Here is a 230,686-nt window from a genome sequence, read left to right on the forward strand (position 1 = left end):
CTCAAACGATGGCGTAAAGGTGCGCAGCCCTTCGGCAATCTGGGGAACCGAAATAGGCTGGCAGAAAGCCGCCAGGGTAGCCGCCAGAATGTTTTCAATCATGAACGGAGCGGTACCGTTGAAGGCCAGTGGAATGTTCCGGACGTGCTCGACCCGCAATTGTTCGTCACCGCGCCGGATGGTGATGTACCCGTCTTCGTAAACGGCCGCCAGACCTCCCGCCCGGTAGTGGGCCACCACATGCTCGCTTTCGGGGTGCATACTAAAGAGGGCAATCTGACTGCTCAGGTTTTCCCGCATGGCGTACGTCGGGGCATTGTCGGCGTTTAGAACTGCGTAGCCGCCGGGTTTGACACTCTCCGCGACAATGGCTTTGACCCGGGCCATGTCGTCAATAGAATTAATGTCCCGCAAGCCCAGGTGATCGGCGGCCACGTTGGTGATAACGCCCACATCGCACTGATCGAAGGCCAGCCCCGAGCGGAGCATGCCACCCCGCGCGCATTCCAGGACGGCTACCTCCACGGTTGTATCCTGCAACACCTTCAGGGCGCTGGCGGGGCCGGTGCAGTCACCTTCCTCGATCATCGCATCGCCAATGTAAATCCCGTCGGTTGTGGTGAAGCCAACGGTATATCCGGCCTGCTGAATCAAATGCCGGGTGAGCCGGGTTGTCGTCGTCTTGCCGTTGGTCCCCGTAATTGCAACAATTGGAATGCGGCCCGGCGTGGATTCGCCCGGCAAGGATGCGCCCGGCGTTTCGGGGAAGAGCATGTCGGCAATGGCTTTGCCCACATCCCGCGGTGTGCCTTCGGTGGGATGCGTGTGCATGCGCAGGCCCGGAGCCGCGTTCACTTCGATGATCATCGCACCGGACGTTTTCAGCGGGCGGGTGATATCGGTTGCCATCAGGTCAATGCCGCAGATATCCAGACCGATCGTCCGGGCGGCCCGTTCGGCCATGGCCTTGATTTCGGGGTGGACGCAATCGGTTACGTCGATTGACGTGCCGCCCGTGCTGAGGTTGGCGGTTTTCTTCAAACACAGTTCCTCGCCGTCGGGAAGAACCGAATCGACCGTCAGTCGCTGCTCGGCCAACAGAGTGATCGTAGCCTCATCGAGCAGAATTTTCGTCAGCAGGTTTACGTGACCGTCTCCGCGCCGGGCGTCGCCGTTTACCTGATCGACCAGCTGGCGAATGGTGGACGTGCCATCTCCCACGACGCAGGCCGGAACCCGCCGGGCCACCGCGCAGAGCTTGTAGTCGACAACCAGCAGCCGGTAATCGTGGCCTTCGGCGAATTGCTCCACCAGCACACGCTCACCGTGCATTTTAGCCAGCAGGAAAGCCTTGAACAACGATTCGACCGTCCGGATGTTGGTGGTAACGCCCCGGCCGTGGTTGCCGTCGAGGGGTTTGACCACCAGCGGAAAATCCATCCGTCGCAGTAGGGCTTGCAGGTCGTCCTCGGTCTGAATTACTTCGCCGTCAGGAACGGGAATGTTAACGTTGCGGAGCCGACGTTTGGTTTCGTCTTTATCGGCGGCCAGTTCAACGGCGATGCAACTGGTCTGGTTGCTGAGGGTTGCCTGAATCCGTTTCTGGCGGGCACCGTAGCCCAGCTGAACCGCAGAATCCGAATCCAGCCGGATGGTGGGAATCCCTTTCCGGTGGCAGGCGTCGACAATTGCGCCGGTGCTGGGGCCCAGGCGGGTTTCTTCGTGCAGGCGTTTCAGTTCGTTGATGGTGGCTGTGAGCGGATAGTCGGTGTCATCAATCAAAGCCTGCGCAATCTGGACCGCGCATTGGGCTGCGTAAATCCCCGCTCTTTCTTCCTGATAAGCAAAAACGACGTTGTAAACACCGTGTTCGCCGGTTCCGCGCGTGCGTCCAAAGCCGCATTCCATGCCCGCCAGCGACTGGATTTCCAGCGTAATATGTTCAATGACATGGCCCATCCAGGTGCCGGTTTCGACCCGGTAGAAAAAACCGCCGGGGTGCCCTTCCGAGCAGCGGTGCGAATACAGACTGGGCAGCAATTGCCGAATCCGTTCGTAAAATCCGGGTAACGTATTGGTCGGAAAGTTTTCCAGCTCCTCCAGATCCAATCGCATCACGATCAGCTTGTGCCGACGTACTGACCAATAGTTCGGCCCTCTCAGAGCTCGGATATCGATGATTTTCATTGTACTCTTCTATAAGATAGATGTAAGGGGATTAACGCATCCAGGAATCATTGTTCCTGAGTGTACGATAGAATGTACGGAATCGTAAAGTCTATCCACGGAGGTTGGGTTTTCTGATTGCTTGCCGAAAAGTGTTGTTTTAGGTGTCTAGTAAGCTAGAATTTGAGTTTTAACGAGGGTTCTGCAGATTCTCATTCCCTTGTAGCATTGAGGTTGAAGTCAATTTCTTCTTTATATTATATAATAACCCGGAATTGTGGAAATGGTTGAGTTGAAGCGGCTGAATTATGAGCATACGGCCTGGTGGCACAAGCGAACGGTATGCGTCCCGACGACCTTAAGCCCGGTTGAGACAGCGAGCAAACAGGGGGTAACGGCTAAACATATACTTTTGGAATTTACTGAATCAGAACCGTTAGCGAAGCATTGACCGGGCAACCCCGTCGGTGCTGAGTATCCGCCAGATCCGTGGTTTTTACCGTGATGGACCGGGGATGGGCGTGGCCGGGAAGTTTTGAGAATTTGGCATCTACATTAACGGGGCCAGTGACTTTCCTTGTCAGGAAAGGAGTGGTTCAAGGGCAATGCGTTGAATTGGCGGGAAGGGCAGAGGCCCGGGAACGCTACCGGATTTCCTTATTGTCCATGATCGGCTTGGGGTGCACGACGTAGACATCCAGAACCGCCAGCGGACGCGCCAGGTATTCACGGACCAGAGTGCGGAAGGAATACCCACCAGGTATGTCCTGGGCGGCAAACGCAATGGCGGTCATGCCCTGGTGATTGCCGATGTAGAGCGCCCGGGCGTTGTGAAAATTCTGGGAGATAATCGTGATCTTATCCTGGTTGAACACCTGCTTGCACCGAACCACCGAATCGAAGGTGCGATAGCCCGCGTAATCGAGAATCATATCGGATTCGGGAACGCCCAGCCGCATCAGGGCTTTTTTCATATCTGCCGGTTCGTTGTAGTATTCCGAATCGTTGTTTCCGCTCAGGATGATGTGCTTGATCTTACCAACTTTCCACAACCGGGCGGTTGCTTCCATGCGGTAACGGAAGAAGAGGTTTTCGTTGCCGCTCTTAACGGATTTGCTGGTACCCAGCACCAGCCCGACATCATTGGTTGGCAACTGGTTGATGTCGAAGTAAACCTGACTCCGGGTGCTGTACACGACCCAAAAATTACAAAGGAGCACAACCGTAACGCCCACGAAGGCAGCCGCAATGCCGCCTTTGAGGACCCGTTTGACCCCCAACACACGGGCTTGGGGGCTGGCTTCTTTGTAATTGCCGGATTGTCGGCCAGTCGTGTACGGCATCGGATTCATGTCATGAGAATAAGCCTAGTTGTTTCACTTTTTTCTCCGAATCGTTGTCGTCGGTGACGGATGCGTTGTCGTCCTGTGGCTCGTCGAATTCCGATTCTTCAACCAGTAAGTTAGAATTTATTGTCCTATTTTCCACGATTTCCCGCTCATTAATCTGTCGGGGGGGCAATAACTTTACCTCTTTTACCTTGGCAAAAGGCAGTTTGGCGCCCAACGCTTTCCAGCCCCGCACGTCGATGAAGCCTTCGGGCTCCAGCACCATTTTCTCGAGCGGCCCACGTTCTTTCATCTGGTGGACAATCTCGAAGCGGGGGTGGTTATCGGCCGAAACCGCCAGCATCTTCGAGCCTTTGGCGTCACCAACGAAGCTGAACTTCTTATCCTGCGTGGTGGTCTCCACTTTAAACCGTTTGACGTAATGCGACTTCTGGTTGGCTTCGTAATACACCGTCGACAGAATGCGCTCGGGGTCGAATTTCTCCAGAATGGCAATTTCGGACGGTTCGTAGCGGTTGGTCAGGTTGTAATTGGTCAACTCATACTCCCCGTCTTTATAGACGACCAAAATGCTCATTCCGTTGTCGAAGTTGCCCAGGTATTTTCCGCGCTCGTCGCGGTTCAGGCGTCCGAGGTGTTCGTCGTACCAGATATCCACCCCGCCGAGCGTCGAAACGCCCCCGGATTTCAGGCTTACTTTCCGAACTGGATACTTGGTGACAATATTGCCCTGCGCCGACCGATTTTTGATGCCAACCTCCGCAAAATTGTAATCAAACTGCTTGATCTTGGCCGTGCTCTGGGCGGTCAGGTTAATGGTAATGATCTCCGCTTCGCCGTTGTCGTTGGCGGTAAACCACAGTACTTTCGACTTCGGGTTGCCCATCGTCAGGTCGTATTCCCGGTCGCGGGTCACGGCGGTCACACTAAACCGCTTGGCCATCGTGATGCCGGATTTGCCATCCAGGTAGAGCAGGTTGTAGACTTTCCGCTCGTCATTTTTCTTGAAGACCGAGCAGTAAATAATGTCCTTACCGACGAAGGTTTTGTCCTGAACTTTGGTGACCAGGCATTTGCCGTCGCGCCGGAAAACAATGATGTCGTCGATGTCGGAGCAGTCTGAAACAAACTCGTCTTTCTTCAGACCCGTACCGACGAAGCCGCCTTCGCGATCGACGTACAGTTTGGCGTTGGTAGCCGCCACCACGTTGGCCGCAATGGTGTTGAAGGCCCGTATCTCGGTTTTGCGCTCCCGTCCTTTGCCGTATTTTTTGAGCAGCTCTTTGAAGTAGCTGATGGCGTAACGGGTCAGGTTAGCCAGGTTGTCGTCCGTTTCGGCCAGTTCCTGTTCCAGCCGGCGCATGAGTTCTTCGGCCTTGAAGGCATCGTATTTCGAAATGCGTTTGATTCGAATTTCGGTCAGCCGGATCAGGTCATCTTCCGTAATTTCGCGGTAAAACTGCTTTTTGAACGGCTTCAGTCCTTTGTCGATCGTGGCCAGAACGGCTTCGAACGTCTCGCACTCCTCAATTTTCCGGTAAATCCGGTTTTCGATAAAGATTTTCTCGAGCGAACTGTACAGCAGCTTTTCCATCAACTCGCCCCGGCGGATCTGCAACTCGCGTTCGAGCAGCGCAACCGTCTGGTGGGTGTTGATTTTCAGAATGTCGGTAACGGAAACAAAGTGCGGTTTATCCCCGATAATTACGCAGGCGTTCGGTGAAATGGACACTTCGCATTCCGTAAACGCGTAGAGAGCGTCGATGGTAATGTCGGGCGAAACGCCGGGGGCCAGATGCACGTGGATTTCGACATCCTTCGATGTCAGGTCCTCCACTTTTTTGATTTTGATTTTGCCGTCGTCGTTGGCCTTGATGATCGAGTCCTTGATGGAGGTCGTCGTTGTACCAAACGGTGTTTCGCGAATGATCAGCGTTTTCTTGTCAAATTCCTCAATCTTCGCCCGGATGCGGACTTTACCACCCCGGCTACCGTCGTTGTAGTTGCTGACGTCAATGTAACCGCCCGTCAAAAAGTCGGGGTACAACGTGACGGGCTTGTCTTTCAAAATATTGATCGACGCTTCGATCAATTCAATGAAGTTGTGGGGCAGAATTTTGGTGGATAGACCAACGGCAATTCCCTCCACGCCCAGCGCCAGCAGCAGCGGGAATTTAACGGGCAGCGTGACGGGTTCTTTCTTCCGGCCGTCGTACGACAACTGCCATTCGGTGGTCTGCGGATTGAAAAGAACGTCGTTGGCAAACTTCGACAACCGGACCTCGATGTACCGGGGGGCAGCCGCGCCGTCGCCGGTCCGGACATCGCCCCAGTTTCCCTGGATATCAAACACCAGGTTTTTCTGCCCGATGGTGGTCATGGCGTCGCCAATGGAAGCATCGCCATGCGGGTGGTACTGCATGGTCTGGCCGATGACGTTGGCCACTTTATTGAAGCGTCCGTCGTCCATCTCCTTCAGGGCGTGCATAATCCGGCGTTGCACCGGCTTCAGACCGTCTTCAACGGCCGGAACGGCCCGTTCCAGAATGACATAGGACGCGTATTCTAGAAACCAGTTTTCGTACAAGCCCGACACCACGGTCTGCTGGTGGAGGGTATTTTCATTTTGCTCTTCCGGTAGTTCAGTGGGATCCAGAATTTCGCTCATTCGACTAATGACGGATAAAAATCGATGGTAAATGCTATCGTTTTGATGGGCTCGGCGGGAAAATAATCCGTCGATAGCTTTATAAAGATACAACAATTTTTTGAAAAAAGTGCCCTATATGCGCTAAAATGCGGCTTTTTGGGTAAAATCGTTACACCTCCACATCGCCAGATCAGAAGTTTACAAAAGCCATGCCGGTGAGCCTTCCAATCGGAATCAGAAGACCATTCGGCTTTAAAATGCTTTTGCTTGATCGCTCTTTCCTGAAAACGTTATATAATACTTGTATTACAAATGTAGTGATTTTAAATCAGAATACGGCTTTTCACCGTATTAAATCACATTCTATAGCTCCGGTAACGGTAAACGCCGATCAAAAACCACGAATGGAAAGGTACCGAAAATAACGGTTCCAATGCAACGACTTTCTTGCGCCCGGTGGAAAAGTCGATTACTTGGGTACGGAATTGATCACCATTAGCAACTCGCTGATCATCATGGCCGTTGCGCCCCAGACTTTAAAGCCCTGAAGTTGATAAAAAGGCGCGTCAATTAAGGTGCCGCGCACTTCAATGGCGTTGGCCCCAACGATGGTTTCGTCCATCAGTTCATCCAGCGATACCTCGACAACGTGTTCGACCTCGCGCGGATCGGGGTAAAAATCCGGCCGGTACGGCAATATACCCACCACCGGCTGGACGAAAAAATTACTCGGGGGGATGTACAGCTCGGTCAGCTTGCCCAGCACTTTGACATCGGTCACACGAATGCCGACTTCTTCCTGCGCTTCCCGCAGGGCCGTCCGGATCAGGTTTTCGTCGGTGCGCTCCATGCGTCCGCCCGGAAAGGCCATCTGCCCGGCATGAACACCGTCGTACTGCGGGCGCAGAATCAGGGGTAAAAGAATGGAACCCCGGTACGGATAAAAAACAATTAAAACGGCGCTTCGCCGGGTGCGTTCATTCGGTTGCATAGCCATCCGCAGCCGCGAGGCCGAAGCCATTTTCTTGTGGGCTTCGGCGCCGGGTAACGGTTCGGCCAGTCGCTCTTTCAAGGCACTGGCAAAGCTATGAAACGAAGGGTCAAGCATATAGTTTGGCTACTTGTTCAGCACATTTTTCACCGTCCATGGCCGCCGAGACGATGCCACCGGCGTACCCGGCTCCCTCGCTGCACGGAAACAACCGGCTGATCTGCACGTGTTCGAGCGTGTCGGGTCGGCGCGGTATCCGGACCGGCGAGGACGTACGGCTTTCCACGCCAATCAACTGGGCTTCGTTGGTAACGTAGCCGCGCATCGATTTTCCGAATTGCTGCAAACCGGTTTTCAGGGGCGCGGCAATCGTTTCGGGCAACACCGCCTGCATGTCAACCGACTGAAGACCGGGTTGGTACGAAGTCGGTAGCAGGCTTTTGGAAACCCGGCTGGTCACAAAATCAGAAACCCGCTGGGCCGGAGCGGTCTGGTTGCCGCCTGCGAGCTGGCAGGCCCGCTGTTCGAGTTCTTTCTGAAACTGCATACCGGCCAGCGGACCGTATTCTTTATATTTTATCAAATCCGTTTCGTGGACGGCCACCACCAGTCCCGAATTGGCGTACTTCGAATCCCGGCGCGAGGGCGACATACCGTTCACCACCAGTTCGCCCGGAGCCGTAGCCGCCGGAACAATGAAACCGCCCGGACACATGCAAAACGAGAAAACGCCCCGTTCCACCCCCTTGTGCCGGGTTTGGGTCACCAGACTGTAGGAAGCCGCGGGCAGGTAATCGCCCCGCTCGGGCCGGTGATACTGGAGCTGGTCGATCAGCGACTGCTGGTGCTCGATCCGAACGCCCATTGCAAACGGCTTGCTCTCAATCGTAATGCCTTTCTGATGCAACAGTTCAAAGACGTCGCGCGCCGAATGACCCGTCGCCAGAATGACGCCCAGGCCGGTCAGCTCGTCGCCCCGGTCCGTTACAACGCCCTTGATTTCGTTTTGTTCGACCAGCAAATCCACCATGCGCGTGTCGAACCGGATTTCTCCACCCGCTTCGAGGACGCTCTGCCGCAGGGCAACCACCACCTCGGGCAGTTTGTTGGTGCCGATGTGGGGGTGGGCATCCACCAGAATCTGTTCCGTCGCGCCGTGCGCCACCAGAATTTCGAGGATTCGGCGCACGTCACCGCGCTTTTTGGAACGGGTGTAGAGCTTGCCGTCGGAATAGGTACCGGCACCGCCTTCTCCGAAACAGTAGTTCGATTCGGGGTTAACCCGGTGTTCTTTATTGATAGCCGCCAGATCACGCCGACGCGCGCGGACATCGCTGCCGCGTTCCAGCACAATCGGCTTCAGACCCAGTTCAACCAGCCGCAAAGCCGCAAACAAACCCGCCGGACCGGCTCCAACCACAATCACCGGGCGAGCCTGGCTCACATCGGAGTACGCCTTCCGGTACGCAATCAGCGGACGCGGGGGCTCATTCACGTAGACTTCGGCATCGACGTGTACTTTTACCTGACGCGACCGGGCGTCGATGGACTGCCGCAGCTTGCGAACCACGGGTCGTTCCGGCTGGGCAATCAGGTCCGCCGGAAGCTGTAATCGGTTGTAGATTTCTTGCTCGAAAGCCACCTCATCGAAAGCAATATCGGGTTCGAGCGTTAACGAAAGCGAGTGAATCATAGGTATTATTTCCTATAAGATCAACAACCGGATACCGTTTCGGGTTCGCCGTTTATTTCTTATTATTATTTGTGTATTAAATGGTAAATTTATTTAATCAAATTGAATTAACACGGCTGGCCGGGCTTTGAATTCGTTTTCACGGCGCCGTCGGCCTATATTTGACCCGGCGATGGGACCTTCCGGGGGAAGATCCATGCGTTCCATTCAGCTCATTGACAACCCACTTTCTAATGAAAAAAGTTTTTCTCCTGATTTTACTCAGTACACTGCGATTATCTGCTCAAAAAACGGCTCCGCCCGCTCCGTATGGGGCCTTGCCGAGTCCGCAGCAGGTGGAGTGGCAGAAAATGGAGTACTACATGTTTATCCACTTCGGACCAAACACGTTTACCAACAAAGAATGGGGCCACGGCGACGAAGACCCGAAGGTATTTAACCCCACCCGGCTCGACGCCCGCCAGTGGGCCCGCACGGCCAAAGCCGCAGGCATGAAAGCCATCATCATCACGGCCAAGCACCACGACGGCTTTTGCCTATGGCCCAGCAAATTCAGCAAACATACCGTGCGGGAAAGCGCCTGGAAAAACGGCCAGGGTGACGTGCTGCGTGAACTGTCCGACGCCTGCAAGGAATACGGCTTGAAGTTCGGGGTGTACCTTTCGCCCTGGGACCGCAACCACCCGGCCTACGGAACGCCAGAGTATAACCAGATTTTTGCCAACACGCTCGACGAAGTGCTGAGCAGCTACGGCAGCGTGTTTGAACAGTGGTTCGACGGGGCCAACGGCGAAGGCCCGAACGGCAAACGGCAGGAGTACGACTGGAACCTGTTCCGGGGTGTGGTCTACAAACACCAGCCCAAAGCCATCATCTTCAGCGACATTGGCCCGGGCTGCCGCTGGATGGGCAACGAAAGCGGTATTGCGGGCGAAACCAACTGGTCGACGCTCAACACCGACGGTTTTGGGATGGGCCACGCGGCCCCGCCGACGCACGTGCTCAACGCCGGCAACGAAAACGGAAAATACTGGATTCCGGCGGAGGTCGATGTGTCGATCCGGCCGGGCTGGTTCTACAGCCCCGATACCGACGACCGGGTGAAAACGCTGACGCACCTGATGAAAATCTATTATTCGTCGGTGGGCCGCAACGGCAACCTGCTCCTGAATGTGCCGGTTTCGCGCGAAGGACTGATTCACCAAAACGATTCAACCCGCCTGATGGAATTCCGCAAAACCGTGGCCGAGTCGTTTAAAACCAACTTGGCGCTGGGCAAAACCGTGACGGCTTCGGCGGTTCGGGGCAAGGACCAGCGGTTTGGGGCTAAAAACCTGCTGGACGGCAACTACGACACGTACTGGACCACCGACGATGCCGTGCGGCAGGGGTCGTTCGTCATTGATCTGGGCAAACCCACGGAGATCAACCGGATCGTGTTGCAGGAGTACATTCCGCTGGGCCAGCGCGTAAAGTCGTTTAAAGTTGAAGCCTGGAACGGCAAGCAATTCGAAACCATCGATCAGCAAACCACCATCGGTTACAAACGAATTCTGGTGTTCCCGACCCTGAAAACCACGAAGGTCCGGGTAACGATTCTCGAATCCAACGCCTGCCCGGTGCTGGCGGAATGCGGTCTGTACAAAGCGACCGAACTGCTGTCGAACCCCGAAATTGCGCGCAACAGGCAGGGGTTGGTAACGATCACCTCGGAAGTGGCCGATCCGGTTATCCGGTATACGACCGACGGTTCGGAACCGACGCTGGCATCGACCCGCTACACGGCTCCGTTCCACTACGCCAAAGGCGGCACGATCAAAGCGCGAGCGTTCATCAAAAACGGCGCGGAGTCGTCGGAAATCGTCCCGGCATCGTTTGACCTGGCCCCCGAGAAGTGGTCGGTGGTGGCCAGCGACGACAAGCTGAAAAGCGCGGCTGGCCGCGCCATCGATTCCAATCCGCATACCGTCTGGCAAACCGCCCGGCAGGAGGGCAGCGCCAAACACCCGCACGAGCTGGTGGTGAACCTGGGTGAGACGCTCAACCTGAAAGGGTTTACCTACACCCCCCGTCAGGACGGCCAGAACGGCGGCACGATTTACCAGTATAGTTTCTACGTGAGCGAAAACGGTACCGACTGGAAACCCGTCCTCGAAAAGCAGGCATTTGCCAACATCCGGAACAATCCGGTGAAACAGGAAGTGCCGTTTGCCAGTCCGCAAAAAGCGAAATTTATCAAGCTGGTGGCGCTTTCGTCGGTCAACGAAAACGAAAACTGGGCGTCGGCTGCGGAAGTGGGCGTGCTGGTAAACTAATCTAAAAACGAACTACTCCCGTCAGGTATAGGCAATTCGTTGCCATTCCTGACGGGTTTTCTTTTTCAAACTCATGGCCCAGTCAACCGATTTTGAAGCCCCTGATTTTTACGGAATCGACGACCTGCTGACGGAAGAGCAGAAACTGGTGCGGGCGTCAATGCGGGCGTTTGTCAACCGGGAAATCAGCCCCATCATCGAGGAATGCGCCCAACGGGGGGCGTTTCCCGAGTCGCTGCCCCGGAAGTTTGGGGAAATTGGGGCCTTCGGGCCGACCATTCCGACGGAATACGGCGGGGGTGGGCTGGATGCCATTTGCTACGGCCTGATGATGCAGGAAATCGAGCGGGGCGATTCGGGAATGCGGTCCTGTGTGTCGGTGCAGAGTTCGCTGGTGATGTGGCCAATTTACGCGTACGGGTCCGAAGAGCAGAAGCGCAAGTTTCTGCCCCGGCTGGCAGCGGGCGAGTGGCTGGGCTGTTTCGGGCTGACGGAACCCGACCACGGTTCGAATACCGCCGGGATGCAGACCTCGTTTGTGGAGCACGACGATCATTACCGGCTGAATGGGTCCAAACTCTGGATCACCAACGCACCGGTGGCCGATGTAGCCGTTGTCTGGGCCAAAAATAGCCAGGGCCGGGTACAGGGCCTGCTGGTCGAACGCGGCATGGACGGTTTTTCAACGCCCGAAATTCACGGCAAATGGTCGCTGCGGGCCAGCACGACGGGTGAGCTGGTGTTTCAGGACGTAAAAGTGCCCAAAGAAAACCGGCTGCCGGGCGTCGACGGGATGAAAGGACCGCTGAGTTGTCTGGATCAGGCCCGGTACGGCATTGCCTGGGGCGTGGTGGGGGCGGCTATGGATTGCTACGACTCGGCCCGGCGCTATGCGCTCGAACGGCAGCAGTTTGGCAAACCCATCGCGTCGTTTCAACTGGTGCAGAAGAAGCTGGCCGAAATGCTCACCGAGATCACGAAAGCCCAACTGATCTGCTGGCGGCTGGGGGTCCTGAAAAACGAAGGCAAAGCCACCACGGCCCAGATTTCGCTGGCCAAACGGGCCAACGTCGAGATGGCCCTGCACGTGGCGCGGGAAGCCCGGCAGGTGCACGGGGCGATGGGCGTTTCGGGCGAATACCCGATCATGCGCCACCTGATGAACCTGGAATCGGTGATTACCTACGAGGGAACCCACGACATTCACCTGCTGATTCTGGGCAACGAAATCACCGGTATTCCGGCGTTTAAATAACCGGTTTTGCTGCCTGCCGTAAAAAAAATGGTGGCCTAAAAGACCACCTTTTCTTTTTTTGGCAATGAAATGATTTTTAAGCGGTGAACGATCAGGTCATTTGCCGATCATTTCCGTCGGGGCGCTCTTCTCCACGGCTTTCATGACCCGGAAGAAGTTGCCGCTCCATATTTTTTCAATGTCTTTTCGGGAATAACCCCGCCGGACGAACTCCACGGTAAAGTTTTCGTACTGGCTCACGTCAAAGCAATCGGCCAGAGCGCCACCGCCGTCAAAATCGGCCCCCATGCCCACGTGATCAATGCCGATCAGTTTAACGATGTGGTCGATGTGGTCAACGGCGTCTTTTACCGTGGCCAGTTGCGCCGGATACTGTTTGTTCAGTTCCATGAACTCGGCCCGAAGCTTCTTCTGATCGTCTTCCGACAGTTTGCTCATGGCGCCCATCATCGACCGCCGGTCTTTCACACCCCATTTTTCAAACAGGGCTTTCTGCGCGGCTTCGCGCTCCGGACTGGGTGGAATGGTTTTGACGTAATCGCTCAGCAGGTTTAGTTGCACCACCCCGCCGTTTTTCGCCAGGGCTTTCAGCATATCGTCGGTCAGGTTGCGGGGGTGGTCGCAGATGGCTTTGGCTCCCGAATGCGACGCAATGATGGGTACTTTTGATAGCCGGATTACGTCGTAAAAGGTCGAGTCGGAAACGTGCGACACGTCGATCATCATGCCCAGCCGGTTCATTTCGGCCACCACCTGCTCGCCCAGCGGACTCAGTCCCTGGTACTCGGCCCCTTTCGGGTCGGTCGAGGAGTCGCAGATGTCGTTGTTGCTCGAGTGGCAGAGGGTCATGTAGCGGGCGCCCCGGTCGTAAAACGTTTTGAGCATCGACAGGTCGTGGCCCATCGGATAACCGTTTTCTACCCCGATGAAAATAACCCGTTTGCCGGTTTTGCCGATGCGCAGGGCGTCCTGGGGCGTGGTAGCCAGTTCGGCTTCGGTGCGGGTGTTTTTGAGCGTCGTTTCAACGGCATCAAAAATACCGAGTGCTTTTTGTTTGGCGGTTTCGTGGCCTTCCGGCGTGCGCGGACCCTGACCGAGGTAAACGGCCCAGAAAATAGCGTCCAGACCGCCTTTCCGCATACGCGGGTAATCGACCTTGCTGCTGGTGGCGCGGGCGTCGTTTTCTTTTGTGACGTCAAAACCTCCGCGCGAGAGCAGCATGGGCGTGTCGGCGTGGGTATCCACCGTGAACGCTTTCTCGTGGATCTTTCTGGCTTTTTTCAGCAACTCCTTATCGTCGTCGGCCGCCAGGGTTACGCCGGTGCTGAGGCAGGCCAGGAGGGTAGGGTATAGCCAATTTTTCATCGAAAACAGTCGGTTAAATGGTTAAAAAGAAAGCGGGTGCACCCGGTGGCGCACCCGCTTGGGCAGGCATTATTTGGCAAACCAGAGTTTGAGTTTTTTATCGTTCTGGCCGCCCTGGCGTTTCAGAGCCGCGTCGAAGTTGGTATAGTTCAGCGATTCTTCGGAACCCGGATACGGCAGGCGCGTCGGAACGACCCCATTGTTGGTATTCAGAGCGGGGGGCGTCAGGGCCGGAATGCCCGTCCGGCGGTATTCCGACCAGGCTTCCAGGCCCTGGCCGTAGAGGGCAATCCACTTCTGTTCGATAAGCTGGGTGTACCCGGCGGCTCCTTCTTTCAGGGCGTTGGCCGTCAGGTAAGCCGGGGAAACCGTCAGCTTGTACTGCTCGTGCGAAGCCGTGATGGCGCTGTTGTACAGGGTGGCCGTGCTGCCCGCAGCGGTTAGACCGTTGTAGGCAAATTCGGCTTTGATGAAGAGCAGTTCGGCGTAGCTCATAATCACCCCTGGAGCCGTTGCGCTGGTAAAATAAGCGCCCACTTTTGAAGTTTTCGACAGGCCGAGGGCGTTGGCGTCCGACGCCGACAAGCCGTTCGGAACGCCTTTAAATTCGCCACCGTCGGCGGGTCGGTCGGCGTAAATGGCCAGCCGGGCGTCGCTCAGCGCCAGCATTTTGTCAACCAGCGTGGCACTCACCCGGTGGTCGTCGCGGGTTTTACGGTTTTCGTTGATCGGGTTGTTACTCGGAGCAGCCGCCAGGTAGTTCAACTGAATGATATCGGCGTTGGACGCCAGTACCGGGTATTTGGCCGGGTCGCTCAGAATCCGGTTGATCTCCGCTTTCACGTCAATGGGTGCATCGGCTTTGTTCAGCATCCGCAGCAGCAGGCGCAGGCTCAGCGAGTTGGCAAACTTTTTCCATTTGGTCAGATCACCGGCCAACAGAATGTCGCCCCCAATGGCTTTGCTTTTGTCGGTTGCGTCGATCAGGTCGCTGGCTCCCTTCAGTTCGGCCACCAGCCCGGCGTAGACATCTTTCTGGGCGTCGTATTTGGGTTGCAGCGTTCCTTCCAGTCCCAGCACGGCATCTTTGTAGGGAATGTCGCCGTAGATGTCGGTCAGCAGCGAAAACACCCAGGAGCGGAGGATGACGGCCACGGCCTGGTAATTGGTGTTGCCGGTTTCGGCTCCGATTTTGTAAATCCGCTGGTAGTCGGCCAGCGACTCGATGTAAAAATCCCGCCAGCTGTTGCTGATGATGTCGTTGGAAATGGTGTACTGGTCAACGTCCGTGTACTGAATCCGGGCCCAGTGCTGCGAAATGCCCGAGCCGATGTCCTGCCCCAGCGAACCGCCCCAGTACACATCAACTGCGCTCTGAATACCGTGCGGCAAGAAAAGATCCGCTGAAGCCGTGGTTGGGTTGTTGGGGTTGGTGTTGATCTCGTCAAAATTGTCCGTGCAGGACGACAGGCTCAGAAAGAGCGCGGCCACAACGGCTTTGTATCGAAAGGAAAAATAAGTCTGTTTCATGCTGATGGATCGTTGGAATGACGGGTTGTCGGTCCGGACAAGTTGACGCCTTCTGGTCTCTGCATCAACTTGTCCTGAACCGGGTGCCGAAATCGGTGACGTTTTACAAATTGAATCCGATGTTGAAACCGATGGATCGGGTGGTCGGGATCTGGCCGTTTTCGATGCCTTGCAGGTTGCCGTCGTTGTAAAAGCTCGTTTCCGGATCGATGTGCGGAACGTTGCTGTGCAACAGCGCCAGGTTCCGGCCAACCACCGAGATGGCAATGTCGCGGAAGGGCAGGCGCTTGAACACCTGGCCCGACAGCACGTAGCTCAGCCGAACTTCGCGCAGTTTGACAAAGCTGCCGTCGAAAATGGTGCCTTCGTTGTTGGTTAGTGAGTAGTACTTGTGGTGCCACTCTTCCGACGAAATACGCACATCGTTGGGAACGTAATTGGGTTCAGACGCCGTGCCGATGTTTTTTACCCCTTCGCCGATGATGCCGTCTTCCCGGCCCAGCGTGGTTTCCTTCAGGACACCCGTGTACCGGCCAATGTTGATGGACTGCGAGAAGATGTCACCCCCCTGTTTGATGTCGATCAGCGTGCTCAATGACAAGGCTTTGTACGTGAACGTGTTCTGTATGCCGCCAATCCATTTCGGCGTGAAGTTGCCGAGAATCCGGCGAACGGGGTCGATTTGGGGCGCTCCGGCGCTATAGACGATGTTGCCGTTCGGATCGCGCAGGAAGCCTTGTCCGAAGAAGGTTCCGTAGGGCTGGCCAATGCGGGCTTCAACGCCCATACCCCGGATATTGGTGGTCGGATTCAGCGTGTACGTCGTCAATCCTTCCGCCAAATCCAGTACTTTGTTGCGGTTTTGCGCCCAGTTCAGCACCACGTCCCACTGGAAAGCTCCCGCTTTGACCGGCGTGGCCGACAGTTGGATTTCAACCCCCTTGTTTTCCAGCCGACCGGCGTTCAGCAGCTTGGACGAAAAGCCGGTAGCGTTGGAGATGTTAACGTTCAGGATCTGGTTGAACGACTGTTTGTTGTAATACGTCACATCCAAACCAACACGGTTATTCCACAATTTTACTTCCGCCCCAACTTCGTACGAATTGGTCAATTCCGGCTTCAGGTTGGCGTTCAGCATGGCGTTGCTTTCGGCCAGTGACGGTAAGCTCCCCCAGGCATTGGCGTAGGCATAGGTTTGCAACAGGTTATACGGATCGGTATCGTTTCCGACGCGGGCAATACCGCCCCGGATTTTGGCAAACGACAGAACCGGCGAACTCACATTGAACATATCGGTCAGAACGGCACTAACGGCGGCCGACGGATAGAAATACGAACGGTTGCTGGCGGGCAGGGTACTCGACCAGTCATTCCGGGCGGTCAGATCGACGAACAGGTAGTTCCGGTAGCCGAGGTTGGCCGACGCATACACACTGTTAATGGCCCGTTTTGAATACATGGTGTTGTCCGTCACGGGCCGCTGGCGGGAGTTTCCGATGTTCCAGACGCGGGGAATGGCGAGCTCGGTCGCGCCGGTATAATTCCGCTGGTAATAGTTCGACCGGTGGTTACCACCGATGTTGGCCGTTACATCGAAGTTGCCAAATTTGTGGGTTGCGTTCAGCAAAAAGTCCGAGTTGGATTCCTGCACGTAAATCTGCTCTTCGTTGTAGCTGTCGAACAGGTTGGAAGTCCGGGCGGCATTCTTGGTTTTCCGCCGATCAATGTAGTAATCCGTTCCGGAGCGGGCCGTCAGGGTCAGCCAGTCGGTGAATTTGTAGGTGGCCGAAAGGTTGCCAAACAACCGGTCGCGTTCGTTTTCGCGGGCGCTGACGTTCAACTGGTAGTAGGGGTTCGTCCAGTAGTTATAGTTCCAGTTATACTGGTAGATGCTGCCCGGAGCCTGGTAGTTTTTCAGTTGCTCCATATCCACCTGCCGGCCGAACCAGATGAAATACAGACCCCAGTTGGTGCGGTTGTCACTGCCGTCTTTCACGTAGTTTCCGCTGGCGCGAATGCTTAGTTTTTTGGTCAGGTTCCAGCCCGCGTTCAGCGCGAACGTCCGGCGCTTGTAATCCGTGTTGGGCAGAATACCGGTCTGGTTCAGATCGGTCACCGACAGCCGGAAATCACCTTTCTCGCTAGCACCCGTGATGGAAATGTTGTTGGTGAGCGTCCGGCCGGTTTCGAAGAACTGGTTAACGTTATCCGGGTGAGCAATCCAGGGCGTGGCGGTCCGCTTGCCATCCGGACCAATCGGCGAATCAAACTGCGGAATCAGGCGGCCGTCCAGCCGGGGTCCCCAGCTTTCATCGACGCCGTCGTTGACGCCACCGCCCCGGCCATCGACGTACGAAAAGAGTCCTTTCCCGCCCTGGCCGTATTCGTTTTGCCATTCGGGCAGCCGGAACGGGCTATCGAACGCCGTGTTGGAGTTCACCGACACGCCAATACCCCGGCTGCCTTTTCCGCTCTTCAGCGTGATCAGCACCACCCCGTTGGCCCCACGGGAACCGTACAGGGCCGCGGCACTGGGACCTTTCAGGACGCTCACGGACTCAATATCGTCCGGGTTCAGCGAACCGGCTCCGTTGCCGTAATCAACCGCCGTGGAAGAACCGTAATTGCCGTTGTCGATGGGAACGCCGTCGACCACAAACAGCGGCTGGTTGTTGCTGCCGATGGAACTGGCCCCCCGGATCACCATCCGCGACGAAGCGCCCGGCGCACCGTTGGAGTTGGTCACCTGCACCCCGGCCACTTTGCCCGATAGCGCGTTAACCAGGTTTGTTTCGCGGGCCTGCGTGAGTTGTTTGCCGCTCACTTCCTGCACGGAATAGCCGAGGGCCTTCTTCTCCCGGGTAATCCCGAGGGCGGTTACAACGATTTCTCCCAGCAGGGCCGCATCTTCATCGAGGATAATGTCGAGCGTGGTTTTGCTGCCAGCGGCTACTTCCGTGGGCTTAAAGCCGATAAACGACACAATCAGGGTGGCATTGGCCGGAGCATTCAGGGTGAATTCACCATTGGAATTTGTCGTGCTTCCGATTGACGTTCCTTTGATCAGCACGTTGGCACCGGGCAAACCGGCGCCGTCGGTTTTGGACAACACTCTCCCTTTTAAGGTTCTATCCTGCGCCAGGCTGACCAGATTCATCAGCAGGGCGATCAGCAGGAAGCAAGAGGTAGATGCTCTTCTCATAGATAGTTGGAAGTAATGAAGTGGTTAAATAGGACTATAACGGTTTATTGAACCAGATTTGCTGGTTTTTGACTAGTTAGTAACTGTAGTATAATTGATGGAAATCGTACGAAATATGGTCATTGTAGATTGATTAGAATGTTAATACTAAAGAAATAGGTTAAAGTAATTGAAAACGTAAATAAGTGTAATAATGGATAGTAAGACAAATAATATTTTAAAAAAATTAATAATTGTAAAACATAGTATAAGATATTATGGCAAATTCAAAATTTATATAGGTAAAATGACAAATTTGTGGACTAATTATTTGTAAGATGGGTAGGCTATATTTTAAGTCAATAATCAAATAAGATTATGGCATGTTTAGGATACAGTGGGAAAAGGGTTTCAATTGCAGACGGGATGTGTAAGTGTTCGCTAAAAGCAGCGAGGGCGAACGCTTTTGAAACAACGGCGATCCCGGTATTCTGGAGTTTTCAAGTATATTTAAGGGACAGTGTGACGAAAGCCTGTTTCTGACCCAAACCGGATGAAAAAAGAATGTTTAGCGCTGTTTCTGCTGGTCGCTTCCCTGACGACCGGCTACGCGCAGGCTCCCCGTCTGATTGTTCGCGGGGACGACATGGGCTATGCGCATTCCGGAAATGAAGCGCTCGTGCAGTGCTACCAGGCAGGCATCGAGTCGTCGATTGAAGTCATCGTTCCGTCCCCCTGGTTTCCGGAAGCGGTCGAAATGCTGAAGCAGATTCCGAATGTGGACGTCGGTATTCACCTCACCTTGACCAGTGAATGGGATAACGTCAAGTGGCGGCCGGTCTCGGCCGGTCCGAGCCTGCGGGATGCCGACGGGTATTTCTACCCCATGATTTACCCCAACAAAAACTACCCCAAACGCGCTTTGGTGGAAAATGACTGGAAGCTCGAAGACATCGAGCGGGAGTTTCGGGCGCAGATTGAACTCGGCCGGAAATGGATTCCCCGCATCAGCCACATTTCCGGGCATATGGGATGCACAGGGATGGGCGACGAGGTGAAAGCGCTGGTTCAGAAGTTGGCTAAAGAATACAACGTCATTCACCTGGACCGGAATTCGCAGGAATACGACGTGACGACGGTGGGGTATGTGGGGGCGCACGCAACCTCCGCCGAAAAAGTTGAAAGCTTTTGCAAAATGCTCGAAAGCCTGGAATCCGGCAAAACGTACCTGTTTGTCGATCATCCCGGCCTGGATACGCCGGAGCTGCGGGCTATCCACCACATCGGGTACGAGCAGGTGGCCATTGACCGCCAGGGTGTTACCGATGCCTGGACCAGCCCCCGCGTGAAGGAATTGATCAAAAGCCGGGGAATCCAATTGATTGGCTACCGGGATTTAAGGGAGTAACGATCGGATCCAGCTTGGAACGTTCGACTAACCCGTTCATCAATTTTGGGCATCAATGAGGGATTACTCTGCAACAGACCGCTGTTTTTTCGCGTACCTCTGAGCAATAGTTGGCGCAAAACCTCCGGCATATGACAGGATTTCTACGGATTCGTTTCTTACTGATTTATGGGTTGGTGAGCGTGGCCTTCGTAGCCAATAGCCAGATGCTGGATTGCGCCAACGTTGGCTTTGACGAAGGCACAACGCGGGGCTGGACGTTGCTGAACGGAACCATCATGGACCTCAATCAGCAAGTGGTCTATGAAAATGAGGTGACCGGGAGCTTCGAAAATGGTCACCGGATTACGAGTCTCAGCGACGGCAACGACCCCCGGATCACCAGCGAGGCCATTCCGATGGTGGCCCCCGGCAGTACCCACTCCATCCGGATTGGCAACACCAACCGGGGTGGGCGGTTCGACCGAATCCGCGGCTCTTTTGTAGTGACGCCGGACAACACCCTGTTTCAGTACCGGTTTGCGGTCATTCTGGAAAATCCAAACCACTCCGACTGGCAGCAGCCCGAATTCGCCATCCGCATCACCACGCAGAACGGCGCGACCATCGGTTGCAGTTTTTACAACGTTACTTCCGCCGGAACGATCAGCGGTTTTAAAAATCAGGGTGACCTTCGGTACCGCAACTGGACGACGGGCGCCATCAGCCTTCAGGACTATGTTGGGCAGACCATTACGGTGGAAGTGACGGCGCACGGCTGTACGGAACGCCGGCACGTGGGCTACGCTTATTTTGACGCCCAATGCCTAAAATCCGAGATCAAACCGGCGCTGTTCTGCTCACTGATGGACAAAACCATGACCCTGAAAGCACCCGACGGGTTTGCTTCCTACCAGTGGAACACCGGCGAAACCACACCGACCATCCGCGTGAATCCGGTGCAGGGTGCCCGTTACTGGGTGAAAGTAAAGCCGTTTTCGAGCCTGGACGAAGACTGTGAGTTTCAACTCAATCATACCGTCCGTTTCGAGGTGCAGAATGAGCCAGAACCCCGGACGGTTTCCATCTGCGAGGGCGATGGCTATACCGTTGGCGATTCGACCTACCGCACTGCCGGAACCTACCTGACCCGCATCAGACGGGGCGCCGAGGTCTGCGACAGCCTGGTAAAAACCGTCCTGACGGTTCGACCGCTGGCCCGCAGTACCCAAACCGTGACCATCTGTGAGGGCGAAACGTACAGCGTCGGGACGACGGTTTACCAAACGGCGGGGGCGTACGATACCCGGATTGCCCGGTCCGGCCCGCTCTGCGACAGCATCGTAACCACGCGGCTGATCATCAACGCCATCCGCCTTTCGATTAATCCGGACACACTTATCCGACCCAACGCCACGGCCCAGCTCCGGGCAAATGTCACATCACCCGGTAATTACCGGTATAGCTGGAGCCCAACGGACGGGGTGGCCTGTCCCACCTGCCCGGTTACCGTCGCAAACCCGGAGGAAACTACCCGCTACACGCTGACTGTCGAGGATATTGATTTTAACTGCCAGAAAACCGCATCGGTGGAAATCCGGATTGGCGACTGCACCATCCACACCCCGAGCGCGTTCACCCCCAACAACGACGGGCAGAACGATGTTTTCCTGATTCGGGGGTCGGACTGCGTCACCGAGATTCAGGAGTTCATCGTTTACAACCGCTGGGGTGAGGTCATCTTCCGGCAGCAGCATTTCCCGGCTTCGGACCCCGCCTACGGCTGGAAAGGCGACTATTTGGGCCAGGCGTCGGAGAGTGGGCTGTACACGTTCAAGGTGAAAGTGGCTTTTCTGAACGGGAAGGTCGATGAACACCGGGGATCGTTTATGCTGCTGCACTAAAGCAATTAATTTCCGCCTGACTCCAGCAGGGCTTTCAACCCGTCCAGATCAATGTTCTCGCGAAACTGCCGGATCATTTCCCGTTTAGCGACCATGTCTGCCGACGTTTCGTACTTCATCAGCAGCTGAATGGACTGGATGGCGTGCCGGGGCAGCCCGGGGTCGCCGTATTTCAGGTCGTGCGTTACCAGCGGGCGGCCTTTGGGGGCCTGTTCCTCAAACGTGCCCAGCCCCCGGCGGTTGGTGAGCATCCCGTACGGATCGGCGATGACGGCCTGGGCGGCCCGTTCCTGCGGACTCATGGCGGCCAGCAGGGCGTCCAGGCGCTGAAAGTTATCGCGGAAGCGCTGGGCGGACTGGTCGCGTTTGATCCGGCCGTTTTCCACGCTCCGGCGATTTTCCTCCTTGTACTTTTCCCGTTCGGCCGCGGTTTTGAACGCGGTGGACTGATCGGCGAAGGCCAGCGTTTCTTTCAGGGCAGCTTCGAGTTTGTGGGTAGTTTCTTCGTTTTCTTTCAGGTAATTCTGGATATACCGTTGCAGTGACCGCACAAACTCTTCGCGGCTAACGGGGCGCACCGGCAACCGGTTTCCCGGTACCAGCAGGATCGATTCGTGCTTTTGGTTGTTCCAGCCGGTTTGTTTGCTGTAAACCGGGTAGCCTTTCAGTTCGCCGATTACCTCCGGCATGTAGTAGATCTGCTGACCGTTCGCCAGCAGGTACTCCCGTTCGCTGACCGAATCCATGAACTGCCAGAGCGAGTTGACGTGGCATTCAATCCAGGTGCCGGTTTCGTGCGAGCGTTCGGGCTTGCCCCGGAAACACCAGTAGTGCAGGTAATACGTCGTTACCGAATACCGCAGGGGCGAACCCGCCGGCATGAGTTGGTATTCGTTAGCGGGGTCGTTGCGGATGAGTCGGTAGGCCCGCGCTTCCAGTCCCTGCGGATTGGGGTAAGCTTTCTGGAGCAGTCGGATGATTTTATCCTGCCGTTCAAACACCACCGGCAGGCTCTTGCGTGGAAAAGCCGGGTCCATTGCCCCCAGGGCGTCCGGTTTGCGCACCCAGGGTGTCTGGATTCGCTGGGCATCTTCAGGTCGGCACTCGGGTGCCTGGGCTGCGCTGCCTGGTCCCATAAAACCGCCCAACAGGCCGAGCAGGAGGGTCCGGAAAAGAGAGTTCATGTCGATTGGTTGTGCTGAAAAAACAAAGATGCAAAACCCGGAAGGCCGCGCTTTCGGCAATGGGGCCCAATCAGCAATTTTGATGCATGAACAAACCAGATCGTTGGGTCAGGTGTAAACCAAAACCGCACCGAAGCCTGCGCCCCGGTGCGGTTTTGAAATTTGAATAGCAAGTGGACTTACTGAACCGGAATGGTTTTAACCATGATTTTGACGCCGTCTCTCGGGGAAAATGGCAGGGCCGGTGCGTTTTTAAGGTACGATTCGATCAGATTGATCCAGTACAAGTCACCGGGCGCTGTTGAGTTGCCAGCGATTTGGCGGCTAATATCCAGGTTCTGTTCAGTCAGATTATCAACTTTCCAGGTATCACCCGCCTGAAGTTGGGTTGACATAAGCGTCAGTTTGGTGTCGTTTTCCGATAAAGCCCAAGTTCCGGTCGATGAGGTGCCATCCAGACTGGTCTGAACAAAGGTGCCATCGTTTTTGAATTGCAGGCGAAATTTGCTCATATCCACCAAGTTGCCGGGCCGGTCTTTCGTGTAGCCCGGAATTTCGGGAGAGGCTCCCACACTCATAATACCGGTTTGTACTTCCCAGGTACGGGCAATCAGTTCGGTTTTTGATTTCGGGGAGTCATCATCGTCTTTGTTACAACTCAGTAGGACGGAAGTACTCATTAACAAGAGCAAAATGGCTTTTTTCATGAATCAGGCGTTTATAGGATCTTAATTTTCAGGCGACTACCTAGAGTGCGCATGCAAGGTATTGAATTATTCGCGGATTGCCGGTTGGTCGACGCTGTATAGGCAACGGTTTTACAGCCTATTATAGTATACGGTCGACCAGACAGTTCTTTTTAGCCGGGTTTGGTTCGCGGTTAGTGAAGCCCCCGGCAGATGCAGTGAATATGGCCGAAACTTTGCGTCTCGGCGTGCCATTCGAAAGCGTCGTTGTAGCGGTTGTTTTCCCAGAAAAACTTCTGCCGGGGCCGGTCGTAATTCCCCGTTTCGTTCATCGTGGCCGCATCGTAGAGTCTTCCGTTCACCATCACATACTGAATAAACTGGCTGTTGCGCAGGTCCTGCAACGGGTTTTTATCGAGCACCAGCAAATCCGCCAGCTTGCCCGTTTCCAGTGAACCGATTTCCTTGTCTAAGCCCAGATTTCTGGCGGGCAGGATCGTGGCCTGTTTCAGTGCCTGGAGGTTGGAAATACCGCCCTGACCGAGCATCCAGAGTTCCCAATGCGCACCGAGCCCCTGCAACTGGCCGTGGGCACCGAGCTGGACGCTCACCCCGGCATCGGCGAGTTGCCGGGCGGTCTGCGAGTTGCCAATGTGCCCGAACTCCTCATCCGGCAGCATCGTCCGCCGACGCGAGCGGCTGTCAACCACGGCCCGGGGCGTAAACCGCAGCAGCCGCTGCTGCTCCCAGACGTTCATTTTCTGGTACCAGTAATACTCCCCCGACACGCTGCCAAACGCCACAATCAGGGTGGGGGTATAGGCGGTTTTGCTGTTGCTCCAGAGCGAAACCACGTCCTTATAAACCGGATCGACGGGCAGGTTGTGCTCAATCGTCGTGTGGCCGTCCATGATCATCGTCATGTTGTGGTTGAAAAACGATCCGCCTTCGGGCACCACCATCATGCCCAGTTCGCGGGCCGCTTGAATAATCTGCTGGCGCTGGTTCCGGCGGGGCTGGTTGTAGCTTTTTACCGAAAATGCGCCCACGGCTTTCATCCGGCGCAGGTGCGAACGGGCGTCGTCGAGGCTGTTGATGACGGCTTTGAAATTGCCGTCGGCCCCGTACAGAATCGTGCCGGTCGAGTAAACCCGCGGACCAATCATCCGGCCCGTTTTCACCATTTCCGACTGGCTGAACACCATTTCCGTGTTCGACGACGGATCGTGCACGGTCGTGACGCCGTAGGCCAGGTTGGTAAAATACGACCACTGCTGCTGGGGCGATTTGCCGTCGCCGGTGCCGATGTGGGCGTGCGAATCGATCAGCCCCGGCATGATGGTTTTGCCCGTCGCATCAATGACCTTGGCTCCCGCCGGAATGGTAACCGCACTGGTCGGACCCACCGCCAGAATCTTGTTGTCCTGCACGACGAGCGTACCGTTCTCAATCACCGCATCGTCTTTCATCGTCAGAATCGTTGCGCCCTTGAAAGCCACCACGCCTTTGGGCACGTCGGTCGTCAGTTGCAGCCCAATGCGCAGGCCGGTGGTGTCGATGGCGGGGAGCTTGTCGGGCGCTCCGTCCACAAACGTGAAGCTGCTCTGAATGGAGCGGGTGAAGTAGTCAGGCCCGATGGTCCAGTGCAGTTTCTGGCTGTCGTTCGACCAGTGCAGGTAGTCGCCCGCGTCGCGCGTCACTTTGTACACCGGGAAGGCTTTCGTCCCGCCCGACAGATCGGCTGCTTTACCGGCCACCGGAAACGGCGCGATGTAGACGTGAAAAAGCTCTTGAAACGCAATCCAGCGGTTGTCGGGGCTGGGCACAAACCGGGTGGCGTAAGGGGCGGTGAAATGCGTTTGCTCGTCGGCGTTGGTCAGCAAAACGCTTTTGAAACTTTTCGTAGAACCGTCCTCGACGAAGAAAATCCGGTTGCCGGTCTGGTTAAACTGCGGTTCTTCTCCGCTTTCCCGAATGAAGGTGGGCGTGCCGCCGTTCGCGGGCAGGATGTACAGACCCGGTTCTTTGCCGTAGGCGTACCCCATAAAACCGTTGCCGGTGGATTTGCGGTAAACAATTTGGGTGCCGTCGGGCGAGAAGCTGGGCGTATTGTAAAATCCTTTTTCGCGGGTCAGCGTCTCGATCTTGCGGGTTTGCAGGTTGAGCTTCCGGATGCTGCCCGTCAGCGAGTCGTTCCAGGTGGTATAAAGCAGGAATTTGCCGTCGGGCGAGAAGCTGGGTTCGTATTCAAAGCTGACGGTTTCTTTCGTCAGGCGTTCGGGCTGGCCGTTGGGCAGGGTTTTGCGGTAGAGGTACCCGGCCGCGTGGAAGATCAGCGTTTTTTCGTCGGGCGAGGTGCGGGCGTGCCGAATCATCTTCGACTCGAAGGTGGGCGAAAAAACCGTCTGCGAAAACCGCACGGCGTCGGTCACCGTCAGTTTGGCGTTCACCGTAAACGGGATTTCCACGGCTTTGGTCGTCTGCACATTCACCCGAAGCAGCTTGCCCTTGGCCCAGATCACCAGTTCCTTGCCGTTGGGCAGCCAGCTGTAGTTGGGATACAGCCCCATGATGGCCCAGGCTTCCTGCTGGTCTTTGTTTAATTGGTCGAAAACCGGAAACTCTTCGCCTGTTTTCAGGTTGTGGATAAACAAAACCGACTGGGTGCGCACCCGCCGGACAAACGCCAGTTGCCGACCGTCGGGCGAGAGTTGCGGACGCGTGGCCCCACCCGGACCCGTCACAATGTTCTTGATGTCGCCCGTGTGCCGATCAAAGCGCCGGATGGCGTAGATCTGTCCATTCGGGTCTTTGTTGTACTGGAAAATCGGCCCCGGACTCACATCCTCGCTGAAATACACGTACCGACCGTCGGGCGAGACGCAGGGCTCTCCGGCGTCCTGCTGGTCATTTTTGCGCTTGGTTAGTTGCAAACCGGCCGTGCCGCCCCCGGCATGATAGAGCCAGAGTTCCCCGGCCCCGAGCGACCGGCGGCTCGTGAAGTGTTTGCGGGCCACCAGATACTGGCCGTCCGGTGTCCAGACGGCGTTGTTCAGCAGCCGGAAGTCTTCGTTCGTGATCTGGCGCAGGTCCGAACCGTCGCGGTTCATGGTCCAGATGTTGTCGCCCCCGGCCCGGTCGCTGGTAAACGAAATCCGTTTGCCGTCGGGGCTGTAGCGGGGTTGAATTTCAAGCGGCAACCCACCCGCCAGGAGCCGGGCCGTTCCGCCGGTAATGGGCAGGGTGTAGAGGTCGCCCAGCAGGTCGAAGACGATCTCTCTGCCGTCCGGACTGACATCCAGGTTCATCCAGGTGCCTTCGCTGGTGGTAAAGCTAACTTCTTTGGTGGGGCCGTGGGGCGCGGCAACGTCCCAGGTTTCTTTCGATTTTTGGGCAAACGAAAAGCTGGCCGTCAGCAAAGCGACGGCCACGGTACACAGTTTCTTCATATCGGGCGTTAATGACCCCGAAAGTTACGGAAGAAGCCAAAAGCCCCCTAATTCCAGCGAACAGAATCCGCCATTTACTCCGTGAACCGTTGCTGATACGGCTTTGCCGGACTCTGATCAGCGGACCGACCAGGTCGAGGACGTTTCCGCACGCATGGCCTGGAAGGGCTTTCGGGCCAGTTCGCCGGACGCTAATTTGCTTTTGGGAGCTATTTTGGTGGTCTTGCCTTTCGATTGCACCATCTGGTAACCTGTACTACCGCAGGCAATCATCCAGAGACCAATCGCCAGACCGAGGGCAGATTGAAATAATTTAATGTTGGTGTTCATCAGCTGTGTGGGTTGTATTCAATAGCAAAAGTAAAAAATGTTAAATTCTTTGCCGAATAAAATTTGGTTGAGCGGGAAAATAAACCTGTAAGCGGCTGAGTGCCTTTCAATATGCTAATTCGTTCAGACCAAATACGGCTGACATTTCGGTTTCGTTCAAGGAGGAATAGTAAAAATCGCTTGGTCCTATCTTATAGAGTCAGCAGATACGGAATCCCGTATCTGCTGAACGCGTAAAGAAGTTCAATCGTTCATCGGACCAACTTCTACTAAACCCTGCTAATCTCTATGAAACCGGAAACGAAATCGGTTGTCACACGGCGGAAATTCCTCGATCTGGCAACGAAAAGTACCCTGGCATCCACGGCCCTCATTGGCGGCTTCCCCACGATTGTACCGGCCTCGGTCTTCGGCAAAAACGCGCCCAGCAACCGCATCAACGTGGGCGCCATCGGCGTGGGCCGCATCTCGCGGGGCCACGATATGCCGGGGGTGTGGCAATACGACAATGCCCTGATCATGGCCGTTTGCGACGTGGACAGCAAGCGGGCCGAAGACGGTAAAAAGCTGGTCAACGGCGTTTACGCGAAGAAAACCGGGAAAGAGTCGTACGATGGCGTCAAAGTGTACGGCGATTATCGTGAACTGCTCGCCAACAAAGATATTGATGCCGTCATCATCAGCACCCCCGACCACTGGCACGCGCCGATGGTGGTGCACTCGGTCGAAGCGGGCAAGGATGTGTACATGCAGAAACCGGCTTCGCTGACCATCGCGGAAGGGCGGCTGATGGCTGATGCCGTCAAACGCACGGGCCGGATCATGCAGGTGGGGAGCCAGCAACGCTCATCGCACCAGTTCCGGTATGCCGCCGAACTGGTTCGCAATGGCCGGATCGGGCAGCTGAAAACCGTGTACGTCGGCCTGCCGGGCGACCCCTCGGGCAATGACGAACCGGAGATGCCCATTCCGAAAAACCTGAATTACGACATGTGGCTCGGTACTACGCCGGAGGTCTATTATACCGAAAAGCGGGTCCATCCGCAGGCGGATTACGACCGGCCCGGCTGGCTGCGCTGCGAACAATTCGGCGCGGGCATGATTACCGGCTGGGGATCGCACCACATCGACTGCGCCCACTGGGCCATGAACACCGAATACACCGGCCCCGTCGAAATCTGGGGGAAGGCCGATTTTCCAAAAGGCGGTTTGTGGGATGTCCACGGTATTTTCCGCACCGAAGCCCTGTACGAAAACGGTGTTCACATGATCGTGAGCAACGAACTGCCCAACGGCATCAAGTTTGAAGGCACGGACGGCTGGATCTTTGTATCGCGGGGTGATGCCGCCGTGACCGCCAGCGACCCGGTTGCCAAACAACGGGCGGCCAAAGCCCTGGACGCCAGTGACCCGAAGATCATCGAGTCGGTGATTGGCCCCAGCGAAATTCACCTGCCGGTGAGCAAGGAGCACCACGGCAACTGGCTGGAAAGCGTCGCCAGCCGCAAGGAGCCCATTGCCCCCGCGGAAGTGGGCCACCGGTCGTGCTCGGCCTGTCTGTTGCACCACGCGGCCATGAAACTAAACCGAAAACTGTATTGGGACCCCACCAAAGAACAATTTAAGAATGATGCCGAGGCTAACAGCCTCCTGTCTCGGCCGCAACGGGCAACTTATGCCATCAAAACCGTTGCGTCCACGAAATCTCGTTAACTTGCGCGTAACCAAACTAATTTCGAATGAACGTATCCTCCGTCGCAGGCGGCTTATTACTGGCGGCCTTGTTTGTTTCCTGTCAGTCATCTGAACAAAAAAAGGATGACATGTTTCACCTGATCACCCTGGACCCCGGCCACTTCCACGCGGCTCTGGTTCAAAAAACCATGTTTGATGACGTGGATTCTACCGTTAGCGTCTACGCCCCCGACGGACCGGACGTGAAGCTGCACCTGGACCGGATTCAGGGCTACAACACCCGGGCCGACGATCCGACGCACTGGCAGGAGGACGTGTATCTGGGGGCCGACTTCTTCGAAAAGATGCTGGCGGACCAGGCCCAGGGAAAAGCGCGTAACGTGGTGGTGATGGCGGGCAACAACAAACTGAAAACCGACTACATTGAAAAAACTGTTTCGGCCGGGTTTAACGTGCTGGCCGACAAACCGATGGCCATCAACGGGGCCAATTTTGAGGAACTGAAGGACGCTTTTGCCTCCGCCGAGAAAAACAAAGTGCTGCTGTATGACATCATGACCGAGCGCTACGAAATCACGACGATGCTGCAACGGGCGTTTTCGCAGCAGGTGGCCGTGTTTGGCTTGTTGGAAAAAGGCACCCCCGAGAACCCGGCGGTAACCAAAGAAAGCGTGCACCATTTCTACAAAAACGTTTCCGGCAGCATCCTGACGCGGCCGGCCTGGTTTATGGACGTGGCCCAGCAGGGCGAAGGGATTGTGGACGTGACCACCCACCTGGTTGATCTGGTGCAGTGGGAGTGTTTTCCGGACCAGAAGCTGGATTATCAGAAAGATATCCAGCTAACATCGGCGCGCCGGTGGCCAACCGACATGACCCTGAGCCAGTTTACGGCCATCACCAAACAAGCCGCTTTTCCGGATTACCTGAAAAAAGACGTGACGAAAGACAGCGTGTTGCAGGTGTACAGCAACGGCGAAATCAATTACCAGTTGAAAGGGGTTCACGCAAAAGTGTCGGTTATCTGGGCCTACAAAGCGCCGGAAGGCACGGGCGACACCCATTATTCGATCATGCGGGGCTCAAAGGCGAACCTGATTATCCGGCAGGGCGCCGAACAGCAGTACAAACCGACGCTGTACATCGAAGCCGTTAACCCTACAGCGGATTTGACGGCGGATCTGCAAACGGTCCTGCCAACCATCCAGAAAACGTGGCCGGGTGTGGAGGTAAAGAAAGTGGCCAAGGGCTGGGAGGTCGTAGTCCCCGAGAAATACAAGGAGGGCCACGAAGCGCACTTTGGTCGGGTGGCCGAGAAGTACCTCGAATACCTCAAAGCCGGTGCGTTGCCCGAGTGGGAAGTGCCGAACATGATCGCCAAGTATTACACGACCACGCAGGCGCTGGAACTGGCGAAAAAATCCAAAAGTGAACTAGCAACCAACTAAAGTAAACGGGTAGAAAGGATCAGAAGCCAAGTCTCTCGATGCTGACCGGTCTTTCACTCATTCACTCTTTCGCTCTTTAAACATGAACGAATCACAAGCCAATCGGCGACGGTTTCTCAGGGATTCCGTCGCCGGAGCGGCCGGGTTGGCGGGTCTGACCGCCTTGCCCAGCGGTATTCTGGCGGCCCCGGCCATTCTTCCTTCGGTCAATACCGGCAGCCGCAGCGGGCAACCGGCCGGTGCGGCCCGCATTAAGTTTTCGGCCATCGGCCTGAACCACGGCCACATTTACGGGCAGGTGGAAGCCGTCATTCGCGGGGGTGGTCAGCTGGTGTCTTTTTACGCCAAAGAACCCGATCTGGCGGCTGCCTTTGCCAAGCGGTACCCGGACGCAAAGCTGGCTCGAAGCGAGCAGGAAATTCTGGACGACAGCTCGATTCAGCTCGTGGTCAGCGCCGGGATTCCCGACGAACGCGCCCCGCTCGGCATCCGGGTGATGCGGGCCGGAAAAGATTACATGGCCGACAAGCCCGGTATCACGTCGCTCGACCAACTGGCCGAAGTCCGCAAGGTACAGAAAGAAACCAAACGGATTTACTCGATCATGTACAGCGAGCGGTTCGAGAACAAGGCCACCGTCAAAGCCGGGGAACTGGTGAGGGCGGGGGCTATCGGCAAGGTGATCCAAACCATCGGTCTGGGACCCCACCGGATGAACGCCAATACGCGGCCCGAGTGGTTTTTCGACAAAAAACGGTTCGGCGGTATCATCTGCGACATCGGTTCGCACCAGTTCGACCAGTTTTTGTTTTTCACCAACTCTACGCAGGCCGAGGTGGTGGCTTCGCAGGTGGGCAATACCAACCACCCGCAGCACCCCAAGTTCGAGGATTTTGGCGATGTGATGGTGCGCGGGAACGGCGGAACCGGCTACATCCGGGTTGACTGGTTTACGCCCGACGGCCTGAAATCCTGGGGCGACGGCCGGCTGACGATCCTGGGCACCGAAGGCTTTATGGAACTGCGCAAAAACGTGGACATCAGCGGTCGTGAGGGCGGGAACCACCTTTTCCTGGTGGATAACAAGGAAACCAAAACGATTGATTGCAGTAAGGTGGTGACCCCGTACGGTACGCAGCTCGTCGACGACATCCTGAACCGGACCGAAACCGCCATGACGCAGGCGCATTGTTTCCTGGCCACCGAACTGGCCCTGAAAGCCCAGAAACAGGCGCAGGACATTAAACTGAAAACCTAACGACTTTCCTCCATGACTCGATTTGCCACGGTATTTTTTTCCAGTTTGCTGTTCTTACTCATTACGTCGTCTGCGGGCCGGAGCCAGTCCGGAACGGCGGTCAACTGGAAGAAAGTCAAGGTGTTGGTGTATACCAAAAACGGGAAAGGATACGTCCACGACAACATTCCATACGCCGTCAAGGGCATCCAGAAGCTGGGGCAGGAGCACGGGTTCAACGTTGATGTGTCGGATCAGCCCACGGTTTTTACCGAAGCCAACCTGCAGCAATACACCCTGCTGATTTTTCCCAGCACCAACAACGATGTGTTTGACACCGATGCCCAGCGGCTGGCGTTTCGGCGGTACATCGAAGCCGGGGGCGGTTTTGTGGGCGTACACTCGGTGACCGGTACCGAGCGCAACTGGTCGTGGTTTAAACGCATGATTGGCGGAACGTTTGCCTGGCACCCCAAGTTTCAGAAGTTCAGGACGCACGTGATCGACACCAAACACCCGTCGATGGAAGGGCTTCCCAAAATCTGGGAAAAGGAAGACGAGTTTTACTTTACCAAGGAAATGTCGCCCGGCCCGACCGTGGTGATGGCCCACGATCTGACTTCCATCACCACCGACGAACCCGAAAAAGTGAAGATGTTCGGGGGAACCTTTACGCAGTTGTACCCGGCGGCCTGGTACTACCATTTCGACGGCGGCTACACCTGGGTTACCACGCTCGGCCACGACAAAAAGGACTACTCCGAACCGTTGTTTATGAAACACATCTTCCAGGGCATTCGCTACGTGGCCAGTCAGGTAAAAACCATCGATTTCAAAAAAGCCTATGCCGCATCGCGGGATTCGCCAATCCGGGTTAACTAGAACCGTTTACTCTTCGAGCAGTTTGACAATATCCTGATAAATCGCGTTGGCGGAACTAGGCCGTTGGGCGTTCAGATCGGCCACCTGGCCTTTCTTGTCGAGGAGGATATACCGCGGAATGCTCTGAATCCCAAAATATTGCACGATTCGCGAACGCCAGCCGCCCTTCGACCATCCCTGGTCGCCGGGTAGCTGGTGTTTTTGCAAGGCGCTCTTCCAGTTGCCCTCCGAATCGTCGATGGACACGTACAGAAAAACCACGTTTTCCAGTTGCTTTTTGGTGAACCGCTCGTGAAGTTGCTTGGAATGCGGCATTTCGACCAGGCAGGGGCCGCACCAGCTCGCCCAGATGTCGAGATACACCACTTTGCCCCTGTAATCCTCGAGCGTAACGGCTGCGCCCTGCTGATTGACAAACGAGAAAACATTCGGATCGGCTTTTTTCTGGGCAACGGCTTCCGGCTTGGGCTCCTCTTTGTGGGCCATCACCGCCCCGCAGCGAACCTTGACCGCATCGGTGTATACCGTCGAATTGGGCGTGGCCGACAGCATGGCAAATACCTCCCGCACCGACGAAGGCACCGCATTTCCGCACTCGTCGACCAGCAGCCGGGCCAGGGCGTACTGGTACGGTTTGCCGCTCAGGTGCTGGCGGGCAAAATCGGCTTTGTCGGTGAGCATCCGGTGTTTATCGGCTGGTGGGTAGCTGGCAAAACTCCGGGCTTTGCGCTGAAAGTACGTAATGTAATACAGCAGGAAGTTGCGGTAGGGCTCGGCCAGCAGCGCGGCTTCGTCGGCCACCTTCGCTTCCTCGAACCCCTCCAGCATCACGGCGGGAAGCGAAGGTCCGGTTTGCTGGCTGGTCTGGGCGTTCGGGCGGACGATGGGCCAGGCCAGCAGCAGGTGCCAGTAGTTCCAGCGAATGCAATTCTCGATGTACCTTTTCAGGGCTTCTGAAAGCTGCGGGGCCTGCGGATGCTCCTGGTAAAAAGCCCGTTGCGTTTTTCGGGCGGTGTATAGGTTCATTTCCCAGCCATCCACGGTCATAGCCTGCGCTTTGGCGTACTGCGCCGGAGCGTCAAAATCGGCTTTGAATTTCTCGTTGAATTCCTTCAGAAAGGCCTGGTCTGTCGGGGCAGTCAGTACGGTTTCAGGCCGAGGGCCCGGGTAGATATCCTGCGCGGAGGCTACCCGTTGAACGCCAATCAAAAAAAGTAAGAACGGAAGAAGTGTTTTCACGCGGTTATTGGTTTGGCAAACAAATACTAAAAGGCTCGTATAGTAACGAGCGGCAACGTTGGCTTAGTGTGTTACGTAATCGTAAATCAGGCGGGAAACCGTGGCCATATTTCGGACGGCGGCAGCGTCGTCTTTGAGGTCTTTGCCCAGCAGCACCAGCACGTATTTGCGGCCATCGGGCAGCATGACAATGCCCGAATCGTGGTGAACCCCGGCAATGGAGCCGGTTTTGTGGGCTACTTTCACGTCTTTGGGCAGTTGGGCCGGGATGACGGAGTTGAAACGCTGGTCCAGTAAAATCCGAATCATGTCGGCCGAGGCTTCCGGGCTAACGGCTTTCCCGGTGGCCATTTTCTCGAAAATCACCAGCAGGTCGTAGGCCGTCGTGGTGTTGTTGAGGCCCTGCTCAAACGCTTTCTTGTCTTCCACGCCCCGCCGAACCTGAATGTCTTTCGCTCCGAAATCGCGCATGGTCTGCGTTACCTTTCTGGCGTCTACGAGGTCGATGACCAGGTTGGTCGCCAGGTTGCTGCTGACGATGATCATGTCGTAGACCAGCGCCGACAATGGACGTTTGGTGCCAACCCGGGTGTAGATGAGCGTATCGCTGTCGTCGCTGGCTTTCAGGCTGTAGGGGCTGCCGTCGACGATGCTCCGAAATTCGTTTTTGATCAGAACGGAGTCGGAGAGCGACAAACGGCCCTGCGCGGCCTGTTTGTAGACCTCAATCATGACCGGCGTTTTCATGGTGCTGGCGGCATGAAAATTCTCGTGCTCCCGAATCAACAGTTCCTGCCCCGTCTGCAAATCCCGAAAGGCCACGGCGAAGGTGCCCGGCTGTTTACTCAGTTCCTGCTCGATTTGCCGGCGGAGTTGGGGCAGCGACGGCCTGGACTGCCCGAAAACAGAAAGGCTGATGAAGAAAAGAAGGGGGAGGGAAAAACTCCGACGCAGAGCTTTCGGGCAACAAAAAACCATAGTTGAATAATTCGGTTGTACAGGAACTAGCAAACCCGCTCAGGCGCCCTTTTTTCGTTCAATACGGGGTTGAGCGGTTTTCGCCGGTAGCCATTGGCTGGCCGGCAAGGTACACATTTTCTACATACAGACCTTTGTGAATGACCGATATTGAAATTGTTTTGGTGCTAATGGCCGTTCTGACGACCCTGGCTTCGCTTACTCAGAACCTAAAGATTCCGCAGCCTATTTTGTTGCTGACGGCGGGCCTGGTCATTGGATTCATTCCCAGCATTCCGGACATTCACCTGGAATCGGAGGTAGTCTTTCTGATTTTTCTGCCGCCCCTGCTTTACGAAGCCGCGGGGAATATTTCGTGGCACGAGTTTAAAGCCTACCGGCGGCCCATCGCCATGCTGGCGGTCTGGCTCGTGTTTTTTACGACCGTAGCCGTGGCTGCGGTGGCCCATTACGTCATTCCCGGTTTTACCTGGCCGCTCGCGTTTGTGCTGGGGGCCATTATTTCACCGCCGGATGCCGTGGCCGCTACCAGCACCATCCGGGGGCTGAATCTGCCCAGTCGTCTCATTACCATTCTGGAAGGGGAAAGTCTGGTCAACGATGCCTCGGCTTTGGTTGCCTACCGGTATGCCGTGGCGGCCGTTACGAGTGGCGGTTTTGTACTCTGGCAGGCCGGGTGGCAGTTTCTGCTGGTGGCGACGGGCGGTATTGCCATCGGGCTGGCGATTGGGTACATCTTCACCCATGTTCACAACAAGCTCGAAAACCCCACGGTGGCAACGAGCATTACGCTGCTGATGCCGTTTTTAACCTTCCTGCTGGCCGAACATCTGGGGCTGTCGGGGGTTCTGGCGGTGGTGTCGATGGGGCTTTACCTGGCCTGGCATTCGTACGAAATTTTTTCATTCCAGACCCGGATGCAGATCAACAGCTTCTGGAATATCCTGGTTTTCCTGCTCAACGGTTTTGCTTTTATCCTGATCGGCTCCCAGTTGCCTATTGTAGTCAAAGCGATTGGCTACGAATCCATTATCAAGCTGATTGGGTACGGCTTCCTGGTGAGCATGGTGGCCATTGCAGCCCGGATTATCTGGATTTTTCCGCTGGAATACCTGTATACGCTCCTGGGAACCCGGCGGAAAAAAACGCTGCAATTTAGCCCCAGTGAGTTATTCATAACGTCCTGGGCCGGAATGCGGGGCGTTGTGTCACTGGCAACGGCTCTGGCTTTGCCATTTACCCTGCGCAACGGCCAGCCGTTTCCCCTGCGTAATGAAATTCTGTTTCTTGCCTTCATGGTTATTTTTGTGACGCTGGTCCTGCAGGGGCTGACATTGCCGTATTTGATCCGGCGGCTGGGCGTCAACGAACCCCTGCACGTGGGCGAACTGGAGGAAAAGCAGGTTCGGCTGGCGATCACGGCCAGTTCGATTGCGTTCATCGAAAGCGAACTGGCCCTGGGGTTGCACGATGATGTTCTGAATGAGTTGAAAAGCCGGTTTGAACAGCATTCCAACTACCTGCAGGGCATCCTTCGCATGGACGAAAAACCCCGGAAAGGCGACCCGCTCACGACCCCGATGTTCTTTAAGGAGTTTGTGCAGAGTGAACTGGCTGTGGTCAATCACCAGCGCGATTTGATTATCCACTGGCACAAAAACGGCACCTACAGCGAAGAAATCATCCGCCGGATTGAGCAGGAACTGGACATCCGGAGCCTCAGTTTACAAACCCAGTTACGCCGGTTGCAGCCAATTGGAGCGGATAATCAAACCGGTGGAGCGCCCTGAAACTCGGTTTACGGTTTTAAATTCCCTTTTTTACCCCGGAGCCGAAGACTTTTTGGTATTCTTCGTATTTTGCCTCTTTGTGACCCTTCCGCTCCGAACCATGCTCCAACATTACGCCACGGTTGTTTTCCGATCCATTCTTCGCCACAAAGTGTATACCGGCATCGTCGTTACCGGACTGGCGATCGGCATGGCGGTTTTTTTGCTCATATCCGGCTACGTGCGGTTTGAACAAAGTTACGACCGGATTCACCCGAACGGCGAGCGGATCTACCGGGTTGAAAGTTTGTTTTATAAAAATGGCTCCGAAATCAACCACTGGGCCACCAGCAGCAACGGCTATGCACCGGCCCTGAAGCAGGCGCTGCCCGAAATCGAAGACTACACCCGAATTGCCTTACGGGGCTCAACCCGCATGGTTCGTTACGAAACCACCAAGTTTCGGGAGGAGCGCGTCTGCTTTGCCGACTCCAATTTCTTTGCCTTTTTCGGTTACCCGGTTGTCAAGGGCGATCGCCGAACCTTTCTGACCGCGCCCAACACCGTCGTCGTTTCTGAATCAACCGCCAAACGGTATTTTGGGAACGCCGATCCGCTCGGGAAATACTTGGAAGTCAGCACCATCAGCAGTGTGCTCCGCTGCCAGGTGACGGGCGTATTTGCCGATCTGCCCGCCAATTCGACCCTGCAATTTAATTTGCTGTTGTCGTGGACATCGGCCGCCAAATGGACCTGGGACACTTGGTACCAGCACGAAAGCTACTCGTTCGTCCGGCTGACGCCCCGGGCTGATCCGGAGAAAGTGGCTGCCAAATTCACGGCGTTGTCCCGGAAGTACAAAACCGTCGAGGCCATGCGCGACCTCGATTGGAGCGTCAAGCTGGTGCCACTGCACGCTATTCATTTAAATCCGGCCATCCAGCACGAGATCGAAGTGAAGGGCAACCGGCGGGCGGTGCAATTGCTGACGGTCCTTGGCTTCGTTATTCTGCTCATCGGTTGGGTCAATTACAGCAATCTATCAACCGCCCGGGCGATGGACCGCGCCAAAGAAATCGGGATTCGGAAAGCCGTGGGGTCGCACAAAAACCTGCTGATCTTTCAATTTCTGTTTGAATCCTTGCTGCTCAACGGCCTCGCGCTGGGGCTGGCGGTTGGGCTGGTTCTGGGGGCTGGTTTACTGTTGCCTTCGTTTCTGGGCATCCATCTGGCGGCTTTCGACGGGCTTACGGCGGAGCACGCCGGGCTGTTTATCCTGATTTTTCTGGTGGGGGTTGCCGTTGCGGGTCTGTACCCGGCGCTGGTGTTGTCGGGGGTTAAACCGGCGCTGGCGCTCAAAGGGCAATACCGGTTTTCGGGCCGGGGGGCGGTTTTGCGCCGGGGGCTGGTGGTGGTGCAGTTTACGGCCTCGATGGTGCTGATTGTCGGCACGTTCGTGGCCTGGCGGCAATTGGCATTTATGATGAATCAGGATCTGGGCGTTCGCATTGATCAGGTGCTGGTTCTGGAAGCGCCCGTTAAAACCGACCGTTATGATCAGAAAATGCAGACCCTGAAAAACGAACTGAAAGCCATCCCGGGCATTGTGGAGGTGACGGGTTCGGGCGCGGTGCCGGGCAAGGAGGTGGGGCAGAACCTGGCCAACCGGCGGCTGCACGACGGACCGGAAAACGACCGGCTGTACGAAACGCTGATGGTGGACTTTGATTTTATCAAAACGTTTGATCTGCAACTGGTTGCGGGCCGGCCGTTCGACCGCAGCCGTCCAGCGGATTCGCTGGGACTGGTGCTGAACGAGTCGGCGGTCCGGCAGTTCGGGTTTACGTCCAACGAGCAGGCCATCGGGGAGAAGGTCCTGCTGGAAACCACCCACGAACGCCCGAACGAAATCATCGGCGTGGTGAAGGATTACCACCAGCAGTCGCTGCAAAAACAGTTTACACCCGTCATTCTGTGCATGGACCCGGCTTACCGCTGGCTTCCCACCGATTTTTATTCGCTGAAAATCAGCACGGATCGGGTGGACGGTCTGGTCGAACGGGTGCAAACCGTCTGGAGCCGGTTTTTTCCCGAATCATCGATGGACTACTTTTTTCTGGATGATTTTTTCAACCGGCAATACCGGCAGGACCGCCAGTTTGGCCGCACCGTTCTGCTGTTTTCCTCGTTGGCGATCCTGATTGCCTGCATGGGGCTGTTCGGGGTGACCTCCTACAACACCGCCCGGCGCACGAAGGAGATTGGCGTTCGGAAGGTGCTGGGGGCGTCGGTCAACAGCATTTTAGCCCTGTTGGCCTGGGATTCGCTCCGCCTGCTGCTGCTGGCGGCCCTGCTGGCGACGCCGGTTTCGTGGTACCTGCTCCGTGCGTGGCTGTCGGGGTATGCGTTCCGGATCGAACTCAGTCCGGGCCATTGGCTCATTCCGATGCTGTTGCTGGTGGGAATTGCGCTGGCAACCATCAGCTATCTCACGGTTAAAGCGGCCCTGACCAATCCGACGAAATCGTTGCAAAACGAATAGCGGTTCTGCAATCGGCCCCGTTTAATCCGTAACTTGGGGCGACTCATCAACCAACGGTCAAATCCAATCCATCACGGACAAAGTGGCATCGGGTGCCGATCCGTGGCTATGTCATGAAAATACACCTTATCATCAGCGGTTTGCTCCTTCTTTCGATTCGGGGCTTCGCGCAGGCCCCGGCGGCCAACCCGTTTATCCGGGAGAATTATAACAAATTCGAGTACCAGATTCCCATGCGCGACGGAATCAACTTGTTTACGGCGGTGTACGTGCCCAAAGACGCATCGGCAACGAAGAAATACCCGGTTCTGATGCAGCGAACGCCCTATTCCTGCCGCCCCTACGGCCCGGACCAGTTTCCGCCCCGGCGATTGGGGCCGTCGGAAATCATCATGCGGGATAAGTACATCATTGTATATCAAGATGTTCGCGGTCGCTGGATGAGCGAAGGTATTTTTCAGGAAATGACACCGCATCTCGCCGTTAAGAAGTCGAAAACCGACGTGGACGAAAGCACCGACACCTACGACACCGTTGACTGGCTGGTCAAAAACATTCCGAACAACAACGGAAAAGTGGGGCAGTGGGGCATCAGCTACCCTGGTTTTTACGCGTCGGCGGGAACGCTGAGCGGTCATCCGGCGCTGGTGGCATCGTCTCCGCAGGCGCCGATGGCCGATCTCTGGCGCGACGACAGCTACCACAACGGGGTGTTCCTCATTCCGCACAACTTCAATTTCTACCCGTATTTTACGAACCGGACGGACGGGAAACCCACGAAAGAACCGTCAAAGACGGAGTTTACATACGGTACGGAAGACGGCTACGACTTTTTCCTGAAGCTCGGTCCGATGAAAAATTCGCAGAAAGCCGGGCTGTACGGTGGCAAAGACCCCTATTGGAATGGCAACCTGGAACACCCCAACTACGACGAGTTCTGGCAGACGCGGAACATCCTGCCGCATCTGAAAGGCATCAAACACGCGGTGATGATCGTTGGCGGCTGGTACGATGCGGAGGATTTGCACGGTATTTTCAAAACCTACGCGGCCATTGAAAAACAGAATCCGGGCATTTACAACATCCTGGTGGCCGGTCCGTGGACGCACGGCGGCTGGAACGATACCGGCGATCAGTTGGGCAGCGTGAATTTTGGTCAAAAAACCGGGCCGTATTTTCAGGAAAATATCGAGCGGAAGTTTTTCGCCTATTTTCTGAAAGGGGAGGGCGACGCCAAATTCCCTGAAGCGCAGGTGTTTGAAACCGGAACCAACCAATGGCGAACGTTCGACGCCTGGCCGCCCAAAGCCGCCGTTGAGAAGAATCTGTATCTGCAGCCGGGTGGCAAACTGTCGTTCGAGACTCCGGCAAAAACAACCGGTTTTGATGAATTTGTTTCCGATCCGGCCAAACCCGTACCGTTTAGCGAAACCATTTCGCTCGACATGAACCGCGATTACATGGTGGAAGACCAGCGGTTTGCGGCCCGCCGTCCGGATGTGCTGACGTTCCAGACCGACATGCTCGACAAAGACGTGACGCTGGCGGGAAATCTGCAGGTCAACCTGAAAGTTTCGACCACCGGCACGGATGCCGATTGGATGGTAAAGCTGGTGGATGTCTATCCCGGCGACGCCAAGGATAATTCCAATACCGCCAAAAACGAAAAAATGAGCGGATTTCAGCAAATGATTCGCCACGACGGTTTTCGGGGAAAGTTTCGCGAAGACAAAACGAACCCCAAGCCGTTTCAACCGGGTGAGGTAGCCGATGTAAACTACGAGTTGTTCGACATCCTGCACACCTTTAAGAAGGGACACCGCATCATGGTGCAGGTGCAAAGCACCATGTTCCCGCTCTACGACCGCAACCCGCAAAAGTTCGTCCCCAACATCCACAACGCGGGCGAAGCCGATTTCCAAAAAGCGACGCACCGGGTACACGGTGGAAGTTTGCTGAAGGTGCGGGTGATCGAATAAGGCCAGAACGCTGATGTAGAAGCGGGCTAAACCAAAAATCCCCGGCTGCCGTCAGGTAGTCGGGGATTTTTGGATCAATGCGTTTCGTTACGACAGGTACTTGCGGAGCATCCACGCCATTTTTTCGTGGGCTTCCATCAGGCCCGTCAGGAAGTCGGCCGTACCGGCATCGTTCAGTTCCTCACATTTGTCGACGTCTTCGCGCAGTTCGCGGATTGCTTGTTCGTGGTCGTCCAGCAGGCGCTGAAACATATCCGGCGTTTTGATTTCGGCGCTTTTGTCTTCCTGCAAACTCGTCAATTTCAGGAAGTCTTCCATCGTAGCCACCGGCCGACCGCCCAGCGTCCGGATGCGCTCCGCTACTTCGTCGATGGCCGCTTCAAGCTGTTTATACTGGCTCTCGAAAAATTCGTGGTATTCCAGAAAGCTAGGTCCGGCCACGTTCCAGTGATATTTCCGGGTTTTGATATAGAGTACGTGTTGATCCGCCAGAAAGGCATTCAGAAGGTCGTTTACTTGTTTGAGGGTGTCTTGATCAAGACCAATGTTAAGTTTCATGTTGTGTGATTCGTTAAGTTTGATAGACGGCTTGGTAAGTAGTCTCATTGGTAAAAACCATTGGTCAGCCGGTTTGTTTACCTCAATATCACGAAACAACACCCTATCATTCTAGTTTACTTTTTAACTAATTAAAAATAAGGTTCTGAAGTTTTAGACCAACCTCATCAACTACGTTATGGCACAATCGAAATTTAAAAAGACGCTCTCCGATACGTGGACGCTGCTGGTCGGGGCTTTTAACGGTTTTACCGACGACCGGGGATTGAAGCTGAGCGCAGCATTGGCTTATTATACGGTATTCTCCCTGGCACCGCTGTTGGTTCTGGTCATTTCAATCACCAGTATTTTTTTTGGCGAGGAAGCAATCAGGGGACAGATATTTGGCCAGATTAACGGTTTGGTCGGCAATCAGGCAGCCGCTCAGATTCAGGAAATGATCAAAAGCGTAGAGCTGTCCGGGAAAACCAGTGTAGCCCTGATAACCGGTATTGTGACACTGATTATCGGTGCAACCACTATTTTTATTGAAATTCAGGATTCGATCAACCTGATCTGGAGCGTAAAGCCGAAGCCCAAACGCGGCTGGGTTAAGCTGTTGAAAGACCGGTTGCTGTCGTCTTCTCTGATTGTCAGCCTGGGCTTTTTGCTCGTTGTTTCGCTGCTCATAAACGGCTTAGTACAGGCCCTGAGTGGTATATTGGTGCGTTATATTTCGGATACTGCGGTGGTTTTAACCGAGGTTTTGAATTTAGCCATCAGCTTTGGGGTCATCACGGTTCTGTTTGGCGTCATTTTTAAAGTATTACCCGACGCCAAGATTGCGTGGAAAGACATTCGTTGGGGGGCCTTCTTCACGGCCCTGCTTTTCATGTTAGGGCGCTTCCTGATTGGGTTGTACATTGAAACGACCAGCGCCGGTTCGGCTTACGGAGCGGCTGGTTCGCTGATCGTCATTCTGGTCTGGATCTATTATACGGCCGCCATTCTGTACTTCGGAGCCGAATTCACGAAGGTATATGCCGCCCACTACGGTATCAAGATTGAGCCGGCTGATTACGCGGTGTACGTCGAACAGAAGGAGCAGGAAAAGGACGTTAGTGTCATTCCTCACCAAAAGCCCAAGACCCAAACCGTTGATTAGAAAACGGGTCATAAAAGGGGCTCAAAGAACCGCGTATGGCCCGCATCGTTATTTAAAATACTTCATAAAAAAGCCCCGACAGGTAGTCCTGTCGGGGCTTGGTATTGATTCGCCGGAAGCTGCGTTTAGGACAAACCGTGATAACCGTATTCTTTCCGCAGAATCTCCCTCACCACTTCCTGTTCTTCGTCGCTCAGGCCGTCGATGGTCAGCGTTTGGGCATCTTCGCTGGCCGAAACCTTCAGTCGTTCTTTGTGGGAAATCGGAAGCCGTTTGTCAATAACTTCGGAAGCGTCTTTCAGTAGGTTTTCTTGGGATGCCATACGGTTATGCTTTTTTCTGCTCTTTTGCCCAGGTATCTTTTAATGTCACGGTGCGGTTGAACACCAGTTTTTCCTCCGTTGAATCCGGATCGATGCAGAAATATCCTTTGCGGATAAACTGGAAACGATCCCCGGTCTGGGCCGATTTCAGCGTCGGTTCAACGTACGCCCGCACAATTTCGAGCGAGTTTGGATTGATAAAATTCTTAAAGTCGCCTTCTTCGGCCGACGGGTCTTCCACGGTCAGCAGCCGGTCGTACAGCCGGACCTCGGCTTCAACGGCGTGGGCCACCGATACCCAGTGAATGGTGCCTTTGACGTTGATGCCCGACGTATCCGAACCGCTCCGGCTTTCGGGAATGTACGTACACCGGAGTTCAATGAGTTCGCCCGCATTGTCTTTAATGACTTCCTCGCACTTGATGATGTAAGCACCTTTCAGCCGGACCATGCCGCCGGGCGAAAGCCGGAAGTATTTCTTGGGCGGATTTTCCATGAAATCATCCTGTTCGATGTATACCTCCCGCGAAAACGGCACGTTCCGGTGGCCACTGCCGGGGTCTTCGGGATTATTTTCAATGGAAACCTCCTCAACCTGACCTTCCGGATAGTTGGTCAGCACCACCCGGATCGGCTTTTCGTCAACCACCGCCATCACCCGCGCCGTCGTTCTGTTCAGTTCCTCCCGAATGCAGAATTCGAGCAGGCCGACATCAATCAGGTTGTCGCGTTTGGCAATGCCGATGCGGTCGGCAAATTCCCGGATGCTGGCCGGCGTAAAGCCGCGCCGACGAATACCGGCGATGGTCGGCATCCGCGGGTCATCCCACCCCCGCACGTGACCTTCGTTGACCAGTTGCAGCAGTTTCCGCTTGCTCATGACGGTATACGTCAGGTTCAGCCGGGCAAACTCGATTTGACGCGACGGGAAAATTTCCAGTTGCTGGATGTACCAGTCGTACAGCGGCCGGTGCACCTCAAATTCCAGCGTGCAGAGCGAATGCGTGATCTGTTCAATGGAGTCCGATTGCCCGTGGGCGAAATCGTACATTGGATAAATGCACCATTTGTCGCCCGTGCGGTGGTGGTGTGCGTGCTTGATGCGGTACATGATCGGATCGCGGAAGTGCATGTTCGGGGCCGCCATGTCGATTTTGGCCCGCAGCACCTTGGCGCCATCGGCAAACTCACCGGCTTTCATCCGCCGGAACAAATCCAGGTTTTCTTCCACCGACCGCGACCGGTAGGGGCTTTCCTTGCCGGGCTCCGTGGGCGTACCTTTCTGGGCGGCAATCTCTTCCGCCGTCGAGTCATCCACGTAGGCCAGTCCTTTCTGGATCAGCTTTTCCGCAAAGTCATAGAGTTGGTCGAAGTAATCCGACGCGTAAAACTCGTTTTCCCACTCGAAGCCCAGCCAGCGAACGTCGGCCTTGATGGAATCAACGTACTCAGTGTCTTCCGTAACGGGATTGGTGTCGTCGAAGCGAAGGTTGGTTTTTCCGCCGTACTTATCCGCCAGCCCAAAATTCAGGCAGATGGACTTGGCGTGTCCGATATGTAGGTAGCCATTTGGTTCGGGCGGAAAGCGCGTATGAACGCGTCCTGCGTTTTTCCCGTTGGCCAGATCTTCTTCAACTAATTGCTCAATAAAATTCAGCGATCGTTCCGCCGGAGCAGGCGTACGAATATCCGTATTGTTGGGTATTTCAGACATACCACATAACAGGTTATGAAGGCGCGATCCCGGGAACGGCCTTCGATTTACGATGACAATAGCGAAAACGTCCTAGTTACGACGGCTCATTTCATCCCGAATCTTGGCGGCTTTTTCGTATTCCTCCTTCTTCAGGGCCTCGTCCAGCGATTGCTGGAGTTCGTCGTAGGTCATGTCTTTCAGCTGCTCGGTAAGGGACCGTGACGAGCGGGAGGTCGACTGGGGAACCAGTTCTTCCTGTTGTTCCTCGGCTTCGTCGGCAGCGCTGGCGGTGATGCCGGCTTCCGAAAGAATGGATTCGTAGGTGTAAATCTGGACGTTAAACCGGATGCCAATCGCGATGGCGTCGGACGGGCGGGCGTCGATCACCGTTTCACGTGTACCGTCGGTACAAACGATCCGGGCAAAGAAAATACCTTCCCGTAAATCGGAAATAACGATTTCGCGAACCGTAAAGCCAAATTTATCGGCAAATGATTTGAAGAGATCGTGGGTCATCGGACGGTTGGGCACAATCTTTTCAATCTCGATGGCGATAGCCTGAGCTTCAAACATGCCGATGATAATCGGCAACCGACGGTTGCCGTATTCTTCTCCCAAAACCAGTGCAAACGAACCGGATTGCGATTGGCTGGGCGATAAGCCTAAGATTTCAAGTCTGATCTTCTCCACGACGCAAAGTTAATAGAGTTTGGGAGTTTACAGGGTTGGGGGATTAGGAGTTTTTTCATCTATAACTAAAAAACAGCAAAACCGTTGTCCTGCAAACGCCCAAATTACTCAAATTACAACTCCTGCACCGCTTTTGTCAGCCGCGGCAGCACCTCGAACAGGTCGCCGACGATGCCGTAATCCGCTGATTTGAAAAACGGTGCTTCGGGGTCTTTGTTGATAACTACAATGACCTTCGATGAGTTCACGCCCGCCAGGTGTTGAATCGCTCCCGAAATACCGCAGGCGATGTACAGGTTGGGACTAATTTTAATCCCCGTCTGACCGACGTGTTCGTGGTGGGGCCGCCAGTCGAGGTCGGATACCGGTTTGGAGCAGGCCGTGGCCGCGTGCAGCGCCTTAGCCAGGTCTTCCACCATGCCCCAGTTTTCCGGTCCTTTGAGTCCCCGGCCTCCGGAAACAACCACGTCTGCTTCGGGCAGCAAGATGTCGCCGGTGGCTTTTTCGGTGTTGGTTACCTTCACGGCAAAATCGGCATCGTTCAAACCGGCGGAAAACGTTTCGACCGGCGCCGTCGCTTCGGTTTCTTCCGGGGTAATGGTGTTTTTCTTGATCGCCAGGATTTTCTTTTCGGCCGTCAGTTCGGTGAAGGCAAACGCCTTGCCGGTGAAAATGCTGCGCTTCACCCGAAAACCGGCGCCCAGCTCCGGCAGTTCGATGACGTTGGCCGCCAGACCGGCTTTCAGTTTTCCGGCCAGCCGCGCGGCCATTGCGTCACCCAGCGACGATTTCGCCAGCACAATCACGTCGGCTCCTTCCTGGTCCACGGCTGCGGCTATCACGCTGGCGTAGGCCATGGCGTTGCCTTCGTTTAGTTTGGCGTCGCTGGCGTGCAGCACGTTGGTGGCGCCAAACCGTCCGGCTTTGGCCAGTTCATCGGTGCTGGCTTCTCCCAGAACGATGGCCGTCGCCGAGGTGCCGGTTTGTTCGGCTACTTTGGAGCCGTAGTATATCGCTTCGAGCGAAGATTTCTTCAACGCTCCTTCATCCAATTCAGCAAAAATCAATACGGACATTTTTAGGACAAATTTAAAGGGGTGGAAAAAAGGGTTGTTTCGCGGAAGTGAGCGCAGAAGGTTTTTTATGGCTTAACGTTCTTTAGCTCCGCTGACTGGCGGTCGGCCCACCGGCAAAACAGACTTTAAATCACTTTTGCTTCCGTGTGCAGCAACTTGATGAGCGTTTCGGCTTCGCTGGCGGGGATCATTTTGCAGGCTCCGCGGGCGGGTGGCAGCTCGTAGCTCGACACCTGCGTGAGCGTGTCGTTGCCCGTGGGTTCGACCACCTTGAGCGGTTTGGTGCGGGCGCTCATGATCCCGCGCATGTTTGGAATTTTCCACTCGGCAATTGGCTCCTGGCAGCCCAGCACCAGCGGCAGACTGGCTTCCAGGTCTTCGTGGCCCCCTTCAATTTCCCGGGTAATCCGGGCGGTGGTGCCTTCCACTGTCAGTTTCATAACCGGCGAGATGGACGGCAGGCCCAGCAATTCGCCCACGATGCCGTGCACCTGACCACCGTTGTAGTCGATGGATTCCCGACCCATCAGAATGAGGTCGTAGTTATTTTCTTTGGCGATGGCGGCAATCTGCTCGGCGACGAAATACGCGTCGCTTGGTTCGGCATTAACCCGGATGGCCTCGTCGGCCCCGACCGCCAGACATTTGCGGATGACGGGTTCGGCGTCGGCCCCGCCCACGTTCAGAACCGTTACGGTACCGCCCAGCTGCTCCTTTAGATCGACCGCCCGCGAGAGCGCGTAGTCGTCGTAGGGCCCGGTGATGAATTGCACCCCGGCTTTATTGAGTTTGGTATTGTTGTCGGTGAGCGTAATTTTGGTGATCGTGTCCGGAACACTGGTGACACACACTAAAATTTTCATATTGTTTATGGTTTAGATATAATATCGGCAAAAATACAAACTTGCCGTTAATAAACGTATGCAAGCATACTACTTTTTGGTAATGGGCAATAAGATATAGGTATACGATGCCGGGCTGCCGCCCTGAACGTTGAAGCACTCCGACCCCAAACCGCACCCCAAAAATCGCAGGCCAATGAACGAAAAACGAATCCAGCAACTCCTTCAGTTTATCGACGAACAACCGGACGATCCCTTCAATACCTACGCGCTGGCGATGGAATACCGGGATGAGCAACCGGCTCAGGCGCTGCAACACCTGGAAAAGCTTCTCCAGCAGCACCCTACGTATTTGCCGAGTTATTACCACGCGGCTGCGCTCTACGCCGAAACGGGCAACCGCGACAAGGCCGCCGGGGTTTACCAGCAGGGCATCGAACTCGCCCGCACCCAAAAAAATGACAAGGCATTGCAGGAGTTAAGCCGGGCGTACCGCATGTTTCAGGACGAGGATGACGACTGGTGAAACTCCACCGCCGGCAGTAGACCGCACTGATTCTTTCCTTATGGTTATAAAAACTTACCCGCTTTATATGAAAAAATACCTCTTGCTGACGGCCTTTGGCTGTTTGGTAGCCCTGACTTCGTTTGGTCAACGGTATAGTAAATCGCTGAAAGATACGCCCGGAATGGTGTCGTACACCATGCGGAACGAATTTGCGAAAGATATTCCCGGCACGCTCGACAAAATCAAGGCGATGGGCATTACCAACATCGAGTTTTCCAGCCTGTTTGGTAAAACGGCTGCCGACATCCGGGCCGAACTCGATAAGCGCGGGATGCGGTGCACCAGCCACGGGGTGAGCTTCGACGACCTGACGAAGAAAATGGACATAGTCGTTCAGAATGCTAAAACGCTGGGAGCCAGCTACGTGCGGCTGGCCTGGATTCCGCACGAGGGGAAATTTACGCTGGAAAACGCCAAAAAAACCGTCAGTGATTTTAACCAGATCGGAAAGCAGTTGAAAGACAAAGGCTTGCAGTTTGTTTATCACAACCACGGTTTCGAGTTTGAACCCTACGGCGACGGCACCTTGTTTGATTACATCGTGCAGCAAACCAACCCGGATGATGTCAATTTCGAAATGGATATTCTCTGGACGTACTTCCCTGGTCAGGACCCCGCCAAACTGCTGGCAAAGTACCCGAAACGCTTCAAGCTGATGCACCTGAAAGACCTGAAAAAAGGCGTACAGGGCAACATGTCGGGGGGCACTCCGCCGGAAAACGACGTGGCGCTGGGAACGGGGCAGATCGACCTGCCGGCGGTGTTGAAAGCCGCCCGCAAAACCGCCATCGAGCATTTTTACATTGAAGACGAAAGTCCGTCGGCGCAGCAGCAGGTGCCGCAAAGCCTGGCGTATCTGAAGAAAATTTAGGTCGGATGGTTAACCCGGCTTAAACAAATGATTGGGGTAATTGGGTTACGTAGGAATAACATCCTTGCTGACCTGATTACCCCAATCGTTTTTTATAGCATCCGGCCTTTCGGTAAATTCCTGAAGGGGCCGCTCAACCTGTTGTTATCCCCATGACAAAATCCCAACTGCCGAAGGCCTACCGCCATCCCTATGAATTGGATCCCCAGTTTAAAAAATCGGTTGCGTACTTCTCGATGGAATTCGCCATCGACCAGGCACTGAAAACCTATTCCGGTGGCCTCGGATTTCTGGCCGGTTCGCACATGCGGAGCGCCTACGAACTGAAACAGAATGTGATCGGTATTGGGGTTTTGTGGAAGTATGGTTATTACGATCAGACGCGCAAAACCGACAACGCGATGGACGTCCAGTTTCGGGAGAAAATCTACAGTTTTCTGGAAGATACCGGCATCACGTTTACCATTGAGGTGCACCACACGCCGGTTTCGGTAAAGGCGTATTTTCTGAATCCGAAGCATTTCAACACCGTTCCGATGTTTTTCCTGACCACCGACATCGACGGCAACGACTGGCTGTCCCGGTCGATTACCATGCGGTTATACGACAGCATTGAGTCGGCCAAAATTGCGCAGTGCATGGTGCTGGGCCTGGGGGGCGCCAAGTTGCTGGACGAACTGGGGTACGAGCCCGACGTCTACCACCTGAACGAAGCCCACGCGGTTTCGGCGGCTTTTCACCTCTACCAGAAATTTGGCAGCGCCGACGAGGTGCGCAAACGGATGGTGTTTACGACGCACACCCCCGAAGACGCGGGCAACGAAAAGCACGACATCAACCAGTTGAATGTCCTGAGTTTTTTCGGCGGAGTGCCGCTGGAAACGGTGCGGGAAATTACCGGCATCCACGACAACGTGTTCAACCACTCACTGGCGGCTTTGCGCCTGAGTCACAAGGCCAACGGCGTTTCTAAGTTGCACGGTGAGGTGTCGCGGCATTTGTGGGGGGGCTACCCGAATATTCCGGAAATTACGCACGTGACCAACGCCCAGAACCAGCGGTACTGGACCGACCCCGAGTTGGATCATGCTTACCGGGCCGGTGATGGAAAAGCCGTGGCAGAACGCAAAAAAACGCTGAAAGCCGGGCTGTTCAAGGTGGTGGCCGATCAGTGCGGCAAGCTGTTTGACCCGAATGTGCTGACGATCATCTGGGCCCGCCGGTTTGCCGGCTACAAGCGCCCCGACCTGCTGGTGCAGGACCATGAACGGTTTGATCAGTTAATGAACCAGACGAAGTACCCGATTCAGTGTATCTGGGCCGGAAAACCGTATCCGAGCGACGAAGGAGCCACGCACATCTTCAACTCGCTGATTTACCGCAGCTACCTGCACCCGAACATGGCCGTGCTGACGGGCTACGAACTAGGGCTGTCGAAACTTCTGAAAGACGGTTCGGATCTGTGGCTGAATACGCCCGTGGTGACGCGGGAAGCTTCCGGTACGAGCGGCATGACGGCGGCCATGAACGCGGGCATCAACTTCTCGACCTACGACGGCTGGATTTGCGAGTTTGCTGAGCACGGTAAAAACGCGTTTATTGTTCCGGTTGCGCCCCCGAATCTGTCGTCCGGCGAGCGCGACGATCAGGACCGGAATCACTTTTTTGACCAGCTCGAACAGGAAATCCTGCCGATGTATTACGACCGGCCCGACGACTGGAACCGGTTGACGTTGCAGAGCATGAAGGATGTCAACGCGTTTTTCGGGTCCAACCGGATGGCTTCGGAATATTACGAAAAGGTGTATTAGGCCAGCGGCAGGGGCGGGGTGTACGAATGGTAAACGTTGGTCAAACCGCCAAGTTTGGCGCGTCCCTGGCGGTCGTAGGGTAACCCGTCAAGACCGAGCATGGCGATGTCTTCCAGCGTCGCCCGCCGTTTGTCGGGTTTCAGTGTTCCGCCGAATTCGCCGGGCTGGGCCGTTGGGTTCCACTGGTACTGCGGATCGACGAGCGTACCGCGCGGGTACATGATGCCCGGCTGCCCTTGCCCGATTAGGTTGAGGTTCAGCGGGTGGCCGTCGGGTGTGCCCGGAACCAGGCCCCAGCCGTGCCCTATCTCGTGGGCTTCGGTGGTTGAGCCGTCGAAGCCCACGTTGTCGAGCCGCAGAAAACCGGTGTTGCTGTTGCGCCCGTCCATGTAGGAAATGCCGCCCAGCGGGTTGTCCGTGGCGGTTTCGATGCGGAAAAAGACCTTTTTGTAATCACGGTTTTGGCTCAGCAGGGGGCGCGGGTCTGCAACGAACCAACCAGAGACGTGAAACTGAATCAGGTAGTCGGTATCATCCAGCGAGAGAAGGATTTCCGGACCGTTCCAGACCCGTTCGATGTTGTGGGCAATCCGGTCGGCCAGTTCTTCGGTAGCTACCGAGCCGTACAGATGGAGTTGCGTAATCACCGTGATGGTGTGTTCGGATTCACTTTTGAAAACATTGTCGTTTTCCAAATGGTCCGGAAAGGGCTGGGCTGGCATGGCGTGTTTTTCGTAATAATAAGCTTTTTTTACCGCCGGGCAACCAACTCCCGGAACAAAGCCGTCAGGGTGGGTTCGGCCCGGGCGGCAGCGGCCAGGATTTTCGGCAGGCTGGCTTTTTCGAGCGTTTCGGGAATGCACAAATCCGTCACCACCGAGCAGGCAAAGACTTCCATACCCATTTGGTGCGCCACGATAACTTCCGGCACCGTCGACATGCCAACCACGTCGGCGCCCCACTGGCGCAGCATCCGGTATTCAGCTTTCGTCTCCAGTTGCGGACCGGTAACGCCCACGTAAACGCCTTTTTTCACCGCAAAGCCCAGTTCTTGGGCGATGGTCTCGGCGGCCTGAATCAGTTCCGGATGATACGGTTCGCTCATATCGGGGAAGCGGTCGCCGAAGGCCGGAACGTGCGGACCCGTCAGCGAATTCTGGGGCAGCAACAGGCTGATGTGGTCTTCAATTACCATCAAATCGCTCACCTGAAAGCCGGGATTCAGGCCACCGGCCGCGTTGGAAATTAGCAGGGTTTCGACGCCCAACGCTTTCATGACCCGAACCGGAAACGTCACCTGCCCCATCGAATAGCCTTCGTAAAAGTGAAACCGTCCCTGCATGACGACCACCGGTTTGCCCGCCAGCGAACCCAGGAGGAGTTTGCCCGTATGCGATTCAACCGTCGACAACGGAAAGTGGGGAATGGTTTCGTACGGTATTTCAACCGCCGTTTTGACTTCTTTGGCCAGTGCGCCAAGGCCCGTTCCGAGAATGATGCCAACGGTGGGCGTGGGTGTGTTGAAAGACCGAATAAACTGGGCGGCTTGTTGAATCTGTTCGAGCATACGTACCGACGGACTAATCCAGATGTTTTTATTAATCTTAAAAGGTAAACAACGCAGCAAGCAAACTGGAACGGCTACGGATTGCCGACACGGCCAATGTTTCGACCCGCCACGAACCCCGTCGTCCAGGCATTCTGGAAGTTAAATCCGCCCGTGATGCCGTCAACATCCAGCACTTCACCCGCAAAAAACAGGCCCGGCTGCGTCAAACTTTCCAGCGTCTCGGGCTTGACAGCCGCCGTGGCCAAACCACCACAGGTAACAAATTCCTCCTTGAACGTGCTTTTTCCGGAAACCGCGTAAGTACTGTTGGTCAGCAGGTTAATCAGGCGGTTTTGGGCTTTGCCCGCCAGTTCCGCCCAGCGGTCGGTGGGGGCAATTCCGGCTTCGGTAGCCAGAGCGGTCCACAGGCGGGCGGGCAAACCGAACAAGGCCTGCGAAGCCACCTGCTTTTTCGGGTGTTGCTGGCGAAACGTCTGCAACTGGTCCCGAATCTGATTTTCATTCAGGGCCGCCAGCCAGTTGATGCGAATTTCGTGACGGTAGTCCAGTTGAGCCAACTCACGGGCTGCCCAGGCCGACAGCCGCAGCACCGCCGGACCGCTGAAACCCCAGTGGGTGATCAGAACCGGGCCGCGCTGCTCCTGCTTCGTTCCGACAATCCGGACGAGGGCGTCGGGAACCGCAACCCCCGCCAGAGCCAGCAGCGGGTTGTCGGGCGTGTTGAACGTGAACAGGGAAGGCACCGGGGCAATAAGCGATGGATTGGGCTCCTGCGGGTTTTCAAGTTCCGGAATCCAGCCGTACGAAGCCGCCTGCGGATACCCGCCAACCGCCACCAGCACCCGGTCGACCAGCAGGGTTTCGTCCGTCAGCAGATCGAGTTGCCACTGCCCCTCCCGCTGCGTCAGCGATTTGACCCCGCAGGAGGTCCGGATGTGAACGCCCAGCCGACGCGCTTCCTGCAACAAACAGGTGACGATGGTTTCGGACGAATCGGTAACCGGAAACATTCGGCCATCGGCTTCGGTTTTTAAACGGACGCCCCGGCTTTCAAACCAGCGGACGGTCGAAGCCGCGTCGAACTGTTTCAGGAGCGGGCGCAGAAACGACTCGCCCCGCGGATAATGCTTGATCAGTTTCCGGTTGTCGAAGCAGTCGTGCGTGACGTTGCAGCGCCCCCCGCCCGAAATCCGGACTTTGTTCAGGACGGTTTTGTTTTTTTCGAGCAGCGTAATGTCGGCGTCCGGAAAGGTTTCGGCGGCCGTGATGGCTCCAAAAAAACCGGCGGCTCCTCCGCCGATGACGATAATTTTCAGTGACGGCATAGGGAGCCGGGTGTTAATGCGTAAAAAACAACGAAATTAATACAGGAATCGGGTGTCGGCAACAAAGAGGTTTTATCATCTGTTGATTGTATTTGTAACTTAGCCCCATGTTTTTTCGTTCGTCTTTTCGTTCCCGGCGCTATTATCGGCGCGGATTTCGGATGCGTAGCAATACGCTGGTTCTGCTGTTTGTTTTTTTTCTGATTGGGTTGTTTCTCCACTACGGCGGTCGGACGGAACCGGTGGTGGCTTTCTGGAATGACATCAAAAGCTTAGTGGGCTTAAAGGCCGACCGGCGCGGGCGGGATATCTCGTCGCAAAACCCGTACAAAGCACCCGAACCCAGCCCGGTGGTGGAATCGGACAATACCGATACGGAGGCTTCGGACGACCGGTCCATGCTGGAAAAATCCCGCTCCGAAACCAAAGCGGCCCGGAAGGCGCCCAGGGCCAGCAGCCGGAAGAAACTGTTTGATTTTGAAAAAGCCGTTGATTTTACCCTGCCGTCGTTTCTGGTAACCGATGACATCATTCGGCATGATGGGTACACCTTGCGGTATCGTGAAGAATTTGAGCAGGCGGACTGGGTGGCCTACCCCTTGCTGGAAGATGAGATCCTGGGCGACGCGGACCGGAAAAACGAGCAGTTTCAGCCCGACCCAATGGTCAAAACCGGCTCGGCGCTGGCTTCGGATTACACCCGATCGGGCTACGACCGGGGGCACCTGGCGCCGGCGGGCGATTTCAAGTTTTCGAAGCAAATGATGCGGCAGACGTTCTACATGAGCAACATCAGCCCCCAGGAGCCGGACTTCAACCGGGGCATCTGGCGGCAACTCGAAGAGCAGGTACGGGTTTGGGCGCTGCGCGACAAAGGGCTTTATGTTGTTACCGGCCCGGTGCTGCGTCCGGGTCTGCCGACGATTGGCAAAAAAAATCAGGTTGCCGTTCCGGAATATTATTACAAAGTGCTGCTCTACTGCAACAACCCGGACATTCGGATGATTGCGTTTCTGCTCAAAAATGAGGGTTCCGAACGGTCGCTGAAGCAATTTGTGGTGTCGGTCGACGAGGTGGAGCGCCGGACGGGAATCGACTTCTTTCCCAAAATTCCTGACCAGCTGGAGCAGCAACTGGAGCGCGCCCGACCCGCTCAGATGATCGCTGACTGGTTCCGTTTGTGATTGCAGTTGAACGTCCTAAATTATCATTTCAACGTATATTTCCTGCACTTTGGACCCTTTACCGTTTCGGTCGCCGGGAAAGTTGAATTACTTAGCGTCATCGTTAGTATTCTACTTTCCTCTGCTACCACCATGTATCCTAAATCGACGACACCATTTCACTCGTTAAAAACCATTCTGAACGTTGCCCTGAACGGCAACAAAGAACACGTTGAAGCCATCTGCCTGCGAATGGGAATCAATCCCCGTGACGTATACGAGCACGTGTGCCAGGCGATGGAATATGGCACCGGACATGTAGAAGCACAACCCGTCGCTGTACAGGCCCGCGCCATTGTGCTGCGCCGGCTCGATAACCAGCAATCGGCCCAGATCGAGGACGTGTCCGACGAATTAGGGTTATCGGTTCGGTCACTTCAGCGCCGGTTGCAGGCGGAGGACGTAACCTTTCGCGAAATTGTGGATTCTGCTCGTCGGGACATTGCCCTGCGGCTGATCCGCACGACGCAGCACAACATCAACGAGATTGCCTTTGTGATGGGCTACGACGAACCGAGTTCGTTCCGCCGGGCCTTTAAAAAATGGACGGGCCACAACCCGAAAGCGTACCAGTTGGCAACGTGTTAGTTGACTGGGCCCGTTCGGTCCTGCTACCATCTCTATCAACGCTATTTCCTGTATTCTCTGTCCCCTGGCTGCCCGAAACGGTAGCCTTTTTTATTGCCTTTCGACGTCCTCCCAAGCCATGATCGTAGCCCACTGCTATGGTAGTTCGGGAGTGGGACCTTGCAGGCTTGGGCGGAAACGGAAACACCGCTGGTTCCGCCAGCGGTGTTTAGCACGCGTACATAGATTGGTAGTTGGTTATTTTTTGGTTTCCAGCTCTTTAGCCCAGGTTTGCGCAAACAGACGGGCGGCCAGAACGGGCTCTTTACCCATGCGGTACAACAGTTTCCAGTTGGCAGACTTGTTGCGGTATTCTGGATTAACAAACTCCATTTTGGAGCCGTTGCGGGTGAGTTGGGCATTGAAATCAACGGAGCCGGTCAGCGCAATAAACTCAGTGAGGTGCTGCTTCAGGACGGCGTTCAGGTTGGAAGCGGCTTTGTAGTCGGCCAGCCGTTTCTGGTAGTCAGCGGCCTGCTGTTTGGATCGGGCCAGGTCCTCTTCCATCTTGCCCTGATCGGCAGCGGCCTGTTGGTTGAGCATTTTGCTGAAGTGAGCCACGTATTGCTTCTTAAACTCCGTCGGGTTGGTTTTCGAGAGGGCCTGCAGCCGTTTCAATTCAGCCAGTTCCTTCGTTCTCGCCGTTTTTTCAGCTCCTTCCGCGTCGGCTGCGTCTTGCTGCGTCATCTCAATCTGGCTTTGAATCATCATGGACAGCGTTGCCGGGGGCATCTGGCTGTAGGTCGACTGGATCATCGCAACTTGCTGGTTATAAGCCGCCTGGGCGTCGTTTAGCGACGTGCTCTGAGCCTGGGTGGCTTCCCGGGTTTGCTCGTCGCTGATGCGGTATTTATCCTTGAGCCAGTTCAGGTAACGGGTCCGGAAGTCGCTTGAACTCGCATACGACCGGATTACCCCTCCGAGGGCGTTTACGGCGGCAGCCCGCGAGCCGTCCGGTATTTTTTTGGCCAGTTGCCGAACTTTGCTGGTGTACGGAAGCGAAAGATGATCGGACGTAATGTTGGCGAAGGCGGCTTCCCGCACCTGTTCGGTGGTCAGCCCCAGGTCCGTTACGATGTCGCCGGGGCGGGCGGCCATCCACCACCCACCGGCAATGGTCAAAAGGGCTATGGCAAGAAAATTCTTTTTCATGGTGAGCTTGGTACAATTAGAATTTAACACTGACGCCCAGGCGCAGGACGGATACTCCGTAGCCTATTTCACCGTAAGCCCCGATTTTTTCCGAAAGCATATACCGCGAGCCCACGTGCAGACCCAGGAAAACGGAATTGCCGTAAGGGCTGTAGTAGTCGCCGGAATTGCCGGCATTATCGCGGTAAGACGACGTGCGGAAACCAAGTGAGAGACCGGCGTAGGGGTTAAATTTACTATCGCTGATGTTTAAGATTTCACCGAAATGGTAAGTGCCGCGGGCCGAGAAATACAGGAAGGTGTGATTCCATTTGTAACCTCCGCTATTGTGACCGTAACGGGCGAAGTCGAAAGAGCCACCGACGGAAATGTTGTCTTTTACGGTGTATTCAAACGATGCGCCGATGGGTATTCCCCGGTACGTGTAGGTTCCTAATCCAATACCGGCATTCAGAAATTTGGTGCCTTTTTCGATGGTTTGCGCTTTGGCGGAAGGCATCATGGCGACGGCAATCAGCCACGCCAGCAGGGTGAGTAAGGTTAACTTTTTCATTTGTTCAGTTCGTTTTTGTTGTTTGGTCGTGAGCCGGTTTTCGTCCGATCTCGAAAGCAAAGGTAGGGCACAATAAAAAGTCGGGAGGTGTCATTTTATGCAGAAAAACCGGCATTTAACGACACGTCCCGACCGTTGGCTCATTCCAGAAATTATTCCTTGTGTGGGCGGCTTACCAGCTTGTGGCTTTAAACGAATTACCGTTGATCATCAGCCACTTGCCGTCTTCGGTAAACCCGTAGGAATACGTTTTCTTCTGCCCCTGAAGCTCTTTTTCCGTGGCTTTCCGGTTGAAATTTCGACCCGATGCGCAGGAATAAAAACCGCGGTAATTGCCGTCGGCGGGCGTAATTGTAAACGTCTTTGCGGCTTCGTTGAAATCCACTTTGCCTTTCAGGTAGGTAAAGGCTTCGGTGCGGCAGCCGTAATCGTTATCCATGATGATGAGAAACATCTCAAAATGTCCGCTGGGTTTAAAGTTGAACGCAACGGACAGCTCCGACGGATTACCCTGGTAACTGCCGTCGTAGCCCCAGTAGTTGGCCATTGCAAAGGTACCGTGGAGCCACTGCCCCGCCATGTCGGTGGGCACGTGGCCGCCCGGCCCGAGTTCCGCATCTTTGTCTTTGGAGCAACTGCTCAGGCTGACTAACAGCAGAATCAATACGGGTTGAAAGAATTTTAACGTTACTTTTTTCATCATTAAGGTTGTATTCAAGTTAAAAAACGGAAGGATTGGTAACCGGCCGCAGCGACTCGCCCAGCACTTCGCCGATGTATTTTTCGCACAGGCTGTTGGGGTTATACCCCGCAAATTCATCCCGCAGTTTCGACAGACTCCGGCGATAGACCGGGTCCTTCAGAACGGTGTGGACCTGCGTGCGAATCTGATCGGGCGTTGGCGTTTCGGTCTTCAGGTTGACGCCCAGCTTGAAGTAGCCGATGCGGGCCGTAATCTCGCTTTTGCCTTCGTGAATCCCGGCCGCCACCATCGGCAACCGATTCTGGATGCTCAGCATAACGCCACCGTAGCCGCCGTTGGTAACGTACACATCGCAGTACGGCATGATTTCGTTGAAATCCACAAAGTCTTCAATAATTAGATTGTCGTGCGGATAGCGGGCCCGCAACGCGTCGGTTTGGGAGCCGCCCGTGGTGGCAATCACCAGGAAATCGGAATCTTTGAAGGCTTCGAGCGTCGGAACGATGATTTTTTCCGGATCCCGTTCGACCGTTCCCTGCGTAACCAGCAGGACGTTGCGGTAGTGTTTCAGTTTCTCGTAGTGGTTAAACGGATAGCGAATTCCTTTGCTGTAGGGGAGGAGCGGACCGACAAACCGGACATTTTTGCTCATGTCGCGCCGGGCGTACTCAAAGCCGGGCACCCCACTCTGGAGATACACGTCTGCACTGCGGATGAACGCATCAAAGAGAAAATCCTGGGTCGGGGGCAAGCCGTGTTGTTGCAGGAGGCTGTTATACAGGCCGGTGCACGGTTTCAGCAAGACGTTGGTTGTCAGGTAGCGCAGGAAATCTTGTTTGCGTTTACCAAAGAAACCACGGGCGGGCGTCAGGCCCATGCCGGACGGTGGCAAGTCTTTCGACGTCTCCGACAGAGGGACAATCCCGATGGTAGCTACCGGCACGTTCAGCAATTTTTTGAGCAGCGGAGCGGCCGAAAACAGGGCGTCGCAAACCAGCAGATCGAACGGAAATTCCCGGTGGATTTCGGTAATGTCGACCACAAACTCCGGAGCCCGGTGCAGGAAAACGTTGTTCAGATCGAAGCGAAGCCGGGCGATGGCGCTCTTGATCTGGTTGCGTTCCGGAAACAGCTCCTCGATGTTTTCCTGATTGACCAGCCTGGCGGTCCGGAACGGGTAGACCGGAATGCCCAGTTTTTCGGCTTTGGTAACGTAATGTCCACCGGTGTACCAGCGAACATCGTGCCCCAGGCTCTGCAAGTGTTTGGCGATGCCCGTAAGCGGGTTGAAATGCCCGTCGGCGGGGATGGTGGCAAAAAGTATTTTTTTAGTGTTCATGATTGATTTGTTGTTGGAAGGAGGAAGGATTCAGATACACCACGAACCGGTGGGGCGCAAAAAGGTGCATAAAGAGGGGAGTCACCCCACTGCGCCAAGGCGAAATGGCCATCAAATCAGCGAACCGTACTGCGGGGAAATAGAGTAGAAATACAGACACGGCCGGTTGGACTGATTGCGCAGCGTGTGCCGCGTCCCCGGCGGCACGGTGAGCGACTGCCCGGGTGTCAGGCGAATCCAGCGGTCGTGGACAAAGATTTCCAGCTCACCGTATTCAACCGAAAAATATTCTTCCTCTTCGGAGTGCGTATGCAAAGCCGTTCCGCAGGCTCCGGCCGCCAGCCAGACCACACCGGTATCAACTTTGGACGCTTGCGGGGAAGGCAGAAACCAGTACTTGATGCCGCAGGTGGCCGCCAGATCAAGGTCGGCTTCGCGGATGGCAACGTGGGAAAGGTTGAGGGTTGCCTGAGAGGTTGCGTGGGTGTTCATGGGTATCCGCAGAGCGGTGGTAGTTGTTGTTTATGATGCGAAGTGTTCGGCTTCGTTTGCCAAAGGTCATAGCTCCGGGCGGCTCTTTCAAGCGCATGATTCGTGAACACGGAAGTTTGGGGCCTGAACTGGAAACTTTGGGGGATGAAACCGCTCCGGAAACACGGCTTTTCCGGCCGGTTGCTGCGTTGCGCCGAGTTCGAAATCAGACACAAAAAAGCGGGTATTGAACGACGGTTCCAAACCGTTCACTCAATACCCGCTTCGGGTGGTTTATGAAATAAAAATCAGACGGTTATCAGGCGCTGAATCTTAGGTTTTCTGCTTTTTCTTTTTGGCGGCCGGGAACAGAATATTGTTCAGGATCAACCGGTAACCCGCCGAGTTGGGGTGCAGGTTCAGGTCCGTTGGCTCCTCGTTGATTTCGTGCCGGTAGTCTTCCGGATCATGCCCCCCGTAGAACGTAAAGAACCCTTTCCCGTACGGCGCGTGAATGTACCGCGCTTCGTTGGCGGCCCGGTTTTCGGCCAGCACCACCACTTCCGGTTTGATGAGGCCCTTCTTGAAGGCCGTCGTTTGCCCCATGAATCCCTTGATGATGTTCATGTGGTTCTGGGTCAGCATGGTTGGAATGGGGTCCCACTTGGCCGAAAACTGAAAGAGGGTAAAATAGTCGTTCTGTTCGATCAGGCCGCGTTCTTCGGGCTGGTTGTCGATGTTAGAGAATTCAATCTGGTAGGGGTTGATGTAAACCTGAAAGTTACGGAAGGCCAGCGTCTGGCTGTAATCCAGTTTGCTGTTGGCCGCCGGATCAGCCGCGTCGCCATCGTAGATGGATTCCGCAATGTCGGTGTTCTGGGTCGCCAGGGCGATGTCGTAGGTGTCCGTGGCGTTGCACATGGCGAACATGTAACCGCCCCCGAGGCAGTAATCCCGGATTTTATTAACCACGTTGCGCTTCAGTTCGGAGACTTTGTTAAGACCGTATTTTTTGGCAATCAGCTCGGCTTCCCGTTTTTGGGCCTGGTACCAGGGCTGGTCGCGAAACTGAAAAAACTTGCCATATTGTCCCGTAAAATCCTCGTGGTGGAGGTGGAGCCAGTCGTACTGAGCCAGTTTTCCGTCCATGACCTCCTCATCAAAAACCGTTTCGTAGGGAATTTCGGCGTAGGTCATCACGAGGGTAACGGCATCATCCCAGGGCTGTTTGGTTTTGGGGGAATACACGGCAACTTTCGGGGCTTTCTGTAGTTTGACGGCGTCCATGTTGGCGTCCGGTGAGGAAACCTCCGCCAGAATCTGGCCCCCCTGGGCGTCCGAAATAACCTCGTAGCTGACGCCCCGAATCACCATTTCGTTAACAAACCGCTGGTTGTGGGGCATCATAAAACTGCCTCCGCGGTAGTTCAGGAGCCAATCGATTTCGGTGTCGTACTGCCGTAAAACCCAGTAGGCAATGCCGTACGCTTTCAGGTGATTTTTCTGGTTCTCATCCATCGGGATCAGGATTTTCGACGCCAACGTCGGGGTCGTCAATGCCAAAATCAGGATGAGCGGTAGGAGCAGCCTTTTCATCGGTAACGTATTTAGAGCTGTTTTCTGTAGTTTTGTATCTACACGAATTTAACGAAGATAAGCAATTTTTATGCTAAATGGTTTTCAGGGAAAAGGGAATGGGAGCTGAAAAAGAAGGTGAATTTCAGGCCGTTTTCTCCGTGTTCCTGCTTTCCAAAGCCGTGTAATTTATGAATTTGCTCGAAAACATTCGCGAAGGGTTGCGGTCGATCATTTCCAATCGCCTGCGCACCATCTTGACCTCGCTGATCATCGCCATCGGTATTACCTCGCTGGTTGGCATTTTGACGGCCATCGACGGGCTTCAGAGTTCGGTGGACAACAGCTTCGCCGGTTTGGGCGCCAATACGTTTGATATCGAAGGCCCGCAGGATTACCGCCGGTTTGGTGGGCGGGCCGAAAAGCGGGTACCGCCCATCGACTACCACCAGGCCATGACTTTTAAACGACGGTTTCAGCAGGGTGAAAACGTGTCGGTTTATGCCTCCGTAACGGGTTCGGCTCAGGTAAAATACGCATCGAAAAAAACCAATCCCAACATTCAGTTGATTGGAGTTGATGATAGTTACCTGGCCATCAAAGCCATGAAGCTTCAATCGGGGCGTAACTTTTCCCTAACCGATCTGGAAAATTCACTAAATGTTACCGTTATCGGTAGTGAAGTCGCTTCGACCTTATTTGACCGGAATCAGAATCCGCTGAATAAAGAGATCAATGTATTGGGGGGCAAGTACAAGGTGATTGGAGTGCTGGAGAAGAAGGGCGGTTTTTCGGGCGGAGACGATGACCGGCTGGTGCTGGTGCCGCTGGAAAATGCCCGGGCCATGGCCGCAAACCGGACGCTGACTTTCAATATCACGGGTTCGGTACCGAACATGAAAGACGCCGAAACGGCGGTGGAAGAAGCCCGGGGGCTGATGCGTCAGATCCGACGGGATGCGCTGGGGCGGCCGGATACGTTTGAAATCAGGCGGGCGGATGAACTCGCAAAGGATTTTGAAAACATAACGGGTTACCTGCGCATTGGCGGCTTTGGCATCGGGTTTATTACGCTGCTGGGGGCTTCGATTGCGCTCATGAACATCATGATGGTGTCGGTGACCGAACGAACCCGGGAGATCGGCATCCGGAAGTCGCTGGGGGCTACGCCCCAGCGGATTCGGGAGCAGTTTCTGATCGAAGCCATCGTGATTTGCATCATGGGCGGTTTGGGAGGAATTGTTCTCGGCATCGGGATTGGCAACCTGATTTCGACGGTGGTGAGCCAGGGCAATGGTAACTTTGTTGTACCCTGGTTCTGGATGGCGGTAGGTATTCTGGTCTGCGTGGCAGTTGGTTTATTCTCAGGAATTTACCCGGCTTACAAAGCCTCCCGGCTGGATCCGATTGATGCTTTGCGGTACGAGTAGCTCACCGCAATGATGCTATTTTTGCGAAAATAAACGGTTTTTTAGCCCGTAGGATTTGCAAAACCGTGCCAGATTCTTACTTTTGCACCCACGTTCGCTGAGCGACGCGCCGTAGTAATGCCGGGATGGCGGAATCGGTAGACGCGTTGGTCTCAAACACCAATGTCTGCAAGGGCATGCCGGTTCGAGTCCGGCTCCCGGTACCAAACAGGACAGGTCACCCGATTGGGTGACCTTTTCTTGTTTATTGTCCTCGTTGATGTCTGATTTAGAGGTAATTAGTTCTACAAAATAATTCAACTCTGTGGTTCGATAATTTTTATCCTCATAAATCAACTTTCCCGGAAATATCGAACCGATGATCTTTTGCTTTACTTCTAACGGAGACTCATTGTAATACTTGCCGGGACTGCCTAATAGCGTACAACCGTATTTCAGATACCGATTGAAACTATCATCCTGATTCTCTAAAAAAGTAAGCTGAGCCTTGATTCCCGCTTTTTCTTCTTCGTACTGCCCTTTCTTTCTCTGGTAAGTAACCCGATCAATATCGTCATCAACGTATTTGTCCTCCAAAGAGGAGAGCCGTCTATTTGCCAGTTCGATCTGTCCGGTTAGGCGCTTGGTCTCACTCTCTCGTTTTGCGTTATCCGTTCCAAATACATCTTTCAAGATTGCATAATAAAGATTCATTACTTCCTCTGGTAGTGCCATTCGGTCAAGAAACAGAGCAAAGTCACGATTTGCTTCATCAGCTCTGAACCGTTCTTTGCAACCATGTTGGCAATGGTAGTAATAGTGGATGCTTCCGTTTCGGCTACGAGACCCACTACCAGTGAGCTTATGACCGCATTCTTTACATTGGAGAAATCCACGCAGGAGTAATTCGTCACACCGAGTGTTGCTGATCGAAATAGCTTTTCGTTTGCCTTTTAATATATCCTGTACTTGTTTAAAAGTTTGTTCCGAGACCAATGGAAAGTGTTTTCCGATGAAAAATTCCTCTTTTTCGTCTTTCCAGGCGGCTAAGACAATTCGGCCTGCATAAAAAGTATTTCTTAGCGTATCAAGAAAATTGCTTTTACTGCATATCAGCCCTTTTTTGCGAGCTGCTAACCTTACTTCCTCTGCTGTGTAGATGCCTTTTGCAAAGGTTTCAAAGGCCTCTTTGACGAGAGGACCTATTTTTTCATCCACATCAATCTCCTTTGTCAACGGATTATTCCTATAACCAATGGGAGCCCTCCAAGGCCAGCGTCCTTCACGGACAGCCTGACGCATTCCTCGTTTGGTGTTTAATCCTCGTCTTTCGTTATCAACCTGGCCTAGTGTAAAATTTATAACAAAAGGTAGTAAGGCTTCTGGGGTATCCAGTTCAATGTGATTTTCCAACGTACGAAATTGGATGTTCCAGGCTTTAAATCGCTGAAGCATTGCTAAGCTTCCGTATACATCACGAGAAAAGCGGTCTGCTCGAACGCACAAGAACATGTCCGGGTTTATTTTTTTTGCTACTACATCGTCTACAAAACGTTGAAACTGGGGACGATTAAAATTCTTAGCTGAATGATCATCCTGATAATGAGATATCACCTCAATATTATTTTGCTGGCAATATCTACGCAGGCGCACTTCCTGATCCTGCAAGCTAAACCCGTTCTCCTTCTGCTCGTCGGTTGAGACTCTGGTATACAACACCGCTTTCATCTTTTCTTACTGATTTTTTAAATTCCTGGTATTCTATTTCTGCTAATTTGTATAGGACTTCAACGAGTTGTCTAACTTGTTCCTGGCTATACTTTTGTTCTTTCCTATTTACTATTATGTCACATACATTTATTCGTAACACGTTATTTAGTACGACGCACCAGCATCCGGTCTTTCCGGTTAGCCAGTCGATCAATCAATAGGGCCGGGATCTCCGGTACCTGTTATAGTTTCATCTTCGTGGTTCGTTCAAAACTCACTCGTTTGCCGCCATTGGTTTTGTAGGTGATTTCCTGATAACCTTCCTTAACAAACCAGTCCGATAGGCGAGTGCCTAAGTCGTCTATTTGTCCTTTCTCCGTTAGTTCAATCATTTTTATTTCACCATCGGTGAGCCGGATGGTTAGTTCACTCACATCCTTACGGCGGAGGTGTCTTAAGAGTTCTGCCTCGTTTTCATTTAAAATATCCTTTATCAGGATATTGTCCAGCCGCCCTTTGGCGGGTTGTTCGGTGGCTTTGATCAATAATTGACTAATTATATGCCCAATTGAAACTTGCACGAACGACTCAAATTCTTTATCTCTGGTAGTATCTTTAAAAAATAGTTCTATCACTTCCGCTTTAGGATTGCCCCATATGGTCTGACAATATCCATCAGAATAGAGCCGAATAGCAGCGGGATTTTTCTCTACAACGATTACGGCCAGGAAACGGGAGAAACGCTCAGCAGCGTTTCTTTTATTATCACCCTCAAACCAATAATCACTGGTAAACTCCTTCTTTAGTAACGGTTCGAATGCATCCATATAGCCGAAGGTGCCAAAGTACCGCAACAAACTTTTGACCATCTCCGGCAAGGCCACTCCCATGTCCATAAGCTCCTGAAGTATCTTAATCCAAATGTATTCTACAAAGCTAAAGCGTCGCCATTTATCGGTTGTTTCCCGCTCCACAGGTAGCAAGAACTTCTTCTCGTCCCAGTAATTGAGAGTGCGATAGGAAAGATTATCAATGTCTTTAAGCGTATAGCGCGGTTCCCATACTACTCCAGATAGATCTCCTAATTGACCCTGATCGTACCCTATATAGTTTTCAATCTTCTTACTCATAACAATTTGATTTCCACAAAGATACAAAATTAAAATCATAAAAACAACAGTAAGGTATATTATTTTGTATAAAAATGAACAATAACGTATATTTTTATGTTATATAGTTAGCTAGCAGGAAAATGGGTTCTACAGCGGCGTCACCTTGTCAGCAAACGTTCTTTGATATGTTGGATTGCGCTTCAAGCTGGGAAAGCTAGCCAATCACATGGAATGCTGTAGCTTTTCAGGATAAAATGTAATATCCTGGCTGAGATAGCAGTTGTTGTCTTAGAAATTTTATATTTTTTATATTAAATGTATGAGTGAAAGAAGTAGAGAGGCCAGTCAAGCGCTGGCAAGTATAATCAATTATATGCAGGAGGATTTACCGACGAAGGCCCCGGATAAGGAGTCAGGCCAAGTAGGGAGCCGGTTTGAACAAGTGGAACGCTTTCTGAGCCAAAACTATAGCTTTAGGTACAATACTGTCAAAGGCCAAGTTGAAATTTTGGATTCGGAAGCTGACCATTTTGTGCCAACAACAGACTGGATCGAGAACTCTATATTACGACGAGTTCGTCAAGCTGGATTAAAATGTGATAGCGCAACTTTACGCACCATCCTGTTGTCCGACTTCAGCCCGAGTTACGATCCATTTCAGGACTACTTTTCCAGACTGGAAGCTTGGGACGGCCAGGACCACATTCAGCATTTGGCTGAGACGGTTCAGACTACGAAGCCAGAGCTGTGGCCAGTGTGTCTGAGGAAGTGGCTTGTGGCATCAGTAGGCAGTTTGCTTGAAGCAAGGGTAATCAATCATACGGTGATTGTTTTCTCCGGAAAACAAGGAATCGGAAAGACAACTTGGATGGAAAAGTTAGTCCCTGGAAACTGTAAGGATTATCTCTACTCTGGCACTGTTAATCCTAACAATAAGGATACAATGATCAATATGGCTGAGTGTTGGCTGATCAATCTCGATGAGCTAGAGAATCTAAACAAGTCCGAGGTGGGGTCGCTAAAAGAGATGATTACAAAGAGTAACATTCGTATTCGTCGTCCTTACGGCCACAACAATGAGAACTTGCCTCGCCGAGCCTCCTTCGTTGGTTCGGTAAACGCTGCCCAGTTTCTGACAGACACCACTGGAGGTAGACGCTTTTTATGTTTTGAAGCGGTCAACATTCATCATCAGCATGATGTCGATATGAACCAGGTATATGCGCAGGCGCTGGCACTGTTTAGAGGAGGATATCAGTATTGGTTCAATCAGGCAGAAACAGCCGAAATTGAACGTAACAACGAAGAGTACCGCGCTAAATCCGTGGAGGAAGAATTGCTGCTGACTTATTTTAAACCGTGCGGTAAAGAAGAGGCAGATATGTACCTGAACGCGACGCAGGTCCTGGAGAAGATGCGTGAGCGTGGTAGTCATATCAATCCAAGCACGAATGCTAGCAGAAATTTAGGGATGATTATGCAAAAACACGGATTTCTACGAATGAAAAAAGGTGGCCTGTATGTATATGCCCTTAGAGAACGTAAACCAATAGAGATTGCCAGTGATAAGCATCGCGCTACGGTGAATACCAATGAATATCACATGCAAATCATGATGGATCTCGCCAATCGAGACAGGTAAGTAGGGTAAGTAAACGCAGTAAAAATTAATTTGATCAACCACACCTCTCAACAGGGTGTGGTTTTTTTTTAATAAAATATAATAAAACAATGAAAGCTAAAAAAATAGTATTGTTGCCTTATAATCTCGACCTGGAGTCGCTTTTAGAGGAACATCCGCCTCAGGTAAGGCTACAAGTCGAAAATCTCAAATACATCCTAGGGTTGATTTCGGAATTACCCGCCTATGATCACCGCCTGTTTACCTCTCAGCAAGAGGAGGCCTTGTACGTTTCACTAAATGCCAAACTGCTGAAAGAAAAAGTCAGTAACTACCACCATTACCTTCGCTATCTGCAAGAGGTAAGTGTATTGGAATGTGACAACGCCTATGTGCCGGGTTTTAAGTCAAGAGGGTATCGCTTTACTCAGCCCTATCAGGGCAAACTGATTAAAGATGTCATCACCAGACCAAAACTGGTGAGCCATACGGAGCTTGAACAGCAGGAAGATGAACAGGTTTCGCAGCAGTATGGGAATCTGATCCGTCCTTTCGATGGGTTGAAAATTGATAATGACCAAGCTCAGCAGTATATCGATGGGTTGTATGAAGAAGAGTCCCACTCACCACAACCGAAAATAAGACAGAATGCCGCCTGTCGATACGGTGCCTACCAAACGATGATCAATCACTTATCCGAACATACCGGGCGATTTAAGGTGGATTCGAAAGGGCATCGGTTTCATTCTCCATTGACGAATTTGAAAAAAGAATTGCGTCAATTTTTGACATATAAGGGTGAACCATTGGTGGCATTAGACCTGAGTTGCTCGCAGTCTTATCTAGCTACATTGCTATTTAACAGAGAATTTTATCAGCCTTCTGAGGCTACAACAAAGGTAGCTTTAATTTCACTGCCTGCAGAGACACAAGCGTTGTTTAGTAAAGATTTATTAGCGCGTATAGTAAATTATATTATTAATTTTGATACTGTAATAACTAGTAATCCATGTACCTCCCTTCCTCCTTCCCCTGTGTGCCCCCTTATGGTCGAAAAAAGTGAAGATAAATTAATTTCAAAAGACGTTGCAGTAGCCCGAGAATCGATAGTAACCAAAAAGGATGACGAAGTAAAAACATACTTATCATTTTTAATTGATGGAAAGTTTTATGAGCTATTGGGGGAACAAATTCAACGAGAGACGGGGCGATCGCTGAAGACCCGCCAACAAATGAAGGAGGTGATCTTTACCGTCTTATTTTCCAAGAACGGAGAAAAACATCCTGCTTTAGTCTCTCGTAAAGAAGCATTCGTTACGGTGTTTCCCTGGATCTACGGGTTATTTGAGTTACTGAAGTCGGATAAGCATAGTTCTTTAGCCCTGCTGTTACAAACGATTGAATCAGAGATCTTCTTGAACCGCATTGCCCAGCGCATTACGGCTGAATCTTCAAATGTACCCTTTTTTTGATTCATGATTCAGTGGCTACAACACCAGCTTATATTGATTATGTGGAAAGTGTAATGAAAGAGGAGCTAGAACAGGCTGTTGGTGTGATTCCCAACCTTAAAAGAGAGGAATGGGGTGGAGGGAAAAGAGAAGTTGCCAAAGAGCGGCCAATAATCGCTCTCTAATCGATTATATTTCTAAAATTGATTCAGACGTTTAGTTGGGATTTATAATGCCGTGACGAAGCTAAAAATGGCCTTAAATCAAGTGTATTAAGTTTATTGTTTAAACAGCGAAAAGATTTAGTTATTATTCGTGGTTATAATTTTCTGAAATATGCAATTGACAGTAGTTAATTTTACGTGATTGTAGAATTTATAAAGAGCGGCTATGGGAAATCGTCGTTTTGAGAAGTTGCCTTCTGGCTTTCGATTTTTCTTTTCAAAGAAGGAAATCAAAGCCATTGAGAAGGAAAATAACATTCTGTTTAGCTTATGGTGTGGCGGAGTGGGTTACAATACTCATTTCAACGAAGATCAATCGATTCAAAGCTGCTTTGAACCTGTTTTCTTGACGGGTCAAAATGATGAAAACGGGTTTAAGGTAAGCCTTTTTATGTCTGGCTTTCGAAACGAACTTTTACCCAAGGAGTTGGAAGAACAGGCGAAAGGGCTGGTCAAAAGTTGTATTCTCAACTACATTCAAGAGTTGTTGAATCTTAAGGTAACCGACCTTAAACGAATTAGATACCTCAGACCAGAGTTACAAATCAGTAACCGTACCGTTCGAATCGTTTTAAAATAATTAGCCACTCCGGTTTTGATGTCATTCCTCTTGAGGTCAGTAACTGAAAGTGGCTTGGTGCTTTTGGTCTTACTGGTCCTAATGATATCTGTTGGTCATTGGGGTAAGCGTGAATCCGTCAAATCAAGTAAATTGAGTATGGAAGAGCTACTGCTAAGTCGAAGGTCTTTTTTAGAGACTGCCCTGTTAACTGCACCATTGGTGGTTGCCACAGAATCTCAATCGATGGCTCCTGCTTTAGCCAAACCACTTCCCGTTCGATTAAGCTGTAATCTTTATTCGTTCAATGAACCTTTAACGAAGGGGCAAATGACCTTAGAGGAGGTCTTGGTGTTCTGCGCTAATCTGGGTTTTGCGGCAGTTGATCCAACAGGCTATTACTTTCCTAATTATCCAACTCTGCCTGACGACGCTTATGTTTACCAAATCAAGCGAAGAGCGTTTCGCTTGGGTCTTGACATCAGTGGAACAGGCGTACGCAATGACTTTACCTTACCCGATTCCAATCGCCGGAAAGCAGAAGTCGAATTGGTCAGAAAATGGCTCGGATTTGCCAGTAAGGTAGGAGCACCCGTGTTACGCATATTCGCTGGAACGGGGAAAAAACTTTCATCTAGCTATAACCGGGAAGAAGTGCAAAAGTGGGTTGTTGATGCTATAGGGGAATGTACAACCTATGCAGCTCAACAAGGAGTAATGCTGGTGTTGCAAAACCATGCCGATTTTATTCGAACCGCAGATGATGTCTTGGGGGTTATACGGCAGGTCAACTCTGATTGGTTAGCGGTTAATTTAGATATTGGCAGTTTCAAGATAGGGGACCCTTACGCCCAAATCGCTCAAGTAGCTCCGTATGCTGCAACCTGGCAGATTAAAGAGAATCTGTTTGTTGATGGGCAGGAGGTCGCCACTGATCTTACTAAAATCATGCAGATCGTAGGACAATCAGATTATCGGGGTTACCTACCCATTGAGACGCTGGGAAAGGGCGATCCTAAAACGAAAGTATCAGCCTTCTATGAAAAAGTGAAAAAGGCAGTGGAAGCAGTTGGTTAAGACCGCTATAGGTATTAAAATCTATTATGCGTATGCAAAAGGAGAGGAGCGAACAGTACCATTAATTTAGAGTCTATTACCTTGTCTTGTAATTTTCTCTGTCCAAATAAGATTATAGCATTTTTTGAATGTATACAGCGACAAAAGAAAGAGTCATGCTGCTTTATCTAATGGGGATATCAGTAGTAGCCAGAATCAGAACTATGCGGGTATGTAGGGTAATTGAATATGACTAAATCTCAATCTACTTCTGCTTCATTACAAGTCTGCATGGTTTGCAACTTTGCAAACTCTATAAAAAGAGACAATGAGGTCTCCCACACTCAGAATATTGGGAAAATGAACATTGATTCATAAGATGAGGATTTGAGATCTACAGTCAAAGTAAATTAAGGTAAAATTAGGCTATTTTGTCTTTCTCGTAGAAAGGGAGTATAAAAATACTTGGATTAACATAACCTGTCCTGAAAATCGTATAATGGAGATGTTGTAGAACAGATTAACAGCCAATCCTTGGTCCTATAAAATACCGCTAAGTCATTTTACCAAAGGAATATTGATAAAATTAATCATTTCATTATTATTTACATCTTAAAATAAACTAAAACATCGTATAAAATACATGGAACTATATAAGCCTGAATCTCAGCCAAATTGTGTCATAAGAGTTCACGTAAAATTATTTGTTGGTTTGAAATAGGCACAGTAATGCAAAATGCGTATCATGCATAAAAAATGCTGCCAGGTGGTAGCAAGTATTAAACATTACCAAAAGCAGTATAAGTTAAAAACAATTTTAAATTAAAATGGACGAGATATCAATTATAAACCGTGAAGAAATATTAAAAAATGCAAAAACAGAATCCGAATTATCAGATTTGAAACAACACGCAGATAAAATGATAAGAGGTTTTGAGAATTTTACCAATTTTTCGTCTAATCGAGCCGTATGGGAATTAGTTCAAAATGCTTGTGATTTGACCTCAAATTGTGAAATAGTTTTGGATTATAGAAATAATGGTTTTTCATTTACTCACAACGGAAAACCATTTACAACAAAGTCATTTATTTCTTTAATAAAGCAAGTAAGTGGAAAATATGGAGAGGAGTCCGACGCTCCAACAGTTGGGAAATATGGAACAGGCTTCTTAACGACGCACACATTCGGGCGTAAATTTCGCATAAATTCAATTCTTGAAGCTAATAATACTTTTTTTGAGATTAAAGATTTTTTAATTGATCGTAGCCCTAAAGAATGGAAATCTTTAAGTGTAAATATCAAAGATCAAAAGGAGAATGTATACAGACTTATACAAGAGGGCGCAATAGTTACAGAACCGGAAATAAAAACAACGTTCACGTTTTTGCCCGAAACTGATCAAGAACTAAATTACATAGCTGAATCTAGTAAGGATTTAGAGGAATATATTCCTATCGTTTTGACAATCAATGATCGAATTAGAAAAATAAGTATAGTTTCAAATGAAACTGAAATTTCATTTGAACGAGTTTTAAAAGAAAAGATGCTGAATGAAAGTGGAATAGAATTGTTCAAAACTTATATATCAAAAAATGGAAATAATATTGCATTGTTTTCTATTATAGATGCTAGTAATCAAATAGAAGTTATTCTTCCTATAAATGAAAACTATGAGTTATTTCAGTTTCCAGAAAGAGTTGCCCGATTGTTTTTATATTATCCGTTGATTGGTTCAGAAGATTTTGGCTTAAATTTTGTTATCAACTGCAATCGGTTTCTGCCAACCGAACCAAGAGACGGAATTCATTTGAAAAGTAATAAAGATCAGTTGAGAGACCAAGAAATAGCTAATCAATTAATAATAAATGAAGCTTCTCAATTGATTTTTAATTTTTTAAAGAGTGATGTTATAAAAGTCGATAATCCCCTACTATATGCTCAAATAAATTTCAAAAGAAATACAGAGGATGATTTACTGAATGGCTATTTCAAAAAATTACAACAAACTTGGGTAGAAGAATATAAGTTATTGCCAATTGTCGAAACCGTTGAAGGTTTCAAGCATGTTAATGAAATTTATTTTCTTAAAGAAGAGCTTTTGACTAATACAGAATATTTTAATGATATATATGCGTTAATATCTATATTTTACAATAACATTCCAGTAAAAGAGAAAATATTTTTATGGAGTAAATTTTCAAGTGAGTGGGAGAGTGAAAATGTTAGATTTATTGGTCACCAAGATTTAATTAATGCAATAGCACAGGAGAGTTTATTCAAGTATGACAATGAAATCCTAATTACCTATTATAAAAGTTTAATTGCTGAAGAAAAATTACATTATTTTTCAGAATACGCTCTATTGCCAAATTTAGATGGTAGACTTTGTTTGCTTTCTGCGCTTCTTGCACCTCAAAACTTAAACGATACACTCATAGAGATAGGGAAAGCTATAATCCCGAACTCGATTGAACGACTAATCCACAAGGACTTTTCCTTTAATTTTCATTTTGAAAAATTTAATAGAAAAGATTTTTCTAACAACGTTAAAGCTAGATTAGATGAACTAGAGGCTTCATCTTACATTTATTTTTCTGAAACAAACAATACAGAAGAGTATATCTTTCGATCTCTTGAGAAAACGCGACAGCTTAGCGGAGTTTTCTTTAATAACTTACTAAGTTACTGCAAGATAAGTAATAATGTTAATTCTCAGAGTAAACCTTCCGCATTAGTCAAAATAATCAGTAAATACTATTCTTTAGATGATAATTTGATTCAACTAAGTAATCTTGAAATTCAGGAAGAAAACTTAGATATCCGTTCAGCAAGAAAGGTTTTAGTTCAAATATTTTTTAATATACTTCAACATCATAAAGAGGGATGGGTACAGTTGAATAAAGATTTATTACTTGAAATAGCAAATCTTAATGAAGACAGTTTAAAAGAAGTTTATTCTATTTCAAGGATCTACCCTAATCAGTTGGGTCAACTAAAGAGTAATAGTGAACTAAAAAGAGATATTGATATAATTCCAGAAATTAAAGACCTTTATAACAAAGTAACAATGGGCGAAATTAGAAAAGATTTAGTCTATAAAGAATTTAACGAGTTTGTTGCTGAAGATAGATTTATAACTAATAAATATTTGACTAGCCAAATTGAAGACATTTTCTTCGACACAGATATCCATAATATAAATGAGCATCCATTTAAAGATGAAATATTGAAAATTATATCATCATTGCGCGAAAAAAAATATGCTGAATTATTTCCTAGGCTTGATGATAAAAAAGCTAATTTGATGTTAGAGATAGTTACAAACGAGAACACAAAAGACGAAATCTTTTCTATTGTTACATTAAAAGAATGTGAATTAAAAAGGCTTGGGAGACTTGTACAAGAATTCAACTTTATAGAGATCTTGAATGTTGCAACAACTTTAATTCAGCAACAAAAAGAAAATGATTCAGATTTTCATCATAAACATGAAATTGGGACATACATTGAAGCTCTTATCAGACAAAAGCTATCTTCTGAATTACAGAAAAGAATTTCATTTGAAGATAAAAGAGACATTAAGACGTCAGACATACAAGGCGGCCAAGACATTGTAATACTTCTTGACGGCAGACCTGTTTATTTTATAGAAGTAAAATCAAGGTGGAATTCACAGAATTCTGTTTCTATGAGTAAACTACAACTTCAACGTGCTGTTGAGCAAACTGAACGCTATGCTTTGTGTGCTGTGGACGTTACACGCTATACAGGCACAAACGACAGATACCAACTTTCTACAAACGAAATCTTACCGCTTACAAAAGTGGTAATGAATATTGGTAGTATTATCAGACCATTAATTGAAGAGAATTTGGAAGCGGAGAAAAATCAAAGCGAATTAGTACACTTAATTGACTACAGAGGTATTGTGCCTCAAGAGATTATTAAAGGTGGGGATGATTTTGATAAGTTTGTTGAACTACTTTCGGAAATAATTGTCAACGCAGTAAATAAAGAGAAAGTATTATAATGACAAGTACGTCAGTTGTCAACCGATGTTTGCAATATTGTGTTGACGTAATTTTGATAAGTATTTATATAAGGCTTACTATTGGGATTATCTTTAAGTTTAGTGCTTAAAATATCCGCACAGTAAGTTGAGTGCATTGTAGATATAAGCAGTCGTTAGTCAAGTTGTTGGTCGCTTCTCTTAGGTGTGTTTTCTTGCGACACGGATCATATATCATTGCGAAGTTTGAGTCCAAATTAACAAGGGTAAGGGCAGGAAAAAAATCATAATATTTGCCATTTTGTCTCATGAATATTGCTAATAAAAGATGATTATTTTGCCGTTAGATACATAATTTCATGATTAGTTGCTTTTCATAATTTTAAATTTATTGTCTGTCATGGCTATCTCAATATCATTCAAATTTTATTTCGGCCATGTTGTAATCAATGGGCCTGTTTATTATCGGAGTTGGGGTATAAAGCTGTTTAATAGAGTTGTGCAACAGAGAGACTATTATATGTTGAAATATAGCTGTTTTTTGTAGTTCAGTTACCTTACCCACCTAGTGCAAAGAAAGTTACTCGAAACCAATTATTTCATCCCTGCGATCCTACTCGGAATCGATTATACTTTAAATTGAGTAGTTAATCATCACTGAAATGGAGTATTCCAGTTGACGATTTGTGATAGGTATGCCCAATGGATGAGCCCATCATTTTATAAGCCCACCAATTGATTCAATGTTGCTGTACCCCCTATATATGGAAAAACGCAATTGCTTTCCAAGGGTAGGTTGGGTAAGTGAAAATTGAAGGACTTTTAATTTCTGTTACTCGTACTTGCTCCTACCAATCGTACCAGTACGAAGAGTGCGAAAGGTACGAGAAGAAAGAGGTTAATACAGAGTTACTTCAAAATGAAGTGCCGTCGGGTGCTTTTCACACCTCTACAAGTAAAGCTAGGCTGATTGAATGGCTTTGTAAATCGTCAGTGCGACATCAGGATCGTCCAAATAACCTGCAATCCCATGTCGATTATCGGTGTGGTTATTCACCCTTGTATTATTTATAATCGTTGGCGTAACTGGAAAGTTAGACTCATCGAGTGGGTAAAGGGCAACGACATCTCGATCGTCCAATGCGTTGTACCAGCTTTTGACACTAAGAGGAGTAGCTAAAGGACTGTCCAGCTGTCTTTTAATGGCTTTTATCGCTAATGGGGATCCAACAGTCAGGTATAAAAGTATTTTTCTAGTAGAGCTAAGGCTACTTAACACATTATAGCCAACAATTGAACCCAATGAATGCCCAATAACCACATAGGGTTCATCTGCAACAAACGCTTTTGCTACAATCGCATCGATAGCTCGTCGTACTGCTTTGTTAGTCAAGTACACGTATACATCACGGGTAAACCGATCGATAGTACGATCTCCCAAAGGGGTTCTGTCTAAAGCTCGTAGAATTGCTTGTACCCATTCCCAGTTAAGAGGTCCCTTTTCTTGGGGAAGACCAGCATAATGAGTCTGGATTTCGGCATCAGATATTCCCTGGTTGACCGCCATCTCGTACAGAATTTTACCTCGAAATTCAGCCTCGCTGGAATCTGAAGTGTCACCTTTCGTCAAAACGTCCGCTACTAAGGGAGTATCAAATTGATTGATTAGATCAGCCAGCTTATCCCCATAAAAGGGGAAAATAATATCTATGTCTTCAGGCAGCGACAATCCCGCTTTGTTTAATCCTCGTAGCAAAGATGCTTTCCATTGGGACTGTAATTCGACCCGATCCTTCCCCTGCTGATCCCGGCCATGAATAAAAACTAGCTTCATATAAGTGCTTTAGTATTCATTGCTTTTTGTAATATTGATAGGCCTTCTTCTGAGAAAGTCGTCCACAAGCCTGGTAGTAGATGACGGCTTGCGGCCAAAATCGCTGGGTTAAGCAAATTCTTATAGGGGTCCATATAAGCCCATCCCTGCATAAGCATAGGACAGGCAGGAGCAATTGGAGGAAACGTAGACTCTGAGAATGCACCAGCTAAAAGAGCTACATCGAACAGAACCGGTATATTTATATTATATTCATCTACGTGAATTTTATCACGCACCATATATTCAAAGACAGAGCGGACTTCCTGCATGAGACCCGACTGGGTGTACGCGTAGGCGGCATAAAGACCCAGTGTGGGGTCAATGCTTTTTAATGATCGTAAATACTGAGCCCCTTGGACAGTCATATCATCGGTTAAACGGAAGGAGCCATTGCGAGCTGCTACTGCTACAAAAGCGCGACGTTTATCCAGATTTCCTTTTACCTCCTGGTATTCATCATACTTGTCGCTGCTTCGGCAGGGTGTGTAGTTTACCGTTACAACACGCTTGTCTTCTAAAACTACCGTTCCAATAAAACCTGGAAGAACAGCCAGCAATATTGCTTTATCCTCAAATTGTATTAAGATAGACTGGTTGGGCTGCCCATTCTCAAAATTGAAAGGCACACGGATGTGGTCATTGCCATTCTCTTCAAACACATCAACCTCTGTTTCCGCCATGGTTGCTTTCACTTTAGCTCCAACCACGGTAAAGCCAGTACGTGTTTCAAAGTTGGGTCGTCCCTCTGCTGACACAATGCGATTAACGGACTTGGTGAGAATAGAGTGTTCCGGGCGAGACAATACGGCTTCTACTGTCGGCATAGCCTGCTCACTACTCATCGAAAAAGCACTGGCCTGGAGGCTTTCAATGATCTGCCCATACGCTGCTCCTCTCAACTTAATTTCCTTATCTGGGGAAATTGGTAAAACTGGCGTATGCTCTTGAGGATTCGTCGATAAAAGTGATAAGAAACTGGGAGGATGGTGGGATTCAACCCGAATGTCGGGCTCCTGTTTCAACTTAATATGCACGGCTGAAGCGGCCAGAGGTACTTCGCTTTCTAAGTAGTTTTTTAATTGCCAGGATGGAACTACCTGTTGTAGTTGCGGAGGTTGACCTGCTTCGATAATCACCTGCGAGACTAGCCCATTCAGTCCCTTCAACATACATTCAGTGAAAATACCCCGGTAGTTAACCACAGCTTCATCCGGTGGAACTTCCAAAGCTGGATCGCCTGGTAATGTAGCATAAAATACATCCACTGTCGGACGGGGAACGTGCGGGCTTCGGTTTGGAAATATAGTACTACCCGTAACCTGACTTAACTCTGTGGTAGTAGGTCTGGATCGACACGCATCCGAAATAAACACGACATGTTTGATGCGGGCGTTACGTGCTAATAGGATTGAACTGGTTAGATTAACGGCCTCATTAGGGTCATCAGGCGATCCCGTCAATAGCCACAATTCATATTCCGGTGCACGCAGAATGCCATGCCCAGAAAAATAGATTATCAATTGCTCGTAGGTTTGTGATTCTACATACCCTTTAACAGCCTTTTTAATATCGGATATGCTAACAGGCCGGTCATTTGCATCAGTTAGCAGAGTAACCTCAAAGCCCTGTTTATTGGCCCAGTTTGCAAAGTCGATTGCTCCTGAGCCAGCCGCATTTAGTTTGGGCAAGCCTCCGGTTTTATCTACGCCGATTATTACTGCACATTTCTTCATACTCAAAGACTAAGTTGTACCACTGCCCTCTCACTCACTGGGTTTGAAGTCAAATTAAAAGGATACCCAATCAATTTGATAATGGGGTATTTCCCGTATTTAGTAATAGGATCAACTTATGGGGGGCAATTATCACTTTGGCTAAAACTTCAGGTTTGTTGATATGCTTTCAAAATCAACAAGACTTTAAGCAAATTAGCTACCCATCTTACCCTTGCTAATCTGTTATTACTGGAGGCACATAAGTAGTGATTTCAGACTTTGACATAGGTGTAAAAGAGACAAGGCAGTCGTGACTTCTCCCCGTCACTCGATTGTGTCGTCGGGTACCCCGGTGGGTCCGTCCGACACGAATTTGATCCGGTCATCTTTTTCACCTTTAAACATTTTAGAAAAATGGGTACTTTTTTCACAGTACTGGGCATTGCCTTTGCCCTGTTTATTCTCAAGTTCATCTACGACAACTTTCTAACCGACAAGGCCGACAAGGCTTGGCAGAAGCTCAAAGAGCAAGATCCTCAGGCGGCTCGAATGATTGAGCAGAATCAGGGGTTGAACCTGAAGACCAACTACCGCATCCGGGAAGATGGTCTGTATCTGTGGACCTTTCAGGGGAATGGCCTCAATGGCTACATCGCGGGCATCTCGATAGGATTGGTTTTCCAGAAGGGTAGAGTTGGCAAATTTGAAGCTGAGTTTGTGGTAGCCTTATCGAAAGAAGAAGTCCAGCAAGCTCTGCAAAGTACAGCTACCGGCTACCTTCAGGAGGTTTCACCCGATACGGCTGATTATGAGGTGGATGGCAAGCAGCTCTTTATCCGGTTTTACCCTGACTCCCAGAAGCCAAACACGTATCTGGAGCTCATTGGTGAGATCACCGCCAAAGGGCTACGACTGGATCTAACCCAGCATTTCATCAATTACGTGAAGGCAGATCTGGATAGCCAGGTTCTTTTCAAAGGCGCTGAGTTTATCTTCTTACCGGCTTATTAACTCTTATGGCTATGCATTTACGGTATGCTGAACGCAGACAAGCTCGCATTCGGGTATTGCTGCAAGGGCCCTCTGGTTCGGGTAAAACGTATTCCTCCCTACTGCTGGCATATGGACTCACAGGTAACTGGTCATCAATTGCTATTATTGACACCGAGAATAAGTCCGCTGATTTGTTTGAGCACTTAGGCAAGTATCGGGTTCTAGTTTTAGATCCACCTTATACACCCGAACGTTACGTTGAAGCCCTGAAGATATGTGAAGCAGCAGGAGTACAAGTAGTTATCCTCGATTCATTGTCTCATGAGTGGCAGTATATTTTGGATGAACATTCGGCCATGACGGGCAACTCCTACACAAACTGGAGCAAGCTAACTCCTCGTCATGATAGCTTGGTGAATGCTCTGTTGCAAAGTAACTGTCACTTGATTGCGACGGTTAGAGCCAAACAAGATTATGTGTTGGTGGAGAAAAACAATCGACAGATACCCGAAAAGGTCGGCATGAAGGGAATCACTCGGGAGGGAATGGATTACGAATTTACACTGGTCTTTGAGTTGGATAATCGCCATTATGCTAGGGCTACGAAGGACCGAACAGTATTATTTACAGATAGACCCGACTTCTCTATCTCACCCAAGACAGGTCAGCAGATTTTGCGCTGGTGTCAGGAAGGTACCAGTCAACAGCAGGTGGAAGATATGATCAAAGCCGCCAAGGATACCACGCGGCTCAAGTATCTATACGACTTATATCCGGAATTCCGGGAGGCTCTGACGCCTTTGTTTACTGAACGAAAAAACGAACTACAACTCATCTCATTACCCAAACATCCCAAATCATATGGAAACGCAAATCATGCCGCTTGAAGAAAGCTACCAAGCCGTTGTTGTCGATCAAGCCCCTTCCTCGGATCGGGCTTTTTTGTTGGCGAATACCTTACCGACCAGCTTACGGGAAATCCAACAGCAACACATTATTCCTGTGTACAGCAAAGACAATGAACCGCTCATCTCTCACGGGGACTTCATCGAATCCACGATGGAAACGGTTCTGCGGTTGTTTCCTAGTGAAAGCGTACTGGAACCATCCATTCGGGTATCGCATCCGATTAAAGGCCGTATTCCATCAGCTCGTAACAAACCCGCTAAAGATTTAGAGGAGTGGGAGCGGACGCTGTATTACGAGCGAGCTGCCTTTGTCATCGAGGTTCCGACGATCCAGGATACAGTAGGAGGGAACCAACTATCCCTAACCATTGGCGGGGTGAAAGCCTACAACCTCGACAGTCTGCATCAGAAGAAAGGAGTCGATGAGCATTTTAAGATCTTCATAGGCTTTCAAAACCAGGTGTGTACGAACCTGTGTGTCTGCTCCGATGGCTATGTAGCGGATCTACGAGTTAAGTCCCTGGCTCAACTAATCACCGAGATTGAAGGAATGATCCGGCGGTATCAGATTAATCAACATCTGTCACTGATGAAGCAGCTTACGGATTACTACCTAACTGAACAGCAGTTTGCCCAGTTGATCGGTCGGTGCCGGTTGTATCAATACCTACCTCAAGTCCAGAAGAAGGACATTGCTCCCATGCTATTGGGGGATCAGCAGGTGTGTATGATTGCCAAGGACTATTACCGGGATCAATCCTTCTGTCGGGAGGCTGATGGTAGTATCAGCTTGTGGAAGGTCTACAACTTGTTCACAGGAGCTGTCAAGAGCAGTTACATTGACACATTTCTAGACCGGAATGTGAATTCACTGGACTTGACGAGTGGCATTTTGCAGACTTTGCAGGGTTTGCAAACTTCGCAAGGTTGGTTTGTGCAGTAGCTGAAGGGCAGGAGTCAGTTGGCTTCTGCCCTTCCTTATACTATAATGATGAATTTTACTTAATATTCTCGGATGGAAAATATTTATGGTGTAGTTTTATATTTTAAACTAATTGACTATCAGTGTGTTACTGGGGGATTGGTTTCGGATAATGATAATCTTTGCCGCAAAATAAGTCAGTGTTCAAGTAAATGGCTATTCCTGAAAATCTTATATGACAAATTATTTACTTTGTAAGGATAATATACTTACTTAGGAAGTTTGTATAACTGAAAAGGTAGTAAAGACTTATTTCTAATAAATTTAAGTAAATAGGAGCTATTTAAGACGGATTATCTTGTTGGTAGATAGGGTATTACTATTAAAAGTATTGGTTGATAAAAAAGTCATTATTTATGAGGAATAATTTCGGGCTGTTTATTTTATTTATTTTTATTCTGGTGGGATGTAGTAAAAAGGCTGTAGTGCGTTTTACTCAAAAAAAACCTGAACTTACCTCGGCTGATGTGTTGACAGAAATTATGCTTGTCACTAAATCACCCCGAATTGTACTGCGAGTTCCCAATACCCGCAAAGGGGTGACCAATACACAAGGTACAGGCATATACCTTTCACAGAATACACGATCAAAAAACAAATGGGATCGGACAGGGAAAGCCTTCCATGAAGCTGGCGCTGATGAATTGCAATACGATGAGACAGCCTTATATAACACGATTGAAAAGCAGCTTTTTAAAGAAGGATTTAGTGTACGAGATCGTGGACTATTTAATCAGGTTCTGGATGATAACACAAACGTTGACTATTCCAAAATCAATGCACTGACGAATACCGATTTAATTCTAGAGTTAGTCAAAATTGATAGTCAAATTGGTTACACAACCAACGTCTGTTATCTCGATGTGAGCGATGAGCAAAAATTAATTAATGATTACCGTGATATGCGGGGAGCAGCTGTGGAATTTAAACTGGTCTACGTTAAAACCAATGAAATTGTGGGTACTTATAAAATTCATTATACGCCCTGTACTGAAGGCTGCCGCGGAATATACAAGAAAGGAGGTTCACGAGGGGCTTTCACGAATTTCCTCTGGACTAAACCCGGTGAAAAGGAAGCTCTGCGTAAACTGAATAGTAAAGCTTTTCAATACCTCGATCAGGATGCATTGGAATTATTTATAGCGGATGCGACTCACCAACTGGTGCAAACAATGCGCTAATTTTTTAACCAAATGTATGAAGAAACTTTTACTTTCAATCCTAATATGTACTGGAATAACGTCGGGGCTGGTTGCTCAAAATGTTATTTACACGGCAAACGGAAACAAATTAGACAACGCTCAACTTACGGGCGTAACGGAGGACAAAATATCATTTACCGTACAACGGGCTGAAAAGCCGGGCTTGTTCAGTTTTCAGCGGCAGAATGTTCTGATTGCCTTCAGTCAGACAGGTAATTTTTTAATTATAAAGGATCTTAGCGCCGATCTTTCTCAGGCTCAACAACAGTTACAGGCATTTCTGTCGGCACCAGCCCGTTCAAAAGAAAAAGATCTCTTGATAAAAGCAGTGCCCTTAACAGTTATCCCGGCTTCTATTTCCTATGAAAGTGAGTCTGTTGTTAACTATCAGAATAGCGATGGCAAATCAGCATCTATTTCAAAAGGTGAACTGGTCGCCATTTTGTATAGGGATGGTCGACACAAACTGATCCATGACCCTACCGAAGCTGCTCCTTTATTAAGTAGTGTTAAAAAGCAAATTGAATCAGGAAGCACCACTGCCAAGCCTCAGCCAGTGGCGACAGCGCCTGCCCAAACACCAAGTCAGCAACCAGCGAATGAATTGAAGCCGGAGCCTGCTCAACAAGAACATTCATCCAAGCCTATGGTAACAGGGAATAAGCCCGCCCTTAACGAAGCGGAATACCAAATTTACCGTAAAAAAGCACTACAAAAAGTTGACGAATTTGTATCGTATTTAAATGTAATCACCGATAAAAAACTATCGCTTTACGAAAAAGACAAAGCAATCGCGGAAGCTGCAAAGCTTTTTATGCCGGCAGCTACTATCGAAGTTACCTCAAATAACCGAACCGGATCCCGGCGTTATCCCATTCGCGACTATCTTACCCGGCTAAAACTATTACCGTATTCCTCCGCCAAGATTGAATGGTCAGAAGTTCAATATATTAAAGAACTATCACAGGCCGCCGACGGAAATTATTATGGAATCATAACCGGACAGCAAACTTTTATTGGATATGGCAGCCAAGGAGATAATCCAATCTATAGCGACGTAACACAAAAGAATGTTCGTGTCAAGCTGCAGTCGTATGAAAAGACGGTTAACGGAAATACCAGTGTAAATTGGGATGTATTGTTAGGGAGTATTGGAGTAGCAACTAAGTAATACATCATTATTGTGGTTAAGGTACTTTTAGCACTTCTCTTTATCCAAACTTTAGCGCAAGCACAGTTTACTGAGCTACCAGCATGCCTTCATATAGAAGGTAAAATTGTGGATTATGTAACGAACTCACCTTTAGCAAATGCCAAATTATACGTCAAGTCTCCTACTAATCGAGTAAAAGTTGCGCAATCTGATGCCACCGGATGGTTTGAAGGGGAGATTTCATGCACTGCTAATGAGCTTATTATTGAGAAAGCCGGTTACCGGTCGCAAAACATGCATTTAAGACAAAAAGGCGAATCAGATTTAACAACGATCGCTGTATTCATTCCCCTATTAGCTGTAGAGAGACAGGGAAAAGATAAACCTTATTTGCAAACTGAACAAACGGATTACGTCCATCGTAACACGGCAAGTAGCGCAGAAAAAATAAGTAAAGGAGCTGGACAGCACAGCATATTCATGATCAAGGATGCTGTCCTCAATTCACCAATAGAGGCCCGGGTTTGCTTCTTTTTTACGAAAGAAAGCTATATGGATTGCAAAGAATCGGATTCTAACGGACAGGTTGAATACGATTTTAAAGAAGCGGACATAGTCGCTTTAGAAGTTTCAGCCGTAGGATATCAAACTTTCGCGGGTAACCTAATTGTAGATGCAATAGACGGTCGTGTATTGAAACATAAGATTCAACTCCAACGCGAACTTACGGTATTAACTGTACAAACTACAGCTACTTCCCAATGTAAACTTAGAGCTGACAATAAGGAAATTACTCTTTCAAAGATTCCAGGTAAACCAGGTTGGTTCTGCACATATAAGGTACGGCCTCAACTCTACGAGTTAGTTATAACCGATCAGTCTCGAACTACCCGTCAGTCGATTACGCTGAACAATGGTTTAAATTACGTTCAACTCTCAAAGAAAAAAGTTGAGACTTCGACTAGCTTATTGTCTACAGTCGACAATACCAATTATAGTATTCATAGCTCGATAGCTCCTCTGTTTTCGCCCGACAGCATACCCATGATTTATTTTCAGCAAGGAAGTTATCTATTGAGATCCGACTCCCAAGAAGTGCTCAAGCAAGTTGCAATCTATTTGAAAGCTCATCCAAACTTTGCCTTACAGGTAACGGGACACACCGATAATGTAGGAGAAGAACGAAAGAATAAAGTTCTATCTGACTATAGAGCAGTTGTCGCAGCTAACTTTTTAATTCAGCAAGGCATTTCCGAAAGTCGGCTTAACAAGACTGGTGTTGGAAGCAAACAACCAATTTCCCCAAACGATACGGAAGCGAATAAGGCCCTTAATCGTCGGGTCTCTTTAAAGATAATTAACAATCTATGAGGAAAATCTATCTAATAAAGAGTCTTTTCTGCATACCAGTGATGATTCTGATTGGACTGGTTGGATGCCATCAAGAACCACTGGTGCCCACTTCTGCAATTCCGTTAGCCTGTCAGCTTAATCAACTGGTTACGATAAACGAAGACAGTCGGGACACGTTATTGTACTCGTATGATTCTTTCGGCCATGTTGTGAAAAGTGTAATCCGGCAATGGAATAAAGGGCAATTGACCAATAGCACAGAGCACAGCTTCTTTTACACTGCAGATCACTACCTGAATAATGAGATTGAACGAGGAATGGCGCGTTATACTGATGGAAGCCAATTTAGGATAGATATTGGCTATCAGTATGACTATCAAGACGAGCCAAAACGGGTTCGATCAGTGCGGATATATAATAATTCTTCAAATGAAACCATTGGCTTTAGAGAATACACCTACCAAGGTACTACTCTTAAGACTTATACTGAAACGGATGGCAATAGAGGAATTCTCAAACGCTATACGTATGATGGATCCGGCAAACTAATTCAACTAGAGCAGCCAAACTCAGGAACAATTGTCAAGATTTCTGCAGGAAAGATTGTGCAAAAAAACTTTTCTAATGGAACGACAATCCTACTCGAATATGACAACCTGGGTCAGCTCAAAAAGCAAACCGTTAATACGTCCAATGAGCGATCTGTGTCTACTTATACGTATGACTCCAAACCCTATTGGAATAAAACACAATTGTTATTCAGAGGGGTCATAGCGCCTGATTTAGGAGAGCACAAATCTATAAATAATTTACTTACTTATAGCTACCAGCAGTATCAGGATAACACGCTCATCGGTGAACAGAAATTAACCTATAAGCACGCTTACAATAAAGAAGGCTATTCACTCGGTTACGGCCGAAGTGACGGCGTTCGTCAGTTTACTACTTACACCAATTGCCCATGAAACACCTTTTTACAATTATCTTATTGAGCCAGTGTTTCTTGAGTGTCACAGTTTTGGCTCAACAAAAATCGGCAAAAACATACGTTGCCATTATTGGTAATGCAGGGTCAGTTGTGTCACCCGATTTTAAAAGGCGCAATGATGAAATCAAGTTTCAAGCCAGAACCAGAATCAATAAAGATCTTCTAGAATTCTTTAATTTGCTGATAAGGGATGACCTAGGCGAAAACGAGCGCAATTATTTAATTCAAAACAGCTATTTGCCTAATCCACAACAGATTTTTAACGGAGACGGAGTCGTTGTTGAAGACGATATTGACCCGAATCATACTTCTGCTGAGAATGTTGTGGACATAGGTATTGAAAGATACCTTCGAAATCTCGATTTATTTTATTCCAAATCTGATTCGGCTACCATAGCTTTTTCAAATATTGTTGTTTCTGACGTTAAAGAAGGAAAAGAACACCCTTATCTGAAGGTATTCTTCACCCAAAAATTTAATGGCAGAAATAAGCAAGTCAATCTACCTTACAAAGCTGTTCAACGAGTTGCTGAATTACGAGCAGAGAAGGTAAATGGAAAATGGCAAACCTTGATTACCCGGTTAGGCTTTCTTCGTCCAGAGGAGTTTCTCTCTCCATTACAAAATTTGACAATACCCAAAGATTTTGGTCCTAAGCGGCCCGTTAAGGGAACGGCGAAAATATTCCATAAAGTCGACACTACGATTGATACTCTGGGAGTGAACTGGGACAAGCAGTGGCTTCAGGTAGTTCGCTCCACAATTCCTCAATTGCCCATTGGATTCTACCAACGTAGCAAGACCGGGAGCAATGGAAAAGGGGATATTAGTATGACACTAATCAAAAATGAACAAAAACTCATCTTCCACCGGAATGATGGTGCACCTATAGCCTTTGATCGAGTAAAGGATCCTAAAGAGACAGATCGTCTCAAGTTGAAATACCGACGCAACGGATGGCTTCAAATTGCTGCAGGTCTGGCAGCTTTGGGAATAAGCTATAGAGGATATACCAATCTTCAGAAAAGCTATGATACCTATCACGGTGAGTTGGCGAGGCTTAATGCAGAATACGCCATCTGGAAAGATTTGTCTCAGCAACCCGCAGGGAATCCAATTACCTCAATGAATTTTAACTCGTATTCACGACCAGGAATTTATGCCGTATACGGAGGAGGGGTAGTTGGGGCAGGATTGATCCTTAACGGAATCCGGCAATTAATCAAAGCAGGAAAACTTTAAACAAGAACGTATAGAGGAATATTCAGCTTCTTAATTGGTAGGGAAAGATGAAGTTAGATTTTAAGCGATTATGGCGGATTGTCTTGTTAGTCGCAATCAGTTTTGCTGCCACAAAAGCGCAAACGGTACCGATAGACACTATAGCACCCGTGGATACCACAATTCAGGCTGCCCTGGTTACGAGTGACATGGCGGGGAGTTTCTGCGCGGGAAGTAGGGTAGAATTTGAATTTGTAACCAAAGGTACTTATCCTGCAGGTGAGCAATTCAAAATTTTATTAACGGACTCATTGGGAAATTATACTCAAGATTTGGTGATAACCAGTGCTCAATCACCCATTTCAATTCAACTTCCCCTCAATTTCCCCGGTGGGTTATACTTTTTTCAGGTTGCCAGTAACTTGACTGGCATATTGAGTAACAAAAGTAAAATTTATATTTCTGCGCTACCAACGCTAACCATCTCGGGCACATCTACTGTGTTAGCAGGAACGCCGTCCGCCGTAGAGTTGAGTTTTACAGGGACACCGCCTTTTACCGTTGATTTTGTTGATTACAAACCAAATCTTTCACCAGCATACAGCCGTTCGATTACGGCTATGGATTATCAACTTGTTATTGATCCGACTGTCTATTCCTCTGTAACATATGATAAAAATTATATAAAGAGTTTTAAAGACGGTCAATGTGGGCTAAGTCCGTTCATTAATGGTTTCTCCCAAATTTTAGTTTCTGCACTAACCATTACCACCGGAACACTCGATCAAGCGTATTGTCCTGGCTCAGTCTTGTCTGTACCCTTTACGATCGATAGTCCTTTACCAGCGGATGCCCTTTTCCAGTTGGAATTGTCGGATGGCAACGGAAATTTTCAAAACGGCAAGGTAATCAGTTCAGGAAGTCGTACTAGCCCTATCACTGCCACGTTACCAACAACCTTAGAAGTAGGAGCTTACAGAATACGCGTGGTAGTGCAAAAGTCAGCCGGAGGAGTTGATTACAGTGAGATGGTAACTCCTGTTTCCAGTTCACTGTCAATTAGTCGGCCTGAAGCTCCCGAGGTTTCGGATGTATTCTTTTGCCCGGGTTCAAAAATGAGCCCCCTGACTGCCGTTGGAGTGAATTTAAAATGGTTTACTGAAGGGTTGACCCAGCCATTAGCAGGTGCCCCTACGCCCCCAAACGACCGATCTACCCGGTATTTTGTTAGTCAAACCGTTGTTGGATGCGAAAGTGTTTATGCTACCCTCAATGTGATTCCGAAAGATGTACCTCCCGCACCTGATGTGGAAAATGTTTCCTTATGTCAAGGGACACAGGGGCAGTTTACGGTTGCCATTCCTGAAGCGTTGTGGTATACCTCTAAGACTGGCGGGATTGGGGCAACGCAACCTCCTTTGGTAGATAATCAAAACCCAGGTGATCAGATTTTCTATGTGACTCAGACTGTTGGTGGCTGCGAAAGTCCGCGGGCAATGGTAAAAGCGACTGTTTTCCCCATTCCACCTGCGCCATCCGTTCAGACTCCAGCTCCACTTTGTCAATATGCAACAACGGCAAAGCCACTTGTAGCTACCGGGCAAAATTTGACCTGGTATGATCGTCTGGGTAAGTTAGCTGAAGCACCGATTCCCCCAACATTACTGTCTGGGACCGTTTCATTTTCGGTAAGTCAACGTGTAAATGGTTGTGAGAGTCCACTTGCTTCCATTGAGCAGGTGATTCGCTCTGCCCCGGATAAACCCACTACAAGTTCAGTGCAGTACTGCGTAGGCGACGTTCCCCGATCGTTAACGGCCAATGGTTCAAACTTGAGATGGTACGTCAGTGCCGATGGAGGGGTTGGGTCTTCCAGCTCGCCTGCATTTTTCACGGAACAAGCTAGTACTTTCACTTTCTATGTTACTCAAACTGATAATTTTACCTGCGAAAGTCAACGTGAGCCGGTAGTCGTTACAGTGGTTTCTGCTCCCTCCGCTCCAACCGTAACTCCCAGCCAAGTAGTTTGCCAATTTACTAAAATGGAGCCTTTGACTGCTTTCCCCAGTATGGGACTAATATGGCAGGGATCGGGTATCAATGGTACCACCGAAGTTGCCCCAATTCCTACAACTACGGAACCTGCCACGTTCACTTATACGGTTTCGCAAAAAGCCGGAAGCTGTACCAGTCCAGCTTCTGTAATTACTTTCACTGTCCGGAAGATTCCTGATGCTCCAAAAGTGATTTCTCCTGTTGCTTTCTGTATTGGCCAGACTAACACGGAGCTTTCGGCGCAAGCCGAAGGAAAATTAACGTGGTATACAGACGCAGCCCATTCTGCTCCATCATTTCTACAAGTCTTTGCAAATACAGAAAAGGCTAGCATTACAACCTATTTTGTCACACAAACTGATAATTATGCTTGTGAAAGCCCCAGTAGTACATTGGAGGTGCGAGTGTCTGCAAAGGCAACAGCGCGACTATCTGGGGATGGAGACATTTATGCTGGAGATAGCACTGCCATCCGTGTTCGATTAACTGGGGATGGACCCTGGAAATTCACCAACTGGCTGGGACAAGAAATAATCGCTAGGGCAGGAGACTCTTTGTATGTTAAGTGGGAGAGACCGACAAGTACTCGTACCTACTCCATTTCAAATCTGAGTAGCACATGTGGGGTCGGTGATATATTAAATAGCTATACACTTTTTGTCAGAACACCACTAAGCGCTCAGCCATTGACAGAACCAGTTCTTCTAAAAGCTTATCCGAACCCATCAACTGGTGACGTCTTTGTGGATTGGAGTTTACCCACCCGGCAACTGGTGAATTTTCAGCTTATTAATGCAGAAGGTAAAATTGTTAAACAGATTGAAAGCCAGTCTGTAAGCGGTTTGCAAAAAGAGCATTTTCAGCTTCAAGGTCTACCTGCTGGCAAATACTTCTTAAAAGTAACGACCCCTAAAAACGGTATTATCACTCGATCGCTATTGAAAGAATGATTAGAGAAATTGATAAAAAGTACAGAACAAAAGAAGCTTAAAACATGTCTACGAACCCTTTTAAATGGATCTTTGAACTAATTAGCATTACTTCAGGTGGATTGACGAGGATGGCCTCTTCTCAACTGGGGCTTACATTCTTAGCAGCTATAGCTATCACCGCATTGTGCGCATGGATATGCCTGCATTATGTTCAACTTTGGAATAAGCGTTTTCGGCTGACAACTACCCATAAGGTACTTACGGCCCTTGCCTGTACTTTAACATTCTTCTTCGTGCTGGCTTATGCGGGCCTATCATTTATGAAGGAAATCACGGCGATTCGCATTTCGCTTTGGCAAACCATGATTAAGCTCGATCATGCATGGGCACGCGAAACTCTGGCAAAAACGTATGATGCCGTTAAAGAAGGTGGTTTCGAAGACTTTTCCCGCTACCCAAGCCCCGACTCGGGAGTTCCTATCACAAAAAGTGAGTCACGGCTCATTGCCGCGGAAGTAAATGCCAATGAGGCTTCTCGCCATTTTAGTGAACACCATCCTTTCCTTAGTAAGATAATTTGGACTCATCTTGAACTTCCCACTAAGATTGTAAAGGAAGACGTTGAGGAATATTTTAAGGAGCCCTCTAACCGTATATATCCACAGGAAAGAGCTATTGATTTGGCTGCTGAGCATATTAAAACTCAACTGATGCAGCAAACTCCACGAGTCGTTACTCTTTCCCGAATTGCATTAGTACTCGCATTTATAATCGTGCAACTAATTCCGTTTGGACTGATTGGATATGCGGCTTATAAGGATATCAAAGTATTAACCTAGTGAAAAACTTAAAACACGAATCATCAGATGGCAAACCATATACTTATCGGCTTAGGCGGCACAGGCGGTAAAATCATTCGAGCATTTCGCAAAACCATCTATCAGGAATTTAGGCAAACCAAGCCTGAGAATGCTCACCTCGGATACTTGTATGTTGATTCAAGTGACGAGCTGATGAGCTTGGAAGATTCTACGTGGAAGATTTTAGGGAAAAGTGTTCAATTAGGAGAGAATAGTAAGGTTCGAATTAAAGGTCAAAATTTAAAACCAATCCTTAATTCAGTTGATCAATATCCAGGTATACAACCTTGGATTGGTGATCGGGCTGTTTGGAATGATGTTTTGGGTAGTATAGTTGGGGATGCTGCTGGTAGCCAGCGCAGGCGTTTAGGGCGCTTTTTATTAGCAACAAATGTAACAGCATTTATAAATGCGCTAAATGCTCAAGTACAAGAATTAGTAAAAAACTCACAAGAGCCCAATGTGACATTCCATGTATGCTGCGGTTTAGCCGGGGGAACCGGTAGTGGAACGGCAGTTGATGTCGTAACTCAGATTCGTAATAACTATCGCCCAACTTATCCAGGTCAATACCGGATCGTGATTTATGCTTTTCTACCTGACGAAAAGCCTAAACCAAACCGTGATATGACGGGCTTTTATCACGCCAATGGATATGCAGCCTTAAAGGAATTAAATGCTCTTAGTATCGGAACATTTAGGCCCGTTGATCTGGCGGCTAAAAATCCTAACCAACTTCGATTGGAATTGCAAGATCCTTTTAACGGCTGTTATTTATTTTCAAATCAAAATGAAAATGGCTACCTAGTTGATGTAGATACTCGCCTTCCTGATATCATTGCTGATTTTCTCTATCAAAAGATAATTGCAATAGAGACGGTTCAGGTCATTGGTGGACAGGAAGAACATCCACAAGTTACATTAAGTCGCCAGGAAAATGCCGAAAACGGAGATAGCAGCCCAGAGCCTTCTCCTAATGATTCTAATGTTATAGAACGCAGCAAACGGTTCCTAACATTTGGATTAAAAAGAATTGCTATTCCAGAAGAGGAAATCCGCGAGTATACAACGCTGACGCTAGCAAACCAGGCCACTCAACACCTTCTTTATAATAACTGGAATGACGACACAGGCTGGGATAACAAACCAAAGAACATAGACTATACTTCCTACGTCCAAAAGAAGGAAAATCTTGAAGGTTGGTATCTTTCCAATGATCATATCACCTATTCCAAAGGTATACTGGAAGGAGATCGGATGAATAAGAATTGGAAGCTAATAAGTGAATACTGGCAGGTAGTAGCTGGTCCGATGATGGACACGGCTATGCAGGAGGATTGGTCACAATGGCTTCGGGAAATTGAGCGATTATTTGCCGAGAAATTTGAAAATGAATATCGAGGTAATGGCGTAAAAACTTTTTATGCCAATAAAGAATCGGCCAAAAGCGCAATTGCGCTGGAAATGAAACAAACACTTGAAGTGAAATTGATTGACTTATGGCGTAATGGTGAGTTTTCAATGCATAATATTCAGCAAATAGCTGAAACTCTCGGCGTTTGGGTGTTGGCCAAAATCAACGAAGCGAACGGAAAAATAGCCAAGATCACAGAAGAGATTCCCGGCGAGGAAGCCAAGCTTAGTGCAAATAACAAGCAGTACAGTGATATTGGTGTATTATCCCGGACGATGGGTAAGCATAAAAGTATGCTGATTGGGCATACAGAAGTACTTACGCAGCTCTATAAACTTCGTACCAATTTGGCGGGGTGGGAGTTCGCGAAATCGCTGCTAGGTGCATTCAATTTGCAGCTTTCTGGACTGCAAAGAGATATTGCCACTACTGTACGGACTCTGACTGTTTCAATCGAAAGCTTTGAAAATGGCCTTAAAGAGCGTTTACAGGATAAAGGTTTAGAGTTAAATGGTCATGTAATTCGATTTTATGATCGAGATAAAGTGATACAGAGACTACCTGATTTTGTCCTCAATAAGAATTTACAGCATACTACCGCCAGCAATGTCCGTAACCGACTTCTAGGCATTTTAGGGAATACACAAACGTTTGGTAATTTCAACAGCAAAATAACTGATGTGGTGTTTCAGGATACGTTGTCTGAAGCTTCCGAGCAGAATGCTGATGTCTGGCACGATACTTTACCCAAGCAACATCAATTTATGGGGCAAAGTATTGTTCAAAAGTTACAAGAAGAATTTGCTGGCAATGATTTAAGGCTTACGAAGTTTGTCCGTGATATAATCAAACAGTCGGGTAGTTATTTGCAATTCAATACTGAAGAAATAAATAAAAAGGGAGATGGTATTCCTGATCGGCCGAACAAAGTAGTGACTTATACTGTCATTATTCCCCATACCCCAGAGGAACAGGATTTTGTTAAAAAGCTGGAAGAAGCGTTTCGACAGAATATTTCAATAACTGGTAATGTAAGTATATCTATCGTCCCGCAAAACGATCCCCGACGTCGCCATGAAATTGTCTTAATGACCGTAACCAACCTCTTTCCATTACGATTTGTTGGACAGCTTAAATACTTGAAGGAGGGATACGATCGCCAAGTAATTCATCATCAAAATGCGGGTGAAAAAGCTAAAAATAGGATGATTCTTCATTTGGAAGGAGACGGTATGCAGCATCCTGATTTATATATAAAAACAATAACTCGTAATGAGTATACGCCTTACATGCTGACCGCAATAGCAATGGAGCTTTTTACCAAACATGTAGATTCTCGTGGTGTTTCACAATTAGCCTTAGTACGCAAAGACGAAGATGGTTTTGACCTTGATCCCGTATTTCTAGGGACGGACTTGCATCAAGCCAAAGAAAATATGTCTATGCAAGATCTGGAAGCTTTGAGACGAGAAGTCGAAGCCAAGCTAAAAAGTGAGTTCTTACAGATAGCAAAAAGGGAGGAGCTAAAGATTAAAATCATTGGCACCATTGAAGCCTTTAAAGAATCAAGAGGAGGGAGCCTGATTGATCCTGTATACGTAGCTTTCCGTGATGCAGGGAAACAAGCAGTAGCCATTTTAAAACAATAAGCCCGCCGACTATGAAAAAGTATATTTGTTTAAACCATGGAGAATGCAGTTGGGCAGATGAAAAACCTCCTAGAGAGTTTACACTCGATAATCCGGATGAACTTAATTGTCCTAACTGTGAAAGTAAAAATATTAAGGAGGCTCCCAAATCATCTACTCCTCCATGGTCAAAATTTGCAATAATCACTGGCTTACTTTTATTAATAGGAGGAATCGCATGGTATTTATGGCCTGTCAATCCACCTCCCCCTCTGCCACCTTTAAAAGTAAGCGTTGTAGGACTCGATTGTAATACAGGTTTTCTAACTCTGACTACCAATTATGGAGACGGTAGCCCTATAACTTTTGGTGCGGAAGGCCAGGTATTGGCACAAAAGGATAGCAGCTTTAAGATTGATAAATCTCTATTGTATAATAAATCTATTACCGTTTTTGCAGTTCAAAATGGTTACAGAAGCACTGCTGAATTTATAACGTCCTGTACTCCACTGCCACCATCCCCACCTCCGACGCCAGGTCTATATCATGGAAAGAAGACAAAACCTACCAATAGGTCTCCAAAAGGGGATCTTACTGTGATAGAAGGAAGTGAGGGATGTGAGGTTTGTACGCGTTATTACAGTGCAATTGATGAAGCTGGCCGTACTCATGAGGTTAGAGAAAAAAATTCAACCCATTGCTGCCCTTGTGGTCAAACTGTTCAAATAAAAGGATTAACCTACCGTATGAAGTGCGATGAATTAGCTGGAAACAAACTTATTCTTATTGAATAGATTACTATAAAACATTTATCTAAACCTGTAACCACAATGGATTTTAAAGATCAGATTAAGCAGCTAGGCGAGAGAGTTGCTCGTTTAAAAGATTCGATTTTAACGGAGGAAGCCACTAAAACGGCATTGGTGATGCCGTTTCTTACTACCCTTGGCTATGACGTATTTAACCCCTTTGAAGTAGTCCCAGAATTCATTTCAGATATTGGAACCAAAAAGGGTGAGAAGGTCGACTATGCTATTATGCGTGAGGTGAATGGTCAACCTGAACCATGTATGCTGATAGAATGCAAGCACTGGAAACAGTCGCTGACGCTTCACGATAATCAACTACTGCGGTACTTCCACGTAACAAAAGCGCGCTTTGGAATCCTGACTAATGGGATCATTTATCGATTCTACACTGATTTGCAGGAGCCTAACAAAATGGATGAAAAGCCATTTCTTGAAATCAACCTGCTAGACCTTCGAGATAATTTGGTTGAAGAATTAAAGAAGTTTAGTAAACCATATTTCGATGTTGATACAATTATTTCAACGGCAAGTGAGTTGAAATATACCAGTGAAATCAAAGCGCTGATTCAACAAGAAATGACCAATCCGTCTGATAACCTCGTCCGTCATTTTGCAAAACAGGTGTACAGTGGCCAGCTGAATGCTAAAATGATGGAGCATTTTACTAATCTGGTGCGGAAGTCATTCCAGCACACATTTTCAGATCAGATCACGGAACGTTTAAAAACCGCCTTGGATCAAGAGGAAAAGGCAATTGCTCAACCCGCTTCTATAGATTCAACTCCAGCACCTCCTGCTGAGGAGAAAAAGGCGGTTAATGTTGTTACCACCCAGGAGGAACTAGAGGGTTTCTATATCGTTAGAGCTATTCTTCGAAACAATATAGATATTAACCGGATCGTACACCGCGACGCTCAATCTTATTTCGCTATTCTGCTAGATGACAACAATCGAAAACCTATTTGCCGTTTGCATCTCAACGGAAATAAGAAAGCTATTACTGTCTTCGATGAAAACCGTACAGAGCAACGGCATGAAATAAGTAGTATTAACGATATTTTTCTTCATAGCCAATCATTAATTAAGGCTCTTTCTGCTTACGAAAAATCAATAGCATCTTAGATTTTTCAAATTGGCTTTTTTCCTAGGGGTATTTTGGGTCCCTAGGAAAAAGATATGGATTTATAAGTAACTACCAAAGCAGTTACTTATAAATCCATATCTTACAACATATTTTCTTTTTTTATCAAGCATGAAGGCAAGATACTCGCATTACTTTCAAAGTGTGCAAACAATGAAGAGTTATTTAGATGTGCCGATCTAATAATGCCTTGGGTTCCTATGGTTTTCATCGAAAACAGTTTTTCTGCTTTATTTACTGTCTTCAAAACCCATTGTGATTTTTGTTTAACCCCTGGAAGTCTTAGCTAATAGTAAGGCCAGTAAAGCCGCTCCCATAACGGCAAAAGCCATCAACAAATAGGATGTATGGAAACTTCCCATAAGTCCATTGAGATAACCTACCAAATAAGCACCGACAAAAGACCCTAAAGCTCCCATGCTATTGATCAAACCGATAGCCCCGCCTGCAACGTTTTTAGGTAACAGTTCGGTAACTAAGGCAAAAAAAGGACCGTAAGGAGCATATAAAGCACCCCCTGCAATTACTAGCATAATATAGGAAAGCCAAAAGTCCATACCCTCCAACAGGTAGGTGCCCATAAAAGCTACTGATGCGATCAATAGAAAGGGCCAAATGAAAAGAACACGGTTCTGGGCTTTATCGGAGAAGTAGGAAGCTCCAAACATGCCAATACTAGCTACCACATAAGGAACTGCCGACAACCACCCTGTAATAACGATGTCCATATTCGGACTTGCTTTGATAATGGAAGGTAGCCACATCACAAAACCGTATACACCCAGACTCCACAAAAAATAGTGAATGCATAGCAGGATAACCGGTGTAGAACGAAACGCCTGGCTGTAATTTTTGACTGGTTTAATGGCTTGTTGTTCATTCGCCAATCGCTCTTCAAGCAGTGTTTTTTCTTCATTCGTAAGCCAATAGGCTTTCTGTGGGGTTTCATCGATCATTTTCCACCAGACAAAAGCCCACAAGATTCCCGGTGCCCCTTGGATGATGAACATCCATCGCCAGCCAACGGAATTGATTAAGTAACCCGAGAGAATTGACATCCATAAGACGGTAACGGGGTTGCCCAAAATCAAAAAGGTATTAGCGCGCGAGCGTTCTTCCTTGCTAAACCATTGACTCAGCAGAATGAGCATGGAAGGCATCACGGCACTTTCTACCACACCGATCAGGAAACGAATCACAATTAAAGCGGTGACATTACTTACCATTCCCGTGGCTGCGGCTAAACCTGCCCATAAAATCAATGAGACTAATATTAGCTTCTTAGCACTTTTGTGAGCCGCATATTGGGCACCGGGAATTTGGAAGAAGAAATAACCCAGGAAGAATAACGAACTAAGTAGGGAAGAGGTTGCCTGAGAAATTTTGAGATCTTCATTCATTCCACCAGCCGCAGCAAATCCGAAATTAGCTCGATCAAGATAGGCTAGGCTATAGGTGATGAAAACAATCGGAATAATGCGGTACCAACGACTCGGAGCTATTGTAACAGGCATGGAAGAAGAGGCTACTTTTAGAATCTAGCTTAACCGTATAAAGAATGAAGGTCGAAGTTCTTACTACTTTTATGGCTAAGCATTCCTTCCTTTGAATTGATAGTTTTTAACTATAAGTTATGCTATTGAAAATCAGTTGGTTGAAACAGTTTCAATTCAGATGTTATCAGTAAGCTATACGTATACGTAATGGACGGAAAGAATCCGTCCATTTTATTAATATATATAGGTTCTTGGACAATTGGACATTCACTGACCGTAGCTAGGATTCTAAAGAAAAATTAAAATCAGATCCAACAAGGCCTTAGATGAACATCTGGGTTACACTCTTAATAGTTGAAGGCTGCTAGCTCTAATACCGGTTGTAATTCATAAATTTTCCGTAGACCTTCTACCAATTTGTTCGAGTTTTCAACAGTTGGGGGTACCAAACAGGACAGGCCACCCAATTGGGTGGCCTGTCCTGTTTATATGATATTTTGTGTTTTGTCACCCTTAAAAAGCCCCAAGACGAACAGCACAGCTAGTGCTGGCAATCTTCCAGTTAGAGGGTCGTGAACGAAATGAACAAACTGGTTTGAACATTTACCGGTTTGCCGTTGAGCTAACCAGGAGTCCAGTCTGGCATGGCCTTAGTGACTCGGTCAGCTTCTCCCCATCATAACCTCTTCCCGCGCTTAGACTAACCCACTTATCCGTAATGCAACCAACATTTGTTACACATTAACGAACCGCAATGAGCCGGGGAGCCGCCGTGGGGCGCTTCGTTGCCAAAGTCAACTCCTGGGTGGTGGTCGTCAAACCATTGGAAATTGCGATCTGATAAATACCGTCGGGCAGGCTGCTGACGTCCAGTCGCAACCGAACAGCCTGCTGGCGTTTACCGATTGGCTGAACGAAAACTTCTCTGCCTTCAGCGTTGATCAGCCGGACCGTGACGGCCCCCGTGGTTTCTTTCTGAACCGCAATCTGCACTTTGCCTTCGGCGGTTGTATGCATCCCGCTCTGGAAAGCGGCTGCTTGCTTGGGTTTGCGGGTGTCAGCTTGAGTAGTTGAGAAACTGGTAACGGTCAGGGTCAGGGCGACGAGCAGGGTATTAACGATGGCTTTCATGGCGTCTATTGTTTTGATGTTGTTGTTCTGTTTTATTGAGTCAAAGGTCGGGAGACCCGCCACGAAAGCCTGTCACAAATGAGTCATTCCCTGTTACTTTTGAGTAAAGACACGGTTTGGAAGCACAAACTGCGGAAAATGGGTATGATCAACAGGCCGAACGTCAATTTCAGACAGCCGAAGCTAGCTTACTCTCGCAAACCGTGCCTTGTCATGCCGTGAACCACGGGGCTTTTACCAGGAGGAGGGTACTTTCCCACCCGGATGAAAATTGATGAGAAGTGCCGAAAGGGGGGCCCTTGCGTAAGATAGCTGCTATGATCAATTGTAAATACCTTTCACTATCCAGGTTTCTACGTAACTTTATCCAATCGATTGGCTTGTAACGTACGAATGACCATCTCTCCATCCTCCGAGGAAAACAACCGGCTTGCAGCCCTCAAAAGTTATGACATCCTTGACTCCCTACCGGAGCAGGACTACGAAGACATTACGCTGTTGGCGGCCCAAATCTGCCAAGCGCCCATTGCACTGATCAGTCTGGTGGATGAGGGGCGCCAGTGGTTTAAATCCAACCACGGGCTTGACATTCGGGAAACTCCGCGCAACCATTCCTTTTGTGCCCAGGCCATCAACAATCCAACCCAAACACTCGTTGTTCCGGACGCCCGGCAGGATCAACGCTTTGCCGACAATCCGCTGGTAGCGGGCGATCCCCACATTGTTTTTTATGCCGGTGCCCCTCTGGTGGATGAGAACGGTTTTGCCCTCGGATCGCTGTGCGTAATTGATCAGCAACCCAGGCAGTTGACCCCGAGTCAGTTGACGGCTCTTCAGGCGTTGTCCAGGCAAGTGGTCCGACTGCTGGAATTGCGCCGACAAACCAAGGCGCTACAGGAAAGCGAAGAACGATATCGGAACGAAAAAGCCGCGCTGGAAACCAACCAGAAGCGGTTTCAAACCGTTTTAAAACATGCTCCAATCGGTTTGGGACTCCTTCGGGGAGAAGACCACGTTTTCGAGCTGGTTAACGACCAAATTGCCCAAATGGCTGGTCGGCAGGTGGAAGAAATGCAGGGGAAACCCCTGTTAGAAGCTTTGCCGGAGTTGGCTCAGCAGGGACTCAAGGAGATTTTTGACTCGGTCCGCCAAACCCGTCAGCGCTTTGTTGCGCCGGAAATTCCCGTAACCCTACAGCGGAATAACCAGATGGAAACGGCTTATTTCTACGCCAGTTTTGAACCCGTCGAAGAACCGGATGGCACGGTTAGTATCGTTGATTTTAGCCTGGACATAACCCGGCAGCTCCAGGGCCAACGCGACTTGCAGGCCAGTGAGGCCCGTTTTCGTTCAATTGTGGAGCAGGCGCCCATGGCCATTGGCCAGTTAAAAGGCCGGGAACTGATCATTGAACTTGGAAATCCCAAACTGTTTGAGGTATGGGGCAAAGATCAGTCGGTTACTGGGATGCGGTTGATCGATGCCCTACCAGAGTTAAGCGGTCAACCGTTTATTCAGCTTCTGGAAGAAGTTTACGATACAGGAAGACCATTTTACGGCAATGGCGTGATGGCCAAACTCATGCGGCACGGCCGTCTGGAAGACGCGTATTTTGATTTTAGTTACACACCCCTGCGCAGCGCGGATAACCAGATTTCGGGGATTATGATTATGGCCGTGGAGGTAACCGAGCAGGTGCTGGCTCGTCAGGCCATTGAGGGCAGCGAAGCGCGTTTTCGGGGACTGATTCAGGAAGCTCCTTTTGCCATTGCTGTTTACGAAACCGCCGATCTGGTTATTTCAGTCGCCAACCCCGCCATGATCCGGCTTTGGGGCAAAACTCCGACCGTTGTTGGGCAGAAACTGGTCGATGCCCTGCCCGAACTGGAAGGCCAGCCGTTTATTCCGCTGCTGAATGTGGTTTATGAAACAGGGCGGACCTACCGCACCCATGAGCAGCCCGCCAGTCTGGTGGTGGATGGCCGCTTACAGACTTTTTGGTTTAATTTTGTTTACCAGCCCTTGCTGGACGCGCAGGGAAACGTCTATGCCATTCTGAATATGGCCGTTGATGTTACGGAAAAATACCTGGCCCGTCAGGAACTGCAAACCAGCGAACAACGATACCGCGATCTGGCCGGAGAACTGGATCAACGGGTGCAGGCCCGGACTGAAGAACTTTTGCAGGCCAATCAGGAACTCAAACGTTCGAACGACAACCTGCAACAATTTGCCTACATTGCCACCCACGATTTGCAGGAGCCGCTGCGTAAGATGCAGGCCTTTAGTGGTTTGCTAATGGAGCAGTATGCTCATCAGCTGGACGAACAGGCCCGGCATTATCTGGAGCGGATAGCGGTGACGGGGGGGCGTATGTCGATGTTGGTCAAAGATTTATCGATTTATTCGCGGGTGGCTATCCGCCAGGAAACTTTTGGTCTTGTCGCGCTCAACACGGTTCTGGAAAACGTGCTGGATGCGTTGTCATTACTTGTTGATGAGCGGAAGGCGGCCATTGAGGTTGGCGATCTTCCGGTTGTCCGGGGCGATGAAGCGCAACTGTATCAGTTGTTTCAGAATTTGGTTTCAAATGCCCTCAAGTTTACCCCTCTGGATCAGCAACCGCGCGTCCGAATCGACTATGAACTACTGGATAGAAGCCAGTTGTCCGCTGGTATTCAGCCCGCCAGCTACGCCCTGCGGTTTCACCGAATCAGTGTACGGGATGAAGGCATCGGTTTTGATGAGAAATATTTAAGCCGGATATTCCTCGTTTTCCAGCGACTGCACAGCAAAGATAAATTCCCGGGTTCTGGAATTGGTTTGGCCATCTGCCAGCGAGTGGTGGAAAATCATGGAGGATGGATTACCGCCACCAGCAAACCGGATGAGGGGGCCACATTCCAGATGTATTTACCGGCCTAACTACCCGCTTCATTTATTGTTCGCATATCATTGGCCGACGGCATAGCTACCGGCGAGTGATTGAAAAGCCTTATCCGTCAACGAATCAAATCTGATTGGCTAATTTTTAATGCGTTGCAAGTCAAGATAATGGGCGGATCAGCGGGTAAAGAATACCGTCATGCCGTTCAGAAAACGCGGGGCAAAATAGTCGCATAAAAAGCGCCTGATTGAGTTCTGTTAAATTCAATTATTCTCCGGTAAAGCATCCATAATAAAGCCACTCGAAAGCGCTGCTGATCAGCAAAACAAATTCCACTCGTAGTTTCTCCAGTCTTGCACCATAGTTAAAACATCTTGCAAAACATCCAAATTTACGGGATTGAGGCAAAGGGCTGAATGGTATTGTCATGTCCTGATCTATTTACAACATTAGTATTTCGTTATTAAGCTCCTGTTATTAACTGCATAATACCAATAAATATAATCTTAATTATAAGCGTCAAAAAGCCTACTCATTACTTAAATCCATATAATCACAAACCTGGCTGTTTTTATAATATTGGCATTGTCTGTGCTACACAATAAATGATATGCTATTAGAGAATAGTATTTTATTAATAGTTTTTCAAAAGAGTCAGATAAATGTGTCTTGTAAATAGCCTATGGTAAACGCTCGCCTTCTTCAGTATTCCGTGTGATTAAAGCAAATTAGTTCGCATTTCCTCCTTTTAAGCTTCCAAGAGTGACTAGTTGATTGGGTAATTCAATAGAAATTTTGTCTGATAAATAGATCTTTATTTTTCAAAATATTCTGCTTTAAATCCCTGTAAGGTAATCGATTATTGCTCTTTTTTATTTTTTAACGGCACTCGATTAGGTGTCGTCTGGTAAAGTATTGTGCCTACCGTAACTTGTAAATTAACCCTAAAATGACTCAACGCTACTTCTTAGTTTTCTTTTTAAGTTTTTTTGCCTTTCAAGTTTCTCGGGCGCAGACCGCCATCTTTAACGCCAGCCTGTCGGCTCAACCCGGTTCGGCCATCAGCCTGCAGGGCAACTTCGGGGCGTCGGCCAAAGCCTACCTCAACAAAGGCACCTCCTCCTCCTCGGTCAGCTTACCCATCCTGGTGCAGAGCGCCAACCAGGCCACCGTCCAGATCCCGGCCGACCTGGGCCTGGACCTCTACCAGGTCTGGGTCTCCGACAACGGCCAGAACAGCCCCAAAGTCTTCATCAACCAGGCCTGGGGCATGCACTTCGACTCCCCCGAAGTCGCCCCCGAGGGCACCCTGCGCATCTTCGGACGGAACCTGCAAGTGAGCGGGGCTACGGCTAGGGTCCAGTTTATGAGTCCGGAGGGCAGCTCTCTTAGTGCTACGGTTATCTCGGGTGATGCCTACGCCCTCACGGTGAAAGCCCCCGGCGGCCTGCAGCCCGGCACCGTCTACAGCGTCTGGGTCAGCAATGGCCTGGCAGGCTCCCTGGGCGAAACCAAAATGAGCAAAACCATCACCGCCATCAAGGCCGGGGCCGACTACTTCAAACTCAACGTGGGCTGGGCCGCCAAGCTGGACTTTTACAACAATGTCTACAACGTCAAGACCGATTCGCGGCTGAGCACCAAAGCCAAAGGCGACGGCAACACGAGTGACTACAAAGCCCTGCGCGAGGCCATCAAGAAGGCCAACGCCGACGGGGGGGGCATTGTCTACCTGCCAGCGGGCACCTACAAACTGGACTTTCCCGACAACTTTGAGGGCATCCGCATGCTGGACCGGGTGGTGCTCCAGGGCGCCGGCAAGGACCAGACCATCATCAAGTTTGGCTACAACACCAACTCCGATAAAGTCGGTATCTTTTGGGCCACCAACGTTACGCAGGCCGGTATTGCGGACCTGACGCTCCTGAACATCGACAACGATGGCAGCATTATCACCAACATGCGGGGTAAAGGAAATGAGATCTTTCTGCAACGCATCCGCTTTGACCTGGCCAAAAGCAACTGGATCTGGTTCAACGGCAGCGATAAACTCGTCATCGCCAACTCGGACTTCACCCACGGCGTCGACAACCAGTTCAGCTACCGCGGCCCCTTCATGCTCAACGGATGCTCCAACTACGTCTTCACCGGCAACCACGTCACCTTCGCCGTCGATGGACTCAACTTCGACCGCAGCCACGACGGCATCATCGAGAACAACACCATCCTGCGCGATGGCTCGGCCCGCTACCCCCTCGAGCGGGTCAACCACGTGCTGGTGATGAACTTTGCCCTGGATGTGGCCGTCCTCAACAACACGCTGAAAGTTATCAATGGGCCCGCCCAGAACAACTTCGACGGCGAAGCCATCATCGCCGAAGGGGGCGGGGCCACCCGGCCCGACGAAGACACCGGCACGGTCAGTGGGGCCTCGGCCAGCAGCCTGCGGGACGATGCCAAGACCTGGGGCAGTCTCAAGCAAAGCCCGGTGGTGGCCATCGTGCACGGCAAGGGCATGGGCCAGTGGCGCCGGATTGTCAGCCGCAGCGGCAACACGCTGACGGTGGATCGGCCCTGGCAGGTGACGCCCGCGGCCGGCAGCCGGTATGCGATCTTCAACTGGGGCTCGGAGAACTGGCTCATCAAGGGCAACAGCATGGAGGGCAACTACCGGGGCATCACCCTCTACAAGAACGCCACCACCCAGGTGGCCATTGTGGACAACACGCTGTTGAACAGCGGCTCGATCGATCTGACGCCCTCCCAGCAGATGCGGGGCAGCACCCAGACGTTTATTCCCATGTACAACAACCAGCTTGTGGGCAACCGGGTGAGCAACACCAACGTGCTGGTGGGCAACTTCATCGGGGTGCACACCGTCCAGCAGTCGCAGGAGAAGTGTTTCGGCACCTCGGTGCTGGGTCTGGAGATGCGCGGCAACACGCTGCGGGCGGGTCAGCCCAACATGGGGGCGGACATCCACGGGGACCCCTACCCGGAGGGGTATCTCAACACGCTGGAGTTTCACTCGGCGGGCAAGAGCTACGTTGACGAGGACATTGCAGCGGTGTTGGGCACGATCCTGGAGAACAACACGGCCATCAACAGTGAGCATGCGCTTTACTTCAACAGCGGCAGTTACAACACGTACGTTTGTAATACTCGTATGACGAACGTCAGGAACCTGTTACACGATGAGACGTTTAACAAGGTCACGCACGGGGCGGTACGGACGGGCTCGTGCACGCCGATCCCGGCGCAGCTGACGGCTGATGCGGGGGCTGACCAGACGCTGATGTTGCCCACCAACAGTGTGGTGCTGGCGGGGAAAGCCACCAGCAGTCCGGCCGACAACATTGCCAGCACATCCTGGGCGAAGGTATCAGGCCCGAACCCAGCCATCACGGGTCAGAATACGCTAAACTTGACATTGTCGAAAATGCCGGCAGGCACCTACGTCTTCCGGCTGACGGTAAAGGATAAGGACAATCGGCAGGTGACCGATGAAGTGACGATTACGGTAAATCCGGCCACTATGACCGCGGCATCAGAAAATTTGGCCGTGGCTACGGCTCCTGCACCAGTTAGCAGTCCGCAAGCGGTCGTTAGTTATAGTCTGATGAATGCGGATACCGACCAGGAAATCAAGGTGATGACACCGGGGGAGACGCTGAACCTGGGCACCTTGCCGACGCGGAATCTGAACATCCGGGTCAATACAAACCCGGCGACGGTAGGGTCGGTGGTGATGGTGCTGAGTGGCGCACAAACCACCACGGTCACTGATGCGACGGCTCCTTATGCCTTCGGGGGAGAGACCAACGGGGATTATGCAGCCTGGACGCCCACCGCTGGTAGCTATACGCTGAAGGCCACCCCGTATACGGGGGCGGCCGGTACAGGAACTGCCGGTACACCGTTCAGTTTGAACTTCTCAGTGGTAGATGTTCCACTGAACCGTGCTCCGGTAGCTCCCGCATCCATTGCCGGTTTGTCGGCTCAGGTAGGTGTTCCGTTGACATCAGGCGCCTTGCCGGCTTTCACGGATCCGGAAGGAAGCCCGATGACGTACACGATCGCTGGGTTGCCGGGGGGCTTGACGTTCTCGGCGTCCAGTCGAGTGATCAGCGGTACGCCGACACTAGCGGGAAGCTTTACGTTAAGTTACAAAGCCACCGATCCGCAAGGCGCAGCTACCAGTGTAAGCATACTGCTCACCGTGAGTCCCGCGGCACCTGCGGTAGTAACCGGAAATTTTGAAGGATTTCTGGACAAAGTGGAATGTGGTACCATCCGGGGCTGGGTGTGGGATCGGAACAAACCCAATACCCCGCTTACCGTCGAATTTTACACGGGCAGCACCGTCTGGGGAAGTACCGAAGCTAACATCTTCCGGGCTGATTTGAAAACGGCAGGCAAAGGCAACGGAGCACACGCCTACAGCTTCGAGGTGCCCGCGTCATTAAAAGGAACGGGTGCGAAAGTCATTTACGCCCGGGTGCAGGGGAGCACCTATGTGCTGAAAGAATCTGGGAAAACGCTTAACTGCCCCGTCCCGGCTCGTTTGTCGGCCGAAAGCGAACAGAAGATGCAGGTCGTTTTGCTGGGGAATCCGGTGACGGATCAGGTTCGGGTACAAGTGCTCGGCGCCGAAAGCCAGCCCCTGCGCTTGCTGTTAACCGACCTCAGCGGGCGGCTTGTTGCCGAGTCGCAAGTTGATCAGGCCGGGGCCACTGAGCAGCAACAGTTGTCGGTCAGCAAAGCCGCACCGGGTGTGTTGTTGCTGCAGGCCATTACCCCCACAGCGTCCGTGACTGTTAAAGTATTGAAAGCGCACTAACAAACTCAGCATCTGTGTTTCGTTGGACGCTTTGGTATCTGATAAGCCTAGTCAGCCACACGAAAGGATAAGCCAATGAAGGTCAGGCGCAACGAAACAAGAATACGGTATCTGCGCAAATGCCATTAGAAATCAAGCGGCCAGCTCATCTTCTAGTGAGCTGGCCGCTTGATTTCTGGCAGTACGTAAAGTCTTGGTAGCATTGTATTTTTGTATCAGGCCGGTTTTTCCGTGGTGTTTATGGATTCATGAAGCCACTGACGGAACTGGACCAGTCGGGAACGGGCCAGTGAAATGTCCGCCTGATGAAACGGGTCTTTCAGATTGACCAGATACCGGTTGTTACCCGCGTGGACGTAGCCTTCAACAAACTTTCGATTGATTAGACAACTGCGATTTGCCCGAAAAAACTGCATGGGATCCAGCGAAGTTTCCAGTTCGGTTAGAGACAGCTTGGGAAGCTTATGGGGAGAGGTCAGGTGATACACCAGGCAATTGTGCCCATTCGCTTCTATCCATCCTATTTCGGAAAGAGGTAGCGCCGTTTGCCCCCTGGCAGAATAAACGGTCATACTTAGCGGATAGACCGGGGTTGGCGTGGGGCTCGGTCCGGATATCGCCTGAGGATGGTGCTTTTGAGCGTAGATATCCTTAACCAGAGAAATCGTCGTAATGCCGTAGCCAAGCAACAAAACCAATACGCAATACATTCCGATTACGACCCGGTCCTGGTAAGGATCAATGATATACTGATTAAAATAATAATTGAACGTTACCTGGTCGAGACGGTTGAGCGTCAACGTATCAATGACAAATCGAACGGTTTGGGTAAAAGGGCTGGCTAGTAAAAAAGAAACCAAAATGGGCGGCAAAAGCAGCAGGTAATACCTGGCTATGCTTCGAAAGGACAGGCGAATCCGGGTGAGATGCAGCATCCGATGATAAACCAGCAGCAAAAGTTGTAAAACAAAAAGGGTGACGAGCTCGGGAATAATTTGCAGAACTTGCCAGAACAGAACTTTCACAAGACCGTACTTAGCCGTCAGAGACATCTGAAGCTTAAACTGAAGGATCCAGATCAGGGCCAAGAGCAGTAACCCCAGCGCCAATAATAACCAGGGGGTTCTGCGAAAATTTCGAATAAACTGAGTACTGATTGTAATGAATTCCACAGGATTTTTTGACGCTACTGGATAAGATCAGCAGGATGTCTGTATCATTTTGAACATGATGGGCCGCACTTTCCGCTAACGTTGTGACACTTGGCTGAAAAGTCAATCCTTGCCTGCGCTGGCAGATCTGGCCGGGTTTCAGCAATGAGACAGAACGTGGGCATTGCTGTACAAAATAATTACATGAAAGCATACCAATCTTAATAATCCTTCCTGATTTTCCGGAATGGAAGGTTGACTGACTGTATGGCAACCAATTAGAGCGGACTTGCGCTACTCAGTAGAACGCAGCAAGTGACAAAACAACGAGTAACCTTCTGAAATTCTGGCTTATGGCACATTCTCACGCGGCTTGACCTGCTTTGCAGAAGGGTAGTTCCATACCACAAACTCACTTTCCTAATATTTTTCTAATTTTTTATAGCGCTCGCGGCAGGGCAACAACTGCTGAAAACGCGCCTTGTTCAAAACAGCGGATGTTAACTTACGCACTGAAAAAGAAAAGGTAAGTAACGAGTTAACAGACGGATACGTTCTATGTTGATAATTTTATAGGTACCGAAAAGACATCCGTACGGTATTCTGTAAGAGCTAACACCGGCTTTCTAGACGCCTTCTTGGTTTGCAATATCTAATAAGTTTTTAATCTTTGTGGTGACTTTCTCTAAAAGTCAATTCTTCCGGATTTCATCAAGGATCAGATTTGGCGACTGACGTTTAAGGACACAATGGCCTAAGCGTTTTCCTCCCTGAATATCAAATACGGTGCTGATTTTCAAGGGCGTTACTGGTACAATTGGCGAAACTAAGCGAGCTCCCCACCCCGAGAATCATTTTGTCACACAATGAGTTTGTTGACCACATTCAGGCTGCGCATTTGTCCTATAGACGCCGATTGGTAGCGCTGGAGCCCTGTTTAAAGTACAAAAAGACTTCATTCAACTGCCGGTGTACCCAAAACGATCTATAATACCTATCTAACACATCTTAATTTTGCTCCATTTTGCATGAAACTAACCCTACTTAAAATTAATCAGTTATGGCTATTAGGGGGCTGTCTGAGCCTGCTGGCCTTTGGACTACCACAGACGTATGCTGAAAGTCTGAACCGCCCCGGCCGCGTCAATCCCGCTCGACACGCGGAGCGGACCTTTAACACGATAGGAGAACAGGAAAACACCCATTTAACGAACGCTGCTAAACGGATTATGGCTCCCTATGGCACGGTTACCGTGCAGGGCGAATTGAAGAAATGGCACAAAATTACCCTCCTCATCGAAGGTCCCAGCACGTCGGAAACCCACAGTTCCAACCCCTTTCTCAACTACCGGCTCAACGTTACCTTCACCAATGGCAGCAAAAAGTACGTTGTGCCCGGCTACTTTGCCGCCGACGGTAACGCCGGAAACACCAGCGCTGGGGCCGGTACCATCTGGAAGGTGCACTTCGCCCCCGATCAGGTGGGTACCTGGAGCTATTCGATTTCCATGCGCAGCGGAACCAATATCGCCGTCAGTACCGACGCGGGCACTTCCGTAGCGACCCTGGATGGCAAAACGGGCTCCTTTACGGTAGCGGCTTCGGATAAAACCGGGTCGGACCTCCGGGCTAAAGGGCGGCTGAAGTACGTCGGAGCACACTATCTGCAGTTTTCCGAAACCGGTGAGTACTTCTTAAAAGGCGGTGTGGATTCGCCCGAAAACTTTTTGGCTTACAACGATTTTGACAACACCCCCGACAACGGCGGACGGCGTAAAAGCTGGAGCCCCCACGTACAGGACTGGCGCACGGGCGATCCGACCTGGAAAGACGGCAAGGGTAAGGGCATCATTGGCGCCATCAACTACCTGGCCAACGAGGGCCTGAACGCCTTTTCGTTTCTGACCATGAACATCGCCGGCGACGAAAAGAATGTTTTTCCGTACGCGTCCTCCAGTGATTATACCCGCTTCGACTGCTCCAAACTCGATCAGTGGGAGGTGGTTTTTGAGCACGCGGACAAACTGGGATTGTATCTGCACTTCAAGTTGCAGGAGCGGGAAAACTGCAACCTGCTGGACGGGGGCAATCTGGGCGTGCAGCGCAAGCTGTACTTTCGGGAACTGATCGCCCGCTTTGGCCATCACCTGGCCCTGAACTGGAACGTAGGAGAGGAGAACATTCAGACCGACCAGCAGCGCAAAGACATGGCCGCCTACCTGAATTCGACGGACCCCTACCAACACCCCATTGTGCTGCATACAAACATCAAAGAACACGATGCGGTTTATACCCCGCTGCTGGGCAGTAACTCCCAGTATGTGGGCGTGTCCAACCAGTCGAATTGGGATTACGTCTACGAAGAAACCCTCAAGTGGGTTCAGAACTCGGCTAACTCGGGCAAGAAGTGGATCGTTGCCAACGATGAGCAGAATTCTATGGGCGTTGCCTGTGATGCCACTTATACAGGTGACCGGGGGACCATTGCCGACAATCAGGACGGCATTCGAAAAGAATCACTCTGGGGTTGTCTAATGGCCTCCGGAGCCGGAGTTGAATACTATTTCGGGAATCTGACGGGGGAATCGGATTTGGGAGCCGAAGATTTTCGGTCCCGGGCGAAGATGTGGCGCTTCAATCGCCACGCGCTTGCGTTCTTCAAGGCCTACGTGCCGTTGACGGAAGTCAAGCCAATGTCCAACGTTAGCCGGGGGTGGTCGCTGGGCAAAGAAGGCCAGCTCTACGTGGTATACTTACCCGACGGGGGGAGTGCCAATCTTAGCCTGAGCAGCAGTGGCACGTACACGGTGCAGTGGTACGATCCCCGCAACGGAGGTTCATTACAAAATGGCTCGGTGAGATCCTTTTCGGGCAGTGGTTCGAAATCGCTGGGGAATCCGCCCAGTTCGGCGGATCAGGATTGGGTGGTTCTGATCAAGGCGGAAGGTGAAACCGTTACCTCTTCTTCCTACCGGATCAACGCCGGGGGCAGCGGCTATACCACGCCGGATGGCAAAGTCTACAGCGCCGATAACTTCGCCACGGGGGGCAGCACTTACACGCGCGTGGGCGATATTACCAATACCACCCAGGACGCCCTTTACCAGAGCGAACGCAACGGCGCTTTTTCCTACAACTTCCCCCTCAGCAACGGCACCTACACGGTAATCCTGCACTTTGCCGAGGTCTACGCGACGGCAGTCAACCAGCGTAAATTTAATGTTAATATTGAAGGCCAGCGCAAACTGACCGAATATGACATTGTCGCTAAAGCGGGCGGGACCTGGAAAGCCGTCCAGGAGAGCTTTCCCGTAGCCGTTACGGATGAGATGCTCACCGTCGATTTTCTGAACGGTAGCATCAACAAGGCAAAAGTCTGCGCCATCGAAATTATAAAAGGAGGAACTGCCGTTGTTACTATTCCTTTTCGAATCAATTCGGGGGGCAGCAGTTTCATCACCTCGGACGGCAAAGCATTCGGAGCCGACAGTTACGCCAGCCGGGGCGGTACCTACACGCGCGTGGGCGACATCACCAACACGACCCACGATGTTCTTTACCAGACTGAACGTAACGGAACCTTTGCGTACAACTTCCCCATCAGCAACGGCACCTACACCGTTGTTCTGCACTTTGCTGAGTTGTATGCAACGGCGGCCAACCAGCGCAAGTTCAACGTCGACATCGAAGGACAGCGTAAACTGACCGAGTATGATATTGTCGCCCGGGCGGGTGGAGCCTGGAAAGCCGTCCAGGAGAGCTTCCCCGTAACGGTTACGGATGGGGTCCTGACGATTAGTCTGCTGGATGGGAGCGTTAACACGGCCAAGATCTCGGCCGTTGAAGTGCTGGCTTCGGCTACCAATACCGCCCCGGTACTGGCGAGCATCGGCAACAAAACCGTTAATGAAGGCAGCGTGCTAACTGTTCCGCTATCGGCCAGTGATGCTGACGGCGATGCCGTGACGATTACGGCCACAAACCTGCCCGCGTTTGCCAGCCTGAGCAACAACGTTCTGACATTTGCCCCCGGTTCGCAGGCGTCAGGCAGCTATTCAATTACGGTGTGGGCGACAGACAGCAAACAGGCCACTCATCAGGAAACCTTTACGCTGGTGGTCAACGATGTGCCAACGGCGGGCCAGGCCGTCGTCAGTTTTACCCTGATGAACGCCGACAACGAACAACCCATCAAGGTGCTGACTTCGGGTGAGCAACTGAATCTGGCTACGCTGCCAACCCGGAACCTGAACATTCGCGTCAACACCAGCCCAACGACGGTGGGATCGGTCCGAATGGTGTTGAGTGGGCAACAGAGTCGCACCCAGACCGAGACGGGCGCTCCCTACGCACTTTTTGGAGACAGCAATGGCAGCTACAACAACTGGACACCGGCCGTCGGTTCGTACAGTTTAACCGCAACACCCTATACCGGGGCCAGTGCCTCGGGGACCGCTGGAACGGCTCTGACAATCAGCTTCCGGGTCATCAACCAGACTTCAACGGCCAAGATAGGGTTTGAAGCGGATGCCGAAGAGCTACCGGTGGTATACTATCCCAATCCATTTCACCAGTCATTTACCGTAAAGGTGCCTGCTCGCAGGACCGGGCCAATGCCGGTAATGATTTATGATGGTTACGGGCGTCTGGTCTACAAGCTGGCGGATTTGCCGGAGCAGCAGCATGAGATCAATCCGGGTCAGGAGCTGGCCGTTGGTCTGTATGTGCTACAGATCGGGGAGGGGCAAAGCGCCCGGCGCTATAAGCTGATGAAGATTCATTAAAAAAAACCTCCTGCCGCTTGGCAGGAGGTTTTTTTTAATGTGGCTTTGAGGGCAAGTCGGTGTTTCGATAAAAATAGCAAAAGCGATCATTCTCAACCAGCTTCTTCGATGCTGTTGTGCGGTAATTAACTCAAAATCTGCCCCTTATTTAGGGACGAAAGAGGTTTGTTAGCCTGTCTGGAGGAATCAAATGATCAGGCCCGCACAATAAAATTTCAAAATTCGTCCCAGATAAAAGATGTTATTTTTTAATCTCTTTTTAATTTGGCCCTGGCTTTCCAGAGTCGACTTGCTTCCTCTTATAGTTCAACCCAGCTACTTGCTCTAGATACAAGCAGTTGATCATAAGGTCACTAGATGTCAATCTCAACGCTAAAGTAGGTGTCCTGTGGTGAGGGGCGCGTTGGTCTTGACAATTTGTAGCCAGAACCAATGCCGTTCCTGATCGACTAAATGAACCGTGCAAAGCCTGTGTCGCATACAGAACGCCATATACGTCACCCGTTTCTGAATAAATCCATTGTAATACAAACGTGTACCCATCTTTTATCATCTGTATGAAGCACCCACGTCTACCATTTCTTAGTTTTATCTACCTACTGCTGGCTTTGCTGGGGTTGAGTGCCCCGCGCCCGCTGGCGGCCGCCCCGGCCCAGCAAGACCCCCTCTACCCCGTCTGGACACCCCGCGCCCCCGCCCACAACAAACGCGTGGAGGCCCCCAGCATCGTCTATAACAAGAAAATCTACGTCTTCGCCGGGCTCACCCCCAAACTCCAGATCAACAACTCCAACGAAGTCTACGACCCGGCCACCAACACCTGGACGTACTTCGCCCCCATGCCCCTGGACCCCCAGGGCAAGCCCCAGGCCGTCACCCACAACGGCATCGCCCTGGTCGACAACATCGTCTGGATCGCCGGCGGCCGCGTGGGCAACAACCCCGGACCGGTCACCGACAAGGTCTGGCTCTACAACCTGACGACCGACTCCTGGAGCCCGGGCCCGTCCCTGCCCGCCCCCCGGGCCGCCGGGGGCCTGGTGCGGGTGGGCCGCCGGCTGCACTTCTTTGGGGGCTTCGGGGCCGCCGTCTGCAACGACGACAAGGCCGACCACTACGTCTATGACCTGGACAAGCCCGCGGCCGGCTGGCAGACGGGGCTGGCGCCCTTGCCCGTGGCCCGCAATCACTTCGGCACCGTGACGGTGGGCGGGCTGATCTACGCCATCGGCGGGCAGTTGGGCCACGACTGCGGGGGCGGTCAGGACCAGAAGCTGGTGCACGCCTACGACCCGGCCACCGACACCTGGACGGCCAAAAAGGAGCTGCCCTTTGCCACCTCTCACATCGAACCGGGCAGCTTTTCGCTGGACGGCATGATCCGGGTGACGGGCGGGGAGCGCAGCGGCCAGAACATTCTGCAGTACGACCCGGCCACCGACAGCTGGGCGATCATCGATCAGCTGCCGACGGCGCTGATTGCGGCCTCGGCCAAGGTGATTGACGACCAGTACATTGTCTCCCACGGGGGGGCGCCGGGCAGCCAGCAGAGCCAGGAGGCCAGCTGGATCAAAAGTCTTACGCGCACCCGCAACTCCCAGCTGGCTTTCTGGCCGGGTCAACTGGAGGCCCGCGCGCGGGTGGGCCAGCGTGTGCGGCTGCAGCCGCTGGTGGGGACCTACTCGGACGCGACGCCCTACACGATCGATCCGGCGGGCTTGCCGGGCTGGCTTAGGGTGGAAACGTTGGCGGGTGGCACCGATGAGGCCGGCACGCCGGTGGCGCTGACGCTGGACGCGTCGGGGCTGGTGGCGGGGGAGTACCGTCACACGGTGGTGGCGCGGGCGGCTGGTTACCGTCCGGCGTCGGTGACGGTGCACTTGAGGGTGGAGGGGAGTGATGCGGGGGGTGTGGGTCCGGTGGTGGCGCGCATCAACGCGGGCGGTCCGGCGGTGGTCAGCAACGGGGTTTCCTGGAGCGGTAGCCAGTACTTCACCGGGGGCAAGTCTTACACCAATACCAAGGTGACATCCATTGCCGACACCGAGGACGACGTGCTTTACCTGACCGAATACAGCGCCACGAGCAACCTGGGCAGTTTTGGGTTTGCCCTGCCGGTGGCGGTGGCGGGTCAGTACACGGTGCGGCTGCACTTTGCCGAGATCTACTGGGGAGCCACTGGGGGCCGTGCGGGAGGTGCGGGTCAGCGGGTGTTCAGCGCGAACCTGGAAGGGGGAGCCGTGGAGCTGGCCAACTACGACATCCTGGGGGAGGTGGGCAGCATGAGGGCGGTGGTCAAGACGTTTGAGGTAGGGGTGGAAGATGGGGTGCTCAACATCGACTTCACGGCTTCGGCCAACCAGCCCAAGGTCTCGGCCATCGAGGTCTTCGGACCCACAGCAGAAAGTGTGCGAATCAACGCCGGAGGACCAACTTTTCTGGCATCGGGAAGTCGGCAGTTTGCCGCCGACGCTTACGTTACAGGTGGCAGCACCACAACCGTCGGGAACGTGCCGATCGACAACACCACCGACGATGCACTTTATCAGACCGAACGTTACGGCAATTTCAGCTACAACGTTCCGGTGAATAACGGTTCCTACAACGTTATCCTGCACTTTGCCGAAACGTACGCCAAGGTGATCAACGGCACCACCAGCCGCAAGTTTCACGTCGACATCGAAGGGCAGCGTAAACTGACCGACTACGACATCCTGGCCCGGGCGGGCGGGGCCTGGAAAGCCGTTCAGGAAACGGTTGAAGCGACGGTCAGCGACGGTATTCTGACCATTGCTTTCAGTCCGGGAGCATCACAGAATCCCAAGGTCTGCGCCATTGAAATTGTGCCAGCAACGGGTTCGGCCAATCCGGCCCGGACCATACCGGTCGCGGTAGCCAATCCGGGAACCGCCGAGCAAACGGGGCTGCAGGTCAAGGTGTTGGGTAATCCCATTCAACAGGATAGGGTAGACGTCGAAGTACAGGGAGCTACAGGCCAGCCGCTGCAGGTCAGGCTGATCGATCCAAAAGGTCAAATTGTTGCCGAGCAGTTCATTCCGGAAGCGGCCGCGCACGAACAGCACCGGTTGTTGGTTTCGGGGCAGGCTGCGGGTCTGTTTTTTCTGCGGGTCAGTACCCCGCAGCAGAGCCGAACCCTGAAAGTGCTGAAGGTAGACTGATCGAAACAAACCGGCAGGGTGTCAGGGAAAGTTTTTTTAGCAACCACCTTGATGGCCTGCCGGGTACTTTAGCCGTGCGGACTTCATCTGCTTTTTAAGTCTTCGCCAACGGATTCGGCAGAAATCAAAAAAAACGGAATGGCAGCGGCCCACCGGAGCCCGCCATGCTTCTCTTACATAGTTTTCCGGTTTTCAAATGCAATTAATTAGTTACAATCGCTAGTAAGTTAAACCTCAAAGTCCTTATGAAAAACTGCATTTACCTTGTACTCATCTGCTTTTGGGTCCTGCGAACCGGTCCAACGGCATTCGCCCAGGGGAGCACCTGCCCGGCGCCCTACGAGGAAAAAAACGGCATCGTCGTCATCGAAACCGAAAACCTCAGCCTGCCCTCCGGCTGGCGAAAAGCCACCTCCGCCGGCGGTTTCACCGGCAGCGGCTACATCGAATGGACCGGCGCCGAAAACTTCTCGCGCACCGGCGTGGGCCTGATCGAAACCACCGTCCGAATCAACCGCACCGGCAAGTACATCTTCCAATGGCGCAACCGCGTGGGCCGGGGCACCTCCCTGACCGAACACAACGACACCTGGCTGCGCTTCCCCGACGCCAGCAACTTCTACGGCGAGAAAGGCACCCGGCGCGTCTACCCCTACGGCTCGGGCAAGTCCCCCAACCCCAACGGCGCCGGGGGCGACGGCTGGTTTAAGGTCTACTTCAACGCGGGTGTCTGGGATTGGGCCTGGGCTTCCTGGGTCAGCGACCGCGATCCGATGCAGGTGGTGGTTGAGTTTAACAGCCCGGGCGTCTACAAGCTCCAGGTCTCGGCCCGCTCGGCGGCCCACCTCATCGACCGCCTGGTCCTGGTCCACTCCTCGCTGAGCGTGGCCTCCGCCCACAACGCGGCCGAAACCCGCTGCACCTCCGGCAGCACCCCCACCAACCAGCCCCCGCTGGTGGCCAACCCCATCGCCGACCGAACCGCCACCGTGGGCAGCCCCTTCAGCTTCAGCTTCCCGACCAACACCTTCAGCGATCCCAACGGCGACGCGCTGAGCTACCGCGCCACGCTGGCCAGCGGAGCCGCCCTGCCGGCCTGGCTGACCTTCTCGCCCGCCAGCCGCAGCTTCAGCGGGGTGCCCACCGCCCCCACCACACTCACCGTGCGGGTCACGGCCAGTGACGGCCAGGGCGGCCAGGTCAGCGACGATTTTGTGATCCGCGTGGCTGCGGCTCCCACCCCGGCCAGCACCTACCGCGTCAACGCCGGGGGCGGCAGTTACACCACTTCGGACGGCAAGGTCTACAGTGCCGACAGCTACGCCAGCGGGGGCAGTACCTTCAGCCGCTCGGGGGACATCACCAACACGACCCAGGATGCGCTGTACCAAACCGAACGTTACGGCAACTTCAGCTACAACTTCCCCGTTGCCAACGGCACCTACACGGTTGTTCTGCACTTTGCCGAGATCTACGCCAGCGGCAGCAACCAGCGCAAGTTCAACGTCAACATCGAGGGCCAGCGCAAGCTGACCGAGTACGACATTGCCGCCCGGGCGGGGGGCAGCTGGCGGGCGGTGCAGGAGAGCTTCGAGGTGTCGGTCAGTGACGGTACGCTGAATGTGCAGTTTCAGAACGGCAGCGTCAACAACGCCAAGGTGTGCGCCATCGAGGTGGTGGGGGCCGGCTCGGGTCTGGCCCTGCCTTACCGCACCAATGCCGGGGGCGGCAGCTTCACCACCTCGGACGGCAAGGTCTACAGTGCCGACAGCTACGCCAGCGGGGGCAGTACCTTCAGCCGCTCGGGGGACATCACCAACACGACCCAGGATGCGCTGTACCAAACCGAACGTTACGGCAACTTCAGCTACAACTTTCCCGTTAGCAACGGCACCTACACGGTTGTTCTGCACTTTGCCGAGATCTACGCCAGCGGCAGCAACCAGCGCAAGTTCAACGTCAACATCGAGGGCCAGCGCAAGCTGACCGAGTACGACATTGCCGCCCGGGCGGGGGGCAGCTGGCGGGCGGTCCAGGAGAGCTTTGAGGTGTCGGTCAGTGACGGTACACTGAATGTGCAGTTTCAGAACGGCAGCGTCAACAACGCCAAGGTGTGCGCCATCGAGATTCTGGCCGGCGGCTCGTCGGCCCGGTTGGCGGGGGCAGAGGTCAGCGCCGAAGGGTCCTATCGGGTGCAGGCGTACCCCAACCCCACCAGCGCCGGGGTGACGATCGCGGGGGTCAACCCGCGCTGTGCGGATTTCAAGGTGACGGTGCTGCAGGGCACAGCCGAGCTGAGGCTGCCGGTGGAGATCACCTCGGAGAGCCAGGTTCAGCTGGGGCTGGGTCAGTTGCCGGCGGGTTTGTACGTGGTGCGCATCCAGCAGTGCGGGCGTTCGGTGACCGAAAAGGTGATCGTTACCCGGTAACACTTATACCAGTGAGTAACTAGAAGGCGGTTTCTTTACCTGAAAAAATGGGTTGCAGCGCGCAAGCGCTGCAACCCATTTTGCATTATGGAAGAACTCCGAACCCCAATCCTATGCCTGGTAAGTGCTTAGTCATCGTGCCAATCCGCAACCGATTGGCTTTCCAAGGTGGTTTGGCTCGCTATTTTTTGGGCCAAAAGTTTGTAAAAAGAAAAATACATACTCACTTTTGCCCATCAATTAAGGAGATTAAACAACCATGCGCGGATTGCCGGACACAATTGCCTGTGTATGCTGTATCTTTGTAATATAGTTATTATATAGATTTTATCGAAATGGCTAATGGCTGACCCGCTACCGAAGATACCTGACAGTTTTTTCCGAACGCGACTTTAAGCCCGGTATTGATCTGAAACTTACCGAATAACCCCAATTCACGATGAGAAAATTTCTAGTGCTTATCCGTAAAAAGCCCAAAAGATTGGCCGGGCCGGTACTGCTGACCAGCGGCTTGTTGTTGCTGAGTTTCCTGCTGCTGACGGGCCTGAAACCCATTGAGCCGCCTGCTCAGGCGAAGAAAAAATACAACGTCCTGTTTATCGCCGTCGACGATCTGAACAACGACCTGGGTTGTTACGGGAACCCCCTGGTGAAGTCGCCCCACATCGACCGGTTGGCCCGCCGGGGTATCCAGTTTGACCGGGCCTACACTCAGTTCCCACTGTGCAGCCCCAGCCGCTCGTCGCTCCTGACGGGCTACCGACCGGACCAGACCCGGATTTACGAACTGCAAACGCATTTCCGCAAGAACCTGCCCGATGTGGTCACCTTGCCGCAGCTGTTTAAAAACAATGCGTACTTCAGCGCCCGCATCGGCAAGATTTTTCACTACGGCGTACCGGGGCAGATTGGCACGGACGGCCTGGATGATCCCGTCTCCTGGAATCAGGTAATCAATCCGAAAGGCCGCGATAAAGTCGAAGAATCGCAGGTGAAAAACCTGACTCCAAACCGGGCGCTGGGTAGCGCGCTGGCCTGGTATGCCGCCGACGGTACGGACGACGAACAAACCGACGGACTGATTGCCAACGAAGCCGTCCGGCTGCTGGAGCAGAAAAAAGACGAACCGTTCTTTCTGGCGGTTGGGTTTTTCCGGCCCCATTGCCCGTACGTAGCACCTAAAAAATACTATGACCTGTACCCGCTGGACCAAATTACACTGCCAAAGGAAATAGAGAACGACCTGGACGACGTGCCCGAAGCGGCCTTGTTTACCAAACCGTCGCACTGGGGACTGGGTGAAGCCGAACGGCGGGAAGCGCAACGGGCCTACTACGCTTCGATTTCGTTCATGGACGCGCAGGTGGGGAAGCTGCTGGATGCGCTGGACCGGCTTAAACTCACGGACAACACGGTGGTGGTGCTCTGGAGCGATCACGGCTACAATGTCGGGCAGCACGGGCAATGGATGAAACAGAGCCTTTTCGAGAACTCGGCCCGCGTCCCGCTGCTGATATCCGTGCCGGGTGGCGTGCGGGGAAAAACGTCCGGCCGGACCGTCGAACTCGTTGACCTGTATCCGACCCTGGCGGAACTGTGCGGACTGGCGGCTCCGTCCGGTCTGGCCGGGAAAAGCCTGGTGCCACTGCTCAAAAATCCGAATGCCTCCTGGACCAAACCGGCGTATTCTCAAGTCCGGCGCAATACCATTTTTGGGCGCAGCGTCCGCACCGAACGCTGGCGGTATACCGAGTGGGACGAAGGAAAAGCCGGCGCTGAACTGTACGACCACCAGACCGACCCGGACGAATTTACGAACCTGGCCCAGCAGGCTTCCCACAAAGACCGGGTAAAGGAACTGGCCGCATTGCTGCACAAAGGCTTTCCGTCGGCTCAGGAATAACCACGATAAGAACCAATTGCAAAAGAAACCCATCCGGCTATTTTCCGGATGGGTTTCTTTTTGGCAACCCTGGCGAATTAGGCAGGTCTATTTTATACCAAGACCCGTTTGCAGACCGTTTTGAATCGTGTGGTTTACGGCGCTACGGTTTCATGATGCCGGGTGGTGGCTTGGTGATGGCTCATTAATAACGGACGAGTAACCCGATTCCCCCTGGGCCGGGAGCCAGTTTAAGGGAGTATTTGCGGTTGGCTTTGACCAGGGGATAAATCCGCACGACGCTTTCGGCAAAAGCAATGCCCAGGGCCGTGCCCAGGAAAACATCCGACAGCCAGTGCGCCCCGGCGTAGATGCGCGAAGCCCCCGTGATGAGGGGTAACGCGTAAAAGACCACTTTCAGGGGAACCCAGTTGACTTGTTTGGCCAGCACCCAGAACGTGGCCGTAGCCAGGCTGGCGTGCCCCGACGGGAAAGAATGGTACGCCGGACCACCGAACGGACGAAGGGCTACATTTCCCATACCGGTATTCGGGCGGGGGCGGCCGAAGATTTCCTTGGAAGCCGTCTGAATCAATCCCGAGGTGGTTACTGACGCAATGACCATGATGCCGGTATCGCGCAGCCAGTCGTTGTTGAGGAGCACCCCGCTGCCCCAGAGCGTAAGCATGATGGGGTAGTTGAGTTGGGGCTGGCCCAGCCGGAAGCCGACGCGTTCGAGGTGGTCGAGGGTGGCAGTCTGGTTCTGCTGGGTGAACGTATACAACCGCTGTTCAACCAATAATCCGGCTGCCGAGATGGCCAGAGCCCCGCCCAGGCGCAGGAAATCCCGCTTCTGCCAGTGCAGGGGCCGGGCGTAGGATTTGACGATGGTGTGAAAGGCACTGACACCGTCCTGCCCAACCCGTTGAACGACACCCTTCAGGTACGGTTTTTGGGAAGCAATGCTACTATCGGGATTGATTTGCACCAGGGTGCTGTCCTGAGCCAAAACCGGGTGGATAAGCAAAGGCAGAAGGGTGAAAAAGAGGTAAACGGGCCATTTCGCCCAACCAGATTGAGGTAACATAAGCAGCGGAGTCAGTGCCATCGGATGAAACAGTAACCAACCACTGGAGCGCTTTGTTGCGCAGCCCTGCTACCAGGCAATAGATTTAGCTATCTGACTGTCCTCTGGTCAATAGGTCCGGCCACGGGCTAAGTGCCTTTTCGGGTTTCGGCCCGATCAGGAGATGGTTTTGAGCGGAGTGGGCCAGAAAAATAATTATTTCCATCGATTCATAATCTTTATCTTCCTAAATCAGTTTACTCAAAAAAGCCGAACCAGCCATTCCGTTTTGAGCCTGCGTTCAGTCTATGCCGTTACCACCAGGGAGTGTGGATTTAGCGTCCGGATGCAGGAGCCTTATTGATACTGAAATGTAGCCCTTCAAGGCCGCAAAAAAGGATTACTGTCCGGCTAGCTGGCTAGTTTCCGGTTCATTGTTTAATTTTTGTACCTTCATGGCCCCAGAAAAGTCCTGCGGTCTTTGCTTTTGCCATGTTACCGAATCTAGAATTTCTGCTTCAAAATATTCCTGAAGCCCTGTTGATACTCAATATTGATGGTTGTATTACGTACGCTAACCCGGCGGCATCGGCCCTGACCGGGTATACCCATTCTGAGTTGATCAACCAACCGTTTGACCGGCTTTATCCCAACGCGAATGACTTTATCCGGACGGAGTATGAACTAAGTCAGGCCCGTAAAAATGGAAAGCTGATTGTCGAAGGGTGGCGACTGAAAAAGGACCGGACCCCTTTTTGGGCCGAAGTAACCCTGGCGCCCATGTTCGATGAACAGCAGACGCTCATGAGCTATAGTTGCCTGCTGCGCGACACATCGGATAAAAAGCAACGCGATGTGGCCCTCCGGGAAAACGAAGAGCGGTTTCGGCTGATGGTCCAGGGCGTGCGGGAATACGCCATATTTCTGCTGGATGTAAACGGCTACATCACAACCTGGAACGAAGGAGCCGAACGGACAAAAGGGTACCGGTCCCATGAGATTATTGGCAAGCATTTCTCCACGTTCTACACCCACGAAGACCTCGAAAGCCGGAAGCCCGAGCGCGAACTGAAAATAGCCATCGCAACTGGCAAGTACGAGGAGGAAGGCTGGCGGGTCAAAAAGAACGGCTCGGTTTTCTGGGCCAATGTCGTGATCACGGCCCTGTTCAACGACCAAAACAAACACATTGGCTTCTCGAAAGTAACCCGGGATCTGACCGAACGGAAACAGGCTCAGGAAGTCATACGCCAGAGTGAAGAGCGTTACCGTTCCCTGGTCGAGCAGGTGACCGACTACGGTATTTTCATGCTGGACGACAAAGGGCGTATAATCAGCTGGAACGAAGGCGCCCGGCGAATCAAAGGGTATAGCGCCGAGGAGATTATCGGTAAATATTTTTCGATTTTCTACACCCAGGAGGACCTGCTCAACAACAAGCCCGCGAACGAATTAAGAATTGCGAAAGACGTGGGGAAGTACGAAGAGGAGGGTTGGCGGCTGCGCAAAGACGGCAGCCTGTTCTGGGCGAACATCGTCATTACGGCGGTGTATAATTCGGACGGAACGCTCATCGGCTTCTCAAAGGTTACGCGCGACCTGTCGGAGCGAAAAGCGGCTGAAAGGGCCTTGCACGATAGCTACAAGCAGCAACGCATTCTGGCCGAGAAGTTGAAAGCGACCAACGATGAACTGGCCGCCATCAACGAAGAACTCGCCGTAACGAACGACGATCTGGCCGAAACCAACCGGCTCCTGATGCGGTCCAACCAGAGTTTGCAGCAGTTTGCCTACGTGGCCAGCCACGACTTGCAGGAGCCGTTGCGCAAAATTATGTCTTTTAGCACCCTGTTGCAGGAACAGTTTGCGGAGCAACTGGGCGAAGGCACCGATTACCTGGAGCGGATGCAGTCGGCGGCCAGCCGTATGTCGACGCTCATCCGGGATTTGCTGGCCTTTTCCCGGTTGACAACCCGGCGGGACATGGCCGGTCCCATCGCGTTGACGGACGTGGTGAATCAGGTACTCACGGACATCGATTTGACAATTCAGGAAGCCGTGGCAACCGTGACGGTCGGGCCGTTGCCCATCGTGTACGGCGACTCTTCCCAGATGCGGCAACTTTTTCAAAACCTGATCAGCAACGCCCTGAAATTTCGGCGGGCCGAGGTCGCCCCCGTGATTCAGGTCAGCGCGCACGAACTGGCTTCGGCGGACCTGCCAATTTCGATTAAACCGTCCCGAAGCGCAGTGGCTTACCACCGCATTGAGGTGGCCGACAACGGTATTGGCTTTGAAGAGAAATACACCGAACGCATCTTCGAAGTGTTTCAGCGGCTGCACGGGCGGAGTGAATACGCCGGAACCGGCATCGGCCTGGCCATTTGCGAAAAAGTAGCCTTGAACCACGGCGGGGCCATTACGGCCGTCAGCAAGCCGGGGCAGGGCAGTACCTTTATTGTCTACCTGCCGGTCGAAACCCAACCCATTTCGGCTTTACAGGCTGACTAAAATGTTGCCGGGCGCTCCGACGGGGCCGAACCAAGAGGGGATTTCTGGGAAACCGGTTTGCCGGACGTGTCGGGTCCCGGGCGGGTTGCTTTCTCAAAAGCGGCAGTATAATCCCGGCGCGTGGTGCCCATCCATTCGTCCCAGAACCGGAAATACAGCCCGTAGTTGCCCGTGAAATACTGGTGGTGCTGGTTGTGGCTGACCGACGTGTTGAGCCACCGGCCCAGCCAGTGCCGATTGAAGGAAGACGGGTACAGCTCCCAGCCCAGGTGCCCGTAGACGTTGTACACAATCATGAAAAACAGAAAGGCGAAAATCGTCAGTGGATGCAGGGGCAGAAGGACGGCTGCCAGCGGCACAATGGCGGCTTCAACGACGGCTTCCAGCGGGTGGAAGGCGTAGGCGGCCCAGGGGGAAGGGTTGGTCGATTTGTGATGAACCAGGTGGAATACCTTGAAAAGCCGGGGATGGTGCATCGCCCGGTGCGACCAGTAAAAATACGTGTCGTGCAGCAGAATCAATCCGAAAAAAGACAGAATACCGTACAGCGTTCCGTACGTTGACCAGCTTTTGTAAATCAGGGTATGTTCGCGAATTACGGGCTGCATCATCGCCAGCGTAACCAGCGTGAAAATGATGGCCGTCCCGGCCGAGTAGAGAATCTCGCGCTGATAGTCCTTGTTTTTCGGAAAGCGCCGTTGAATCTTCCGGAAACTCAGCGTTTTCTTCCGCCAGCCGTACCAGATGCTGTACGCCAGACCCGCCACGAGGGCGTAGCGAATGAAATGGGTCAGAAAAATAATAAAACCGGTCAGAACAGAATGCGTTGTCAGCGTTGAAGTCATTAACGTATGAAGATGAATGCACTGGTTAACTAACAGCAGACGGCCTGCGAGCGTTCGCGTTACGCGCGGTTTGGTCGGCTTTTTCGCCTGACGATTCGGGAATCAGAGAAGGGTTTACTTCAAAAAACAGCCGCCCCGAAAACGCGTTTCGGGGCGGCTGTTTAACGTAAAAATAGTTAGCCGGTTTAAAGCAACCGATTAATAACCCGGGTTTTGTTTAAGCTGGGGCGACACGTTCAGGACGTTCTGGCCGATGGGGAAAATCGCCGTGTGATCGTCGGCATCGGGCTGCTTGTCCCACCACGTGCCGGTATTGAACACGCCCCAGCGGATCAGGTCGGTGCGTCGGCGGCCTTCAACCAGGAATTCGCGGCCCCATTCGTCCAGCATTTCCTGATCGGTTAGCTGGCTGCCGTCGGGCTTGTACAAACTCGGCGAACCCGCCGGGTAGTTTCGGGCCCGAACCGTATTGAGCAGCACCGCGGCTGCGGCCTTGTCGCCCGCCCGGTACTTGCATTCGGCCAGGGAATAATAAATCTCCGCGAGCCGGATTTCGGCGTAGGCCGAGGCAATCTTGTTTGGATCGTCGCTGGGGTAGAACGGATACTTGACCGGGAAAACGCCCGAGCTGTGATCGCCGTGGTTCATGTTCGATTCTTTATCGGCGATTTTGGTGCCGGGTTTTGCGCCCAGGAACATTCCCACCTGATCCCGGAAGTAAAGCGGGTAGGGGCCTTTATTCCCCCGAACCGTATCGACCCGGCCACTGGAATTGACGTAGGGCAGGTAGCCGTACAAAAACATGCCTTCCCGCTTGCTGTTTCCCAGATTCTTATACTTTTTAACCCGGTAATCGTCGGCGTATTTCTGGAATTTAATGAACGGTTTTCCGAGCGCAAACTTATACTCCACGCTGTCGACATCCCGGCCCGGCTGCAACGCGTATTTCGGGTTGGAATCGCCCCAGTCGGTGAAGCCGAAGTAGCGGGGGGCTTGAATGGGCAGCGCCCACCAGTACATGCCGCCGTCGTATTGCCAGTGGGTTAAGCCGAAGCTGCCGGGGAACCCGAAAATCGTTTCCGACGAGTTGGCGTTGTTGTAATCAAACGGCGCATCCCAGCGGGTTTCCAGCGTGTAGTTGCCGTATTTGCCCGCAATAATATCCTGGCACACGGCCGCACAATCCGCAAACCGGTCGGTTCCGGTATAGACTTTCGCGTTCAGGTACAACCGGGCGAGCAAAGCGGCTGCTCCGCCCTGGGTCCAGCGACCAACGGCGTTTTCGCCCAGGCTCTGGCGGGTCGGCAGTTTCGGCAGAGCGTCTTTCAGTTCCTGTTCGATGAAGGCCAGAGCCTCCTGGGGGGGCACCTGCGGACCGCCCTGGGTTTCGCCCTTGATTTTGGTAACCAGCACAATGTTGCGGTAGAGGTCCAGCAGGCGGATGTTCAGCCAGGCCCGCAGCGTTTTAAGCTCGGCAATCATACCGTCGAGTTCGGCCTGGGTCATTTCGAATTTGGCGGGGTCGGTAATGCCCTGCAAATCTTCCAGCGAATTGGTGGCCAGGTTTACGCCCTGGTAGAGCGCGTTCCAGGCGTCGTTGGTAAAGCCGTCGTTGGGCGTCCAGGTGTGGTAATGCACGCGCTGGAATTGTCCGCCGTCGAACCAGTCGCCCTGGCGGTTGATGGTCATCAGTTCATCGGTGCTGTTTTCCTGAAGCATAAACGTGTTGCCGCCCTGGATGCTCCAGTAACAGTGTTCAAACGCCCGCAGAAAATCCCGCGTGACGTCGGCCCGGGTTTGCAAAAAGTTTTCGGACGTAATCCGGTCGTACAGAACTTCATCCAGGTTGGTGCAACTGCTGACGACCAGGAGCAGCGAGAGTGCCGTCCAGCGGATGATGGGAGTTATAAAAGAAATGCGTTTCATGGTTGGTTAGCCGATTAAAGAGTAAGTTGAAGACCCAGCAGCAGTTGTGTCGTCGAGGGGTAATAATTCAGCGTGCCATTGTTATCACTCTGGTTGATACCCGGATACAGACCGTTTACCTGAATCAGGTCCGGATCGCCCCCGGTGAATTTGGTGAACGTGGCCAGGTTCCGGCTGGTCGCGTAAATACGAACCGATTGCAGGAATTTCAGCTTCAACGGCTGGGTATAACTGAGGGTTACGTTGTCGAGCTTCACAAAACTGCCCGACTCCAGGAAGTAATCCGACAGGGCCGAATACGTAGCCGCGTTGGTTAGTTTGGAGTATTTACCGCCGTCATAAGCCGACGTCAGGGTATTGGCGTTTTGCTGGGTGGCCGGTGTTCCCAGGTAAAAGGCGTAGGTATTGAACAGGTCATAGCCGAAAGTGCCCCGGAAGAAGACGCTCAGATCCCACTGCTTGTATCGGAAATTATTGCTCAAACTACCCGTAAATTTGGGAAGCCCGTTGCCTACGAACTGCCGGTCGTCGTTGGTAGCCCGGTTGGCCAGAATGATGTTGCCGTTTTTATCGTACACCTGCAATGCTCCGGATTCGTCGACGCCCGCCGAGCGCAGCGCGTAGAAGCTACCGATCCGGGTATTTTCCCGCAACCGCTGAATGTTACCCGGGCTGCCCGGCGCGGGCATGCCCACCACATCAATGTAGTTCTGGCCCTGATAGGCTTCGTTCGAGAACGAAACAAACTTGTTGCTGTTGGTGGCCCCCACGAAGGCAAGGTTGTAGCTGAAATCCTTCCGGTTGATTACGCCTGCGTTCAACTGGATTTCCAGTCCCGAGTTTTTCATCGTGCCCACGTTGGCAAACGTCGTTCCCTGAATGTTGGGCGGGTTGGGCACCGAATAGTTGCCCAAGAGGTCCTTGTTCGTCCGGACGTAGTAGTTCAGACTCCCGGTAAGCCGGCTGTTGAGCAGTTCGAAGTCGAGACCGACGTTGAAGTTGATGGCTCTTTCCCACCGGAGGTTGTAATTCGTGTTCTGGCTGGGCCCCCAAACCTGGTACGACGTTCCGTTGTAGAGGTAATAACCGTACCCGCTGTAGGTGTCGAGCGACAGGTAATTGCCAAAGTCCTGGTTACCGGTTACGCCGTAATCCGCCCGGAGCTTCAGTTCGTTCAGCCAGGGGATGCCCTGCAAAAACGATTCCTGGGTGATGCGCCAGGCCGCCGAAGCCGCCGGGAAATTTCCCCATTTGTGATTAAAACCGAACTTGGACGACCCTTCCCGCCGAAGGCTGGCCGACAGGTAGTATTTCTGATCGTAATCGTAGTTGACCCGTCCGAAAAACGAAATCAGCTTCGAGCTGTTCCGATACGAACCTACGCCGTTGACGCCCGAGGTCAGGTTCCAGGTTCCCGAACCAAGGTTATTATACGTCAGCACGTTGGACGGAAAAAGCTGGTTGGAAGCATCGAAACCGGATGAGGTAAACAACTGGTACGAATAACCGCCCAGGAGTTTGACGGAATGCTTCTGCGCTTCCAGCGCGTAATTGCCCGTCCACTCAAAACTTTTCTGGTCGTTTTCGTCCAGGTCCTGCGAAGCCGTATTCCGGCCACTGCCGTTGAGAACCGTCGTCAGCGTGGAAGGCGTGAAATTGTAATTCCGGAACGACGAGTTGACCTGGCCGATGGTGACCGTTGAATACAGGTTGTCAAGCAGATTCAGCCGGAACGAAGCGTTGAGGTCCAGGTACTTGATTTCCTGCTCGGAACGAACCTCCCGGGCGCGCTCCACCGGGTTGTTGGCGAAGAAACCCGAAGTAATGTAGGCATACCGTCCGTTGTTGTCATAAACCGGCTGCGTCGGGTTGAGCGTCAGGGCGTAGTTAAAGCCGCTGTAATCCGCCAGGTTTGTTTTTGCATACCGGGGAGCCGCACTGAACGTAATGGCGTACAGGTTGTTAGCCGAATTGTGGTTGATGTTCACCCGCCCGCCGTATTCTTCCTTCGACGACCGCAGATCAATACCGTTCGCGTTCCGGTAATCGACCGACGTGAAATAATTGGTCCGGTTGTTACCGCCCGAAAATTGCAGGGTATGTTTCTGCGAAAAAGCCGGGTTGTTGCTAACGGTTTTCATCCAGTCGGTATTACCGCCCAGGTCTACCCCCCGGTTGTTGGCCAGAAATTCATCCCGCGACAGCACCGAAAGTTTGTTGGTGATAAAATCAAAGGCGGTGTAGCCATCGTAAAAAATCCGGGAGTCGGCCGTTCCTTTTTTGGTCGTGATGACAATCACCCCGTTACTACCCCGGGTTCCGTAGATGGCCGAAGCCGCCCCGCCCTTCAGGACGTCGATGGATTCGATTTCGTTCTGGTTGATGTTGTCCAGGTTACCGCCCGGAACGCCGTTGATGACAAACAGCGGCCCCAGCCCCGCACTCCGGGATGACACCCCCCGAAGCTGGATGTTGGGCGTCGAGTTGGGGTCGGCCGCGGCCGTGTTGGTCACCGATAGGCCGGATACTTTACCCTGAATGGCCATCAGCGGGCTGTTGCTTCCCACGCGCAGCAAGTCCTTGGAAGACAAGTGAGTAATGGCGCTGGAAACCTCTTTGCGGTTCAGCGATCCGTAGCCGACCACAACCACTTCGTTCAGGGTTTTGTTGTCTTCCTGCAGCGTCACCGTCACGCTGGACCGGCCGTTCAGGGTTACTTCCTGGGATGCAAACCCTACGTACGAAAAAACCAGAGCAGTGGCCGTTGACGGTACCTGCAATTGAAACGTCCCGTCGGGATTGGTGGTCGTTCCGGTGGTCGTTCCTTTGACGATAATCGAAACGCCCGGTAGTGCATTTCCTTGTGAATCAACTACTTTTCCGGAAACGGCACTGGCGTTTTGCGCCCGGCCCGTCAGCGTTACCGCCAGCAAAAAAAAGAGAAAAATGAGCGTCCTGGAAAGGAGCGTTTGACCGCGTTTGGATGGAATTCTTGGCGTCCATCCAGGCAAATTGTTTAGGTCAGAATACATAGTAAACAACTGATTACTAGTTAATTGATTGAATAAATAGGCTTCTGGCTGTTGAGAAGCGGCAAGAGGAAGCCAAACCCGTGCTACTCAAACCGTTACGCGTGTCGGCTACTTCAATTAAGAAATCGGTCCTGGATGATATATTAACTCATGGTCATGGTTTTTTTAAGCAAATATATAATGATTCTGGCACCTATTTATTGTCCACAAACCGGGCAATCGTAAACTATTTTCAGCTTGTTGATTGAAGCGGGCCGGTGGGCTTGGGCTGTTAAAGTTCGCTACTGCTACGCTTAATAAAAATATCATCCGTTAGGTGCTCTTTTTCAGTAATTTTTGTCTGCCAAACCCCAAAAATTATGAGCAAGAAAATTATCATCTGCGCAGACGGCACCTGGAACGAACCCGAGCAACTCGACCGGGGTAGCCTGGTTCCGACCAACGTCGTAAAAATTGCCCGCGCCCTGGCGTTGGCTAAAAGGCCCGATCAGGAAGATATTTATTACGATTTGGGAGTGGGCACCAACGGCTGGCTGGATCGGCTGCTGGGGGGATTGACCGGCAACGGGTTGATGACGAACATTTTTGACTGCTACCATTTCATTGCCGAACGCTACCAGCCCGGCGATAAAATCTATTTGTTTGGCTTTAGCCGGGGCGCCTACACGGTCCGCAGTCTGGCCGGTTTGATTTGCAATTTTGGGCTGAACAAGGACCTGGTGAATCCGGAGCTGATTCGCACCCGGCACGAGCAGCCCGCCATCACAACCGCGGAAAACCGGCCCGTTGAGGAATCGCACCAGAAAGCGAAAGCGTCGCAGAACACCCTCCGGGAATTGCAGGGAGCCTATCAGAAAATGAAAGCGCAGAAGACGCAGGCTCCCATTGACGAGTACCAGCAGAACCACGATTGCTACCATCCCGGCATCGAAATGATCGGCGTTTGGGATACTGTTGGGGCGCTGGGTATACCGTTTCCGATCCCGAAAGAGCTGTTTCCGGAGAAACTGGCCCACTGGTTGAACAGCCGGTTTCTGGGCGTCTACCGGTTTTTAAATGCCGACCTTAACCCCAAAGTGAAAGCGGCCTACCACGCCATATCCATCGACGAAAACCGCCGGTCGTTTATGCCGACGCTCTGGAATGAAACCAGCCTGGGCAGCGGGCAAACCGTAAAACAGGTTTGGTTTGCCGGTATTCACAGCAACATCGGGGGAGGGTACGCCGATGCCGGACTGTCGGATAACGCCTTGCTCTGGATGATCCGGCAGGCCCAGGAACACGGTCTGCAATTCAGCGAAGCCTACCTGACCAAAAACATCCATCCCGACGCATTTTATGGCGAAATGCGGAATGAACGATCCCGACTGCTTAAGCGGATTTTATTTCGGAAAGGATTGCGGCAAATCGAAATATTATGCAATGATGCGGGTGCTAAACCCATTATCGCCGAAAGCGCCATCGAACGGCAGGCGTCTAGAATTTGCAAACAGAAATATAAACTGAATTTGCAGGAGGATTTTAGATACGAAATAGAGAAAGGCTTTTAGTAAAAATCCTCCGGAAGAAAAAATAAGGCAGATGTGGTAAGGCGGAGTACGGACTAATGTGAAGGTCTGTCCTGCGTTTCCTTGTACTTTATAAATTCTGCCAGGAGGTTAGTCATGTTAGTTTAAATTTACCAGACAAGTTTAAACAATGTATTGTGATTAGAAGTTGATACATCGCCGGATGTAAATAGTTTCAACTTGTTTCTAAACGGATGAGAGTTTTCAGCAAAAGCTTTCTACACCAAGGTGTTGTTTGCCAGGTGTCCGCCGAGGTGGCCGACACCTGCTCGGTGTCAGGATATGTCAATGGCGTAGCCATTTATCTAGAAAATACCATTCGCCGAAACGAGCTGGAAATGAAACTAGCTAATGCCGAAAGAAACGTCAGAGAACAGGCGGAAAAAACCGCAGCCCTCGGTCCGCAAATCGACGCTACTGAGCGAATGTTTCTGAGGATGGGTTACTTACGGGTTCGGCAAGCCATGAAGACGGAAGAGGAAACCCCGTCGACGTAACGGTTCCGATAGGATAAAAGAACCGTTGGAACGCTCAACCCGCATTTTTAACACCCCGCGTTTTAAGCAGGTCCGCCCATCGTCAGCGCTATGGTCAAATGGGGCGGGGCAATTCGTTGGCTATAATTTTTCCTAGATCGGTTTCTTCTACCATTGATCGTCAGTACAGCCGGTTTAAAACTTGCCTGAAAATAGAGTATAAAGCGATATTTATATAATTTAAAAGGTTAGTTGGAAGACATTAACTGGCCCGTACCGTGCGTGATAATGCCTAGGTTATTTTGTTTAACTACTAATCTGGAAGAGAAATTAACTACGAAGTCACATGGCTGTTTATACATCTAGCGATAAAAAGAAAAGTTACTTTTAGGTACGAAGAACAGTGGAGTAACGGTATAAAATTTGCTTGATGATGGGTCAGTTGTTTTCAAAAGATGGAGACTTTTTACAGTTTATTTCTCTGTATTTATTACTGCCTTTCATTGTAAGTACAAATGATTTATCTGCATACTAAGCCTGCATTAAACGCGCTCTTTAATCAGGTACTATGGCCTATTTAGATACCTATACGGTTTCCCTTTCCGCCCAGGCGGCCGCCCATTTGTTACGCAGGACCACGTTTGGACCTACCCAACACGAAATCGCCGACTTTACCGGCCTGACCGCCAGCCAGGCGTTCGACCGTTTGCTGAATAATGCCGCCTACCGGGCAGCGCCGTCCCCGCCCGTCGAACTGGAAGAGGGGCGACCCGACTCGGGTCAGCCGTTCCTGACCAAACCCTATGATGCCAGCCGGGCGTTTACCTATTATTCCTACATTCAGTACTGGTGGATCGGGTTGATGACCGAGCAAAACGGCCACCCGTCTCTGCTGGAAAAGCTGACGGCGTTTTGGCAGAACCACTTTGTAACCGCCCACCGGGAGGTCGTCGATTACCGCTGCACCGACCGGTATCTTGGTTTTTTAAGGGCCAACGCACTGGGCAATTTCAGGGAGCTGGTCGTTGGTATCACCAAAGATCCGGCCATGCTCATTTTTCAAAACGGCAACGACAACACCAAGGAGCATCCGAACGAAAATTACGGCCGCGAGTTGCAGGAGCTGTTTACGGTGGGCCAGAAAAACTTCGCCGGCCAGCCCAATTATACCGAACAGGACGTTAAATCGGCAGCCCAGGTGCTGACCGGCTGGCAGGTAACCAATTTTATGAAGGCCGGATCAACCAGCGTTGGGGCGGTTTTTAATCCGGCCCGGCACGACCCGGACCCGAAATTGTTTTCCGCCCACTACAATTACACCACCATTGCGGGCCGCAGTGACCCGTCGGCGGGCGAGGCCGAACTGGCCGATCTGGTCAACATGCTCCTGAGCCACCCCGAAACCCCGCGGTTTATCTGCCGTAAGCTTTACCGCTGGTACGTCAATCCGAATGTAACGCAGGAGATAGAAGATCAGGTAATCAGGCCGCTGGCGGTCTTCTTTGCCAGTTCGGAAAATAACTACGCCATTGCTCCCGTGCTCCGAAAATTGCTGACCAGCCAGTTGTTTTTTGAAGCCCGCAACGTGGGAGCCATCGTCAAATCCCCGGCTGAGTTTGTGATCGGCGCCGTGCGGCTGTTCAACCAGCCCGTGCCCGACAGCGCCACCGAGTACGGGCCCTTCCGAAACATGATGGGCTTTCTGAGCAACAGCATGGCAAGCCTGCAATTAAACTTCCTGAACCAGCCCACGGTCTTTGGCTCCTTGCCTTACTTCCAGACGGGGTTTTCCAAAAACTGGATCAATGGATCAACGCTGGGGCTGCGGGCCAATGCCACTGATACCCTTGTTTACCCCTATGTGCAGATCAAACCGGGCTATACGTTGGGTATCGATGTACTGAATCGCTTAACGAATTTGCAACCCAACTTTACCGACGTGTCCGGTACGCCCGCCATCACCAGTGAGCAGGTATTAGCCGACTTTTCCCGGCATTTGTTTGCCACCGAATTAACGTCGGCGCAGCAGAATTTTCTGATCGATTCGATCATGATGATGAACAGCAGTCCGCGAACCACCTGGATTCGGGAGTGGAACGCCTACCGGGCGGAACCCGCCGATGGGGCCAGACAGAACGTGGTTTTGTGGCGGTGCCGGACGCTGCTGAAATACATGCTGCGCATGGCCGAATATCAGGTATTTTAATTAATACGGGCGGCTTCTGCCCGTCCACAAAACACCTCGTTCAGCCGCGGGCTGGCGTCACCGTTATGAAAAGAAGAGAGTTTATCAAAGCCGCATCGTCACTGACATTACCGGTAATGCTGGGCGGATTCCAGGTCAAATCGCTGGCAAAAAGCTCGGCGCTGGTGCAGTCGCTGAAAAATACCGCTGCCGTCAACGGCGATCGTATACTGGTGATCGTTTACCTGGGCGGGGGGAACGACGGCCTGAATACGGTTATTCCGCTGGAGTATTACGCCCAGTACAAACAGCTACGTCCCAACATCGCCATCCCCGAAAACAACGTCCTTCGTCTGGAGGGAAACGCGGAAACCGGTCTGCACCCGGCCATGAGTGGCCTGCAAACGCTCTATAACGAGGGCAAACTGGCACTGATCCATTCGGTGTCGTATCCCAACCCGGACCTGTCGCACTACCGCTCGACCGATATCTGGATGACCGGCGTGGATTCTACCCAGTATGCCACCTCCGGCTGGGCGGGCCGGTATCTGGCCGATCGTTTTCCGGGGTACCCCGATAAGTACCCCAACAGCCAGATGGAGGACCCGCTGGCCGTACAGATCGGGCTCATCAGTACCACGGCCCTGTTGGGCCATCAGCAGTCGATGGGCGTGACCATCCAGGATCCTAATTCGTTTTACCAGCTCATCGGGGCTTCGGATACCGCTCCACAGACGGATTTGCCGTGCTGTGATGCGGGAGAGCTGATTGCCTACATCCGGCAGCAGCAGGTGCTGGCCGTTGGCTACGCGGCCGAAATCAAAACCGCGGCCGAAGCGGGGCGGAACTTGTCGCCCTATCCGGCCGCCAACGAACTGGCCGAGCAGTTGAAAATTGTGGCCCGGTTGATTCACGGCGGGCTGCGCTCGAAAATTTACTACGTGGAACTGGGCGGCTTTGACACCCACGCCAACCAGGTGGGCAGCAATCCGCAGGAAGGCATCCACGCCGAACTGCTCCGGAAACTATCCGATGCCATCGCGGCTTTTCAAAACGATTTGAAAGCGCAGGGCACCGAAGACAAGGTGCTGGGCATGACCTTCTCGGATTTCGGTCGGCGGGCTACTTCCAATGCCTCCAAAGGCACCGATCACGGCATTGGCGCCCCGATGTTTGTATTTGGCACGGGCATTAAAAGAAGGCTCATTGGCACCAATCCGGATCTGGTCAACGGCCTGCTTCCGGCCGTTCCCCCGGCCTGGGATAGCAACCGGGATATCAAAATGCAAATCGACTTCCGGCGGGTGTACGCCGATATGCTGACCGATTGGTTTGGCACGGCTCCGGCGCAAACCGATGCGGTCCTGTTCAAAAACTTCGCGACCACCTCGCTTTTCTCCGATACCGTCCAGACGCTGGCTTCGGGAGCCTGGCTGAATCCGGAAATCTGGTCGCACGGGCGCGTTCCTTCCTCCGCCGACTGGGTGCAGATCAATGCGGGGCACACTGTGGAGGTGGGCCAAAACATTTCCGCCCGTGACATCAACGTCATGGGGGGTGGGGAACTGAAATTTCTGGGCAATTATAACGTCAACATCACGGGCTGAAAAGGCCAGTGCTAAGTAAGAATGCGGATGAAGAACCGATACAAACGGCTTTGGGTGAGTGGGTTGCTGTTGATCAGCACGTTGGCGGGCTACGGACAGTCGGGGGGCATTATTACCACGGAGCGAACGGGTCGCAAGGGGCTGGTGAGTTTTACCTCGCCGGTTCCGTTGAGCGAAATCAGCAATGGTCGGCATGTCAATGGCTACGTGAAGAAATACGGAAACGGGCCGTTTGTGTTTCCGGTGGGCCACCAGGGTGCATACCGACCTTTCGGGGCCGATGCTGGGGGCACGCTTGGGGCCTATTTTGGGAAAGACCCGTCGGTGGGTTCACTGGCCGATGGCGGTCCATTCCCGGCAACAAGCAAAGACAACTCGGTTGGTCGGGTCAGTACCCGGGAGTTCTGGGATGTAGACGGAGCCAGCGCCACCCGGCTTACCCTGACCTGGAACGCGGCCAGTGCACTGGGGGAGCTGACCGGCGAAAACATATCGCTGCTGAGCATTGTAGGGTGGAACCCGGCTACTGCCCGCTGGGAGAAAATCACCTCCGTGGTGGATGATCAGCCGATTCAGGGGGGAACCAGCAGCCTCGAGGCCGGTTCGATCACCACCGTTCAGCGCATCGTTCCGGATTTTTACCGGGCGTACACCTTGGCGGCCCTGACATCGGCGGGTTTGCCGGTAAACTACCGCGGCAAGCTGGAAACGGTGGATTGTCGGACGGTGACCGGTTGGGCCTGGGACCAAAATTACCCCAATGCGGCTTTGACGGTGGAGCTGGTCGAGGGAACGACGGTTCACGCCAGCGCGGTGGCCAGCCTGTACCGGCAGGATCTGGCCGATGCCGGAACGGGAACGGGTAGCTACGGGTTTCGTCTGCCATTGCCCGCCAGCCTGATTGATGGCAATACTCACGCGGTGAGCGTTCGGGTGCGGGGCAGTACGTACGCGCTGACCAACTCACCCCAATCGGTTACCTGCGGCCACCGGGGCGAGCTGGAAGCCGTAAGCTGCGAAACCGCCCAGGGCTGGGCCTGGGACCAGAACCATCCGGACGAGGTTCTGACGGTGGAACTGGTCGAAGGCAATACCGTCTATGGGACGGCCCCGGCCAGTGGTTTCCGGGAAGATCTGAAAAGCAAGGGCATCGGCACGGGGCAGTACGGGTTCACTATTCCGTTGCCCGCCGGTTTTAAAGACGGAAAAGAGCATCAATTGAGCGTGCGGGTGAACCAGGTGGATTACAAGCTGGCGGGTTCGCCCAAGACAATAAGATGTGCTGAACCCCAGTACCTGGGGCGCGTGGAAGGTCTGGATTGCAAAACCGTTGTGGGCTGGGTGTGGGATAGGAACAACCCCCAGTCGACGCTGACGGTGGAGTTGGTGGAGGGCAATACCGTGTGGGCCACCGCTACGGCCAATACCTTCCTGGCGGGGCTGAAGAACGAAGCCCTGGGCAGCACGGGCTATTACGGCTTCAGTCTGTCGATACCGGCGGCTCTCAAGGACGGGCAGCATCACCAGGTGAGCCTGCGGGTCAAGGGCAGCACCTACCAGTTGACCGAATCGGTCCGCACCTTGAACTGTGCGGCCAACGAGTATTTGGGGCGCATGGAGGGGCTCAACTGCGAGATTGCCGTGGGCTGGGTGTGGGACAGAAACAACCCCAATGCCGCCCTGACCGTTGAATTGGTTGAGAATGATATCGTTTATGCTGCCGGAACCGCCAACCTGTATTTAGTGGGGTTAAAGAATGAGGCTATGGGCAGCACGGGCTACTACGGCTTCGGTATACCGATACCCAGGACGCTCAAAGATGGCAATGTCCACCAACTGAGTGCGCGGGTGAAAGGGAGCCAGTATGCCCTGACCGACTCGCCCCGAAGCCTTCAGTGTGCGGCCAACCAGTACTTGGGTCGCGTGGAAGGTCTGGATTGCAAAACCGTTGTGGGCTGGGTGTGGGATCGGAACAACCCCCAGTCGACGCTGACGGTGGAGTTGGTGGAGGGCAATACCGTGTGGGCCACCGCTACGGCCAATACCTTCCTGGCGGGGCTGAAGAACGAAGCCCTGGGCAGCACGGGCTATTACGGCTTCAGTCTGTCGATACCGGCGGCTCTCAAGGACGGGCAGCATCACCAGGTGAGCCTGCGGGTCAAGGGCAGCACCTACCAGTTGACCGAATCGGTCCGCACCTTGAACTGTGCGGCCAACGAGTATTTGGGGCGCATGGAGGGGCTCAACTGCGAGATTGCCGTGGGCTGGGTGTGGGACAGAAACAACCCCAATGCCGCCCTGACCGTTGAACTGCTCGAAGGAAACACGGTTCTGGCGACCGCTCCGGCGAATGGCTATCTGGATGGACTTCGGAATGAGGCTATGGGCAGCACGGGCTATTACGGCTTCGCCCTGCCGGTACCCGCCAGCTTGCGGGATGGCAAGCCGCATCAACTCAGTACACGCGTGCAGGCAAGCAGCTACGTCCTGACCAACTCACCCCAAAACATTACGTGTTCGTCATCGGTCGGTCGGTTGAGTCTCGTAAACGCTGAAAACCCCGAGTGGAAACTGGGTATTGCTCCCAATCCGTCAACCGGTAAACTGGAGGTCACGTTCGGGTTGGAAGATAACCAAAAGGCGCTGTTGCGGATTGTTGATAGGCTGGGACGAGTTGTCTGGCAACTACCCGTGGAAGGCAAAGGCGGCTCATACCGGCAAACCATCGATCTGAGTCAGCAGTTAGATGGGGTTTATTTCTTACAGCTACAAAAAGGAAGTCACCGAGAAGCCAAACATTTCATCCTGCTTAAATAACATTTGAAGAAAAAAAGAGTGCTATCTAGTAAAAAGCGGAACCGGCCAGTTCTACTTTTTAATGGATGGTGGCGTAGCGTTTCATTGAATTGTATAACCGATTCTGAAATCTTGTATTGTTCGATAGCATGCCAAAAGCGTGCGTTTTAAATCTAAAATTTTAAGATTACGAAAGGCTATTAAAACCAGAGTCCGTAAGAAAGAGGATGGAAATAAAAGAATAGAAGTAAATTTCGCAAACGATGCGACAGTGGCACGAATCGCGATATAATGCCCTAAAATTTGCTTTTATTTACACTGCAAACGCATAAATAGACTTATGCTGGTAAAAATTGAATACTTCTGGATGAATGCGAAGTGCAATAAGTAATTTAAAAGATTAAAAAAAATTAAAATGCGTAAGATTCGGGCCCTGCAACGAAAGTCTTTTCAATTTTACTTTCTATGAAAGGTGCAAAACAGTAGTGCGCTGAACGAGATGAGTCGTCAGATAGGCGGTAAGGGTAAGAAACGTAGACAGAGTTAAAGCGTCCGACGGGCGGTAGAGAGAAAGGCGGACAGGAAATAAATGCAGTTTATTGATCTCAATACGGAAACGTACAGGAGCCAGCCGAACGGGCGGACGATCATTCCCGGGTTAATCTGAAGATTTCGTAATCCTGGAGTTGATGGGCGGAAGCATACTCATAAGCCTCGTCCTCCGTTGTAAACCACTGCAGCAGTCCTGTCGAATCAAGCACAATTTCGGGATTGTCGGTATTCGGGTTTTGGATTAAAATGTACATAATTTACGGTTTTAAATAAAAAACAGGGCGGGATAGAAAAATTTTCATATCATCATATGGAAAACTAGCTTCCGCGGAGATGATGTTTCTCCGAAAATTAATACTTATTGTTAATTATAAGAGGCTAGGTAAAGAGTTATTTTTTTGCGAAGGTTGGCTTGAAAAGACAATAAGGCCGAGTAAACAACCTGGTTTTTGGGGTCGCTGGTTTGAGGTAACGAAGCTCATCGCGAAAAAAGCCAATTTTTGTCAGAGCTTATTAAGAAGAGTAAGATTCAATAGTCAATCCAATACCTTCCCATTAGCACATAGAATAGGTTAAGGAAGTGGCATCTCACCCGCATGGAATTGTGGAATCGTCAGGACTTCTTTTTAAGAATTTTAGGCGATTCTTTTTTGAACACGTCGTAATCTCGAAGTTGATTTTCCTCCGCAAACTTAACGGCTTCCTCATACGATTGAAAGTACTGAATCCGTCCATTCGGAGTTGTATTGAGCGCAACGTCTTTGATCGTGACATCGTATACAATGATATACAAAGCCATAGATTATCAATTAAGATTAATTATATACTTCCACACTTTCTCTTTTAGTTAGCATCGAACCCAATGAGGTGGGACTTGAAAAATAATTAAACTTTGGATATTATAACAAAAAAAGGATCGCTCTGTTATAAATAGTTTTGTCTTTTGCCTACCAAGTTCCTGCTTTTCAATGTGATTATATTTTGCAAATACTTTATAGTCAAAAACCTTGCTAATTATTTCACGACAAAGCAAGTCGTGTCAGATAAACCCCCATTTTTTCGCTGCTTACTATTGAGTGCGATCTGTTAATGATCTGACGGCTCAGTACAAATGAATTAAATGGCGTTCTTATCTCCTTTGACCAGCGCTCCGATGGTCCACCAGCATATTTGAGCGTCCAGCCGAAACGACTGCTTTTTAATGTAAAAAAGATCATAACGAAGCCGGTGCTGCATCTTGGAGTCACAATCGGTCATTCCGCGGGCACCGCGAACCTGGGCCAGCCCCGTAATGCCCGGCAGACTTGCATACCGCTTTGGATAATTGGGCATCGTTGTCCAGTACATGGCATCGTGCATAACCGCGTGCGGGCGGGGCCCCACAAGGCTCATGTCGCCCAGCAGAACGTTGAAAAACTGCGGCAGTTCATCCAGGCTGCTGTTTCTCAGCCATTTGCCTAAAGAGGTAATCCGCGGATCGTTCGGAACGGCCTGCTGGAACTTGGTCTGTTCGCAGGACACCATCGTGCGAATTTTGTAGCAGTAAAACGGACGGTTTCGGCGGCCCGTGCGCATCTGCCGGTAGAAGACCGGTCCGGGAGAAGTCAGTTTTACGCAAACCGCCAGCAGGGGCAGCAGCCAGCTCAGAAACAAAAGAATAACCAGGCTGGAAACTAGAATGTCGAACATCCGCTTGCCGCTATACGCATCGGTTTGTACCGTGGTTTTTTCCTGCAAAAACTCACCGACTTGGCTATCATGATAGGTAACCATGGAAGTAAGAGACTGTAAAAAATGGAATAGGTAGGACTGTTTAATTTTAAAAATTCCTTCAGGCCGCCAGCGCCGTCGTCTGCGGTTGTTTTTCCATCCAGCAGTACACCGACAGCAACGCAAACAATTGTTTCTCCCGGTTGTGGCCGCCCTGCTGGTGATCGGCAAAAAGCTGGTCGACGGCCCGGGTGTTGATAGCCTGACTGAAGGCCGTGGTGGGTTTCACCAGCAACCGGCGAAACGTGTCGCCCGAGGCTCCCTTTAACCATTGCTGGGCGGGGGATTCAAAACCGTTTTTCCGGCGGTTGACGATGGAATCCGGCAAAATTGACTGCGCAAACGCCTTGTGGATAATCTTGGTGCGCCCCAGGCTCAGCTTGTATTCGCGCGGCAGACAGCTGATAAAATCGACCAGTTCGTTGTCCAGAAACGGAACGCGGGCTTCCAGGCCGAAATGCATCGACAACTTATCGGTGTAGTTCAGCAGGTCGTCGGACAAATTCATGTACAGGTCGTTCTGCATCATGGCTTCCACCGGCACGCTGGTTTCGCCCTGCATCAGTTCGTAGTAATACCGGATGTACTCCTGCGCGCGGGACTCGGAAATGCCGGTCAGTTGCTGAATTTCGCGGTTGGTAAAAACCGCGTAGGACTCGTCAAACCGTTTGACGGTATCGGATTCGCGCCAGGACATCAGCGCCCTTCGGGTTTCCTCCCGGTTGGTGAGGGCGGGCACCTTCGACAGCCATTTCGACAGCAGGGTCGGGGCGGGGAGCTTCTCGTACAGCAACTCGTTCTGGTAGCGGAAATAGCCGCCCAACGGTTCGTCGGCCCCCTGGCCCGTGAGCACAACCTTGACGTGGCGCGACGCCAGCCGGCACAGGTGGTACATGGGCAGAATGGATGTGGTGGCCGACGGTTCTTCAATGATTCCGACCGTGCGCGCGAGGTTTTTCTGAAACTCTTCTTCGGATAAAACCGTCGTGTGGTGTTCCAGACCCAACGCCCGGGCCGTTGCCTGCGCCGGTTCGATTTCGTTCTGCCGGCTTTTTCCCGCGTACCCCACCGTAAAGGCTTTCAGGTGGTGGGGCGAATGTTTGGCGGCAAAATGCGCAACGATGGCCGAATCAATACCGCCACTCAGCAGCACACCCACCTCCACGTCGGACATCAGTTGATTCTTGATGGCGTTTTCTACCAGACGCCCGTATTCTTCCACGGCTTCTGCGAACGGTATGCGCAGGGTCGTCCGGGGCTGCCGCTGGTGAAACGGAGAAACTGTGAAGGACCCCGTGCGGAGGTTGTACTCCGCAATGTGCCCCGGCCGCAGCTTGTTGACCTCGTTGTAGAGCGTATCGGGCGAAGGATTGTAACGCAACCGCAGCAGAACGGCCAGCGCTTCGGGGTTCAGCGACAAGGATACGGTATCGGCAATCGGCCGGATTTCGGAGGAAAACACGAGCTGATGGCCCCGCTGGTGGTAATACAGCGGTTTTACCCCGAACCGATCCCGAACCAGCCACAGCTTGCCCGAGTGGGTGTCCAGGAAGGCAATCGCAAAAATACCGTTGAACGCCTTGACACCCTCAATCCCGTGCTGCATCAGGTAATACAGGATGGTTTCGGTATCGGAGTGGCCCCGGAATGCAACCGTAGACAGCTCCCGCCGTAGCACCTGATGGTTGTAAATTTCCCCGTTGAACAACAGGTGGTACCGGCCGCAGGGCGAGTGCATGGGTTGCGCACCCGCCGGACTCAGGTCCACGATCGACAGCCGCCGGTGACCCAGGTAAACCCGGTTTTCCCGAACGTTCAGTTCTTTCAGGCCGTAGCCGTCCGGGCCGCGGTGACCAATCAGGTCGAGTTGTTTCTCCGAAAGAGCAATGTTGACACTTCCCAGAATACCGCACATAGGTTTTACAGTTTTGAGATTGCTTTTCCGGGTTTGGGCGACACGGAGAAAAGGCGTAGAACAGAGGAAAAGAAAGACGGCCGGGGCCTGGTTGCCAGCACGGTATTGTAAAAGTTCAGCAGTTTCTGGCGCTCGTACCGCCAGGAGAGATGGTTGATAACGCGCTGATAGCCAAAGGTTCCCATTTCCGCCCGAAGCGGCTCATTGTCGATCAGGTCCAGGATTTTTTGGGCAAAATCGCCCGGCTGCGTGTGGTCGGCGTACAGCGAAGCCGTCTGGGCCGAAAACCGCCCTTCTTTCAGGTCGAACTGGACGATCGGCTTTTTCAGGGCCATGTACTCCATGATCTTGTTCATGGTGGAAATGGCGTTCATTTCCGTGGGACGGTCGGAGTTGACGCACACGTCGGCGGTATTCAGTACGTCCAGCATCGGCTCGTCGGCCAGCCGCCCGTAAAAATCGACGTACTGCTCCAGGTTCATCTGGCGGGAAAGCGCTTTCATGGCTTCCTGGCTGGTGCCGCCCCCGATGATTGCAAACTGCACGTCCTGCCGCTGTTGGGTAATCTGGCGGGCGGCTTCCAGCAGCAGGTCAACGCCTTCCTGCTCGCCAATCGTGCCCAGGTAGCCAACCAGGTACTTCCGGCCTTTTTTGTGAACCGGGTTAGCCGGACGGATTTTCATGCGCTCCAGGTCGGGACCACTGCGAACCACGGTTACCTTTTCCGGATCCATACCGCCCCGCCCGAGGGCAATGTCGCGGTAGGAGAGGTTGGTCGCAATGCTGAAATCCGCTACGTTGAACGTGGCCTTTTCCAGCCAGAGCATCAGGTAATAAAAGAAGCCCTTGCGGCCAAATTTGGCAATAAACAACTCCGGATTGGCGTCGTGGTGGTCAAATACGTACTTGACACCCAGGAGCTTAAACGGTAGCGCCGTCAGAAAAATCAGGTCCGGCGGGTTGCAGCCGTGGATGACGTGAAACGGTTTGCGAAGGTAGATTTTCAGGCTCAGGAAAAACCACCAGAACAGGGCCGTGCTGTACTCCATCAGATACCCCAGCGCGCCGTCGCCCTCCAGCGGCAACGGATGCCGGTAGATTTCGATTCCCTGCAGGTGTTCGTAGCGGGCGGTGTAGCCCGGCATGGTCGGGCAAATGATGCTGACATCTGCACCGCTCTCTTTCAGAGCCGTCGCTTCCTGCCAGACCCGGCGATCAAACGGAACAGCCAGGTTTTCGACGATGATCAGAACGTGTTTGTTGACGAAATTAGAAGGGTTCATGGCGGTACGGGGTGCGGTAGGACATGAGAATTAGATAAAAGCGTAGCTGTGCGGTGACTCCACACCCGGCGACCAGTTGATGCCCACGTACTGATGGCTCGCTTTGTTGTCGAATGGCAGGTTGATCAGGTCGATGATCGTTTTGTTGGACGTGTTGTCCAGCAGGGCGGCAAATTCACCTTCCCGGGTACACACCACCAGCACATCGCTCCAGTCCACCAGGTCCTGACCTTCCTCCACCATACACTGCGCCAGGTGCGGAATCCGCTGCTCGATGTATTCTTTGTTGGCGCCCGTCAGCTTCGAAATCTGCACGTTTCGGTCGTAGACTTTCAGCGAAAACCCCCGGCCCAGCAGCGATTCGACCAGCTCGACGGCCGGGCTGTTGCGCAGGTCGTCGGTACCGGCTTTAAACCCCAGGCCCAGGAAGCCAATTTTTCGGTGGCTGTACTTCATCAGCAGCGCAATGGCCCGTTGCTTCTGAATTTCGTTGGTGTGGTGAATGCTATTGATCAGCGGTACCTGCAGGTAGAGGTCGTGCGCCAGGGTTTGCAGCCCCTTCAGGTCTTTGGGCAGACACGAGCCGCCGTAAGCGTACCCCGGCTTGAGGTAATAATCGGAAATGTTCAACTGCCGGTCCTGGCAAAGAATATCCATCACCTGGTGCGAATCGATCCCCATCGAGGAACAGATGTTGCCCACCTCGTTGGCGAAGGAAATTTTCAGCGCGTGAAACGTATTGTTCACAAACTTCATGATTTCCGCCGTTTTGGTGGACGTCACCAGAATCTGGCCCGGCAGTTCTTCGTAAAGGCTCCGGAGCATGGCCGCAGCCCGATCCGATTCGGTGCCGATGATGGTCAGCGGGGGGTGGTAATAATCGTGAACGGCGGTGGCTTCGCGCAGAAATTCGGGGTTGCTGACCACGGCGAAATCCACGTTCCGGACTTTACCGGTTTTGGATTCGATCCGGGCTGCAATCTGGTCGCAGGTTCCCGGCGTTACCGTGGAGCGAATGGCCAGCACGTGAAACGTATCTTTTTCCTGCAGGACGTTCCCGATGCGGTCGGCCAGGCTGAAAAGGTAGCTCAGGTTCAGGTGGCCCTTGTCGGTCGAAGGCGTCCCGACGGCGATGATGGACAGGTCGGTTTCGATGACGGCTTTGTAATAACTGGAGGTGGCCCGAATCCGGCCCAGCGCAAACTGCTCGGCAATGATGGTGTCGATGTCTTTCTCGACGATGGTGGCCCGGCCACTGTTGATCTGGTTTACCTTGGTGGTGTTGATGTCGACGCCCACGACCTGGTGGCCGTTTTGGGCCAGGCAGCCCAGGCTGACGCAGCCGACGTACCCTAATCCGAAAATGCTGATATTCATAGACGTGTTGTATTACGAAAGAATGGTTATCTGATGAAAGAAATTGGCGGTCGTTTTGCCCGGCAACGTGAAGCGGGCGCAAAAAGCCGTTGTGGGTTCCTTATGATAAAATCGGCCCGAATACCAGCCAAACTTGACCGGCTCGGTTTGTCCGCGGGCCACGCTAACCGCCAGCTCCGGATCGATCGTCAGCAGGACTGACCGCTTGACGGCGGGGTGGGAGAGACGGTACTGGTTAAAACCCGCTTCGGCCACCCGGACGTCCGGCGCCAGGTGAAACAGGACTTCAACGGTGCGGGTTATCTTCTGCCGGTTGACGAGTTGATCGCTGAGGCAGATCTGCCGGTTGGTTTTCAGAAACCGGATGCCCCGTTCGTGCTCGCAGCCCAGGCGCTCGTAGCCGTTGTGGCTGGCAATCACCTCATCCTGCTCCTCGGTACTCTGCGCGCGTTTTACCGTGGTCTGGTAGTGGTTCAGCCAGAGCAGATCCCCGGCCTGAAACGCCTGATTCTGACCGTCGATGCAAACCGTGTTGTGCGCCCGGGTACTGACGAAATACCGGCGCCAGGCCGAATCCGTGTGGTAGATGTACGTACCCGGATCAATGAAAAACGGCTGGCCATCGAGGTGCATGATAAACGACAGCGCATCGGCGTGGCCGTGGGCTGCAATGGACAGGTAGCCCAGCGGAGCCGCGTCGAAGTGCAGGTAAATTTCCTGCCCGGGTTCTTCCTGCTTCCGCAGAATAAAATGCCCTTCTTCCGCAAATAAGCGGCTTTCCAGCCGTTGGTCGGTCAGGCGGATTGCGTCGAACTGCTGCTGGCCCTCGGCTCCGAAAAAGAGCTGGTTTTTCAGGTCGTAGCCCTGCGCGTATTGCTTGAATAGAGGCACTTTGAACAGCGTGGCCGCCGATGTCAGCAGCGACCGGAAATTGTTAAAGGGCGTCCGGTCTTCCAGCATCAGCACTTTTCCGTTGTCGTCGTCTCCGTACTGCGGAAAATTTCCGTTCTGGTCCAGCAGATTGGCGATGTAGGAGAAAATGTTCAGCAATTGCTGGCTATAGGCGTCGGAGAACGGCTTTTTCTGGTGAAAGCCACTCACGTAGGCAATCAGAAAAAAGTCTGTAACAAACTGGATGTATTCGGCGGCTTCCTCCCGATTGATGCCCAGCGAGCTGTGTTGCTGCTGAATTTCGCATTCGAGTCCGGCCCGGGCGTAGGCGCTCCAGGCCGCCGATTCCGGAAACCGCCAGAACGAACTGGCCACGAAAAGACCGCAGTATTCGGCGACCAGGTGGTTGTTGGCCGATGAGTGAAATGACGGGTTTGCCCGGCTGTAGACGCAGTGCTGGTAAATGGACGGTAGCCAGTGGGTAAACACAAACTGGCGGAACTCCGGATGGCGCTCGGCCAGCGTCGATGCGTCCAGGATGTTCCAGCAGATAAACCAGTTGATGAGCCGGATGTTGACCTCAATGTTGCTGTACCAGTTGATCCCGCGCAGGTACGGGTTTTCCGTGACCCAGGATTCGCAGATTTCCACGAACCGGCGCAGGTATTCGGGCTGCTGCGTTGCCCGGTACTGCAGCGCCAGGCGGGGTAAAAACAAGAGCCGGTTGACCTCCCAGACGTATTTGGCACTACCCATTTCGCCCGTGCGGATGTCGATGGTTTTGGCGTATTCCAGCGGAAACCGTTTGCGGCTGTCCAGGTCCAGGTGCCAGTCGATGGGCTGGCTGTAGTCGAGCTGGTGTTCAAAAATTTCCTGCTTCATGTTCCAGGCTGGCGCGCTAACCGACCCGACGGGCAGGATGGGCTTGGGCAGGCAGCTCAGGTCAACGCAGGGCTGCCAGTCCATCCGCTGCTTGTCCGTCTGCTTCTGGGCGTACTGCTGCACCCGGTACATGACCTCGGGAACCGACATCGCCCGCATGCGGTAGTAAAGCCAGCTATATTGATTTTCGATTTTCATTGGGCAATACGGTTCCGGTCAGGGCCAAGCCTGATTGTTGATAGGGAAAAAATGGTGTGGATATCGTTATTTCGGTTGGTCGAGGGTTGCTACCGTGCGGGGTTGGTGGGTCAGCGTTTTGCGTAAACCGAGGTAGAATCCGGTGGAACTGGGAAGCAGTTTCCCGCGATCAAGGGCCAGCGACGAGTTCAGACTGACCGGACCGAGAACCGGCAAGGTGACCGGAGCGGCCAGATTCAGAAGCGCAGACAGCTGCGTGGTCTGGTCGGGGAAAGGGGCGTCGTACGTACCGAAATTGTTGCTGAACGAGATCTTGGTCATCCACTGCACCTGCGCCAGCTGACCCGTCAGCCCGACGTGGAGCATTGAAATCCGGTTGTTGGCAATGGCGCCGTTGGGCAAGCCGGGACGCACTTCGGTGCCGGGTGTCAGAAAAGGCGTACCCAGGGCGCGCTGTTTGTAAATCCAGCCGTCGATGTACTGCGAATTGTTGAAGTAATTATCCCTTCCCAACAAGGCTGGCATCATGGCAACAATTGCCCCACCCTGGCTCTTGGTGTACAGATATTCCACGAGTGCTTCCCGGATCGAGAAAAGCGCGTGGGTGGGCCGGTTGTTCCGCAGGCGAATGCCGTTCAAGCCATCGCGGATGTTGGTCAGGCGAAACAGCGAACCGTCGTCGTAGAGGTTTTGCCGGTAAGCAAAGACGTTGTAGTGGCCCAGATCGACCGTCATGCCCAGGTCAACCGATCCCAGGTGGTTGCCAATGCGGTTGTTTTCAAACGCCGAAAGCGAAGTGTTTTTTTCGTTGGGATGCCGGTAGCCGGTTACCATGAAAATGTAGCTTTGTAGGTCGTGGGGCAGCACACCGTTGTTGGCCATGGTGTTATCCAGGCTGGTCGAGTAACCGCCCCACTGAACCTGATGGTTGAAGCCCCCGAATAATTTTACTTTCCAGGAAGGCTTGCCCAGGCGAACGTACAGAACTTTCTGATGGAGATAGGAGTGAGTAACTTTTTTGCCGTCGTTCTCGAACCAGCCGTGGTTGTAGAAAGCCCGGAACGCAATTAGATGTTTCAGAAAACCCAGGGAAACGTAGTCCGGCGTACCGATCTGTACCGTGGGCAGCGGCAGGGCATTGCCCGACCAGCTATAGGCGCCCGACGTCAGGTTGGTATCGACCAGCCCGACCGAACCGCGCCGACGACCGGCGTAGACTTCGATAAAGCTGTAACGGGCCTTCATATACGCTTCGGGAAGCAGGAGCTGGCTGGTTCGGCCGGTGTTGCCCACCACTTCGAGGCTGTAGCCCCAGTCGAAGCGCTTTGGTTTGGTCTGGCCCACCCGGGTGGTGGGTCCTGTGTAGCCGGATGCCACGCCAAGGCGCAGGCTGGCCGCCGGCTGGGTGACGGGGACGGTTCCGTTTTGATTGGCCCTCAGCCAGAACGGCGTCTGTTGTCCATCGAACAACAGAACACCGGCCTCGGCGTGATACTGCACTGATTTACCATAATTAGCCCGTTGCGCAAATGACGGTATTGTCAGACAGTATAGGCATAGTGATAGCACTATAAAGCTAGACTTCATATTATTAAAGTTACATTGAATACGATGTTACTACCGGGATACTTCTTAATGAGCGTAAGCTTACGAAGTGTGTTGAGGTTGTAAACGTATACGCATAAAGGGTAACAATAATCAATCCAATCTTATGACTTTAGTCACAATTTTAAACTTTTTTTCAGGTAGTTTCAGGAAATGGTTACCTAAGATAAAAGAACGGAAGTATTCCTTAAATCTTACCTTTTTGTAAGTAATTACTTACTTTCTCCGATAGAATCGTTGCCCCATTTTTGTAGAGGTGTCCGCCATCAACGAAATACCTGGATTCAATCGGGAGGGAAGAAAGATCCAGAAATGATTTTTTATAACGGTTTTCCAGCCGGTTACTAACGGTTTTAATTTCCGAAATTTTATCCGGTGTCAGTACTTCTTTCTTCCAGGGACTGTATACAAGCAGTAATTGGATATTGCGTTTAGCGCAAAAATTAGCAATTGAATCAATTCCCGCCTGAAAAACCGGATAGCCGGTTGTATCGTGATAGACCAACGGTTGTATATCTTTTGAATACTGAAAATTATGTGCGTTCAATAAGATACTTCCGTGCGCGTCAAACCGTAGTGATTGGTAAACATTGTCGCGCCTGGAAAAATTGGATCGTAAAGCCCAGTCTGACACGAAATCCTGGATGTTAAAATGCTCGAAGAAACATTGTAGCCGATTCAGAAGCGAATTATTAAAGATGAAATCATAAATCGTAGCGTAACTTATTTGCTTGTTGTCGCGGCCAAAATCAGTATTGTTAAAAGCGATGATAAGCTGTTTTGGCGCAATTTTTCGATCAAGACTTTTTAAAAGCTGATACGACTGGTAAGGCTTTAACCCCCAGGAAGAAAAGTTGTAAACCGTTTGCTTATTTTTCTGGCTTAAAAGTCCGGCGTCAATGTTGTTCAGCGAAATCGATGAGCCAAGAACCAGGCAGTTGGCGTCGGCGGGTTTACCGCTGGCTTTGGCATGTTCGAGCTTGCTGTTAAAGCAAACCGAGTTTGAAATAAAATTGGTGGGTAATTCCCGGAAGTCCGGTGTTAGGCTCTCCGTTGATTTAACGTAACTACCGTATAGGAAGATCGTCGCAATTAGCAGGCAGAGCGTGCCGTGAAAAAAAAGTTTGGAAAAGAACGGTTTCATAGCCGTCAGAATTGAAAATAAATGAATTGATTGCCACCGCCGAAGCGTCCTAGAAAAATAACCGCCAGAATTAAGGCATAGTAAATACTGTAACGGACCGGTTTGCGCAGGGTGTTTAGGGTGCCAAGATACTCCCGGTGGCTCAACCCGTATTCCGCGAGGATAAACAGGCCCGTTACGAGCATAATTTTTTTCGATAGCAACGGGTTATGCCAGTCGAAGTGCGGAGATACGGTGTTGGCAAACACGCGAAAAGCCGTTGTCAGGTCGGGCGACCGGAAAAACACAAAGGCCAGAGTGACCAGCAGGTTCGTGTACAGAAAAGCGATGACACCTTTGTTTTGGCGGATTTTGAAAATATCTTCCAGAATTTGCAGACTGCCGTGAATAGCGCCCCAGATGATGTACGTCCAGTTGGCCCCGTGCCAAAAACCCGATACCATGAAAACGATAAAGACGTTGCGGTATTTGTGTTTTTTGTTGCCGCCCAGCGTAAAGTACAGGTAGTCGCGAAACCAGGTAGACAGCGACAGGTGCCATTTTCGCCAGTATTCGGTGATCGAATGCGAGAAGTATGGGAAATTGAAATTCTTCATTAATTCAATGCCCATTACCTTCGACGTCCCCAGCGCCATATCGGAGTAGCCCGAAAAATCGCAGTAGATCTGGATGGAGAACAAAAACATGGCAATCAGGGAATTGGTTGCCGGACCGGTGTGTACACCCGCGTAATACGAATCGACGTAAGCCGCCAGGTTGTCGGCAATGACCACCTTTTTGAACAGGCCGTACGCCATCAGTTTCAACCCATCGACGGCTTTCTGGTAGTTAAAATCATGCTTGATCTTGAACTGGTGAATAACGTTCTGCGGCCGCTCGATCGGCCCTGCCACCAGCTGGGGGTAGTAAAGCACGTAGAGGGCATAATATCCCAGATGCCGTTCGGCGGGGTAGTTGCCCCGGTAGACCTCAATGGTATAGCTCATGGCCTGAAACGTGTGGAACGACAGGCCGATGGGTAAAATGAGTTGCCAGTAGGCCAGTTGGCTCTGACCAACCGCGCCGAGCACGGTATTGATGTTGTCGATGAAGAAATTATAGTATTTGAATACCGCCAGTACGCCAACGTTGGCAATGATGCTGAGCGCCAGGTATTGTTTGCGCCGTTTTCCAGTGGACTGCTCTATCAGGATTCCGGCGTAATAATCGATTAAAATCGTGAAAATCAGAATCAGAATGTAGACCGGGATGAAATCCATGTAAAAGTAACAACTCGCTACGAGCAGCAGCACCCACCGAAACCGATGCGGCAGCACAAAATACAGGGTTGTTACGATGGGGAAAAAGACCAGAAATTGAAGTGAATTGAACAGCATACTTCGTCTTGGCAAAAAGTCCGTTATTAACTGCGAATGGGTTGCGGCTGCAAAGCCGGGGTTGCGTCAGGAGCGGATTCCGGCTTCAGGTTGGAACCGTAATGTTTCCGCAGTTTTAGAATCCGTTTTTCAATGCCGTAGTAACTGACTACGCTCAGTGTCAGCCCGATCGGGACGGCGATCAGCAGGTACTCAACCGTGATGCGTTCGGAACCCGTCAGGTAGCGCGCGATGCTGATGCCCACCCAGTGGAACAGATAAAGCGAATAGCTGAGCTGCGCAACGGTCAGGAGCCAGGGGGCGCTGAACCACTGCCGGAGTTTTTCCAGCCGCGGGTGAAAGAGCAGCGCCGGCACCAGAATGGAAAAACCAAGGCCCTGGAACGAATACCGGAACGTTTCGCGGAACGCCAGATCACGGTAAAAAAGGCTGATCGCCAGCAGGATAAACGCCAGGCCAATGCTGATGGAGTGGTTTGCCCGCTGGATAAACCCTGCGCCCGTCGGTCCGTACGCCAGCAGACTGATCAGGCAACCGTACATAATGGCGTCCGCCCGGGTTTCCGTCAGGTGGTAGATGGTGTAGATGGTGAGTTCGGTTGGTCCGTAGGTCGTCATCAGGTATTGACGCCAGGCCAAGATCCCGATGACGCCCACGGTGAGGAAACAGAGAAATGCCGGGCGGTGCCGAAACAGCAGAACGAAGAGAAGCGGAAACGCAATGTAAAAATGCTCCTCAACGGCCAGCGACCAGAGAATATCGAGAATGAGCGTGCAATCCAGGGGCTGGATTGGCCGCAAGTAAATCACAAAATAATTGCGGTAATAGAACAGGCTCGACAGAATTTCCTGCGCGTGAAATTCGCAGCCAATGGCCCCGATAAAACAAACGGAAATCAGCAGCATGAAGAGCAGCGCCGGGTAAAGCCGCAGAAACCGCCGGATGTAAAAGTTTTTCAGGTTGATGGTACCGGTCCGGTTGTGTTCCGAAATCAGGAGCCGGGTGATCAGAAAACCGCTGATGAAAAAGAAGCAGTTAAGGGCCAGACCGCCCGGAATGATGTGACCCAGACCGAAATGGCTGAGGACCACCATGATCAGGGCGATCGCCCGGATGCCGTCCAGGGGCAGCAAGTAGGATGAGGTTGGTCTGGTGATGGAGGTAGAAAGCGACATAGTTCAACGAAGAATGGATTCGTAAATGCGTAAAAGTTGCGGCAGCACCGCGTCGGGCTGGTAATTTTGGCTGATGCGACGGGATGCGCGGCCCATTTGCGCCAGCAGGGTGGGGTCCTGCTGAAACTTCATCAGACGATCGAACAAAGCCACTTTATCGCCCGGCTGAACCAGATACCCGTTCAGGCCCTCGAGAACCACTTCGGCCGTGCCGCCCACCGGCGTGGAAAGAATGGGCAGGCCGTAGCTCATCGCTTCCAAAATGGCAATGGGAACGCCCTCGCTGTAGGAAGGGAGGACAAACAGGTGGCAGTCGGCGAGTAAGCGCGCTTTGTGATCGCCGGTCACCCAGCCTTCAAAAGACACAATTTCTTCCAGTTGGTGCTCTTTCAGGTAGTGCTCCAACTGCTCGGTTTCGCCGTTGCCGCCGATAACCAGCTGAAGTCGACCCTGCACCTGCTCACGGTTTTGCCGGATTGCATCCAGCAGGTCAAACACGCCTTTGCGAGCACCGATAGCTCCCAGAAACAGCACTTTCAGGGGTTCGTCCGGTTTCTTGTGCTTAGCCGGTGTCTGCGGAGCCTTATTCTCAACAATGTTGTGCAGAACCTCCAGCCGTTTGGTCCGGAAGTGCTGCCGGAAAAAATCCGCCCACGACTTCGACAGACAGACGACTACATCGACATTTTCGACCAGAAAGCGGATCAGTCGTTTCTGAACCGGGTTGCTTTGTTCGTAGAAAATGGCAAACTCCGACCCGTTCATGTGGTAAAGCACTTTTTGGCCAAACAGGTATTTGCTGGTCAGAAACAGCACGAGCTTCCGGTAGAAGCTTCCGTAGGAGGAAGCGTGCATGTGCACGATTTTGATCTGCCGGTCTTTCGTGAGCTTCGTTAGAAATTCGGAATACTGCCCCAGGAAGTAAACAATCAACGCGGCTTTGTTCTTCGCCAGCCGGTGGGTGGTTACATACTTAAATGCCTCAAAATAACGGGAGTAGACGTTGATCAGATAGCCAATACCGCCCTCGTAGTTGATATGTTTGGGGCCGACCACCAAAACCCGTTCGGCGATCGATTGTGGAATCAAGTAGTTTTTCATACACGCTGATTAATGCATTTCATAGGCGGCCATATAGTCATGCGCTGTCCGGCGAACGTCGAACTGGGTCTGGACACGGTGCCGGGCCCGGGCAACTTTTTCCCGAAAGGTGCTTGTGGAATAATTCTCCATGATGGCCTGAATTTGTTCGGCACAGTGGTTCACGTCTCCTACGGAAAAGACGAAGCCAAATTCGTCCTGGTTGGTAATTTCCAGCGGACCTTCAATGTTGGAAACCAGCACCGGCACCCCGGCCGCCATGGCTTCGGCCACTGTCAGACCAAAGCCTTCGAAGAGCGACGGCTGCACGAGCAGATGGTATTCGTGCAGGTGTTCGTGGATGTAGCTGCGGTCGCGGGCACCCAGAAACGTAACGTGGTCCTGCAGGTTCAGCTCCGCCACCAGGGCCGTCAGCTCCGCCAGTGATTCGCCCGAACCGATCAGATCAATGTGAATATTTTGGTTGCCGGACGGGCCGATTAGTTGGCTAACAGCCTGTAAAAGAATGTGCTGCCCTTTTTTTTCGTGAACCAGCCGACTGATTTGAACGATTCGGAAAGCTGGAGTCATACCGTATTCTTCTTTGGGCCTGATTGAGTGGACGGGCACTCCGTTGTAAATCAGGTCCGCTTCCAGGCCGGTGCGTTCCCGGATGTCATCCTGCACGCTGCGGGAAATGGCGAACAGCTTTTTGTAACGGCCAAAGTTTTCCGCCGGCACCCGGGTATCATGCACCGTCAGGTAGCTCGAAGACGCCCGGTATAGCAAACGGCCGAGCCGCTCGTTGTGGCAGTGGATGCAGTCTGGCTTCAGTTTCCGAATAATGTTATTCAGCTTGAGCAGGTAAAAAGGATTGCGGCTTCCGGCGGGTCGTTCGATGAGGATAATCTGAACCCGGTAATCAATTTTTTTGATTAACTCTATATCGTATACGTCGTTCAGGATAACCAGGATGACTTCATGCTGCTGGCTCTGCTCATTGACGATATCCACCAGCATCGTTTCCGTGCCCGCCGTTTCCAGACTGAAATTGATGTGTATAATCTTCATCTCAATAAATCTGCTTGGGGAAGAACCGTAAGACATGGTAGCCGGTTACTCCACAATGTTGACAATGTATTCCTGCGTTGCGTCGGGGTTGGGAATGATCCGGCCGGGGTTGCCCATAACGATGCTGTTGTCGGGTACATCAAAATTGACGTAGGCGTTGGGGGCAATCAGGACGTTGCTTCCAATGACAACACTGCCGACAATGACGGCCCCGGCGCCGACCCACACCCGGTCTCCGAGCGTTGGGTACCCTTTCATTTTGCCCCGGTTGGTCTGCCCGATGGTCACGTTGTGTGACACGTAACAGTTGTTACCAATTATGGATTTACTGTTAATTACAATACTCCCGAAGTGGCTGATCTGAAATCCTCTTCCGATGGTGGTTTCACGCGGTATTTGAAAGCCGTATTTGTACGTGTAGCGGTGGTAAAACAAGCGGTAGATAAAACCAGGTATGGTGTATTTTTCATACACGGCACACTTCCGCAGAAAGTACGTATACCGAAATCCCGGGATTCGCATACTCCGGATAAACGAGGACAGGCTGGTGTCTCCGGCGTAACGGTATAAGTCACTTTTGATGAGATGATCCATGATCGACAAAGGTTCAGTGCGAGAAACTACGCCCGAATTTTAAGCCAGGGATAGCGTTTCTTTTACGACGTGTTTAAAAAGCTGATACTGAATACGAGCCTGGTTTGGTGACAAGGGGGATGAACCGTATTGCCGCAAAACCCGACGGATATCGTGCAGAAACTTGCGACCGCCCGTACTGGTTTTGGTCGCTCCCCAGCGCCGGCAACCCGCAATGGGTTTGGGGGCCGTGGTATAAATCGGGCCGTGTTCTAATAAACGGAGCCATAAATCCAGATCCATGCAGTAATGAATCGAATCATTGACAAACCCAACCCGGTTAATGAGCTCCTTCGGATAAAAAGAACCCGGCTGAAGAACGTTGTAATTTTGATTCAATAAATACGCCCGGTCCGGAATATCGACCTGATATAATTCCAGCTTCTTACCTTGTTCATTGATAAAATCGAGAACATTGCTGTAATAGATAGAACCGTCTGGATGCTGATTATACAACGCAACGATTCTGGTAATACAGTCGGGATAAAGAATGTCATCGGAATTAATCCAGCCTACCAACTCGCCGGAGGCCATCCGAAAGCCTTTGTTTATAGCGTCCGATTGACCCCGATCTTGTTCGTGAATGACCCGGTGAATCCGGTGACGGTAGTTGTTGATAATAGCCATACTTTCGTCCGTTGATCCACCATCAACGATAATGTATTCAACGTTAGGGTAGGTCTGATCAAGAACCGAGCGAATCGTGGCTTCGATGAATTGCCCCTGGTTATAGGAGGGTGTTATAACGGTTACTTTTGGAAATAAAGTAGTTTCCATAGGTTCGTGTTATTAATGATTGCGGACTGGAATAGGTGAATGATCCTCCACCTTATTTTGCTCCGCCAGTGATTCTAAAACAGAAAGTGCCAGAAAAAACATAACTACGACGTAGTACCAGTGAGAGTACATATCCGTATTGGTAAACGAGAGAAGGAATTGCTGAATAATAAACAAAAAGCCTACCAGAGAAAGGGGGAAAAAGCGATTTTTAAAAAGAAATTTTGCGGCTTTCCCAAAAGCAAATGCATACAGAAACGTGCCTAAAATACCGAGTCGAACCAGAAGGAGCGGCCACAGGTTATCGCCTGTATCAATTTGAGTTATTTCATCCCATTCGTTTTTTAAGCCCACTGTAAAACTGAGTTTTTTCGCCTGGGGCGCATCTTCCGTTAACAAACCAAGGCCAAAAAACCAGCTTTCGGGCGTTCGGACTACGTACTCGAAGCGCTCATAAAACAAAGCAATTCGGTAGGCGAACGTATTCTGCTCCGTTTGAAGTTTATCAATCGTCGACGCCCGCTGAACTTCCTGAAAGTCATCCAGTGCACTGGCCATCCGGTCGCCCACTACGGTATTGGCCAGAATGGTTAGTCCAATCATGCAAGCCGCCACCATGTAGCCCACATCTTTCAACCGAATCTTTCCGAGCAATCCGTAACCGTACAGGATAATCAGGCTATTGATCAAGATCAGCGAGCGGTGCATAGGAGCCACCACCGTCATAACAACAAAAGAAACAACGATCGCTTTGTAAGCCAGCGAATCATAATTCTGGATAAAAATGAAATAAAATAGTGCAATGGTTAGCAGAATGGGTGTATTATAATACCGCACGTATTGATCGCCATCCAGGGTAGTCGAAATGTTATCACCGCCCGTTAAACCGATTGTTAGAAAAGACTGATTCAGCGGAATCTGGACCAAATAAACCACGCACTGAAGTAGTGTAATAACCATCAATACCTTGAACACGCTCCGGAGAGTTTCGGCGGGTACAAATAGGAAAATGAAAAAGGATAAAACGAACAAGTAATTCCTGGCTGATCGAATGATGGTTCCCAGGCTGTAGTCCAAAACAAAAACGCTATATAGGGCTTCAATAAGCAGGAAGGAAAGAAAGAGTAAGACAGGCCGGTAGGCTCCAACTTCTTTCGAATAAGCGCTTATGGAAGAAAAGTAAGACAGAGAAATGGCAATAACATAAACAAGGGCAAAATCGGATAGCTTAACGGCGCCAGGTAAGCCAAGCAGAACTACAGCCGCCGGTACGACTTGAAATCCACTCGTCACAAAGAAAAGAAAGATCAGTATTGCAGAAAAAAAACTTCCTTTCAGATACTGAATGATACCAACCAATAAGAGTACAAGACCGATCATAACGTTGAATAGTAACTTTTTAAACAGCCACTGCCCGGATGCATCGTGCCGGATTACCGGCCCAGATCTGATCGCAAGGAACCGATTTAGTTACGACGGAAGCTGCGCCGATGATCGCACGGGACCCGATCGTTATGCCTTTTAACAAGGTTGAGTTAGCACCGACAAAAACGTCATTTCCTATACGAATCGGCGATTGGGTAGCGCCTTCAATTTGCGTGCGTCTTAGTTCATAATCAAGGGGGTGGAAATCTGTATCCCAGATATTGGTATTAACGCCTAGGTTGCAGTAGGTTCCAATCACAATTTCTTTTGAACAATAGATTGATGCACCTGATAGTCCAGAGTTTGCACCAATATTAAGTGTAGCGTTTTCGCCCACGTAAATAGATACTGGCTTGGTAATACCTGCAAAATTATGAGCCGTGGATGAACGAAAGATAACATTATCACCGATTGATACCCTGGCCGTTTTGTCAACCCGAAATATCGTTTTACCGTAAAAGCAGATATTGGTGCCCAGTTGGATATTAGGGTACCGGAATTTAATCCACGAACACATAAATTGACTATACCAGCGGACTGATTGTTCAGCATAGGCAGCTTTAAGTAGACGTAGTTTTTCCTTTAACATAGCTTTTATAAAAAGGCAGGTACGAAGGCGTAAGTCGAAGATACAGGCCGGTATTTAACCACTCGTGCGGGCGTTCCCACAACAATTGCAAAAGCCGGTACGTCTTTGGTTACTACAGCTCCAGCGCCAACAACCGCTCCTCTACCAATCGTAACTCCCGGCATAATAATCGCATGGCTACCAATCCAAACGTCGTCTTCAATGATAATTTTGCCGCCTAGCGGAGCCGAGAAACGCATACTTTCGGCGGTATAATTGTGCGTCAGTGAGGTGATAGCTACGTGCGATGCAATCATCACCCGATCACCGATAACAACACCCTTGTGCCCCCAGACATGGACAAATGAATTGATTCCACAATAACTTCCAATTTCAATGGACTCTTTACCCAATAACGTCACGTACTTTCCGATGCTGTTGGCCCATCCGCATTTCTTTAAATGTGCTTTATAAAAAAGGCCTCGTAACATCGTTTGATCCACGGGATGAAATGTATTTACAACAGCATCCTGAACGCCCAATGTGGTTGCAATTTTTCGCAGTAATCCCATACCCATTTTTATTTAATCCGATTGTAAACGCGCATTAATTGCGGTGCATGAAAATACCCAAGTGTGCTGTAAAAAAACGCAATAATGAGCATACCGACTACAAGCCGCAACAAAGGCGTTTGAAGGTAACTTTGTCCTGTATACGTCAGCAGGCAGCCGGCCACAAAAATGATAACGAGTTTCCCAAATCCCCGCCAGTTGATCTGGACCGTTTCCACATATTTCTGTTGTATGAGCAAACTGAGACACAACGACGACAGGATGGCCAGTGAATTTCCCAGGACGGCGCTAAAAACACCTAGAATCCGATAGCTGCTAAAGATAATTAAGCAATTGACTACTACATTGATGCTTTGCAACCACAGAGTTTTGCCCGCATGCTCTTTGCTCATCAAATAATAATAGACCGGAATTGCAATAGTACCGACCAGATAAGTGGTGGATATCCACAAGGCTGCGCTAATAACAATGGGGTTCGTCGAGCCAATCCACAGGATTAATGTGTCCTTTAGTAAAAAAACGAATAGCGTAATAAGTGGGGCAAGGCCAATCGCAATAAGCGCCTGAAAATTGAGAATCAAATGCGCCACTTTCACTCTATTATTTTCAAGGGCAATTTTTGGATAAAGCGGATACGTTGCTTTTGTGACCAGACTCCACAACTGCGTTCTGATTTTATACGCAACTTCCAGATAACCCACTTCAGAAACGCCAACCATTCTGGACACCATAATCTTGGTAAGGGGCTCGAAAAAAAGGCTAATCAAACTGGAAGAATAAAGTTTACTGGCATGAGCAAACTGCTTCCGGATAACTCGGCCTACATTCTTTGATAATCCACTGCCCGACAGTGCCCCCCACTTTTTAAACATGTAGACCGTAACCAGCAAACTCCAGGTAATAGCCGATCCGAGAATAGCAACGCCAATACCTGTCATTCCGAACCCTGTGGTGATGGCGGCTATGCTGCCACCCCAATAAAGGGCGCTATAAATTCCCTGGAATATGTTGTTTAAATAAATATATTGTTGGGAGTCCAGCACGGCAGCGAAAAGCTGACCCACAAGTAAAAAGATATTTGCCAGGACCACGCACAGATACAGTATTTTAACCTGGTCAGCCAGTGCAGCTGAGAAACCCATCAAGTTTTTCAGGATAAAGGTCTGGCCGATTAAAACGCCCGTGCTAATTGGAATGATTACGCTAACGATAATAAGACATGAAACAATGATATCGTAATTCGACTCCTGTGTTTTCCCTTGTTCTGATATAAATTTGATCAGGGAAACATTTAACCCCAGATTGGCGAGGATGTTAAGATTTCCCAGTAAAGTGATCAGCGAGAAAGCACCATAAGCTTCAATACCCAGCTTCTGAATGAACAGCGGAATGCTTACAAATGTGAGTACAGATGTAAAAATAAATTGTAATACTCCGCTCACTGAGTTTTTATACAATGAAGCCATTAGTAGATCTCTTTTATGGGTTTTCAGTAGTGGACCTGTACTGATTTAGCGTTTATTTCGAACAACTAGCGCCCTCTTATTTGTGATCTTGCTGATCTGGTTGAGTGATTCGGTTACTTCATTTCTATTGTTCGAACTCAGGGCGATTACCTTAAATAATTGCTGGTCTTCTTCCTCTTCTTTCAGAATAAAAGCCTGTGGATAACCATTTTGCAAAAGCGTACAAAGTAGCGTAAGTGCTTTTGTTTCTGATAGATAATTACCGGCTACAGCTAGATATTCTAGTTCTTCTTTATTTCTGGCCGGTAACCCATCAACTTCATCGACAGGCAGGGGGGGGGCGGGTGTATGTTTTTTCGATTTAGTCGCTGCTTGAGTAACTGCAACGGGTGCACTGTCAATGAGGCCGGTTGACGTTACCTTGGCTGAGTTTTCGGTATAACTTGTAGCTACACTGTGAATTACAGCTTCTGGCGATACGGCTGGAGCTGGCTCGGGGTCTACATCTTTTTTGGCTGAATAAGATGATTTGCCGTGAAACAGTCTGGTGAAAAAATTAGTCATCATCTTGTCATTATAAGGTTCTAATTCCTTAATAGAATCTTCTTCATTTTCGTAATAATTGCCGTACTCATTGTAATAGTAAGCCTCTTCGTCGTTTGTAATGCCGTTAATCGTTAAATACATTTTTTCAAAACGCTTTTCCCGGTACAGGCTTTCTATAATCTTCATGTTGCTTTTCGGGGTTACATTATGTCTCACCACAAACAACGTTACATCAGCGTAAGGCGCTAACAACTGGGCATCAGAGACGAGGGTGCACGGGGGGGTATCAATCAGGATATAATCAAAGCGCAATTGCAGTTCCTCAAACAGCTTTGCCAATCTGGGCGAACTTAAAATTTCAGTTGGATTGGGTGGTACTGATCCGCATGGCAACAAATAATAGTTTTCGTAACCAACAATCGGCTGTAAAATATCGTCAAGTTCAGCCTCATTGATTAAGTAGTGACTTAATCCTTTCTTCGATTGTTTATTCAGTATTTTTTCTAGTCTTGGTTTTCTCATATCAAACTCCAGAATAACGGTAGGGTAGCCAATTAAAGAAAGACTGGCGCCGATGTTAATCGAGAGAAAAGATTTGCCTTCACCACTGATACTGGAGGTGAATAGGATCGTTTGACTTTTATCTGATTCTGTTTTTAAAAATTGAAGATTAGTGCGTAGTGTACGGATCTGTTCACCAATGACGGAGCGGTTTTGACCGTTAATAATTAGCGTATCGTTGTGTTCACTTTGAATAATCTCCCCAATGATAGGCACGGCAACGAGACTTTCAATATCCGACCGACGAACAATACGGTTGTTGCGGCTATCGCGGATGGCTAAAAGCGCAACTGGTAAGCAAAGGCCGAGCATACCAAACAAAATAAAGATGTTTCGCATGATGGGTTTAACCGGTTCCGAACTCGCAAGTGCCGAGTCAATGGTGCGGCTATCCGAAATGGCTGCGGCATACGATAAGGCAGTTTCTTCCCGCTTCTGGAGCAGGTACCCATATAGTTCATTTTTGATGGCCTGCTGCCGGGTAATGTTCAGTAAGGCTCTTTCCTTGTGTGGGATGCTGCGCACTAGTGTTTCCAAATCCTGATTTGTTCGCTGCAACAAACGGCGGTTGGTTGTCAGCATGTTTTTAACGGTTTGAATGTTGTCGCTAATGTTGTTTTTGGTAGCGGCAATCTGACTTTGAATTGCTTTGACCATGGGGTTATCGGGCCCCACCGTGCCTTTGAGCCGGTCATTTTCCAGTTCCAGTTCCCCCAGCTTATGCACCAGGCCAGTCAGAACTGGATCGTTTAAGCCAATGACAACCGGTATGGCACCCCGATTTGACGACGAACTGTGTACGTATTTGTCGAGGTCTTCCAGGGAGGACACCTGCAAATTAACCTCGCTTAGCTGGGCGTCGTTTTCCTTTACTTTATCCAGAAAAAGGGAGGCTTGGCTGCTCAAATCCGTAATACCGGCTTCGGATTTATAGCGTTCGACATCTTTCTCGACAACCGTAATTTCTTTGGAAAGAAGGCTTAAACGGTTCTCAACAAAGTCCAGTGTATTGGCTGCGGCTTTATTTTTATCGATGATTGCCGACCGGTTGTACTCTTTAATAAGTTGATCTAATATCTGCTCTCCCTTGGCGGCAACGCCATCTTCAATGGCTAAGGTTAAAACCGTAGAAGCTTTGGTTGTGGGTTCAACAACTAGTTTTTTCTGGTATTCTTTTACCGTTTTAATCCGTGGAGTAAACTTAACGATGAGCTGGTTAAGATCTGAATGAAGTGGCTTGTTAGCAGTAATCTTCAGTTGACCATATTCCGTATGGACAAACTTACCAATCGGATAAGTTTCCCCATTGATTTCAATGCTTTGATTATCGATAAAGCTGAATTTTAACTTTTCCTTGTAGAACAGAGAGGTCGGGCGTTTGACGGAGATTTTAATCGGTAGGTTACCGAAGATTTCCCGTTTTCCCCAAAGAGTCAGTTTATAATAGGTAGCGTCCAAGCCAAGGTCTTCGACAACCTGGTTCATCAAGGTGTAAGATTTCAATACTTCGATCTCATTTTCCACGACTTTTTTAGGCGTGAAAATGTCCAGTTCTTTCAGAATACTCTGTTCTGATATGCCTTTCTTTTCGTCTTTTATTAACAAGCGGGATTCTGCCAGGTAAACAGGGGCCTGAAAAGAATAATAGAGATAAGCGGCTGCCATAGATACCGCAAAAGAGAGCAGAAACCATTTCCACGCTTTTGCATAGTACATGGCGGTAGCGTGTATATCGAGTTTTTTTACCTGAATCGATGAAGAAGAAATTGGATTCATTGCCTGTAGGATCTGTAAATGAATTTAATCGGCACGCTAGAGATTGTGTTGAATAGTTTTATCAGTGGATTCTGAAAATAAGTTTACCATTGCTGGTTAGTGCGAGCATTCGTTGTACCGTTGAAGTGATTATCCGTTGAAAAAAGTATATTTCTAGTTATCGATCGGTGATTATAGTTACATCATCTTTGGTGCAAATTTGGTGCTAGTACAGGCTGGTTTTTGGTTTTAAAAGTAGAAAATTTTAAATTTAATACTACAAAGGGTTTAGGAGAATATTGTATTATAGATAGGTGTGTGGATTGCTCGAAATTACTTACGTCTAGAATATACTTTCAAAAATTGATTTATGGCGGTTTTTTATTCAGGTTTCATGAAGAGAAAATATAAGCAATTTGGATAAAGTATATATATTAATATGATTGGGTGATTTTTGAATATTAGAAAATTTATATTTAGGTATTCTCTTTACAGGTCGCAAATTTTCCATTGAATATGTGGCATCTGAACAGATGTTTTCCTGTCAGTGGTTGTGAAGGAACCGAGAGCCTGGAATTGATAAATGGTTGTCGAACCAAGTATTCTGGTTTCAAGATAAAGCTATCAGCCGCAAGTAAGTAAACCGTGGGGTGAGCGCAGCTGATTAGGACCTTTTTAGGTGCCGGGCAAATGTTTCTTTGACCCGTTGCCACATTGCTTCCGTCAGCACATGGCCCTGACCCTCCTCTATAAACGACGTGAAATTTTCGGTCGCACCAGCTTTTTGATAGGCTGCAGCGATGCGCGGCAGGCTGGCCCGGACAAACCCAATTGGCGAACCCGTATCCTGGGCTCCGAAGTTAAGATGCAAAGCCCGGGGAGCAATGAGAGCCGCAATGTCGGGAGTATCGCCGAACTGGCCCCAGCCGGGAACAAAATTCGGAAAGCAATGCAGCAGGTGTTCGTGTTCAATGGCTTCGTAGCTTGGCAGGCAGCAATTTCCAACAATGCACTTCAGCCGGGGCTCCAGCGGCCCGACCAGCCAGGAATGGGTCGACCCCATCGAATGACCGTAACAACCCAACTCACCAGCCCGTACTTCGGGACGGCTACTGAGGTAATCGACGGCCCGGCGCATTTCCAGAACGTTCTTCCAGGCCAGGCTGCGGCCCCGCACCACCTCGCGCAGAAATTCGAAGCGTTCGTAATCGCCTTTCTTCAACTTCCCGGTCGGATCCTGCCTTTCCTCAAAACAAAGGGCATCCGGACACAGTACGACGTAGCCTTCTCGGACCAGGGCAACGGCGGTATGGTGCATGGGATTACCGGCTAGTCCGGCTGGCTCGGATTTGCCCAGGTGGTATTCGCCGTTGTGCTGGTGCCAGACGGCAATGCCGGGAGCCGGGTGCTGGGCCGTCGCGGAATCCGGGATCAGGAGCAAAGCGGGAACCCGTTCCTGCGGCTCCACTTCGTACGTAATGGATTCAATGCGGTAACCTTCTTTCCGAATGGTTTCCCGCCGTTGCGGTTGTAGCGGAGTTGCTTTCGGAAACGGCCCGCCCAGGCAGGCCTGGTAGTGCTGCAGCAGGGTATCGGCGGAGGTTTCCGCCACGTCATTGCCGGCGGGTTGCTGACCGGCGGTCGCCAGTGCGCCGAGGCTGCCCATAAGCTGCGTCTTCATAAAACTCCGTCTGTTGCTCGAAAAAGGCGTCTTTTTCATACGTACCCGCTTAATGAGTTCAGGCTTTCCTTTTCAAGTCCTGAAAATATGACAAAAAGCGGGTTTGACGAACTAATTTAGGACTTGCTGGAAAATAATTGTGACAGAGGTTTCGCCCGCGGGGGTGCTCTGGATCGTCATCGGACTTTTCTTGAACGTCAGCAACTTTTTAACGATCGACAAACCCAGCCCCGAACCTTGCTGTTCATAGATCTTCCGATCAAATTGGGTATAGGGGGCAATCCGGGCAATGTCCTCCGCTTTGAAATGTTGCCCCACGTTCAGAAAACTCAGACGGTAATTGATGCCTTCCGGTCGGCCGATAATCTGGATGGGTTGTGAGCCGTTCGAAAATTTGCAGGCGTTGTCAATCAGCTCATCTAAAATTAACCGCAAACCGGCCTCCGGGCAGTCAAGCGCGGCATTGGCAACCTCAACCTGGCAATCGATTTCCTCCCCTTGTCGCTCCTTCACTTTACCCGCCAACTGCCTGACCATGTCTGCATCGATTCGGGAAATGCCGTGGGAATAAAACTCATGCGTAGTATTGGCCGACTCGACTTGCTGCAGCTCTTCCATCAACCGCAAGTTGTCCAGCGACCGTTTCAGGCGGAGGGCCGAAGCTTTAATCATCGACAGCATCGATAGCGTATCTTCTTCGTTAAACTCCTGGAAGTGATCCATCAGCAGGCTGGTAAAGCCCAGAATGCCGCTAAGCGGGGTGTTATATTCATGGGTGGAAACGCTGGTCAGCGTCCGGCGTAGCTCTTCCAGGCGGGCCTGCAGGTTGGCTTCCCGCAGGGCTTCCCGCTGCAGTCGGCCCTCAATGGTCCGCAGCAGGCTATCCAGCGTAAACGGTTTGGTCAGGTAGTCGTCCGCTCCCGAAACCATCCCCCGGCGTACATCGATTTCTTCGGTTTTGGCCGTCAGAAAAATAAACGGGACCGTCGCCAGCGACCGGTTGTTCCGAATCGTATCCAGAACCTGGTAGCCGTCCATCTCCGGCATCATGATATCACACAGGATCAGGTCGGGCGGGGATACGATGGCCTGGCTAATACCCTCCCGGCCATCGGGGGCGGTGGAGACCTCGTAGCCTTTCAGGCTCAATAAGGTGGCTACATTTTCCCGGATCTGGATTTCGTCTTCGATTAATAAAATTTGCGTCGCCATACAGTTCTTTTTAATAATGTGGAATCGGGTTTACAATGTCCGGTTGCGGCCCTTATTCGGTTTTCTCAATCGGTAATTGAATGGTAAAGGTTGTGCCTTTGGATTCTTCACTCTCCACGTTCAGCGTGCCGCCGTGAAGTTCCACAAATTGCCGGGCGATGACCAATCCCAGGCCCGTGCCCTGAATGGCTTCGGTATTGCGGGCTCGGAAAAACGTCTGGAAAAGTCCCGGCAGATCGCCGGCAGGGATACCAATTCCCTTGTCGATGACCTGAATGACCAGTACGTTCGGTTCAAACCGGATCACCAGAAGCGGATTTTCCTTCGAAAATTTAAAGGCGTTCGACAGCAGGTTGGTCAGGATGTGCCGGATCAGCTTTTCGTCGAGTAAAGCGTGGTGGGGGGGGCCTTCTACCGAAACCTGAACGAAGCGCCCATCGGGCTGATGGCTAAAATAGTTGCTGACGACCTGTTTACAGAGCGCCAGAACGTCCACATAGCGGGGAATAAAAGCGATCTTGCCCGCTTCAATTTTACCGATGCTGAGCAGGTCCGAAAGCAGGCTGTTGACGTTCTGAATCTGCTGGTGAATGACGCCTAGCTTGTCTTCGATGAAGGGCCGGGCGGTTTCGGGGGGCTGTTCCAGATACAACTGAATTAAATCGGCACTGGTCTGAATGGCCGTCAGCGGGGTCCGGAATTCGTGGGAAGCCGTAGCGACAAACTGGGATTTGAGCTGGTTGAGTTCTTGCTCCCGATGCAGGGACTTTTTCAGGATAAATTCCGTTTCCTTCTGGCTGGAAATGTCGTTGACGATGCCGATGTACCGCGATGGGTTGCCCCAGCAATCTTTCGTAACGAACGTTCGGATCTGAAGCCACCGCACCTCCGTAAAAACCCCTTGTACCCGGCACTGAACACTTACCTCCTGTCCCTGCCGGTATTTCGTGAATTCGGCCAGCACCATCGGCCGGTCTTCTTCCAGAATGGTATCGAGGAACGACATATCGCCGTACGTCAACCGGTTGGGGTCAATCCCGAAGACGCGCTCGTACGCCGAATTGATGTATAACAATTCAAACGGCTCGGCGGAATGAATCCAGAAGACCTCGTCAACGTTGTCGGCGATTTCGCGGAACCGCTGTTCGCTTTCCCGCAAAGCCGCTTCGGCCTCCTGCCGTTCGGTGATGTCGCGGGCCGACCCGTAAACCAGATTGTCGATTCCGATGGCGTTCCATTCTACCGTGCGGTACGTGCCGTCTTTTTTACGAAACCGGTTAATCTGGTTACGAATGGGTTGGTAGAGAATAGGAGTCAGCAGATTCTGGAAGACAAATTTCTGTTCGTCGGGGTGCAGCAGATACAAAAACGGAATCGCCATTAGCTCGCCTTCCGAATACCCAAGCGCCAGTCGAAAAGCCTGGTTGGTTTTCAGCAGATTGCCCTGCGTGTCCGAAATGCAGTGCATATCCAGCGCCCCGGTGAAAAAGGTGTTAAATTCCCGGTTTCTTTGCTGCAAATTCGCTTCGGCAGCTTTCAGCGCGGAAATATCCGTAGCAATCCCAACGTACCCGATAACAACACCGTCTTCGTCTTGCAGCGTACTGGTTACCAGCAGGATCGGGACTTTGCGGCCATTTTTGCCCACCACCACGCACTCGGTATTGAAAAAGCCGTTGCCCGCCATCGCAGCCCGGAAGAAATTCGGCGCATTGTTGCCGGCGGCCGGATGCTGAAACGATACGCAGGGAACGGGGTTCTCGTCGGGGCCGGGCTGAACGTACGTTACGCGCCCGATCAGTTCGTCGGCCGGGTACCCAATTAGTTTTTCGCAAGCCTGATTGGCCGTCCGGATTACACCGTCCTGATCGGTCGATAGAATGGCCTGACCGGCGTGCTTGAGGATGGCCTGCTGGAGCGTCGATAATTCCGTAATGGTCCGGGTGCGGGCCGCCACCCGTTGCTCGAGTTCTTCCGTATAACTCCTGAGCTGCTCATCGAGCTGTTGCTGATACAGAGCGATGGCTAACTGGCTGGCAACTTCCTGGGCGATATTGAGGTATTCTTCCGTAAAGAAATCGGGCCTGGTCGATACCATCGTAAACGCACCGATGCACTTGTGACGACTGTGCAACGGCATAACCAGCAGCGACCGAAACCCCTGCTCGTACAGGTGCAGTCCGGCCAAAATACCGGGTTCGTTAGGTCCTACGTCGAACAAATACGCCGGTTGGTTCCCGGAGGTTGGCAGGGTAAGAAAGTAATCGATCGGAAAAATCAGGTCCGGGTTCAATACCGTCCGGCCGTTGGCGATCTGGTATTCGGCGGTGGCCAAACCCGTGGCCTTGTTGATGCGAAACAGGGTCAAACGTTCGCAGGGGACCAGCGCGTTGATGTGCCGCAAAGCCAGCAGCAGGGGAGAGTGTTCCGCCGACCGGGGGCTGAGCAGGGCCTGATCGATGGTGTGCAACCCCGTTAAACGGTCGTTGATCCGCCGGATGGCCGTTTCCTGCTTGAGCCGCTTCTGCACGTTGGCCACCAGGGAACTAAAGGTCTGCAGAAGCGAAATGTCGTTTTCGTCCCAGGATTGGGATTGCCGGATGGCGTAAAAACCAATGTAGCTCGTCGTTTTCTCGTCTTGCATCAACGGGAAAATCATCAACGAACGCATGGGAAGAACATTGAAAAGAGCCCCTTCGCCAACAGCCTGCGGAGGCAGTTTGGTGCTGTCGAGCTGTAAGACGCGCCCGGTGGCCAGCTGGTCGTGTAGCCAGTCCTGGTTATCGACCGGCAGGTTTTGCAACAGTTCTTTTCGGGACGCGATGCCGGGGGCACACCATTCGTGGGTGCAGTTGCCAACTCTCCGATCGACCGAGAAATTGAAAATGGAGGCCCGGTCGGCACCGTTAAACGTCGCCACCTGGCCTAACGCTTCCACGAGGTAGGCATCCAGGTCGGCGGCATCCATGTTGATCAGCCGGGCGGAAATGGATGAAATAATGGATTCCATTTCCAGCCGCCGTTGCAGTTTCCGTTCGGTTTTTTTTTGCTCGGTGATGTCCTGAATCGTAATCATCACCTGATCGTCCAGGGGGGTCAAGGTCACGTAAAGACAGCTGCCCTGGCCTTTCCGCTGGAGGTCGACGGTGAGCTGCTGGGGTTGTTCGGACTTGAATACCTGGGTTAAACGCGACAGAAAATGGCTTTCCGTTGCCAGAAGCACCGAACTGACAAGCTGACCGGTAAGCTCTTTTTCAGTTAGGCGCAGAACTCGGGAAAAAGCCTTGTTAACCATCCGGTACCGAAAATCACGGATTTCCTGCTGATCATTGCAAAGAGGTTCAACAAAGGCTACACCCTGCGGGGAAGCACTAAATAAAACCTGTAGCAGTTTCTCCATACTAAACCGGATAAAGGGTGTACTTCATAGATACGCGTTTCTGATTAAGTGTTCATACAGGGTTAAAAGGGCCGATAAAACCATTCTTTAACTGAGCAGGAATCCTCAAAATTGGAGGCTTCGCAAGTCCGGATTGAATCTGCTGACCTGAGCTTTACAAACGGGTTTGGACGAACGCTAGCCTCCACTAGGCAGGTCCGTCGGCAGGAGCCATCTGGCCTTACTCAGTTAAAGGAGGTCGGTTACTAAACACCGTTGAACGAACGATTCGTCGGCACTCAATGACCGTTACTATAGGTTAGGGTACTCTATTGTCCGATAAAATTAACGGCATTAACGGTTATTTGTTCTTCTTTTCCAAGACCTGATAAAAGCGAAAACAACATACGTTAAGTTAATTTATCAATCTAGGAAGCAAATTTCATACCTAAGCCGGGAGGGGTATCTAAAAAAGTTACTATATAGTTTACAGCAGTTACAAAGTTTGCTGGTTAGAATAATGGCAGGCAGGGAATAATTTTCTGTCCGCTAAATAAAGGATTTAGAATGTCGTATATGTATATACGTTGATATACGTTCGGTGGAATCAAAATAAAGATCAAGCAGAGGAATGCTGGGAATGGAAGCCGGATTCTTGGAAAATTAAAAAATGGATCAGGTAAAGGCGTTTTGGCTACCGGATCGTACCGGTGTCAAGATTTTTTTTGAATTCTAAGCGAATTCTAATGAAAATATAATTTATCTCATTAGTTCATATGATAGGTTGCTAGGCGAAAATACCGGTTTAGGCCGGAGCGGCAACGCACCGAATCAGTGCATGAACTCGGCCACATTTTCTTTCGTGATGCGCAGCAAACCCGTATTGACCACCGTCGGAATGTTGGTAATTTGGGCCTGAACGTCGTTTGAGGAAAGCCGGTTCGTCTGGTGAACCATGTCGTAGAGCATCTGGGCTCCGTACCAGGTAAAAAGCTCCCGTTTCTGGCCGGCTAGCATGTGAATTACGCCTTCCCGCACGAGCTGGAGGTGTTCGGGTTCCCAGTCAACGGTTGTAATCTTAACTTTTCCGGCTTTCCCGGCTTCTTTTACCGCCAGGGCCATGCCCGGCCCGGAATTGGAATCGAAACCGCACAAACCCGCCAGATCGGGGTGGGCCGCCAGCAGGTCGGACGTGATGCGGGCGGCTTCTTCCACGTTCGCCTTGTCGTCGTATTTCCCAACCACCTCCAGTCCCGGGTATTTCCTGATAACGTCCAGCAGGCCCTGAAAACCGGCTTCCATGTTGGTCAGTCCCAGAATACCCATGTAAGCGATTTTGCCTTTACCGCCCGTCAGCCGAACCATTTCTTCGCCCTGCATCTGCCCGATCTGGTACCAGTCGGTGCCCAGAAACGCATGGCGCCGGGAGCCCGGAATGTCGGAATCATAAACCACGGTTGGAATCCCGGCGTCTACGGCTTTGTTGATCACGCTGGCAATGGCCGGGTTGGTGCCGTTGATGAGCAGGCCCGTCGGCCGCGTACCGATCACTTCTTCGATCGTGTTGATCTGGGCCGGAATATCCCACTCGGCTGGACCCAGAATCGACACGTTGACGCCCATTTTTTGCCCCCAGCGTTTGAAAGCCGCCTGATCGTGGTTGACGTACATCGGCATGGTCACGGCGGTGGTCACCATGACGTATTCCTCCGGACCGGACAGGACTTTGGCCTGGCTAACGGGCGTCTGGGTAGTGCTGGTATTGCCCTGGCGGGGTGGTAGTTCGCACCCCCAGGCCAGGAGGGCTAAAAACAGTAATTTCTTCATCGGTCTGCTAGTTACGCTTCTGTAAAACCATGTCCACCCACACCACGCTGATCAGAATCAGGCCCAGAATGATTTCCTGCCAGTAGCCCGAGACGCGGGCAATGATCATGATGTTGCTGACGACTCCCATGAAAATGGCCCCCAGCAAGGCTCCGGGAATTTTGCCCTGTCCGCCCGACAAACTGGCACCGCCCAGAATCACGGCCGTAATGACGCGCAACTCCAGCCCCCGGCCCGACGTGGAAAGGGCGGCCCCCAGCCGGGAGGCCAGCAGAATACCGGCGATTCCGGCCAGTGTAGCCGACAGGATAAACGCAATAAGTTTCATCCGCTGCACCCGGATTCCCGACAGGGTAGCTGCCTTCTCGTTGCTGCCGATGTAGTAATACCGGCGAAAAAACACGGTTTTGCGGGTCAAAAATGTGAAAACGGAAACCGCCAGCAGCATGTACCAGACCGGCATCTGAATCCCCAGCAGTTTCGACTGGCTGATGGCGTTGAACCAGTAGGGTAGATTCTGAATGCCCGAACCGCTGACCATCAACGCCCCCCCGCGCACAATGCCCATCATCGCCAGCGTCTGAATCATGGGGTTAATGCCCTGGTAGGCAATCAGGTAGCCATTGATGGCGCCAATCAGGACCGCCCCGGCCAGGCCGCCCAGCAGCGCCAGGGGCACCGGAACCTGGTGGAAATGCATCAGGTACGCCACCAGACCGCCCGAAAAGGCCACCACCGAGCCCACCGACAGGTCGAACACCCCGGCAATCAGGAGTACCATCATGCCCACGGCCACAATGGCATCGATGGAAAGGTTGAGCATCACCTGGCTGAAATTCCCGAACGTCGGAAACGTATCCGGGAAAACCAGCGCGGCCACCAGGCCAACCACCAGAATGGTCAACGCCAGGGAGTAAACGCGGTCCTGAAAGAAGTTACGCATGAGGTGGGTCGGAGTTAGGCGCAAAAAAGGTACGGAAACGACGGGCAAAACAAAAGACCGCCAGCCGTTAGCGTTGGGTAATGTCTTTCACCTGCTGGCGGATGTCGTCCATTTCAAAAATGCTTTTCCAGTCTTCCCGGAACAGAATCGGCTTGGCCCGGCGGCTGATTTTGTAGGCCGCATCCGAAAATGTTCCGTTGACCTCTTTGAACAGCACGGCAATCTGAATCCGCAGGTGCCCGAGCACAAAATCCCGGGCTGCGGCTTCCGGCACCCCCAGTTCGACGATGCGGTCGAAGCCCTCCCGGACCACTTCCATGCACGTCTGGGCCAGGGTTTCCACCATCGCCGGTTCCAGAATGGCCATTTGTTCGAGCGTGATCCGGTGCGTTTTGTCGATGGGCTGGTACATGTCCTGCGCCACTTTTTCGCCCAGTTGGTAGTGCGCTTCGGTACCGGCCATCAGGGCCACGACGATGGATTGTTTAGCCGTAATGCCGCCGTAAAAATCCCGGAATTGCTGCTCGGTGGGTTCCCAGTTGAAAACCGATGGGTGGCAGGGATGGGCAATCACGTAGCCCAGATCGTCGCGGTGGGCAATTACACCGTCGAGCGGAGCTGCCGGGTCGAGGGTCAGCACCAGCGCGCCGGATTTCATGGCTGGAATAAGGGTTTCCGAAATGCCGCCGATCCGCACGTCCGGCACCGCCAGAATCACCACGTCGGCCGTGGCAATCGCTTCCTCGGCCTGGCTAACGGTGACGTTGCGCACCCGTAGGTTTTCGATGCCCTGAGGACTCACCTCCAGGTAGGAAACGTCATATTCCGGACACTTTAGAAAATTATCTGTTAAACGGCAGCCCATTTTGCCACCGGCTCCCACTAAAGCTATTTTGGTCATGATTGTACGGTTTACGATTTTTCAGCGTGTAACGAGTATAGTTTATTACTTCCCAGTCCGGTGATTAAGAACCGTCGCCTGGTTCGGTGAGAACTCCAGACCGGCCAGCGTCCGCAAATAGGTCAGGCTTTCTGCGGCCCAGCGGTTTTCTTTCGCGATGGTATCGTCCAGACTGGCTTCCGGCACCACCCATTGCTCCAGAATGGCGGTCTGGCAGCGGCCCGTTTGCCCGATCCGTTCCAGCAACCAGGGAATGTTCAGCAGGCCCTGCCCCGCGGGTCGCCCGTCGATCTGGAAGCCCATCAGGTGGGAAAGCCGTTGAATGCCAAAATCTTTCAGGTGCAGGTTCACGGTGTAGGGGGCCAGCGTTCCGACGATTTGTTCGAGCCCTTCGCCCGCGCCCATCGAATTGACCGAATCCAGGCAAATACCGACCCGCTCGCTGCCAACCTGCTCCACAATGGTGGCAAATTCGGCGGCTATCAGCCGGTCGTGGTTTTCCAGCCCCAGGGTGACCCCGGTTTTTTGGAAGGTCGGGACCGCTTCTTTCAGCACGGTCACCACTTCAGCCACGGAGGGTTCATAATCCGGGCCGTCGATCACGAAGCGGAGCAGCCGGGCGTTCAGGTGTTCGCACAGCCGCAGGTACCGATGCAGATGCCCGGGCGTCAGGCCCCGCGCGCCCAGTTCGAGCGCGATGGATTCCCGGGTGGCGCGTTGCCGTAGCGCCTGCAAACGACGTTCAGACAGCTCGTGGACGGGTAAATTATCGCCCAACTGAACCAGCTGCACCCCCGCCTGAACGGCTTTGTCGAGCAATCCCTGTTCCTCCAGCGGGTGATCCGGCCAGTGCCCGGGAACGCCCACGGCCCAACCGAAGGTGTACGACGATACTCCCAATTGCATGCGTTTTGGATAAGGGTTTAGGCAACTCCACCATTCTGTTGATTAAGTACAGTACAGTAGAGTAGAGATAAGGGCAAAAGTACTTTATTTTTCAAAAGGCTATAACAAAAAGGTGAAAAATTTAAAATTTGCGGTGATGGGACGGTGCTGATGGGTAAAAAACTTTCGCTAAAGGTTTTTGCAGGCAGGCCGTTGGGGAAAGGGGTATGCCCGAACCGGTTCTGTCGCGGACGAAACTCCTATGCTACTACAACTCCAGAACATCAGCAAGTATTTCCCCGGTGTTAAGGCGCTGGAAAACGTTTCCCTGGATGTACAGGCGGGTGAAGTACACGCGTTGTGCGGAGAAAACGGCGCCGGAAAGAGCACCCTCATGGGCGTTCTGACGGGAAATCTAACCGCCAATCGCGGTAACCTGATCTGGAAGGGTGAACCCGTCATCATCCGCGGACCGGCCCACGCCACCCAACTGGGCATCGCCATTGTTTATCAGCAATTGAGCTTGGTGGACAGCCTGCCGGTGGCGGAAAACATTTTTGCCAACCGTCCACCCCGAACCGCCCTGGGCTTCATCGATTACCGGGAGCTGTACCGGCAAACGGAGGCACTCCTGGGCACGCTGGACCTCAACCGCCTGAAAGCCGATACGCGGGTGGCCGACCTGTCGCCGGGGCAAAAGCAGATGGTTGAAATTGCCAAGGCCCTGTCCCAAAACCCGGATTTGCTGATTCTCGACGAGCCGACGGCTTCGATCACCGAACAGGAAACGCAGACGCTGTTCCGGATAATTCGCCAGTTAACCGCCCTGGGGAAGGCCGTGATTTACATTTCCCACCGCCTGAGCGAACTATTTGCCATTGCCGACCGGGTGTCGGTGTTGAAAGACGGCACCTACCAGGGCACGCGGCCGATTCGGGAAGTGACCGCCGACGAACTGGTGAAAATGATGGTAGGGCGGGAACTCGTGCAGGCAGCAGTGTCGTCGTCGGCCACCGATGAGGTGTTGCTGGAGGCTAAAGCCATCCGCGGAACCGGTTTTCGGGACATCAGTTTCCGGCTGCGCAAAGGCGAAATACTCGGGCTGGCGGGACTGGTCGGGGCGGGTCGCACCGAAATTGCGCGCGGGCTGTTCGGCGCAATGCCGATTCAATCCGGCCATATCCTGCTCAACGGTCGGGTGGTTCAGATCAGGCACCCGGCCGACGCGCTGCGCCTGGGCGTGGGCTACATCCCGGAAGAACGCAAATCGGAAGGGCTGTTTCCCGATCGTTCCGTTGAAGAAAACGTCGTGTCGGTAAATCTGACGGCCGCCCGGCAGGGGCGGTGGTACAGCGACCGACAGACGGCCGGGCTGGCCGAACGGTTCAAGCAGCAACTGCGGATTGCGGCTTTTTCAACCCGTCAGCTGGTCGCTACGCTAAGTGGGGGCAATCAGCAGAAAGTGGTGCTGGCCAAGTGGTTGCTGGCCGATCCGCGGGTCCTGATCATTGACGAGCCTACCCACGGCATTGACGTTGGCGCCAAAGCCGAGATCTATGAACTGCTGCGGAGTCTGGCGGCTGCCGGCAAGGGCATTTTGCTCATTTCCAGCGAGCTGACGGAGTTGCTGGCTTTGTCGGACCGCATTCTCGTAATCCGCCAGGGCCAGCTTGCGGGCGAACTGACCCGGCAGGAGGCAACGGAGGAAGCGGTCATGTCGCTGGCAACAAACTCATAAGATATGCAACGCATAACCCACCCTTCTTAATTCGGTATTCGATGAAAAAACTCCCGCTGCTGCTCCTGCTGATTGGACTGATCCCGTACGGTATGGCCCAACCGGGCCGAAAAGTCCGGAATGATTTCTTTGCGCTACACAACGCCATCCGGGGCGATTCGACCTATAAAACCTTCGATCAGCAGGTGGCGCTGGTTAAAGGCTTGGGGTACGACGGTCTGGAGATCAATCAACTGGATTCATTCGAAGGCATGAAGGCGGCCCTGGACAAACACCGCTTTACCGGCTCGTATTTCTACATTCAATTGGATCTGGATGCGCCCCTCGACCCGCGCATTGAACCCGACATCCGGGCGCTGAAAGGGACGAAAACCGTCGTGGCCCCGTACATCGTCAGCAGCCAGAAACGGTTCAAAGTGCCATCCGCGCAGGCCGATTCGCTGGTAATGCGGCAATTGCGGCAGATGGCTGACTGGGCCCGGCAGGCAAACGTACCGATAGCCATTTACCCGCACCTGGGCTTTTACGTCGAACGGACCGACCACGCCCTCCGGTTAGCGCAGGCCATTAACCAGCCCAACGTGGGGGTGACGTTTAATCTGTGCCACTGGCTGGCTACTACGCCCAAAGCCGACCGCTCGGACTGGAAACAACAGCTGACGGCGCTCCGGCCGTACCTGAAAATGATGACCCTGTCGGGGGCCAATGACGTGGATGCGTCGGCCCTGAACAACGGCCCGAACGGCGTCTGGAACCAGTACATTCTGCCCCTGGGAACCGGCAGTTTCGATACCTACGAACTGGTGCGGTTTGCGGTGCAGGACCTGGATTTTCGCGGACCGATTGGGGTGCAGTGCTACGCAATGAAAGGCGATAAGCCTACCAACCTGCGCAACGCCATGGCCGTTTGGCGACACTATAAAAACCGCCTGGAAAACCCCTAAACCCGATGAATAGCTGTCAATTTTTTGCCCCGCACTGGGGAAACACCCTGCCTTTCGACCCGTTTTGCCAGAACGTCAAAGCCGCGGGCTACGACGGCGTAGAGATGGCCCTGCCGTTTGAGGAAGCCGCCCGGTCGCTCATTCTCGATACCCTGGCGAAGTACGGTCTGCAGTGGATCGGGCAGTACTGGCAGTCGCTGGAAGCCGATCCGGACGAACACGCTCAGAACTACGAAATGTACCTGCGTCACTTGTGTGCCGCCCGCCCGCTGTTCATCAACTGCCAGACCGGCAAGGACTTTTTTACCTTTGAGCAGAACAAACGGCTGTTCGATTTAGCCGACCGGATTGCGGCCGAAACCGGCGTGAAAATTGTGCACGAAACCCACCGGGGCAAAGCCTTTTTTGCGGCCCACATCACGCGCGAATACCTTCAGCAACTACCTGCCGTTCGGTTGGCCCTCGACATTTCGCACTGGTGCAATGTCCACGAATCGCTGCTCGAAAATCAGGTTGAAGCCGTCCGGCTGGCCCTGAGCCGTACCGATCACCTTCACAGCCGGGTAGGGCACCCGGAAGGGCCCCAGGTCAACGACCCGCGCGCGCCGGAATGGGCCGAAACGCTCAATGCCCACCTGGCCTGGTGGGACGTAGTGGTGGCCGAACACCGGCAAAAAGGGGTTCCCGTAACCATCACGACGGAGTTCGGCCCGGCACCGTACATGCCTCTGCTGCCCCACACGCAGATGCCAATTGCCAGCCAGTGGGAGATTAACGTGTACATGATGAACCTGCTGAAAGATCGGTACCAAAACGCCGAAGCAAATTCCGATCTGGCCACGGGCGGGCCTTCCCGACGCGGGTGAAGCAAAGGGAAAGCCGACGAGGACCGGGCAGATCAAGCCGATGTGCCCGGTAACCGGGTTTCGAAACCAGAAGCGTATAAAGAGTACCGGACTTGTTGTTTTAGCTAATTGAGCGAAAAAAGTACTCTTTGGGAGCATCTCGCCTTGTCGGGTGGGAAGGACAACAGATGGACAAGGTATTCGTTCGTTCGCTGAACTAAGTTACACGCGGCAGAAAAACAAGTGTGGGTGGGCCGGAAATCAATCCAGCGGGACAGATTTTTCCGCTGTTTGTCAATACCTTGCTTAGCGAATGTTAGTTAGCGGTAATTAAATTGCCAGACAATTCTGTAGGCCTTAATGAGTAGAGCGGTTTATCGGTGGGGTCCCGTATTCAGATGAGTTAATCCCTTTTTTAGTGCTGAGTCTTGAAGGTAGCCGCCGTAACAAGGGCAGCAAAGCCGTTTGTGCATAACGGTTGTAAAGATTACTTACGGCCGGTTGGTAGTTCAGGTAATTAGGTAGTTATTACTAGTATATACATTAATTGTCAGCGCAACTGAAATGAGAAACAAACTTCTATCACTTCTCCGTCTTACTTTCCTGTTTGGCTTGATTCCCCTGTCCATCTGGGGAAAAGAGGCTCCGGTCAGCCAGCCTTACACCGTGTCGAGTGGCCCGGTGCCCATCAACCAAAAGCGGTATCTGGGTGTAACCATCTTCAATTTCGAAGCCGATCCGAAAATCGACGACGAGCGCATTGCCCATTCGGCCGCTGCGGGGTGTAATGCGGTGGAAATTACGATCAACTGGGACATGGTGTATCCGACCCGCCAGAGCCCGCCCAACTGGAAGGTGGTGGATTCCCACGTGCACACGGCGCAGCGGCTGGGGCTCAAGATTGCGCTGCGCATCTTTGTGGGGCGGGAAAACACGCGCCTGGGCGGTTTCTGGACGGAAAACGAGACGATGGTAGCTGCCGACGGAACCAAGAAGACGGGCGCGGGCATCGTCCAGGTGAGTTTCGCCCACCAGCCCACCATGGACCTCACGAAGAATTTTGTTCAGGAGTGCGTCAAGCGGTATCGCTACCTCCAGCAACAGAATCAGCTGCTGTTTATATCGGTGGTTTCATCGCCCGCGCTGGAAGCCGAATATTCACCGGTTTATACCAAAGATGGCCTGAAAGGTCCCATCGGGTTTGACTACAGCAACGTCATGAAACAGGCTTTTCGGGACTGGCTGCGGGCGCGGTTTTCGCTGACGGACCTCAACAGCCGCTGGGGAACGAGCTTTGCCGACTGGAACGCCGTTGCCCCGCCAACCGGCAACACCAGCGATCCGTACAGCGTTTACACCGCCAGCAACCGGGGAAAAGACTGGTATATTTTCCGGCACCGGCTGCTCGAAACGTTTCTGAACGACATCACCCAGACCATCCGGTCGGTGGATGGCGCCATCCGGGTCGTGAATCAGCACGGGGCGGTTTGGGACCGGCTGAGTGGGCTGCGGGGTACGGCCGGGTTCAAAAGCCTGAACCAGCACGCCGATGGCCTTAAATTCAACGATGGGCCGGACTACAACCACCGGTTTTCGATGGATGTGGTACGCGGCAACCTCAAGCCGGGGGCATTCCTGATCAACGCGGTAGACGGGATGTTCCATCAATCCGTATCGATCGACGCTTATTTTGCGCAGGTCCAGGAATGTTTCGAACACGGTGCTTCGATGCTTACGCTGGCCAACTTCGGCGGTAGTGATGCCCGTCCGGCGCTGACGGCTTTGGTCAGAAAGGTGCTCGACGCTGGCTTGCTCTCCAGGCCGGTGACGCAGGTGCAGACGGGCGGAACCATCAGCTACAAACTCTCGGAAATTCTGCGGGATTTCTACGGCCCCGTCAGCAACCGCTGGACGGAGCAGTACAATAAATCGGGCAAAAAGCCGGTGAACGTCCACCTGATTGAAGATCTGCTCGACGAAGAAAGAGACCCCTCGCAGCCCGCCGAAAACCAGCCCCCGACCGTCATTCAACCGTTTCCCGATATAAACATCGCGGTCGGCAAACCGTTTAGCCTGGCCTTGGGCAAGCAACACTTCCGGGATTCGGACGGAACCATTGCCCGGCTGGAAGTAACCGGCCTGAAGGGCGGACTTACCTACAACGCCACAACCAACCGCATTACGGGAACCCCACCGGCCGAGGTGCACATGGTTGTAGTGGCGACGGCGACGGACGACGACGGTGCTTCGGTCACGGATAAATTCGCCATCCGGGTGAAGGCAGGCGCCCAACCCCAGCCCGGCCCCGAAGAACCGGAGCCCGGACCCGTTGGGGTAACCGGTAATTTTGAGGGCTTTCTGGATAAAGTGGAGTGCGGCACCATCCGGGGGTGGGTCTGGGACCGGGATAAACCCAACACGCCCCTCTCCGTAGCGTTTTATGCCGACGGGAAGCAAATCGGGACAACCAAAGCCGATATCAACCGGCCCGATCTGGTGGCGGCCGGGAAAGGAAACGGCAGCCATGCCTACAGTTTTGTGACTCCGGCAAGCCTGAAAGACAACAAGCCCCACCAGATCAGCGCCAAGGTGCTGAACAGCAGCTACACGCTCAAATACGCGCCCAAGATGCTGACCTGTCCGTCCCCTGCCCGGCGGGCGACCGAGTCAACCGAGCCGGAACCCCGGCTGAACGTGACGGTTTTGGGCAACCCGGTTGATGATCAGGTGCAGGTGGGGGTGCAGGGGGCCGAAGGCAAAGCCGTGCGGTTCCAGCTAACCGACATCCGCGGCCGGGTGATTCATACCCGCCTGGTTGAAGCCGCCCGGTCAATCGAGCATCAGCAGTTCAGCGTCGCCAGCGAAACGGCGGGCCTGCTGCTTCTACGGGTGTTGAGCGGCAAACAGGCCGTAACGGTCAACGTGCTGAAAAAGTAATCGATCTCTTGATTCCTGAAAAATAACCCGGGCTGAACGTCCGGGTTATTTTTTGCTTTCTGGGTTTTGAATGAAGGTTTGCCAATCGATTTAAATCAACTTTTCGGTTGCATCGCTTGCTGCGTTTCCAGGCACATTCCCTACTTTTGCGTGCCCGACGCCGTTCGGTGGGGCCTTTCCTTCATCGACTTCTTATGCATAATGACCGGCCTGCGCTGTTAAGGACGGTTTTTTTGTATCAACCTTACTAGTCCTCATTACCATTTCTATCTTGTTTGTATGACTCACTTATCGCAGCAGCTGGAAAGCTTGTTTCCGGCCGAAGATCAGATTCCGGAAGAATTTCGGATCATGCCCCTGCATCAGCGGGACTACCTGGTCGATGGCGAAATCCGTTCCTGGGACGGTCCAACGCAGGAAGTACTTTCACCGGTTTATACGCGGACTGCCGAAGGGCTGGTCCGGAAGGTGATCGGCAGTTACCCGCTTCCGGCGGGCGACCAGGAAGCCCTTGATGCCCTGGAGGCCGCCGTGCGGGCCTATGACAACGGGCGGGGCGAATGGCCGACCATGTCGGTGACCGACCGCATCCGGTGCATGGAACGCTTCGTCAGCAAGATGGTCGAGCAGAAAAAAGAAGTTGTCAACCTGCTCATGTGGGAAATCGGCAAAACGCTGGGCGACTCAATCAAGGAATTCGACCGCACCGTGCAGTACATTTCCGACACCATCGACGCGTTCAAGGACATCGACCGGGCCGGTTCCCGGTTCCGCATTGAAGAAGGCATCATCGGGCAGATCCGGCGTTCTCCGCTGGGCGTTGTGCTGTGCATGGGGCCGTTCAATTACCCGCTCAATGAAACCTACACGACCCTAATCCCGGCCATTCTGATGGGAAACACGGTCTTGTTTAAACCGCCCAAACACGGCACGCTGCTGCACCACCCGCTGCTCGAAGCCTTCCGGACCTCGTTTCCGAAGGGCGTTGTCAATACCGTCTACGGGCGGGGCGCCACCGTGGTGCCGACCCTGATGAAGTCCGGAAAAATCAACGTGCTGGCCCTGATCGGTTCCAGCCGGGTGGCCGATAGCTTGAAGAAAATGCACCCCAAAAGCAACCGGCTGCGGGCCGTGTTGAGCCTGGATGCCAAAAACGCGGCCGTTATCCTGCCCGATGCCGACATTGAACTGACGGTGAAAGAGTGTATGCTGGGCACCATGTCGTTCAACGGGCAGCGGTGTACGGCCCTGAAAATCTTGTGGGTGCATCGGTCGCTGGCGGACGCCTTTCTGCACCGGTTTGGGGAAGAACTGAATAAACTGAAACCCGGAATGCCGTGGGATAAAGGGGCTCAGGTGACGCCGTTGCCCGAACCCGGCAAACCGGCGTACCTCGACGAGTGCCTGCGCGACGCGGCCGAGCAGGGCGCCCGTGTGCTGAACGAAGGGGGCGGCACCACCGTCGAATCGTTCGTGTTTCCGGCGCTGGTTTATCCCGTCAAGGAAGGCATGAAGCTGTACCGCGAAGAGCAGTTTGGCCCAGTGGTGCCGGTAGTACCGTTCGACGATATTGAAGAACCCATTCAGTACATCATCAATGCGGATCACGGCCAGCAGGTCAGCATTTTCGGAACGGAAACCGCGCAGATTGCCACGCTGGTCGATCAGCTGGTTAATCAGGTGAGCCGGGTCAACATCAACGCCCAATGCCAGCGCGGACCGGACACCTTTCCGTTTACGGGCCGGAAAGACTCGGCGGAAGGTACGCTGTCCGTTGAAGACGCCCTGCGGTCGTTTTCGATCCGGACGGTGGTGGCCACCAAGGATACGGACCCGAACAAAACGATCCTGAACACCATTGTGGAGCAACATCAGTCGGAGTTCTTATCGACTCATTTTGTGTTCTGAGGTAAAGCCGCCGAGTGCTCCCCCGAACCTGCTCATCCGTTGTCTGGCAATCCGCTCAGGCCGACGACGGGAGAGCGGGTTCATTTTGTTTTGGATAGTTTTAACCTAGTTTTAATGCAATTCTAATCATGTTTTCCGCCGATTGTCTGAATCCTTAGGTAGTTTTAACGTGTTAATTGCTGTGAATTTTAGTTATAAACCACACTGATTATTCATATGGCTATAGAACTATTACCAATCGATCGCGTTTCCAAAAACGATAAGTCGCTGTTTCAGGAGGAGTACTTCAAAAAGCATAAACCCGCCGTCATCAAGGATTTCTGCCACGACTGGCCCGCTTACCAAAACTGGTCTTTTGACAAACTAAAAGAACGGGCCGGGCACTTAACCGTGGACCTATACAACAACAAGCCCGCCGACCCCGACAAAAGCACCATGTTTGTGGACGAGCGCATGAATTTTGGGGAATACCTCGACAAGATTGCTTCCAACGAAGAGGTTCAGCTGCGGATTTTTCTCTTCAATATTTTCAAACACATTCCGTCGCTCAAGAAAGACATTCTGAAGCCCAATCTGGTCAACGGCTTTGCCATGAGCCTGCCGTTTATGTTCTACGGCGGGGCGGGTTCCATTGTACACATGCACTACGACATCGACATGTCGCACGTTTTTCTGACGCAGTTTGTGGGCCGCAAGCGCGTGGTGCTGTTTGCGCCCGAGTACACGCCGTTGCTGTACCGTTTGCCCTTTTCGGTCATTACGTACACGAACGTCAACAACCCCGATTACGAAAAATACCCCGGTCTGCAGCATGTCAAAGGCTACGAATGTACGCTGGATTACGGCGAAACGATTTATATTCCCGCCGGATACTGGCACTACATTGAGTACATCGACGGCGGGTACGCGCTGGCGCTCCGGGTGCTCAACGAGTCGTGGCTGAAACGGATTCGGGGGGCCTGGAACCTGCTCGGCGAGATGCGGATCGACAATTTCATGAAGAAATACTTCACCAAACCGTGGTTTGAATACAAAAACCGCAAGGCATTCGAAAACGCGAACGAAGCCATCAAACAGTTCAGCCGGCCGGAGGAACTAGTGCTGTAAAAGTTGCGCTGACTGATCCGCAACTATTTCATGGTATTCTGAGCGTCCACCGGGTGCATCCAGAATGCCTTTTTTTATGGCTTATTGCCTAAATAATCCTCTTTTTGTTATAGTATTTCAGAAAATCACCTACCTTCGGGCTGACAATACTCTACTCTACTGTACTTATCATAAAAGAGCTTATCCTATTCCACTCATGAAACGCTGGATGCTGCTGGCCGGGCTGCTGCTGACACACGGAATCACGTACGCCCAAACTCCTTTTTCTCACGGCCGTCTGCGGGTTTCCGACAACAAACGGTATCTGGTGCACCAGGACGGTACGCCTTTTTTCTGGCTGGGCGACACGGCCTGGGAGCTTTTCCACCGGCTGAATCGCGAGGACGCCGACCGCTACCTGAAACGCCGGGCCGAGCAGGGCTTTACGGTGGTGCAGGCCGTGGCCCTGGCCGAAATTGACGGCTTGAATGATCCCAATTCGTTAGGTGAGAGACCGTTGCAGAACAACGATCCGACGAAGCCCAACGAAGCCTACTTCAAACACGTCGATTACATCATCGGGAAAGCCGCCGAAAACGGTATTGTGGTGGCCCTGCTGCCGACCTGGGGCGACAAACTCAATAAATCGACCTGGGGCAAAGGGCCGGAGATTTTCAATACCGCCAACGCCCGGGTGTTTGGCCGCTGGCTGGGCAATCGCTACAAAAACCGCGACAACATCGTCTGGGTGATGGGCGGGGACCGTACTCCGCGCGACAATTCCGAAGACGTCGCCGTTTGGCGGGCCATGGCCGAGGGCGTGGCCGATGGGGTGGGCGGGCACGACATGGCCCTGATGAGTTTTCACCCGCAACCCAACGCGCTGGAAATGGGCGGTTCCTCGCACTGGTTTCACAACGACAACTGGCTGGACTTCAACATGCTGCAAAACGGGCACTGCCGCGACACACCCACGCACGACAAAATCGCCTTCGTCTACAACCGGACCCCGGCCAAACCCGTGATCGACGCCGAACCGATTTACGAAGACCATCCGGTTTGTTTCAGCGTGCAGGATCTGGGCACGTCCAACGCCTACGATGTGCGGAAATACGCCTACCTGGATTTGTTTGCCGGAGCGCACGGCCACACCTACGGCTGCCACGACATCTGGCAGATGTATTCGCCGGGCAGGGAACCCGTCAATGGGCCGCACTTTCCTTGGTACGACGCCCTGAACCTGCCAGCGGCCAACCAGATGCAGTTTGTCCGGCGCCTGATGGAGTCGCGGCCGCTGCTGGACCGGGTGCCCGATCAGTCGCTGATTGCCGAAAACAATTACGTTCCGGCCGAGCGGATTCAGGCCACGCGCGGCAAGGATTACGCCTTTGTCTATACGGCCGCCGGAAAGCCGTTTACGCTGCAACTGGGCAAGATTTCCGGGAAAGAAGTGAAAGCTTATTGGTTTGATCCGCGCAAAGGGGAGGTCAAACCGGCGGGCACGTTTGCCAACCAGGGCCGCCAGTCGATGAAACCGCCCACGACGGGTTATGGTCAGGACTGGGTGCTGATCGTGGACGATGCCGCCAAAAATTTCGCGATGCCCGTAGCCGCGCGGTAATTTTCACCCTAAAAAAGCCGCCCCACGATCTGTGGGGCGGCTTTTTTAGGGTGAAACCGGTTTGCAATCAATACGGAATAACCCTGGAGCTGAAATAAGTCAGGGTCCGGCGGGCAAACGGGAAGAGGACAATCAGCATCATGACGGCCAGAAGAAGCGCGGCAATCAGGGCGTAATAATCCATGAAGTACTGCAATTGCGCCTGGAGATCAACGGCTTTCCCCAGCAGTTTGGAGGCTGCTTGTCCGGCCTGATCCGGGGCCAGACCGCCGTTCAAAAGCTGTTGCCGGTACAGGCCCAGGCGCTCGGCGGTGTAGGGGTTCAGTTGGGTAACCGATTCCTGCAACTGGTGGTAATGCCGACTTTTGCCCAACAATTGAAAGAAGTTGATCAGCGCCATGCTCAGGGTGAAACCCAGAAACCGGAAAACCACACCCACCGCCGTTGCGGACGGGCCAACGGCCGCCGGAACCGCCGAAACCGTAAAGCTCACCACCGGCACCATCAGCGCGCCTACGCCCAACCCCTGAATGAACAGCGGTAAAACATAGGTCGACGCATCGGCCCGGGCTGCAAACAGAGAATACATCATGCCGTGGAAAAACGCCAGCAATCCGAACCCCGTCAGCCACATCAGCCGCCGGTTTTTGTTGAGCAGCAACAGCCGGGCCGTTACCGTCATGCTGAGAATTACGCCCACCAGATTGGCCAGCATCAGGTACGAAATATGCAGCGGGTCAAGGCCCAGGGCATTGGCCAGAAACGACGAAGTTTGCCCCAAAGCGCCCCGGCACACGTACAGCACCACCAGCAACAGCAGGCCAATGCGGTAGTTGCGGTACCGAAAGATCGTCAGGTTGATGTAGGGCCGTTTGAGGGCCGTTTGCCGAAGCAGAAAGCAGCCCAGAAGCAAGAACAGCGTCAGCGCACCGGCCCGGATGCGTGGATCTTCCAGCCAGTTGTATTGCTGGCCGTACACCAACAGGTAACCCGTCAGCGTCAGCACCACGGCGTAGAAAACAAAGCTGATCCCGTCAATCTGGTAGAGCGGAATCCGGCGTTTGATTCGCACGTCGTTCATGGTCACCATCAAAAGGGCCGCCCCCGGCACTTGCAGGTAAATCAGGGCTTTGTACAGCACGTTGAAATCGTACTGGGTCAGCAGCCAGGCCGCCAGCATCAGCGACAGCGGGGCCGAACACAGCAGAATCCCGTAAAAAATGGAATACCCCATCGTCCGCGCCCGGCTCGTTTCCAGCCGCGAGAACAGAAGCGTCATGCCGCTACCGGCCACCCCGCTGCTGAAAATTCCCTCCAGAAACCGCAGGCCGATAAACACCGCCGGGTGGTGGGTATTGTAAAAAACCAGGTTGCTGGCCGTGAGCAGAAACAGACCGAGCAGAAAATAATGTTTCGTCGCAAAAAAGCTTAAAAACCGTTGTTCGAGCGGAAAAAAACTGGTCAGGGCCGCGTAGTAAATCACGATGGAAAACTGCACGTCGGCGGGTTCAATGCCGTAATAGCCGGCCGCTTCGGTGACGTTTCCGGCGTAAATGCCCAGGATGAAAAGTCCCGGCAGCAGGACCAGAAAAATGGTCACCCGAACGAGCCATTCGGGGACCCAGGGTTTGAAAACGGGCCGGGCAGGGGTCATGAGTTAGGGGTTTTCTGGAGGATGACCTCCGCATTCATACCCGCCCGCAGGGGCTCCAGCTTGTCTTTGGCGTCCGTCAGCTTAATCCGTACCGGAATCCGTTGCGCAATCTTGACGAAGTTACCCGTGGCGTTGTCCGGCGGCAGCAGCGAAAACCGCGAACCCGTAGCCGCCGACAGCGACACGATATTGCCGTGGAAGGTTTCCCCCCGGAAACGCGTCGGTCTGAATCTGGACGGTCTGGCCGATGTGCATGTGCTTGATCTGGGTTTCTTTGTAATTGGCGATCACCCATTTGCCTTCCTGCGCGTCCACCAGAAACGCCAGCGTCTGGCCCGCCTGAACCAGTTGGCCCTTCTGAATGGTTTTCCGGCCCAGCTTGCCGTCGTACGGTGCCGTGATGACCGTGTAGGAAAGCTCCAGTTTGATCCGGTCCACCACGGCCTGCCGACGCTGGATTTCGGCCAGGGCCACCGCCCGCTGCGCCTTGATGTCGTCGGTTTTCGCCAGCGAAGCCTGGTACGAATTTTCCAGGGCCTGAAGGTCGGCTTTCGCCACGTCGAGGGCCGTTTTCACGTTTTCGAATTGTTGCCGGGTAACGGATTCAGTTTCCAGCAATTTCTGGTACCGTTCAAAATCCTGCTGCTGCTTCCAGAGTTTGGCCCGGGCCGCACCGATCTGCGACTGACTGACCAGCGCGTTTTTGACCGAGGTGGTGGTGTTGCTGGCCAGAACCTGAAGCTGGGCGTTGGCGTTGGCCAGTGCGGCACGGGCTTCGGCTAGTTGGATGCGGCATTCCCGGTCGTCGATCACCGCCAGCGTGTCGCCTTCCTTGACGGCTTGGTCGTCGGTGTAATACACGTCCTGAATATACCCCGTTACTTTGGAGGTAACGGGGTTGATGTATTCTTCAATCTGGGCGTCGTTGGTGGCTTCGTAATGCCAGAGTTCCCAGGCCGTGTAGCCCCCCCAGCCGAGCAGCGCCAGACCCAGCGCCCCAGCGATCCAGGCCGTTACGTTTGTAATCAGCCGATCGGTTTTTGAATGATCTTGGTGAGTCGTTTTCATGTTGTTAAAGTTTTCCCGTTGCGTTCAGGAGCTGGTAATAGTGTAACTGGCTGGTCAAACGGGCCGAAGCCAGGTCGAATTGCGCCTGGAGTTGCTGGTTGTCCGCGTCGAGCAGATCGGTCAGCAGGGCCAGTTGGTTGAAATAGCTGTTGTTGACAATCCGGTAGTTTTCGGCGGCCTGTTTGATGTTCAATTGGGCCACGTCGATGCGTTGGAGCGATTCCTGGTAGCGGGTATACGCTTCATTCACGGCCTGTTTAACCTCATCCTTCACCTCCGTCTGCGCCACCTGCTGCCGCTGCAGATCCATCCGGGCCGCCTGCTCCTTGTGTTTGTTGTGGTAGAGCGACGAAATCGGGTAGGAAATCTTCAGGCCGGCCTGCCCAAAACCGTAGAGCGACGGAGCATAGGGGTAAAACAGAATCTGCGGATACGCGTATTGGTAGCGGGCAAACAAGCCTACTTTGGGCTGCCGGTTGGCCTGCACTTCCTTGCTCTGCAGTTCGCGCCGTTGCGTTTGCTGACTGGCCAGTTTCAGCGCGTGCGATCCGTCGTAGGCGTCGGCCAGGTAATCGGTGTACGTACCGGCCAGTGGCACCGTCTGAAGCTCATCGCTCGGTCGGATGCGGGTGGTGTCGGGCAGTCCGATAAGCAGGTCCAGCTTCTGGTTGGCCAGGTTGATGTTGTTTTTAATCTCGACCTGCTTCATCTGCTGCCGGGAAAGCTGCAGTTCGGCGCGCAGCAGATCACTCCGCAGCACAACCCCGTTCTTGTGCAGTTCCCGAATCTGATCGAGCCGTTTGCGGGCTTCCTGGATGTCCTGGTGAATCAGGTCGCGGAAAATCCGGTTGCGTTGCAGGTCCAGGAAAACCGCCGTTACGCGCAGTTTGACATCCGAAGTGGCCTGCGCTTTTTGCTCCGTTACCAGGCGGTGCGCCACTTCCTCGCTTTCAATCCGGGTGCGCAGCTTGTGGCCGTTGTAAAGATTCAGGTACGCTTCGGTTTCCAATTGAAAGGAATTGTGCAGAATCGGCAGGTTGGTGGGTTCGTTGAACAGACCGTTCTCGTAGACCGGAAAGCTGCTGATGCGGGCGTATTCCGTTCCGGCGTTGATATCCGGAAGCCGTTCGGCTTTGGCGTCCCGTACCCGCTGTTCGCTGGCGGCAACGGCCAATGCTCCCTGTTGAACGGTTTTGTTGCTGGCTTCGGCCTTTTGCCAGGCTTCCGCCAGCGTCAACGGCTGCTCCTGAGCGGCCGCTGGCTGGGCGGATACGGGTTTTATAACGTTGATGATGAGCAACAACCGTAACAGGGTTGCCCGTGTACTCGCTTTCATGGTTTGCTCTCGTTTTGATAGACAAAGGTACGGAGCACGTTTGTCGGCGATTTTATCTAATTTGCCAATTATTTGTTCAATTCGGCCACATGCAGACAGATGCGTATTCGTATTTCTCGGGTTATTTTGACGCCATTGACCAGGTACCGGATGCGGTCTATGTGCTGCACGAACGGCAGGAACACCGTTTTCCGTTTCATAAACACCACAAAGGGCAGTTGACCTACATTGAAGGCGGGTTGGCCTATCTGAACACCACGGACAAGGCGTATTTTCTGCCCGCCCGGCATTACATCTGGATTCCGCCCCACCTGGAACATTACGTTCAGCATTCGGGTCCGGCGCTGATTGTCCGTAACATCTACTTTCCGGATGAAGCCGATCGGGAACATCCGTTTTTCCGTCACCTAGGCATTTATCCGGTGAGCAATCTGCTGCTGGAAATGATTGTGTTTACGCAGGGCTGGAAAGGGAACGTTCGGCCCGGGGGGACGCATTTTTAGTTTTTGCGGACGTTGAAGCACATTCTGCCGGAAATCAGCCAGCACCCCCTGCCAATTGTCCTGCCGGTGACCGACAACGAACGGTTGCTGCCTGTCATACACTACATTCACCAGCACCTGGGCGATCCACTGCAACTGCCGGAGGTGGCCGAACGGTTTGGGTTCAGCGTCCGGAGCCTGTCGCGGCTGTTCCGGAAGGCCATCAACAGTTCATTTGGGCAGTATCTGAAGCTGTGCCGCATCATCCGGGGCATGGAGGAACTGCTGCAGACGGATAAGTCGGTCAGCGAAATTGCCTACGATGCAGGGTACACCAGCCTGTCGACGTTCAGCAACACGTTTCTCAAACTGGTCAACCAGCGGCCGGGCGATTTCCGGGCCATGAAATAAACAGGACCCGAAAACCACCCGGCGACGGTATCAAGACAGTTATTCAAACTTGTTCTGGGCCACGGTACCGGGCGCTGCCGGCGCCTGATCGGGGTCTACCAGCACCTCAATGACGGCGGGCCGGTTCGACGCGAAGGCGCGGGTCAGCGTGTTGGCAAGGTCGGCCTTTTGCGTGCAGCGGTAGCCTTCCGCCCCGCAGGCTTCGGCTACTTTGGCAAAATCGATGGAGGTCAGATCCGCCCCAAAAACGGGATTGCCCAGGGCTTCCTGCTCGTAGTAGTCCATCGACAGGCTATTGTTCTTGAACACCACAATCTTCACGGGCAGGTTGTACCGAACGGCCGTTACCATTTCGCCCATCAGCATCGTAAAGCCACCGTCGCCCACCATTGCCACGCACTGCCGACCGGGATAGGCCAATTGGGCCGCCATCGCATAGGGCAGGCCCGGGGCCATCGATGCCAGGTTGCCCGAAACCGCCACTTTCTGATCCGGGCGAATCTGCCAGTGCCGGGCCGTAAAAACCGTGTGCGCACCGGTATCAATGGCAACGATGGCGTCTTCTTGCAATAATTTGCTCACCTGCGACACCAGGTATTGGGGCTTGATGAGCTTGGCATCCTCGCTTTCCACCCCGGCGATGGTTTTTCGCCAGTCGGCCATGCGCTGCTGGGCCAGTTGCAGAAAACTCCGGTCGGTTTTGGGCTGTAGTTTGGGCAAAAGGGCTTTCAAGGTAGCCTGCACATCGCCGTTGAGGCCGATTTCAACCGGGTACCGAAGGCCGATCCGCTTCGGGTCGCGGTCGATCTGCACGGCCCGGGCGCGTCCGTCTTTGGGGTAAAAATCCACGTACGGCATGTTGCTGCCCAGAATCAGGAGGGTATCACACTCCTCCATCACCTGTTTGGAGGGCAGCGTACCCAGGTGCCCGATGCCGCCGGTTGTGTAGGGCGAATCGTCGGGCAGCAGGGCTTTGCCGAGCAGAGCTTTGGTCACCGGTGCCCCGAGTTTTTCGGCCACCTGTTCCACTTCCGTGCGGGCATTAAGGGCACCGCGCCCGGCCAGAATCATTACTTTTTTGCCTGCGTTCAGCAGGGCGGCTGCCGCATCCAGTTCGTCTGTCACGGGCGTTTCGATGCGCGGCATGTAAGTCGACGACGCCCGCAGGTTTTCCCCGTCTTTGGACGCTTTGTCTTCCGATAACGGTTTTTTCTGGATATCCTTGGCAATCGCCAGGTGCGCTACGCCGGGCGTGGTCAGGGCGGTTCGGCAGGCCAGGTCCACGACGGTCTGGGCCTGCCGCGGACCGTTGATCATGACGTTGTAGACGGCAATGTCCCGGACCATCGAAACCGTGTCCACCTCCTGGATGTACTGCGTACCCAGCAGGTCGTGAAACGGAGCGCCGGTAATGGCCAGCACGGGCGTATTTTCCATGGCAGCATCCCACAAACCGTTCATCAGGTGGACGGCCCCCGGACCGGAAGTACCCAGGCAGACGCCGAGCTTGCCGGTGTATTTGGCGTAACCGGAGGCCATAAAAGCGGCTGCTTCCTCGTGCCGGACGGCAATGTATTTGATCTTGTCCTGCCGTTTGCGGAGGGCCTCCATGATGGGGTTAATGCCGTCGCCGATTAAGCCAAACACCACTTCGACCTGCCAAGCGATCAGCTTGTCGATCAGGATGTCGGCGGTGGTTTGGGCGGGGTCGGCGTTGGTAGCAACATCCGCCTGGGCGTTTTGGGAAAGCTGTTCTGTTTCCATAGAAAAAAGGGGGGGTGTGGAAAATGCGATGGCACCTGAACCGGCGGCCTTTTTCATGAAGGCTCTCCGGGAGGATCGGTTGGCGGATTCCATTGAAGAAGAGAGTAAGAGGTGATTGAAGACGTACGCATAAAGGGCAGTTCGGGCGGCAAGCCGTTGGCTGACAAGACGGTGCGATCCGCAATCCGACCGGGTGAACGTTAGCAATTGACTCCCTCCGTAAACTAGTAAACTAGCAAGACTACCCGGAGATTTTCGTTCTGTTTGCTATGAAGGTGGTAAAAGGCGATTAACCCGAAAAAAATAAGGATTTGGCCGCCTTGCCGCCGGGCGGAAAACAACCCGTTTTGAAATCGGTTCAACGGGTATGGCATCCACAAAAACAGCAATCTACACGGCTTTGGGGGCCAATCTGGCCATTGCCGTCACCAAGTTTATTGCCGCCGGGGTAACCGGGAGTTCGGCGATGGTTTCCGAAGGCATTCACTCACTGGTTGATACGCTGAACGAAGTTTTGCTGCTGCTGGGCATGAACCGGAGCCAGAAACCCGCCGACGACAAACGGCCGTTTGGCTACGGCCGGGAGCTTTACTTTTGGTCGTACGTGGTATCGGTCCTGATTTTTGCCGTCGGTGGGGGCGTTTCGTTTTACGAAGGCATCACGCATTTGCAGCATCCCAACCCCATCGAAAATCCGCACTGGAATTACATCGTGCTGGGCATCGCCATTGTGCTCGACAGCACGTCGCTGGTGACGGCCATCAAAGCGTTTAACGCCCAGCGGGGGGCGCAGGCGTTCTGGTCGGCGGTGAAAACCAGTAAAAACCCCGCTACGTTTGTCGTGCTGTTTGAGGATGCGTCGGACGTTATCGGGTTGATTCTGGCGTTTCTGGGGGTATTTCTGGGACATCAGCTCGATAACCCGTACCTCGATGGGACGGCTTCGATCCTGATCGGCGTCCTGCTGACGGCGGTTTCCATCCTGCTGGCCCGCGAAAGCCGGAGCTTGCTGATGGGCGAGGGGGCAGATCCGGCGATTGTGCAGAAAACCGTGGCCCTGACGAATGCTGACTCTGACGTTGTGCAGTCGTTGCAGGCGCTGACGTTTCAGATGGGGCCGGAGCAGATTGTGCTCATTCAGCGGGTTGTTTTTCAACCGGAACTGACTACCGAAGCGATTACGAAGGCCATTTCCCGACTCCGGCACACGCTTCAGGCCGCCGAACCCACCATCCGGCAGGTATTCATTGAACCCGCCGACGGACCCCATCGGGCGTGAAAAAGTCCCTCAACCTGGCATTGCACCCGGATTGAGGGACTAAGACTACGTTGCGAATTGGTTTACTGCTTGACTACCTTAAGCGTAACGTACCGCGTACCGCTCACGGCCTGAAGCAGGAGCAGTCCTGCGGGCCGATTACCGAGCGGTAGGGTCTGCCGTTCAACGGTTCGGGGCTGATCTACCCGCCGTTCGCTGATCATCCGGCCCGTGGCGTCGGTAAGTTGCAGCCGCAGCGGCTGACCAGCCGCTCCGCGCACTTCCACTTCCACGGCATCGCCGGTGGTAGGGTTACCCAGCACCACCAGCTCCAGTTGGGCGCTGCGTTCGGCCGACAACCGGCCCGAGGAGGGGCTACAAGTCAGGGCTTTTCCCGACCATTTCAGGACGTAGCTCGAACCGGTCACCCGGGCGCTGATCTGGCGGGTTTTGTTGTCTTTCAGGACGGCGGGAACTTCAAAACTGTACGCGTGGGCTCCGTTGCCTTTGCCGGCTTGCTTCAGGTCGTCGCGGTAGATGTTGGCCACCGTGCTGCCCCAAACCGTGTTGCCGGTGTAAAACTCAATACTGACCGGGGCATTGGGCTTGTTGCGGTCCCAGGCCCAGCCGCGGATGGTGCCGCATTCGACTTTATCCAGATAACCGTCGAAATTACCCGTAACCGGCGTGGTAGCGGGGGCGTTTATCGTCAGGCCGACGCTCACGGACGTGGTTGCATTCTGGTTGTCCGTGGCCGTGTAGGTCAGCCAGAAGCTGCCGGACTGCCCGGGCGTACCGCTGAGCTGACGGGTGGTTGGGTTAAAACTCAGACCACCGGGCAGACCGCTTACGCTGTAAGCCAGCGGGCCTCCTTCCGGGTCGGTGAAAGCGGGCAATAGTGCGGAGAACGTGGCTCCCTGTTGGGAGGTGAAGGTATTGATTGTCGGCGCTACCGGCGGCTGGTTGGCGGGGGGCGTGGTAGGTGCTTGGCACACAAGAGCTTTGGGCGAACCTTTCAGCAGGAAGCTGCCCCCGGCGACGCGGGCCGAAAGCGGATGAGAGCGGCCGTCTTTCATCCAGTCGGGAATTGGGAAGGTAAAAGCATGTTTGCCATTGCCTTTTCCGGCGTTGAGCAAATCCTGGCGGAACCCATCGGCCAGGATCGTAGCGATAACGGCCGAGCCGTCCAGAATTTCGACGGCGACGGGCGTATTGACTTTGTCGCGGTTCCAGACCCAGCCGCGGAACGTCTCGCAGTCGGCTCCGTAGAGGTGTCCGTCGTAGTTGCCCGCTGCGGGAGCCGCGGCCACGGTGACGGTAAAGCGGGCCGGGGCGCTGGTGCAGCCGCCCGAGGTGCAGGTGGCGGAGTAGACCACGTTGCCGGGTGTTGAGGTACCAACCGGAATGGTAGCACCACTGCCCAGGGTGGTGTTGGTCGCCGACCAGTTGATGGTACCGCCTTCGCAACCCGAAACGGTTAGAGAAACCGAAGCTGTGTTTAGCGCAATGGGCTGGATGATGCCGGACTTCAAGGAGAGTGTCGGGGCCGGGATGGCGTTGCTGCCGGGCTCTTGATTGCAGAAGGCGGTGAAGTTGCCGCCATTGGGCAGACCGGGGTTGCCATAAAACTCAACATCTTTACCACATAAAGCTCTTAAAGATTCTGGGAAGCAACCGCTTAAATGGTTGTTTTGCAGCCACATATATTTTATGTTAGAAAGTCCCCCTAGAGTATTTGGAATAGGACCAGTAAATTTATTGGCATTTAACATTAAACCCTGAAGCTTGGTTAGTTTACTCAGGAAAGAAGGAACTTCTCCACTTAATTGATTAGAACGTAAATTAAGGAACTCTAGCTTAGTCAAGTTTGCGATACTAGCTGGAATATCACCACTTAATCGATTGTCTCCTATCATAAGAGTCCTCAAATTAATTAAATTTCCTAGGGTAGCTGGGATTTGGCCACTGAGCTGATTAGCAGCAAGTTGAAGGAATTCTAGTTTAAGTAATTTTCCTAACCCACTGGGTATTGCACCGCTCAAGTTGTTTACGGATAAAGATAAACCTTCCAGATTAATAAGATTGCTTAAACTATTAGGGATTGATCCATTCAGCGAGTTATAAGTCAAGTCTATATACCATATATTAGTTAGATTGCCCAAACTACTAGGGATTTCGCCTGTTAGTTGATTGTTGCTTAAGGTTAGAAATCGAAGATTGGTTAAATTATCTAAATGACTGGGAATACTTCCGCTTAGCCTATTGTCATTCAACGAAATATATTCTAATTTAGTTAGGCGCTCTAAACCGATTGGAATGGGACCAATCAAGGTGTTATTCCCCAAGTTCAAACCTTTTAATTTAGCTAAGTTGCCTAAACTTTCAGGAACGATCCCACTTAAGTTATTCTGGTTTAAAGAAAGGTTTTCAAGATTAATTAAGTTTCCCAAACTGTAAGGAATCGATCCAGTTAACTTATTATTTGATAATGAAATGTTCTTCAAGTTGGACATATTACCAAGTGAACTTGGGATCGATCCAGTTAGCTTGTTGTTATATAATTGTAAGTCTGTTATAGTAGTTATCTTACTTAAACTTTCGGGAATCGGCCCGGTTAATTCGTTATTATATAATGAGAGGGAGGTTATTTTAGGAAACTCTCCAAATGTATTGGGGATCGGTCCAGTTAATTGGTTATCATTCAAAAGGAGCGTATAAAGACCTTCTAGATTTCCTAGACTACTTGGTATTTCACCCGTCAATTTATTGTTGTTTAACGTTAGTTGGAAGAGGTTCGTCAGATTTCCTAGGCTACTAGGAATATTCCCATTTAACTCGTTGTTATTTAATGTAAGGTTACTCATCCCAGTTAGTTTACCCAGGCTTTCGGGGATTGAACCTGAAAGTCTATTTTGTTCGAGGTGAATGGATGTCAGGCTGGAAAGGTCACCTATGTTACTAGGAATTTCGCCACTCAACTGATTGATAGCTAAATTAAGGCTTTCGAGCTTTTGCATATTCAGGACACTCAAGGGGATAGAGCCGGTTAAGTGATTTTCACGTAGAAGCAGCATTTTTAGATTAACCAAATTACCTATACTGCTAGGGATGGACCCACTAAATTGATTCTTCAGGAGGAAAAGCCCTTCTAATTTGGTTAACTTTCCTATTTCTTCCGGGATCGTTCCGCTAATATCATTATTACGAAGTTCGATGTGCTTTAGGTAGGTTAGATTTCCGATACTCTTGGGTAGCGAACCGGTTACGTTATTGTACATCATACTCAATTCTGTCACCCGGCCATCTGTGCAGCCAACCCCGTACCAGCCGCACGGATTGTTGTCCTTTAGCCAGCCCGTGGAATTGATCCAGCCAGAACCATTGGTTGAATTGTAAAAATCAGCCAGTGCGGCATAATCAGGGTGCTGATCGCCATTTGATGCCGAAGCCAGCAACGGTGGTAACAGGCAAAAGCTGATGAGCAGGCAGGCCAAGCGGGCACTGAACGTATTGCCATTCAGGTTCTTTAAGAATGTTTGCCAACTGGAAAAAGAGGTGGCAGCGTTCTGCCGGGGAGAAAAACGGGTGTAGAAATGGAACATAAGCAGGTTAAACAAGTAACGGTCGGAGCTATACGGTAAAGTTTACGTTTACACAAAAGTACCAACACCTGCTTTGTTGTTAAGTAATATTACTTATTAAACTCTGATAATTTATTAATTGGTAGGTACTTGTCCAGGTCTTACTAGTCAACAGACTGGTTGTCAGATTGGCTAGCTGTTCTGTGGTCGGGCGTTGCGCCACTCGTCGGAATCTTCCGCTTTTTGTCCGGCAAACTGGATGATGAGTCTGTTAACCCGGTCGTGGGCTTCGTGCTGCACCCAGTGGGTGGCTTCTTCGATGTAAACCAGTTTCCCCCGGTCGCACTGTTCAACGCTGGGCTGGGCCAGTTCCCGGATCAGAGCCTGGTCGCGGGTCCCCCAGATCAGCAGCAGCGGCACCCTGACGCGCGGATTGTCGGGCAGCCGCGGCCCCTGCTGCACCAACGCCCGGTACCAGTTGATCATGGTCTGGATGGCCGGCTGGCCAGTCGGACCGGGTTGCGCCCAGGCTTGCCGGTATTGAACCAGATCGGCCGCCGAAAACGTGCCGGGGCGACTCGTTCCGCGGAGCACCCGGGTTGCGCCCCACCAGTTGCCGAGCCGGACCAGCCATTCGGGCAGAACCGGTAGCTGGAAAAAGCCGACGTACCAGCTTCGGAGCAATTGCTGGGGATGCTCCCGCATCACCCGGGGCATCACGGCCAGATGCGGCATGTTCAGGCACACGACCCGGTGAAGCCGTTCGGGATGGTTGATGGCGAGCCACCAGGCCACCCCGCCCCCCCAATCGTGCCCGACCACCGTAGCCCGTTCTACCCCGGCGGCATCCATTAGACCCAGGATGTCAGCCCCGAGCTTGTCCAGGGTGTAGTCCTTGACCGCCACGGGTTTGTCGCTCAGGTTATAACCGCGCTGATCGGGTGCCCAGACCCGAAAACCGGCTGCGGCCAGGGCGTCGATCTGATGCCGCCATCCGTACCAGAATTCCGGAAAACCGTGCAGTAAAATCACCAGCGGTCCGTCGGCGGGGCCAGCTTCCACGACATGCAGCCGGATCTGGTTGGTGGAGATATAGCGTGATTGCATAAACTCCTAACGGGCGGTTTACGGCACGGGTTTGTGAACCTGATTGTATGGTCCGGCTTCCACCAACGCGATTCGACTAAAATTTTGCAAAATCGGCTTCAAAAAAGCATCTTGAGGGCTGTAAAGTGGACGGAATTAAATCTTGACAACAAATGAATGAACGGCAACTAATAAAACACATGCAACAGCAATACAGCTGGTTGAACGTGACGCTGGAGCAGGCTAAATGGCTTCACCGATTTGAACAGGACAAAAATTTACCGTCGAATTCTCATTTCTTCTCAGAATGGGAAGAATGGGACTTTGAAAGAGCTACGTTCCAAGCTATTTTAACGGGTGAACAATTTGAAAAATACGAGGAAAGGCAGAAGGAAGTAATCCGCAACGCCCAAATTAACCGGGTCGAGGAAGACAAAACCAAGCTGGAGGAGATAGCGTACCACCAGACCCTTTTAGAATTTTACGATCAGATTCTGCCTGAATTTTTCAAGAATCCAAGGATGATGAATCCGCTTTTCTTCGAAGACACCAAAATCGAATTCCTGAAAGCGGAATACAAACGGTTTTTAGCCGAAAGAAAGAAAGGGCTGTTGGTTCATCATTTCCGATTTTACCGGACATTGATGCCCAATACCTTGAAACTCTCTTTGTTGCATCACAAGCTCAATCATGTCTGGCCTAATTATTCGTTATTTAAACTCGGCATGGACGAACCCACTAAAGCAATTGCAACGTACCTGGAAGAAAAACATTCGTATGTTCTAGAGGATATCTATGAGTTTGTAACTCAACGAATGGATAAACTGAATGCGCTGAATGCAGAGAATTTTGCAAAATTTGAAAAGACATTCCATGGACCCATCGCCAAGGCTGGTCCTGAAACGCCCGAGGAGTTGCAGAAAAATCAGTTGATGAGCGTGTTACTGCTGGACAAGGATCAATACGGTTGGCAGGATTAACCGCCCCGTACGTCGTTCCGGAAATCAGGACGTTTAAGCCGGTTTCCCGGCCGTTTGTAAAATCGAACGTCGGCGGGTTCGGTTTTTTTATGTAGAATTAAACCGCTAAACATCAAAATCCTTACGGTAACGGTTCCGCAACCCGTTGCCCACCGACATTATGGGACTTTTTGACTTTATCCGCAACGAATTTATCGAGGTCATCGACTGGGTCGATACGTCCAACGATACGGTTATCTGGAAATTTCCGGACAACGGCAATAACATTAAGTACGGGGCCCAGCTGACCGTGCGCGAATCGCAGGTGGCGGTGTTTATCAACGAGGGCCGCATTGCCGACGTCTACCAGCCCGGCCGCTACGAACTGACCACCCAGAACATGCCGATCATGACCACGCTGCGGTCGTGGAAAATGAGTTTTGAGTCGCCGTTCAAAGTGGATATTTACTTTGTCTCGACCAAGCAGTTTACCAACCTCAAGTGGGGCACGCAAAACCCGTTCATCGTCCGCGATCCCGAACTCAAGCAGGTGCGCGTGCGGGCGTTTGGCGTGTTTGCCATGCGGGTGACCGACGCCGGGAGGTTCATCAAGGAGTTTGCCGGAACGACGCCCATTGTCCGGATTGGCGACGTGGAAGACCAACTGCGGTCGGCCATTGTCACCAACTTTACGGACACCATCGGCGAAGCCGGAATCTCGGTGTACGACCTTTCGCGCAACTACAAGGAAATCGGTGACAAACTGTTGCCGCTGCTTCAGACGGATTTTACGGGGTACGGCCTGGAACTGACCAGGTTTTACGTCGAAAACACCAGCCTGCCGCCCGAAGTGGAAGCTTTCCTGGACAAAACCACCCAGATGAACATGGTGGGCGATATGGCCCGGTTTCAGCAGTTTCAGGCCGGAATTGCGCTGGAGGATGCCGCCGAAAACGGGGGTGCCGCCGGGTCGGCCGTGCTGCTGGGCGGTTTGGGTAATTTCATGCAGAACACCAATGCCGCCAACGCCCCGCAACCGGCGGCTCCGAAAGAAGACAAAGCCGAGGTGATGAACCTGCTCAAGCAACTGGGCGAACTGAAAGCCGCCGGCATTCTGACCGAGGAGGAATTTGCCGCCAAAAAAGCCGAATTATTAGCCAGATTATAACAAAGGACCGAAGAACGGGCGGGTAGGAGAAGGGGAGCAACCGCCCGCTTCTTCCCACTTTCTCTTCTTTTTTTATCCTTCCAATGCAATCACCCTCCGAACTTTCCGACCTGGTCCGGGCTCCGTGCAAAACCTGCGGGGCGCAATTGAAATTTTCGGCCGAAAAACAGCAACTAAGCTGCGATTACTGCGGCAATACCGAAGCAATTCCGTTCACCAGAACCAACTTGCACGAAAATCCGCTCGCGTTTCGGGTGGAAGATCGGCAGCTGCCCAACGCACCGACGGAAGAAAAACGCCTGTTTACCTGCCAGAACTGCGGGGCCAAAACCACCGTCAACTACGACGCCCCGACGATTACCTGCGCCTTCTGCGGTTCGAAAAACGTCAACCCCGATGCCCAGAAAACCCGTCTGATCGAGCCGGCGGGCGTTCTGCCGTTCCGTCTTTCGAAGGAGCAGACGATGCAACGGTTCAAAAGCTGGGTGGGCGATAGCTGGCTGGCCCCGTCGGATCTGTCCGCCGGAGCGATGCTCGACAACCTGCACGGTATTTACATTCCGTTCTGGACCTTCGACGCGCAGGCGTATTCGCAGTATTCGGGCGAAGCCGGTTTTTACTACTACGTTCCGGTGCAGGTGCGCGATGCCAACGGCCGGGTTGTTACCCAGCAGCAGCAGCGGGTCCGGTGGGAATACCGCAGCGGCTCCCACCAGGCGTTTTACGACGATATGCTCGAGATGGCGTCCCGGAAATTGTCGCAGCAGGAGAGTCAGGTGCAGGAAGCCAGCCGGTATGATCTGCAGGAACTGGTCGATTATGACCCCCGCATCCTGCTGGGCTGGGAAGCCGAAGTGTACAGCATCGACCTGGAGGAAAGCGCCCGGAAAGCTGAAGAAGACATCCGGGAGCGGGAAGCCAACGCCTGTGCCTCGCAGATGGGCGGTGATACCCAGCGGAATCTAAACGTCGAAACCACCCTGAGCCGCCAGACGTTCAAGCACATTTTACTGCCCCTCTGGATCTGCATGTACCACTACAACGGCAAGCCATACCGGTTTCTGGTCAATGGGCAAACCGGCCAGATTGCGGGCGAACGGCCCACTTCGGCCTGGAAAATTGCCCTGCTGGTCGTTGGGTTTCTGTTGCTGGTGTTGTTTTTCTACTGGCTGGGAAAACGGTGAAACAAGGGCTTGTTCAGCGTGAAGCCAAACCGGAAATGCTTCTTTTGCCGGACTGGCAAACGAATGAATGGGCCTTTTTTCATGTCTGTGATTTTAATCTGGCTGCGCAATTATTCTTTCTAAAAGTGTGAATCTTCTGGACCGGTTGCTGTAATTTTACGTCTTCGGAAAAGGCGGTATAGGCTTCTTTAAGCGTTAACGGCTTGCTGATCAATTCATTGCACGCACAGTAAAGGTCATCATCAATTGCTTGAATCACTTCATCTTGTAAAAACCTTTGGCGACGTCACGGCCGTCCGGGATGTTTCGTTGGGTATCAAACCGGGTGAAGTCGTGGGCCTGATCGGGGCCAGCGGTTCGGGCAAAAGTACCCTGCTGAATTTGCTGGCGGGGCTGCTCGATGTGACCAGTGGCACGGTGAAGCTCAACAACGAGCGCGTGAAGGGTCCGGCGGAGCAGCTGGTGCCGGGGCATCCGCACATCAAACTGGTCCACCAGGAATACCAGCTGATGCCCAATGTTTCCCTCCGCGAAAATATTGCCTACGCCCTGCGGTTCTACGAAAAACGGTATCAGGAGTACCGCGTTGAGCAACTGGTGCAGCTCTGTCGGCTGGAAGCGATTCAGCACCGTCTGCCGCGTCAGGCGTCCGGGGGCGAGAAACAGCGGACGGCCATTGCCCGCGCCATCGCCGAAAAACCCGCCGTCCTGCTGCTCGACGAACCGTTTAGCCACCTCGACCTGCCCAACCGGGAACTGATCCGCGGAATGTTGCTGGATCTGGTGCGCAACGAAAAAACCGCCTGCCTGTTCGTTACCCACGATTCAACGGACGCCCTCTCCATCTCCAGCCGCATCGGTATTCTGCAGGACGGCCAACTGGTGCAGATGGGAGTGCCGATGGAAATTTACCGCCGGCCCTACAACGCCTACACCGCCCAGATGACCGGTCCTGTCAACCTGATCCGGGCCAAATACCTACCCCTGATGGGCATCATTCACGCCTACCCGCCCAATGCGCTGGCCTGCGTGCGCCCTGAGCAAATCCGCCTGACCGACCGCGGGCGGTTCGGCGGAACGGTCCGGAACGTTTTCTTCAAAGGCGCTTTCATGGAAGTTGAAGTGGAAATCAACCGGTTTGTCAACCTCATCTTTTTGGCTTCATCCACCGAAAAAATCAAGGTGGGGCAGCTGGTCGGTTTGGAACTGTCGCCCGAATCCGTCCACTGGATGCGCGGTTCGGCCTAATCGTCCGATTTTTTCTCGTTGGAAATAACCGTCTGCGGATTGCCCCGGTACGAAACGTCGGCTCCCCCGCGGGTGTTTTTGTCCAGCCGTTTGGTAACCGTTACCGATGCGTCACTGGCCCCGGAAGCCCGGATGATGGCTTCTTCAGCCGTCAGGTCGTAGGCAGAAAGGTCGGAAGCACCCGAGATTTCCACGTCCAGGTGTTGCACGCGCCCCCGCAGTTTCGTATCCGATGCGCCGGATGCTTTGACCCGGATGCGGTTGGCCGTGATGTCTTTCATCGACAGGTCTGCCGCCCCGGAAAGGGTAATATCCAGCTCGTTGCTGTCAAACGAGTCGTTAACGTCACCGTCCGACGCGCCGGAAAGGGTGATGCCCCGCAGGGCCGGCATGGTAATCAGGAGCCGGGGCGACCGGCGGTTTTTGCCCGGAAGCCAGGAACCGGCGGGGCGGTTGAAACGGGCCACCAGCACACCGTTTTCACTTTTCACCGACAGGTACTCGGTTTCGCCGGGCGACAGATCGGCCACGATATCGAAGCTGCCCCGGCGCACTTCCACATCAATGGCGTTGGCGACGTCGATGCGGTCAAAAGACTTGATGTTGAATTGTTTGGTGATCGACTGGGCTTCCGAAAAACCCGTTACCAGTGAAGCAATCAACAGGGATAAATACAATCGTTTGGTTTGCATGACTAGGTGTCAAATTAGCATTTTAGCATTTGTCTTATCAAGATGCATCCTGCCGCCGGAAAGTTGCACCGGAATCAGTGACTTTTTTGCCAGGGCACCGAGCCGCTCCGGCGAATGTGGTCCATCAGCAGGCGGGTGAGCTCGGCAGCCTTTGCTTTTTCCCGGCTGGCCAGGTCGGTCGTTTCCTTCGGATCGTCTTTCAGGTTGTAGAGTTCGTAGGGGGAGAAGGGATTGGGTTGCAGCAGTTTCCAGTCGCCCTGCCGCACGGCCTGCGTAGTGAGTCCTTTGAAGGCATCGGTGCCTTCGCGCCGGATGAAAAAGAGCGGTCGCTGGCGAATCGTTTCCAGCGTCAAACCGTCTGGTTGCTTGCTGGTTAACAGCGGTAGCATTGATCTTCCGTCGAGCGGGGCGGTGGCTTTCCGACCGGTCAGTTCCAGAAAGGTCGGCAGCCAGTCAATCAGTTGCAACCGCTCGTCCGACGTCCGGCCCGGCTGGATATGACCCGCCCAGGCCACCCCCGCCGGAATGCGGATGCCGCCCTCGTACATCGTTCCCTTGAACGCCCGGACGGGGCCGTTGTTGGCCCTGCCCGGTCCCCAGCCGCCGTTGTCGCTCGTAAAGACGATCAGCGTGTTCTGGAGCTGGCCATTGGCTTTCAGTGTTGCCAGCAGCCGGCCAATGTTGGCGTCCATGTGCTCGATCAGGGCCACGAGTTTGGCCCGGGTGGGATCGATGCCGGGTTCACGTTTCTGGACGCGTTCGAGCCACTCGGCAGGGGGCTGCAATGGGTTGTGGGGGGCGGTGTAGGGCAGATACAGAAAAAACGGTTTGGAACGGCCCCGGCGGGAATTGACGTACCGAATTGCTCCATCCGTAAACACGTCCGTCGCGTGGCCGGGCGGGTTGATCACCTGCCGGTTGTGGCGCATAAAGTTATGCTTATTCCGAAGCTTGGTGTAATAATCATCCATCATGTCGCCCAGAAAACCGTCGAACTCCTGAAAGCCGTGTTCGTTGGGCGTGTTGGGCGATTCCAGCCCCAGATGCCATTTGCCGACCAAGGCCGTGTGGTACCCCGCTTTCTGCAGGTAATCGGGCAGCAGCGGGCCCGTTGCCAGGTAGCCCCAGCTATCGGTGGAATCGTCGCGTATCACCCCCGGAACCCCCATCCGCTCGGGCCAGCGCCCCGACAGCAGCGACGCCCGGCTGGGTGAGCAAACGGGGCTGTTGGCGTAAAAACTCGTAAACCGCAGACCCGCCCGCATCAGGCTGTCGATGTGGGGCGTTTTCAGGTCCGTCGCACCGTAACAGGACAGATCACCCCACCCCAAATCGTCGGCGATGATGAAAACGATGTTGGGTTTGGGGCCGGGAGCCGAGGGCTGGGGCGGAGTTGACGACAGGCCAACGATCGCCAGCAGCAGGACGGTCCAGCGGACGGCCAACCGACGGTATTTCATAAAGGCTGCGGAAAGCCGGAAGAATAGGTAAAGCATCGCCCGCAAATTCCGTAACTTTGCGCCATGAATCAAGTTCTGGAACAACAAACTGACACCGTACAACGGCTTCCGGTCATGGAATCGTTCTATACGCTGCAAGGCGAAGGGGCGCATACCGGGAAAGCTGCGTACTTTATCCGACTCGGCGGCTGCGATGTGGGTTGTCACTGGTGCGACGTGAAAGAGTCCTGGGATGTGAACGCCCATCCGAAATACCCCATCGTTGATATTGTCGAGGGAGCCCTGCAACATCCGGGCCGCATGGCAGTTATTACGGGGGGCGAGCCCCTGATGCACAACCTGACCGGGTTGACGCTGGCTTTAAAAAAAGCCGGTTTTCAAACCAATATCGAGACGTCGGGCGTTTATCCCGTGAGTGGCGTGTGGGACTGGATTTGTTTTTCCCCCAAAAAATTCAAGCAGCCGCATCCGGGCATATTTGAACAGGCCAACGAGTTGAAAGTGATTATTTACAACAGAAGCGATTTTGCCTTTGCGGAATCCTTTGTACCGCTGCTGCAACCGAATTGCAAACTGTTTTTACAACCCGAGTGGAGTCGTTCAAATGAAATGCTGCCTCTTATCGTTGAGTATGTAAAACAGCATCCGCAATGGCAAGTTTCGTTGCAAACACACAAATACATGGATATTCCGTAGGGAAGGGGCCGGGCCGGGGTTCGAAGAGAAAAGGAACGGGTAAACTGGGCACGTGTCTGTTTATTCTTTCCGCTATCTTGTGCTCACCGCCGTTTTCCCATCCCTCTTTTGCCCAGAGCAAAAAAGCCGCTGAGCTTTATAAAAAAGCCGTTGATGCCGTTGCCCAGCGGCAAATGCCCGAGGCCCTGGAGTTGTTCCATCAGGCCGTCGAACGCGATACTGGCTACACGGAAGCGTATCTGAAACTGGGGCAGGTCTACGAGTTCATGCGCCAGCCCGAGCAGGCTTTTCAGGTATATCTGCGGGCCATCCGGCAGCAGCCCGACAAACCCGGCACGGGGCTGGCCTACCAGTTCGTCAGCGCTTATCAGCTCAAGAAGGGGAACTACCAGGCCGCCATCCCGCATATTCAGCAATTCCAGAAGCTGTTTCCGCCCAATTCGTTGCAGTGGAAAAAAGTGGACCGTCTGCTGCAAACCGCCCGCTTTGGCGCCCAAGCCGTGATCAACCCGCTGGCGGTGAAGCCCCAGCCGCTGTCGGCCACGGTGCAGGCGTTTCCCTCGCAGTATTTTCCGGTACTGACGGCCGATGAGCAAACGCTGGTGTACACGGTATTGAAACCGGAAGGCGACGAAGATCTGATGGTTGCAACCCAGAAAGGCGAAACCTGGGGGCCGCCCGAATCCATTTCACCCCACATCAATACGCCCAATAACGAAGGGACGCCCTCGCTTTCGGCCGATGGCCGGACGCTGGTGTTTACGGCCTGCCAGGGACGAACGGGTTACGGAAGCTGTGATCTGTACATCAGCCGCAAAACCGGTACGACCTGGTCGGAACCCCAGAACCTGGGGCCGTCGGTAAACACCCGGGGCTGGGAGTCGCAGCCCGCCCTGTCGGCGGATGGCCGGCGGTTGTACTTCGTCTCCGACCGCAAGGGGGGCGTTGGTCGGCGCGACATCTGGTGCAGCGAACTCGGCGACGATGGCGAGTGGCGAGCTCCTTACAACCTCAAAAGCATCAACACACCGTTCGACGAAGCCTCGCCGTTTATTCACGCCAACGGCCTGAGCCTGTTTTTTGCGTCGGAGGGGCACATGGGCCTGGGCGGGTACGACCTGTTTGTAGCCGACAGCACGGCGTCCGGCTGGTCGAATCCGCAAAACCTGGGGTATCCGATCAACACCGCCGACGATCAGGCCGCCCTGTTTGTGTCGGCCAACGGGGCGCACGCCTATTACTCGCAGGAGCAGTCTTCCGGAGATGGCAAACAGCGCTCTAAACTCTATATGTTTGATTTGCCGGAGCCGTTGCGGCAGAAGGTCCGGCCGGTGAGCTACCTGAAAGGGCTGGTGGCCGACGCCCGCACCAAAAAGCCGCTTAACGCGACCATCGAACTCATTGATCTGGCGACCAATCAGCTGGTAACCCGCGTGCAGTCAGATCCGCAGACGGGCCAGTACACGGCCGTTTTGCCCACGGGCGGGGAGTACGCGCTATACGTTGTGGGACCGGGTTACCTGTTTAAAAGCCTGTCGTTTGATTTTACCCAGAAGCGCGAAGGTGAGGGCCTGACGCTGAGCGTGCCCCTGGAACCGATCAAACCGGCGGATGGTAGCGCTCCGGCCAAAGAAACCCTGAACAACATCTTCTTTGAAACGGGCCGGTACGATCTGGCCGAGAAATCGCGGACGGAACTGGACCGGCTGGTGAAATTTCTGGACGTGAATCAAACCGTGAACATTGAGGTTTCCGGCCATACCGACAACCAGGGGGGGACGGCCAACAACCTGGAACTATCGAAGAAACGGGCGCAGTCGGTTGTGGCGTACCTGACCAAGGCGGGCATTGCGCCAACCCGTATCAAATCAGCCGGTTACGGCGAAACCCGTCCGGTAGCGCCCAATACGACCGATGAAAACCGGAAACTGAACCGGCGGATCGAGTGGCGAATTCTCTAAAAGGAGAGAAGGAAGCGGAGTTAAAAGGAATCCATCAAGTGACTTTTGTACGGATAAATGTTCATTTTTCATTGTTCAGTGACCAATAACCGTTAACTTGGTTTCGCCGGGAATTTTTTGCACCTTTGCGCTTGTTTTTTCAGTGTCTGGCCCGGTTTTTCAGTGATAGCCGACCCGATAAAACACTCAATTCTTCGTCAGCCAATGACCACCGAACACGTCAATTGCCTTATTATTGGTTCCGGCCCGGCCGGATATACTGCCGCTATTTATGCCTCCCGCGCGGGCATGAAACCCGTTTTATACCAGGGAATGCAACCGGGCGGCCAATTAACCATCACCAACGAAGTGGATAACTTCCCGGGTTATCCCGAGGGGGTCAACGGTCCCCAACTCATGATGGACCTCGAGCAGCAGGCCCGCCGGTTTGGAACCGACATCCGCTACGGGGTAGTAACGGCCGTTGATTTTTCCGGCCCGATCCACAAAGCCGTGGTCGATGATCAGCAGGAAGTCAGTGCCAACGTCGTCATTATTTCGACCGGTGCCTCGGCTAAGTGGCTGGGTCTGCCGTCGGAAATGCGCCTGAACGGTCTGGGGGTTTCAGCCTGCGCTGTGTGCGACGGCTTTTTCTTCCGGGGTAAGGATGTGGTTATCGTTGGAGCCGGGGATACGGCGGCTGAGGAAGCCAGTTATTTGGCGAATCTGTGCCGGAAAGTTTACATGATCGTTCGCCGGGGCGAAATGCGCGCATCGAAGTTTATGCAGAATCGGGTGAAATCACTGCCCAACATCGAGATTCTGTGGAACACCGAAACGCAGGAAGTGCTCGGAGAAGATGGCGTGACCGGGGCGCTGGTTAAAAACACGGTAACGGGTGAAGAACGGGTACTGGATATTACGGGCTTCTTTGTTGCAATTGGTCACCAACCGAATACCGCTATTTTCAAAAACTACCTTGAATTAGACGAAACGGGTTACATCATCACCGAAAAAGGCAGCACCCGCACCAGCGTGCCGGGCGTTTTTGCCTGCGGAGATGCCCAGGACAATATTTACCGCCAGGCGATTACGGCCGCCGGCACGGGTTGTATGGCCGCCCTGGATGCCGAACGGTATCTGGCCATGAAAGAAGTTGAAATGCACGCGGAAGCGTAAACGAAATTTAATAACCACCACAAAAGGGAGTTAAGGATTAAGAGTTAAGAGTGATGAGTTACCGGGCGTCAGCCAACTCATCACTCTTAACTCTTAACTCCTCATTCTTTTTGGCAAACTTTACCCCCAAGGATGAGAAAACTGGCAGTCTGGTGGCTGTTCGCCAGCGTTTGCTGTCTGGCAAGCGTAACGACCGTGGAGGCTCAGGAACGAGGAAAATTCAAGAAGAACCTGAGTATCAAGCCCAAGAAATCGGAAACCCAAAACCCGAATTCCTCCGCGCAACAGCCGACCCAAGAACCGGAAGAGGAGTTTGAACAGGAGACATCCAATCTGCGCTTTAACAATCAGTTTGAACCCAAAAAAGAAGTAAACCCCGTCGTGGCCGAAGATACGTCCACGATTGACGAAGGCGAACCGGCGGTGGTGGAATACATCGATTCGGTCCAGGTGGGCGACGATTGGGTGAAAATTGCCGATTATTACGCCATCTGGGACCCCCACAACGTCGACCCCTACGGCATTGACCCCCTCCAGTTTGACGAGGTTATTGACCTTAAGTTATACGATCCGACGCAGAACCGGTTTTGGTCGGCCCCGACCGTCGACGGCCGAGTCACTTCCATCTTCGGTCCGCGCTGGGGACGCTGGCACAAAGGAATGGACCTTGATCTGGAGACCGGCGACCCGGTTTACGCGGCTTTCGACGGCATTGTGCGGATTGTCGGCTGGGACGGCAACGGGTTTGGGCGGTATCTGCTGGTGCGGCATTACAACGGCCTGGAAACCATCTACGGCCACTTGTCAAAAACGCTCGTTGAGTCCGGCCAGTTGGTTAAAGCCGGCGATCAGATTGGGCTCGGAGGAAACACCGGACGCAGCTTCGGTTCGCACCTGCACTTCGAAACCCGGTACGAAGGCAACCCTTTTAGCCCGACTCACCTCTATAATTTTCCGACCAACTCGCTGATTTCCGATCACTTTATTCTGACGGCTTCCGTCTGGGATTACCTGCGGGGAAAAAACGTCAGCATGGCCGGGTTTAAGCCCCGCTATAAGCGCACGGTATTACACCGCGTTCGTTCTGGCGAAACGCTCACCAGCATTGCCCGGCGGTACGGTCTGTCGGCGTCGACGCTGGCCCGAAAAAACCACATGTCTACCCGTTCCCGGATTCGGCCGGGGCAGAAATTGCGGGTTCATTAACGCGTACCGGAAGCCGGAGTGCGCGACTTTACCCCGACTTATTGCTGATTTTTCAAACGAATGAAACTCGATTTACTCGTTATAGCGGTTCACCCCGACGACGCCGAACTGGGCAGCGCGGGCACCATTCTTTCCCTGGTTGCTCAAGGTAAAAAAGTCGGGATCGTTGACCTGACCCGCGGAGAACTCGGCACGCGGGGCACGCCCGAGATCCGGTTGCAGGAAGCCGCAGCCGCAGCCAAGATTCTGGGCTTATCGGCCCGCGAAAACATGAATTTTCGGGACGGTTTTTTTCGCAATGACGAAGAACACCAACTGGCGCTGATGGCTGCCATCCGGAAATACCAGCCTGAGATCGTTATTGCCAACGCCATCACCGACCGCCACCCCGACCACGGCCGGGCGTCGAGTCTGATCGGGGATGCCTGTTTTTATTCGGGTTTGCGGCAGATCAAAACCGTAGATAACCTGGGCGCTGACGCCACCGGCGAAGCCCAGGAAGCCTGGCGTCCGAAGGTGGTTTATCACCTCATTCAGGACCGCTACATCAAGCCGGACTTTATCGTCGACATCTCCGACTTTTACGAGAAAAAGCAGGAGTCATTGCTGGCGTACAAGAGCCAGTTTTACGATCCGAACAGCAACGAGCCCATGAGCTATATTGCCAGCAAGGAGTTTATGGAATTCCTGCGGGCCCGCGCCGAGGAATTTGGGCACGTCATCGGCGTCAAGTACGGCGAGGGCTTCACGGTTGACCGCACAATTGGGGTGAAAAACATTTTCGACCTGATCTAGCCGGGTTGAAGTAAGTTAGTGTCTGCTGCTAGCCAATTAAAACGCCAATCAGAAAAAGGACACCGACTCCCAAGAGCCCGCCAATCCACACCCATGTAACTGGAACAGCCTTCCGTTCCTGGAAATTTAGGGTGGCTTTAACAAACAGTAAGCCGGGAAAACCGAAGATCACCCAAACCGCGGCCAGATTGAACCAGCCCGTCGCCGACATATTTCCTAATCCTTGATTGGAATGGCCTACCAATCCTGACAGAATCAGCAATTTTACCACAAGTTCGGCGGCCGGATAAATAAGCTGGGCACTGGCCGATCCGCTCAAACCGCCCAGGATCATCCATCGCGGAATTTTTTCACCCCACGGCTGGATGCTGGCCAGGGCAATAAAAACCGTCAGGAGTCGCAGAACGCAGGCTCCCAAAATAATCCAGGCAGTTTGGTCGATAGCCTCTCCGTTTATCAGATGGCCGGAAATCCACATTCCCATAACCACCGCTACGAATAATCCGACAAAGCCGGTGATCACGTAAACCGGCCATCGTATGATGGGGCTTTGAATAACGGTGTTGTGAGGCATGGATGAACGGTTTCTTGGTGGTAAACGTGCGTTTAAGTAACGGCTTATTCATCACTTTGCCAACGTAACTCCGTTTATCCAGCGATCTTACTGCCAGCCGCCCCCCAGCGCCCGGTACACGCCGACCATCGCGCTCAGCCGTTGCTGGCGTACCTCGGCCAGCGTCAGTTCCGCCTGAAGAACGTTGCTCTGGGCGGTGATGACTTCCAGGTAATTCGCCAGGCCACTGGCAAACAGCAACCGGGCGTTGGCAATCGCCTTCTGCAAGGTCGCTACCCGCGCAGCCGCCACCTGTTCCTGTTCCTTCAGCTTCTCAACCTGCACAAGCGCGTCGGCCACTTCCCGAACACCGTTGGTGATGGCCTGCCGGAACTGGATAACGGCCTGATCGTGCTGAATCCGGGCCACTTCGACCTGCGTCTTGAGTTGACGACGCTGAAAAACCGGTTGCGTCAATCCGCCCGCGACGCTGTAAAACAACGAAGCCGGAAACATAAACCAGTTGCTGGCCTGATAAGCATTGAAACCACCACTGGCCGAAATCACCAAAGCCGGATACAGGCTGGCTTCGGCGACCCCAAGCCGGGCGTTGGCCGCCACCAGGTTCAGTTCGCTGACGCGCACATCCGGCCGGTTGGCCAGCAACTGCACCGGGACGCCCACCGCCAGCGTGTCGGCTACCGGAATCGCTGCCAGGCGGCTCGAGCGCGAAATAGCGCCCGGCATATCTCCCAGCAATTGCCGCAATCCGTTTTCTTCAATGACGATGGCCTGTTCCAGCCGCGCGCGGAGCAGGGCCGCCGTCTGCTGTTGCCCCCGGGCCTGATCAACGGCCAGTTCGGTGACGTCGCCACTTTGTTTTTGTAACCCAATCAGGCGGACAATGGAATCACTCAGCGCCAGATTGCGCTGGGCAATGGCCAGCTGGGCGTCCAGAAACAGCAGGTTGAAATAGCCGTTGGCAACGTTGGCAACCAGGGCGGTGCGGACGGCTTTGGCCGCTTCAAACGTTTGGAGGTAAGCCGCCTGCGTCGCTTCGTTCTGCCGCCGGATCCTGCCCCAGACATCCAGTTCCCAGGAGAGTCCCAGGTTGGCCGAGTAATCTTCCAGGTGCCGACTGCCGATAAAGTTCTCCAGGCTCAACCCGTTCAGGCTGTTTTTAGACGGGGTAATCGTCGACGCCGTAACCTGGGCGTTGACCGACGGCAGCAGGGCGTAGCGGGTCTGGCGGAGGTAGGCGCTGTTTTCTTCAATCCGCTTGACGGCAATTTGCAGGTCGAAATTGTTGGTTAACGCCGTGCTGATGAGTTGCTGGAGTTCGGGCGTTTGGAAAAAAGTGCGCCAGGGAATCCGGGCAACGGAGTTGGTATCCGTTGCAGGCGCTGAGCGAAACTGATCCGGCACTGCCAGTGCGGGGCGCTGGTAATTGCGCCCCACCTTGCAGGCGGAAAGGGAGAGGACGAGGAAGACAACGCCCAGCCAGGTTTGCCCACTCGGAATTCGTATAACTTGCATGACGTCAGGATTCAATTAGTGATTGGTATACAGTTCTTCGCCCGCCGTCTCGGCCTGCGGAACCGGTTTGCGGCCACTGATTTTCTCGTGTAAGCGCTGAAAGATGACGTACAGGACCGGCACCAGGAAGATGCCCAGCGCCACGCCCGTCAGCATTCCCCCGGCGGTGCCGATGCTGATCGAGTGGTTGCCTTTGGCCGACGAACCCGTAGCGCCCATCAGCGGGATAAGACCCACAATGAAGGCAAACGAGGTCATCAGAATGGGGCGCAACCGCAACTGGGAAGCTTCCAGCGCCGAAGCCACCAGCGACATCCCGGCCCGACGGCGTTGAACCGCGTATTCGACAATCAGAATGGCGTTTTTCGCCAGCAAACCGATGAGCATGATCAAACCGACCTGCACGTAGATGTTGTTGTCGATGCCCACCAGCTTGATGCCCCAGAACACGCCCAGCACGCCCGTCGGAACCGACAGGACAACGGCCAGCGGCAGGAAGTAACTTTCGTATTGGGCAGCCAGCAGGAAGTAAATAAACACCAGACTAAGCCCGAAAATAAGCCCGGACTGGCTACCCGCCGAAATTTCCTCCCGGGTCATGCCCGTCCATTCGTAGGTGAAGCCGGTGGGCAGGTGTTTCTGCGCCACGGCTTCCACGGCTTTGATGGCGTCGCCGGAACTGTAGCCCCGCCCGGCCTGGCCGTTGATGATCACGGCGTTGAACAGGTTGTTGCGCGTGACGGCTTCGGGACCGTAGACGCGTTTGAGCGACGCCACGGTGGTAATAGGCACCATCTGACCGGTCGTGTTTTTGACGTAAATGCCGTTGAGCGACGCCGGATCGGCGCGGTACGGGCTGTCGGCCTGGGCAATCACGCGGTAAAATTTACCGAACCGGTTGAAGTCGGAAGCAAACGTGCTGCCGTAATACACCTGCATGGTTTGCAGAATATCGCTGGTCGACAGGCCAAGTTGCTTGGCTTTTTTGGTGTCAATTTCCAGCGAAAACTGGGGGGTGCTGGTATCAAAGGTCGTGAAAGCCGCCCCGATTTCGGGCCGCTTACCCAGTTCTTCGACAAACCTGGTGGCCGTGGCGCTGAGCTTGTCCAGCGGGCCGCCGGTCCGGTCCTGCAACACCATCTCGAAACCGTCGACGTTGCCGAAACCCGGGACCGTGGGCAGCGTAAAGACATCAATCCGGCCCTCGTCAAACCGTCCCAGCTGGCGGTTAACGGTATCGACAATCTGGGTCAGGTCCTGAATGGTGCCCCGTTCGGCGTAGGGTTTCATGTTAATGAATCCGGCTGCGTAGGACGGACTGGCCGAGTTGGAAATGATGTTGAAGCCGTTGATGGCAAAATGGCTTTTGATCGCCGGAATCCGGTGCAGGGCCGCGTCCACTTTGGCCGTTACTTTCTGGGTCCGCTGCAGGGATGCGCCCGCCGGAAGTTTGAGCGAATAGGCAATAAAGCCCTGGTCTTCGGACGGGATGAAGCCGGTTGGGGTGGTACGGATCAGCCAGACCGTGACGGCAATAACGAGCGCCAGTCCGCTGATACCGACCCATTTGTGCCGGATCAGCATTCGGATCGCGCCCACATACCGGCGCGTTGCGGCCGTGAAACCCGCGTTGAAGGCCGTGAAAAAACGGTTCAGAAAGCCCTTTTTACCGGAGACCGATTCGTGGTCTGCGTGTTTGTTGGTTAGCAGCAGGGCGCACAGGGCCGGGCTCAGCGTCAGGGCATTGACCGCCGAAATCAGAATGGCGATGGCCATTGTGAAGGCAAACTGCTGGTAGAAAACCCCGGCCGGGCCGTCCATAAAACCGACGGGCACAAACACGGCGGCCATGATGAGGGTGATGGACACGATGGCCCCCGAAATTTCCTGCATCGAGCGCAGGGTGGCTGTCCGGGCCGAAAGCCGTCCATCCTGTTCCATGCGGGTGTGCACGGCTTCCACGACCAGAATGGCGTCATCGACTACAATCCCGATGGCCAGCACCAGCGCAAACAGCGTCAGCAGGTTGATCGTGAAACCGAACAGCTGCATAAAGAAGAACGTACCGACGATGGCAACCGGCACGGCAATGGCCGGAATCAGGGTCGAGCGGAAATCCTGCAAAAACAGGTACACGACGATAAACACCAGAATAAACGCTTCAATCAGCGTGTGCGTCACCTGGTCGATGGATTCGTCGAGGTAGGTTTTGGTGCTGTATTCGATGGAATAATGAACCCCTTTCGGAAACGCTTTGGCGGCTTTTTCCATGATGCCCAGCATGGCAATCTGAATGTCGTTGGCGTTGGAGCCCGCGGCCTGGTAAATGGCGATGCCGATGCCCGGTTTACCGTTAATCTTGGAATCTCCGCTGTAGGTAAACGAACCAAATTCCAGCCGCGCGACATCTTTCAGGAGAATGGTGGAACCGTCGGCGTTGGCTTTCAGAACGATCTCGTCAAACTCCTCCGGTTTGCTGAATTTCCCTTTGTACTTGATGACGTATTCGAAGGCTTCCTGGCTGCTTTCGCCAATCCGACCGGGGGCGGCTTCCAGGTTTTGCTCCCGAATCGCATTCAAGACTTCCTGCGCCGACAAGCCGTAGGCCACCAGCCGGTCGGGTTTGAGCCAGATGCGCATGGCGTAATCTTTCACGCCGAACACCATCACCTGGCCCACGCCGTTGACCCGCTGCAATTCCGGGATGAGGTTAATCTTGGCGTAGTTTTGCAGAAACGTTTCGTCGTAAATGGCGGCATCGCTGGTCAGATCAAAGATCATGATCATGCTGTTCTGCTGCTTCTGGGTGGCAATACCGGCCTGCACCACTTCGGTGGGCAACAGGCTCGTGGCCTTGGCAACGCGGTTCTGCACGTTCACGGCGGCCAGGTCGGGGTTGGTGCCCAGTTTGAAAAATACGTTGACGGCCACCGAACCGTCGTTACCCGCCGACGAGGTCATGTACGTCATGTTTTCCACCCCGTTGATGGATTCTTCCAGGGGCGTTGCCACTGAGCGGGCCACCACTTCGGCGTTGGCGCCGGGGTAGGAGGCCGTAACCTGCACACTCGGCGGGGCAATGTCGGGAAACTGCGTGACGGGCATGGTCAGCAGGGAGATGACGCCCAGAATGACCAAAAGAATCGAGATGACCGTTGCCAGCACCGGTCGTTCAATAAATATCTTTAACATGGCGAAAAAAATGGGGGAGGAAAGCCGGGTACAAAAACTTCGGGTTCGAAGGGTTTATTACAGGGCTTTCGTCAGTTCATTGGTTGTTGTTTCTTGTTTCGGAACAATGGAGTCGCCATCCTGGAGCCGGTCCAGACCGTCGCGCACGATGCGCTCACCGGGCCGGACGCCCTCGCGGATCAGGTAGAAATTGCCGCTTTTGCCCAGCAGTTGAATCGGTCGGCTCTGCACTTTATTGCTGTCGGCCAGGGCAAACACGAAGATTTTATCCTGCCGCTCAAACGTCGCTTCCTGCGGAATGGCCACCGCCGACTCGTGCACCTGCGGAATCCGGATGCGGCCCGTAATGCCCGACCTCAGCAGACCGAGCTGGTTTGGGAAAACCGCCCGGAAACTGATGGAGCCCATGGCCTTGTCGAACTGCCCGGAAACCAGTTCAATCCGGCCTTTCTGGCGGTACGGCTGATTATCGGCCAGCAGGAGTTCCACCGGCGGAAGTTGCCGGATTTTATCGGTCAGGCTGCGGCCCGCCGACTGCTGGGTGAATTGCAGAAAATCCACCTCGCTCATCGAAAAGTAGGCAAACACAGCGCCAACGTCCGAGAGCGTCGTCAGCGGCTGGGGCTCGGCCCGGCCCACCAGGCTACCCGGTTTGTAGGGCAGCCGGCCAATGTAACCGTTGACCGGCGCTTTGATAACCGTGCGGCTCAGGTTGGTTTTGGCCGTGCTGACCATCGCCCGCGCCTGCCCGACGGCGGCTTTGGCGGCTGCCTGAACCGATTGGGCCGTCTTGAGCTGCACCTCCGAAACAACCTGGTTTTCGACCAGCGGGGCCAACCGGGCCACTTCCAGGGCGGCTTTGTCCTGGTTGGCGATGGCCATCATCAGGTTGGCTTCGGCGTTGCTGAGTTGCTCCCGGTAACTGCGCTCGTCGATGCGAAACAAGGGTTGGCCTTTGCGCACGGCCGCTCCTTCGTCCACGTAAATCTGCTCCAGGTAACCTTCCACCTGCGGGCGAATTTCGAGATTTACTTTGCCTTCGAGCGTGGCCGGAAATTCCTGATAGGTGGTCAGGGTCGCCGTTTTTACCTGCACCACGGGCAGCGTCGGCACCTCCGCCGTGGTGGTTGTTTGGTCCGCAGACGAGCCACAACCCGTTAACCATAAAACCGTTGAGAGGAGTAAAGAACTATTCACCCAAAACCGTTGACGATGGCCTGGTTTTAGGGAAACTGCTTGGAAGAGGTGAGAAAATACGTTAAAATGGTGTGAAAAATAACCGGATAACATCGTTTGCATGACCTTGCCAAAGGGTAATTGGTTGCCTTTAGCCGCGCAAAAGTGCAGGGAATGGGCGGCCCCGCCAAGTATAGATGATGTACAATGGCTAAAGCAGGACGAATGCAATTGGTCATCTATTGTTGTCGGTTCGGAATTGCCCCCGTTATTTTGTTTATCGACTGATCCATTATGCTACAACGAATTCAGACGTACCTTCGTCAGCGCTGGTTTCAGGAGGCTCTGTTGTTTCTGGGCTTTTTTACGCTCAACTCACTGACTTCCTGGGAACTGATTAACTCCCGTTCGATTCTGGGCCGGGAGCTTCTGTACTTCTGCCTGCTGTATGGTCACGCCCAGTTTCAACGGTTTTTTCTCTTACCCAAAGTGCTCGACAGCCAGCAGGCCCGGCGGTACGGTTTGCTGTCGGTTGGCACCCTGTTGCTTTTTTCGGTGGTGCTGATGTACGTCAACGACTGGCTTTGTACGGAAGCGCTGACGCCGAATTTCACACCCGGTCTTATCTACCTGTATACGGTGGGCAGTGCCACGGTGAGCTTGCTCTTGTTCAATGTGCCTTTGCTGGTCAACCGGTTTTACCAGCAACGCCGGCAGCAGGAAGAATATAAAATGTGTATGCAGGAAATGGAGCTGAGCGTTTTGCGGTCGCAACTGAATCCGCATTTTCTGTTCAATACGCTCAATAACCTGTACGGGGTCAGCCTGCACGAACCCGCCCGCACGCCCGATATGATCATGCAGTTGTCTCAGTTGCTGCGCTACCAGCTCAACAGTACGCGCCGGACCTGGGTGCCGCTCACCGACGAACTGGAATTCCTGACGAGTTACATCGCCCTGGAAACCGAGCGGGTCGGCAGCCGTTGCCGGGTAGATTTCAGCGGACCGACTGACCAGGAAACCACGGGGTACGTCGTGGCGCCGATGGTGTTGATGCCCTTCGTTGAAAACGCGTTCAAGCACGGTACGGCCGGAATTAAAGCCTGCGAGGTGAGGGTGGACGTCCGCATCGAAGCAGCCAATTTGCACCTGCACGTGGTCAATACCGTTCCGGCCCGGGCCAAAGCGTCCGTTTCGACGGGCGTTGGGCTGGAAAACACGCGTCAGCGGCTGGAAATGCTCTATGCCGGCACCCATCAATTAACGATTGAGCCCTCCGCTGAGCAGTATACCGTTGATTTGATACTCCCTTTGCAGCGCCATTCCATCAGCTATTCCCTGACGGCCGAACTGGCTGCCGTGTAAGCAAACCATTCCCTTGTATGGCTGAACCCATCCGCTGCCTGATTGTAGACGACGAACTAGCCGCCCACTACGTACTGGAAAACTACATTGGCCGCGTCGACCGGCTGGTGCTGGCCGGGCAGTGTTACAATGCGCTGGATGCCATCAACTTTCTGCACCGCGAGCCCGTCGACCTCCTGTTTCTGGACATCAACATGCCCGAACTGAGCGGTCTGGAACTGCTCGGCGCGCTGAGTCATATTCCGAAAACCATTCTGACAACGGCTTACACGGAGTTTGCGCTCCAGAGTTACGACTACGGCGTGACGGATTACCTGGTCAAACCCATTCAGTTTCCCCGGTTTCTGAAAGCCGTTGATAAGGTGCTGAACCTGGCGGCACCGGCCGGGGGCTTGGCTTCCGCTCCGACGGCAGGCCCCAAACCCCCATCCGATTCGATCGTGGTGAAGGTGGATGCCGAGTGGGTGCGCGTGCGGTTCGACGAACTGCTGTACGCCCAGAGTTGGGGCAATTACGTCAAGCTGTTTCTGCCGGGCCGGATGCTGCTGACCCCGCTGACCACCTCCGAGCTGGAAAGTCGCCTGCCCGCCGATCAGTTTATCCGCATCCACAAATCCTACATCATCGCGCTCAACAAAATCGAACGGCTGAGCGGCAACACGCTCTACATCGGCGAAACCGAACTGCCGGTGGGCATCACCTTCCGGCGCGAGCTGACCGAGCGGCTGCATCACTCCTGATTTATCCTTCGCTAAGGCGAAAGCCGTTCGATGACCCAGGCATCGTTTTCCTGGCGGTACAGCACCCGGTCGTGGAGTCGGCTGGGGCGCCCCTGCCAGAACTCGACGCGGTCGGGCATGAGCCGGTAGCCACCCCAGTGCGGTGGGCGCGGAACGGGTTGGTTCGCAAACTGCTGTTCGAGTTCGCGCTGCCGTTGTTCGAGGTCCGCCCGGCTTTCAACTACCGAGCTTTGGTGCGACACCCAGGCGCCAATCTGGCTGCCCCGCGGACGGCTTTGGAAATAAGCGTCGGATTCTTCAGGGCTCACTTTTTCGATGGTGCCTTCAACGCGAATCTGCCGTTCCAGTTCCGGATAAAAAAAGGTTAATGAGGCAACGGGGTGAGCCGCCAGTTCGCCCCCTTTTCGGCTTTGGTAGTTGGTGAAAAAAGTAAAACCGTCTTCATCAACGCCTTTTACCAGCACAATCCGTCCGGAAGGGCGGCCATCCGACCCCACCGTTGCCAGGTGCATGGCGTTGGGTTCCAGCACGCCCGCACTCAGTGCTTCCGAAAACCAGCGCTGAAATTGAGCGAATGGACTAATTAAAACATCCGATGGGTCTAAACCGTTAAGGGTGTACTCTTTTCGTAGTTCGGCCAGTGGTGACAGCATAAGTGGATGGTTTCGAACTGTTGGGGAAATTAGCAAGGGGATAATAATCCGCTTTTTTTCGTATTTTTGCAAAAGTAACGATTCCCAAAAATCGTATGGCTAGCGAAGAGCAAGAAATAACTGAACGTAAGGACCAGAATCCGACACCTTCTCCGGAAGTAAAACCGGATACTGAGCCGACTGATGCGGTTGACTCAACCGAAGAAACGACAGGTCAGGCTGAAGAAGAACCCACCGTCCAACCGGCTGAAGCCGTTGAAGCGGCTGCTGAACCGGAGCAGACGGATGAACCGGCCGGTACGGTAAATGCCGAACCGGAACCGGGTGGAACGGCAACCGGGGAGGAACCCACCAAAACCGTTGATACGGAACCGTCGGCGGAGGCCGAAGCGACGTCCGATCAATCGTCGTCGGAGGAAGAAACCACGCAGGAACCCTCGGCCCGGATGGAGACGGCTCCGTCGGAACCGGGTGCCGAACCCGCACCTGAACCATCGGTTGACCTGGAAATGCATCAGGATCCATCGGATGCAGCCGAGGCTGAGCTGGATGAAACAGCCCCGTCGGTGGATTATAGTCAGTATACCAAAGCCGAAATGGTTGGTGTGCTCGAAAAACAGCTGGCTTCGCTCAAAAGCGAGACGGTTTCCCCCGGAGATTATCGCCGGGCCGACGAGGTGCTGAAGGAAATCCGTCCGTTATTCGACCAGTCGAAAGCCGCCGACCGAACGACCGCCCTGCAACGCTACGTTCAGGAAACAGGTTCAGACGAAGGTTTTGACTACCGGCAGGATGACGTAGTGGGTCGGTTCGAGAGTCTGTATAAGCAGATTAAGGACCAGAAAAATCAGTACTTCCAGCAACTGGAGAAAGCCAAAGACAACAATTTTAATATTAAAACCGACCTGTTGCGCCGGCTGCGCGAGCTGGTGGAAGCCGACGAAAACAACGCCGGTGATCCGAAGACCAGCTGGAGCGGCTTCAAGCAGATTCAGGACGAATGGAAGGCGGCCGGAAACGTTTCCTCGCCCCATAACGCCACGCTCTGGGCTACGTACCATGCGCTGGTTGATCGGTATTACAGCAACCGCAATATTTACTTTGAATTAAAAGAACTCGATCGGAAAAGAAATCAGACGCTGAAAACCGAACTCTGTGAGAAGGTCGAAGCCCTGGTTCAGGCGAATGAAGGCAACCCGGTAACGAAAGCCGTTATCGACGAAGCCAACGCCCTCTTCGAGGAATATAAACACATTGGCCCGGCTCCCAAAGCGGAGCAGGAGGTTTTGTGGCAACGGTTCAAAAAGTCGCTTGATACGTTGTACGACCGTCGGCGCGGCCAGAACGAGGAAATCCGGCGGGAAGGAGCTCAGTTGTACGAAGAAAAATCGAAACTGTACGAAGAGCTGGTTCCGTTTACGTCATTCACCTCGAACAGCATCAACGACTGGAACGAAAAGACCCGCGAGGTCATGACGATCCAGGATCGCTGGAACGCCATTCGCGGACCCATGCCGCGGGAGGAAGGCAAAGACCTGAGCAAGAAGTTCTGGGCCGCCCTGAAGCAGTTTTTCCACCATAAAGGCGAGTTCTTCAAGCAACTGGAAAGCAAACGGGAGCAAAACCTGAAAGCCAAAACCCGCCTGTGCGAGGATGTGGAAGCCATTCTGGAGTCGGGTGAAGAGTCGGCGGAAGCAACCCAGAAAGTCATTGAGCTGCAACGGCAGTGGAAAACCATCGGTCAGGTTCCGGAGAAGTTCAAAGATTCGATCTTTGAGCGTTTTAAAGCGGCCTGCGACGGTTTCTTCAATAAAAAACGTTCGCGTAACCAGGCAGTTGAAAAAGAATTTGAGGAAAATCTGGCGAACAAAATCGCCCTCTGCGAACGCATTGAAGCCGCGGCAACCAGCCAGAACGCAGACCTGACCCAGTTGAACGAGTTTAAAAAAGAATGGTCGCAGATCGGGTATGTGCCGAAGAAAGACATGCAGTCGATTCAGAAGCGCTACATCAATGCCGTCAATTCATTTGTTGGCGCCAGCGGTAAAATCTCATCCCGTGACAAAGAACGGCTGACGCTGGAAAACGAAGCCGAGCTGATTCGGGAAACGGGTTCGTCGCGCGATCTGTACAAAAAAGAAGGCGATATTCGCCGGCGGATGACGACGCTGGAAAACGATATCGCAGTGTATAACAACAACATCGAGTTCTTCAGTCGGTCGAAAGGCGCGGACAAACTGCGGGCGGATATTGACAAGAAAATTCAGGCTGCCCAGAAGCAACTGGAGGATCTTAAACACCAGCTCAAGGTCATTCGGGAGGCTCAGTAAGAAATATATACGGCTTTTCGGAAAAATAAACCCGGCTTTATTTGACAGAAAGGGCAAAAACACTACCTTTGCACCAGGTTTACAAAAAGCCAAACGGATTGCCTCCATAGCTCAGCTGGTAGAGCAACTGACTTGTAATCAGTAGGTCGTTGGTTCGATCCCGACTGGGGGCTCATTTAAAAGCACTTACGAAATTTCGTAAGTGCTTTTTGTTTTTTAGCTCCGGGAGCGCATTTCTCATGCCAGAGATCTGCCTTTCTGCAATAAATTACCCGTCTTCTCGAATCGTTTCTGAACGATAAAACCAAAAGTCGCAGGCCATATGATAAAAGGGACATAGGCTCCTGCCTTATTTTTGGAATGAATTTTGCGCTAAAACGAGTGGACGTGGCCCTAGTGGCCCATTTCGCCCAGGGAGCAAGCGTCCGGCATCCCGTTTTTCTCTAGTCCTAATTTTGTCGGGTTTATAAGCAATGGAGGCTCACTAGCCAGCGCCGTGCGGAAAGCGGCTACTTGAAGGGCATTATAGTTTTTTTTGCTGGCCTGGTAACATTAAGTGAACGTCCTTAGATGTAGCTACTTTCGGGTAGTTCGGGGGTTAAGACAAAATACTCATCTGAAAGTAGCCAGCAAAGAATATTTATGCCTACGTTGCTTCGTCAAGATTTCTTCGATAACTTTCGCAAGTGAAACGCCCGGTATTTACGGCCGAACGAAAAGATTCACCTGCTGAACAGAAGGATTCACTGAATGAAACAGGTACCCTCTGTCCGACAAATGTTAGTTATAATTAGGTAGTACTCACACGGATAGATTTATATAAAAAGGGGCTGCGGGAGTGGATGGGATGTTAAAATCGTTTTATGCCCCGTAGTCCGTAAAATTGCTTAATGAAGTATCGGGTGCGTGTGGATGTGCTGGAGTGCGTTAAATCTGCGTGGACCACGACCGAAATCGCTTCTTGAACAATTAACAAACTTATGCAGGCCATCTTGTACAAGCCTAAAACCAGTTGCCAAGTAGTCAATACTCGCTCTAACACCCGCCGTTGGCGGTCAGCGCTGGTCATTCAGCGGTTTGATAATCAGGTATATAAACGTGTTTTGTTGTCTCGTTAGCCCAGCGGTTGGAGTCCTCCGATTTCAAACCGTTCGGGTCTTTGTATATTACAAATCAGAGATTGCAAACTGGCAGCAAAATATTGATTCAATACAGTTAACTTTAAACAACGTTAATGAAAGATTTAGTAACCGTGCACAGTTTTCGTTTTTAGCCTACCTGTCCTACTTTTAATCAGGTTCTTACTCTAACCAAAACTAAAATATGACCTCATCTTTTACCCGGGAACAGCAAATCAACTCGATCATTGGAAAACGACAGGCTTTAGCGAAAAAGTTAAGTTACATCAGACAGCAACTGATTTCTTTGAATACGGCCATCGATCAGATGGAGCAGCGACGCGAAGAAATCTTTAACTCAACCAATAATGAAACCGTTCGCTTTCGCTTATTAAGCATTGAGCTGGACCGGCTTCGGCAGAGCATCCTCACGGAAGAGCAGAACATTACCCGGTATCATTCCCGGTTTGCCCGTAAAACGCTTAACATCGGCGTGGTGGGGCTGGCCCGGCAGGGAAAGAGCCGCTTGCTCCACAGCCTGTCTGGATTAGATAGCAACGCCATTCCCGCTGGTCCTTTCGGCCATTGTACGGGCGCGCGCAGTACCATCGTGCACAATCCGGCCCTGGACCCACGTGGAGAAATCTACTTTTATACAAAAGACGAATTCGTCCGGAACGTCATTGCTCCCTATTACAGCGAATTGCTGGATTCATCGCCCCCCCCGGCGACCCTGGAAGAATTTGAAAGCCGGCCCCTGCCAACCCTGCCGATTGAGAAGCAGCAAAGCGTGAGCGCCCGGGTGAAATACGCCCAGCTGGAGTTGTATAAAAACCACCTGGCCGACTACAAACCGCTGCTTTCGCTGACGTCTCCGAAATACGTGCCGATTGATACGGTGCGGGAGTACATCGCGCAGGATGATGCTGCCGGGCAACGGGTCTTTTATAACTACCTGGCCGTGCGGGAAGCACGCGTCATTTGCGCCTTTCCGCACGAAAACGTAGGCGATATTGCCTTCATCGACATGCCCGGGCTGGGCGATACGGGACTGGTGGCGGAAAACTGGCTGCTCAGCGCCCTGAGCAACGACGTCGACATCGTTCTGTTTGTCAAGAAACCGTCCGGGCTGGGTGAGGTCTGGAAGCCCCAGGAGATCGACCTGTACGACACCACGCGGGGCGTCTTGCCCGAATTGCCGCTGGAAATGTGGTCGTTCCTGGTCATGAACCATGTCCGTTCCTCGTCACCAAATGAAGATAACCTGCGGAATTGCGAACGACTGCTGGGTGAAAAGGCCGAGCAGCTCAAGTTTGCCGGTTCGGTTATCGCCGACTGTTCCAATCCCGACGAAGTAAAAGAACTCGTGCTCCAGAAAGTACTGGATTACCTGACGCAGAACATCGAGCGAATCGACTACCTGTACGTCAATTCGCTGTACGACCGGTTGAAGGGGCTGCAAAATCAGGTGAAATCCGAGATGCAGAAGGCCAAAGAGGCTCTCGGCACGGTTTCGGAATCGACCCCTTTTAACTTCAACAGCTTCAACCGCCTGTTCAGAGATGTGATCAAGCGGGTGTACAGCGGTTTTGAGCAGTTAACAAAAGAATTACGCGACCAGCGCGAAATTCCCGACGCGTCGTTCCAGGAGTACGTTTCCCGCTCGCAGGAAAATGCGTACGCGGATTCGGGCATTCCCAGCATCGAAGAGATTGAAGACACCCGGAACCTGCTGGGTGGCTATAAATCCGCCTGTGAGTATTACCTGAACTACAACCGAACCCACCTGACCCAGCACTTTGAGAGCCTGGAAGAGGGATTGAGCCGTTCGGTGGAGTCGGTGAAGGTCCAGTTGGCGGAAGTATTGCGGAATGCCTACCAGGGGCGACTGAATCACCTGAGTTCCAACATCGGGACCTCGTTCCTGCGGGATGTAACGACCCAGTTGGGCGATCAGTACCCGGCTTTGCATCCCGCCTTCGAAATGCTGATTGATTTTAAACTTTCGTATCAGGGCTTTTTCTATTACCGACTTCGCCGGCACCTCGATTACCTGACACCCGACACCGGGATGGCGGAACTCAGCGTTAAGCCGACCGCCAAAGAAATTCAGGATCTGCTGATTGCGATGCACAAAATCGTACTGGAAAACCTGAAGGATGAATTACTGTACTGGCCGATTGAGATCAATCACGCCATTTTCGCCATGATCGAACAATTTGTCGATAAAGTGTTGCGCTCTGAAAATGCACTGGATGAGTGGCAATCTTTCTACATAGAAAACCGGGCAAAGGTTTGGCCAGAAAACTTCCAGGAGCTATCTGTTAATAATGGGTTAAGATGGCAATGGCTAGAAATCACTGAGCGAGTGAGTACCGTAAACAAATCCATTTTAACATTCGAAAGTTAAGATTATGCTTACAGAATTTAATATCACCGTACTTGGATCAGCGCGCGCCGGTAAGACTAGTCTGCTTTCATCGATATACAACCAGTTTTCGGAGGTTATCGGAGAAGACAATGACCTCGAGATCAAGCCAGTAGCTGAGGCCGATTCGCAGTTGGAAAAGCAGGTCGGCGATTTGCAGAGCGCCTTTAGCAGCGCTACGCAAATGCCGCTGAATAATGCGGATGTCGTTCCGGCCACCACCATCGTTGGTGAAAAAAGCATCACCAAGATTGAATACGACTATAACTTCGGGCGGAAAAATAGCAAATACCGGAACGGTTCGAACAAAAACGGCCTGCCTGATCTGAAGCAGCTTTTCAACCTGGGGCAGAAGAATAAAAAGCCGAAAGTAGTTCTGGGCAAGAATGGTTCAACGGACATCGGTTACCGGTTCAACCTGGGTCAGAAAAACAAAAAGCCAAAAGTTCAGCTGGTTCTCCGGGATTATCCCGGAGAGCAGATCCTGGACAACTCCAAAGAGGTGATCTACCGCATCCGCGAATGCGCCGTCACCATGATTACCATCGACACCCCGGCCCTGATGGTGGAAGGGGAGCGTTCGCTATCCTGGGCGTTTCACAAAGACCGCAACCTGCTCGAAAAAGGAAAAAACAGCAGCAGTATGCAGGCTATTTTTCAGGAAGCCTACAAAGGGCTGAAAGAGAAAAAACTGGTTATTCTGGTGCCGGTCAAGTGCGAGAAATGGATGAAAGATTCCGCATCGGCCAACCAGTTGCTGGATCGGATCAAAACCGGCTATAAAAGCCTGCTCGACCTGTTCGCCAGCGAGGAGATGCAGGACAACGTAGCCGTGGTGGTGACCCCGGTTGAGACAATGGGCAACGTGGTTTATGCGTACATGGACAAGTCGGACAGCTATTCTCCGCAGTTTATGAAACGCGGTATTGCGGCCAAGTTCGACCCCCGGTATTGCGATCAGCCCCTGCGGTATATCCTGCGTTTTGTGCTCAAACGGTTTCTGGAAAGTCCGGGCTTCTGGTTTGAATGGTTTGGAAACGACAAGCCTTTCCTGAACGCCATTGATGACTTCTCCCGGGGCTGTAAATCCGATCCATCCCTGGGCATTCAAACCAACGGGTTTACCATTATTCAGGGCGGCCAGTTGCTATAAAACCGTGCCGTTTTCCAGTTGAATTCAAAAGTAAATATGAGTTAACCTTATACGCTGTCTGGACTGAAAAGAGGTAATCGACACGTTTATAGCTGCCCGCATTGAAAGCCGAATCGGTGCTATATACTTCACAAAGCTGCGGGTAATCCCGGAAACTATAGTTTCTCTTTTCAGACCATATCGATTGAAATAGAATAAGAAACCGACGCGCCAAAGTTTCTGTCCGGCTTCGCTGTACCCGGGGAATATCCTAGTTTGCCTGACCTGCAACAAGTTGAAGATATCTTCGCTATATTGATTCGTTTTTCTGCCGCTTACGCCAACTGCTTATCAATTTTCTACGAAGGAGGGGTCATCTACATGAGGTTCTTTAACTTTTTATCCAGTGACATTGCGATTGACCTCGGTACGGCCAATACACTCATCATTCACAACAACGAAATTGTTGTTGACGAACCCTCCATCATTGCGATCCATAAAGTCAGTGGTAGTGTGTTGGCAATTGGCCATAAAGCCATGCAGATGCACGAAAAAACCAACGAAAACATCCGAACGCTCCGGCCTTTACGGGATGGCGTTATTGCTGACTTCACGGCGGCAGAATTGATGATCCGGGGGTTGGTCAAAATGATTGGTAATGGCAGTAAATTATTTGCTCCGGCCCACCGGATGGTCGTCTCCGTTCCGTCCGGAATTACAGAGGTAGAAAAACGGGCGGTGAAAGATTCGTGCGAACACGCGGGGGCCAAAGAAGTCTTCATGGTCTACGAGCCTCTGGCTGCGGCCATCGGAATCGGCATTGACATCACGAAGCCCAACGGTACGATGGTCGTTGATATTGGCGGTGGCACGACCGAAATTGCCGTTGTGGCCCTGTCGGGCATTATTTGCGAGCAATCCATCCGGACGGCAGGCGATGTATTTACGAGCGACATTGTGGATTACATGCGCCGGGAGCACAATCTGCTGATTGGGGAACGGTCGGCCGAGCAGATCAAAATAGGCGTGGGATCGGCGCTGCCGGAACTGGACAATCCGCCACTGGATTATGAAGTCAGGGGCCGGGATTTGATGACCGGTATTCCGAAAGAAATCAAGGTTAGCTACAGCGAAATCGCCTATTCAATCGATAAATCGGTTGCGAAAATCGAGGAAGCCGTCATGAAAGCGCTGGAAAATACCCCGCCGGAACTGGCGTCGGATATTTTCGCCAACGGGATTCACCTGACGGGCGGGGGAGCCATGCTGCACGGCCTGGACAAGCGCCTAAGGACCAAAACGCAGCTGCCCATTCACGTGGCCGACGATCCACTGAAAGCCGTGGTGAAAGGCACGGGAGAGGTCATTAAAAATCTGGACTTATACAAGTCGCTGCTGCTAAGTTAAAACGCGACAGCCTGCCCTTTATAATCAATTTTTCCCAGCCAGACGGCTTAGTTTGCCTCCCTTAATTCCGAAAGACGATTGCTTAGAAGCTGGCAGGTTATTTGTGCCAGGGTCAATCGCCGTTGTGTCGACTTTAACAACGATTGATAATGGTTTAAAAGTCCTCCATGGGGGGCTTTCTGAAGGGCTTTCTCCAGAAAAGTAACCAGATTTGTGTACGATTCCTGCTTCTTTTCCCAATTGCCAAGCCGTTTTTGCGTCAAATTAATCTGCTCTTGCTGCAGCTTTCGGACGGTAGTTAGCGCCGGTTTCAATGGTTTTTTCAAGAGACTGCGCCATTCTTTCTGGAGTTTTTTAATTGGCGCCAGACAGGATGCGCCGTCGAACGCGTCAACCGGCAACAGCATGTTTCCCGATTGATCGTTTAATTGGGCTTGCAGCAATTTTTCTCCCTGTTCCACCAGGACATTGATCATTTCAAAACCAACTTCCAGGCGGCTACAACCGAATGAAAACTGATGCTTGTTCCCCCGTTCATCGCAGGTGATTAAAAGAATTGTCATGACCGGAAACGCTTTGGGTGAAGGCATTTATCCGAAAAGAAGGCCTTCATATCGGTTCATCAGTAGGCAGATTATACCCAATTTGACATCCCTAAATTACCGGAAAGGTTTTATTTGTTGCAACGATTGATGAAGGAAGTTTATAACTCCAGCACCCGTTAGGGAATTTGCATCTAAAAATGCCGAATAGCCGAACTCGCTTTCGTTAACTGTTAAACTTTTGCTGCTCAAAGATAAAGTTCCGCAGGAAGTCGGTGCGCTTCCGGGTTTCCTGGGCTTTCGTGAAGTAGTCCTGGGCGGCCTCGCTGTTCTTTCCTTCAACCAGCACTTTTCCCGATTGCTCGAGCAGAATGACGGTTTCTTCCAGGCTTTTGACCGACCGCCACAGATCGTCCTCGACGGTTTTGCTCACTTCCGCCAACAGCGAACTGGCCGTAAAGGCGTGGCCCGTGTGGCAGCGGTACCGGATAATCTTGCCTTCCTGAATGCTTACCAGGCTGCCATTGCATTCCGGACAGGTCAGGGGCGTCAGAGGGCCCATGTTCAGGATTCCCATCTGGAAGGCATTGTCCTGAGCGGCAATATTTATCTCGGCTTCCAGGCGGCTGGTTTCCTGCTCTTCCAGCGAAGGGACCTCCGGAGCAGTTTGCTTCGTGAGTTCAACCAGCAACTCCGCCAGTTCGGATACTGGGGCGATATGATCGACATCGACGTATTCCAGCACACTTTGGGGCATACTGGCGTACATGGCATCGTCGGGGGATTGGATGACGCCCAGCCCGCCCAGCCGTTTCACCGTCCACAAACCCGAGGTACCGTCATCGAGCAGCCCCGTCAGCACGACTCCAATGACCCGGGGACCGTAGCGGTAGGCCGCCGACCGAAACAGCGCGTCAATCGAAGGCCGAAAGCGGTTTTCTTTCGGCCCCTTTTTCACAATAACCTGATCGTACTCAATCAGCAGGTGATGATCGGGCGGGGCCACGTAGATGTGACCGGATTGAACCAGTTCGCCGTCTACCGGATGGCTCACCGGCAATTTACACACATGCGCCAGAATTTTAGGCAGCAGGCTCGGCGAATGGGGCGAAACGTGCTGAACAATAAAGATGGATGCCTCCAGGTCGGCCGGCAAACCGGCCACCAGTTCTTTCAACGCATAAACGCCACCCGCTGATGCACCAATAACAATAATATCCCGTTTTGCCATATCGTTTCTTAAATAACCCGGCTTTGCAAGTGATGTTTAATATAATGGCAAATCAGTGCTTCGGATCAGCAGTATACCGACGCGGCCAGGAAATCCGGAATACCGTTCCGGTGCCTAATTCGCTTTCCACATCCAGTTTGGCCGACAGCAGGTCGCAGAGTTGCCGAACGATCGACAGGCCGATGCCTTCGCCGGAACTTCCCGAGGGGTTCTTCGTAACGGGTTGAGGTGTGTCGTCCGAAGCCTTGCCGGAAGGCCGTCGGAGTTCCTGCAGCACCTCTTCGCGCATGCCCGGCCCGGTGTCCTGCACACTCAACGTCCATTGATTTTCCGGACTGGCTGCGTGCCAGCGAACCGTTATGCCCCCCTGTCGGGTGTATTTGATGGCGTTAAGGACCAGATTCTGAATAATGCGCTCTATTTTCATCGCGTCCCCTTCCACCTCCAGCGGGGCGGTTCCTTCGGTTCGGAACCAAAGCCCTTTTTCGGCCACCAATGGCTCTACGGTCTCGCTCAGGGTCCGGATGAGCTGGGCAACATCGAAGGTGGTAAACTGAACGTTTTCCTGGCCAGCTTCCAGACGGGCGTAATCCAGGAGCTGCGTGAGCATCCGGGTGGCCTGGCGGATGTTCCGTTGCAGCATCTCAAACATTTTGGCGCGCTCTTCCTCCGATGAAACCATCGTCAGCAGCGAAGCCGTGCCCGAAATAACGCCGAAGTTGCCCCGCAGGTCGTGGGAGGTTTCGCGTAAAAACTGGCCCCGCTGGCGCATTTGCCGACGGAGTTCTTCCAGCGCGTTCAGGGATTCGTTGGAAGCCCGGAGTTCTTCGAGCCAGTGGTCCTGCTGGCTTTCGGCCCGTTTGAGGGCGGTGATGTCCAGGCCCGTCACCACCACTCCGCCGTCGAAGCGGGTGGCCGATACGGCGGTCCATTCGTCTGATTCGCCGGGAAGATGGTGTTCCTCGTAAAACGGATCGCCGTTTTCCCGGATTTGCTTCAGTCGTTCCCGCGTCTGTTCCTGCCAGAGTAAATCGGCGATCTGCTCGACGGACTGGCCAATCAGCTCCTGGGCCGGTTTCCCCTGCAAGTCGGCAAATTTCTGATTGCAGACGGCCAGCCGGAAGTCCACAATCTCCTGCAGATCACCGTCCTGCAGAACCGCTTTGAAGAAGGCAATCCAGGCGGGCGAACTGTCGAGCACGGCCTGCAGATTCTCCGTCAGTTCCTGAAGCTGGGTAATGTCGCGGGCAATGGCCAGCACACTGCGCACCGTGCCGTCGCTGGCCGGTTCGGGAACCATGCGCGAGAAATACAGCGTAAGCCCCGCAGGTGTCGGAAAGGAGTTGTAATGTTCCTGCGGTTTGCCAGTCACAAAAACCTGCTTCAGTTTGTCCATGTACGGCACCGCAATGGAGTCGGGCTGACCCATTTCCTGGTTGGTTTTTCCGAGCAGATCGGAAAGGGAGAGGCCCGTTTTTCCCTCAAAAGCGGTATTGGCAAAGATCAGTTTCAATTCCTGATTCCAGCGGGTGATGATATCCGGGGTGTTTTCAACCAGCGTCCGGAATTCTTCTTCGCTTTTCCGGAGCTTTTCCTGGGCCAGCACCATGTCGGTAATATCCTGCTTGAAACCCACCACCTTGAAAGGCTGACCGGCTTCATCGCGCAGGACTTCACCCCGGACGTACAGGTAACGCATTTGCTGATCGGATTGGAAAATCCGGCGAATGTATTCAAACGGCTGGCCGTCCTGCATGGCCTGCTCAAGGCGCGCCTGGGCGGGAGCCAGGTCATCCGGGTGGGTATGGGCGGCAATCAGGTCCACGGTGAACTCCACGCTATGGGGCTCGTACCCAAACAACCGGTATAATTCGTTCGACGCCAGGATTTTCTGACTGGCAAACTCCCGTTCGTAACTGCCGATGCGGGCAATCATCTCGGTCTGATTGAGGAGCGTATTGGCTTCCGCCAGCTCGTGGGTCCGCTGCTGCACCCGCCGGTCCAGCTCCTGATTCAGTTCTTTCTGAAGGTGAACGTCCGCGCAGGTACCGATGTATCCGTTAAAGACTCCTTCCGGCGAAAGCGTCGGCTGG

Annotated in this window: 155 protein-coding genes, 2 tRNA genes and 3 pseudogenes (2 of these 160 only partly in view); 75 read left to right on the forward strand and 85 right to left on the reverse strand. The window is 52.3% G+C overall.

The window, feature by feature from the left end; translation table 11 throughout:
• The 5 genes from cphA to OQ371_RS19930 all read right to left on the reverse strand — a co-directional run.
• Nucleotides 1–2,187: the 5' portion of a cyanophycin synthetase gene (cphA, locus tag OQ371_RS19910; protein ID WP_265990080.1), read on the reverse strand. It extends 483 nt beyond the left edge of the window; 2,187 of the gene's 2,670 nt are visible here — the first part of the coding sequence; its start codon is at nucleotides 2,185–2,187; the stop codon falls past the left edge of the window.
• A gap of 623 nt (nucleotides 2,188–2,810) precedes the next feature.
• A complete protein-coding gene (locus tag OQ371_RS19915) occupies nucleotides 2,811–3,509 on the reverse strand; it encodes a SanA/YdcF family protein (protein ID WP_374761424.1) in 699 nt (232 codons plus the stop codon).
• Between the two features lie 10 nt (nucleotides 3,510–3,519).
• Nucleotides 3,520–6,183 carry a DNA gyrase/topoisomerase IV subunit A gene (locus OQ371_RS19920; protein ID WP_265990082.1) on the reverse strand — a complete coding sequence of 888 codons (2,664 nt, stop codon included), beginning with the start codon at nucleotides 6,181–6,183 and terminating at the stop codon, nucleotides 3,520–3,522.
• Nucleotides 6,184–6,634: 451 nt separating this feature from the next.
• Nucleotides 6,635–7,273, reverse strand: coding sequence for an NUDIX hydrolase (locus OQ371_RS19925; RefSeq protein ID WP_265990083.1), 639 nt, complete (start codon nucleotides 7,271–7,273; stop codon nucleotides 6,635–6,637).
• The gene (locus tag OQ371_RS19930) at nucleotides 7,266–8,849 is read right to left on the reverse strand and encodes an NAD(P)/FAD-dependent oxidoreductase (RefSeq protein WP_265990084.1); all 1,584 of its coding nucleotides are present in this window, start codon (nucleotides 8,847–8,849) and stop codon (nucleotides 7,266–7,268) included. Before OQ371_RS19930 ends, OQ371_RS19925 begins: the two co-directional genes overlap by 8 nt.
• Before the next feature lie 233 nt (nucleotides 8,850–9,082).
• On the opposite strand from OQ371_RS19930, the gene OQ371_RS19935 reads away from it, so the two are divergent.
• Both OQ371_RS19935 and OQ371_RS19940 read left to right on the forward strand, forming a co-directional pair.
• Nucleotides 9,083–11,164, forward strand: a complete 2,082-nt coding sequence (locus tag OQ371_RS19935) for an alpha-L-fucosidase (RefSeq protein WP_265990085.1) — start codon at nucleotides 9,083–9,085, stop codon at nucleotides 11,162–11,164.
• A 73-nt stretch (nucleotides 11,165–11,237) separates the two neighbouring features.
• Nucleotides 11,238–12,419 carry an acyl-CoA dehydrogenase family protein gene (locus OQ371_RS19940; protein ID WP_265990086.1) on the forward strand — a complete coding sequence of 394 codons (1,182 nt, stop codon included), beginning with the start codon at nucleotides 11,238–11,240 and terminating at the stop codon, nucleotides 12,417–12,419.
• 96 nt (nucleotides 12,420–12,515) lie between these two features.
• Here the strand turns inward: OQ371_RS19940 and OQ371_RS19945 are convergent, their stop codons facing one another.
• The 3 genes from OQ371_RS19945 to OQ371_RS19955 all read right to left on the reverse strand — a co-directional run bounded on the left by OQ371_RS19945 (nucleotide 12,516) and on the right by OQ371_RS19955 (nucleotide 18,516).
• Nucleotides 12,516–13,784 (reverse strand): dipeptidase, encoded by a 1,269-nt coding sequence (locus OQ371_RS19945; protein ID WP_265990087.1) that lies wholly within the window; start codon nucleotides 13,782–13,784, stop codon nucleotides 12,516–12,518.
• A 69-nt stretch (nucleotides 13,785–13,853) separates the two neighbouring features.
• Nucleotides 13,854–15,314 carry a SusD/RagB family nutrient-binding outer membrane lipoprotein gene (locus OQ371_RS19950; protein ID WP_265990088.1) on the reverse strand — a complete coding sequence of 487 codons (1,461 nt, stop codon included), beginning with the start codon at nucleotides 15,312–15,314 and terminating at the stop codon, nucleotides 13,854–13,856.
• A gap of 103 nt (nucleotides 15,315–15,417) precedes the next feature.
• Entirely contained in the window at nucleotides 15,418–18,516 is a 3,099-nt protein-coding gene (locus OQ371_RS19955; RefSeq protein WP_265990089.1) for a SusC/RagA family TonB-linked outer membrane protein, read from the reverse strand.
• A 532-nt stretch (nucleotides 18,517–19,048) separates the two neighbouring features.
• Here OQ371_RS19955 and OQ371_RS19960 point away from each other — a divergent pair.
• Together OQ371_RS19960 and OQ371_RS19965 are read left to right on the forward strand one after the other, a co-directional pair.
• On the forward strand, nucleotides 19,049–19,903 hold the full coding sequence (locus tag OQ371_RS19960; RefSeq protein WP_265990090.1) for a polysaccharide deacetylase family protein: 855 nt from the start codon (nucleotides 19,049–19,051) through the stop codon (nucleotides 19,901–19,903).
• 131 nt (nucleotides 19,904–20,034) lie between these two features.
• Complete coding sequence (locus tag OQ371_RS19965) at nucleotides 20,035–21,786, forward strand: T9SS type B sorting domain-containing protein (RefSeq protein ID WP_265990091.1); 1,752 nt, start codon at nucleotides 20,035–20,037, stop codon at nucleotides 21,784–21,786.
• 5 nt (nucleotides 21,787–21,791) lie between these two features.
• Here OQ371_RS19965 and OQ371_RS19970 read toward each other — a convergent pair whose 3' ends face one another.
• The 4 genes from OQ371_RS19970 to OQ371_RS19985 all read right to left on the reverse strand — a co-directional run bounded on the left by OQ371_RS19970 (nucleotide 21,792) and on the right by OQ371_RS19985 (nucleotide 27,435).
• The gene (locus tag OQ371_RS19970; RefSeq protein ID WP_265990092.1) at nucleotides 21,792–22,970 is read right to left on the reverse strand and encodes a hypothetical protein; all 1,179 of its coding nucleotides are present in this window, start codon (nucleotides 22,968–22,970) and stop codon (nucleotides 21,792–21,794) included.
• Between the two features lie 179 nt (nucleotides 22,971–23,149).
• On the reverse strand, nucleotides 23,150–23,677 hold the full coding sequence (locus tag OQ371_RS19975; protein WP_265990093.1) for a hypothetical protein: 528 nt from the start codon (nucleotides 23,675–23,677) through the stop codon (nucleotides 23,150–23,152).
• Nucleotides 23,678–23,850: 173 nt separating this feature from the next.
• Nucleotides 23,851–27,105 (reverse strand): amidohydrolase family protein, encoded by a 3,255-nt coding sequence (locus OQ371_RS19980; protein ID WP_265990094.1) that lies wholly within the window; start codon nucleotides 27,103–27,105, stop codon nucleotides 23,851–23,853.
• A gap of 117 nt (nucleotides 27,106–27,222) precedes the next feature.
• Nucleotides 27,223–27,435 (reverse strand): hypothetical protein, encoded by a 213-nt coding sequence (locus tag OQ371_RS19985; protein WP_265990095.1) that lies wholly within the window; start codon nucleotides 27,433–27,435, stop codon nucleotides 27,223–27,225.
• A 288-nt stretch (nucleotides 27,436–27,723) separates the two neighbouring features.
• On the opposite strand from OQ371_RS19985, the gene OQ371_RS19990 reads away from it, so the two are divergent.
• The 4 genes from OQ371_RS19990 (at nucleotide 27,724) to OQ371_RS20005 (ending at nucleotide 32,697) form a co-directional block, all read left to right on the forward strand.
• The gene (locus OQ371_RS19990) at nucleotides 27,724–29,148 is read left to right on the forward strand and encodes a Gfo/Idh/MocA family protein (protein WP_265990096.1); all 1,425 of its coding nucleotides are present in this window, start codon (nucleotides 27,724–27,726) and stop codon (nucleotides 29,146–29,148) included.
• A 26-nt stretch (nucleotides 29,149–29,174) separates the two neighbouring features.
• Entirely contained in the window at nucleotides 29,175–30,578 is a 1,404-nt protein-coding gene (locus OQ371_RS19995; RefSeq protein ID WP_265990097.1) for a putative oxidoreductase C-terminal domain-containing protein, read from the forward strand.
• Nucleotides 30,579–30,660: 82 nt separating this feature from the next.
• Nucleotides 30,661–31,836, forward strand: a complete 1,176-nt coding sequence (locus tag OQ371_RS20000; RefSeq protein WP_265990098.1) for a Gfo/Idh/MocA family protein — start codon at nucleotides 30,661–30,663, stop codon at nucleotides 31,834–31,836.
• A gap of 12 nt (nucleotides 31,837–31,848) precedes the next feature.
• Nucleotides 31,849–32,697, forward strand: coding sequence for a ThuA domain-containing protein (locus tag OQ371_RS20005; RefSeq protein ID WP_265990099.1), 849 nt, complete (start codon nucleotides 31,849–31,851; stop codon nucleotides 32,695–32,697).
• Between the two features lie 6 nt (nucleotides 32,698–32,703).
• Here the strand turns inward: OQ371_RS20005 and OQ371_RS20010 are convergent, their stop codons facing one another.
• Entirely contained in the window at nucleotides 32,704–33,936 is a 1,233-nt protein-coding gene (locus OQ371_RS20010) for a TlpA family protein disulfide reductase (RefSeq protein ID WP_265990100.1), read from the reverse strand.
• Nucleotides 33,937–33,999: 63 nt separating this feature from the next.
• On the reverse strand, nucleotides 34,000–34,914 hold the full coding sequence (locus tag OQ371_RS20015) for a serine hydrolase (RefSeq protein WP_265990101.1): 915 nt from the start codon (nucleotides 34,912–34,914) through the stop codon (nucleotides 34,000–34,002).
• Between the two features lie 140 nt (nucleotides 34,915–35,054).
• Here OQ371_RS20015 and OQ371_RS20020 point away from each other — a divergent pair, with 140 nt between their 5' ends.
• From OQ371_RS20020 to OQ371_RS20030, 3 genes are all read left to right on the forward strand, one after another.
• Nucleotides 35,055–36,704: a Na+/H+ antiporter gene (locus OQ371_RS20020; protein WP_265990102.1), complete on the forward strand. Its 1,650-nt coding sequence runs from the start codon at nucleotides 35,055–35,057 to the stop codon at nucleotides 36,702–36,704.
• 100 nt (nucleotides 36,705–36,804) lie between these two features.
• The gene (locus tag OQ371_RS20025) at nucleotides 36,805–39,225 is read left to right on the forward strand and encodes an ABC transporter permease (protein ID WP_265990103.1); all 2,421 of its coding nucleotides are present in this window, start codon (nucleotides 36,805–36,807) and stop codon (nucleotides 39,223–39,225) included.
• Nucleotides 39,226–39,338: 113 nt separating this feature from the next.
• The gene (locus OQ371_RS20030; protein WP_265990104.1) at nucleotides 39,339–41,204 is read left to right on the forward strand and encodes a CocE/NonD family hydrolase; all 1,866 of its coding nucleotides are present in this window, start codon (nucleotides 39,339–39,341) and stop codon (nucleotides 41,202–41,204) included.
• Between the two features lie 87 nt (nucleotides 41,205–41,291).
• Here the strand turns inward: OQ371_RS20030 and OQ371_RS20035 are convergent, their stop codons facing one another.
• Complete coding sequence (locus tag OQ371_RS20035; RefSeq protein ID WP_265990105.1) at nucleotides 41,292–41,762, reverse strand: Dps family protein; 471 nt, start codon at nucleotides 41,760–41,762, stop codon at nucleotides 41,292–41,294.
• A 178-nt stretch (nucleotides 41,763–41,940) separates the two neighbouring features.
• Between OQ371_RS20035 and OQ371_RS20040 the strand changes: the two genes are divergently transcribed.
• Nucleotides 41,941–42,906 (forward strand): YihY/virulence factor BrkB family protein, encoded by a 966-nt coding sequence (locus OQ371_RS20040; RefSeq protein WP_265990106.1) that lies wholly within the window; start codon nucleotides 41,941–41,943, stop codon nucleotides 42,904–42,906.
• Between the two features lie 125 nt (nucleotides 42,907–43,031).
• Here the strand turns inward: OQ371_RS20040 and OQ371_RS20045 are convergent, their stop codons facing one another.
• The 5 genes from OQ371_RS20045 to OQ371_RS20065 form a co-directional block, all read right to left on the reverse strand.
• Complete coding sequence (locus OQ371_RS20045; RefSeq protein ID WP_265990107.1) at nucleotides 43,032–43,229, reverse strand: hypothetical protein; 198 nt, start codon at nucleotides 43,227–43,229, stop codon at nucleotides 43,032–43,034.
• A 4-nt stretch (nucleotides 43,230–43,233) separates the two neighbouring features.
• The gene (locus tag OQ371_RS20050) at nucleotides 43,234–44,943 is read right to left on the reverse strand and encodes a glutamine--tRNA ligase/YqeY domain fusion protein (RefSeq protein WP_265990108.1); all 1,710 of its coding nucleotides are present in this window, start codon (nucleotides 44,941–44,943) and stop codon (nucleotides 43,234–43,236) included.
• 72 nt (nucleotides 44,944–45,015) lie between these two features.
• Entirely contained in the window at nucleotides 45,016–45,615 is a 600-nt protein-coding gene (locus tag OQ371_RS20055) for a bifunctional nuclease family protein (RefSeq protein ID WP_265990109.1), read from the reverse strand.
• Between the two features lie 113 nt (nucleotides 45,616–45,728).
• Complete coding sequence (locus tag OQ371_RS20060) at nucleotides 45,729–46,691, reverse strand: electron transfer flavoprotein subunit alpha/FixB family protein (protein WP_265990110.1); 963 nt, start codon at nucleotides 46,689–46,691, stop codon at nucleotides 45,729–45,731.
• 125 nt (nucleotides 46,692–46,816) lie between these two features.
• Nucleotides 46,817–47,554 carry an electron transfer flavoprotein subunit beta/FixA family protein gene (locus OQ371_RS20065; RefSeq protein WP_265990111.1) on the reverse strand — a complete coding sequence of 246 codons (738 nt, stop codon included), beginning with the start codon at nucleotides 47,552–47,554 and terminating at the stop codon, nucleotides 46,817–46,819.
• Nucleotides 47,555–47,729: 175 nt separating this feature from the next.
• Here OQ371_RS20065 and OQ371_RS20070 point away from each other — a divergent pair, with 175 nt between their 5' ends.
• From OQ371_RS20070 to glgP, 3 genes are all read left to right on the forward strand, one after another.
• Nucleotides 47,730–48,059, forward strand: a complete 330-nt coding sequence (locus OQ371_RS20070; protein WP_265990112.1) for a tetratricopeptide repeat protein — start codon at nucleotides 47,730–47,732, stop codon at nucleotides 48,057–48,059.
• A gap of 67 nt (nucleotides 48,060–48,126) precedes the next feature.
• Nucleotides 48,127–48,972 (forward strand): sugar phosphate isomerase/epimerase family protein, encoded by an 846-nt coding sequence (locus tag OQ371_RS20075; RefSeq protein ID WP_265990113.1) that lies wholly within the window; start codon nucleotides 48,127–48,129, stop codon nucleotides 48,970–48,972.
• Between the two features lie 152 nt (nucleotides 48,973–49,124).
• The gene (glgP, locus tag OQ371_RS20080; protein WP_265990114.1) at nucleotides 49,125–50,783 is read left to right on the forward strand and encodes an alpha-glucan family phosphorylase; all 1,659 of its coding nucleotides are present in this window, start codon (nucleotides 49,125–49,127) and stop codon (nucleotides 50,781–50,783) included.
• On the opposite strand, the gene OQ371_RS20085 is transcribed toward glgP, so the two are convergent.
• From OQ371_RS20085 to OQ371_RS20095, 3 genes are all read right to left on the reverse strand, one after another.
• Entirely contained in the window at nucleotides 50,780–51,505 is a 726-nt protein-coding gene (locus tag OQ371_RS20085) for a hypothetical protein (RefSeq protein WP_265990115.1), read from the reverse strand. The genes glgP and OQ371_RS20085 overlap by 4 nt on opposite strands.
• Before the next feature lie 29 nt (nucleotides 51,506–51,534).
• The gene (locus OQ371_RS20090; protein WP_265990116.1) at nucleotides 51,535–52,350 is read right to left on the reverse strand and encodes a purine-nucleoside phosphorylase; all 816 of its coding nucleotides are present in this window, start codon (nucleotides 52,348–52,350) and stop codon (nucleotides 51,535–51,537) included.
• Nucleotides 52,351–52,424: 74 nt separating this feature from the next.
• Nucleotides 52,425–53,678 (reverse strand): BaiN/RdsA family NAD(P)/FAD-dependent oxidoreductase, encoded by a 1,254-nt coding sequence (locus tag OQ371_RS20095; RefSeq protein ID WP_265990117.1) that lies wholly within the window; start codon nucleotides 53,676–53,678, stop codon nucleotides 52,425–52,427.
• A 107-nt stretch (nucleotides 53,679–53,785) separates the two neighbouring features.
• On the opposite strand from OQ371_RS20095, the gene OQ371_RS20100 reads away from it, so the two are divergent.
• Nucleotides 53,786–54,862 (forward strand): DNA/RNA non-specific endonuclease, encoded by a 1,077-nt coding sequence (locus OQ371_RS20100; RefSeq protein ID WP_265990118.1) that lies wholly within the window; start codon nucleotides 53,786–53,788, stop codon nucleotides 54,860–54,862.
• A 132-nt stretch (nucleotides 54,863–54,994) separates the two neighbouring features.
• On the forward strand, nucleotides 54,995–55,489 hold the full coding sequence (locus OQ371_RS20105; protein ID WP_265990119.1) for a helix-turn-helix transcriptional regulator: 495 nt from the start codon (nucleotides 54,995–54,997) through the stop codon (nucleotides 55,487–55,489).
• Nucleotides 55,490–55,726: 237 nt separating this feature from the next.
• On the opposite strand, the gene OQ371_RS20110 is transcribed toward OQ371_RS20105, so the two are convergent.
• The 6 genes from OQ371_RS20110 to OQ371_RS20135 all read right to left on the reverse strand — a co-directional run bounded on the left by OQ371_RS20110 (nucleotide 55,727) and on the right by OQ371_RS20135 (nucleotide 61,342).
• On the reverse strand, nucleotides 55,727–56,680 hold the full coding sequence (locus OQ371_RS20110) for a hypothetical protein (protein ID WP_265990120.1): 954 nt from the start codon (nucleotides 56,678–56,680) through the stop codon (nucleotides 55,727–55,729).
• Nucleotides 56,681–56,696: 16 nt separating this feature from the next.
• Complete coding sequence (locus OQ371_RS20115; protein WP_265990121.1) at nucleotides 56,697–57,233, reverse strand: outer membrane beta-barrel protein; 537 nt, start codon at nucleotides 57,231–57,233, stop codon at nucleotides 56,697–56,699.
• A gap of 172 nt (nucleotides 57,234–57,405) precedes the next feature.
• Nucleotides 57,406–57,951, reverse strand: coding sequence for a hypothetical protein (locus OQ371_RS20120; protein WP_265990122.1), 546 nt, complete (start codon nucleotides 57,949–57,951; stop codon nucleotides 57,406–57,408).
• Nucleotide 57,952: 1 nt separating this feature from the next.
• On the reverse strand, nucleotides 57,953–59,275 hold the full coding sequence (locus OQ371_RS20125) for a glycosyltransferase (RefSeq protein WP_265990123.1): 1,323 nt from the start codon (nucleotides 59,273–59,275) through the stop codon (nucleotides 57,953–57,955).
• A 111-nt stretch (nucleotides 59,276–59,386) separates the two neighbouring features.
• Entirely contained in the window at nucleotides 59,387–59,767 is a 381-nt protein-coding gene (locus tag OQ371_RS20130) for a cupin domain-containing protein (RefSeq protein ID WP_265990124.1), read from the reverse strand.
• Between the two features lie 312 nt (nucleotides 59,768–60,079).
• Nucleotides 60,080–61,342 carry an asparagine synthetase B gene (locus OQ371_RS20135; RefSeq protein ID WP_265990125.1) on the reverse strand — a complete coding sequence of 421 codons (1,263 nt, stop codon included), beginning with the start codon at nucleotides 61,340–61,342 and terminating at the stop codon, nucleotides 60,080–60,082.
• A 170-nt stretch (nucleotides 61,343–61,512) separates the two neighbouring features.
• Between OQ371_RS20135 and OQ371_RS20140 the strand changes: the two genes are divergently transcribed.
• Both OQ371_RS20140 and OQ371_RS20145 read left to right on the forward strand, forming a co-directional pair.
• On the forward strand, nucleotides 61,513–62,751 hold the full coding sequence (locus OQ371_RS20140) for an ABC transporter permease (protein ID WP_265990126.1): 1,239 nt from the start codon (nucleotides 61,513–61,515) through the stop codon (nucleotides 62,749–62,751).
• A 119-nt stretch (nucleotides 62,752–62,870) separates the two neighbouring features.
• A tRNA-Leu gene (locus OQ371_RS20145) sits at nucleotides 62,871–62,957 on the forward strand.
• A gap of 733 nt (nucleotides 62,958–63,690) precedes the next feature.
• Here OQ371_RS20145 and OQ371_RS26370 read toward each other — a convergent pair.
• Nucleotides 63,691–64,458, reverse strand: a pseudogene (locus OQ371_RS26370) (recombinase family protein); the annotation flags it as partial.
• 224 nt (nucleotides 64,459–64,682) lie between these two features.
• On the reverse strand, nucleotides 64,683–65,609 hold the full coding sequence (locus OQ371_RS20150) for a MerR family transcriptional regulator (RefSeq protein ID WP_265990127.1): 927 nt from the start codon (nucleotides 65,607–65,609) through the stop codon (nucleotides 64,683–64,685).
• A 262-nt stretch (nucleotides 65,610–65,871) separates the two neighbouring features.
• On the opposite strand from OQ371_RS20150, the gene OQ371_RS20155 reads away from it, so the two are divergent.
• From OQ371_RS20155 to OQ371_RS20175, 5 genes are all read left to right on the forward strand, one after another.
• Nucleotides 65,872–67,194, forward strand: coding sequence for a virulence-associated E family protein (locus OQ371_RS20155; protein ID WP_265990128.1), 1,323 nt, complete (start codon nucleotides 65,872–65,874; stop codon nucleotides 67,192–67,194).
• 89 nt (nucleotides 67,195–67,283) lie between these two features.
• Nucleotides 67,284–68,645 carry a hypothetical protein gene (locus OQ371_RS20160; protein ID WP_265990129.1) on the forward strand — a complete coding sequence of 454 codons (1,362 nt, stop codon included), beginning with the start codon at nucleotides 67,284–67,286 and terminating at the stop codon, nucleotides 68,643–68,645.
• Nucleotides 68,646–69,014: 369 nt separating this feature from the next.
• Nucleotides 69,015–69,428: a hypothetical protein gene (locus tag OQ371_RS20165; protein WP_265990130.1), complete on the forward strand. Its 414-nt coding sequence runs from the start codon at nucleotides 69,015–69,017 to the stop codon at nucleotides 69,426–69,428.
• Nucleotides 69,429–69,566: 138 nt separating this feature from the next.
• A complete protein-coding gene (locus OQ371_RS20170; RefSeq protein WP_265990131.1) occupies nucleotides 69,567–70,484 on the forward strand; it encodes a sugar phosphate isomerase/epimerase family protein in 918 nt (305 codons plus the stop codon).
• Nucleotides 70,485–71,290: 806 nt separating this feature from the next.
• Nucleotides 71,291–74,494 (forward strand): sacsin N-terminal ATP-binding-like domain-containing protein, encoded by a 3,204-nt coding sequence (locus OQ371_RS20175; protein ID WP_265990132.1) that lies wholly within the window; start codon nucleotides 71,291–71,293, stop codon nucleotides 74,492–74,494.
• Between the two features lie 940 nt (nucleotides 74,495–75,434).
• On the opposite strand, the gene OQ371_RS20180 is transcribed toward OQ371_RS20175, so the two are convergent.
• Together OQ371_RS20180 and OQ371_RS20185 are read right to left on the reverse strand one after the other, a co-directional pair.
• Nucleotides 75,435–76,307 (reverse strand): hypothetical protein, encoded by an 873-nt coding sequence (locus OQ371_RS20180; RefSeq protein WP_265990133.1) that lies wholly within the window; start codon nucleotides 76,305–76,307, stop codon nucleotides 75,435–75,437.
• A complete protein-coding gene (locus OQ371_RS20185; RefSeq protein WP_265990134.1) occupies nucleotides 76,304–78,082 on the reverse strand; it encodes a caspase family protein in 1,779 nt (592 codons plus the stop codon). The genes OQ371_RS20180 and OQ371_RS20185 overlap by 4 nt, the downstream gene beginning before the upstream one ends.
• Nucleotides 78,083–78,478: 396 nt before the next feature.
• Here OQ371_RS20185 and OQ371_RS20190 point away from each other — a divergent pair, with 396 nt between their 5' ends.
• From OQ371_RS20190 to OQ371_RS20250, 13 genes are all read left to right on the forward strand, one after another.
• Nucleotides 78,479–79,075 carry a hypothetical protein gene (locus OQ371_RS20190; protein WP_265990135.1) on the forward strand — a complete coding sequence of 199 codons (597 nt, stop codon included), beginning with the start codon at nucleotides 78,479–78,481 and terminating at the stop codon, nucleotides 79,073–79,075.
• A gap of 5 nt (nucleotides 79,076–79,080) precedes the next feature.
• On the forward strand, nucleotides 79,081–79,944 hold the full coding sequence (locus tag OQ371_RS20195; RefSeq protein WP_265990136.1) for an AAA family ATPase: 864 nt from the start codon (nucleotides 79,081–79,083) through the stop codon (nucleotides 79,942–79,944).
• Complete coding sequence (locus tag OQ371_RS20200) at nucleotides 79,919–80,908, forward strand: DUF3871 family protein (RefSeq protein ID WP_265990137.1); 990 nt, start codon at nucleotides 79,919–79,921, stop codon at nucleotides 80,906–80,908. Before OQ371_RS20195 ends, OQ371_RS20200 begins: the two co-directional genes overlap by 26 nt.
• Before the next feature lie 395 nt (nucleotides 80,909–81,303).
• Entirely contained in the window at nucleotides 81,304–82,128 is an 825-nt protein-coding gene (locus OQ371_RS20205; RefSeq protein WP_265990138.1) for a hypothetical protein, read from the forward strand.
• Between the two features lie 16 nt (nucleotides 82,129–82,144).
• Nucleotides 82,145–83,320, forward strand: a complete 1,176-nt coding sequence (locus tag OQ371_RS20210; RefSeq protein WP_265990139.1) for a hypothetical protein — start codon at nucleotides 82,145–82,147, stop codon at nucleotides 83,318–83,320.
• A gap of 12 nt (nucleotides 83,321–83,332) precedes the next feature.
• The gene (locus OQ371_RS20215; RefSeq protein WP_265990140.1) at nucleotides 83,333–84,673 is read left to right on the forward strand and encodes an OmpA family protein; all 1,341 of its coding nucleotides are present in this window, start codon (nucleotides 83,333–83,335) and stop codon (nucleotides 84,671–84,673) included.
• 38 nt (nucleotides 84,674–84,711) lie between these two features.
• On the forward strand, nucleotides 84,712–85,620 hold the full coding sequence (locus tag OQ371_RS20220) for a hypothetical protein (RefSeq protein ID WP_265990141.1): 909 nt from the start codon (nucleotides 84,712–84,714) through the stop codon (nucleotides 85,618–85,620).
• Complete coding sequence (locus OQ371_RS20225; protein WP_265990142.1) at nucleotides 85,617–86,885, forward strand: hypothetical protein; 1,269 nt, start codon at nucleotides 85,617–85,619, stop codon at nucleotides 86,883–86,885. Before OQ371_RS20220 ends, OQ371_RS20225 begins: the two co-directional genes overlap by 4 nt.
• A 47-nt stretch (nucleotides 86,886–86,932) precedes the next feature.
• On the forward strand, nucleotides 86,933–89,869 hold the full coding sequence (locus tag OQ371_RS20230) for an Ig-like domain-containing protein (RefSeq protein WP_265990143.1): 2,937 nt from the start codon (nucleotides 86,933–86,935) through the stop codon (nucleotides 89,867–89,869).
• Between the two features lie 44 nt (nucleotides 89,870–89,913).
• On the forward strand, nucleotides 89,914–90,690 hold the full coding sequence (locus OQ371_RS20235; RefSeq protein WP_265990144.1) for a hypothetical protein: 777 nt from the start codon (nucleotides 89,914–89,916) through the stop codon (nucleotides 90,688–90,690).
• A gap of 27 nt (nucleotides 90,691–90,717) precedes the next feature.
• On the forward strand, nucleotides 90,718–93,774 hold the full coding sequence (locus tag OQ371_RS20240) for a tubulin-like doman-containing protein (protein WP_265990145.1): 3,057 nt from the start codon (nucleotides 90,718–90,720) through the stop codon (nucleotides 93,772–93,774).
• Nucleotides 93,775–93,785: 11 nt separating this feature from the next.
• Nucleotides 93,786–94,547 carry a hypothetical protein gene (locus tag OQ371_RS20245; protein ID WP_265990146.1) on the forward strand — a complete coding sequence of 254 codons (762 nt, stop codon included), beginning with the start codon at nucleotides 93,786–93,788 and terminating at the stop codon, nucleotides 94,545–94,547.
• A 36-nt stretch (nucleotides 94,548–94,583) separates the two neighbouring features.
• Nucleotides 94,584–95,684 (forward strand): type I restriction endonuclease, encoded by a 1,101-nt coding sequence (locus OQ371_RS20250; protein ID WP_265990147.1) that lies wholly within the window; start codon nucleotides 94,584–94,586, stop codon nucleotides 95,682–95,684.
• 285 nt (nucleotides 95,685–95,969) lie between these two features.
• On the opposite strand, the gene OQ371_RS20255 is transcribed toward OQ371_RS20250, so the two are convergent.
• Nucleotides 95,970–97,217 carry an MFS transporter gene (locus tag OQ371_RS20255; protein ID WP_265990148.1) on the reverse strand — a complete coding sequence of 416 codons (1,248 nt, stop codon included), beginning with the start codon at nucleotides 97,215–97,217 and terminating at the stop codon, nucleotides 95,970–95,972.
• Nucleotides 97,218–97,940: 723 nt separating this feature from the next.
• The gene (locus tag OQ371_RS20260) at nucleotides 97,941–98,330 is read right to left on the reverse strand and encodes a T9SS type A sorting domain-containing protein (protein WP_265990149.1); all 390 of its coding nucleotides are present in this window, start codon (nucleotides 98,328–98,330) and stop codon (nucleotides 97,941–97,943) included.
• A gap of 393 nt (nucleotides 98,331–98,723) precedes the next feature.
• Between OQ371_RS20260 and OQ371_RS20265 the strand changes: the two genes are divergently transcribed.
• Both OQ371_RS20265 and OQ371_RS20270 read left to right on the forward strand, forming a co-directional pair.
• Complete coding sequence (locus OQ371_RS20265; protein WP_265990150.1) at nucleotides 98,724–101,255, forward strand: PAS domain-containing protein; 2,532 nt, start codon at nucleotides 98,724–98,726, stop codon at nucleotides 101,253–101,255.
• Nucleotides 101,256–102,166: 911 nt separating this feature from the next.
• Nucleotides 102,167–106,057, forward strand: a complete 3,891-nt coding sequence (locus OQ371_RS20270; protein WP_265990151.1) for a PKD domain-containing protein — start codon at nucleotides 102,167–102,169, stop codon at nucleotides 106,055–106,057.
• Nucleotides 106,058–106,272: 215 nt separating this feature from the next.
• Here OQ371_RS20270 and OQ371_RS20275 read toward each other — a convergent pair whose 3' ends face one another.
• The gene (locus OQ371_RS20275) at nucleotides 106,273–107,229 is read right to left on the reverse strand and encodes a LytTR family DNA-binding domain-containing protein (RefSeq protein ID WP_265990152.1); all 957 of its coding nucleotides are present in this window, start codon (nucleotides 107,227–107,229) and stop codon (nucleotides 106,273–106,275) included.
• 1,007 nt (nucleotides 107,230–108,236) lie between these two features.
• Here OQ371_RS20275 and OQ371_RS20280 point away from each other — a divergent pair.
• The 4 genes from OQ371_RS20280 (at nucleotide 108,237) to OQ371_RS20295 (ending at nucleotide 119,503) form a co-directional block, all read left to right on the forward strand.
• Entirely contained in the window at nucleotides 108,237–111,992 is a 3,756-nt protein-coding gene (locus OQ371_RS20280; protein ID WP_265990153.1) for a malectin domain-containing carbohydrate-binding protein, read from the forward strand.
• A gap of 557 nt (nucleotides 111,993–112,549) precedes the next feature.
• Nucleotides 112,550–115,171: a malectin domain-containing carbohydrate-binding protein gene (locus tag OQ371_RS20285; RefSeq protein WP_265990154.1), complete on the forward strand. Its 2,622-nt coding sequence runs from the start codon at nucleotides 112,550–112,552 to the stop codon at nucleotides 115,169–115,171.
• Between the two features lie 245 nt (nucleotides 115,172–115,416).
• Nucleotides 115,417–117,600: a malectin domain-containing carbohydrate-binding protein gene (locus OQ371_RS20290; protein ID WP_265990155.1), complete on the forward strand. Its 2,184-nt coding sequence runs from the start codon at nucleotides 115,417–115,419 to the stop codon at nucleotides 117,598–117,600.
• 439 nt (nucleotides 117,601–118,039) lie between these two features.
• Nucleotides 118,040–119,503, forward strand: coding sequence for a sulfatase (locus OQ371_RS20295; protein ID WP_265990156.1), 1,464 nt, complete (start codon nucleotides 118,040–118,042; stop codon nucleotides 119,501–119,503).
• A gap of 184 nt (nucleotides 119,504–119,687) precedes the next feature.
• Here the strand turns inward: OQ371_RS20295 and OQ371_RS20300 are convergent, their stop codons facing one another.
• Complete coding sequence (locus OQ371_RS20300) at nucleotides 119,688–120,569, reverse strand: phosphatase PAP2 family protein (RefSeq protein ID WP_265990157.1); 882 nt, start codon at nucleotides 120,567–120,569, stop codon at nucleotides 119,688–119,690.
• 471 nt (nucleotides 120,570–121,040) lie between these two features.
• Here OQ371_RS20300 and OQ371_RS20305 point away from each other — a divergent pair, with 471 nt between their 5' ends.
• Nucleotides 121,041–123,059, forward strand: a complete 2,019-nt coding sequence (locus OQ371_RS20305; protein WP_265990158.1) for a PAS domain-containing sensor histidine kinase — start codon at nucleotides 121,041–121,043, stop codon at nucleotides 123,057–123,059.
• Here OQ371_RS20305 and OQ371_RS20310 read toward each other — a convergent pair.
• The 3 genes from OQ371_RS20310 to OQ371_RS20320 form a co-directional block, all read right to left on the reverse strand.
• A complete protein-coding gene (locus tag OQ371_RS20310) occupies nucleotides 123,056–123,904 on the reverse strand; it encodes a sterol desaturase family protein (RefSeq protein ID WP_265990159.1) in 849 nt (282 codons plus the stop codon). The two genes, OQ371_RS20305 and OQ371_RS20310, sit on opposite strands and share 4 nt — an antisense overlap.
• Before the next feature lie 198 nt (nucleotides 123,905–124,102).
• Nucleotides 124,103–125,830 carry a RagB/SusD family nutrient uptake outer membrane protein gene (locus OQ371_RS20315; RefSeq protein ID WP_265990160.1) on the reverse strand — a complete coding sequence of 576 codons (1,728 nt, stop codon included), beginning with the start codon at nucleotides 125,828–125,830 and terminating at the stop codon, nucleotides 124,103–124,105.
• A gap of 14 nt (nucleotides 125,831–125,844) precedes the next feature.
• Nucleotides 125,845–128,862 (reverse strand): SusC/RagA family TonB-linked outer membrane protein, encoded by a 3,018-nt coding sequence (locus tag OQ371_RS20320; RefSeq protein ID WP_265990161.1) that lies wholly within the window; start codon nucleotides 128,860–128,862, stop codon nucleotides 125,845–125,847.
• 359 nt (nucleotides 128,863–129,221) lie between these two features.
• Here OQ371_RS20320 and OQ371_RS20325 point away from each other — a divergent pair, with 359 nt between their 5' ends.
• The 5 genes from OQ371_RS20325 (at nucleotide 129,222) to OQ371_RS20345 (ending at nucleotide 137,515) form a co-directional block, all read left to right on the forward strand.
• Nucleotides 129,222–130,412, forward strand: a complete 1,191-nt coding sequence (locus OQ371_RS20325; RefSeq protein WP_265990162.1) for a T6SS phospholipase effector Tle1-like catalytic domain-containing protein — start codon at nucleotides 129,222–129,224, stop codon at nucleotides 130,410–130,412.
• A 212-nt stretch (nucleotides 130,413–130,624) separates the two neighbouring features.
• Nucleotides 130,625–130,927 (forward strand): hypothetical protein, encoded by a 303-nt coding sequence (locus OQ371_RS20330; protein ID WP_265990163.1) that lies wholly within the window; start codon nucleotides 130,625–130,627, stop codon nucleotides 130,925–130,927.
• A 547-nt stretch (nucleotides 130,928–131,474) separates the two neighbouring features.
• Nucleotides 131,475–133,112, forward strand: coding sequence for a DUF1800 domain-containing protein (locus tag OQ371_RS20335; RefSeq protein ID WP_265990164.1), 1,638 nt, complete (start codon nucleotides 131,475–131,477; stop codon nucleotides 133,110–133,112).
• Between the two features lie 65 nt (nucleotides 133,113–133,177).
• A complete protein-coding gene (locus tag OQ371_RS20340) occupies nucleotides 133,178–134,698 on the forward strand; it encodes a DUF1501 domain-containing protein (protein ID WP_265990165.1) in 1,521 nt (506 codons plus the stop codon).
• A gap of 27 nt (nucleotides 134,699–134,725) precedes the next feature.
• Nucleotides 134,726–137,515, forward strand: a complete 2,790-nt coding sequence (locus OQ371_RS20345; protein ID WP_265990166.1) for a T9SS type A sorting domain-containing protein — start codon at nucleotides 134,726–134,728, stop codon at nucleotides 137,513–137,515.
• Between the two features lie 626 nt (nucleotides 137,516–138,141).
• Here the strand turns inward: OQ371_RS20345 and OQ371_RS20350 are convergent.
• The 27 genes and pseudogenes from OQ371_RS20350 to OQ371_RS20480 form a co-directional block, all read right to left on the reverse strand.
• Nucleotides 138,142–138,300, reverse strand: a complete 159-nt coding sequence (locus tag OQ371_RS20350) for a hypothetical protein (RefSeq protein WP_265990168.1) — start codon at nucleotides 138,298–138,300, stop codon at nucleotides 138,142–138,144.
• A 359-nt stretch (nucleotides 138,301–138,659) separates the two neighbouring features.
• Entirely contained in the window at nucleotides 138,660–138,845 is a 186-nt protein-coding gene (locus OQ371_RS20355; protein WP_265990169.1) for an ETC complex I subunit, read from the reverse strand.
• Between the two features lie 317 nt (nucleotides 138,846–139,162).
• A complete protein-coding gene (locus tag OQ371_RS20360; protein WP_265990170.1) occupies nucleotides 139,163–139,819 on the reverse strand; it encodes a sugar transferase in 657 nt (218 codons plus the stop codon).
• Nucleotides 139,820–139,877: 58 nt separating this feature from the next.
• Nucleotides 139,878–141,731 (reverse strand): asparagine synthase (glutamine-hydrolyzing), encoded by a 1,854-nt coding sequence (gene asnB, locus OQ371_RS20365; RefSeq protein ID WP_265990171.1) that lies wholly within the window; start codon nucleotides 141,729–141,731, stop codon nucleotides 139,878–139,880.
• Nucleotides 141,732–141,736: 5 nt separating this feature from the next.
• Entirely contained in the window at nucleotides 141,737–143,014 is a 1,278-nt protein-coding gene (locus OQ371_RS20370) for a glycosyltransferase family 4 protein (RefSeq protein WP_265990172.1), read from the reverse strand.
• 30 nt (nucleotides 143,015–143,044) lie between these two features.
• The gene (locus OQ371_RS20375; RefSeq protein ID WP_265990174.1) at nucleotides 143,045–144,391 is read right to left on the reverse strand and encodes a nucleotide sugar dehydrogenase; all 1,347 of its coding nucleotides are present in this window, start codon (nucleotides 144,389–144,391) and stop codon (nucleotides 143,045–143,047) included.
• A 12-nt stretch (nucleotides 144,392–144,403) separates the two neighbouring features.
• A complete protein-coding gene (locus OQ371_RS20380) occupies nucleotides 144,404–146,362 on the reverse strand; it encodes an alginate lyase family protein (protein ID WP_265990175.1) in 1,959 nt (652 codons plus the stop codon).
• Nucleotides 146,363–146,428: 66 nt separating this feature from the next.
• On the reverse strand, nucleotides 146,429–147,862 hold the full coding sequence (locus OQ371_RS20385) for a capsule assembly Wzi family protein (protein WP_265990177.1): 1,434 nt from the start codon (nucleotides 147,860–147,862) through the stop codon (nucleotides 146,429–146,431).
• A 292-nt stretch (nucleotides 147,863–148,154) separates the two neighbouring features.
• Nucleotides 148,155–148,514: a hypothetical protein gene (locus tag OQ371_RS20390; RefSeq protein ID WP_265990178.1), complete on the reverse strand. Its 360-nt coding sequence runs from the start codon at nucleotides 148,512–148,514 to the stop codon at nucleotides 148,155–148,157.
• Nucleotides 148,515–149,116: 602 nt separating this feature from the next.
• Nucleotides 149,117–150,487 (reverse strand): MBOAT family O-acyltransferase, encoded by a 1,371-nt coding sequence (locus tag OQ371_RS20395; RefSeq protein WP_265990179.1) that lies wholly within the window; start codon nucleotides 150,485–150,487, stop codon nucleotides 149,117–149,119.
• 26 nt (nucleotides 150,488–150,513) lie between these two features.
• Nucleotides 150,514–151,662 carry an acyltransferase family protein gene (locus tag OQ371_RS20400; RefSeq protein WP_265990180.1) on the reverse strand — a complete coding sequence of 383 codons (1,149 nt, stop codon included), beginning with the start codon at nucleotides 151,660–151,662 and terminating at the stop codon, nucleotides 150,514–150,516.
• Nucleotides 151,663–151,665: 3 nt separating this feature from the next.
• Nucleotides 151,666–152,763 (reverse strand): glycosyltransferase family 4 protein, encoded by a 1,098-nt coding sequence (locus OQ371_RS20405; protein ID WP_265990181.1) that lies wholly within the window; start codon nucleotides 152,761–152,763, stop codon nucleotides 151,666–151,668.
• A gap of 9 nt (nucleotides 152,764–152,772) precedes the next feature.
• Complete coding sequence (locus OQ371_RS20410; protein WP_265990182.1) at nucleotides 152,773–153,813, reverse strand: glycosyltransferase; 1,041 nt, start codon at nucleotides 153,811–153,813, stop codon at nucleotides 152,773–152,775.
• Nucleotides 153,814–153,858: 45 nt separating this feature from the next.
• Nucleotides 153,859–154,407, reverse strand: a complete 549-nt coding sequence (locus OQ371_RS20415) for a serine O-acetyltransferase (RefSeq protein WP_265990184.1) — start codon at nucleotides 154,405–154,407, stop codon at nucleotides 153,859–153,861.
• A gap of 39 nt (nucleotides 154,408–154,446) precedes the next feature.
• The gene (locus OQ371_RS20420) at nucleotides 154,447–155,223 is read right to left on the reverse strand and encodes a glycosyltransferase family 2 protein (protein ID WP_265990185.1); all 777 of its coding nucleotides are present in this window, start codon (nucleotides 155,221–155,223) and stop codon (nucleotides 154,447–154,449) included.
• A 12-nt stretch (nucleotides 155,224–155,235) separates the two neighbouring features.
• Complete coding sequence (locus OQ371_RS20425; protein ID WP_265990186.1) at nucleotides 155,236–156,183, reverse strand: hypothetical protein; 948 nt, start codon at nucleotides 156,181–156,183, stop codon at nucleotides 155,236–155,238.
• Nucleotides 156,184–156,622: 439 nt separating this feature from the next.
• Nucleotides 156,623–157,237 (reverse strand): acyltransferase, encoded by a 615-nt coding sequence (locus tag OQ371_RS20430; RefSeq protein WP_265990187.1) that lies wholly within the window; start codon nucleotides 157,235–157,237, stop codon nucleotides 156,623–156,625.
• A 47-nt stretch (nucleotides 157,238–157,284) separates the two neighbouring features.
• Nucleotides 157,285–157,440, reverse strand: a pseudogene (locus tag OQ371_RS26375) (DapH/DapD/GlmU-related protein); the annotation flags it as partial.
• A gap of 356 nt (nucleotides 157,441–157,796) precedes the next feature.
• The gene (locus OQ371_RS20440) at nucleotides 157,797–159,254 is read right to left on the reverse strand and encodes an oligosaccharide flippase family protein (protein ID WP_265990188.1); all 1,458 of its coding nucleotides are present in this window, start codon (nucleotides 159,252–159,254) and stop codon (nucleotides 157,797–157,799) included.
• Nucleotides 159,255–159,299: 45 nt separating this feature from the next.
• A complete protein-coding gene (locus OQ371_RS20445) occupies nucleotides 159,300–162,137 on the reverse strand; it encodes a tyrosine-protein kinase family protein (RefSeq protein ID WP_265990189.1) in 2,838 nt (945 codons plus the stop codon).
• A gap of 643 nt (nucleotides 162,138–162,780) precedes the next feature.
• Nucleotides 162,781–163,797 (reverse strand): dienelactone hydrolase family protein, encoded by a 1,017-nt coding sequence (locus OQ371_RS20450; RefSeq protein WP_265990190.1) that lies wholly within the window; start codon nucleotides 163,795–163,797, stop codon nucleotides 162,781–162,783.
• Between the two features lie 111 nt (nucleotides 163,798–163,908).
• Complete coding sequence (locus tag OQ371_RS20455; protein WP_265990191.1) at nucleotides 163,909–165,009, reverse strand: hybrid sensor histidine kinase/response regulator; 1,101 nt, start codon at nucleotides 165,007–165,009, stop codon at nucleotides 163,909–163,911.
• Nucleotides 165,010–165,061: 52 nt separating this feature from the next.
• The gene (locus OQ371_RS20460) at nucleotides 165,062–168,409 is read right to left on the reverse strand and encodes a PAS domain S-box protein (RefSeq protein ID WP_265990192.1); all 3,348 of its coding nucleotides are present in this window, start codon (nucleotides 168,407–168,409) and stop codon (nucleotides 165,062–165,064) included.
• Between the two features lie 810 nt (nucleotides 168,410–169,219).
• Nucleotides 169,220–170,215 carry a substrate-binding domain-containing protein gene (locus tag OQ371_RS20465; RefSeq protein WP_265990193.1) on the reverse strand — a complete coding sequence of 332 codons (996 nt, stop codon included), beginning with the start codon at nucleotides 170,213–170,215 and terminating at the stop codon, nucleotides 169,220–169,222.
• A 7-nt stretch (nucleotides 170,216–170,222) separates the two neighbouring features.
• On the reverse strand, nucleotides 170,223–171,158 hold the full coding sequence (locus OQ371_RS20470; RefSeq protein ID WP_265990194.1) for an ABC transporter permease: 936 nt from the start codon (nucleotides 171,156–171,158) through the stop codon (nucleotides 170,223–170,225).
• A 67-nt stretch (nucleotides 171,159–171,225) separates the two neighbouring features.
• Nucleotides 171,226–172,059: a phosphogluconate dehydrogenase C-terminal domain-containing protein gene (locus OQ371_RS20475; RefSeq protein WP_265990195.1), complete on the reverse strand. Its 834-nt coding sequence runs from the start codon at nucleotides 172,057–172,059 to the stop codon at nucleotides 171,226–171,228.
• 45 nt (nucleotides 172,060–172,104) lie between these two features.
• Nucleotides 172,105–172,965, reverse strand: coding sequence for a sugar phosphate isomerase/epimerase family protein (locus OQ371_RS20480; RefSeq protein ID WP_265990196.1), 861 nt, complete (start codon nucleotides 172,963–172,965; stop codon nucleotides 172,105–172,107).
• A gap of 241 nt (nucleotides 172,966–173,206) precedes the next feature.
• Here OQ371_RS20480 and OQ371_RS20485 point away from each other — a divergent pair, with 241 nt between their 5' ends.
• From OQ371_RS20485 to OQ371_RS20515, 7 genes are all read left to right on the forward strand, one after another.
• Nucleotides 173,207–174,682, forward strand: coding sequence for a sugar ABC transporter ATP-binding protein (locus tag OQ371_RS20485; RefSeq protein ID WP_265990197.1), 1,476 nt, complete (start codon nucleotides 173,207–173,209; stop codon nucleotides 174,680–174,682).
• A gap of 41 nt (nucleotides 174,683–174,723) precedes the next feature.
• On the forward strand, nucleotides 174,724–175,626 hold the full coding sequence (locus tag OQ371_RS20490; RefSeq protein ID WP_265990198.1) for a sugar phosphate isomerase/epimerase family protein: 903 nt from the start codon (nucleotides 174,724–174,726) through the stop codon (nucleotides 175,624–175,626).
• Between the two features lie 5 nt (nucleotides 175,627–175,631).
• Entirely contained in the window at nucleotides 175,632–176,492 is an 861-nt protein-coding gene (locus OQ371_RS20495) for a sugar phosphate isomerase/epimerase family protein (protein ID WP_265990199.1), read from the forward strand.
• A 543-nt stretch (nucleotides 176,493–177,035) separates the two neighbouring features.
• Nucleotides 177,036–179,408, forward strand: a complete 2,373-nt coding sequence (locus tag OQ371_RS20500; RefSeq protein ID WP_265990200.1) for a beta-galactosidase — start codon at nucleotides 177,036–177,038, stop codon at nucleotides 179,406–179,408.
• 279 nt (nucleotides 179,409–179,687) lie between these two features.
• Nucleotides 179,688–181,316: an NADP-dependent glyceraldehyde-3-phosphate dehydrogenase gene (locus OQ371_RS20505; RefSeq protein WP_265990201.1), complete on the forward strand. Its 1,629-nt coding sequence runs from the start codon at nucleotides 179,688–179,690 to the stop codon at nucleotides 181,314–181,316.
• A gap of 216 nt (nucleotides 181,317–181,532) precedes the next feature.
• On the forward strand, nucleotides 181,533–182,423 hold the full coding sequence (locus OQ371_RS20510; RefSeq protein ID WP_265990202.1) for a cupin-like domain-containing protein: 891 nt from the start codon (nucleotides 181,533–181,535) through the stop codon (nucleotides 182,421–182,423).
• A gap of 196 nt (nucleotides 182,424–182,619) precedes the next feature.
• On the forward strand, nucleotides 182,620–184,023 hold the full coding sequence (locus OQ371_RS20515; protein WP_265990203.1) for a glycoside hydrolase family 140 protein: 1,404 nt from the start codon (nucleotides 182,620–182,622) through the stop codon (nucleotides 184,021–184,023).
• Between the two features lie 67 nt (nucleotides 184,024–184,090).
• Here OQ371_RS20515 and OQ371_RS20520 read toward each other — a convergent pair whose 3' ends face one another.
• The 4 genes from OQ371_RS20520 to OQ371_RS20535 are packed head-to-tail and all read right to left on the reverse strand — an operon-like array spanning nucleotide 184,091 to nucleotide 188,081.
• On the reverse strand, nucleotides 184,091–185,677 hold the full coding sequence (locus tag OQ371_RS20520) for an MFS transporter (protein ID WP_265990204.1): 1,587 nt from the start codon (nucleotides 185,675–185,677) through the stop codon (nucleotides 184,091–184,093).
• On the reverse strand, nucleotides 185,674–185,862 hold the full coding sequence (locus tag OQ371_RS20525; RefSeq protein WP_265990205.1) for an HlyD family secretion protein: 189 nt from the start codon (nucleotides 185,860–185,862) through the stop codon (nucleotides 185,674–185,676). Before OQ371_RS20525 ends, OQ371_RS20520 begins: the two co-directional genes overlap by 4 nt.
• Nucleotides 185,798–186,745, reverse strand: a complete 948-nt coding sequence (locus OQ371_RS20530) for an HlyD family secretion protein (protein ID WP_265990206.1) — start codon at nucleotides 186,743–186,745, stop codon at nucleotides 185,798–185,800. Before OQ371_RS20530 ends, OQ371_RS20525 begins: the two co-directional genes overlap by 65 nt.
• A gap of 4 nt (nucleotides 186,746–186,749) precedes the next feature.
• Complete coding sequence (locus OQ371_RS20535; RefSeq protein WP_265990207.1) at nucleotides 186,750–188,081, reverse strand: TolC family protein; 1,332 nt, start codon at nucleotides 188,079–188,081, stop codon at nucleotides 186,750–186,752.
• A gap of 89 nt (nucleotides 188,082–188,170) precedes the next feature.
• On the opposite strand from OQ371_RS20535, the gene OQ371_RS20540 reads away from it, so the two are divergent.
• Entirely contained in the window at nucleotides 188,171–188,584 is a 414-nt protein-coding gene (locus tag OQ371_RS20540) for an AraC family ligand binding domain-containing protein (RefSeq protein WP_265990208.1), read from the forward strand.
• A gap of 12 nt (nucleotides 188,585–188,596) precedes the next feature.
• Entirely contained in the window at nucleotides 188,597–188,974 is a 378-nt protein-coding gene (locus tag OQ371_RS20545; protein ID WP_265990209.1) for a helix-turn-helix domain-containing protein, read from the forward strand.
• 39 nt (nucleotides 188,975–189,013) lie between these two features.
• Here the strand turns inward: OQ371_RS20545 and OQ371_RS20550 are convergent, their stop codons facing one another.
• Nucleotides 189,014–190,738, reverse strand: coding sequence for a thiamine pyrophosphate-dependent enzyme (locus OQ371_RS20550; protein WP_265990210.1), 1,725 nt, complete (start codon nucleotides 190,736–190,738; stop codon nucleotides 189,014–189,016).
• Between the two features lie 367 nt (nucleotides 190,739–191,105).
• Here OQ371_RS20550 and OQ371_RS20555 point away from each other — a divergent pair, with 367 nt between their 5' ends.
• On the forward strand, nucleotides 191,106–192,017 hold the full coding sequence (locus OQ371_RS20555; RefSeq protein ID WP_265990211.1) for a cation diffusion facilitator family transporter: 912 nt from the start codon (nucleotides 191,106–191,108) through the stop codon (nucleotides 192,015–192,017).
• Nucleotides 192,018–192,079: 62 nt separating this feature from the next.
• On the opposite strand, the gene OQ371_RS20560 is transcribed toward OQ371_RS20555, so the two are convergent.
• The 3 genes and pseudogenes from OQ371_RS20560 to OQ371_RS20565 form a co-directional block, all read right to left on the reverse strand.
• A complete protein-coding gene (locus OQ371_RS20560) occupies nucleotides 192,080–193,699 on the reverse strand; it encodes a putative Ig domain-containing protein (RefSeq protein WP_265990212.1) in 1,620 nt (539 codons plus the stop codon).
• Between the two features lie 132 nt (nucleotides 193,700–193,831).
• A pseudogene (locus tag OQ371_RS26380) lies at nucleotides 193,832–195,598 on the reverse strand (leucine-rich repeat domain-containing protein); the annotation flags it as partial.
• A gap of 171 nt (nucleotides 195,599–195,769) precedes the next feature.
• Nucleotides 195,770–196,684 carry an alpha/beta fold hydrolase gene (locus OQ371_RS20565; RefSeq protein WP_265990213.1) on the reverse strand — a complete coding sequence of 305 codons (915 nt, stop codon included), beginning with the start codon at nucleotides 196,682–196,684 and terminating at the stop codon, nucleotides 195,770–195,772.
• 179 nt (nucleotides 196,685–196,863) lie between these two features.
• Between OQ371_RS20565 and OQ371_RS20570 the strand changes: the two genes are divergently transcribed.
• The 4 genes from OQ371_RS20570 to OQ371_RS20585 all read left to right on the forward strand — a co-directional run bounded on the left by OQ371_RS20570 (nucleotide 196,864) and on the right by OQ371_RS20585 (nucleotide 201,222).
• Nucleotides 196,864–197,643: a hypothetical protein gene (locus OQ371_RS20570; protein WP_265990214.1), complete on the forward strand. Its 780-nt coding sequence runs from the start codon at nucleotides 196,864–196,866 to the stop codon at nucleotides 197,641–197,643.
• A gap of 145 nt (nucleotides 197,644–197,788) precedes the next feature.
• Complete coding sequence (locus OQ371_RS20575) at nucleotides 197,789–198,790, forward strand: SPFH domain-containing protein (protein WP_265990215.1); 1,002 nt, start codon at nucleotides 197,789–197,791, stop codon at nucleotides 198,788–198,790.
• Between the two features lie 83 nt (nucleotides 198,791–198,873).
• Nucleotides 198,874–199,974 (forward strand): TFIIB-type zinc ribbon-containing protein, encoded by a 1,101-nt coding sequence (locus OQ371_RS20580; protein ID WP_265990216.1) that lies wholly within the window; start codon nucleotides 198,874–198,876, stop codon nucleotides 199,972–199,974.
• Nucleotides 199,975–200,220: 246 nt separating this feature from the next.
• Nucleotides 200,221–201,222 (forward strand): ABC transporter ATP-binding protein, encoded by a 1,002-nt coding sequence (locus tag OQ371_RS20585; RefSeq protein ID WP_265990217.1) that lies wholly within the window; start codon nucleotides 200,221–200,223, stop codon nucleotides 201,220–201,222.
• On the opposite strand, the gene OQ371_RS20590 is transcribed toward OQ371_RS20585, so the two are convergent.
• Nucleotides 201,219–201,914: a head GIN domain-containing protein gene (locus tag OQ371_RS20590; RefSeq protein WP_265990218.1), complete on the reverse strand. Its 696-nt coding sequence runs from the start codon at nucleotides 201,912–201,914 to the stop codon at nucleotides 201,219–201,221. The two genes, OQ371_RS20585 and OQ371_RS20590, sit on opposite strands and share 4 nt — an antisense overlap.
• 74 nt (nucleotides 201,915–201,988) lie before the next feature.
• Entirely contained in the window at nucleotides 201,989–203,410 is a 1,422-nt protein-coding gene (locus OQ371_RS20595; protein WP_265990219.1) for a sulfatase-like hydrolase/transferase, read from the reverse strand.
• Nucleotides 203,411–203,437: 27 nt separating this feature from the next.
• Here OQ371_RS20595 and OQ371_RS20600 point away from each other — a divergent pair, with 27 nt between their 5' ends.
• From OQ371_RS20600 to bshB1, 5 genes are all read left to right on the forward strand, one after another.
• A complete protein-coding gene (locus tag OQ371_RS20600; RefSeq protein ID WP_265990220.1) occupies nucleotides 203,438–204,070 on the forward strand; it encodes a 7-carboxy-7-deazaguanine synthase QueE in 633 nt (210 codons plus the stop codon).
• A complete protein-coding gene (locus tag OQ371_RS20605) occupies nucleotides 204,025–206,031 on the forward strand; it encodes an OmpA family protein (RefSeq protein ID WP_265990221.1) in 2,007 nt (668 codons plus the stop codon). The genes OQ371_RS20600 and OQ371_RS20605 overlap by 46 nt, the downstream gene beginning before the upstream one ends.
• Nucleotides 206,032–206,235: 204 nt before the next feature.
• Complete coding sequence (trxB, locus tag OQ371_RS20610) at nucleotides 206,236–207,189, forward strand: thioredoxin-disulfide reductase (RefSeq protein WP_265990222.1); 954 nt, start codon at nucleotides 206,236–206,238, stop codon at nucleotides 207,187–207,189.
• A gap of 132 nt (nucleotides 207,190–207,321) precedes the next feature.
• Entirely contained in the window at nucleotides 207,322–208,395 is a 1,074-nt protein-coding gene (locus tag OQ371_RS20615) for a M23 family metallopeptidase (protein WP_265990223.1), read from the forward strand.
• A 60-nt stretch (nucleotides 208,396–208,455) separates the two neighbouring features.
• Nucleotides 208,456–209,190 carry a bacillithiol biosynthesis deacetylase BshB1 gene (gene bshB1, locus OQ371_RS20620; protein ID WP_265990224.1) on the forward strand — a complete coding sequence of 245 codons (735 nt, stop codon included), beginning with the start codon at nucleotides 208,456–208,458 and terminating at the stop codon, nucleotides 209,188–209,190.
• 28 nt (nucleotides 209,191–209,218) lie between these two features.
• Here bshB1 and OQ371_RS20625 read toward each other — a convergent pair whose 3' ends face one another.
• The 4 genes from OQ371_RS20625 to OQ371_RS20640 all read right to left on the reverse strand — a co-directional run bounded on the left by OQ371_RS20625 (nucleotide 209,219) and on the right by OQ371_RS20640 (nucleotide 215,668).
• Entirely contained in the window at nucleotides 209,219–209,764 is a 546-nt protein-coding gene (locus tag OQ371_RS20625) for a hypothetical protein (RefSeq protein WP_265990225.1), read from the reverse strand.
• Nucleotides 209,765–209,851: 87 nt separating this feature from the next.
• Entirely contained in the window at nucleotides 209,852–211,279 is a 1,428-nt protein-coding gene (locus OQ371_RS20630; RefSeq protein ID WP_265990226.1) for an efflux transporter outer membrane subunit, read from the reverse strand.
• Between the two features lie 15 nt (nucleotides 211,280–211,294).
• On the reverse strand, nucleotides 211,295–214,471 hold the full coding sequence (locus tag OQ371_RS20635; RefSeq protein WP_265990227.1) for an efflux RND transporter permease subunit: 3,177 nt from the start codon (nucleotides 214,469–214,471) through the stop codon (nucleotides 211,295–211,297).
• Nucleotides 214,472–214,528: 57 nt separating this feature from the next.
• Nucleotides 214,529–215,668 carry an efflux RND transporter periplasmic adaptor subunit gene (locus tag OQ371_RS20640; RefSeq protein WP_265990228.1) on the reverse strand — a complete coding sequence of 380 codons (1,140 nt, stop codon included), beginning with the start codon at nucleotides 215,666–215,668 and terminating at the stop codon, nucleotides 214,529–214,531.
• A 273-nt stretch (nucleotides 215,669–215,941) separates the two neighbouring features.
• Between OQ371_RS20640 and OQ371_RS20645 the strand changes: the two genes are divergently transcribed.
• Complete coding sequence (locus OQ371_RS20645; protein WP_265990229.1) at nucleotides 215,942–217,012, forward strand: sensor histidine kinase; 1,071 nt, start codon at nucleotides 215,942–215,944, stop codon at nucleotides 217,010–217,012.
• A 17-nt stretch (nucleotides 217,013–217,029) separates the two neighbouring features.
• The gene (locus OQ371_RS20650; RefSeq protein WP_265990230.1) at nucleotides 217,030–217,752 is read left to right on the forward strand and encodes a LytR/AlgR family response regulator transcription factor; all 723 of its coding nucleotides are present in this window, start codon (nucleotides 217,030–217,032) and stop codon (nucleotides 217,750–217,752) included.
• 11 nt (nucleotides 217,753–217,763) lie between these two features.
• On the opposite strand, the gene pdxH is transcribed toward OQ371_RS20650, so the two are convergent.
• Complete coding sequence (gene pdxH / locus OQ371_RS20655; RefSeq protein ID WP_265990231.1) at nucleotides 217,764–218,405, reverse strand: pyridoxamine 5'-phosphate oxidase; 642 nt, start codon at nucleotides 218,403–218,405, stop codon at nucleotides 217,764–217,766.
• A 95-nt stretch (nucleotides 218,406–218,500) separates the two neighbouring features.
• Between pdxH and OQ371_RS20660 the strand changes: the two genes are divergently transcribed.
• The 5 genes from OQ371_RS20660 (at nucleotide 218,501) to OQ371_RS20680 (ending at nucleotide 226,820) form a co-directional block, all read left to right on the forward strand.
• Nucleotides 218,501–220,735 (forward strand): DUF349 domain-containing protein, encoded by a 2,235-nt coding sequence (locus OQ371_RS20660; protein WP_265990232.1) that lies wholly within the window; start codon nucleotides 218,501–218,503, stop codon nucleotides 220,733–220,735.
• A 100-nt stretch (nucleotides 220,736–220,835) separates the two neighbouring features.
• A tRNA-Thr gene (locus OQ371_RS20665) sits at nucleotides 220,836–220,908 on the forward strand.
• A 1,150-nt stretch (nucleotides 220,909–222,058) separates the two neighbouring features.
• Nucleotides 222,059–224,263: a hypothetical protein gene (locus OQ371_RS20670; RefSeq protein WP_265990233.1), complete on the forward strand. Its 2,205-nt coding sequence runs from the start codon at nucleotides 222,059–222,061 to the stop codon at nucleotides 224,261–224,263.
• Nucleotides 224,264–224,267: 4 nt separating this feature from the next.
• Entirely contained in the window at nucleotides 224,268–225,434 is a 1,167-nt protein-coding gene (locus OQ371_RS20675) for a hypothetical protein (protein WP_265990234.1), read from the forward strand.
• A gap of 360 nt (nucleotides 225,435–225,794) precedes the next feature.
• Entirely contained in the window at nucleotides 225,795–226,820 is a 1,026-nt protein-coding gene (locus OQ371_RS20680; RefSeq protein ID WP_265990235.1) for a rod shape-determining protein, read from the forward strand.
• Between the two features lie 47 nt (nucleotides 226,821–226,867).
• Here the strand turns inward: OQ371_RS20680 and OQ371_RS20685 are convergent, their stop codons facing one another.
• The 3 genes from OQ371_RS20685 to OQ371_RS20695 all read right to left on the reverse strand — a co-directional run.
• Nucleotides 226,868–227,383 (reverse strand): hypothetical protein, encoded by a 516-nt coding sequence (locus OQ371_RS20685; protein WP_265990236.1) that lies wholly within the window; start codon nucleotides 227,381–227,383, stop codon nucleotides 226,868–226,870.
• Between the two features lie 205 nt (nucleotides 227,384–227,588).
• Nucleotides 227,589–228,593, reverse strand: a complete 1,005-nt coding sequence (locus OQ371_RS20690) for a chemotaxis protein CheB (protein WP_265990237.1) — start codon at nucleotides 228,591–228,593, stop codon at nucleotides 227,589–227,591.
• A gap of 52 nt (nucleotides 228,594–228,645) precedes the next feature.
• On the reverse strand, nucleotides 228,646–230,686 hold the 3' portion of the coding sequence (locus tag OQ371_RS20695; protein ID WP_265990238.1) for a PAS domain S-box protein. Its footprint extends 2,870 nt past the window's final position; only the last 2,041 of its 4,911 coding nucleotides appear in the window; the start codon falls outside the window, past its right edge; it ends in the stop codon at nucleotides 228,646–228,648.

Origin of the sequence: Larkinella insperata (assembly GCF_026248825.1) — a bacterium.
Lineage (GTDB): Bacteria > Bacteroidota > Bacteroidia > Cytophagales > Spirosomataceae > Larkinella > Larkinella insperata.

Coding starts and splice junctions, on each gene's coding strand:
- OQ371_RS20190 (WP_265990135.1), top strand. CDS start 78,479: ATGGGTACTTTTTTCACAGTACTGGGCATTGCCTTTGCCCTGTTTATT.
- OQ371_RS20125 (WP_265990123.1), bottom strand. CDS start 59,275: ATGAACACTAAAAAAATACTTTTTGCCACCATCCCCGCCGACGGGCAT.
- OQ371_RS20560 (WP_265990212.1), bottom strand. CDS start 193,699: ATGTGGCTGCAAAACAACCATTTAAGCGGTTGCTTCCCAGAATCTTTA.
- OQ371_RS20150 (WP_265990127.1), bottom strand. CDS start 65,609: ATGATTTTAATTTTGTATCTTTGTGGAAATCAAATTGTTATGAGTAAG.
- OQ371_RS19940 (WP_265990086.1), top strand. CDS start 11,238: ATGGCCCAGTCAACCGATTTTGAAGCCCCTGATTTTTACGGAATCGAC.
- OQ371_RS20685 (WP_265990236.1), bottom strand. CDS start 227,383: ATGACAATTCTTTTAATCACCTGCGATGAACGGGGGAACAAGCATCAG.
- OQ371_RS20635 (WP_265990227.1), bottom strand. CDS start 214,471: ATGTTAAAGATATTTATTGAACGACCGGTGCTGGCAACGGTCATCTCG.
- OQ371_RS19945 (WP_265990087.1), bottom strand. CDS start 13,784: ATGAAAAATTGGCTATACCCTACCCTCCTGGCCTGCCTCAGCACCGGC.
- OQ371_RS20235 (WP_265990144.1), top strand. CDS start 89,914: ATGTCTACGAACCCTTTTAAATGGATCTTTGAACTAATTAGCATTACT.
- OQ371_RS20510 (WP_265990202.1), top strand. CDS start 181,533: ATGGCTATAGAACTATTACCAATCGATCGCGTTTCCAAAAACGATAAG.
- OQ371_RS20210 (WP_265990139.1), top strand. CDS start 82,145: ATGAAGAAACTTTTACTTTCAATCCTAATATGTACTGGAATAACGTCG.
- asnB (WP_265990171.1), bottom strand. CDS start 141,731: ATGTGCGGTATTCTGGGAAGTGTCAACATTGCTCTTTCGGAGAAACAA.
- OQ371_RS20245 (WP_265990146.1), top strand. CDS start 93,786: ATGAAAAAGTATATTTGTTTAAACCATGGAGAATGCAGTTGGGCAGAT.
- trxB (WP_265990222.1), top strand. CDS start 206,236: ATGACCACCGAACACGTCAATTGCCTTATTATTGGTTCCGGCCCGGCC.
- OQ371_RS19955 (WP_265990089.1), bottom strand. CDS start 18,516: ATGAGAAGAGCATCTACCTCTTGCTTCCTGCTGATCGCCCTGCTGATG.
- OQ371_RS19925 (WP_265990083.1), bottom strand. CDS start 7,273: ATGCTTGACCCTTCGTTTCATAGCTTTGCCAGTGCCTTGAAAGAGCGA.
- OQ371_RS20165 (WP_265990130.1), top strand. CDS start 69,015: ATGGGAAATCGTCGTTTTGAGAAGTTGCCTTCTGGCTTTCGATTTTTC.
- pdxH (WP_265990231.1), bottom strand. CDS start 218,405: ATGCTGTCACCACTGGCCGAACTACGAAAAGAGTACACCCTTAACGGT.
- OQ371_RS20410 (WP_265990182.1), bottom strand. CDS start 153,813: ATGAAGATTATACACATCAATTTCAGTCTGGAAACGGCGGGCACGGAA.
- OQ371_RS20415 (WP_265990184.1), bottom strand. CDS start 154,407: ATGGATCATCTCATCAAAAGTGACTTATACCGTTACGCCGGAGACACC.
- OQ371_RS20050 (WP_265990108.1), bottom strand. CDS start 44,943: ATGTCTGAAATACCCAACAATACGGATATTCGTACGCCTGCTCCGGCG.
- OQ371_RS20690 (WP_265990237.1), bottom strand. CDS start 228,593: ATGGCAAAACGGGATATTATTGTTATTGGTGCATCAGCGGGTGGCGTT.
- OQ371_RS20160 (WP_265990129.1), top strand. CDS start 67,284: ATGAAAGCTAAAAAAATAGTATTGTTGCCTTATAATCTCGACCTGGAG.
- OQ371_RS20095 (WP_265990117.1), bottom strand. CDS start 53,678: ATGCCGTCACTGAAAATTATCGTCATCGGCGGAGGAGCCGCCGGTTTT.
- OQ371_RS20085 (WP_265990115.1), bottom strand. CDS start 51,505: ATGCCAGCCCAGCCCTTTCCGGACCATTTGGAAAACGACAATGTTTTC.
- OQ371_RS20200 (WP_265990137.1), top strand. CDS start 79,919: ATGGAAACGCAAATCATGCCGCTTGAAGAAAGCTACCAAGCCGTTGTT.
- OQ371_RS20090 (WP_265990116.1), bottom strand. CDS start 52,350: ATGCTCGAACAGATTCAACAAGCCGCCCAGTTTATTCGGTCTTTCAAC.
- OQ371_RS19960 (WP_265990090.1), top strand. CDS start 19,049: ATGAAAAAAGAATGTTTAGCGCTGTTTCTGCTGGTCGCTTCCCTGACG.
- OQ371_RS19920 (WP_265990082.1), bottom strand. CDS start 6,183: ATGAGCGAAATTCTGGATCCCACTGAACTACCGGAAGAGCAAAATGAA.
- OQ371_RS20320 (WP_265990161.1), bottom strand. CDS start 128,862: ATGTATTCTGACCTAAACAATTTGCCTGGATGGACGCCAAGAATTCCA.
- OQ371_RS20580 (WP_265990216.1), top strand. CDS start 198,874: ATGCAATCACCCTCCGAACTTTCCGACCTGGTCCGGGCTCCGTGCAAA.
- OQ371_RS20570 (WP_265990214.1), top strand. CDS start 196,864: ATGCAACAGCAATACAGCTGGTTGAACGTGACGCTGGAGCAGGCTAAA.
- OQ371_RS20630 (WP_265990226.1), bottom strand. CDS start 211,279: ATGCAAGTTATACGAATTCCGAGTGGGCAAACCTGGCTGGGCGTTGTC.
- OQ371_RS20075 (WP_265990113.1), top strand. CDS start 48,127: ATGAAAAAATACCTCTTGCTGACGGCCTTTGGCTGTTTGGTAGCCCTG.
- OQ371_RS20565 (WP_265990213.1), bottom strand. CDS start 196,684: ATGCAATCACGCTATATCTCCACCAACCAGATCCGGCTGCATGTCGTG.
- OQ371_RS20040 (WP_265990106.1), top strand. CDS start 41,941: ATGGCACAATCGAAATTTAAAAAGACGCTCTCCGATACGTGGACGCTG.
- bshB1 (WP_265990224.1), top strand. CDS start 208,456: ATGAAACTCGATTTACTCGTTATAGCGGTTCACCCCGACGACGCCGAA.
- glgP (WP_265990114.1), top strand. CDS start 49,125: ATGACAAAATCCCAACTGCCGAAGGCCTACCGCCATCCCTATGAATTG.
- OQ371_RS20625 (WP_265990225.1), bottom strand. CDS start 209,764: ATGCCTCACAACACCGTTATTCAAAGCCCCATCATACGATGGCCGGTT.
- OQ371_RS20605 (WP_265990221.1), top strand. CDS start 204,025: ATGGCAAGTTTCGTTGCAAACACACAAATACATGGATATTCCGTAGGG.
- OQ371_RS20135 (WP_265990125.1), bottom strand. CDS start 61,342: ATGAAAAGGCTGCTCCTACCGCTCATCCTGATTTTGGCATTGACGACC.
- OQ371_RS20465 (WP_265990193.1), bottom strand. CDS start 170,215: ATGAAGAAATTACTGTTTTTAGCCCTCCTGGCCTGGGGGTGCGAACTA.
- OQ371_RS20130 (WP_265990124.1), bottom strand. CDS start 59,767: ATGAACACCCACGCAACCTCTCAGGCAACCCTCAACCTTTCCCACGTT.
- OQ371_RS20395 (WP_265990179.1), bottom strand. CDS start 150,487: ATGCTGTTCAATTCACTTCAATTTCTGGTCTTTTTCCCCATCGTAACA.
- OQ371_RS20460 (WP_265990192.1), bottom strand. CDS start 168,409: ATGGAGAAACTGCTACAGGTTTTATTTAGTGCTTCCCCGCAGGGTGTA.
- OQ371_RS20295 (WP_265990156.1), top strand. CDS start 118,040: ATGAGAAAATTTCTAGTGCTTATCCGTAAAAAGCCCAAAAGATTGGCC.
- OQ371_RS20445 (WP_265990189.1), bottom strand. CDS start 162,137: ATGAATCCAATTTCTTCTTCATCGATTCAGGTAAAAAAACTCGATATA.
- OQ371_RS20025 (WP_265990103.1), top strand. CDS start 36,805: ATGCTCCAACATTACGCCACGGTTGTTTTCCGATCCATTCTTCGCCAC.
- OQ371_RS20035 (WP_265990105.1), bottom strand. CDS start 41,762: ATGAAACTTAACATTGGTCTTGATCAAGACACCCTCAAACAAGTAAAC.
- OQ371_RS20140 (WP_265990126.1), top strand. CDS start 61,513: ATGAATTTGCTCGAAAACATTCGCGAAGGGTTGCGGTCGATCATTTCC.
- OQ371_RS20485 (WP_265990197.1), top strand. CDS start 173,207: ATGCTACTACAACTCCAGAACATCAGCAAGTATTTCCCCGGTGTTAAG.
- OQ371_RS20540 (WP_265990208.1), top strand. CDS start 188,171: ATGCAGACAGATGCGTATTCGTATTTCTCGGGTTATTTTGACGCCATT.
- OQ371_RS20265 (WP_265990150.1), top strand. CDS start 98,724: ATGACCATCTCTCCATCCTCCGAGGAAAACAACCGGCTTGCAGCCCTC.
- OQ371_RS19985 (WP_265990095.1), bottom strand. CDS start 27,435: ATGAACACCAACATTAAATTATTTCAATCTGCCCTCGGTCTGGCGATT.
- OQ371_RS20495 (WP_265990199.1), top strand. CDS start 175,632: ATGAATAGCTGTCAATTTTTTGCCCCGCACTGGGGAAACACCCTGCCT.
- OQ371_RS20065 (WP_265990111.1), bottom strand. CDS start 47,554: ATGAAAATTTTAGTGTGTGTCACCAGTGTTCCGGACACGATCACCAAA.
- OQ371_RS20520 (WP_265990204.1), bottom strand. CDS start 185,677: ATGACCCCTGCCCGGCCCGTTTTCAAACCCTGGGTCCCCGAATGGCTC.
- OQ371_RS20205 (WP_265990138.1), top strand. CDS start 81,304: ATGAGGAATAATTTCGGGCTGTTTATTTTATTTATTTTTATTCTGGTG.
- OQ371_RS20155 (WP_265990128.1), top strand. CDS start 65,872: ATGAGTGAAAGAAGTAGAGAGGCCAGTCAAGCGCTGGCAAGTATAATC.
- OQ371_RS20375 (WP_265990174.1), bottom strand. CDS start 144,391: ATGAATATCAGCATTTTCGGATTAGGGTACGTCGGCTGCGTCAGCCTG.
- OQ371_RS20405 (WP_265990181.1), bottom strand. CDS start 152,763: ATGAAAAACTACTTGATTCCACAATCGATCGCCGAACGGGTTTTGGTG.
- OQ371_RS20280 (WP_265990153.1), top strand. CDS start 108,237: ATGAAACTAACCCTACTTAAAATTAATCAGTTATGGCTATTAGGGGGC.
- OQ371_RS20045 (WP_265990107.1), bottom strand. CDS start 43,229: ATGGCATCCCAAGAAAACCTACTGAAAGACGCTTCCGAAGTTATTGAC.
- OQ371_RS20070 (WP_265990112.1), top strand. CDS start 47,730: ATGAACGAAAAACGAATCCAGCAACTCCTTCAGTTTATCGACGAACAA.
- OQ371_RS20360 (WP_265990170.1), bottom strand. CDS start 139,819: ATGGTTACCTATCATGATAGCCAAGTCGGTGAGTTTTTGCAGGAAAAA.
- OQ371_RS20660 (WP_265990232.1), top strand. CDS start 218,501: ATGGCTAGCGAAGAGCAAGAAATAACTGAACGTAAGGACCAGAATCCG.
- OQ371_RS20600 (WP_265990220.1), top strand. CDS start 203,438: ATGAATCAAGTTCTGGAACAACAAACTGACACCGTACAACGGCTTCCG.
- OQ371_RS20490 (WP_265990198.1), top strand. CDS start 174,724: ATGAAAAAACTCCCGCTGCTGCTCCTGCTGATTGGACTGATCCCGTAC.
- OQ371_RS19950 (WP_265990088.1), bottom strand. CDS start 15,314: ATGAAACAGACTTATTTTTCCTTTCGATACAAAGCCGTTGTGGCCGCG.
- OQ371_RS20180 (WP_265990133.1), bottom strand. CDS start 76,307: ATGAAGCTAGTTTTTATTCATGGCCGGGATCAGCAGGGGAAGGATCGG.
- OQ371_RS20115 (WP_265990121.1), bottom strand. CDS start 57,233: ATGAAAAAGTTAACCTTACTCACCCTGCTGGCGTGGCTGATTGCCGTC.
- OQ371_RS20500 (WP_265990200.1), top strand. CDS start 177,036: ATGAGAAACAAACTTCTATCACTTCTCCGTCTTACTTTCCTGTTTGGC.
- OQ371_RS20255 (WP_265990148.1), bottom strand. CDS start 97,217: ATGCCTGTTACAATAGCTCCGAGTCGTTGGTACCGCATTATTCCGATT.
- OQ371_RS20225 (WP_265990142.1), top strand. CDS start 85,617: ATGAAACACCTTTTTACAATTATCTTATTGAGCCAGTGTTTCTTGAGT.
- OQ371_RS20310 (WP_265990159.1), bottom strand. CDS start 123,904: ATGACTTCAACGCTGACAACGCATTCTGTTCTGACCGGTTTTATTATT.
- OQ371_RS20105 (WP_265990119.1), top strand. CDS start 54,995: ATGTATCCTAAATCGACGACACCATTTCACTCGTTAAAAACCATTCTG.
- OQ371_RS20260 (WP_265990149.1), bottom strand. CDS start 98,330: ATGAAAGCCATCGTTAATACCCTGCTCGTCGCCCTGACCCTGACCGTT.
- OQ371_RS20615 (WP_265990223.1), top strand. CDS start 207,322: ATGAGAAAACTGGCAGTCTGGTGGCTGTTCGCCAGCGTTTGCTGTCTG.
- OQ371_RS20400 (WP_265990180.1), bottom strand. CDS start 151,662: ATGTCGCTTTCTACCTCCATCACCAGACCAACCTCATCCTACTTGCTG.
- OQ371_RS20175 (WP_265990132.1), top strand. CDS start 71,291: ATGGACGAGATATCAATTATAAACCGTGAAGAAATATTAAAAAATGCA.
- OQ371_RS19930 (WP_265990084.1), bottom strand. CDS start 8,849: ATGATTCACTCGCTTTCGTTAACGCTCGAACCCGATATTGCTTTCGAT.
- OQ371_RS20480 (WP_265990196.1), bottom strand. CDS start 172,965: ATGCAATTGGGAGTATCGTCGTACACCTTCGGTTGGGCCGTGGGCGTT.
- OQ371_RS20230 (WP_265990143.1), top strand. CDS start 86,933: ATGAAGTTAGATTTTAAGCGATTATGGCGGATTGTCTTGTTAGTCGCA.
- OQ371_RS20270 (WP_265990151.1), top strand. CDS start 102,167: ATGACTCAACGCTACTTCTTAGTTTTCTTTTTAAGTTTTTTTGCCTTT.
- OQ371_RS19995 (WP_265990097.1), top strand. CDS start 29,175: ATGAACGTATCCTCCGTCGCAGGCGGCTTATTACTGGCGGCCTTGTTT.
- OQ371_RS20250 (WP_265990147.1), top strand. CDS start 94,584: ATGGATTTTAAAGATCAGATTAAGCAGCTAGGCGAGAGAGTTGCTCGT.
- OQ371_RS20020 (WP_265990102.1), top strand. CDS start 35,055: ATGACCGATATTGAAATTGTTTTGGTGCTAATGGCCGTTCTGACGACC.
- OQ371_RS19990 (WP_265990096.1), top strand. CDS start 27,724: ATGAAACCGGAAACGAAATCGGTTGTCACACGGCGGAAATTCCTCGAT.
- OQ371_RS20595 (WP_265990219.1), bottom strand. CDS start 203,410: ATGCTTTACCTATTCTTCCGGCTTTCCGCAGCCTTTATGAAATACCGT.
- OQ371_RS20515 (WP_265990203.1), top strand. CDS start 182,620: ATGAAACGCTGGATGCTGCTGGCCGGGCTGCTGCTGACACACGGAATC.
- OQ371_RS19965 (WP_265990091.1), top strand. CDS start 20,035: ATGACAGGATTTCTACGGATTCGTTTCTTACTGATTTATGGGTTGGTG.
- OQ371_RS20680 (WP_265990235.1), top strand. CDS start 225,795: ATGAGGTTCTTTAACTTTTTATCCAGTGACATTGCGATTGACCTCGGT.
- OQ371_RS20315 (WP_265990160.1), bottom strand. CDS start 125,830: ATGAAACGCATTTCTTTTATAACTCCCATCATCCGCTGGACGGCACTC.
- OQ371_RS20450 (WP_265990190.1), bottom strand. CDS start 163,797: ATGAAGACGCAGCTTATGGGCAGCCTCGGCGCACTGGCGACCGCCGGT.
- OQ371_RS20110 (WP_265990120.1), bottom strand. CDS start 56,680: ATGAAAAAGAATTTTCTTGCCATAGCCCTTTTGACCATTGCCGGTGGG.
- OQ371_RS20330 (WP_265990163.1), top strand. CDS start 130,625: ATGAGAGTTTTCAGCAAAAGCTTTCTACACCAAGGTGTTGTTTGCCAG.
- OQ371_RS20340 (WP_265990165.1), top strand. CDS start 133,178: ATGAAAAGAAGAGAGTTTATCAAAGCCGCATCGTCACTGACATTACCG.
- OQ371_RS20505 (WP_265990201.1), top strand. CDS start 179,688: ATGACTCACTTATCGCAGCAGCTGGAAAGCTTGTTTCCGGCCGAAGAT.
- OQ371_RS20590 (WP_265990218.1), bottom strand. CDS start 201,914: ATGCAAACCAAACGATTGTATTTATCCCTGTTGATTGCTTCACTGGTA.
- OQ371_RS20285 (WP_265990154.1), top strand. CDS start 112,550: ATGAAGCACCCACGTCTACCATTTCTTAGTTTTATCTACCTACTGCTG.
- OQ371_RS20475 (WP_265990195.1), bottom strand. CDS start 172,059: ATGACCAAAATAGCTTTAGTGGGAGCCGGTGGCAAAATGGGCTGCCGT.
- OQ371_RS20350 (WP_265990168.1), bottom strand. CDS start 138,300: ATGTACATTTTAATCCAAAACCCGAATACCGACAATCCCGAAATTGTG.
- OQ371_RS20185 (WP_265990134.1), bottom strand. CDS start 78,082: ATGAAGAAATGTGCAGTAATAATCGGCGTAGATAAAACCGGAGGCTTG.
- OQ371_RS19975 (WP_265990093.1), bottom strand. CDS start 23,677: ATGAAAAAAGCCATTTTGCTCTTGTTAATGAGTACTTCCGTCCTACTG.
- OQ371_RS20345 (WP_265990166.1), top strand. CDS start 134,726: ATGAAGAACCGATACAAACGGCTTTGGGTGAGTGGGTTGCTGTTGATC.
- OQ371_RS20325 (WP_265990162.1), top strand. CDS start 129,222: ATGAGCAAGAAAATTATCATCTGCGCAGACGGCACCTGGAACGAACCC.
- OQ371_RS20530 (WP_265990206.1), bottom strand. CDS start 186,745: ATGAAAACGACTCACCAAGATCATTCAAAAACCGATCGGCTGATTACA.
- OQ371_RS20370 (WP_265990172.1), bottom strand. CDS start 143,014: ATGAACCCTTCTAATTTCGTCAACAAACACGTTCTGATCATCGTCGAA.
- OQ371_RS19970 (WP_265990092.1), bottom strand. CDS start 22,970: ATGAACTCTCTTTTCCGGACCCTCCTGCTCGGCCTGTTGGGCGGTTTT.
- OQ371_RS20380 (WP_265990175.1), bottom strand. CDS start 146,362: ATGAAAATCGAAAATCAATATAGCTGGCTTTACTACCGCATGCGGGCG.
- OQ371_RS20005 (WP_265990099.1), top strand. CDS start 31,849: ATGACTCGATTTGCCACGGTATTTTTTTCCAGTTTGCTGTTCTTACTC.
- OQ371_RS20170 (WP_265990131.1), top strand. CDS start 69,567: ATGGAAGAGCTACTGCTAAGTCGAAGGTCTTTTTTAGAGACTGCCCTG.
- OQ371_RS20675 (WP_265990234.1), top strand. CDS start 224,268: ATGCTTACAGAATTTAATATCACCGTACTTGGATCAGCGCGCGCCGGT.
- OQ371_RS20100 (WP_265990118.1), top strand. CDS start 53,786: ATGTTTTTTCGTTCGTCTTTTCGTTCCCGGCGCTATTATCGGCGCGGA.
- OQ371_RS20060 (WP_265990110.1), bottom strand. CDS start 46,691: ATGTCCGTATTGATTTTTGCTGAATTGGATGAAGGAGCGTTGAAGAAA.
- OQ371_RS20240 (WP_265990145.1), top strand. CDS start 90,718: ATGGCAAACCATATACTTATCGGCTTAGGCGGCACAGGCGGTAAAATC.
- OQ371_RS20650 (WP_265990230.1), top strand. CDS start 217,030: ATGGCTGAACCCATCCGCTGCCTGATTGTAGACGACGAACTAGCCGCC.
- OQ371_RS20335 (WP_265990164.1), top strand. CDS start 131,475: ATGGCCTATTTAGATACCTATACGGTTTCCCTTTCCGCCCAGGCGGCC.
- OQ371_RS20030 (WP_265990104.1), top strand. CDS start 39,339: ATGAAAATACACCTTATCATCAGCGGTTTGCTCCTTCTTTCGATTCGG.
- OQ371_RS19935 (WP_265990085.1), top strand. CDS start 9,083: ATGAAAAAAGTTTTTCTCCTGATTTTACTCAGTACACTGCGATTATCT.
- OQ371_RS20645 (WP_265990229.1), top strand. CDS start 215,942: ATGCTACAACGAATTCAGACGTACCTTCGTCAGCGCTGGTTTCAGGAG.
- OQ371_RS19915 (WP_374761424.1), bottom strand. CDS start 3,509: ATGCCGTACACGACTGGCCGACAATCCGGCAATTACAAAGAAGCCAGC.
- OQ371_RS20355 (WP_265990169.1), bottom strand. CDS start 138,845: ATGGCTTTGTATATCATTGTATACGATGTCACGATCAAAGACGTTGCG.
- OQ371_RS20430 (WP_265990187.1), bottom strand. CDS start 157,237: ATGTTAAAGGAAAAACTACGTCTACTTAAAGCTGCCTATGCTGAACAA.
- OQ371_RS20420 (WP_265990185.1), bottom strand. CDS start 155,223: ATGGAAACTACTTTATTTCCAAAAGTAACCGTTATAACACCCTCCTAT.
- OQ371_RS19980 (WP_265990094.1), bottom strand. CDS start 27,105: ATGAAGAAACTGTGTACCGTGGCCGTCGCTTTGCTGACGGCCAGCTTT.
- OQ371_RS20440 (WP_265990188.1), bottom strand. CDS start 159,254: ATGGCTTCATTGTATAAAAACTCAGTGAGCGGAGTATTACAATTTATT.
- OQ371_RS20425 (WP_265990186.1), bottom strand. CDS start 156,183: ATGGTTATTACACTACTTCAGTGCGTGGTTTATTTGGTCCAGATTCCG.
- OQ371_RS20305 (WP_265990158.1), top strand. CDS start 121,041: ATGTTACCGAATCTAGAATTTCTGCTTCAAAATATTCCTGAAGCCCTG.
- OQ371_RS20455 (WP_265990191.1), bottom strand. CDS start 165,009: ATGGCGACGCAAATTTTATTAATCGAAGACGAAATCCAGATCCGGGAA.
- OQ371_RS20550 (WP_265990210.1), bottom strand. CDS start 190,738: ATGGAAACAGAACAGCTTTCCCAAAACGCCCAGGCGGATGTTGCTACC.
- OQ371_RS20290 (WP_265990155.1), top strand. CDS start 115,417: ATGAAAAACTGCATTTACCTTGTACTCATCTGCTTTTGGGTCCTGCGA.
- OQ371_RS20535 (WP_265990207.1), bottom strand. CDS start 188,081: ATGAAAGCGAGTACACGGGCAACCCTGTTACGGTTGTTGCTCATCATC.
- OQ371_RS20195 (WP_265990136.1), top strand. CDS start 79,081: ATGGCTATGCATTTACGGTATGCTGAACGCAGACAAGCTCGCATTCGG.
- OQ371_RS20015 (WP_265990101.1), bottom strand. CDS start 34,914: ATGGTTTTTTGTTGCCCGAAAGCTCTGCGTCGGAGTTTTTCCCTCCCC.
- OQ371_RS20555 (WP_265990211.1), top strand. CDS start 191,106: ATGGCATCCACAAAAACAGCAATCTACACGGCTTTGGGGGCCAATCTG.
- OQ371_RS20670 (WP_265990233.1), top strand. CDS start 222,059: ATGACCTCATCTTTTACCCGGGAACAGCAAATCAACTCGATCATTGGA.
- OQ371_RS20300 (WP_265990157.1), bottom strand. CDS start 120,569: ATGTTACCTCAATCTGGTTGGGCGAAATGGCCCGTTTACCTCTTTTTC.
- OQ371_RS20470 (WP_265990194.1), bottom strand. CDS start 171,158: ATGCGTAACTTCTTTCAGGACCGCGTTTACTCCCTGGCGTTGACCATT.
- OQ371_RS20000 (WP_265990098.1), top strand. CDS start 30,661: ATGAACGAATCACAAGCCAATCGGCGACGGTTTCTCAGGGATTCCGTC.